Genomic DNA, 207,068 nt, shown 5'->3' on the forward strand with positions numbered 1-207,068 from the left:
GCCTGCTTGATCGAGTTGGTGGTGTCGAGGCCGGCATTGGCGAGCCCGATGATCTTCGCCTTCGAGCTCTGCGCCTGTAGCAGGAAGGACGAGAAGTCCGACGAGTTGAGCGGGACGCGGACCGAGCCGACCACCTTGCCGCCCTTCGAGGCGACGATGTCGCTGGTGTCTTTTTCCAGCGCGTAGCCGAAGGCGTAGTCGGCAGTCAGGAAGAACCAGGTGTCGCCGCCCGCTTCCGTCAGCGCGCCGCCGGTGCCGACCGCGAGCGCGCGGGTGTCGTAGGCCCAGTGGAAGCTGTAGGGCGTGCAGGCATCGCCTGAAATGCGCGAGGTCGCCGCGCCGACCACGATGTCGATCTTCTTCTTTTCCTTGGACAGCTCCTGCACCGCGAGCGCGACCGACGACGTGGTGAGCTCGGTGATCATGTCGACGTTCTCGACCTCGTACCAGCGCCGCGCGATCGCGGTCGCAAGGTCCGGCTTGTTCTGATGGTCGGCGGTGACGACCTCGATCTTCTGGCCGAGCACCTCGCCGCCGAAATCCTCGACCGCCATCCGCGCCGCCTCGAGCGAATACTTTCCGCCGTAGTCGGCGTAGACGCCCGACTGGTCGTTCAGGATACCGATCTTGACACCCTGGGCCATCGCCGGCGCCGCCAGCATCAGGCTGCATGCCGCAACCGCAGCCAAAAATCCCGACTTCATTGTTATGTTCTCCCAGCAGTCTCTCATCAGGAAAAATCGGCGCGACATTATTTTATAACCCCGCGCCTGCCCATCTCTTTCCGCTCAGCCGTTAGTATGGGCCGCGCAAAGCCGCTCCCCGTCATTCCCCGGTGCGCACTTGCGCACCTGAGGGCATCGCGAAGCGATGAGCCCGGAATCCATCTCACCGCCTGAACATGCGGCCCGATGGATTCCGGGCTCGCGCTGCGCGCGCCGCGGAATGACGGGTGGAGAGCGCGATGCTCACCCCGCCACAGTCGCCGCTGGCTCCTTCGGCTTGCCCTCGTTCTTTCCTTCCGCGAGGTTGCGCACCACCATGTAGAAGATCGGCGTGAAGACGAGGCCGAACAGGGTGACGCCGAGCATGCCGAAGAACACCGCGACGCCGACCGCCTGCCGCATCTCCGAGCCCGAGCCGGTCGACAGCACCAGCGGCAGCACGCCGAGGATGAAGGCGAACGACGTCATCAGGATCGGCCGCAGACGGAGCCGGCAGGCCTCGATGACCGCCTCCAGCCGTGGCCTGCCCTCGAGCTCGATATCGCGCGCGAACTCGACGATCAGGATCGCGTTCTTGGCGGCCAGGCCCACCAGCACCACGAAGCCGATCTGGGTCAGGATGTTGACGTCCTGGCCCATGATGCGCACGCCGATCGTCGCCGCGAACAGGCACATCGGCACGATCAGGATCACCGCGAACGGCAATGTCCAGCTGCCATATTGCGCGGCCAGCACCAGATAGACGAACAGCACACAGATCGGGAACACGTAGAGGCCGGCATTGGCGCCGTTGATCTGCTGGTAGGACAAATCGGTCCATTCGAACGAGAAGCCGCTCGGCAGGGTTTCGTCGGCGAGCTTCTTGATGGTGTTGAGCGCTGTCGTCGAGCTGACGCCCGGCGCCGGCTCACCCTGCAGTTCGGACGCCGAGTAGAGATTGTAGCGCGCGACGCGGTCGGGGCCCGAGATGTCCTTGAAGTCCACGACGCTGCCGAGCATCACCATGTCGCCGGCGGCGTTGCGGGTGCGCAGCCGCGAAAGATCGGTGGTCTCCTTGCGGAACGGCAGATCGGCCTGCGCCGTGACGTGGTAGGTGCGCCCGAACAGGTTGAAGTCGTTGACATAGGTCGAACCGAAATAGGTCTCGATCGTGTCGGTGATGTTGGCGATGGGAACGCCGAGCTTCTGCGCCTTGACGCGATCGATATCGACGAACAATTGCGGGGTGTTCGCAGAGTACGGCGAGAACACCGAGGTCAGGCTCGGCGACTTGCGCGCGGCCAACACCAGCTCGTCGGTCGCGGACGCCAGCAATTCGGGCCCGCGGCCCTGCCGGTCCTGGACGCGGATGGTGAAACCACCGCCGGTGCCGATACCGGGCACGGCCGGCGGCGGAATGACGATGATGAAGGCGCCCTGGATCACCGACAGGCGCTTGCGCAGGTCGGCCGTGATCGCGGTCGCCGTCAGCCCCTTCTTCAGGCGCGCCTCCGGCTCGTCGAACACCGGGAACAGCGCCGCGGCGTTACCCGCTTGCGTGCGCGTCGCGCCGGAGAAGCCGGCGAAGGCCGCGACGCGGACGATACCCGGCGTATCCAGCGCAATCCGCTCGATCTCGCGCACCACAGCCGTGGTCCGCGCCAGCGACGCCGCGCCCGGCAGCTGCGCCGAGATGATGACGTAGCCGCGGTCCTGCGCCGGAATGAAGCCCTGCGAGGTGGTCGCGAGCAGCCAGCCGGCGCTGCCGATCAAGACCAGGTAGATCGCGACCATCACCACCGTGTGCCGGATCACGAAGTCGGCGACCGCCGCATAGCCGTGAGCCAGCCGGTCGAACACGCGGTTGAACAGCGCGGTGAAGCTGTCCCAGCCGCGCGCGATGATGTTCCAGCGTGCCGGCGGGCGTTTCTCCTCGTGCGGGACCAGGATCTGCGAGGCCAGCGCCGGCGACAGCGTCAGCGAGCAGAAGCAGGAGATCGCGGTCGCGACCGCGATCGTCACGGCGAATTGCTGGAAGAACTGCCCGGAGATGCCGCCGAGGAAGGCGGTCGGCACGAACACCGCGCACAGCACCAACGCGATCGAGACCAGCGCGCCGCCGACCTCCTCCATGGTCTTGAGCGCCGCCTCGCGCCGGCTCATGCCGTGCTCGAGATGCCGTTCGACATTCTCGACCACCACGATGGCGTCGTCGACCACGATGCCGACCGCGAGAACCAGGCCGAACAGCGTCAGATTGTTGATCGAGAAGCCGAGCGCGGCCATCACCGCGAAGGTGCCGACCAGCGACACCGGGATCGCGATGATCGGGATGATCGCTGGCCGCCAGCCCTGCAGGAACACCAGCACCACGATGACGACGAGCGCCATCGCCTCGTAGATCGTCTTGATCAGCTCATGGACCGATTGGGCGATGAATTCGGTCGGGTTGTAGCCGATGTTGTAGTCGAGCCCTTTCGGGAAACCCGCCTTCATCCGCTCCATCGTGTCGGAGATGCTCTTGGCGGTCGCGAGCGCGTTCGATCCGGGCCGCTGCGTCACCAGCAGGGCGACGGCCGATTTGCGCAGCAGGAAGCTGTTGGTGGCGTAGGACAGCGCACCGAGCTCGACGCGCGCGACGTCGCGCAGACGCACGGTCCGGCCGTCGGAGCCGGCCTTCACCACGATGTCCTCGAACTGCCTGATGTCCTTGAGGCGGCCGGTGAAGACGAGGTTCGGCTGGAAGGCGCGATCGGCGATCGGCGGCTCGGCGATCTGGCCGCCCGCGATCTGCAGGTTCTGCGCCCGGATCGCCGCCAGCACCTCGGTCGAGGTCAGGCCGAGATTGGCGATCCGGTCGGGATCGAGCCACAGCCGCATCGAGTAATCGCGCGCGCCGAACATCTGGATGTCGCCGACGCCGTCGAGCCGCAGCAGCTGGTCGCGGACCTGCAGCAGTGCGTAGTTGGAGATGTAGAGCTGGTCGAACGTGTCGTCGGGCGACAGCATGAACACGACCATCAGGATGTCGGGCGAGTTCTTGCGGGTGACGACACCGTTGCGCTGCACCTCTTCGGGCAGCCGCGGTTGCGCGATCGCGACGCGGTTCTGCACCAGCACCTGGGCCTTGTCGAGGTCGGTGCCGAGCTTGAAGGTCGCAGTGATGGTGAGCTGGCCGTTCGAGGTCGCCTGGCTGTAGAGATACAGCATGTCCTCGACGCCGTTGATCTCCTGCTCGATCGGAGCGGCGACGGTGTCGGACACGGTCTGCGCCGAGGCGCCAGGATACTGCGTTGTGACGGTGACGGTCGGCGGCACCACTTGCGGATATTCCGAGACCGGCAGCGTCGGATAGGCGATCGCGCCGACGATCAGCAGCACGATCGACAGCACCATCGCGAGGATGGGCTGGTTGATGGAGAGCCTGCCGAGATTCATGGCTTCGCACCTGCCGCGGGCTTGGTGTCTGCTGCCGGGGCATTCGCACCTGCCGGAGCCTGGGCCATTTTCGGCGTCACCTTGGCGCCGACGCGGGCGCGTTGCAGCCCGTCGACGATCACATGGTCTTCCGGCTTGAGGCCCTCGCGGATCACACGCAGGCCCTCGTCCAGCGGCCCGAGCGTGACCGCTCGTGCTTCCACCGTGTTGTCGTCCTTGACCACGAACACGATCTTGCGCGACTGGTCGGTGGCGATGGCGGTATCCGGGATCAGCAGCGCCTCGTAGGGCGAGGAGCCGATCAGGCGGACGCGGCCGAACTGCCCGGGCAGGATCGAGAGGTCCTTGTTCGGAATCACCGCGCGGCTGCGCAGCGTTGCGGTGGAAACGTCGAGGCGGTTGTCGAGGAAGTCCATCTTGCCTTCATGCGAGGGTTTGGTCTCGCCGGTCAGCGTCACCTGCACCGGGTTGGCCGTGTCGCGCGAGCTCGGCCGCCGGCCTTCGAACCACAGCTTGCTGTTGCGCTGATAGGTGGCCTCGTCGACGTCGAAATAGATGTAGATTGGATCGAGCGACACGATCGAGGTCAGCAGCGTTGCACCGCTCTCGCTGCCCTGCACCAGATTGCCGGGGGTCACCAGATGCCGGCTGACGCGGCCGGCGATCGGCGCCAGCACATGGGTGAATTCGACGTTGAGCTGCGCGGCCTTCAGCGTGCCCTCGGCCTGCGTCTCGGCGGCGCGCGCCGCCTGCAACGCCTGGCGGCGCTGGTCGACAACCTGCTCCGAGACCGCGCTGGTCTGCACCAGATTGAGCCCGCGCTCGAGATCCCGCTTGGCAAGCTCCCCCTTGGCCCGCGCGTCGGCGAGCTGACCTTCGGCCTGCAGCACGACCGCCTCGAACGGTCGCGGATCGATGATGTAAAGCAGATCGCCGGCGTGGACGATCGCACCATCCTTGAACTCGACACTGTTGACGAAGCCGCCGACGCGGGCGCGGACCTGAACCTCCTCGATCGCCTCGAAGCGGCCGGTGAATTCGTCCCAATCAGTGACGGTGCGCTTGACCGGTTGCGCGACGGTCACGGGCGGCGCCGGCGGCGCGGCCTGCGATTGCGCGCTCTTGTCGCCGCAGCCGCCGAGCGTCAGCGCGGCCAATAGGCCGATCGGCGCGAGGCCGCGCCAGCACGCCCTGACGAATCCCTGGCGGCGAAGCGAATGGCGCTCGGCGCCGGTCACCGGAGCCGGACGCTCCGTTCTGTCAATCGAACTCAATTCGCTCTCCCCCAAAGACTACGAAGCACGCCGACCAAAGCAGGGCTACGAAAGTCGCAATTGAAATTGCGGTGATTCAACACGGATGCACCACCGCATGTCGCGGCAGCGGACGTCACAGATGTAGCCGGACCCCAGTCTGTTCAAGATGGCCGCCGGATCAAGCAAATAGTTTCGTAGTCTGAAAGCCTTACGACACGCTCGCGAAGCCGTGACGACGAAAAGGGGCAGTTTGGCTGGCCTATCGAAGGCGCACGATCACAGACAGATCGTCCCGAATCAATCACAACGCGAGCTTGCTTCACAGATTCGTCACATCGCACCCGAATCCAATTTTGGCACGGAAACCTGCAGCCCGCAGCCGGCAGGGCCAGCCAGGTTCCGGCACTCTACCTCCCGCTGCACAGCGGAAACGCCGTTAACGGCGCGGTTGTCATCCGGGCACACATTGACACCCGGAAGTATCGTCAATACGGTCATGGTTGCCAAAGCATGGATATTGTTGGCCGGCCGCATTTTTCTCGAACATTCATTGTGTTTTGTCGCGGCGCGAGTGTGTGAAAGCGACTACGTAAATGGCATGCGCATTCGACCCTGCTGATGCCGCGGCTGCGCGGAGATTGCGGCCTTCTCGAATTGCAGGCTGCTCGGCGCGATCGCCGGTCGCGGGCGATCAACTTCAACGTGTGAGCGGCTTCACACCTCATCGTCGCCAACAATCGTAAATATTGATCGGCTTCCACGCCGATCGCCGGAGTGCGCATGACGACCATACCTGCTTATACAATCGGTGGTTTAACGCGCCCCGAACTTCAGCTCGATTCGACCGGTCATATCGTCCTTGATGCGGCCGCCCAAGCATTCGCCGACACGTATGGTCTGCAATATCTCTACCTCGGCTGCCCGCCCGGCACGCTCTGGCCGCCGGTCACCGACTCGCTGTCGGCTCCGGTCGACGCCAATTCGGGAAATAACACGGTTATCGAGAGCGCCGTGGCCAACACACTCGTCAACATCACTGCGCTAGCCACCAGCACCAGCGGCAATGCCGTCACCTATTCGTTGACCGGCGACACCTCCAGCGGCGGGTTCAAGATCGATCCGAACACCGGCGTGGTGTCGGTCGCCGACCCCACCAAGATCAACTACGTGACCAGCCCCGGTCATGCTTACACCATCACCGTTCAGGCAAGCGACGGCATCGCGACGAGCTCGCAGAGTTTCGCTATCGCGGTCACCGATGTTGCGCCGTCCACACCCGTCGACAGCAATGCGGCCGCCAACAAGGTGGCGGAAGGCGCGACGGCCGGCACGCCTGTGGGCATCACCGCAACATCAACCGACATGAATGCCGTGACCTACAGCCTGACCGGCGACAGTTCGGGCGGGGGCTTCACGATCAATGCCACGACGGGAGTCATCACCGTCGCCGATCCCAGCAAGATCAACTACGCCACCGCGCCGGGTCACGCCTATACCGTCACGGCGACCGCGAGCGACGGCACGCTGAGCAGCTCGCAGACCTTTACCATCGATGTGACGCTGGGCGCGGCCACTCACTTTACCGTAAGCATTCCAGCTAACGGCGCAGCGGGGACGCCGGGCACGGTCACCGTCACCGCACTCGACGCCTTGAACCACGTCGTCACCAACTACACGGGCACGGTCCACTTCACGTCAACCGACGGCCACGCCGCGCTGCCGGCCGACGTGACCTTGACCAACGGCACTGGCAGCTTCAGCGAAACCCTCGACACCGCCGGCAGCCAGACCATCACAGCGACCGACACGGCCGACAGCGCCGTCAAGGGCACATCGAATCCCGAGATCGTGACACCGGGCGTCGCCACGCATTATTCGGTCAGTCTCCCCGCCAACGGCACGGCGGGGACTCCGGGCTCGGCCATCGTCACGGCGCTTGATGCCTTCAACAATGTCGCGACCAGCTATTCGGGGATCGTCCACTTCACGTCGAGCGACGGCAGCGCCGTACTGCCGGCCGACATGACGTTGACCAACGGCACCGGCAGCTTCAATGAGACATTCAAGACCGCCGGCAGCCAGACCATCACCGCGATCGACACGGTCAGCGCCATCAACGGCACGTCAAACACCGAGACAGTGGCGGGCGGCGCCGCCACGCATCTTGTGGTCAGCATTCCGGCGAGCGGCGCCGCGGGGACACCAGGTTCGGTCATCGTCACCGCGCTCGATGCCTTCGGCAACGTCGCTACCGGCTATTCGGGCACCGTGCACTTCACCTCGAGCGATGGCCACGCCGTGCTGCCCGCCGACGTGACGCTGACCAACGGCACCGGCAGCTTCAGCGAGACATTCGAGACGGTCGGCAGCCAGACCATCATCGCGACCGACACGGCCAGCCCCGGCATCACCGGCACCTCGAATACCGAGACCGTGACGGCTGGTCCCGTCACACACTTCTCGATCAGCATTCCGGGCAGCAGCTCTGCGGGAATCGCGGGTTCAGGCACCGTGACCGCGCTCGATGCCTTCGGCAACGTCGTCACCGGCTACACCGGAACCGTGCACTTCACGTCGACCGACAGCCATGCCGTGCTGCCGGCCAACATGACGTTGACCAACGGCACCGCCACGTTCAGCGAGACGCTCGACACCGCCGGAAGCCAGACCATCACCGCGACCGACACGGTGACGAGCACGATCACCGGCACCTCGAATGTCGAAACCGTGACGGCGGCCGCCATCACGCACTTTGCCGTCAGCATCCCGACCGGCGGCTCTGCGGGAACCGCAGGTTCAGGCACGGTGACGGCGCTCGATGCCTTCGGCAACGTCGTCACCGGCTACGCCGGAACCGTGCACTTCACGTCGACCGACAGCCATGCCGTGCTGCCGGCCAACATGACGTTGACCAACGGCACCGCCACGTTCAGCGAGACGCTCGACACCGCCGGAAGCCAGACCATCACCGCGACCGACACGGTCAGCGCCATCGCCGGCACGTCGAATGCCGAAAACGTCGCACCCGGCCCCGCCACGCATTTTGCCGTCAGCATCCCGGCCAACGGCGCGACGGGCGCGGCAGGTTCGGTCACCGTCACCGCACTCGATGCCTTCGGCAACGTTGCCACGGGCTACACGGGAGCCGTGCACTTCACATCGAGCGACGGCAGCGCGGTGCTGCCGGCGAACATGACGCTGACCAACGGCATCGGCACCTTCAGCGAGACATTCGAGACCACCGGAAACCAGACCATCACGGCGACCGACACGGTCAACACCGCCATCACCGGCACGTCAAACAGCGAAACCGTGACTGTTCCCGACCTGCCGCCCACCGCGACGGTGCCGGCGGATTCATCCGTTGGGACGGCATTTTCGCACACCAACCTCGCGATATCGGGGCTTTCGATCACCGATGTCAGCGCCACCGGCAATGATATCGCCACGATCAGTTCGAGCCATGGCGGGTTGACATTCGACACCGCGGGCCTCGCCAGCTTCACCAACAATGGCAGCCACACCGTCACGCTCACCGGCACGGTCGCACAGATCAACACCGCGCTGGCGACGCTGACCTACAACAGCGACGCCGGGTTCACCGGCTCGGATACGATCTCCCTGAACGTCGCCGACAACAACGGCAGCGCCGGCCCGCTCTCGTCAGGCCCGCAGAGCTTCCACATCGGCGTCGTCCCGCACGTGTTCTATATCGACAACTCGGCCAGCGCGAGCGCCAACCTCGGCACCCAGGCCAATCCGTACACCTCGATCGCCGCGTTCAACGCGGCGAATTCGGCCGGCGCAGGCGACTACGTCGTGCTCGAGCACGGCACCGGCAGCTACAGCGAGGCCAACGGCATCCACCTCGGCAACGGCGTCAACCTGATCGGCGGCAGCCATACCTTGCAGTTCACCAATCCGGTGACCAACCAGGTGGTCAACGCGAATGTCGGCTCCGGCACCGATCCGGTCATCACGGTGACCGGCGTGGCCAACGGCATCGACCTGCTCGGCACCTCGGGCCACACCATTACCGGCGTCAGCATCGATACGTCGGCATCGAGCGGCATCGGCATCAGCGACGACGGCAACAATGTCGGCACCGTCACGATGTCCGACATCGCGATCAAGACCGCGAGCGGCGCCGGCTTGAGCTTCACCCATGGCGGCACCATCACCGTCACCGGGTCAGCCAACACCATCACGTCCACGACCGGCACCGCGCTCGACGTCGAGAACACCAATATCGGCTCGGGCAACATCACCTTCCAGAGCATCTCGTCCACCGGCAGTTCCAATAACGCCGGCATCATCCTCAACAATACCGGATCCGCCGGCGGCCTTCATGTCACCGGCACGGGCACCGCTGGCAGTGGCGGCACGATCTCCAGCAAGACTGGCGCGGACATCGTTTCGGTCGATGCGAACACTCATGTCGTGACCGTGAGCGGTACCGGAGGTACGGGCATCTTCCTGCAAAATACCGTCGACACTCAGCTCAATCATGTACAGCTGAATGACTTCTCCAACTACGCCATCTTCGGTAACAACGTCACCGGCTTTCAGCTCGCCAACAGCACCATCAACGGGACCAACGGTAATAACGGCGGCACGACCGTCGGCTCGACCAGTGATCCGGAAGCCAGCGTTCAATTCTACAATCTTCACACCAACGCAGCCGACCCAACCGCCTCCATTACTAATTCGAGTATTAGCGGTGGCGCGGCAGGTAACGTCTGGGTTGCCAACACCAACGGCACGCTGAGCCGGCTGGTGATGACCGGCGATACAATCGGTTTCGACGCGCAGAACGCCGCTCAGAGCCATAATGTGAACATTCAGGCTTACAACAACGGCACCACCCTCAATTTCACGTTCGGCGGTGACGGAGTGGGACAGGGCAATACGATCACCGGTTCATATGGAACCCTGCTCGACACCGGTGCCGATGCCGGGACCTCGATGGATCTGGTTATTCGGCACGACCACTTTCAGAACGGCGAGACGCAGGTCACCGGCGGCGGCGGGATCAACATCCGCAGCGGCGGTAGTGGGGCCGCGGCGGCCGTCACATTCGACGTTTCCGACAATTCGATCAGCGCTGCCCAGGCAGCAGCGTTGTTCCTGGGTATGGATTCGTCCCAGAATGCGTCATCGGGAACCATCGCCGGCAACACCATTACGAACGTCGGAGACAATGGCGACGGAATCTTCGTGCGCGAGTCCAACTCGGGCACCCTGACGACACTGATCCAGAACAACACCATCACCGGAGCCAGCAACAGCGGCATCGCGCTGCAGAACAACTCCGGCAGCGCGACGCTGAACGCCACGCTCTACGGCAACTCGGTGTCGTCCCCGACCTCCGTCGGTCCGTTCGCGGCGCTCGATGTTGAGAACGGCGCGACGGCGACCGACACCAGCACGACGAATGTCGTCATCGGCACGGGTAGCGGCGGCACAGGCAGCAAGAATACGCTGAACCATAGCACGCTCTACGCCACCGACGTCGAGCTGAGCAACTTCGGTGCCAACACCCATCTGAATCTCTCGAAGAACGGCTCGACGTCGGGCACCCCTGCGGGCGTGATCACCGATGACAACACCAGCACCACGGGCGGTATCACCGTCGACACCACGGGCGGCAACGGCACGACGACGCTGGTCAGCACGCTGCCGACGCTGCCCGCTGTGGTCGCGCCGCTGCTTGCCGAAGCGGGCGGCGTTCAGGCATCGACCCCGAACACGGGAGAGATGCATCTGACGCAGGCCGAGCTCAACTCGGTGGTTTCGGCGGCGATCGCCGAATGGGCGAGTGCGGGCGCCAACGCGACGCAGCTCGCCCTCCTGCATGCCGCGACCTTCAGCATCGCCGATCTCGCCGGCCAGATCGTCGGTCAGGAAGGCGCCTTGCATATCACGATCGACACCGATGCCGCCGGCCACGGCTGGTTCATCGACCCGACCCCATCGGATAATTTCGAGTTCACCCATGCCGTCAACGCCGCCGGCACTGATCTCCTGACCGATCCGTCGACGGCCGCGGCAGGTCATCTCGATCTGCTGACCACCGTGGTTCACGAACTGGGCCACGTGCTCGGCCTTCCCGACTCGATTTCGCCATCAGATGCCAACAGCCTGATGTATATCGGCCTCGCCGACGGCGAGCGTCGGCTCCCCACAGCTGCCGATGTCGCCCAATCCAATGCGGCCCTACAAAAGGCCATGCCGACGCAAGGCACCGCAACCTCGGGTCAGCAGACGACCACTACGCAGACGACCAATACGTCGTCGGTCGACCTGCCCATCCGCCACAACTTCGACTTCTCGTCGTTCACGCAGACGCAGTCACAGACCAACACAAGCCATACGGACCTGACTGCGAACACCCAGACCTTGTCCGATCTGTTCAGCGGACAGTCCAGTGCCGCGACGCCATGGTGGGTCGGCCACGAGACGACCTACGCCGCCATGGGCGGCAACCCGACCGATCATCTCCAGACTCATCACGATCTGGTGGTTTGATCGAACATCGCGACAGCCTGAGCAACGCCTGCTGGAACGTTCCGGCAGGCGTTTCGATTCGGTCGGGCCGCATTTTGCGGCAATCGTCGTCGCGAAGCGCCACGTCATCGCAACGACATCCGCGCGTCATGCGTTCGAACAAAAAATCACAAAACTCGGACAATCGTTGAGGTTGCACTTGGTGCAAAACACGCTATCGTGCGCTCGTCGTTGCGCGACCGCATTTGCTTTGCATTTTCATTAATTGAGTTACTGACGAGACGGATCGTCTGACGGAGGATCGATGTCCCAACCGTTTCTCTCTGAGATCAGGATGATGTCGTTCAACTTCCCGCCGAAAGGCTGGGCTTTTTGCAATGGACAGCTGCTGCCGATCAATCAGAACCAGGCGCTATTCGCATTGCTCGGCACGATCTATGGCGGCAATGGCCAGACGACCTTCGCGCTGCCCAACCTGCAGGGAAAAGTGCCGCTGCATGCGGGCTCGGGCTTCACGATCGGGCAAACCGGCGGTGAAGCGTCTCACACGCTGTCGATCGCCGAGATGCCGCAGCATCCGCATGTTTTTCAGGGCACGACCAACGCCGCCGACAACGTCGCGGTCACCAACAATCTGATGGCGACGTCGGCCAATCTCTACACTGCTCCCGCCAATTTGACGACGCTGGTCCCGAGCACTGTCGGCAATGCCGGCGGCTCGCAGCCGCACGAGAACATGCAGCCCTATCTCACGCTGAGCTTCTGCATCGCATTGCAGGGCATCTTCCCCTCCCGGAACTGAAGGACGCGCGCCATGGGCCAGCCTTACGTTGGCGAGATCCGGATGTTCGCCGGCAATTTTGCGCCGGCCGGCTGGATGCTCTGCCAGGGACAGATCCTGCCGATCGACCAGTACAGCACCCTGTACAATCTGATCGGGACCACCTATGGCGGTGACGGCCAGCAGACATTCGCGCTGCCGAACTTGCAGGGTCGGCTGCCGCTGCACCAGACCAGCGGCTTCGTCATCGGGCAGACCGGGGGCTCCGAACAGGTGACACTGATCACCCAGCAACTGCCCATCCACAACCACCCGATGGCTGCGTCCCTGAACAATGCGACCGGCAACACGATGACCGGCAATGTCGTGGGCGCGGTGGGAGCGACCCAGATCTACCGCGAGGTCGCGGCCGCCTCGCCGATGGCGAGCCAGGCGTGCTCGTTGGTCGGCGGCAGCCAGCCGCACGACAACATGCAACCCTACCTCTGCTACAACTTCATCATTTCACTGTTCGGCGTTTACCCGAGCCAGAACTAGGACGGGACCATGTCTGATCAATTCCTGGCCGAGATCCGCATTTTTCCGTTCGACTTCGCGCCGTTGGGGTGGGCCGTCTGCAACGGCCAACTCATGCCGATCTCGCAGAACGCCGCACTTTTCTCCCTGCTCGGCACCTATTATGGCGGCGACGGCAAGAGCACCTTTGCGCTGCCAAACCTGCAAGGCAGCGCGCCGATGCAGCAGGGGCAGAGCTCCTCCGGCACCTTCTACGACATTGGCCAATCCGCCGGCACGACGACCGTGACTCTGCTGCAAAGCCAGATGCCCCAGCACAACCACGGGGTCCTGGGCAATATCAATCAGTCGGAGCTCGCCACGCCCAGTCCGGCACGATCCCTTGCACGCGCAAACCCGGGGCAAGCCTACACGGCGACGCTGACCAACGTTTCGCCGTTCTCGGCGACCAGTTCGATTCTGCCGAACGGCGGCAGCCAGCCCCACAACAACCTGATGCCCTATCTCACGTTGAATTTCTGCATCGCGTTGCAGGGCATCTTCCCGCCGCGCAGTTGAACCTGCCATGGCGGATGGTTTGAGCACCGATACGGCTGCCGCGGCGTTCGGATGGACGCGCGCCGCGGATGCCGGCCTGAGCTTCCGTCGTATCGCTGATGCCGATTTGCCCTTCCTGTCGCGGCTCTATGCTTCGACGCGCACCGATGAACTGGCGGTGACCCCGTGGAGCGCGGAGCAGAAGGCCGCTTTCCTGGCGATGCAGTTCCAGGCACAGCATGCGCATTACCAGCAGCACTATCCGACGGCCGACTGGCTGGTGACGATGCGTGGTGGAGAGGATATCGGCCGCCTCTATGTCGACCGCTGGCCGAGCGAGCATTGCGTCATCGATATCGCCTTCCTGCCCGAACATCGCGGATCCGGTCTCGGCGGCGCGCTGATGCGCGACCTGCTCGACGAGGCCGCCGGCGCAGGCAAGGCAATGTCAATCCATGTCGAGAAGTTCAATCCGGCGATGCGGCTCTACCGCCGGCTCGGATTCGTCACCGAGGAAGACAAGGGCGTCTACGACCTGATGCGCTGGCGCCGGACTGCAGCTTCCGGCCATCAGGTGAAGACCGCCTGATAGCCGTTGCCATCGCCGAGCGGGCCGATCGGAACCAGGAAGATCTCGATCACGCCGAGCGCCGGATGCCGCACCGGATAAATCGCCTGCGGCAACCACGCCCCCTTCGGCCCCGCAAACAACAGCGAGAATGCACCGCCCGGCCGACCGCTGTTGCCTGCGAACTCGACCTTGGCAAGTTTCAGCGTCACGGCGTGCTCCGCCGTCTGCATCTCGAACTCCGCGTCCTGATACGGCGTGAAGTCGTCACTATGCAGTTTCGCCAGATCGACGGTGGATGTCATGCGCACGTCCCTGTTGCTATCGAGGTGTAACACACGCGGCAATGTCGCCGTCAAGATTTCTGCCAGTCACCCACGGCCCGAACCGAAGCTTTCCGTCATTCCGGGGCTCCGGGGAATGACGGGTGGATGGAGCCGTGCCCCCTCCTGCCGCGCCGGCTTTCCCTGCGCCCTCTGCTCAAGCGGAGGGCAAGTAAACGCAAGACTCGGGTGCAGCGCGCCGCGAAACTGCGGATGCATGACTTACAAGCCGCGCAACGAACTCGCTAGCGCAGCGCGACCTGGGACCCATAACCACCGATGCCAATTGCTTAGCCAGCGCTGGGGCCACAGCTCACTTCAACGACACGACCCTGTGGTTATGGGTCCCTGCTTTCGCAGGGACGACAGCGGAATGGGCGGCGCGACCGTACCAAACCACCGGCAGGAGCCCTGATGACGGCCTCGATTTCCTCCGCTAACCTCCCCGCAAAGGGCCGCCGGCAAGGCGGGCCATCTTGAGGGAGGATAGCCGCGTGCATCGAGGCCGTGTCGTATTCGGTGCCATGGACGAGGTCGTGTTCGGGCGGCCCGCCCGTGAGGCTGTGGTCGAGCAACTGGACCGGCTGGGCGCCCAGCGCGCCTTCCTGATGGTGTCGGGTACGCTGAACCGCGAAACCGACGAGATCGAGAAAGTCCGCCAGGCGCTCGGCGCCCGCTGCGTCGGCACCTTCGACCAGATGCCGGCGCACACGCCGCGCGCCGCGGTCATCGCGGCGGCGCAACAGGCGCGCGATGCGAAGGCCGATCTGATCGTCACCATCGGCGGCGGTTCGATCACCGACGGCGCCAAGGCGGTGCAGCTCTGCCTCGCCAACAACGTCATGACATCCGACGGCATCGACACGATCCGCACCCGCGGCGGCGTCTCGCCCAAGATGAATCCTCCCACCGTGCGCCAGATCAGCGTGCCGACCACGATCGCCGGCGGCGAGTTCTCGTCGATCGCAGGCGTCACCAACGAGGCCAAGCGGCAGAAGGAGATGCTGCGCCACCCCCTGGTGATGCCGCGCGCCACCATCCTCGATCCGGACCTGTCGGTGCACACGCCGGACTGGCTGTTCCTGTCGACCGGCATCCGCGCGGTCGATCATTGCGTCGAGGGCATCTGCTCGCGCGAGGCGCATCCCTACGGCGATGCGCAGGCGCTGAAGGGGCTGGAGATGCTCGCGCAGGGCCTGCCGCGGGTGAAGGCCAACCCGAAGGACATCTCGGCGCGGATGGATTGCCAGATCGGCACCTGGCTCTCGACCGGCCCGCTCGCCTCCGGCGTACCGATGGGCGCGAGCCACGGCATCGGCTACGTGCTCGGCGCCGAGTTCGACGTGCCGCACGGCTACACGTCGTGCGTGATGCTGCCTGCGGTGATGCGCTGGAACAAGCGCGACAATGGCGACCGGCAGGCGCTGGTGGCAGCCGCGATGGGCCATCCGGGCGCGGACGCCGGCGACCTGCTCGACCGCTTCATCCGCGACCTCGGCATGCCGCGCAGCCTGGCGGAGGTCCGCGTTGGCCCTGAGCATTTCGACCGCATCGCGGCGGGTGCGATGCGCACGCCCTGGGTGCCGCGCAATCCGCGCAAGATCGACGGGCCATCCCAGGTCCGCGAGATTCTGGTGATGGCCGCTTAAAGCATGATCCGGAAAAGTGCGAAGCGGTCTTCCCTCGCGACAAACGCGAAGCGTTTGCGCGGAGATCATGCTCAAACGAGAAGCAAAGCAAAGACTGAGGGGAGATCTGACCTTCGATGTACACCGGCAAGCATGCTTACCTGCGCCCGCTGCAACCAGCCTTCATCATGGCCGGGACCGGCGAGATCGTCACCTATCGCGAGCTCGAGGCGCGCAACAACCGTCTCGCGCATCTGTTCCGCAACCGCGGCATGAAGCGGCTCGACCACTATTCGATCTTCATGGAGAACAACAACCGCTACCTCGAGGCCTGCGGCGCCGGTGAGCGTTCCGGCCTCTATTTCACCTGCGTCAATTCCTACCTCACGCCCAGTGAGCTCGCCTACATCCTGACCAACAGCCAGTCGCGGATCCTGATCACCTCCAAGCTGAAGCTCGACATCGCGCGCGAGGCGCTGAAGGAGTGCCCGCATGTCGAGCTCTGCATCGTGGTCGACGGCGACAGTGAAAGCGATCGCATCGTCGGGCTGCGCGAGGCCACCGCCGGCCTGCCGGCGACCCCGATCGCGAACGAATATGCGGGCACCGCGATGCTCTATTCGTCCGGCACGACCGGCCGGCCAAAGGGCATCGTGCGGCCGCTGCCCGAGCAGCCGCCGTCAGAAAACCTGCCGCTGTTCGATTTCCTGACCAAGCTCTGGCACTACCGCGAGGGCATGGTCTATCTGTCGCCGGCACCGCTCTATCACTCGGCGCCGCAGGCGGCGGTCAATCTCACCATCCGGATGGGCGGCACCGTCGTCATCATGGAGAGCTTCGATCCCGAACGCTATCTCCAGCTGGTCGAGAGATGGGGCATCACCCACAGCCAGCTGGTGCCGACGATGTTCTCGCGCCTGCTGAAGCTGCCCGAGGAGGTTCGCGCCCGCTACGATCTGTCGACGCTCGAGATCGCGATCCATGCCGCGGCGCCCTGCCCGGCGCTGGTCAAGGACGACATGATCAAATGGTGGGGCCCGATCATCCACGAATATTACGGCGCGACCGAAGGCCTCGGCTTCACCGCCTGCAATAGCGAGGAGTGGCTCGCGCATCGCGGCACCGTCGGCAAGGTACTGCTCGGCGACCTGCATATTCTCGACGAGAACATGCAGCCCTGCCCGAAGGGCACAGCGGGCACGGTGTGGTTCAAGACCGCGACGCCGTTCGAATATTTCAACGATCCGGCCAAGACCAGCGAGGCGCGCTCGGCAGACGGCAGCATGAGTACGGTCGGCGACGTCGGCTATGTCGACGACGACAACTTCCTCTATCTGACCGACCGCGCCACCTTCATGATCATCTCCGGCGGCGTAAACATCTACCCGCAGGAATGCGAGAACCTCTTGATCACCCACCCCAAGGTCGCCGACGCCGCGGTGTTCGGCGTGCCCAATGTCGATCTCGGCGAGGAAGTGAAAGCGGTGGTGCAGCCGGTCGACGGTATCGCGCCGGGGCCGGAGCTCGCCGAGGAGCTGATCGCCTTCTGCGCAAGTTCGCTGTCGCGCCAGAAGGTACCGCGCTCGGTGGATTTCGAGGCCGAGCTGCCGCGGCTGCCGACCGGAAAACTCTACAAGCGCCTGCTGCGCGATCGCTATTGGGGCAACAAGACCTCGCGGATCGTGTGAACAGGCGATGCGGCGAGCCGGGCAGTTGGAGTTGAGGACGCCGGACGGCGTAACTAAGTCGCCCGTCGTGCGGATTCCGCGCTATGCTGCGGGATCGCAAGCCAGCTTCGCCGGAGGCCGCCATGCCGTCGCCCAAGCCGCGCGAGCCGGAGCCGGTACCGGCCGGAAGGCTCGAATTCACTGCCGCCGAGATCGGTGCGCTCGCCCATCTCTATCGCGGCGAGGTCTACCGCAGCACGGTCTGGCGCACGCGCCTCGACAGCTCCACCAACTGGGCGGTGGTCACGACCGGGATCGCGCTGTCGGCGACCTACAGCAGCGCGGAGGCTTCGCCCCTTCCGATGGTGCTGGTCGGGTTGCTGGTCACGGTGTTCCTGCTGTTCGAGGCGCGACGCTATCGCTACTTCAACGTCTGGCGCGCCCGCGCCCGGTTGCTCGAAACCGATTTCTACGCGCCGATGATCCGCGGCGAAGGTCCCACGCCGAACGCGACCTGGACCGAGCTGCTCGCCAACGACTACCGGCACCCGCGCTATCACATCAGCCTTGCCCGGGCGATCGGCCGACGGCTGCGCCGGACCTATGGCTGGATCTTCGCGATCCAGGCCATCGCCTATTACGGCAAGCTGGCGATCCACCCGCTGCCGCTGACCACGCTGAGCGAGATCTGGGACCGCGCCGCGATCGGCCCGATTCCCGGGGCCATCGTGGTTCTAGCCGGCGTCGCCTTCCATTCCAGCTGGGCGCTGTTCGCCTTCGTCACGCATCGCATGGAGGTCGCAGACCGGCGTACGCGGCACAATCTGATCGCGATGGGGTGAGGCAGCACGAGCTGCGTTGCCGCTGGCCGGCTTTTCCCCTAACCTCTCCTCAACAAGAAAAGTCAGGGAGGATTTGCCGATGGAAGTGATCCCACTGCGTCCTGGATTCGGAGCCGAACTGCGCGGCGTCACGCTTTCGGATGTTGCCGCCAGCGATGCTGCCTATGCGGCGGTGCGCGCGGCGTTCGAGGAACACTCAGTGCTGGTGTTCCGCGGCCAGGAGGTCAGCGACGACGTCCAGCTCGCCTTCTCGCGCCGCTTCGGCCCGCCCGAGACGACCAAGGTCGGCTCGATGGGCACCGGCTCGCATTTCGTGATCCTCTCGACCTTCGGACCCGACGGCAAGGTGGTTCCGTCTGACCATCGGCAGCAGCTGCGCGCCAAGGCCAATCAGCTCTGGCACACCGACTCCTCCTTCAAGCGCGTGCCGGCGCTGACCTCGATCCTGTCCGCACGCATCATCCCCGAACATGGCGGCGAGACCGAGTTCGTCTCGATGCGGCTGGCCTTCGAGCGGCTCGACAAGGACGTGGCAAAGCGGCTGGAGAACTCCTTCGCCTGGCACTCCTACGCTCATTCGCGCAGCAAGGTGGCAACCGGGCTCGCGACATCGGAAGAAGTCGATGCACTGCCACCGGTATGCTGGCGCATGGTCTGGCGCAATCCGGTCAACGGCCGCGGCGCGCTCTATCTCGCCTCCCACGCCTATGGCGTCGAAGGCATGGATGCCGACGCCGGCAAGGCGCTCATCGAGCAATTGACCGAAGCCGCCACCACGCCCGGCGTCAGCTATCTGCATCAATGGAAGCAGGGTGACGTCGTGATGTGGGACAACCGCGCCACCATGCATCGCGGCCGTCCCTGGCCGGCGCATGAGGGCCGCCTGATGATCCGCACCACGATCTCGGCAACCGAGGCCGACGGTGTCGCGAACATGCAGCCGCCCTCAACGCAGGCGGCGGAGTGATTCTTTTTGTCGAAGCTCTCTCCCCGTCATCCCGAGAAGCCGCGAAGCGGCGCCTCGAAGGATGGACGGCCCCGGCCGCTGGCCGTGCATCCTTCGAGGCTCGCTGCGCGAGCGCCGCAGGATGACGGGAAGAATCTGGGATGCACAGATCATATCGGCGACAAACTGTCGCTGATCGCGAACCGCTTCGCGCCGCACGCATCGCCGCTAGCAATCGAATTCGAACGGAGATTCGTAGCTGCATAGCAAAACCGACTGAGTTCCCCGCAATCACAGCCATTATTCCCCGTCCGTGGAAATTTTAATGCACTCACGTCATCCGAATTGCCAATCCCCGCACGGCCCTCGCTGGTTGCCCGACAGCCTCACCGTGGTATCGTCGATGCCAATCGGCCATTGAGACCGAAATTCGTGGAGGGGACCATGCGGAGCGTGCAAGCGCTGGCCGTCGCGGTGTTGTCTGTGCTGACCATCGGCGACGTTTCACGCGCAGCCGAGCCGAAATCCGGCGGCATCTTCAGGATCTATCACCGCGATAGCCCCGGCAGCGCCTCGATCCATGAGGGCGCAACCTATTCGGTGAACATTCCGTTCATGCCGATCTTCAACAACCTCGTCATCTTCGACCAGCACATCGCCCAGAACAGCGCCAGCACGATCCGGCCCGAGCTTGCGGAAAGTTGGGCCTGGAGCGGCGACAACAAGACGCTGACCTTCAAGCTGCGCAAGGACGTGAAGTGGCACGACGGCAAGCCGTTCACCGCGGCCGACGTCAAATGCACCTTCGACATGCTGATGGGCAAGTCGCAGCAGAAGTTCCGCCAGAACCCGCGCAAGTCCTGGTACGACCAGGTCGACCAAGTCACGACCAACGGCGACTATGAGGCGTCGTTCAAGCTGAAGCGGCCGCAGCCGGCGCTGTTGTCGCTGCTCGCCTCGGGCTATTCGCCGGTCTATCCCTGCCACGTTTCGCCGGCGGAGATGCGCACCAAGCCTGTTGGTACCGGCCCCTTCAAGTTCGTCGAGTTCAAGGCCAACGAGTCGATCAAGCTGACCAAGAACCCGGATTACTTCAAGAAGGGCCTGCCCTATCTCGACGGCATCGAGTTCACCATCATCCCGAACCGCTCGACCGCGATCCTCGGCTTCGTCTCGGGCAAGTTCGACATGACGTTCCCGACCGAGGTCTCGATCCCGCTGTTGAAGGACGTCAAATCGCAGGACCCCAAGGCGGTCTGCGTGGTCGAGCCGAACAACGTCTCCACCAACATCATCATCAATTCGAGCGCACCGCCGTTCGACAATCTCGACATCCGCCGCGCGCTGGCGCTCGCGCTCGATCGCAAGGCGTTCATCCAGATCATGTTCGAGGGCCAGGGCGACATAGGCGGCACCATGGAGCCGGCCCCCGACGGCCTGTGGGCGATGCCAAAGGACATGCTGGAGCAGATTCCCGGCTACGGTCCCGACATCGAGAAGAACCGCGAGGAAGCCCGCAAGCTGATGCAGAAGGCGGGCTATGGCCCGGACAAGCATCTGCAGATCAAGGTGTCGACCCGCAACATCGCGGTCTACCGCGATCCCGCGATCATCCTGATCGACCAGATCAAGAGCATCTATATCGACGCCGAGCTCGACGTCGTCGACACCGCGCAATGGTTCCCGAAAATTGCGCGCAAGGACTACTCACTCGGCCTCAACCTCACCGGCAACGCTGTCGACGAGCCCGATCAGTCCTTCTACGAGAACTATGCCTGCGGCTCGGAGCGCAACTACACCAACTATTGCAACAAGGACATCGAGAAGTTGTTCGACCAGCAGTCCGAAGAGACCAATCTCGACAAGCGCAAGAAGCTGGTCTGGGAGATCGACAAGAAGCTGCAGGAAGACGTCGCGCGCCCGATCATCTTCCATGCCCGGACCGGCACCTGCTGGAAGCCTTACGTGAAGAATGTCACGATCATGTCCAACAGCTCCTATAACGGCTATCGCTACGAAGACGTCTGGCTGGACAAGTAGCGCAAAGCGTTTTCGAGCGAAGTCGATACCAGTTCGCGTCAAGAAAACGGGCCAAAAGAAGATTCGGGATCAGGGAGAGAGCCAGGGTGTTTGCCTATATCGTGCGGCGGCTGTTCCTGATGCTCGTGACCCTGTTCGGGATCTCGGTCATCATCTTCGTGCTGCTGCGCGTCGTTCCCGGCAACATCGTCGACATCCTGTTCGACGCCGCGGGCTTCGTCGATCCCGCCGACAAGGCCAATCTCGAGCGCGAGCTCGGCCTGAGCCAGCCTATCGTGATCCAGTACCTACACTGGATCGGCGGTCTGCTGCACGGCGACCTCGGCTATTCCTATGTCTCGGAGAAGCCGGCACTGGAGGAGATCCTGCCGCGGATTCCAATCACCGCGCGGCTCGCGGGGCTGGCGCTATTGTTCTCCGCCTCAATCGGGATTCCGCTCGGCGTCATCAGCGCGGTGCATCAGGGCTCGAAGCTCGACTATGCGCTGCGCGTCGTCAGCCTCAGCGGCCTCTCGCTGCCGTCATTCTGGCTCGGCCTCTTGATCCTCATGGCCTCGGTCTCGCTGTTCGGCACCATGCCGATCTTCAATCCGAACCCGAAGACCTGGCTCGAGGCGCTGACCATCTATGTGGTGCCGGCGATGGCGGTCGGCTTCCGCAGCGCGGCGCTGACCATGCGCATCACCCGCTCCTCGATGCTCGAGATCCTGCGCCAGGACTACATCCGCACCGCGCGCGCCAAGGGCGCTTCCGAAGCCTCCGTGAACTATCACCACGCGCTGAAGAACGCGGTGCTGCCGGTCATCACCGTGATCGGCATCGAGGCCGCCTTCCTGATCGGCGGGCTTATCGTCACCGAGACCGTGTTCAACATCCCCGGCATCGCCCGCTTCCTGGTCGAGGCGCTGCGCTGGCGCGACTACCCGATCGTGCAGAACCTCGTGATGTTCATCGCTGTCGTCGTCGTGGTCGTCAATTTCATTGTCGACATGCTCTATGCGGCGATCGACCCGCGCATCCGGTTTGGAGACTGACCTGATGGCGACCATCAACTTCGACAGCGAACTGCGCCGTGCCGGAGCCAACGCCACCGGCGGCTGGGGACGGCTGGCCTTTTTGGCACGGCGCCATGTGCTCGGCACCATCGGCCTGATCATCATGCTGCTGTTCGTGCTGACCGCGATCTTTGCCGATCTGATCAGCCGCTACGATCCACTTACCGTCGATTCCGCCCACCGGCTTGCCGCGCCCTCCATGCTGCACTGGTTCGGCACCGATTCCTTCGGCCGCGACGTCTGGAGCCGCATCGTCCATGGCGCGCGGATCTCGCTTGCGGTCGGCATCGGCTCCACGACCTTGGGCGCCACGCTCGGCGTGATCGTGGGTCTCACCTCCGGCTATCTCTCCGGCTCGGTCGACCTCGTGTTCCAGCGGGTGACCGACATCCTGCAATCGCTGCCGCTCCTTGTGCTCGCGCTGGTGATGACCGCGGCGCTCGGCCCGTCGCTGCCGAACGTGATCCTTGCGATCGCCATTCCCCTGATCCCGACCGTCGCCCGCGTGATCCGCGCCAACACCCTGGCGCTGCGCGAGCAACCGTTCGTCGAGGCCGCCAAATCGATCGGCATGAGCGAGATGCGCATCGCGCTGCGCCACGTGCTGCCGAACACCATCGCTCCGTTGATCGTGTTGGCTACCGCACAGCTCGGCTCGACCATCCTGACCGAGGCGTCGCTGTCATTCCTCGGCCTCGGTATTCCCGAGCCGTATCCGTCCTGGGGCCGCATGCTGTCGGAATCCGCTGCTGAATACGTCCGCACCGCGCCGTGGCTGGTGATCTTCCCCGGGATTGCGATCAGTCTCGCGGTGTTCGGCACCAATCTGTTCGGCGACGCGCTGCGCGACATCCTTGATCCGAGGCAGCGCGGCTGATGAGCGAGGCTACTCCGGCAGAGACGGTTCTCGACGTGAAGAACCTGCAGACGGTGTTCTTCACCAACTCCGGCCTGTTCCGCGCGGTCGACGACGTCTCGTTCTCGGTTCGCCGCGGCGAGACGCTGGCGATCGTCGGCGAATCCGGCTGCGGCAAGAGCGTCAGCGCGCTCTCGATCATGCGCCTGGTGCCCGATCCGCCCGGCCGCATCGTCGGCGGCTCGGTGACGCTCGAAGGCACCGACCTGCTGAAGCTCGACGATGCCGCAATGCGTGCCATCAGGGGCAACCGCATCTCCATGATCTTCCAGGAGCCGATGACCTCGCTCAATCCGGTGATGCGGATCGGCGACCAGATCACTGAGGCGGTGCGCCTGCATCGGAAGATGAGCAGCAAGGAGGCGTGGGCGCAGGCGGTCGACATGCTGCGGCTGGTGCGCATCCCTGAACCGGAGCGCCGCGCGCAGGAATATCCGCATCAGCTCTCCGGCGGCATGCGCCAGCGCGCCATGATCGCGATGGCGCTGGCCTGCCGGCCGGCGCTCCTGATCGCGGACGAGCCGACCACCGCGCTCGACGTCACCATCCAGGCGCAGATCCTCGCGCTGATCGTCGATTTGCAGCAGCGGCTCGGCACCGGGCTGATCCTGATCACCCATGACCTCGGCGTCGTCGCGCAGACCGCGCAGCGCGTGATCGTGATGTATGCCGGCAAGAAGGTCGAGGAGGCGACCGTCGAATCCCTATTCGAGAAGCCGCTGCATCCTTATACGTGCGGGCTGATGGCCTCGATGCCGGCGGTGATCGCGCTGGGCGCGAAGACCGATGCGCGGCTGACCGAAATTCCCGGCATGGTGCCGTCGCTGACCAATCTGCCGCCCGGCTGCGCCTTCGCGCCGCGCTGCAAGTTCGCGATCGACCGCTGCCTCAAGGAGTACCCGCCGCTCGATGAGGTCAAAAGCAATCACTGGGCGGCGTGCTGGCGCGCCGGCGAGATGGCGGAGGCGCCATGACCGAGCAACGCCCGCTCCTCGAGGTGACCGATCTCGTCAAGCACTACGCGGTGCGCGGCGGTGTGCTGCGCCGGCAGGTCGGCACCGTTCACGCGGTCGACGGCGTCAGCTTCGCGCTTGGTGCCGGCGAAACGCTCGGGCTGGTCGGCGAATCCGGCTGCGGCAAGTCGACGGTGGCGCGCACCGTGCTGCGGCTGGTCGAGCCGACCAGCGGCGCGATCAAGCTCGACGGCGAGGATATCGCGCCGCTCAGCAAGACCGCGCTGCGGCCTTACCGCCGCTCGATGCAGATCGTGTTCCAGGACCCGTTCGCCTCGCTCAACCCGCGCATGACGGCCGGCGATATCGTCGGCGAACCATTGAGCGTGCACGGCATCGCGACCGGCGCGAAGAAGCAGGAGCGCGTCGCGGAACTGTTCCAGCAGGTCGGGCTCCGGCCCGACCAGATGAAGAATTTTCCGCACCAGTTCTCCGGCGGCCAGCGCCAGCGCATCTGCATCGCGCGTGCGCTGTCGCTCGGGCCACGTCTGATCGTCTGCGACGAGCCGGTCTCCGCGCTCGACGTCTCGATCCAGGCGCAGGTGATCAACTTGTTGATCGACCTGCAACGCAAGCAGAACTTCTCCTACCTGTTCATCGCGCATGACCTCGCGGTCGTCGCCCATATCAGCCATCGCGTCGCCGTGATGTATCTCGGCCGCATCGTCGAGATCGCCGACAAGCACGAGCTGTTCGCCAATCCGCGCCATCCGTATACGCAGGCGCTGCTCGCATCCGTGCCGATCGCCGACCCCAAGGCCAGGCGAACCGCGCCACTGATCGACGGCGACGTGCCGAGCCCGATCAACCCGCCCTCGGGCTGTGCCTTCCACACCCGCTGCCGCTACGCGATGGATCGCTGCAAGACCGAACGCCCGGCGCTGCAAGCGGCCGGGCCGGCGCATCAGGTCGCCTGCTGGCTGAATGACGGCACAGGGCGTGCCGAATAACTCCACTGTCCTCCCTGCGAAAGCAGGGACCCATAACCACAACTGTTCGATGTGGAGCAACGCCGTGGCTCCAACGAACTCTCTCACCACATTCGGTGGTTATGGGTCTCGGGTCGCGCGGAGCCTGTCATCGGGCGGCGCTTCGCGCCGACTCGTTGGCTTGCCCGGGACGACACCTGTTACGCCGCCGCCTCGATCTCCACCACGATCTTCCCCGTCGTCACCTGCTCGCCCTCGGCGACGTCGATCGACGACACCGTGCCCGCGACGCCGGCGGTGTGGACATGCTCCATCTTCATCGCCTCCAGCGTCATCACCGGCTGGCCGGCCGCGACCTTGTCGCCGGCCTTCACCAGCACCGCGACGACCCGGCCGTTCATCGCGGCACGAACCTTGCCGTCGCCGCCGGCGGCGGTCGCGCTCTCCGGCGGGGCAAGGGTGAAATCGCGCGCCGACAGCGTGATGCCGCGATGCAGGATATGGAGGCGATCGCCATCGCGCAGGAGTTTGGCCTGCTCCATCACGCCATCATGATGGAAACGGATGCTGTCCTGACCTAGTTCATCGATCACGAAGCTGAAGCGATCGCCATTGCGGGTCGCGAGGTAGCTGCCGTCGCGCTCGCGGACAATCTCGATCTCCTGCACGCCGTGGCCGAGGTCGATCCGCAAGCCGAGCGGGAACGTCGCTGACAGCGACCGGCCGCGCTGCCATGGCGGCGCGTGCGGGTTGGTGACATAGAGCAGCAGCGCCGCGAGCGCGAGGTCGCTGCCGCGATCGGGCCGCGGCGCCAGCAGCGCATCGCGGTTGTTGCCGATGAAGGCCGTGGTCGCCTCGCCCTTGGCAAAGACCGGATGACGCAGGCAGTCGATCAGGAAACCCTGATTGGTGGTGACGCCGAAGGCCGTGACCTGCTCCAGCGCACAGATCATCTTGCCCCGCGCCTCGTCGCGGCTCGCGCCGTGGCTGATGACCTTGGCGATCATCGAATCATAGAACGGCGGAATCTCCGAACCGGACTGCAGTGCGTGCTCGACACGGATACCATCCGGCACCTGCCACCGCGCCATCGTGCCGGATTGCGGCATGAAGTCGTGCCCGGCATCCTCGGAGCACAGCCGGACCTCAATGGCATGACCGGAGAAGGTGATGTCCTCCTGCCTCAGACCGAGCGGTTCGCCCCGGGCGACACGAAGCTGCAACTCGACGAGATCGAGCCCGGTGATCGCCTCGGTGACGGGATGCTCGACCTGAAGCCGCGTGTTCATCTCCATGAAGTAGAAATTGCCGGCACGATCGAGCAGGAATTCCAGCGTGCCGGCACCCTCGTAGCCGATTGCCTTGACCGCTTGGACGGCGACCGCACCCATCCGCGCGCGCAGCTCCGGCGTCACCGCGGGTGACGGGGCCTCCTCGATCAGCTTCTGGTGCCGCCGCTGCACCGAGCAATCGCGCTCGCCAAGATGGACCGCGTTGCCATAGCGGTCGCCGAACACCTGGATCTCGATGTGGCGGGGATCGACGATCGCGCGCTCGAGGATGACGGTGGGATCGCCGAACGCGCCCAGCGCCTCCGACCGCGCGCTACGCAGCGCATCCGGAAATGCGCCGGCATCCGCGACCAGCCGCATGCCGCGGCCGCCGCCGCCGGCGACTGCCTTGATCATGACAGGGAAGCCGATTTTCTTCGCTTCGGCCAACATGACGGCATCGCTCTGATCGGCGCCCTGATAGCCGGGCACGCAGGGCACGCCGGCCTTCTGCATGATGTCCTTGGCGCCGGCCTTGTTGCCAATCGCAAGGATCGCCTCCGGCGACGGACCGATGAACACGAGCCCTGCATCGCGGCAGGCCTGCGCGAAATCCTCGTTCTCGGCGAGGAAGCCGTAGCCGGGATGCACCGCGCCGGCGCCACTCGCCTTGGCAGCGGCGATGATCGCGTCGATCTTCAGATAGGATTGCGCCGGCAGCGCCTCGCCGATCCGCACCGCCTGGTCGGCCTCGCGCACATGCAGCGCGTCGCGGTCGGCATCCGAATAGACCGCGACCACGCCATAGCCGAGCCGCCGCGCCGTGTGCATGATTCGCACCGCGATCTCGCCGCGGTTGGCGATCAGGATCTTGAAGAACGGTGTCCGCTTCACGATGGTACCGCTCATGGCCGTGCCACCGAGAACTGCATGCGCTGCGGGGTGCGTGCTTCCGCCTCGCGGCAGATCGCCAGCACCTCTGACAGCACCGTCCGCGTATCGCGCGGATCGATCACGCCGTCATCGAGCACCCGGGCGCTGGTCGAGAACACGTCCATCTGGCCATCGAACACACCGGTGATCTGCGCCTTCATCGCGTCGAGCTTCTCCTTCTCGATCGGCTTGCCGCGCCGCGCGGCGGCAGCTTCAGTGACGATCGCCATGGTCTCGGCGGCCTGCTCGCCGCCCATCACGGCGGTCTTGGCGTTCGGCCAGGAGAAGCAGAAGCGCGGATGGAAGCCGCGGCCGCACATGCCGTAATTACCTGCGCCGAACGAGGCGCCGCAATACAGCGTGATCTGCGGCACCGTCGCCGAGGTCACGGCCTGGATCATCTTGGAGCCATGCTTGATCATGCCGGCCTCTTCATAGGCGCGGCCCACCATGTAGCCGGTGGTGTTGTTCATGTAGAGGATAGGCGTGCGCGACTGACAGCAGGCCTGGATGAAATGCGTCGCCTTGTTGGCGCCGGGCACATCGAGCGGGCCATTATTGGTGATGATGCCGATCGCCTGCCCTTCGATGCGGGCATGGCCGCAGACCGTCGCCGGGCCGTAATTGGCACCGAACTCGGTGAAATCGGAGTCGTCGATGAAACGCGCGATCGCCTGCCGCATGTCGACCGGACGCTTGTGGTCCATCGGCATGATGCCGAGCAGCTCCTCGGCGTCATAGCGCGGCGGCTTGAACGAAGCGGATTCGGGCGTCGAACGATCCCGAGGACGGTCCCATGGCAGCTTGGCCATGATGTCGCGCGCGATGCGGAGTGCGTCGCGGTCATCCTCGGCGAGATAATCGCCAAGCCCGGAGATCTGCGTGTGCATCTCGGCGCCGCCGAGCTCCTCCTCGGTCGCGATCTCGCCGGTGGCGGCCTTGAGCAAAGGCGGCCCGGCGAGGAAGGCGCGGGTGCGGCCGCGCACCATCACGATGTAGTCGGAAAGGCCGGTCTGGTACGCGCCGCCCGCGGTCGACGAGCCGTGGGTGACGGTGACGACGGGAAGCCCCGCCGCCGACAGCCGCGCCAGATTGCGGAAGATGTTGCCGCCGCGGACGAAATCCTCGACCCGGTAGCGCAGCAGATTGGCGCCGGCGCTTTCGACGAGCTGCACATAGGGCAGCTTGTTCTCCAGCGCGAGCTCCTGCACCCGCAGCGTCTTGTCGAGACCGTAGGGTTGCAGCGCGCCGGCGTCGATGCCGGCATCATTGGCGCTGACCATGCAGCGGATGCCGGAGACGAAACCGATACCGGCGACCAGGCCGCCGCCCGGCACGCTCTTGTCCGGGTCCGGCACATCGAACATGTAGCCGGCGAGCGTCGACAGTTCGAGGAACGGCGAGCCGGGATCGAGCACCAGCGCGACGCGTTCGCGCGGCAGCAGTTGGCCGCGCTTGTGGAAGCGGTCCTTGGCCGCGGCCGATGCCGCGCGGGTGCGCTCCTCCAGCCCCCGCATCCGGGCGATCAGCGCCAGCATGCCGTCGCGATTGCCCTGGAATGCGGCGCTGCCGGTGGCGATGGTGTTCTCGATGATAGCCACTAGGCGCGCTCCACAAAATGCCCACTGTACTGCTGCCGCAGCTCGACCTTGCGCAGCTTGCCGGTCGCGGTCATCGGCATCTCCTCGAGGATACGCACCAGCTTCGGCACCTGGAAGCCGCCGAGATGCTTTCGGCAATGCGCCTCGATGTCGGCCTCGTCGGCCACCGCACCGGGCTTCAGCTTGACGAAGGCGGAGACCGCCTCGCCCCATTGCGGATGCGGCAGGCCGACCACGGCGGCATTCTGCACGGCGGGGTGCGCCAGCAACGTCTCCTCGATCTTGACGGAAGCGACGTTCTCGCCGCCCGACTTGATCATGTCCTTCTTGCGGTCGAGGAACAGCACCTCGCCATTGGCGTCGATCAGGGCGAGGTCGCCGGTATGGTGCCAGCCGAACTTGCGCGCCTCCTCGGTCGACTTGGTGTCCTTGTAATAGCCCATCATCACGTTGGGTCCGCGATGCACCAGCTCCCCGATCTCGCCGCGCGGCAACAGATTGCCGTTGTCGTCCATGATCGCGGTCTCGTTGACGATCAGCGACTCGCCCCAGTAGTTGCCGAAGCGCTCGAGCTGCACCTCCGGCCGCGACATCGTCGTCGCCGGGTACATTTCGGTCTGGCCGCTGGTCAGCACGAAGTTCGGACACATGTCCGCCATCGCGCGTTCGAGCAGCGGCTTGCCCATCGGCGCCATGGTGTAGATGCAGCAGCGCAGGCCGGACAGGTCATATTCGCGGCGGCGCGGATGATCGAGGATCGCCTGGTACATCAGCGACAGACCGACGAACACCGTGAGCTTGTCGCGGACGATCGCCTCCATGCACACCACCGGATCGAAGCCGCGCATCAGCGCCATGCGGCCGCCGACCGAGAGATAGCTCAGCAGCAGCACATGGCCGGCACAATGGAACAGCGGAAACTGGCCCGTGATCCCGTCATCACGCGAGAGCTGCATCTCGATGCAGTTGCTCATCACCGCCATCACCACGGCGAGATGGCAATGCATCGCGCCTTTCGGCCGCGACGTGGTACCCGATGTGTAGATGATCATTGCGAGATCGCGGTCGTTGATCTCGATGTCAGGCTCGATATCGGATTGCCCCTCCATCAGGCCGTTGAACTCCGGCAATCCGGTCTTGCCGGCATTGCCGGTCAGGTCGATCGCGATCATCTCCATCCCACGCGCTTCCAGTGCGGCGCGCCGGTCGGCCTGGGCATGGAGATTGTCGTCGATGATGGCGAAGCGCACCTCGGCATGGCCGAGGATGTAGTCCATGTCCGACGGCCCGAGCATGGTGTTGATCGGCACCCAGACCAGGCCGGCGCGGTGGATGCCGAACAGCGCTTTGACGAACTCGACGGAGTTGTTGCAGATGGTCGAGATCTTCTCGCCCGGCTTCAACCCGCGCTGCACCAGATGATTGGCGAAGCGATTGGCGTCGCGCTCGAGCTCGGTGAAGGTGACTTGCCTTCCGCCGTCGGTCAGCGCGACGCGATCCGGAAACCGCCGCGCGGCGCGCTTGAGGAGGTCGCCGATCGCGACCCGTCCGATGCGGCCCGGCCCGGCGACGCCGCCGGTTGCTGCGAGATTGTCCATGTGCTTCCTCCCGCCTCGTCATTGCGAGGAGCGAAGCGACGAAGCAATCCACTCTCTCTTCGAGTGGCAAGATGGATTGCTTCGCTTCGCTCGCAATGACGGCTGGTGCGGCCTAGTGCCTGACCCCGAAGATCTGTCGCGCTTCCGCGGGGCTCGCGATCTCGCGCCCCGCGCGCCGCGCGCAGGCGGCGAGCCCTTCGACGAGTTGCCCGTTCGACGTCACCTTGGCGCCATCGCCGAGATAGAATGTATCTTCCAGACCGCTGCGCAGATGGCCGCCGAGATCGGCGGCGCGCTGGTGCAGCGGCCAGATCTCGGCGCGGCCGATCGCAGTGACCTGCCAATGCGCATCCGGCGCCTTCAGCTTCAAGAGGATCGGCAACAGCTCCGGATCGGCCGGCATGCCCGAGGCGACGCCCATGACGAAATTGTATTCGAGCGGGCCGGAATACATGCCGGTCTGCCGGTACATGCCGACGCAGCGCACGATACCGACATCGAAGCACTCGAATTCTGGAATCGTACCGGCCACCTTCATCACATCGAGATAGTCCTGCACCTTCTCGACCGCGTTATCGAACATCATCGGCGGCCAGGCCCAGGTGTTGTCGGCCTTGACCTTCAGATAGTTGAGCGAGCCGGCGTTGCAGGCCGCGATTTCCGGCCTGGTCTCGCGCACACAGTCGAGCGCGCCCTGGTAGTTCGGACCCGAGGTGCCGGTGGTGTGGTTGATGATGACGCCGGGGCAGGCCTCGCGGATCGCCTGCTGGATCTCCTTGCTGACCGCGACCTCCCACGACGGCAGGTGGCCCTTGTTAGGCGCCTGCTGACGCAGATGGATGTGCATGATGCTGGCGCCGGCGTTGAACGCGGCCTTGGCCTCGCGCGCCATCTCTTCCGGCGTCACCGGAACATTGTGCTGCTTCGGGTCGGTAAGCACGCCGTTCAGCGCGCAGGTGATGACGGCCTTGTCGCTCATGGGTCTCTCGTCCGGGTTGCAGCGCACCTGCGCGGCTGATTTTGCCATGATGAGAAATTTGTCTGTGCGCCATCTTGCGTTGACTGGCTAAGTGGATGCGCTCACGACGGAATCCGCCGTCAGCCGGTTAACACAAGACGCGACACCCACGTGGCGCGTAGGCTCGCTGTAAGCAAAAGCGGCGCAATAAGCCGGCATCACGGGGAGAACGTCATGGTCTCGATCAACCGGCGCAGATGGCTCACCGGCGCGGCAGGCACGGGACTTGCCGCGATCGCGGGCCTCAGGCCTTCGCTGGCCGAAGACACACCCGGCGTCACCGCGACCGAGATCAGGATCGGCAGCACCACTTCGCTCAGCGGACCGGTGTCGGCGCTCGGCGTGCAGGCGCGCTGCCAGGAAGCTTATTTCAAGATGTTGAACGAGCAGGGCGGCATCGCCGGCCGGCAGATCAAATACATCTATTACGACGACGCGTTCAATCCGGCGAAGACGGTTGAGCAGGTGCGCCGCCTGATCGAGAGCGACAATGTCGCCTTCCTGTTCAACATGCTCGGCACCGCGCCGAACTCGTCGGTCGTCAAATACATCAACGCCGCCAAGGTGCCGCATCTGTTCCTGTCGGTGAACGGCGACAAATGGGGCGACTACAAGACCTATCCCTGGACCATGGGCTTCGCGCCGAGCGCCCGCACCGAGGCGCAGGTGTTCGTCAAATATGCGCTGAGCCAGAACAAGAATGCGAAGTTCGCGGTGCTCTACCAGAACGACGATCTCGGCAAGGATTTCGTCGCCGGCACCAAGGATGTCCTGGGCGAGCGGTTCGCGACTTCGGCGGTGGTGGCCTCGCACGAGGTCACCGATCCCACGATCGATTCCCAGATCGTTGCGCTGCGTGGCGCCAATCCGGACGTGCTGATCTCGGGCTCCACGGCGAAATTCTGCGCGCAGTCGATCCGCAAGATCTACGAGCTCGGCTGGAAGCCGATGCATTTCATCGCCAGCGGCGCGGCCTCGATCTCCTCGACCATTGCGCCTGTCGGCCTAGACAAGTCGCAGGGCACGATCTCGTCGGCCTATGTGAAGGACGTCGCCGATCCGGCCTGGGCCAACGACCCCGGCGTGAAGGATTTCCTCGCCTTCATGGCGAAGTACTTCCCCGACGGCAATCCGAAGGAGGGCTACAGTCTCTACGCCTACACGGTGGCGCAGGTGCTGAAGATCGTGCTCGAGCAGTGCAAGGGCAATTTCACCCGCGACAACATCATGGCGCAGGCCAACAACCTCAGGGATGTCGAGGTCCCGACGCTGTTGCCCGGCATCCGCGTCAACACCAGCCAGACCAATCACCACCCGCTGCAGCAGCTTCAGCTGCAACGGATCGAAGGGCCCGGCTGGCTGCGGTTCGGCGAGGTGATCCAGGGCGCGAATTTGTGATCAAGGCCGTCATGACGACCGAAACGAAGCGATCTATATCGCAACTGGTGAGCGATGTAGGTGAATCCTTTGACGAATCCCAGATCCTTGTTTCTCGGCATTGCGCTCGGCGCCTGCTTGATCGCGACGTCGGCTGCGGCGGCGGAGCAGATCTGGCTTTCGGGCGTCGACCCCGTGGTTCAGGCCGATCGCGGCGGCGTCGCCACGGCGAGCGACTTCATGGAACTGTTCCAGCAGAGCGCGCCGTGGCGACGCGCGGCTGCGGCGATCCAGGTCTTCAAGGTCTCCACCCAGTTCCTGCACCGATCGAGCAATGCGGACCTCGCCGCCGTGATCCAAGATCTTCGCCGTCGCCACATCGCACTCGCCATGGAGGCTGAGATTCTGGTCGCCACGACCCGGTGCGGAAACGGCATTCCCGGCTACACCACCACCGCGGTCATCAAGAAGGCGGCGGAGCGGGTCGCGGCCCAGGGAGGCGAGATCGCCTATGTCGCTTTCGACGAGCCCATGACTTGGGGACATTTCGCCCGCCGCGCGTGCCAGTACACGACTGAAGAAGTCGTCGACAACATCGCCCCGAGCGTCAAAGCGTTGAAGGCAGTGTTCCCGGCCGTTCGGTTCGGCGACATCGAGCCCGTGACAGACCAGACGTCCGGCCGCCTCAGCGAAATCCTGAAGTTCGCGGCGCTGTTCAAGGCGAAGACCGGCAAGCCTTTGACCTTCCTGCAGGCTGACCTGATCTGGCAAAACAACTGGCGGCCACAACTCACGGTCTGGAAGAGCCGACTGCACGCGGCAGGCCTTAGCTATGGCGTCGTGATCGACGGCGATCCGGGCGACCACAGCGACCTCGCCTGGACCGGTCATGCCGTTCAGCGATATCACGAGCTCGTCGCAGATCCGACGATTTCGCCCGACGCATTTATCATCCAGAGCTGGCAGGCTCGGCCAACCCACACGCTCCCCGAGGACAATCCAGGTACCCTGACCTCAGTGGTCGTCCAGACCGTGGTGCACTGACCGTGGCGTTGCTTGCCAGCTCTACTCACAGCGCCCGTTCGCCCACCGCCTGCCCGGTGCGGTAGATCGCAAGATCCCGCGAGCCGGAGAAGATCGCGCGCGGCTTCAAGCCATAGAAGCGGCGGATCGAGTGGCTGAAATGGGTCGAGTCGGGATAGCCGATATCCTGCGCGAGATGCGCGAGGTTGATGTCCTGGTTGGCGAAGTGCAGCAGATGCCGCGCGCGCTTCCAGGCGCGGAAGGAGCGGAACGAGATTCCGGTCTCCTCCTTGAACAGATGCAGGAAGCGTGACGGAGAAAGACCGGCCTCGGTGGCGCAGCCTGCCGCGGTCACCGGCTCGCCGGAGAACTGCCCGATGCGGCTGATCGCGCGCACCACCCGCGGATCGAGCACACGCTGCGGCAGCGCGTCGCCGAAGCACATGGTGTCGAACTCGGCATTCGCGATCGCATCGCGATGCTGCATCTCGGCAAGCGTCGCATAGGCGTTGCGAATCCGGTTCGCGAACAAATGAGAGTCGGGCCCTTGCAGGCGGCGGGCGACGGCTTCGAGCGTGCCGTCAGGCACGCTTTCCGGCTCGATCGCGACGCAGATCGCGGAGCGATATTCGCTGGTGATGGTGTGGCGCAGGTTCGGCATCGTCACGGCTAGCTCGCCGTGGGACTCGCGGCCCTCGCTGGTCGACAGATGCAAGCCGTCGCGGATCGCGACATAGACGTGGAATGCGCCGGGACAGCGCTCGCGCGGACGGCCGAGCAGCCCGGCATAGAACACCCGTTCCGGCGTGATCAGCATCCGGTGGCCGGACTGCTGGCCGGATTTTTGGCACTTCGCGTCCACGATCGCGTCCATGGCGGTTCCTCCTCGCGCGGCTCTTTGGGCCGCTGCGGCGGAGCTACCATAGCGCAAATTCGCAACCTGTCACCGACGCGAAATGTCGTCATTCCGGGACGCATCGAAGATGCGAGCCCCAATGAGCAGTTGCGCATTGTGGAATCTCGAGATTCCCCGATGCACAATTGTGCATCTGAGGCTCGATGCTAACGCATCGCCCCGGAATGACGGAGAAGTTACGGCCGCGCCCGCGGCACAACGTTCTGTTCCTGCCCGGCTTTTTGCTCCGACGCCACCGCGCGCTTGTAACCTTCGCGCTGCTGCAGCCGCGCCCAATAGGCCGCGACATTGGGCCCGAAATCCTTGGCGAGGCCGATATTGCTGGCGAGCCGGAGCGCATAACCGTTGGTGATGTCGGCGGCGGTGAAGCGTTCCGCGCAGAGGAATTCCGAGTTCGCGGCGGCGGCTTCCACCGCGCGCAGGCGGCCCAGGAACCATTTTGCATAATCGCCCGAGACCTGCGGGTTGCGACGCTCCTCCGGCTCGAGCTGGCTGTAGCGAAGCACCAGCGTCTGCGGAAAGGTCAGCGTCGCATCGGAAAAATACATCCAGTTCAGGAACGCGCCATAGGCGGGCTCGTCGGGGCCTACGATCAACGGCGTCGGGCCGTATTTGGTGCCGAGGTAGTGGCAGATGCCGGAGGATTCCGTCATCTTCGTCTCGCCGTCGACCATGAACGGAATGGTGCCGAGCGGGTTGATGCCGAGATATTCCTTGGCGAACACGCGCGGCGGGAACGGCAGCATCTTCAGCTCATAGGGCAGCCCAAGCTCCTCCAGCATCCACAGCGGGCGGAACGAGCGCGCGGCGTCGCAGTGATAGAGCGTGATCATCAGGCGTTTCCTTTTTGCTTCATGCCGGGCAGCGTGCCCATCATCTTGCACAATACCATCAACATCACCTCGTCGGCGCCGCCACCGATCGAGGTCAGGCGGCTGTCGCGATAGGCCCGGCTGACCGGCGTCTCGTTGGTAAAGCCCATCCCGCCCCAATATTGCAGGCAGGCGTCGGTCAGCTCGCGGCCGAGCCGGCCGGCCTTCAATTTCGCCATGGTCGCAAGCCGCGTCACGTCCTCGCCGGCGACCAGCGCCTCGCCGGCGCGATAGATCAGCGAGCGCAGCAGCTCGACCTCGGTCTGCATCTCCGCCAGCTTGAAGTGCACCACCTGGTTGTCGAGGATCGAGCCGCCGAACGCCTTGCGGCTCCGGGTGTAGTCGATGGTCTCGTTGATGATGAATTCATGCGCCTTCAGGCAGGCCGCCGCGCCCCACAGCCGCTCCTCCTGGAACTGGATCATCTGGTAGGTGAAGCCCTGCCCCTCCTCGCCGATCCGGTTGCGCTTCGGCACCCGGACGTTGTCGAAGAAGATCTGCGCCGTATCCGATGAGCGCATGCCGAGCTTGTCGAGCTTGCGCGCGACCTGCACGCCCTTGGTCTTCATCGGCACGCAGATCAGCGACTTGTTGCGATGGACCTGGCCGTCGCTGGTGTTGGCGAGCAGGCAGATCCAGTCGGCCTGCGTGCCGTTGGTGATCCACATCTTGCCGCCGTTGATGACGTAGTCGTCGCCGTCGGAGCGCGCGTTGGTCTTGATCGAGGCGACGTCGGAGCCGGCGCCGGGCTCGGAGACGCCGATGCAGGCAACCTGGTCGCCCGCAATCGCCGGTACCAGGAATTCGCGCCGCACCTCGTCGGAGCCGAACCGCGCCAGCGCCGGCGTTGCCATGTCAGTCTGCACCCCGATCGCCATCGGCACGCCGCCGCAGGTGATGGCCCCGAGTTCCTCGGCCATCATCAGCGCGTTGGAATAATCCAGCCCCTGACCGCCGAATTCGACCGGCTTGTTAAGGCCGAGGAAGCCGAGATTGCCGAGCTTCTTGAACAGCTCATGCGCCGGGAAGATATCGGCCTTCTCCCATTCGTCGACATGAGGATTGATCTCGGCCGCGATGAACTTTTGTAAAGCGCGGCGCGGTTCGTCGTGGTCGGCGGTGAAGAGCATGTTCTATTTATCCTTCGTCATTCCGGAGCGCGAGCCCGGAATCCATACGCATTATCGTGGTTACGGATTCCGGGCTCGCCGCTTCGCGTCGCCCTCAGGTGCGCAATTGCGCACCGGGGAATGACGGTTGAGGGTGAACGGCATCTCTAGAGTCCCATCTGCCTCGACGCGAGATCCTTCATGATCTCCTCGGTGCCGCCGCCGATCGCATTGACCTTGACCTCGCGGTAGATGCGCTCGACCTTGACGCCGCGCATGAAGCCGGCGCCGCCGAAAATCTGCACCGCCTCGGAGGCGCAATGCGCCATGGTCTGTGTAGCCTGGTTCTTCATCATGCAGATCTCGGCGACTGGGCTCTCGCCCTGGCCGAGCCGCCACGCCAGCATCTCCAGCATCGCCTGCGAGGCCGCGACCTTCTGCGCCATGTCGACGATCTTGTGTCTGATCACCTGGTGCTGGGCGATCGGCTTGCCGAACGTCTTGCGCTCCTTGGCATAGGCGACCGCCTCGTCGAGGCAGACGCGCGCATAGGCCGTGCAGCCCGCCGCCATGCCCATGCGCTCGCTGTTGAAGTTCTGCATGATGATCTTGAAGCCCTGCCCCTCCTCGCCGATCAAATTCTCGACCGGCACGCGGCATTCGTCGAAATGCAGGGTCGCGGTATCCGACGCCCACCAGCCCATCTTCTTCAGCTTGGTGCGGGAGAGACCTGGCGTATTGCCCTCGATCAAGAGCAGGCTGACGCCGCCCGGCCCCTCGCCGCCGGTGCGCACCGCGACCGTCAGATAGTCGGCGCGCATGCCCGAGGTGATGAAGGTCTTCTCGCCAGAGACGACGTAATGGTCGCCGTCGCGCCGCGCCTTGGTGCGCAAATTGGCGACATCGGAACCGCCGCTCGGCTCGGTGATCGCGAGCGCGGAGATCTTCTTGCCCGCAAGCACCTCCGGCAGCACCCGCGCCTTGACGTCCGGGCGCGCGGCGCGGGCGATCGGCGGCGAGCCGATGGTGTGGCTCATCAGGCTCGCGGAGACGCCGCCGGCGCCGGCGCGCGCCAGCTCCTGCGAGGCCACGATCTTCATGAACTGGTCGGCGGCGATCCCCCCATATTCTTCAGGGAAACCGAGGCCGAGCAGCCCGATGTCGGACGCCTTGGCATAGAGCGCGCGCGGAAACTCGCCCTCCTCGTCCCATTGATGGGCATAAGGCTCGATTTCCCTGGCCACAAAGCGTCGCATCACCTCGCGAAAGGCCTCATGCTCGCTGGTGTAGAACGGGTTTGCCATCCGCGTGCTCCGTTGATTCCCGCCTGCGACGATGTCCGGATTTTTCCCTGTTCACTTGCGTCGAGTGGCTGTCCGCCGGATCGGGTTTCCATCTAGCCTCCCGCCAGCCACTAAACGCAAGACAGTATCCCGATACGCCCCCTCCACTGCCAGTTCATGGCATCAATCGAGCCAGGAACAGGCGGCGCAAGACTGCCGTTCCAGAGGAGGGAAATTTGCCGGTTCGTTATTACGACTGGATCGCGCATCATCGCCGGCGCACGCCGGACAAGATGGCGCTTGTCGATCTCGCAAGCGGTCGCCGCTTTAGCTATGCGGAGCTCGACACCCGCGTGTCCCGGCTCGCCGGCTACCTGCGCGACGAGCTGAAGGTTGCCAGCGGCGACCGAGTCGCGGTGCTGGCGCTGAACACCACGGATACGCTGGAGGTGCAGTTCGCCTGCTTCCGGATCGGCGCGGTCTTCCTGCCGCTCAACACCCGCCTCACCGTCCCCGAGCTGCGCTATATCACCGGCGACGCTTCGCCCAAGGTGATGATTCATGACGACGACCTCGCCGACACGGCGCTTGCGGTCGCCAAGCTCTGCGATGTCGCATCGACTGTGCGGCTCGGGCCCGGCGGTGCCTACGAGGCCGGCATCGCGGCGGCCAAGCCGCTCGAACGGTTCGAGGAGGTCACGCTCGATGACATCTCCACCATCATGTACACCTCGGGCACCACGGGCCAGCCCAAGGGCGCGATCATCACGCATGGGATGACGTTCCGGAATTGCGTCAATCTCGGCGGCCCCGCCTATATCTCGCCGGCCTCCGTGCTGCTGACGGTGCTGCCGCTGTTCCACACCGGCGGGCTGAATTGCTACACCAACCCGGTGCTGCATGCCGGCGGCACCGTGCTGATCATGCGCGCGTTCGATCCCGGCGAGGCGCTGAAGCTGATCGGCGATCCCGCGCAAGGCATCAACGTGTTCTTCGGCGTACCCGCGATCTACCAGTTCATGGCGCAGCATCCGTCCTTTGCGGCGGCGGATTTCAGCCGCCTGATGATTGGCGGCGTTGGCGGTGCGCCGATGCCGGTGCCGCTGCTCAAGACCTGGGAGGCGCGCGGCGTGGCGCTGCAGCAGGGCTATGGCATGACCGAGACCTCGCCGGCGGTGATGGTGCTCGACCGCGAGGATGCCGCGCGCAAGGCCGGTTCGTCCGGCAAGCCGGTGCTGCACACCGAGGTCAGGATCGTGCGGCCCGACGGGAGCGAGGCCGCGGTCGGTGAGCTCGGCGAACTCTGGGTCAAGGGTCCGAACATCACGCCGGGCTACTGGAACCGGCCGGACGCCAACGCCTCCTCCTTCACCGACGGCTGGCTGCACACCGGCGACGCCACCCGGATCGACGAGGAGGGCTTCTATTATATCGTCGACCGCTGGAAGGACATGTACATCTCCGGTGGCGAGAACGTCTATCCGGCCGAGGTCGAGAGCGTGCTGCATCAATTGGCCGCCGTGGCCGAGGCCGCCGTCATCGGCATCCCGAACGAGCAATGGGGCGAGGTCGGGATGGCCGTGATCGCCGTGAAGCCGGGCCATTCGCTGACGCCGGCCGAGATCCACGCGCATTGCCAGGCGAATCTGGCGCGGTTCAAGTGCCCGCGCCTGATCGAATTCATCGATGCCCTGCCGCGAAATGCGACAGGCAAAATTCATAAGCCGACGCTCCGGCAGCAATTCAGCCAGCCGAAGCCAACCGATACTGCCGCATGATCCCGGGGACGCGCGTCGCGTCTCCCCGGCCGTGTCGAGAGAAGTGTTGCCCGCAACCGTCTGCCGGGACCGGCTGCGGGTTCGTTGCGTCAGTCCCCAACCAGAATAGCTCGAGGAAATTGCTTTTATGAAAACCACAAAACTGTCGCTGCTGGCCGCCGCCGCGGCGCTCTGCCTGCTTTCCACCCAGGCCGCCTTTGCACAAAAGAAGTATGACACCGGCGCCTCCGACACCGAGATCAAGATCGGCAATGTCGAGGCCTATAGCGGTCCCGCTTCCGCCTACGGCGTCATCGGCAAGACCGAAGAAGCCTATTTCAAGATGATCAACGATCAGGGCGGCATCAACGGCCGCAAGATCAACTGGATCTCCTACGACGACGGCTACTCGCCGCCGAAGACCGTCGAGCAGATCCGCAAGCTGATCGAGAGCGACGAGGTGTTCCTGGTGTTCAACGCGCTGGGCACGCCGACCCAGACCGCGGTGCAGAAGTATCACAACGCCAAGAAGGTGCCGCAGCTCTTCCTCGCCACCGGCGCCAGCAAGTGGAACGATCCGAAGGATTTCCCGTGGACCATGGGCTTCCAGCCGAGCTATCGCGTCGAGGCGCGGATCTTCGGCAAGTACATCCTCAAGGCTAAGCCGGATGCCAAGGTCGTGATCTTCTATGCCAATGACGATTTCGGCAAGGACTACCTGGTCGGCCTGAAAGAGGTGCTCGACAAATCGAGCGTCAAGATCGTCGCTGAGGAAAGCTACGAGACAACAGAGCCGTCGATCGATTCCCACATCGTCAAGCTGAAGGACACCGGCGCCGACGTGTTCGTCAACATCTCGACGCCGAAATTCGCCGCGCAGGCGATCAAGAAGATCGCCGAGCTCGGCTGGAAGCCGATGCACGTGATGACCGACGTCTCGATCTCGATCGGCGCCGTCATGAAGCCCGCCGGCCTCGAAGCATCCGAAGGCGTGCTGTCGGCCGGCTATCTGAAGGACGCGTCCGATCCGCAGTGGAAGAATGACGAGGGCATGAAGAAGTTCAAGGCCTTCGCCGAGAAGTACATGCCGGGCGCCAATTTGTCCGACGCCAACCTGGTCTATGGCTACGCCGCAGCGCAGACCATGGTGCAGGTGCTGAAGCAGGCCGGCGACAACCTGACGCGTGAGAACGTGATGAAGCAGGCCGCCAGCCTGAAGGACTTCACGCCCGACACGCTGATCCCCGGCATCCGGATCAACACCAGCGCGACCGACTTCGCGCCGGTCGAGCAGCTCAAGATGATGCAGTTCAAGAACGGACAGTGGGAGCTGTTCGGCGACATCATCAGCGCCGAGACCGGCGGCTAGTGCTACGCTGGGACGACCAAACATCAGCCATCGCGAAGCCGCCCATTCGGGCGGCTTCGTTGTTTTGCAGGTGTTCGCAAAAGCGAATTGACGTGAGGTCAAAGCAAGCTGGGTGGTGCGCGTCTCTATCACCGTCACCCTGAGGAGCGCGCCCTTGCGCGCGTCTCGAAGGGTCGACGGCCCGGATGGCGGCCGTGCATCCTTCGAGGCTCGCTCCGCTCGCACCTCCAGCGACAAAGGCGAAGCCTTTGCGCGGGGATGACGGGGCAAATTTTTGCCGACGCTATCCCGGCAAAAAGATCGCAAACGGCTCGTCGATCGTGCGACGCAGATGCTCGCGATAGAGGGCGTAGTTGGCATCGTCGGCCGACACCCGGCCGAGGCTCGGCTTCGGCACGTTCTTCACCGGCAGGAATGCGATCGGCGCGGCGACCGGCGTCAGCAGCGAGCCGCGGCCGGCGAGCAGCGTCGTGATGATGCCGTACATCTCGCCGGTGTTGCGCGGGCGCGAGACCGTGATCACGCGATGCTGGCCATGCCTGTTGGTCACGAGATAGACGAAGCCCGATTCATTGGGCACCGCCACCTCGCCATACTGGGTGTAATCGGCATCCTGGCGCTCGCCCTCGCGAAAGCCGAGCGCTGATGCCGCATCGTCCCAGGTGATCTCCGTCCGATAGGCATAGACCGCACCCTGCTCGCCGAACGACGGGCGCACCGTGATGTAAGTCCCCTCGATCCGCGCCACCGAGCGGCGCGAATAGGACCCGAGGCTGTCGGGTGCGATCCCGCCATTGGCAGGCGCGGCTACCGCGATCGCCTCCGGCACCTTGCGCAAGGACACGCCGAGCGCCTGCTCGAGCCGCACGGTGGTCGCCAGCGTGAACGGGCGGCGGCCGCCGAGCACCTTCTCCAGTGTCGACAGGCTGAGCTTGGCCTGCTCGGCCAGCGTCTGCCGCGAGATGCGGCGGCGCGCGATTTCCTCGCGGATGGTCTCCGCGACCTGCTGGCTCTGCTCGGCCGAAAGCTGCTTGTCAGGCGTCGGCATCCTGATTCCTGCCCAGTTCCCCTTGATTCCGTCCAGTCTAGCAGACCGGACAATCCATCACAAAACCGCACAAACCCGCCCCGACCGGCGGCGGGCCGCGCCGGGCGGCGGCCAATCATTGCCGATCATTCTGCTCGCGCCAAAACCGCCGTTCTCCATGATCGCGAGGCAGCGAAAGCCTCGCTCGGGAGTGACGAAAATGACGATTTACGATGCATGTGAGAGCAGCCCGCAGATCCGCCTGTCGCGCAGGATGCGCATTGTGCTGTTCTTCCTGGTGGAAGGTGTCGCCGCGCTGGCGATCGGCTTTGCGGCGCTGTTCGTGAGTTTTGATCCGGTGTGGTCGGCCGAGTTGCCGCAACAGGCGGTGCTGCGGCCATCAGATGCGCGGTCCGGCTCGCTGCTGTTCAAGACCGACGACGGCTATGCCGACGCAACCAGGCTCGGCATTGATGTCGATCTCACCGTGTCCGGTCCGACGGTCCGCGCCCGCGTCACGCAGATCTTCCGCAACCCGACCAAGGACTGGGTGGAAGCGACCTATGTCTATCCGCTGCCGGCCGGCGGTGCGGTCGACACGCTGAAGATGGTGGTCGGCGACCGCATCGTGGTCGGCGACATCAAGGAGCGGCAGCAGGCCCGCGCGATCTACGAGCAGGCCAAGCAGAACGGCCAGAAGGCCGCGCTCACCGAACAGGAGCGGCCGAACATCTTCACCAACTCGGTGGCCAATATCGGTCCCGGTGAAACCGTGCTGGTGCAGATCGAGTATCAGGAGCCGGTTCAGCAGAACGGCAACGAATTCTCGCTGCGGGTGCCGATGGTGGTCGGGCCGCGCTACAATCCGCGTCCGGTGGTGCAGAGTGTCGACCTCCGCGCCGATGGCAGCGGCTGGGGCGCCACCACGACCGATCCCGTTCCGGACCGCGATCGCATCACCTCCGAAGTGCTCGATCCTGCGACGAATGGCCCGGTCAATCCGACCAACATCACGGTGCGCCTCAACGCCGGCTTCGCGCTCGGCGACGTGAAGAGCCATTTCCACCAGGTCAGGATCGAGAGCCCCGACAGCACCACGCGCGTCGTCAAGCTCGCCGAAGGCCCGGTGCCGGCCGATCGCGATTTCGAGCTGACCTGGAAGCCGGCCGCCGAGAAGGCACCGTCCGTCGGGCTGTTCCGCGAGCGTGTCGGCAATTCCGACTATCTGCTGGCCTTCGTCACCCCGCCATCGGTCGAGCAGGCACAACAGAAGGCCCTGCCGCGCGAAGTGATCTTCGTGATCGACAATTCCGGCTCGATGGGCGGCACCTCGATCATCCAGGCCAAGGCGAGCCTCATCTATGCGCTCGGCCGCCTGCAACCAACCGATCGCTTCAACGTGATCCGCTTCGACGACACCATGGACACGCTGTTCCCGGCGCCGGTCGCCGCAACCAGCGACAATCTCCGGAACGCGACGTCGTTCGTCAGCGCATTGCAGGCGCGCGGCGGCACCGAGATGGTGCCGGCAATGCGCGCTGCTCTCTCTGACACCAACCATGACGACGCCGACCATGTCCGGCAGGTCGTGTTCCTGACCGACGGCGCCATCGGCAACGAGCAGCAATTGTTCGAGACCATCAACGCGCTGCGCGGCCGCTCACGGATCTTCATGGTCGGCATCGGCTCGGCACCGAACACCTATTTGATGACGCGCGCCGCCGAGCTCGGCCGCGGCACCTTCACCCATATCGGCTCGGTCGAGCAGGTCGACGAGCGCATGCGCGACCTGTTTGCCAAGCTGGAGAATCCCGCGGTGACCAACCTGTCCGCGAAATTCTCCGACGCCATCGCCGACCTGACACCGTCGGCGCTGCCCGACGTCTACCGCGACGAGCCGCTGGTGCTGGCCGCGAAGCTCGACAAGCTCGCCGGCTCGGTCGAGATCAAGGGCCGCATCGGTGATCGTCCGTGGAGCGTGACGCTGCCGCTTGCGAATGCCGCCGAAGGCAAGGGCCTGTCGAAACTGTGGGCGCGCCGCAAGATCGCGGATGCCGAGGTTGCGCGCACCACGCGGCAGGAGAGCCCGGAGGATGCCGACAAGACCATCCTTGCGCTGGCGCTGGAGCATCAGCTTGTGACGCGGCTGACCAGCCTCGTTGCGGTCGACAAGACGCCGAGCCGTCCCGAAGGCGAACCGCTCAAACTCTCTGAGCTGCCGCTCAACCTGCCCGCGGGCTGGGATTTCGCAAAGGTGTTCGGCGAGCGTCCGAGTCTGCCGGCCGTGCCGGGCGAGCGGCGCGCTGACGCAGGCGACGGCAAGGTGCAGCTCGCCGCGCTGAAGCGGTCACCGGTCGCGACGCAAGGTCCCGGCACGATCCAGCTGCCGAAGACTGCGACCGATGCCGAATTGAAGATGATCGCGGGTGTGATCCTGCTCACGGTCAGCCTTCTGCTTCTGGTGTTCAACCGGCGTCAGACGTCGTCCCACTGACGTCGGATGAAAGGAGGAGGTACCCCCGACCTCCTCTTTCAAGAGCGCGCGCGGCCTTCTCACCCGTCCCCCCGGGGGCCGCGCGCGCCACTTCTCTCAACCGTCATTGCGAGCGAAGCGAAGCAATCCATGTCACCACGCGGGGAAAGATGGATTGCTTCGTCGCTTCGCTCCTCGCAATGACAAGGATTGCTAAATATGCGCCGCCTGATCCCGCCGCTCGCCTTCGCCCTCATCGGCCTGATCTTGTTCGGCCAGGGCGCCTATATCCGCGCCAAGGCGCTGCTTGCGCAGGTGCTGCTGGAGCGCGCCTTCGCGCAGAGCATCACAACCGGACATCCCGTGAAGCCGTGGCGCTGGGCCGATACCTGGCCGGTCGCGCGGATCGAGGTGAAGCGCCTGCATGCTTCCGCGATCGTGCTGGCCGGCAGCAGCGGTCAGGCGCTGGCGTTCGGTCCCGGCCATGTCGAGCAGAGCGTCGATGCCGGCGAGCCGGGCACCGCGGTCTATTCCGCGCATCGCGACACCCATTTCCGGTTTCTGAAAGATGTCACGATCGGCGACGAGATCGACGTCACGAGAAGCGACGGCAGGATGTTTCGCTACCGGGCCGATCGCAGCGCGGTCGTCCGCTTCGATCAATCCGGCATCGATCCGCTCACCGACCGGTATGAACTGGTGCTGTCGACCTGCTGGCCGTTTGACGCGCTGACATCCGGCCCCGAGCGTTATCTGTTGCACGCGACCATGATCGACCCGGATTCGAGCCCGCTCGAATCGGGTTCCTGATCCGCATCGATTTTGCGCCTGCCGGGATATTGCAAGCGATGCCCTGACTTGCAGCAGCGTGAGTTGCTACCCCCTTCCATCGGCCATAAAAACAATGAAAAATCACGTTCTGCGGTGATCCGCCGTGGGCCAGAGGAAACAAGTAGAACAAGGATAAGGGCAGGCTCCATGGAAGCTTTCGCAGGCACCGCGTCACATTCGTCCCGCAAATGGGCACCGCCCGCTGACGCCAGCGACATCGTCAAGAGCATCCATGCGATGCTGCACCCGCGCAACATCGTGCTGGTCGGCGCCACCGACAAGCCCGGCAACTACGCCGAACGGATCTGGAACAACCTCATCAAATACCAATATGCCGGCGGCCTGTTTCCGATCAACGCCAAGCGCGAAACCATCTGGGGCGTCACCTGCTACAAGGATTTCGCCAGCCTTCCCGAAAAGCCGGACCATGTGCTGGTGCTGGTGCCGGCGCGATTCGCCGTGCAGGTGATCCGCGACGCGGCCGCCGCCGGCGCCCGCTCGGCAACCATCGTGACATCCGGTTTCAGCGAACTGCAGAATGAAGAGAGCCAGCGGCTCGCGGAGGAGCTGAAGCAGGCGATCAAGGAGACAGGACTTGCGGTCACCGGTCCAAATTGCCTCGGCAATCTCAGCGCCGGCGAGCATCTGTTCACCAATATCGACGACCGCATCGTCACCATGGAGCCCGGCGCGGTGGCGATCGCCGGCCAATCCGGCGCGATCGTGATGGCGATCCGCCAGGCGCTGGAGGATCGCGGCGTCGGTGTCGGCTACATGGTCACGACCGGCAATGAATCCGGGCTCGAGACCCCGGACCTGATGAGCTATTTCGCCGCCGATCCGAGCATCCGCGTCATCGTGGTCTATCTCGAAGGCGTCAGGAACACAAAAGTGTTCCGCGAAGCCTGCAAGGCTGCGCGCGCTGCGGGCAAGCCTGTGATCGCGCTCAAGCTCGGCGCCTCCGAAGGCGGCCGCGCCGCCGCGATGGCGCATACCGGCGCGCTCGCCGGTTCGATCGAGACATTCGATGCGATCTCGACCCGCGAAGGCGTGATCCGCGTGCGCGGGCTGGATGAATTGATCGAGACCACCGAGTGTTTCGTCCATGCCGATCCGCCGAAGGGCAACCGCCTCGCCGCGGTGTCGCTGTCGGGCGGCAAGCGCGGGCTGCTGATCGACGCGTTCTATTCCGCCGGCCTGAATTTCGCGCCGCTGAGCCCGAATGCATCGGAGCAATTGGCGAAGATGCTCGGCCCCGGCAGCATCGTCGGCAATCCGCTCGACGCCGGCTTCGCCGCGGTGGTCGACCCCTCCGTCTACATGAAGTCGATCAAGATCATGATCGACGATCCCGACACCGACATCGTCATCATCGATGCCGAGCTGCCGAAGGCGCCGCATGAGCTGCGCGAGCGCAATCTGAAGATCGTCAACGAGATGGCGGGCCAGGCCAACAAGCCGGTGATCTATATCAGCGCGATGTCGATCGGCTTCACCGAGTTCACCAAGGGACTGCGCAAGTCCCTGCCCGATATCGCAGTCATGCAGGGCCTCGACCGCGCGGTCGGCGCGATCAAGTCGCTGATCGAATATGCCGGCCTGCGCAAGGAAGTGCCCGACATCGTGTCGAGCTCGAAGGCGTCCGCACGCGCGGTGCTGGAGAAGACGCTGAAGGCCGCCAACGGCGCCGCCGCGCTCGACGAGGTCGCCTCGAAGCAGCTGCTCAAGGCCTACGGCATCCCGATCTCGAAGGAAGACGTCGCGCAGACCGCGGCGGAGGCGGTGAAGATCGCCAAGGCGATCGGCTTCCCGGTGGTCGCGAAAGTTGTCAGCCCCGATATCCTGCACAAGTCGGACATCGGCGGCGTGGTGCTGAACCTTGCCAACGCCGCCGAGGTGAAGAAGGCGTTCAACGACATCACCGCGCGGGTGAAGAAGCTGAAGGGCAAGCCGAAGCTCGAGGGCATCCTGATTGCGCAACAGGTCAAGGCCGACCTCGAGCTCGTGGTCGGCGCCTCGCTCGATGCAGAGATGGGCCCCGTGGTGCTGTTCGGCACCGGCGGCGTCGATATCGAGCTGATGAAGGACGTTGCCCTTGCTGGCGCGCCGCTCGATGCCACTGAAGCGAAAGAGCTGATCGCCAAGACCAAGGCCGGCGTCAAGCTGAAGGGCTATCGCGGCAAGCCCGCGCTGCACGAGGCATCGGCGGTGAAGGCGCTGGTCGGGCTCTCCAACCTGATGGCCGACGCCAACGGCCGCATCGCCTCGATCGACGTCAATCCGTTCCTGATCAACAGCAAGCTCGGCCTCGCCGTCGACGGCCTGATCGTGCTGAACAACGCCGCTGCGAACAAGGCAGCGGGACATTAGGTTCAATCGTCATGCGCGGGCTTGACCCGCGCATCCATCTTCAGCAGCAAGTCATTTCCAGATGGATTGCCGGGTCAAGCCCGGCAATGACAACCGTTGTCAAAAGCTCGCGCCCCACTGCAGCGCGGTCTGCATCACCCAGTCGCGATAGAGCGTGAGCGGCGTCACCCCGGTGATGCCGCCGCAGCCGGCGGTGCCGTTCGGGCCGGTGGACCAGCTCACGACGCCGACGATGACTGGCCCACCTTGCTTGTCCTCGAACACCGGTGCACCGGAATCGCCGGTGCAGGCGCCGAGCCCGTCGCGCACGCCCTGCCCGACCGGATCGACCAGACGGATCTGCAGCGTGCCGGGCTTGCCGCTCGCGATCAGGCCGGCGACGCGAATGCTGCCGCCGCTTTTGCCATCGCCGCGCACGGTGACACCGACGCCCGCGACGGTGAAGCGGCCGCCGACCTGGATCGGAATGTTGGGCATGCCCAGCACGGCCGGTGCCTTGCCTGCGGCTGGGACCGCAAGCTGCAGCAGCGCGACATCGGCGGTCGCCACATGATTGGTCATCGCCTGCATCCGAAAGCCGGGATGGATCGCAACCGTCTTGACGTCCTGCAGCTTCGGTTGCCGGTCCGGCCCATAGTCGACGATCTTGTAGTCGGCACCGGGCTGCACGCAATGCGCCGCGGTCAACACCACCTTCGGTGCGATCAGCGCACCGGTGCAGAAATTACCACGTGAGCCGACGATGGTGACGACGGCGCGCGCGACGCCATCGGTCGACGGCGCGCCACCGCCGACGATCGCGAAGGCCGGCGTTGCCACCAACAGGGTCAGAAAGGCTGTCGCTCGAATCAATCTCGTCATGGAACCCTGTCGATCTGCCTGAACCTAAGCACATGCGAGGCGCGGCATTGCGTCGCTCACGCCACATCTCCGAACACGCAATGTTGTACAGAGCATCCGCGCCCACACGCGTCAATTATCTAAATATCTAGCCGTCGATGACTACGGCGTTGAAGTCGCCTTCAGATTTCCTGCATCGCCATCGCGCGCACGCACCCCGTTATCGTCTTGTCGCGATATGCAACACATCAGATCGGGGGCTGCGCAATTCGCGACGATGCTCTAATGTGAACTGCATCTCTTGATCCGGCGCGCATCGACGCCGTAATTTTGATCTGACAACAATACAACCTCTGGCAGCGCGCCGCATACTTACCTTCATGACTTTCTGGATGCCGGTGCCGTCGACCTACTGACGGCTTTCCATCCGCCATTTCGTTGAGTTCGAGGATAATCATGAGGATCGCGGTCGTCACGCCGATCAGGCTGTTCAGCGAGGGGCTCACCTCGAGTTTCCAGAACCACGCCGAGTTTGCCGTCGAGGCGGCGGTCGCCGACCTTGCCGGCCTGCGCGCGACCCTCGAGACCAGCAGTGTGAGTGTCATTCTGATCGACGTCACGCAGGGCATAGATCTTGACGAGGTGCGCGTGATTGCGAGCGAGCATGCGGAGATCGCGCTGGTGGCGCTCGGCCTCAACGAGGACCGGCGCGACGTGGTCCGCTGCGGCCGGGCCGGGTTCAGCGGCTACATTTCCCGGAATGCCAGTTTCGACGAGCTGTGCCGTGCACTGTCGGACGTGGCATCGGGGCGGCTTGCCTGCAGCGCCGAGATTTCCGGCGGCTTGCTGCGCGCGCTGTTTTGCATGGAGCGTCAGACGGATACGATCGATGCGGACCAGGGCCTGACGCGCCGCGAAGGCGAGGTTCTCAAGCTCATCGGGCAAGGCATGTCGAACAAGGAGATCGCGCGCGATCTCAATCTCAGTCTTGCTACCGTCAAGCATCACGTCCATCACGTGCTGCAGAAGCTCGGCCTGCCGCGCCGGGCGCAGGCGATGCGGCGGGTCCGCGAAGCGCCGTGGATCGCATCATCTGCGCCGGCTCTCGATCGCCGCCACGAGCTCGACTGACACCAGCGATCTGAATTCCGCATTCGACGGACCGCAACGCGCGCACGCGTTGGTGCGCAGATCCGCGCGGCTTTGCACGCATGCGTGCGTACCACGCCGTGCGATCGATCCCGACTAAATCCTTTGATCGATCTTTCGAGGCGCAACATCGATCTCATGGATCGGTCGATCCGTATCATCGGCCCGATCCTTTCTGGTCCACCGTGGCGAATAGGCCTTTCGCAGCACACCTGCCACAACAGCACCAACGCAGCGACATGCCGCTCTTTTCGTTCGCTGCGCGGTCGCAGATTGCCATGGAAGACGGATCGGCTGCACGATTTCGCAGCAGACAGGCCAGGATCGATTTCATGAATCCAGTTGCCGACATCACTGGTCTGGCCGCCTTGTGGCAGAGAACGTCGGGTGGCGACCCCGCGGTGAAGATCGCGATCATCGACGGTCCCGTCGACCTCACCCATCCTTCGCTCAGGCAGGCGCGCGTCGCCATGGGCGGCGAGTTCGTCGCGCCGTCTTCATCGATGATCCAGTCCGAGCACGGCACCCATGTCACGAGCGTGCTGATGGGCACGCCCGACAGCCCGGTGTTTGGCGTCGCGCCGAACTGCAGCGCCACCGTGTTCTCGATCTATCGCGAGAATGCCGCCGGGCAGATCGAGCCATCCTCGCAAAGCACGTTGGCGCTCGCGATCAACCAGGCGCTGGCGGTCGGCGCCGACATCATCAACATCAGCAGCGGCCAGCAATCCGCGACCGGACAGGCCGAGCGCATTCTGCTCGACGCGGTGCGCGCCTGCGAACGCGCCGGCAAGCTGATCGTCGCGGCAGCCGGCAACGACGGCTGCCGCTGCGTCCAGGTGCCCGGCAGCCTCGCTTCGGTGCTTGCGGTCGGCGCGTGCGATCTGGCCGGCAATCCGCTGCCGTTCAGCAATTTCGGCGATGCCTATCTCGAGAACGGCATCCTCGCGCCGGGCGACAACATCGCCGGCGCCTCGCCGGTCCGCAATGTCAGCCTGCGTTCCGGAACGAGTTACGCGGCCCCGATCGTCACCGGCGTCGTCGCGCTGCTGCTCTCATGCCTGCGCCAGAACGGACGCAAGGCCAATCCGCAAGCCGTCCGTGCCGCGCTGCTCGAAAGCGCGGTGCCCTGCGTCAACGACGGCAGCGCCTCGCGCTGTCTCGCCGGACGGCTCGACATTCCCGCGGCTGTCGCCGCCCTGCTTGGCGAGCAGGCGGACGCCGTCATGCCGTCGGGTGCCACGGCCGCGCCTCCCCGCTTCTGGCGAGTGTTCGCGCGCCCTTTCGTCCAACCGTCATCCGCCGCTCAGCCAACTGCAACCAGAGAGGGTTCCATGGGAGATCTATCAGCAATGCCTGCACCATCGGCTCCACGCATCTTCGGGCCGGACGGCTCGGTCCTGCGAAGCAGCGCCGGGATCATGCCAAGCGAGGCGCAGCCCGCCGCGTCGGCGGCACCTGCGGCCATGGCCGTCGCTGTTGATCACGGTGTCGCCGCCGCACCGATCGCGGCACCCGCGCCCTATCCGTATCACGCCCCCCATGCGGGCGGCGACATGGTCTGGATGCCGGCACCGGCACCGCAGATGGTCATGCCGCCGATGATGATGCCGCAGATGGCGATGCCGACGGCCGGCATGGTGCCGCAAACCTGGCTGCAGCCGCAGCAGCTGCCCGCGCTGATGCCGAGCAATGCGCTTGCCGTCGCAACGCCCCAGGCGCTGCCGATGTACGAGGCGCCCGCGGTTCGAACCAGCGGCGAGAAGAGCTGCGGCTGTGGCGGCGGCATGCGTCCACGGGGCGCGACGGCCGAGTCCACCGGTCAGCTCGCCTTCCCGATCGGCCGGCTGTTCTACGATTTCGGCAAGGAAGCCCGCCTCGATTACTTCGTGCAGGCGATCGCCAACTGGCGCGACAGCCTGATCGGCCGCGGCGATCCAGCCTTCGGGCCCGAGCGCGACCACTCCGGCGATACCTCGGCGCCGTACAATCCGGCGATCATGGCGCGCTATCTGCTGAACCAGGCCGAAGGCGAGACCGCGACGCCGGCCGGCGCCGGCAACAACTTCCCGGACGCCGACGCCATCACCTGGACGATGACGATCGATTCGATTCCGATCTATGCGATCAAGCCGCTCGACGTATTCGGTCTCGGGTTCTTCGCCGCGCTGATCCTGGCGCTGTGGCATCAGGAGGTTTCGCACGACGATCCCGCGACGACCCGCACCGTGGTGACGGCGACGGCGGCCGCCGCCGACGCCGATGCGCGACCGACGACGCCTCCGGCATTCCCGCCGCGCGGCGGCGTCGCGCGGGTCTCGATGGCCGGCTGGGTCGACAGCACCAACACGACCAAGCTGCTCAACGGCACCGTCGTGCCGACGCTGGTGACCGATTGGCGCGGCTTCTACCAATGGGATCTGTTCACGCTGTTCGGGCCTCTCCCCTGGCCGGACGGCGCGGAAGGCTTCCTCGAGCGGATCTACAACGAGTTCCGCAATGTCGGTCTCTCCCCGCAGGACCGCGCGCTGAACTATTCCGCGATGAATGCCTACAACACGCGGAAGATCTTCATTGACGCCGCCAAGAAGGGCTTGCGGCTCGACACCGTCGAAGTCGACCAAAGCGTCATCTGCCGGCCGGACTCGGAATGTCACGACGTGACCTACCGCTTCTTCAACCCGACGCAGGTCCTGACCCAGGCGCGCGAAGTCTATCAGTACACGATCGACGTGAGCGACGTGGTGCCGGTGGCGGTCGGACCGCTGCGGCAGTGGCAGGTCTATTGACGCGATTGCTCCTCTGCGTCCGGAGGAGATCAGAACGTGGCGCGAATTAGCGTCACGTGGTCCAGGGGATCGACGCGATGAGCGATCCCCTGGGCGACGTCCAGCGACGGCTGCCCCGGTCGGTGCTCACCTCCTGGTGTTGCCGTCAATTCAAACCGAAAGAAGGAGCTGAACATGTACGCAAGGAACGACTTTGAGACCTTCGGCAGCGTGCGTAGCCCGATCCAGTGTGAGGGCATCGAGCGCGGTCCGAAGCGGATTGCTGAAGTGGCGACCAATGGGTCGGTCAACCCGCAGGACTGGGGCGATATCCTCGGCGGCATCGCGAAGGTGGCCCTGCCCGCCCTCGGCGGCGTACTCGGGATCTGATCGCCAAACGTGGGGCCCGACGCTGTCGGGCCCCACCCCACCCTCGAGGAGGCCGACATGATGCAGAAATCCACCGCCAGGAGTCCACAGCAACAGCAGCAGAACGGTCGCCGGATCGAGCCCTCCGGCAAGATCGTCGTGGGGTCCGTCGTGAGCCACGCCTCGCTGCTCGCCGCGATCAGCGATCGCAACCCAATCATCGCCAAACGCACGACATCCGACGAAGAGAAATCCTGAGATCGTCGTCATCACCGAACCTATGGAGCCGATGCCATGGCAAGACCGCCCCGCAAATCCGGATCCGACAGCACAGCTTCTCCGCCGTCGGCGGAAACACCATCCGCAGCATCAAGCATTGCCGACGCGCGGCGCCCGCTGGAGGCAGCTATTGTCGCCCGTCCGAAGATCGCCACCACGCCCGCCCCACCGACAACGTCGGCCTACATGGCGCCGCCGCAGGGCCCCGGTGCTCCGCAGCAGATGCGCCATGACGGCTCGCCGCGTTCGGAGGAGCGGCTCAACACCGCGATGAAGATCCTGCTCGATCCCACGGCCCGCGCGTTGCCAAGCAAGGTCTATTCCGGGCAGGCGCGAAACTGGACCCGCAGACCGTAACCAGGTCTACGCACTGAGCGGCGCTTCGATCTGCCACCCATGCAACGGTCCGCCCGATCCGGCGGCGCGGCCGTTGCCGCCCGCCGGAGAGAGACATGAACCAGAACGGCAATCCCCCTCGCATCAATCCGCGCCGCGCCGCCTGCACGTTTGTGGGCCTCGGGACACTCCTGTTTCTCGCGGCCGGCACCATGCGATGGGCCGGCGGCTGGACGTTTCTGCTCGAGATCACGATCGGCGGGCTGATCACCGAGGCATGGCTCGCGAGGCACGATCCGGGTCTGCTGGCTGAGCGGCGCACGTTACGCGGCCAGGTCGGGTGGGATCGCGTCATCACATCGATCATGCCGCTCTTGTGGCTGATATGGCTGCCGCTGATGGCGCTCGACGCAATCCGCTATCAGACATCGCTCGTCCCTTCCTGGCTGCAATGCGCCGGCGCGGTGCTGATCGTGGCGTCGTTCTACATCGTCTACCGGACTTACCGGGAGAACAGCTATGCCGCGCTCGTCGTCAAGATGCAGCGCGAGCGCGGCCATGCTGCGGTGACCACGGGGCCATACGCCTATGTGCGCCACCCGATCTATGCCAGCGGCCTGTTGACCTATATCGGCACCCCGCTGCTGCTCGGATCCTGGTATGGCCTTGCCATCGTGCCGGTGATGGCGGCGCTGCTCGGCCTGAGGTCCATGATGGAGGAGCGGATGCTCGCCGCCGAACTCGACGGCTATGCCGAATATCTCGGGCGCGTGCGTTACCGCCTGGTTCCGATGGTCTGGTGAGCCCGTTCCGTATGGCGGAGTTTGCCGCGAACTGGCGGCTTGCCTGATCGGCGGCAATTCCAATAAAGAAGGCTGAACGCGCGTTTCCCTGTCTTCGGCCAAAACGGCCGGACGACCCGAGGCGAAGCCGCCGCTTTGCAACGGGCAGGGTATTGATGATCGAGACTTTGAAGATCGAGGCGGTGATCTGGGATTTCGGCGGCGTCTTGACCACCTCGCCGTTCGAGGCGTTTGCGCGCTACGAGACCGAGCGCGGCCTGCCGATCGACATCATCCGCCGCACCAACGCCGCCAACCATCTCGAGAACGCCTGGGCCAAGTTCGAGCGCGCCGAGATCGGGATCGACGCGTTCGACGAATTGTTCGCCACGGAATCGAAGGCGCTCGGCGCCGAGGTGCGCGGCAAGGACGTGCTGCCGCTGCTCTCCGGCGACCTGCGCCCCGAAATGGTCGAGGCGCTGAAGCGCATCAAGGCGAAATTCAAGACCGGCTGCATCACCAACAATCTGCCGTCGAACGCAATCGGCAGCCACAGCGGACGCACGCTCTATGTCGCGGAAGTGATGGCGCTGTTCGACCATGTCATCGAGTCCGCGAAGATCGGACTGCGCAAGCCCGATCCGCGCATCTACCAGATGATGGTGGAGACGCTGCAGGTGAACCCGAACAACTGCGTCTATCTCGACGATCTCGGCGTCAACCTGAAGCCGGCGCGCGAGATGGGCATGACCACGATCAAGGTTGCGAACGCCGCGCAGGCGATCTCCGAGCTCGAAGCCGCGACCGGCCTCACGCTGAGGTGAAGCAGCCTCGCGGCATATTCACTCCGCATTCAGGCGGCAGTCTCTAATTCTCAACCTCCCCTTGGGTCACGGCGCGACCATGAAATCGCATCGTGATCCCATTCCTGGTCTGAGCATGACGTTCCGGAAAAGCCGACATCGCTTCTCCGGATCATGCCCGCGGAGGCACATCCCATGAAGCATCTCATCGTCGCCCTGGTCTCGGCTGGTTCGCTGCTGGTCTCGGTCGCAGCGTTCGCGCAATCAACCGCAGCCCCCGCACCGGCAGCGCCGGCGGCGGCTCCAGCGCAAGCGAGCACGTCGGCGGCAGTGCCCGTCCCCGGTGCCAAGCGCGCGGCCTGCCAGAGCGCGGCGAAGGCGCTGAAGGGTCAGGAGCGGCATGACCAGATGCAGCTCTGCATGGCGCAAGCGCATCTCGACTGCCTGAAGCAGGCGATCGACCAGAAGATCGTCGGCCCGCAGCGCAAGGATTTCGTGAAGAGCTGCGCGGGCTGACTTCGACCGACGCAACTCCAAGGTTGGGTGCTCGCCACGATCGAAGTCTGTAGCCCGGATGAAGCCAACGGGTCGCGCGAACGCGCGCCCGATGACAGGCTCCGCGAAATCCGGGACGGACTATCCGCGGAAAGACCTTCCCGGATTGCGCTTCGCTTCATCCGGGCTACGCTCCTTCCGTATTGCGCTCGGCGGAATACCCCGGAACCATGCGCTAAGCCCAGCCTTTACCCCATGCCTTTGCGGGCCAAACGAGCCTTGTGCTTTGCCCGCAACGGGAGCAGAACAGGTCCGAGTTCAAGGCAAATTCGGAGCTGATCCTCGTGGCTGACACCAGGCCCACCGCCTCGATCGAGGCCGTGGAAAGCGGCCTCGCCGCGCAAGGCTATATTGCGAGCCGGCAGATCGCGACGGCGGTTTATCTGTCGCAGCAGATCGAGAAGCCGATCCTGGTCGAAGGCCCTGCCGGCGTCGGCAAGACCGAGCTTGCGAAGGCGATCGCCGCCTGGCGCGGCTTGAAGATGATCCGCCTGCAGTGCTACGAGGGCCTCGACGAGGCCAAGGCGCTGTACGAGTGGAAATACGCCAAGCAGCTGCTCTACACCCAGATCCTGAAGGACAAGCTCGGCGAGGTGCTCGGCGGCGCGCAGTCGCTGGCCGCGGCGCTCGACCAGCTCCACACCTTCGGCGACGTGTTCTTCTCCAAGGAATTCGTCGAGCCGCGGCCGCTGTTGCAGGCGCTGGAGCAGCCGGCCGGCTGCGTGCTGCTGATCGACGAGATCGACAAGTCGGATGCCGAATTCGAATCGCTGCTGCTGGAAATCCTCTCGGACTTCCAGGTCACGATCCCCGAGCTCGGCACCGTCTCCGCGGTGGCGCCACCGACCGTGATCCTGACCTCGAACAGCGAACGCGATCTCGGCGATGCCTTGAAGCGGCGCTGCCTGCATCTGCATATCGGCTTTCCGGAGCAGAGGCTGGAAGAGCGCATCGTCGAGAGCCGGGTGCCGGGCATCTCGCAGACGCTGCGCAAGCAGATGGTCGGCTTCATCCACGAGATCCGCTCGCTGGACCTGAAGAAGCTGCCTTCGGTCAGCGAGGCGATCGATTGGGCGCGCGTGCTGGTGCTGCTACAAGCCGGCGAGCTAGACCACGAGATCGTCAAGGACACGCTCAACGTGCTCCTGAAATACGAGGCCGACATCGAGGCCGCGACGCCGCAGATATCGTCCTTCATCGCCAAGGCGTCGCGCCAAGGCGTGTTCAGCTAGATCAAGATGCGCGAGAACCTGCATCGCTTCTTTCGTGCGGCGCGGGGAGCCGGGGTCCGGGTCTCGCCTGCCGAAAGCATCGATGCGATGCGGGCGGTCGCCCAGGTCGGTTTTGCCGACCGCGACATCCTGCGCGACACGTTCCTGCTGACGCTTGCCAAGACGCAGGACGAGAAGCGCTCGCTCGGCGAATGCTTTGACCTGTTCTTCAGCCAGCCCGAGCCGCAGCAGGAAAGCGCCGAGCGGGACAAGACCGAGGACAACGGCGAATCCAGCGCCAACCCGTCGGCCGAAGAGCACGGCGATACGGCGGGCGGCGCTGCCAACGAGAATGTCGGGCCGCTGGCGCAGATGCTGCTGTCGCAGGATCGCGCCGCGATATCGACGGCGATCGCCAACGCTTCCGGCGCCGCCTCGCTGCCGGACATCCGCTACTTCACCCAGCGCGGCATCTTCCAGACCCGCATCCTCGATGCGATGGGCATCCAGCGCCTGCGCGACGACATCGACGAACAGACCACACGCAATCCGGCGCTCGCCGAGCGGCTGCAGGAGGCGCTCAACGGCCTGCGCGGCACGGTTCGCGACACGGTCTCCCAAGCCTTGCTGCTCTACGGCCGCGAAGAGACCGAAAACCTGCGCAACGAGATCCTGCGCAATGCGCCGCTGGCGCGGATCGAGCCGCGTCAGGTCGAGCAGATGCGCACGCTGATTCGCCAGATCGCGCGCCGGCTGCGCGAGCGCTATTCCAAACCGCGCAAGCGCCAGCGTCGCGGCCATCTCGACGTCCGCCGCACGCTGCGGCGAAACGCGGCCTGGGGCGGCGTGCCGTTCCTCACCGCGTGGAAACGCAAGCATCGCGACCGGCCGAAGATCATAGCGCTCTGCGACGTTTCGGGTTCGGTCGCCCGAGTCTCGGACTTCTTCCTGCTCCTGATCCACAGCCTGCACGAGGTGGTCGACGACGTCCGCTCGTTCGCCTTCTCGGGCCACCTGATCGAGGTCAGCGACATCCTGGAATCCAATTCGCCGGAAGAGGCGATGAAGGAGATCATGTCGAAGGTCGGCTTCGGCTCGTCCGACTACGGCAATTCCTTCTCCGATTTCGAGGACAATTGGATGAGCGCGATCACGCCGCAGACCACGGTGATCGTGCTCGGCGACGCCCGCAGCAACAATCTCGATCCGCGCGCCGACATCCTGCGCCGCATCGGCGAGCGCTCGAAGCGGCTGGTGTGGCTCAATCCCGAAGGCCGCATGGTCTGGGGTTTTGGCGATTCCGAGATGCCGCGCTACGCGACCTTCTGCACCGTGGTGCGCCAATGCGCGACCGCCCAGCAGCTCGAGCGCGCCGTCTCCGACATCGTGGCGACGTATCAGTAGGCCGAGCAGTCTGGACTGCTATATCGCAAGCGACTCGCTGTGGAGCAACCACCCGACTAACGCAACCAGCGTCAGCGCGATCGACGCGGAGACACTGACGAGCTTGATCGTCGTGATCGCCTTCAGGATCGAGACGGAACGCGCCGCCGCATGCGGATCGCCGTGCAGCAACAGCCAGGCCAGCAGGCAATCCTCGATCAGGTCGCTCAGCAGATACACCGCCGGCACGACCAGGCCGAGCCACGCTGCAGTCGGATGGATCTGGTTGAGCCAATATGATGACGCCGCGCCCATCGCGCCCGCCAGCGCCAGCATGACGATGAGATCGAGCGGGAACAGGATCGGGAAGACATACTTCATCCGCAGATCGGATTGCACCAGCTCGCCGAGTTGATCGCCGGTGTAGCTCAGCGTCTTCTCTGGAAAGCGAGTCCGGAATCTGCCCACGAAAACGCGATCGGAGTAGCCGCCGACCCACCAGAACAGTCCGAACGCACTCACCACCAATCCCGCGAGAATGACCGTCACGAGAGCTTGGTGGCTCATGCCGATCCATTCCTGTCCATGGTGTGGAAGCTACGGAAAGCAGTAGGCAAGATGATCGCGCGCACCGGCGAAATCCCTGAAGGGCAGAAATATCGACGCAATACCGCAATGACTGGCGGCGAGATTTCCACCTTTTCCAAAGTGTTGCAATTGAATTCTGCGGATCGCTGGTTGGAGCGCGCACGCGCGCCCGATGCCGGCCGCAGACTCCGGAACGACAATCGGCGTTCATGCCGCGTACACAGAATCGTCTTCAATTGAAGATTGAATCTTCCCCGTGTTCTGCCGTACATTGAGATCGCGAATTTTCACGGCGGCCGCGGGGCAACGGATGCCGAAGGATATTGTGATTTGTTGCGACGGCACCGGCAACGAGATCGGCGCCAATATTTCCAACGTGCTGAAGCTGTTTCGTGTCTCCGACAAGGACGACCGGCAGCGCATCTACTATCATCCGGGTCTCGGCACGATCGGCCTGCAGAACAGCTGGGGCCGCTTCAAGCAGGAGGTGCGCGGCCTTTTCGGGCTGGCCTTCGGCGCCGGTCTCGACGAGGACACGCTTGGCGCCTACCAGTTTTTGTGCCGGCTGTGGGAACCCGGCGACCGGGTCTGGATGTTCGGTTTCAGCCGCGGCGCCTATACTGTGCGCACGCTGGCGGCCTTCGTCCATGCGATGGGCCTGTTGCCGGTCGACCAGCTCGACCTCGCCAGCTACGCCTTCGGCACCTACAAGAAAGCCAGCTCCGATGCCCAGAAGTTCGACGGGACGTTTGACCCTGCCCCGTTGAAGGAAGTCTGGCACTTCAGCCAGATCGCCGGCGGGCGCAACATCGACATCGAGTTCGTCGGAGTCTGGGACACCGTCGCCTCGATCATCGTGCCGCGGCAGGACAACTTCCTGTTCGACATCCAGACGCTGCTGTTCACCCGCACCAACTCCAGCGTCAAACGCTTCCGCCAGGCGATCTCGATCGACGAACGCAGGCGCATGTTCCGCCTCAACCGCTGGATCGAGCCGCAGAAGTTCCGCTCCGATCCGTTCGATCCGGCAACGGAGGTGGACCAGGACATTCGCCAGGTCTGGTTCGCCGGCGTGCACTCCGACGTCGGCGGCGGCTATTCCGAGGACCAGAGCGGGCCGTCAAAATTTCCGCTGATCTGGATGCTCGAGCAGGCCAGGGCCGCCGGGCTGCACATGGATCCGGCACTGATCGATCATCTCGCCTGGGGGATGCCGCTGCCGCCGCACAAGTTCGACTACGTGCCGCCGAGCGCGACCGCGCCGCTGCACAATTCGCTCACCGCCGCCTGGGAAATCCTGGAATGGATTCCGAAGAGCGACAAATGGAAGGAATGGCCGGAGCGGAAGTCCTTCCTCGGCTTCTACCTGCCGCGCGGCGAGCCGCGGCCTATACCGGAAGGCGCGACCATCCATAGCTCGGTGGTTGAGCGCATGGACAAGGATCCGACCTACCGGCCGATCAACCTGCCGAAGACCTACAAGGTCGAGCCAATGACGCCGCCTCCGGCGCCACCGGCCTGACAGCGCGAGGGCTCCTTACTTCGACGCGTTTTCTTCACGCGAGCCGGCATCCACTTCGCTCGAAAGCGCCCGTCGATCGCAGCCTTGATCCGCTAGCGGCTGAATTCAGCCGATCGTACGGCGTGTGCGATGACAAGCAGCCATTGCCTGAATTGAGTTTATCGCAGGACGGTGTATTAACTCGTTTCGTTCCGGAATCGTTCGACCCGGGAACTCGAATCGCCCCGCGCAAGGGATCATGACCGCCCAGCCCGCCCTCGATCATGCATCCGCTTCGCCCCGCGACGCACGATCCGTGCTCAGTTCCGTATTCGGCCTGTCGGGCTTCCGCGGCGCGCAGGAGAAGATCGTCCGCCACGTCACCGATGGCGGCAATTGCCTGGTGCTGATGCCGACCGGCGGCGGCAAGTCGCTGTGCTACCAGCTGCCATCGCTGCTGCGCGACGGCTGCGGCATCGTGGTGTCGCCCTTGATCGCGCTGATGCGCGACCAGGTCGCGGGCCTCACCGAGGCCGGCGTCAACGCCACGGTCTTGAACTCGACGCTGTCCTATCAGGAAGCGTCCGAGGTCGAGCGGCGGCTGCTCGCCGGCGATCTCGATCTGCTCTATGTCGCGCCGGAACGACTGCTGACGCCGCGCTGTCTCAATCTGCTCGGCCAGGCGCAGATCGCGCTGTTTGCGATCGACGAGGCGCATTGCGTCTCGCAATGGGGCCATGACTTCCGTCCCGAATATATTGGCCTGTCCGCGCTCGCCGAGCGCTTCCCCAAAGTACCGCGCATCGCGCTGACGGCGACCGCGGACGCGCTGACGCGAAAGGAGATCGCCGAGCGGCTGTCACTCGCCGACGCGCCGGAGTTCGTCGCAAGCTTCGACCGCCCCAACATCCGCTACGAGATCGTCGACAAGCAGAACGCCACCACGCAGCTGAAGAACTTCATCAAGGAGCGGCATGCCGGCGACGCCGGCGTGGTCTATTGCCTGTCGCGCGCCAAGGTCGAGGACGTCGCGGCGTCGCTGAGCGAGGCCGGCATTCCCGCGCTGCCCTATCACGCCGGGCTCGACGCAAGCGTGCGTGCCCGGCATCAGGACCGCTTCCTCAATGAGGACGGCATCGTGATCGTCGCGACGATCGCGTTCGGCATGGGAATCGACAAGCCGGACGTGCGCTTCGTCGCGCATCTCGATTTGCCGAAGAGCATCGAGGCCTACTACCAGGAGACCGGTCGCGCCGGCCGTGACGGCAAGCCGTCGGCCGCGTGGATGGCTTACGGCCTCTCCGACATCGTGCAGCAGCGCCGCATGATCGACGAATCGACCGGCTCCGATGCCTTCAAGCGCGTCTCGATCGGCAAGCTCGACGCGCTGGTTGCGCTCGCCGAAACCGTGCATTGCCGGCGCCAGCGCCTGCTCGGCTATTTCGGCGAGACCCGCACCGACGAAAGCTGCGGCAATTGCGACAACTGCCTGACGCCGCCGCGTGTCCGCGACGGCAAGGTGCTCGCACAGAAGCTGTTGTCCTGCGTCTATCGCACCGGGCAGCGCTTTGGCGCCATGCACCTGATCGACGTGCTGGTCGGGCGACTGACCGAACGCGTCAAGCAGTTCAATCACGACCAATTGTCGGTGTTTGGCATCGGCCGCGAGCTCAATGAGAAGCAATGGCGTGCGGTGCTGCGCCAGCTGGTGGCGATGGGCCATCTGCGCGCCGACAGCGACGCCTTCGGCGCGCTGAAGCTGACCGACAGCGCCCGCGGCGTCTTGAAAGGCGAGACCGCGGTGATGCTGCGCGAGCAGCCGGAAGGTGCGCGCAACCGCGCGGTGCGCAGCAAGTCGCGCCGCGGCGAGCTCGCGCCCGCGGCCGACAGCCCCGGCGGGATCGCCAGCCCCGCGCTGCATGCGGCGCTGCGCGCGTGGCGTTCGGAGGTCGCGCGGCAGCGCGGTGTGCCGGCCTATGTGGTACTGCACGATTCGACTATCGACGGCATCGCCGCGATGCGTCCGGACACCCTGGACGAACTGCGCAACATCGCCGGGATCGGCGACAAGAAGCTCGAGCATTACGGCGACGAGCTGATCCGGATCGTGAAGTCCAACGACGGCTGAACTACGCGCCGAGCCTTAAACCAGTCCAAGCGTACTGCATTGACTGCGGTCACACGCTCCGCCGGGGCCGTGCAGGTCCACACAATCCCCGGCTGCATCGCCCAACCTGCCCCGGGTACCGCAGCCCTCGGCGCCGCGGCATAGGAGCCATACCCGGCGCGGCAACGCATGTGCTTGCGGGCCGCGCCGCCCTCGCCCTAATCTTTCGGTCGTCGCGTCCAACGAGGCGCGGCCAAGGCTTAACGACAAGACTTAACGACAAGATATAGGGAAGAGACGGGCCATGGCTCAGGAGAGCACCGCGCGCAAAGCTGCGCGCCCTGCCGAAAGTGGAACGTTCGACGCCGTGGTGATCGGCGCCGGGTTCGCCGGCATGTACATGCTGCATCGGCTGCGCGGGCTCGGCTTCACGGCACGGGTCTATGAGGCCGGCGGCGGCGTCGGCGGCACCTGGTACTGGAATCGGTATCCGGGCGCGCGCTGCGACGTCGAGAGCCTGCAATACTCCTTCTCGTTCTCCGAGGAACTCGATCAGGACTGGAGCTGGTCGGAGAAATATTCTCCGCAGCCCGAAATTCTCGCTTACGCCAACCACGTCGCCGACCGCTTCGACCTGCGCAGCCAGATCGTGTTCGACACCCGTGTCACCGCAGCGACCTTCGATGAGCAGGCAGGGAACTGGCTGATCGAAACCAACCGCGGCGATAAGGTCACCGCCAAGTTCTGCATCATGGCGGTCGGCTGCCTGTCGGCGCCGAACCGGCCCGCTTTCCCCGGCATGGCGGATTTCCGCGGGCCGATCTATCACACCGGCGAATGGCCGCATGAAGGAGTCGACTTCACCGGCCTGCGCGTCGGCGTCATCGGCACCGGATCGTCCGCGATCCAGTCGATCCCGATCATCGCGCAGCAGGCGTCCGAGCTCACCGTGTTCCAGCGCACCGCGACTTGGTCGGTCCCGGCATGGAACGAGCAGCTGTCGGCGGAATATCTGAAGGAAGCCAAGGCGCATTATCCGGAGCTGCGCGCGAAAGCCCGCGCACGCCCGACCGGCTTCTACTTTCAGTTCAACGCCCAGCCCGCATTGCAGGCAAGCGAGCACGAACGCGAGCGGCTCTATGAGGAAGCCTGGCAACGCGGCGGCCTGCCCTTCCTCGGCGCGTTCGGCGACCTCTTGTTCGAGAAGGCCGCCAACGACACCATCGCCGACTTCGCGCGCGAGAAGATCCGCGGCATCGTCAAGGATCCCGCCACTGCCGAGCTGCTGTGCCCTCGAAACGTGTTCGGCTGCAAGCGGCTCTGCGTCGACACCAACTACTTCGAGACCTACAACCTGCCGCATGTGAAGCTGGTCGACGTGTCGAAGACGCCGATCGAGGGCTTCACCACCGACGGCATCGTGGTCGACGACACCGAATACAAATTCGATGCGATCGTCTCGGCCACCGGCTTTGCCGCCATGACCGGCTCGTTCGACAAGATCGCGATCACCGGCCGCGGCGGCCAGACGCTCGCGGAAAAATGGCGGGCCGGTCCGCGCGCCTATCTCGGCCTCGCCTCGGAGGGATTTCCGAACCTGTTCATGATCACCGGGCCCGGCAGCCCGTCGGTGCTCGCGAGCATGATCCAGGCGATCGAGCAGCATGTCGACTGGCTGGCAGATTGCATCAGCCACATGCGCGACATCGGCGCCGGCACGATCGAAGCGGTCCGCGACGATGAGGACGCCTGGGTCGCCCATGTCAACGACGTCTCCACGGTATCGCTGCGCTCGACCTGCAGCTCCTGGTATGTCGGCGCCAACATCCCGGGCCGTCCCCGCGTGTTCATGCCCTATATTGGCGGCTTCCCGATCTATGTGCAGAAATGCAATGAGGTGATGAATTCGGGCTATGACGGCTTCGTGCTGCAGGGTGCGCCCAAAGGCAACGCGCCGCCGCAGGTCCGCTTCACCGAGCGCTGGCAAGTGCCGCTCGACATCGAGGTGATCTCGCCGGCCGCAGTCGCCGCCAGGCGCGTCCCCATGGTCTGAGCTCCGGCGGTATCCCGCACCGGCATTGCGCATGATAGTGTCGTGCCGGGTTCGCGTTTCGCATCGCGGGCCGCACGGGGGACGATGGCCGACACGGCATTGCAGGGATTGGTCGAGCGGATCGGCGCAGATCACGTCGTGCGCCGGCTTGGGATCGAGGCCGCGCACGAGAAGCAGCTGTTCGGCCAGGGCACACTGCTGTTCAATGTCGAGAACTGGAAGCTGGCGCCGTGGGTCGTCGAGACCGCGCTGAAGGTCGCCGGCCTCCATGGCCGCGCGCGCCGCAACGCCGACCGGGTCGAGGTGCGGCGCAATCTGGTGACGTCGACGCGCCTGCCGGCGGCCTTCGACGGCTTCACCATCCTTCATCTCAGCGACCTCCACGCCGACATCAGCCAGGGCGCGATGCGGCATCTGGCTGACATCGTGCGCTACATCGCCTGCGACATCTGCGTCCTGACCGGCGATTATCGCGGCAAGACCTTTGGCTCGTTCGAAACCAGCCTCGCGCTGATGAAGGATCTCTGCGCGCGGATCAAGCTGCCGCTCTACGGCATCCTCGGCAATCACGACAGCATCCGCATGACGCCGGCGCTGGAGGCGATGGGCATCAGGATGCTGTTCAACGAGCAGGAGCCAATCGCGCGCGATGGCGCGACGATCCATCTCGCCGGCATCGACGATGCGCATTTCTATCGCACCGACGACATTGCAAAGGCTGCCGCGGCGATCCCGCGCGATGCGTTCTCGATCCTGCTCGCGCATACGCCGGAATCCTATCGCGAGGCGGCAGCGGCCGGCTTCGACCTGATGCTGAGCGGCCATACCCATGGCGGCCAGCTTTGCCTGCCCGGCGGCATCGCGATCAAGCTGGAGGCGCGGCTGCCGCGCAGGATGGGCAGGGGCGCCTGGCGCTTCCAGACGCTTGCCGGCTACACATCAACCGGCGCCGGCACCAGCCTGGCGCCGGTGCGGCTCAACTGCCCGGCCGAGATCACGGTGCATACGCTGCGGCGGCTCGGCGGCTGAGCTCTGATACCCCTGCCGTACGTGGCAGGCGCAGGCGCGCATTGCCAAAATATCGAAAACAACCCCATGCAAAGTAGCCGGCGAGTTGCCCGGACCTTCGCAGGGAAAACTTGTGGCCGTTAGCCACATGCGATCGCGAATAGAACTGCCTTCATACAGGGGGGCAGAGGATACGAGCACGACCTTCCTTCTGGACAACTTGTTCGCGCCCCAGAATGCAATGCAAGGCGCTTGAATGGTTATGCACGGAAGATTCCATTAACCATAGCGCGCCCGGATTAGTCTGCTGTATCTGGCTTCGGCTTATCCCACGGCCAAAGCTGAGGTTTCTCGGGCTCGGACGCGGGCGCCGATACAGGAGGAGATGGAAGGTAACCAACTGCCGCGCACGGCTTCCCGGTCAGCCAATAACCATGCGGCCGGAGCCGCACGAACCGATCCTGCATGCGCCAGAGCATCGTACTGAACACCATCTCGGGGTCTTTCCCCTGGATTCTCATCCCATCCCGCGTGACCGCCTTGAATAGCTCTTCGCGAGTCATCGGGCGGCCGTTTTGAAGTAGAACCTTTTCCGCCTTATCCCCAACCATGTGGCGCGGTGGGTTGAGCAGCCGAAGGCGTGGCGCTGGTGAGGGAGTTTTCTGAAGTTCGAGCGGTAGCCCTGGGGGGTACGATTGGAACACTGCGTAGTCTGCGATAAATGCATTAACCCTCTCTAATTCCTTACGTTTTTCTTCGATCTGTGCTTGTAATTGATTGATGGTGGCCGCGATCTCGTCTCGCCGCTTCTCAGCGTTCTGTAGCGCGGTATCAGCCACGGATGTTCCTCCTGTGTTCTGATACAGATGGTATAACGCGCAGACGGAGCATTCAAGGGCGTTGTATGCGGGGCTGAATCGTGATTAGCTGTACGCAGTCGATTCCTACTCCGGAAACGACTACGGCCACCCGCTCGGGTGGCCGTGTGTGGCTCTGACACCAACCAGCGTAGCTAGACGCCGGGAGAAGATCGAGGAAGTCGTGTCGTTCTACCTGTGCTTCGGCAGAGAAATGGAGAGGGCTGCCACCCGTCTCCAGCCGAGGCTCGGAATATGCCCGACTACCGGGGGCGGAGAAATCCGCCCCTTTTTCTGTATGTAAGGTTTTCTCGGGTGAAAGTCAAACTGAAATTAGCGATTCCTGCTGCGAATCCAATGCCTTAGCCTCAGAGTCAAAACCTAATTGTTTACAATTAGTTAAGAATCACGCCGCGCTGCATTCCTAGCGATTTCCGCTCGCTGTTCTGGGGATACTTTTCAGCTGTGGCCTTGCCGCCCTTGGCCTCCGCGACAAGCTAGAGCGACGGCAGCCGGGTTCTTCTCCGACGTCTCGGCATTGCCGCGCCGGGCGGACGCTATTGCGGCTCCCGAACCGAAGACTGCGCCGGCGGATTTGGATCGCTGAACCAATAGCGGGATGCGAAGGCATGCACGCCGACGCCGATCAGGAAAATGCCGGCATAGAGCTCGATCTCGCTGTTCATCGCCAGCAGGCGAGCGCGCGCCGTATGACCATGGCTCTGGCAAGCCCAAAACCAATGTCCCACCGCGACGATGCCGACGCCGAGCGCGGCGATGGCTCGGCCGGCCACGTTCATCATCCTCACGCGAAGGTCTCCCGACTCGCCCGGCCTGAGCAGGATATCGGGAGAAGCTGACGCCGACCTGACGCAGGACGGACGGGACCTGTAGGGACCTGTAGCCCGGATGCAGCAAAGCGAAATCCGGGCTACGAAGCGCCGCCTGCCTCAGCCGTTCCTGAACGCGTAGGCGTAGCCGTTGAGCGCCGGCGCGCCGCCGAGATGGGCGTAGAGCACCTTCGATCCGGCCGGGAAGAAACCCTTCTGCACCAGATCGATCATGCCCTGCATCGACTTCCCCTCGTAGACGGGGTCGGTGATCATGCCTTCCAGCCGCGCGCTGAGGCGGATCGCCGCCTTGGTCTCTTCCGACGGAACGCCATAGGCGGGATAGGCGTAGTCCTCGATCAGCACGACATCATCCTCGACGATGTCGCGGCCGAGCTCGACCAGATTTGCAGTGTTCTGCGCGATCGACAGCACCTGCGCCTTGGTCTGCGCGGGCGTGAACGAACCGTCGATGCCGATCACGTTGCGCGCGCGCCCGTCGGCCGCGAAGCCGACCAGCATGCCGGCGTGGGTCGAGCCGGTCACCGTGCAGACGATGATGTAGTCGAACTTGACGCCGAGCTGGCGCTCCTGCGCGCGCACCTCTTCGGCAAAGCCGACATAGCCGAGCCCACCATATTTGTGCACGGAGGCGCCCGCGGGAATGGCGTAAGGCTTGCCGCCCGCCGCCTTCACCTCCTCGATCGCCTGCTCCCAGCTCTTGCGAATGCCGATGTCAAAACCTTCGTCGACCAGGCGCACATCCGCGCCCATCACCCGCGAGAGCAGGATGTTGCCGACGCGGTCGTAGACTGCGTCCTCATGCGGCACCCAGCTTTCCTGCACCAGCCGGCACTTCATGCCGATCTTGGCCGCGACCGCTGCAACCATGCGGGTGTGGTTGGACTGCACGCCGCCGATCGAGACCAGCGTGTCGGCGTTGGAGGCGATCGCGTCGGGGATGATGTATTCGAGCTTGCGCAACTTGTTGCCGCCGAAGGCGAGCCCGGAATTGCAATCCTCGCGCTTGGCATAGAGCTCGACCTTGCCGCCGAGATGCTTTGACAGCCGATCGAGCTTCTCGATGGCGGTCGGCCCGAATGTGAGCGGATAGCGCGCGAACTTCTCCAGCATACTGGCATCCTCTTTGGTGGTCTGGAACGGCGGCCAGAACTATCACTCCAGCTGCGAAAGGTGCTCTCTAAGTCAGGCTACCTGATCGTCGAAGATTGCTGAATTTGTGCCATATGATATGTTTTCTCTCACATTACTGGCTAGCAGTGAGAGATTCTTCCATGTCCGCCCGGCTCGACCGCATCGACCTCAAGATGTTGAGATTGCTGCAAAAGAACGGCCGGCTGAGCAACGCCGAGCTGGCCGATCAGGTCGGCGTCAGCCCTGCCACCTGCCATCGCCGGACCCAGGCGCTGTTCGACGAGGGCTTTCTCAGCGGCGTCCGGGCCATGGTGGCGCCGCGCAAGGTCGGCATGGGCACGCTGGTGATGGTCGGCGTCGTGCTCGACCGCTCGACGCCGGAGAGCTTTGCGAGCTTCGAGCAGGCGGTGGCGAAACTCAAATGCGTGCTCGACTGCCACCTCGTCGCCGGCGACTTCGATTACTTCCTCAAGATCCGCGCCGGCGACATGGAGGATTTCAACCGCATCCATGGCGACCAGCTGATCGCGCTGCCCGGCGTGCGGCAGACCCGCACCTTCTTCGTGATGAAGGAGGTGGTGGACAATGCGGCGCTGGAGTTCTGAGCTGCGGCCCCGCCCGGCAACCTATTTCGAAGCTTTGGCGATCTTGTGCGCGAGATGGCCGGTCTGATGATCGCGACGGAGTTGGCTCAGCGAGGTCTCGTTCAGCGCAGCCAGGACATCGCTCAGCTTCTCGGTTTCGGGATAACCCGCCGCGAAACCGGGCCCGTAAACCTTGCGCAAGGTGCGCAGCAGCGTATTTCCGTGCTTGCCGCTGATTTCGCCGTCCTTGTTGGGATGCCGGTGGTCGAGACCTGCCTTGCTCATGTTGCTCTCCCTTGTACCCCTGGCTGGCAGCATCTGCCTGCGGAGATCAAATGGCAATTGAGGCCGCAAACGGCCGGGAACCGTTCCAACGCCCTTACGCATCCTTCGTCGAGGGCGACTATTCGGTGGCTATTTGCGGCGTATTCGGTCAATGTGACTAACGTGCTCCTGCGGACTCTGGAGAGGCCTGGCGCGGCCTATCGAAGCAGCAAGTCGCGTCCGTACGGGAAGCCACAGCTCCATTGCGTCACAGCACAGTCCTGCGTGAGAGCACCCCCAACTGCAGAGGTGGACAGATGTCATATGCCTACAAGCTGAATGAAGACGTTCGCCACCGGGCCCAGGGGCCGCAAGGTCGAGCCGAGGCCGATGAGCCGGCGGTCTACACCATCGTGCAACGCATGCCGATTGAAGCAGACGGGCGGCTTCGATACCGGATCAGGAGCAAGGCGGGCAATATCGAGCGCGTGGTGACGGAAGAACAGCTGTCGTATTCGCAATAGGCAATGCGCCGCCGCCGAAAATCGGCGCAGGCCACCTGCCGCGGCGCGGCCGTTGTAGCTCCGGCGGGCTGTCCGAGAGGAGTAGTCCTTTCATTCGACTTGATGGGCCGCACAAATCGGCGCAGTCTCTCCCGGACTCCCCACAGGGCTGCAGGGTCACGCGCGCGGCTGCGCGGGTAGATTCATCCGGGGATGACAGTCATGAACGTCACGGCGATGAGACTGGCCATACCGTTGCTGGCACTTGCGGCCGGCGGCACAGCCGCGCTCGTCTTCGGCATTCACCAAACCCAGCAGATCCTGGGCACGAACACGCGCTTGATGGCAGCGGCGCCATCCGCGCCCGCGCAAGACCAGGACAAGACTGCGCTGGCAAAGGCGCAGACCGAGACCGCGGCGCTGTCCAACGCGTTGGTAGGACCGTCGCCAACACCGGACAGCAACGCGGTGCCGGAATTCGACGTTGTGAACATCGAGCCGACCGGCGCGACCGTTGTCGCGGGCCGAGCGCTCCCTGGCGCGACAGTGGAATTGCTGCGCAATGGCGAGGTGCACGATCGCGCCGTGGCGGACAAGTCCGGCCAGTTCGTGATGGTGCCGCGCCCGCTTCCGCCGGGAAACTACGACCTCACCCTGCGCATCACGCGTGACGGCAAGCCTGTAACCTCCAAGCAGAGCGTGGCAGTGGCGCTCGACGCTGCGGCCAGCGAGCGGCCAATGGTGGCGCTGATGGCGCCGGACAAGCCGATCCGCGTGCTGTCGCAACCCGCGGCCACGACGCCGGCGGCCGGGAAGGTGGCTGTCGAGGCCGTCCAGACCGAACCGGGCGGCAAACTCCATGTGAGTGCTCAGGCAACTCCCGGTGCGACCGTCAGGCTCTATCTCAACGACAGCTTGATCACATCCGCGACTGCCGACGCGGCGGGGCACCTCTCGGTCACGATCAACAAGGGCGTAACGACCGGCGATTATCGGATCCGGCTCGACGAGGTCGACCCCGGCTCCGGCAAGGTCCGCGCGCGTGCCGAGGTGCCGTTCGACGTTCCGGACACGACGACGACCGCATCGATCGCGGCGTCTGTGGCGTCGTCCGCCCGCACGGATGTAACCGCGCCGCAGCTCGCGGCGGCAACCACCGCCGCAGTGAGCTCACCTTCCACCGTGATCGTGCCGAAGATCACCACGACGACCGTCGCCCGCGGCGACAGCCTGTGGCGGATCAGCCAGCGCGCATTGGGCGCCGGGCAGCGCTACGCAGTGATCTATCGGGCCAACATGCGGCAGATCCGCAACCCCAATTTGATCTATCCCGGCCAGGTGTTCGTCCTGCCGACTCGTTGAGGCCGGCATTCTGCCAGCAGTGTGGCAGGTCTGGCGCGAGGGCGCGCGCCACACTAGATGTGCTGCCATGCAGCACCCCGCCCTTGAGGATTTCGTCGCCGGCCACCAGCGCCTGTTTGTCCTGACCGGGGCCGGCTGCAGCACCAATTCCGGCATTCCCGATTATCGCGACAGCGACGGCAACTGGAAGCGGACGCGGCCGGTGACGATCCAGGCATTCCTGGGCGAAGCGGCGACGCGGCAGCGCTACTGGGCGCGCAGCATGGTCGGCTGGCGGCGGTTCGGCCGCGCGACGCCGAATGGTGCGCATCGCGCACTGGCCAAGCTCGAACAACAAGGCCGCTGCGAGCTGCTCTTGACCCAGAATGTCGACCGCCTTCACCAGGCGGCAGGCAGCCAGCGCGTGATCGACCTGCACGGCCGGCTCGATGTCGTCCGTTGCCTCGGCTGCGGCGCGACGATGCCGCGCGAGCAGTTTCAGGGCGAGCTGGCGCGGCTGAATCCGGCCTGGCTCACGCTCGATGCCGTTGACGCGCCCGACGGCGATGCCGACCTCGAGCAGGATTTTTCGTCGTTCGTGGTGCCGGCCTGCGAGGCCTGCGGCGGCGTGCTGAAACCCGACGTGGTGTTCTTCGGCGAGAACGTGCCGCGCGATACCGTCGCGTCGGCGCAGGCGCATCTTGAGCAGGCCGACGCTCTTCTGATCGTCGGCTCCTCGCTGATGGTCTATTCCGGCTTTCGCTTCGTCCGCATGGCGGAGCATCGCGGTTTGCCGATCGCCGCCGTCAATCTGGGCCGCACCCGCGCTGACGATCTGCTCACGCTCAAGATCGAGGATAGTTGCGAGACCGCGCTGGCGTTTTTGTTGTAGCGCGCCGCTCTCTCCACGTCATTGCGAGCGAAGCGAAGCAATCCATCGTGCCGCACACGTTGAAGCATGGATTGCTTCGTCGCTGTCGCTCCTCGCAATGACGACGAGATAGATTATCCCGTCACGCGCGATGGCGCTGCGACTTGGCCATCGGCATGTTGGCGTTCCAGTGCGTCCAGCTGACGCTGGCGAGGCTGCCCCGGTCCGTTGCCAGCGGACGGCGGGTGCGGCGCTCGTACTCGGCGATGCAGCGGCCGGATTCGCCGATCTTGCGCTGCAATTCGTCGATCGTCATCTGAGTCGCGCGGCCGCAATTGGCCTTGCCGAGCTGATCGGCCTCGATCGCCTTCAACGCCGCACGCAGCTTCTTGAGCTGCGCGCGCTGCCAGGCGATGTGACTGTCGCTGTCTGCTGTCATGTGGCCGCCACCATCTTTGATCGTTGCACGCCGTTGGGAACCTCGATGTCGACTTCCAGCATCGAGACGAACTTGCCGCGATCCATCTTGACCACGACCTTGTCGGGGTCGACGTCGATATGCTTGGAGACCACGCCCAGGATTTCCGAGCGGAGCATCTCCAGAAGGTCCGGCGCGCCGGTCCGGCCGCGCTCATGCGACAGCAGGATCTGCAACCGCTCCCGCGCGACGGGCGCCGATGCAGAGCGGCCGCCGAACAGCCGCAATACGTTCATCATGCCGCCCTCCGTCGCAGCAGCCGGTCCATCAGCCCCTTGCGCTCGACCGGCACGGTCATCTCCACCGCCTCGCCCATCAGGCGCCGCACCGCGTCGGTATAGGCCCGCGCCGGCGCACTGTTCGCAGCGTTCAGCGTGACCGGGCAGCCGACATTGGATGCGCGCAGCACGTCCTGGCTCTCCGGGACGATGCCGAGCAGCGGTGTGGCAAGGATTTCCAGGATATCGTTGATCGACAGCATCTCGCCGCGCGCGGCGCGGCCGGCATCATAACGGGTGACCAAAAGATGCTTCTCGACCCGCTCGCCGCGCTCGGCGCGGGCGGTCTTGGAATCCAGCATGCCGATGATGCGGTCGGAATCGCGCACCGACGACACTTCCGGATTGGTGACGATGATGGCCTCGTCGGCATAGCGCATCGCGAGCGTCGCGCCGCGTTCGATGCCGGCCGGGCTGTCGCACAGGATCCAGTCGAACTTGGTCTTGAGGTCTGCGATCACGCGCTTGACGCCCTCTTCGGTCAGCGCGTCCTTGTCGCGGGTCTGCGACGCCGGCAGCAGCCAGAGATTTTCCATCCGCTTGTCGCGGATCAGGGCTTGCGGCAGCTTGGCGACACCCTGCACCACGTTAATCAGGTCGAACACGACCCGCCGTTCCGCGCCCATCACCAGATCGAGGTTGCGCAAGCCGACGTCGAAATCGATGACGACGACGTTCTGTCCCATTTGCGCGAGCGCCGCGCCAAGCGCGGCGGTTGAGGTCGTCTTGCCGACCCCGCCCTTCCCAGACGTCACGACCAATACCTTGGCCATTCTCTCTCTCCTTGTGGTCGATCAGTTCAAAGCTGTGATGCGCAGCATTTCGCCCTCGAGCCACGCCTGGGCGGGCCGGTTGCGCAAGCCGTCGTCGATTTCATCCGCGGTCTGGTAGTAGCCGTCGATGGCGAGCAGTTCGGCCTCGATCCTCTGGCAGAAGATCCGCGCCGCCGAATTGCCATTGATGCCGGCCATCGCGCGGCCGCGCAGCGTGCCGTAGACATGGATCGAGCCGCCTGCGACGATCTCGGCGCCGGAGCCGACCGAGCCGAGCACGGTGACATCGCCCTCGGCAAACACGATCGATTGGCCGGAACGCACCGGGCTCTCCAGCAGCAGCGACGGCAGCTTGGTCTTGTCCTTGTCCTTGCTTTTTTCCTGCGCCGGCGGCGTCTTCGGCTCGACATGGGTGATCGCGCAGGCGCGGCCGCCGGTCAGAAGCGGCGGCAGGTTGGCGCCGAGCTTCGATTCGTCGACACCCTCGATGCCGAGAATGCGGATGTTGCGTTCAGCGAGGCTGCCGACCAGATGCGCGATCGCGGCCTGGCTGAGGTCGACCGCCGAGAGGTCGAGCACCACAGGCTTGCCGGTGAAGAAGCCCGGCGACTTCCCCAGCGTCGCGTCGATCTCGGCGAGCCAGGACACCACAGGCACGACGGGCGAGAAAACGAACGCAACATAGGAACGGCCGCGCATGCGGACCTGCTGACGTGCCACCTGTTGAGTTGCGTCCATCGCCTCTGACTCGGTTGTCTTGTCGAATGGTTAACAATCGGACCGCATGGTTAACCAAAGGTTAACGGAAGGTGGTGTTTTCACGGATTTGCGAGGGCTGCTCCTCCGGCAAGCGTCGCTGGCTGCGACCTGTTGCCTGAACGCATGATTTGGCACCGGCGGCTCGAATCAACGCCGCGGCGATCGCTCGGCCTGCACCGACGCATCGAACACCGCGCGGCATGACGGGCTGAGCTGCTCGACCTGCGCGGCCATGCAATCCCTGATCCGGCCGCGATCCGGAATGTAGGCGCCGCACAGGCGGACCGCGTCACCCATGCAGGCCTGACGCTGCATGGATTCGTTCGGTCCGGACTGGGCCATGGCGGGCGCGATGGTTGCACCGAGAAGGACGAGGGCAAGACGAAGCTTCATGGATCACTCTCTCACTGGCAGGTTGAAATGTCGGTCGGGATCGGATGTCACGACAGCGGCTTGCGACGGCGGCAGGTGCAGAAGCGTTGCGACCGTCGTGTCGAGCAATTCGGTCCACGCGGTCGCGGGATCGATCTCGGGCGCGAACCGGCCGAGCAGCATCGGAAAGGACGGCGGCTGGTTGAGCGCGGCGTTGAGCAGCGCGAAGAACAGCGCCGGATGGCTGCTGCGGATGATGCCGGCCGCGATGCCGGCCTGAAACAGCTCGCGCGCGCTTTCATAGGCTGGACGCAGCAGCTTTTCTGTCACCAGCGTGGAGCGCTCGGGCGCCTCCGCGCCATGGCGCACCACGAAATTCCGCACCTGCGGATGCGCGGCGTAGAACGTGGCGACGCGAATGATGAGATCACGCAGGCGCTCGCCCAACGATCGATTCATGTCGACGGCGATCGCGTGCACCTCCGCCATCACGGGCATCGCAAGCGCGACGATGCGGTCGAGGCAGGCCTCCCACAGCGCGGCCTTGTTGCCGAAGTGGACGCGCACGAGGTTCGGCGCGACGCCCGCCGCCGCCGCGACGCTGCGCAGGTCGGCACCGTCGAAGCCTTGAGCCGCGAAGGCCTCGGTCGCCGCGATCAGCAGCGCCTGGCGGCCGTCGGGCATGTCCTTGCTGCGGCGTCCCTTGGGCCGGGAGGCCGGCAGCGCGGCGGCAGTCGTTGTTCCGATCATCGCTCACCAAATATGTTCAATCGAACATATAAATTGGCAAACCCACATTTCAAGCTCAGGGCGCGATCTAAAAGCGCATTAAATTCAGATAGATAGCTAAGGTGCCGCGAATGTGAGCGTGGCGGCCAACCGGCAAAGAAAAAGCCGGCGTCAATCGACGCCGGCTTCATGCCGTTGAGCGGATCCGAAAGGGGGCAGCTCAGCTCTTGACGTCAGCAGCCCAGGTCTTCTCGATCTGCTTCACGACGCTGTCGGGCATCGGGATGTAGTCGAGGTCCTCGGCGCTCTTGGCACCCTTGTCGAAGGCGAACTTGAAGAATTTGAGCGCTTCCTTCGAGGCCGCCTTGTCGGTCGCATCCTTGTGCAACAGGATGAACGTCGAAGCGACGATCGGCCAGGACTTGTCGCCCGGCTGGTCGGTCAGGATCAGGTAGTAGCCGGGCGCGTTGGTCCAGTCGGCGTTCGAGGCGGCAGCCTGGAATGCCTCGTTGGTCGGCTGAATGGTCTTGCCGGCCTTGTTGACCAGCGCGGTGTAGGTCAGCTTGTTCTGCTTGGCATAGGCATACTCGACATAGCCGATCGAGTTCTTGGCCTGCGCGATGTTGCCCGCGACGCCTTCGTTGCCCTTGGCGCCGACGCCGACCGGCCATTCGACCGCAGTGCCGGAACCGATCTTGCTCTTCCAGTCCGGGCTGACCTTGCTCAGATAGTCGGTGAAGTTGAAAGTCGTTCCCGAACCGTCGGCGCGATGCACCACCGAGATTGCTTCGGACGGCAGCTTGGCCTTCGGGTTGAGCTTCTTGATCGCGGCGTCATCCCACTTGGTGATCTTGCCGAGGTAAATGTTGGCAAGGGTCGGACCGTCGAGAACCAGATCGCCGGCCTTCACGCCGTCGAGGTTCACCACCGGAACGATCGCGCCCATGATCATCGGCCACTGCGCAAGACCGTCCTTCTGCAGCTGGTCGGACTTCAGCGGCGCGTCGGTAGCACCGAAGGTCACGGTGTTGGCTTCGATCTGCTTGATGCCCGCACCCGAACCGATCGACTGGTAATTCACGCCACTCCCTGAATCCTTCTTGTAGGCGTCGGCCCACTTGGAGAGGACAGGGAAGATAAATGTCGAACCGGCACCGGTGATGTCGGCTGCGAAGCTCGGCGTCGCCATAACCACCAGACTGGCGGCCACGATTGTCTTGACGAATTTCATGTTGATCTCCGTGGAAACGCGAGAGGTCTCGCGCGCTCGATGCGCTCGTAAGCAGCCGCAACGTTTTTTCGGAGGCCCATGACGATGGGATGACAATGGCCGCCAACCTTCGGCCTACGTCAAAAGTTCGAAACGGCAAGGGATACCGCCTGTCGCAGTTCCCTTGGGTTTCACGGAGCGTCGCGGTGAAAGTTATTCCGCCTTGATGTTGGCCGACTTGACGATCGGCCACCATTTCTCGACCTCGGCGGCCTGATGGTCGCGCAGCGCAGCGGGGGTCTGCTTGTCCGGTGACGGGATCTCCTGCCCGAGTTCCGCGAAGCGTTGCCGGACGACGGGCTCGGCGAGCGCCGATATCACCGCCTTCGACAGAACAGACACGATGTCGGCCGGCGTACCCTTCGGCGCCCAGATGCCGTGCCAGTACGCGATATAGAGGCCCGGCAATCCGGCTTCATCGACGGTTGGAATATCGGGAGCCGATGCGAGCCGCGATGATGCGGTCACCGCAAAAGCCTTCACGGTCCCGCTCTTCACCTGCGGCAGCGAGTTGGGGGCCTGATCGAACATGATGTCGATATGCCCGGCCATCAGATCGTTCAGCGCGGGACCGGCGCCGCGATACGGCACGAACGAGAAGTGGGTAGCCGTCAGCTGCTGGAAGAACACGCCCGCGACATGCGCGCCCGAACCCGGGCCAGCGGTGCCGGCGGTCGCCTTGTCGCCATTGGCCTTGAGCCAGACGGTCAGCTCCTTCAGATTCTTCGCCGGCAGATCGGGCCGGCCGATGATGAGCTGCGGTCCGCTCGCGATCAGTGCAATGGGCGCGAATTCGCGCACGTCATATTGCAGCTGATAGATCGCGCCATTGAGGCAATGCGTGCCCCAATGCCCGATCGTGATCGTGGTGCCGTCCGGCGCCGCGCGCGACGCGCGCAGGCCCGCGACCGTGCCGGAGGCGCCGGTGACATTCTCGATGATGACGGGATGGCCGAGCGTATTGCGCATGTATTCGGCGATGATCCTCGCCAGCACATCGGTCGGCCCGCCGGCGGCGAAGGGAACGATCATCGTGATGGGGCGCGCAAGCGTTTCCGCGCGCGCGCCGCGGGAAGCAAGCGGCAGCGTCGCCGCGCCGAGCGCGAGTTGCAGGAATGGCCGGCGAGACATGTTGGACATGCGCGTTCCCCCTCATGCTGTCATAGAGCCGGCAGCGTCGCGCGGTCCAGCGTCAGACGTCAGAGACGCGACGTCCGTGTTTGAACGGCAGGAGCTTGCCGTTGCGCGGTGTCGCTCGGCCAGCGCGCCGCCAAAATTGGGCAAATCCCGCGCCCCCTGGATGCAGCTCGTCCCGACCACGGTCATCGAACTCGCAAGAAAGCGTCATCCCACCGTCAATTGACCGCGACAAGTTGTCGCGGCCAGTGCAGGCGATTCCAGACACACCGAAAATACAGGGGCGAACTCATGAGTGGCTTTCGTGACTATTTCTTGTCAACCGCCGCGATCGCGGCGGCCATGCTGGCTTGCGGCGTCGCCGTCGCGCAAGCGGATGATGACAACGACCATTCGCAGCGACATGGCTACAAGCACGTCCTGCTGATCAGCGTCGACGGCATGCACGCCGTCGATTTGAAGCGCTGGGTCGAAAGCCGCCCCGGCGGCAACTTCGCCCAGCTCACCGGAAAGGGCGTCGTCTATCCGAACGCCTACACCACCGCGCCATCGGACAGCTATCCCGGCATGCTCGCGCAGGTCACGGGCGCCACGCCGAAGGGCGGCGGCCTGTTCTATGACGACAGCTATGATCGCACCGAATATCCGGCCAAGGCCTTCTACACCAGCCAGGGTCTTAACGACCCCGGTTGCGTGAGCCCGGCGGGAACCGAACTCACCAACTTCGAAGCGCTCGACAAGAGCTACAATTATTCCAGCGGGCTGGTCGCCGATTACACCGCCGGCGGCACGCTCGGCCAAGTCTACACGCAGCTCGATCCGGATCACATGCAGCGCAAGCTGGTGAACGGCCAGTGCGTGCCGGTCTATCCCCACGACTACGTGCGCACCAACACGATCTTCGAAGTCATCAAGGAAGCCGGAATGCGCACGGCCTGGTCCGACAAGCATCCAGCCTATGAGGATCTTGCGGGTCCGTCGGGCAAGGGCCTCGACGAGCTGTTCACGCCGGAAATCAATTCGCAGGACACCATCGACGCCGGCGCCCAGCCCGGCGACGACTACACCACGAGCTACACCGGTGTCCGCTCCTACGACTCGCTGAAAGTGAAGGCGGTGTTGAACTGGATCGACGGCTATGACGGCATGCGAGCCCAGCGTCAGCCGGTGCCCGCGATCTTCGGCATGAACTTCCAGGCAGTCAGCGTCGGCCAGAAGCTCGCCAAGGCCGGCCACGCGGATGCCGACAAATCCCTCGTCGGCGGCTATGCCGACGGCAAGGCGACGCCCGGCAACGCGCTCACGCTGCAATTCCAGTTCGTGGACGACGCGCTCGGCAAGTTCGTCAACGAGCTCAAGGCGCAAAACCTCTACGATTCGACGCTGATCATCGTCAGCGCCAAGCACGGCCAGTCGCCGATCGACGTCAAGGACCGCGTGGCGATCTCCGATGCGCTGTACAGCAAGGTGCCCGGTTTCGGCACCAACGGCTTCGAGATTTGCGATGACGAGGCGCTCGTCTGGTTGTCGCCGGAACTGCAGCAGGCGACCAATCCGGCGACCGGCCATCCCTATTACGCAGATGCCAAGGCCTACATTCTCGCCCACGCCGCCGATCTGCATATCCAGAAGCTGCTCGACCGCGACGAACTGACCAAGCTCTACGAGGATCCGTTCCACAACAGCCGGGTGCCGGACTTCATCGCCATCACCGATCATGGCGTCATCTGCACCGGCGGCAGCAAGCTCGCCGAGCATGGCGGCTTCTCCAACGACGATCGCAACGTCCTGCTGCTGCTCTCGTCGCCGCGCATCAAGCATGCGAGGGTCGTCGAGGAGACGGCTTACACCACCCAGATCGCGCCGACGATCCTTCATGCGCTCGACCTCAATCCGCACAGCCTCCAGGCGGTTCGTGACGAAGGTGTCGAGGCCCTGAAGCTGAAGTAAAGCGCAAAGGGAGCAACGCACCGAATGGCTTGCACCGGCACATCGTGACCGGGCGAGCCGAACGGTCTCGCCTGCATATCGGCGCCCCGGGCATGGGGCGCCGATGTCCTCGCGGCGCACCTCGGCAGGCGAACTTCTAGGCGGGAAAGCAGGCCGCGGCCGTCAGCGTGAACGGAGCCAGATTGAGGATCTGGGGAAACTGGAATTGATAGTTCGCGCTCACCTGGCTGCCGCACGCCGCGGCGCTGTAGGTGAACGTCGAGGACGGCAAGCTCAGTCCAAAAGCCTGCTGGGTAGCGTAGGTGGCGATCGCGCTCGGATTGCTGGTCGGGCAAAGCGCGGTATTGACGCTGGCGCATCGCGCCGTGATCGCCACTGCGTGTTGCATTCCGACCTGCGTCCACATCAGCAGCCCGAACTCGATGACGCCGAACAGGAACGCGAAGAAGAGCGGCGCGATCAGGCCGAACTCGAGCGCCGATGCCCCGCTCCGGTCGTGCCAGAATACGCGTTTCACTGCAGCCTCGCTGTCGACTGCGTGCTGATGACATAGCTGTTCGGAACGATCTGATAGTTGATGATGGTCGAATAGCTGCCTTGCGCGGAGACGATGGTGTACGTACCCGCCGTGCCGCCTCCAGGACAGGTTCCGCCGCAGGTCATGCTGCTGACGCCCGAGTTGGTCGCACACCCGCAAAACTTGATCGGAACAGGCGAGGCGTTGATCGCATTGGAATTCGTCGCGGCCGTCACGGCGGTCGAAATCGCATTGGCGTCGAACCCGTGCGCGATGGCATATTCGACGCCTGCTTGCGACGAGCCCTCCACCTGCATCTTGCGGTAGATCGCAAGGCCGATGTCGGTCACAGAAACCACCATCAGCGAAAGCAGCGGGACCAGGACGCCGAATTCGATCGCCGCGACACCGCGTGTGTCATTTCCGAATCTACGTCGGAAAAATATGCGACGCCGCTGAGAACGGCGCTCACCACCTGTCGTGTCCGTTTTCATCTCATCACTCCCGCTTACTCGACAAGCTGCGCTGTCGCCGTACCGATGGCATTGCCGCCCATCGCAGCGCAATTGACCTGGACATTGGAATTTCCGACGATCGAGACCGTGTCGGCGATGATTTGCGTACATGTCGTGCTCGTGCCGTTGCCGCCACTGAAGCTCAGCGCCCCTTTCGGCAGGTAGACCGCTCCCTGCAGATTTTGCGTACCGCCGCCCGTCAAGCTGAAGCTGGTGCCGACCGGCATCTTCCGGTCGCCATAGATCGCGATTCCAGCGGTCGTTCCGCTCGTCGGCGCCGTGAGGCTGACATTGGCGTTGCTTCCGATCGTCGCCGAGCCCCAGTTGCCGCTCGAGCCGGTAAACACCAGAGTGACGCCCGTTCCCGTGATCGTAGCGTTGCCGGCCACCGACAGGTTCGCGCCGTTGAAATAGTAAATCCCGGGATTGAATGTCAGCGTGGCACCCGCGGCCACCGAGATGTCACCGCAATAGCTGCCCGGACTGAGGGTCGTCGTCCCCTTCACGTTGAACTTGTTCGAGTAGTCGCACCATGTCGGCATCGTGGGCGTGACGTTGGCATAGGGATCGGCGATCGCCCTGATGCCGGTCCGAACACCATTGGTCGCCGTGATGCTGCTCGCGCCGGAAACCCCGCCGACGATCCCGACCATGGCCGCGGATATCGTGGCCGACCCGCTGACATTGAGTGCCGTGCTACCGTTGGAGTTGTCATAGAGGTTGCAATTGATCAGGTTGAGCTGGGTGCTGCCCTTCACCGTCACGGCAGGATTGGCGGTCGGGTCGAGCGCCAGCACGCAGCCCGTTCCGACATTGCCCAGTGCGACGGCACGGGCCGTGACCGGCACCGCTCCGGAGCCAAACAACGCCGACATTAGCCGCGCTTGCGGCTGGGTGATGATGACTTCGACCGCCTGGGAGCTGGAAGTGAAGCTTCCCGTGGAAGGCGGCTGGTTCACAGTGACGGTGACGTTGCCGATCCCGTTCGCGTAGCCATAGAACGTCGTAATGGCGTTGGCCTCGGTCGCGAAATTGGTACCGGCGGTGGCTGCACTGACAGCCGCCGAGTCGGCCGCACTCAGCATGTTCTTATGCTTGTAGAACCACCACGCGACCTCGGTACCGAGTCCTGCGGTTCCGACCAGGACTGGCATCAGCAAGGCGATGATAATTGCGTAGCTGCCGGACTGGTCGCGCGCAAAGCGCTTCAGAAGACCGTCCGGGCACGCTCGGCACTCATCCGGTGCCGACCTCATTTGCGAGGATATTCCAACTTCCGCCTTCCAAGTGATGAAGGCTGTCATGTTGTCCTCACGCCGCTTGTGGCAAGGTTCCCCGATTCCTACAGCGTGAAAATTTAATGTCAGTTCTGCGCGATCGACGAAAAACGGACATGGCTCTTAACACTCCTTTAGCCAATCCGGGCTTGCCGATTGAGCGTGCGGCGACGGCGGCGGCCTAAGCCACCATCGTCGTTGCCATGCAACACACTGTCATCGCCCGGCTCGACCGGGCGATCCAGTATCCCAGAGGCGCTTGTGCTTGAGCGGAGAGGCCGCGGGGTACTGGATCAGCCGCATTCGCGAAAGCGGGTGATGACAATCCTCTGTCGTGCCGCAGCAAGCGTCACCGGAAAAGACGGCTGCGTGCAGCTTCGACCCGCGTTCAGAAGCCGAACTTCGCCCGCAGCATGGGGCCAAGGAGATTCGAGTAATCGTCCGTCCAGAGTGCACTGGCCGGATCCGGCGACATGGCGGCCCAATGCCGGGCCGCCTCGCCGACATCGTCAGACGTGCGCGCAAGCATCACCACCCGGGACGCCGTCCTGAGCGTGGTCATCACGTCGCCGGCGGGATGCGCTTCCTTGAAGAGTGCGGTCAACCCCTGGGACTGCGCGACATTCGCCATGATCGGCGCGAGATCGAGATGCCGGTTGGAGATATGCACGAGGATGATCCCGTGCGGCGCCAGTTTCGACACATAGCCAGCGATCGCTTCACGCGTCAGCAGGTGGACCGGAATGCTGTCGGACGAGAAGGCGTCCAGGACGATCAGGTCGTAGCGATCGAGTGAAGCCTGCAGTGTGAGACGCGCATCGCCGAGCACGAGGCCGGCCTTCGGCGCGCAGCGCGACAGGAACGTGAAGAAGGTTGGATTGCTCGCGATCCGGATCACCTCGGGATCGATCTCGAAGAAGGTCCAGTTCTCTGCGCCGCGACGGAGGCAGGCGAGCGTGCCGGTGCCGAGACCGACGACCGCAACCCGTCCAAAGCCACTCTGGGCGCTGCGTGCCGCCGCAACCCCTTCGGCCAGCGGGCTGCCCGGATAGTAGTAGCTCTGAGGCTGAGGCGCTCCCTCGACCGGAGTACCGTCGTCGTTCCGCAACCGCTCTGCGCCATGCATCGTATTGCCGTGGAACAGCAGCCGCGCGCGGCCATCCGCGAGGTCGACCACGGTATGGACCCCGAAGAAGCTGCGTGCGGTCTCGATCGGGGCCATGCCGGGACGCCAGAACGTCGTCAGCATCAGGCCGGTGACCGCCAATCCGGCGAATGTCACCGGCCGCTGCCGCAGAAACAGCATGCAGGCTGTGAGCAGGATCAACAGGCCCTTGAACGGCAACTCGACGGAGGCCGGGAGCTGCAGCTGGGTCACGTACCAGACCATGGCAAGCGCGATCGCCACTGCCAGCCATGGCGACGCCTTGATCAGCGCCTGGCGCGCACCGCCCGCGAACATGCCGGGCAGCGCCAGCAATGCGAGCGCGATCAGGATCGGATACTCGTAGTTGCCGGAAAAAATCTGCGGCGCCAGCAGTCCCGCGAAGGCGCCGCCCAGCACTCCGCCGAACGAGGTGCACAGGAAGAACTCCGTCAGGCGTTGCGGGTGCGGACGCCGGGCATAGAGCTCGCCATGACAGAGCAGCGCCAACAGCGTGAACACGACGAGGTGGAGCACGATCGTCGTGAACCAGAACACCTTGGCGCCAACCAGACTGATCGCAAGGGGCGCCACGGCGAACGGAACCAGGCGCACCACGGTCGCGTGGCTGATCCACGGCCGATCGCGGAACACGACAACGAAGGTGAACAGATAGAGCGCCAGCGGAATGACCCAGAGAAAGGGCGCTGCCGCAACGTCGGTCGTCAGATACGCGGTCACCGCGATGACGAGCCCCGATGGAACGGCCGCAAGCGCGATCCACAGCAGCCTGTCGGCCACGCTGATGATCGATGTCTCCGGCGACGGTGTCACGCTCACGGTGCCATCGCCTCGTCCGAGCACGAAGGCAACCGCCGTGACGAGCAGCGCCAGGACCGCAAAGCCGACCGACCAGATACTCGCCTGCATATTCAGCGCCAGCAGTGGCTCGACAACGACAGGATAGGCAAACAGAGCCGCGAACGAGCCAAGATTCGACGCGGCATAGAGCACATAGGGATTGTCGGCATCACGATGGCCGCTTGCAGCGAACCAACTCTGCAGCAACGGGGCGCTGGCCGACAACGCGAAGAACGGCAGGCCGATTGACGCGGCGAACAGCCCGAACAGCCAGAGCGCGGTTCCATCTGCGGGTGGCGCACCCCAATTGGGCGCGATCGCGATCGGCAAGGTCATGGCCGTGACGGCGAGCAGGAGCAGGTGGACGAGCCCCGCGCGCTGCGGCCCGAACAACCGGCCGAGCAGATGTGCATAAGCATAGCCGGCGAGCAGGACGGCTTGGAAGAACACCATCGCCACCGACCAGACCGAAGGCGCGCCACCGAGCTTCGGCAGCACCATTTTTGCAAACATCGGCTGAATCAGGAACAGCAGCAGCGCGGATACGAACAGCGTCGCGACGCTGAGGACCGGCAGCAGGCGCGTATCATCGGCGGAACGCGATACCTCTGGAAGCGTGGAATCCGGCGCGTTCTCAAAAAGTGACATTCGTTGGCCCCTGCAATCTTTGCTTGCAAGGTAGTTAGCCACGCCTAAACAAGGGTTAATCGCAGTTCAGGGAGCGCGTATCGGCGGCGGAGAAAGGGCTCGGCAATCTCGTTGAAAGACAACGCAATTGTCGAGCTGCCGGGAACCCACCAACTGGGCCATTGCCGGAAATGCAGTTTTGCCTACCGGCAGGATCCTCTTGCCGATGGCCGTTCATTTCTTGTCCAGCGTCCCTTCAACGCCGGAGCCAAATCGCACCCAGTTCTGCCCGTCGAACTTCTGCAATTGCATTCGCTCGATCGGGTAGTGGTCGCTTGGCGACGTCGTCAACGCAATATCCGGAAGCAGCATGTCGAGGTGAGCTCCGTTCAGAGCCTCGGCCTGCCTCATGACGTTGGCGCGCGTCAGGTCATCCCCGCATTGCTTGAGCACGTCAACCAGGGCCTGCGCGGCGTTGTATCCATAGACCACGTAAGAGTTGTCTTGGTCCTCGCCCGGCATGTGTTTCGCCACGAAATCGGAGAATTTCTTCAAGCCGGGGTCATCCTTCCAGGCCGCATCCGCGGGGTCCTTGCTGTAACCTGCGGTGATGATGTCCCTGGCGTTCTCGAGGCCGGCAGGCTTCAGGACGGCGCTGATCGACTGCGAGTTTCCATGCAGGATCTGCACGGGCTTCCAGCCGATCTCTGCCGCCTTCTTGATGGCTTGGGCCGCGAATTTCGCGGAGCCGAAATTGACGAAGATGTTCGCGCCCGAGAATTTCAGCTTCACAAGCTCGGAATCGATCGTCGGCGCGCTTGTCTCGTAGGTGACCTCGGCGACGATGTTGCCGGCCGCTTCGCCCAAACCGTCTTTCAACCCCTTGATGTTGTCCCGTCCGAAGTCGTCATTGGACGACAGAACGGCAATCTTTCCGTCGGGATAGTTTTCGCGCAGGTATTTTCCGTAGATGCGCGTTTCGCTCTGGTAGCTCGGCTGGAAGCCCATCGACCAGGGATATGCCTTGTGATCACCGAAGACGGTTGCGCCGGCCGCGATAAACAGCTGCGGCACCTTCCTGGCGTTGACATATTTGATGACCGACATGGTGGTCGGCGTACCGAGCTGATTGAAGAGCAGCAGCACCTCGTCGCTCTCGATCAACTTGCGGGTCTGCTCCACGGTCTTCGGGGGACTATAGGCATCATCATAGGAGATGAACTCGATCTTGCGGCCGTTCACCCCGCCTTGATCGTTGATCATCTTGAAGTAGGCGGCTTCCGTTCTGGCGATGATGCCATTCGAGGAGAGCGGCCCGCTATAGGGAGCCGTGTTGCCGATCCTGATCGCTGTATCGGATGCGCCGGTATCGTAGCGCTTCTCCTCGTGAGCCGAACCTTGCGCCGCAACGGCCAGGCCGGAGAGGATCGTCAGCGCGACACCCAAACAAGCGGATCTCGCCTCGCGCGCGTGCCGTGGCATCTCTTTCCTCGCGATTTGATTTTCGATCGGCAAGCGGCCGGGCGCTACGCCGTCTTCAGGTCGAACTCGAAGCGGGTTCCCCACGTCGTCAGCTGATCGATCGTCCACACGCGAGGACGTTGGGGAAATGCCTCGTGCCACGGCCGCGGCTCGAAAATATTGAGTTCTGGAACGAGCACGTCCATGTCGGAGTAGAGCTCGATCAGAAAGCGACTGGGGTCGTAGTGGTAGGAAGCAAGGTTGTGGCCCGCGGTGTGCCGCGACGGGCCCCAGAGCATCGGATGTCCTGTCGTCGCCAGAAAATCCGCGGCATCGTGATGCGCGGCGCGGCTGCGCAGCTCAAAGGCGAGGTGATGAACGCGCGCCTCCGGTGCCGCGATGATATTGAGCACGTGATGATCGCGGTTGCAGGTCAGGAACGTGGCTATTCCCTCGAACCAATCGGTCGCATGAAACCCGATCGCCGAACAGAATTTGATGAGCTTGTCGGCCTCCGGCGCCATCAGGGCGACATGTCCGAGGCGCGTCGGGACGACGCCCGAGGTGCGGAAGCCGGGGCCGGGCATGGCCATCTCCGGCACGAGGTGGAGCATGTGCCCAGCAACGACGACCTCCACCAACTCCGGAACGCCCGGCCGCGCGTCGCTCTTCCTTTCCGCAGATAGTCCGAGATCGCGCAGTGAGCGGATCGTCTCGTCGACCGCCTCTTGGCCGATCCTCAGGCCAAGCGCAGTGAGGCGTTTATCGGACGCCGGCTTGATCGTGATGTTGTGGTGATCGACACCGAGGCTGAAATAGGTACGGCCGTCGGAGCCGCGCTCGGTCACAGTTGCGCCGATCACTTGATCATAATAGGCGAGCTCCTGTTCTGCGGCATGCGTATCGAGATCGACATAGGCGATTTGAAAAGCGCAGGTCATATTTTTTCCTCCAGCGTCGTCGCGACGGCTTCTGCGTCGTAGCCATAAAGTCTGTTCATTGCCTCAGGGCTGCCGCGCACGCCTCGCGTGGCGAGGACGAGATCCCTCTCGACCTGCTGCGGTCCATCCGGCATATGGAAGCTCACGGAATTGGCGCGAGATCTTTCCTGCACCTCGGTTGCACGCGGCTTGCGCAACGTGACGTAAGCCCGGAACGCAGACGGAATGTCGAAGGCGGTGTGTTTCAGGCAGGCCGCCAGTGCCGCGCCGTCCTCGATGGCCTGTGCGGCACCTTGTGCCATGAACGGCAGCATGGGATGACACGCGTCCCCGAGGAGCGCGACACGCCCTCGCGTCCATTCCGGGAATGGATTGCGATCGAACAGCGCCCACTTGAACGTCTCATCGACCGCGTTGAGAATTGTCGCAATCTGCGGGTGCCACCCTTCATAGATCTTGACGGCATCGGAGATCGAACCGCGGTCGGACCACTGCTCCCGCGTCCAGGTCGCCGCTTCGCTCACCGCGACAAAATTCAGGAAGCGACCAGCGGCGACGAAGTAGTGGACGAAATGTCCGCCCGGCCCCACCCAGTTCGTGACGTCAAGCGGCAGGCCGAGATGCGCGACGCGTTCCACAGGCGCGAGCCCGCGGTACGCGATCTGCCCCGAGAACCTCGGCTTCTCCTCGCCGAACAGACACTCGCGAACCCTGGAGTGGATGCCGTCGGCCCCGATCAGGAGATCGCCGCGCGCGGACGTGCCATCCTCAAAATGCGCGGTCACGCCGCTGTCGTCTTGGTCGACATTGATCAGACGCCGTCCGAGCTTGATTTCCTTGGGACCGAACGCGTCCGCCAGAACGGCGATGAGGTCCGCCCGGTGGAAATGGTAGTAGGGCGAACCGTAACGGTGCTCGAGGGCATCGCCCAATTCCTCGCGCCCCAGGACCCGGCCTTCCTGCCAGCGACGAAATACCACCGCGGCAGGGCGAACGGCTGCGCGCGCCATGGCGTCGCCAAGCCCGTAGCGGCGAAGCAACCGGGAGGCGTTGGGGCTGATCTGGATGCCGGCGCCGACCTCGCGTTGCGCCATCGTCTGCTCGAACAGGGAAACGTCGAGACCAGCGCGGCGCAGCGCAATGGCAGCGGCCGTGCCCCCGATGCCGGCGCCGATCACGAGGGCATGCAGCGGCCGCTTCACCGCTCGCCTCCCCAACCGAGAGTCGTCGCGAGGATCGCGTCTGCATTGGGTGCCTTGCCGCCCGTTCCGCGCCACGCGATGTGATGGTCGGGGCGCACGAGCAGCATGTCGCGACCATAGACACCCTTCAGATCGGGCTCGTCGAGTTGCAGGATCGACAGCGGAATCCGCCGTCGCGCCGCAGCGTCGACGAAGGGCGACAGGTCGGCGCCGCGGAAATCGATCAGCGTGAAATACTGACCCAGCCGATCGTAGAGCGCCGTCCCGTCCTTCAGGAACGTGCTGGGCAGGCGGGCACCGGGCGTGGTCGTCGGCTTGTAGACGACCGGATCGAACGGAAATGCAGTGGTCGCGCCATCGGCGACGATCGGCGATCCCTCGTAGACAAAGCCATGCTCGATCCCGAAACATTCGTTCTCTGCGTTGCCGAGCCTGGCAAGCTCCGCGCCGACTTCGGCGCGACGCACCGGATTTTCGCTGTTGTCGCCTTCGAGCAGGTTTCCGTAGGCTTCGGCAATCTGCATTCGCACTTGCATGTGGCGGCCGGACGCGTCGCGATTTCGTGCGGCCACGGGGCGCCGCTCGACTTCGTATGAAGCGAGCAGGCCGGGCCCGCCGAAGCCTTGCAGCGTCGCAGCCAGTTTCCAGCCGAGGTCGATGGCGTCGCCGACCCCGGAGTTCATCCCGTAGCCGCCGGTCGGGATGAACTGATGCGCGGAGTCGCCTGCGAGAAGGACCCGTCCCTTGCCATAGGATTCGGCGACCACGAGATGAGGTGTCCAGGCGTTCGCGACCAGAATCTCGAACGCAAACGGCCGGCCGGCATAGGCCTCGACCAGCGCGCGTGGATCGAGCTTGGTCGAGTCCTGGCCGGGAAGCACGGGAACATGCACCGTCCAGATATCATCATCGTTCTGGGCAATCATGGTTCCGAGCGGCGATTGGTAGTGCCAGGCGACACCCCAGCGCTGCAACAGGTCGCGCTCCGTCGATCGAAAGTGGATCATGTAGAGCTCGCCGACGCGCGACTGCCCCTCCAGCCCGATCCCCAATCCCGCGCGAACGCGGCTGGAGCCGCCGTCGCAACCGATGAGATACTGACAGCTGACCTGCTCTTGCGCGCCACTCCCCTGCTCCCGCAATGTCGCAACGACGCCATCGTCCTTCGCTTCAAAGCTTTCAAAGGCGACGCCGAACCGCACCTCGACTTCCGGACGGGCGTCGATGGCCTTCTTCAGAACAGGTTCGATCTCGACCTGCGAAACGCGCATCGGCGGTTCGAGCGGCTGGGTGCCGTCGTTCCTGGTTCGGCTGTGCTTTCGAAACGCGCTCGGGCTCATGTAGCGGAAGCGATACAGCTCATATCCAGCAAGACTCGTGATCCAGGAGACGTCGAAGGGATGATCTTCCGCTACCGCGACCTTTCGCAACGCGTCCGACAGGCCGAACCGGCGGAACAGCTCCATGCTGCGGCTATTGGTGATGTCCATCTTCGGATGACGGGTCGTCGTCGCATTCCGCTCGACCAGCATGGAGCGAATGCCGAAATGGGCCAACACATTCGCAAGCGTCATCCCGACGGGACCGCCACCTGCAATCAAAACCGGAACCGATTTCATTCTTTCCTCCCATAAGGACCGGCGGCGGATTATTTTGTGTTGCCGCTTCCGCACCACGCCAGATCAAGATCTGGCCTGATCGACTCCCTCAAGTCCGGGCACTGTGCGTATCGACCTCGGCCAAGCTTTCATCCTCCTGGCGATCGATACGACGTCCGTTCGCGGCCGCGCGCAGCGACGCCGGCGAAGGTCAGGCAGCTGCGCGTACCGCATCATCGCCCTCTTGCACGATCGGATTGCGGAGGATCCCCAATCCCTCGATCTCGATCTCGCACACGTCGCCGGGCTTCATGTAGAGAGGCGGCTTGCGGGCTGCGCCAACGCCGGACGGCGTGCCGGTCACGATCAGATCTCCCGGATACAACGTTATACCCTCGCTGATCAGCGCGACCAACGTTGCGACATCGAAGATGAGATGGGAGGTCGACGTCTTCTGCATCACCGTGCCGTTCAACCGCGTCTCGAGCGTCAGGCCACCGGCACCGGGCGGAAGTTCGTCGGCCGTCACGAGCGCGGGTCCGAACGCACCAGTCCCGTCGAAGTTCTTGCCCATGGTCCATTGCGGCGTCCGGAACTGATAATCCCGGATCGTGCCGTCATTGAAGATCGAATAGCCGGCGACATGATCGAGCGCCGCAGACTGAGGGATATGGCGACCGCCCCGCCCGATGACTGCGACAAGCTCGCCCTCATAGTCGAGCGCTGCCGAGACCTTCGGCCGCACGATCGGCGCACCGTGCCCAATGAGGCTCGACGAGAACCGGCCGAACAGCGTGGGGTAGTCAGGTTGCTGGATGCTGCTTTCGGCGGTGTGGTCCGCGTAGTTCAATCCAACACAGATGATCTTGCCGGGTGAGGACAGCGGAGGAAGGAAAGTCACGGCTTCCGGATCGAGCGGCTCGCCCGTGAGGAGAGCCGCCGCGAGATCCTTCAGTCCGTCATGCCCGCTAGCGACGGCGCGCTCGAGCCGGCCATGCGCTGCGCCGTCATCAAGTCCCCGATATCGACCGGCCGGATCGGCCACGGCGAGGCCACGCCTCGCGTTTCTTTCGTAAGCGATGAACCGCATGGGGTGTTTCCTCCGTGTTCGTCTCCTCTAGCACATAAAATGCACTTTGCAAATAAAAATGCATTATCTTTAAAGCGTGCATATTTTGAATGACTCGGATCGTCCCTTTTGTTATGGCTAAGCCCATGGAATCACCGACGAGTCTGACCCACGGGGCCTATGCGAAGCTTCGCTCGCAATTGCTGGCATGCCGCTTCGCGCCCGGAGAAAAGCTGAAGATCGACGATCTGTGCCGCCGCTTCGAGGTCGGCTCGAGCGCCGTGCGCGAGGCACTGTCGCGCCTCGCATCAGAGGGTTTTGTGGTCAGCGAACCGCAACGAGGTTTCCGTGTGGCGCCGTTGTCCGTCGACGCCCTCAGCGACCTCACAAACGTTCGATGCAGCATCGAGGCGCTGTGCCTTCGGGGTGCCATCGAGAAAGGCGGGATCGAGTGGCAGTCACAGGTGGTCGCCGCGCTGCATCGCCTGTCGCACACGCCGGTATGGGCAGATAAGGCCGCGCGACGCTACAGCGAAGAATATTCGCGGGCTCACGAGATTTTTCATGAAGCGCTCGCGTCGGGCTGCGGCAGCCCCTGGCTGCTTCATTTGCGCGCGACGCTTTACAATCACTCCGAACGCTACCGCGCGTTTTCCGGTCCTTTGTCCAAGGTGGACAGAGACCTGGACAGGGAACATCGGGAGATTGCGGAAGCCACTTTGGCGCGGGACAGCGAGCGCGCCGTCACGCTGATGAACCAGCACCTGCAAATGACCACGAAGGTCATCCTCGATTCCGTATTGGTCGGTAGCGAGCCGGCTCCGCGATCTGTAAACGCGAAATCAGGCGAGGCTCACCTGCCTGAAAGCCAGCCGCGCAAACGCGGCGCGCCCGTCTGACGCGACGTCGACGGTGGACGCATGCATGCTCTGACAAAATCCTCCGCCGCCGACCATGGCAGCGACAAGTCGATCTAGGAGTTCTGTGGAGGAGACAGTGTCAGTCAATCCCTATTGAAAGATAAGGCATAATAGAGCCTTTTGCACCGAAACCCACCAACTGAGCCGCTGCCGAAAGCTCGTGTTCGGCGTCCAGTCTCTACATGAAATCCATAACGGCTCGCGCAGGTATCTGGCCTCAGTGCTGATCGCCGTCATCGCGCTTCACTCCGGACGGCCGCTGCCCAATAGCCCCGGATCCCATCCTGCCGTGGTCGCGCCGGCGCGGTAGGTGGACTCAAGGAAGGTCAGCAGGTCGCGTTCGGGCTCGCCGGACTGGCGCAGGTCATCATAGTCGAGCAGGAACTCGCCCATGCCGGTGTCCCAGCGAGCGGCGGCCGGACCGACCTCGGCGTTCTCGATGCCTTTCGGTTGCGGGTACGTGAAGGAGTAGAACGCCGGCCTTGGATAGGATGCATCGCCCGACCACCATCCCATCTCGATCAACTCCGCATTCATCGCGTTACGCCGAATGAAGCCGATATCTTGCGCGGGTGCGACGGGCTTGCCGTTGTAGAACACCACGCGAATATCCAGCGTCCCCCACATCAGGCCGATGGGTTGCGTCTTGCCCGTGAACCGGCCCTGAAAGACCTGGAGGACGCGTTGCGTGCCGAGGAGGATGCGCCACCACGCATTGACCAGGTCGCGATCGTACGGGCGCTGTTCCTTGTCCTCGTTGAACGGGATCGGACCGGACACTTCCTGCGGCAGGAAGGTGATCGAAGCGTCAATGCCGGCGTGACGAAGCTGATCGAGCAGAGCATCCACGAGCGCGGCAACGGATGTCGGCCGCAGCGGCAATTGTCCGGATGCGCCCGAACTCGTGAGCCACTGCAGCTCGTGCGAGATGAAGTCCGCGCGGACCTCGTAAACACCGTCGGCATAACGGATCGGGCCGGTGGTCAGCCCGCGCGCGCTGAGCCACAATGGCACCTCGGCCCATTGCGCCTGAAACGGTTCGGCGAGCTTCAGCTTGCCGACCGCCTGCAACGCCATGTGCAGAAGATATCGCGTGGGCGCGAAGGCCGGGCTGGAAAGCGCCGGCCAGAAATCGGAAGTGCGGCTGCCAGCAGTCATGGCGTGTCCTCACACACGGCACCTGGACGGCCTGGCAGCTGGCTCGATTCAACGAACCTTCGCTGCCATGTAGCCTGCTCCAATGCGCCGCTTCCAGTTAGCGGTTCGCATCAAGGTTATCGCTTATGACCTTGTCGATTACCCCTTCATTATGCTGGATGAACTCGTCCCGCGACATCCCGGAGGCCTGCCACAGGGCCTGAAGGCCAGCGTCCCTGTGAAGCCATTCGTTTCGGGTCTGATGGTCGATCTTATGCCGCCGCGCGTCCTGTGATCCGTGGGAGGCTTTGTCATGATCCTTGGACATTGAGGTTCCTCCTATGTCGCTATCAATGACATTCAACGTCGCGCTCAACTGGATTGTTCGAACCAACAGGAGTTCCGATCCGCCGGAGCGTCGAAAGTCCTGATGGCAAAGAATGCGCCAACTTGAGCACCGAAACAATGTCAATGGCTTGGCAGCGTAGCGCCTCGCGACGACAGACGTTTTGTCCGCGCCGTCGAGGACAGGCTGTCCATCGGCGATGCATGCACGCGCTCGGCATCTCTGCCGCAGAGGGACTTTTCCCGAGCCTAGTCGGCCTCGTCGAGAGGCGGCCGGGGCGCCTGAAAGCCGTGCGCGTCCGCGAACCGAAGCGCCTCGACAATCATCGTCTTCATGGCCTCGGGTCCGTCATCGTGTGTGATCTCATACTCCAGGAGGAACGAGGCAAACGCATCTTCATCGATCTTTTCGAGCGCGTCAGCGAGTTCATTCATCGTCATAGAGCACCTCCCGGACTGCGACCTCACCTTGATATGCTAGTTCAGCGTATGCTCCCGGCAACGACAATCCGAAGACAAACGCATCGCGTTTCTACCGCGGTGCGCCCCAATAGGCCCGCAGCGGCAGGATCGCTTCGAAGTTTGCCGAGCCCTAACGGACCGGCCTATCGCGCATCGCGAACCCAACGCCCGATGCTTCCGTTGTCGCGACCCCGCGCCGACGTGCTTGCATAAATGGCCGCGCAATTGAATATTCGTTGCGCTGTTTGCAATGATCAGGGCCATGCCGATGAACGCCAAGCTGGAGCCGCGCCGACTGCACTATTTCATGGAGGTGCTCAATAGCGGCTCCGTGCGCGGCGCCGCCGGCGCGCTCGGCATGGATGCCTCGGCGGTCAGCCGTGCACTCGGCCTGCTCGAGAGGGAGTATGGCGCGCGCCTGCTCGAACGGCGAGGCCGCGGCGTTGCGCCGACCGACGCCGGCCAACTGCTGGCCGCCTACCTGCACCGCCAGCAAGGCGAACGACAGGCGCTGCTCGCTCAGATGGACAGCATCCGCAAGGTCGAGTCGGGTCATATCGATCTCGTGACGGGCGAAGGTTATGTCGACTGGCTGGCCAAGAGCAGCCTGTGCCGCTTCATGCAAACCCACCCAAAGATCACGATCAGCCTCGACATCGGGAGCACCGACGAGATCGTGCAGCAAGTCGTGGGAGAACGCGCGCATATCGGTGTCCTGTTCAATCCGCCTCGCGACGATCGACTGCGCTCGCATCATTCGCAGCCGCATCCGATCAAGGCCGTGGTGCCACGCGGGCATCCGCTGACCCAGCTCGGTCGGCCGCTCAAGCTCGCCGACCTCGCACCCTACCCGGGAGCCGCAATGCATCCGAACTACGGCCTGCGCCAGCATGTCCAGGCCGCTGAAATCAGCGAGGGCGTCCGCCTCGATTTCGCGTTTACGACCGCCTCGTTCGATGCGCTCGCCCATTTCGTGACCGCCGGACTTGGCTATGCGCTGGCATCGCGCCTTGCGATGACGGAGGCCGACGCCGCCAAGGTGGTGGCGCTGCCGATGAAGAACGCGCTGCTGCATCGTGGCCGCACCCACGTGGTCTCGCGTCAGGGACGTACGTTGCCGCCCGCCGCGATGCAGCTGCTGCGGATGATGGTCGGCGAGATGCGATCACCGGGAAGCAGTGTGCGGTAGACTGAGGCAGGCCGCGCCTTTTGCGACCTCAATCGCGACGCGTCGTTGCCGGAAACCAGATCGCGACCTGCGGAGGCGGTCGAAACGGCTTCCAGCTGCCCGTCGGCTGGGCGAGGCGATCGGCAATCACCCACAGCGCCGGCGCGTGAAAGCCAAGCCCAATGTGCGTCGTGTTCACTTCGACGTTTTCGCGCTCCCCACCCTCCTGCTCCAGGCAGGCGCGCCACGCCACCACGCCATCGGTGCGGGTATAGATCGATGTTGTCGGCACGGGAATCGGTTGCGCGAGGCGACTGATCCGCTCGGTGGTCGGCGGCTCGTATTTCTGGCCGGTCAGAAGCCGCCAGATCGCGCGGACGTTGCTCGCACCCGGAGCCGCAAACGGACTGCCTAGCGTGATGACCATCCGCACCGCCGTGGGGATCTGCCGCGCAACCTCGCGCGCGATGATGCCGCCGCGGCTCCAGCCGACCAGACTGACCTTTGAGCCGCCCTGCTTTTCGAGTTCGATGACCCGAGCCGCCACGGCGGAGAGGTCAGCGTCCGGCGCGCGCACATTGCGGCCGCGGCCCCAGCCATGAACCTGATAACCGAGGAATTCGAGGAATGAGCGTATCGCCAATGTCGACCGGTCGTCGGCGCCCAGCCCGGGCAGAACCATGACCGGATGCCGCTGCCCGCGCGGCGCAGTCGCCAGAAGCGGCGCCGCCACGGCAAGAAGCGCCGGGATGTCAAGAAAGCCGCGCCCCTCCCCGGCAAGCAGCGCGAGCGAGGGTGGTTCGACGGTCTGCTCGTCACGTCCCATGAGTAACGTCCCTTGTTGATGGTCAAGAGTAGCCCCGCAACTGTGCAGCGCCCGGCGAGCACGAGACGTCAATTCGGCGGCGCAGTCTTTCCGAACACCCCGCCGATGGCCCGCAACAGCCAACTCGGCTGATACTTGATCCATTGGACCGCCAGCTCGTTGGCAACCCCTGCGACATGCACCGGCTTTCCCGCCATGCAGGCGCGATAGCCCTCCTGTGCGACGGTCTTCGCATCCATGATCATCATGCTCGGCAAGTTGCCGAGATTGGTGCCATGGACCATTCCGGTGTCCGTCACGCCGGGACACAACGTCGTCAGCGTGATCCTGCTGCCGCTCAATTCCTGGGACAACGCCTCGCCGAAAGACAGCACATAGGCCTTTGACGCGGCATAGACTGCAAGATTTGGCACCGGCATGAACGCCGCGACTGACGCAACGTTCAGGATCCGTCCACTGTTGCGCTCGAGCATCGGCGCGAGGAAGAGACGAGTCAATGCCGTCATGGCGACGACATTGACCTGCAGCAGCCGCAACTGGTCATCGAGGCCGATCGCGCTGACGCGTCCTTCGAGCAAGAGCCCGGCATTGTTCACCAGCAAATCGACTCGCACGCCGGCGTCCTTCAGCGAATCGTACACCGCCTGCGGCGCCGACGGCTCGCTCAGATCGGCGGCAACGATGGTCACCTTGGTGCCGTGATCGGCCTTGAGCTCGCGGGCGAGCTCCTGCAGCTTGTCGCGACTGCGCGCCAGCAGCACGAGGCTGAAGCGATTGGCCGCGAGCACGCGCGCGAGCTCGAGCCCAATGCCGCCCGATGCGCCGGTCACCAGCGCGCATTGACCTTCATTTCCGCTCACCGACATGAGGCGCCTCCCTTCGCTGCCAGAACGGTTCTGCGCAATCCACGAACGGCGCGCGCAACAAGCCGCCGCCGCGCCAGACGACGTTCGTCGCGCCGCGCCAGCTCGGCGGGCGTGCCGGCGCAGTTCCGGTCGGCAGCATATGTGCGGGAGAACCGTTCGATCGCCCGCAGCAACGCCTGGGCCTGCTCGAATTGATCGGCCGTTTCCTTCACCTCGCCGAGCGACTTGCGCAACGGCTCGAGCACCTCGATCCGGTCAACATAGCTCGACAGCCAGGCTTGCGGATCGCGATTTTGCAACGCCGGCATCACGTCACCGAACGATCTTGGCCGATCGCCATGACGACGTCGAAGGCGACGCGCTCGACCGGCTGCAGTCCGTCGACGGTTCTGAGGATGTTCCGCGATCGATAATAGTCGACCAGCGGCGCGGTCTGCTCGTTGTAGGCGTCGATACGCAGCTTGAGCGTTTCGTGATTGTCGTCGGCGCGCACCGCGCCGCCCTGCTCTCGCGCTTCACGGGCCCTCGCCTCGATCCGGTCCAGCAACACCGTCTCGTCGGCCTTCAGCTCGACGACGTGGTCGATCGCAAGACCCTCGGTATCGAGCAGATCGTCGAATCTGATCGCCTGTGCCATCGTCCGCGGGAAGCCGTCGAGCACAAAGCCACGCTGGGCATCCGCTTGCGAGATACGTTCGATCACCGCGGCGATCACGAGCTGATCGGGAACGAGGCCGCCGTTCACCATGATATCCTTGACCTTCCGTCCGATGCAGGTGCCCGCGTCGACCGCAGCACGCAGCATGTCGCCTGTCGAAAGGTGCGGTATGTCGTACTCCTCGACCAGGCGCCTCGCCTGCGTTCCCTTGCCCGCACCAGGCGGCCCCAGCAGAACGATCCTCATCGCATGTGTCCCGATATTCGCTTGATCACCGGCAGCTTTCCGACGGAGCGTCGAGCAACCCGGCTCCGTGCGAGCCGGACCGCTCGAATTGTCGTCACGCCATCGCCAGGCGCGCACTGGGGGCAGGCCGCATCGACAGCAGCAACAGCAATCCCGACAACACGTAGAGCGCCATCACGAAGTACATGCTGTAGATGTTGTCGCCGGTGCTTCGCACGATCAACCCGTTGATCGATGGGCTGATCGCCGGGCCGAGGTTGCCGAGACTGCTGATCAGCGCAAGCCCTCCGGCGGCGGCGCCGGTGGACAGATATTCGCTGGTCAGCGCGAAGAACAGCGGCGTCGCCGACGCAATTCCGATCACTGCAAAGGACAACGCGAGGATTGATCCGACGAGGTTGCCCTGCAGCATCGTGGTGATGAACAGGCCGAAAGCGGCGATCGCGACGCAGGCGGCATAGTGCCAGCGGCGCTCGTGCCACTTGTCGGAGTGACGGCCGATCAGGATCATGCCAATGACGCCGGCGGCGTTCGGAATCGCGGCATAAACGCCGACAAGGAACAGATCCTTGACACCCCAACTTTGGATCAGGGTCGGCATCCAGAACACCATTGTGTAGGTCGCGCCGAGCAGGAGCAGATAGACGAACGACAACACATAGACCTTGGGGTCCTTCAGCATCTGTCCGAACGTTCCCGACGGCTCGCTCTCGACGTCTTTCTCATCGTGCCGGAAGGCGTCTTCGAGCAAGGCTTTCTCGTCCTTCGAGAGCCACGCGGCCCGCTCGGGCTTGTCCTCGAGCAAGGCGTAAACCAGGATGCCAAGAATCAACGCCGGCAGGCCCTGGACAAGGAACAGCCACTGCCAGCCATGAAGGCCGCCGGCACCGTCGAGATACTTCAGGATCGAGCCGCACAGCGGGCCGGCGATCACGGATACGATCGTTGTCGCCGACATGAAGGTCGCGATCACCTGCCCGCGCCGCACCGACGGATACCAATAGGTGAAGTACAGGATCACGCCGGGAAAGAAGCCGGCCTCGAACACACCGAGCATGAACCTGACGATATAGAACTGGAACGGCGTCGACACGAACATCATGGCGGCTGCGGCGAGCCCCCATAGCACCATGATGCGCAGCAGGGTCTTGCGCGCGCCGATCCGCTCCAGGAGCAGGTTGCTCGGCACCTCGAACAGAAAATATCCGACGAAGAAGATGCCTGCGCCGAGACCGTAGACCGCGTCGTCGAACGGTAGCGTCTGCTTCATCTGCAGCTGCGCATAGCCGATATTGATGCGATCGAGATAGGCGATCATATAGGCGATCAGCAGAAGCGGAATCAGGCGCCAATCGATCTTCGAGAACAGGGATTTGTGCGCCGGACTTTCCAGTACCGACAGCGATCCCTTTGCGGCGGGTGGGTGCATCCTGGTTTCCTCCGAATGTTCTTTTGATACCGACGCCGTGCGAGAGACCGCGGTGGCGTTCCCAGCTCCGGCGATGTGACGCGTTGAAGGCCCGGGCGCCTAGCTGGCCCGGCTCGCCTTGTCGTTTGCGGCAGCCGGCGGCACTTCGTCTGGCTGGATGAGCGTCACCGACGCCGCGGCCGCCGATGCCGCCTTCGATTGAGCCGCAGCTTGCGTCGTCAGCTCGACGATCTCGGCCTCGACCGGAGGCAGGGCTTCGATCGCGCGCAAGGCCGCCCGGAGGTGCTCGATCATCTCGTAGGACTCGTCCTGCGTGAGCACACGCCGGCACGCGGTCAGGCCGAACTCGAGCAGGCCCGCATAGCTGTGCACCGTGATGTTCAGCGCGCTGCCGTGATACGGGATCGAGACCGGGAAATAATGCACCATCCGTGCGCCGGCCATGTAGAGATTCTGCCCCGGTCCCGGCACATTGGAGATCAGTACGTTGCCGGCTGCCGGCATGCGGCTGGCGAGGTTGGAGCGGCCAAGCAGTGAGGCGAGCCCGGTCATCAGCCACGGCGAACCTGTGATCGGCACATCGACACCGAGCACCGGCTTGAGTTCGCGCACGACCGCCTTGGCCGCCTCGGATGACGCGTGGATCGCCTTGAAGCGGGTTGGCAGGTCATCGATGTCGGTCGCCAGGTCGACGCGTACCGCCGAGACCTGGTTGTTCATCGCCTTGTCGCCTTCGGCGCGCAGGCTAACCGGTACCATCGCGATCAGGGCTTCCTTGGGCAGCAGACCGCGCTCGGCGAGGAAGCGTTGCAGCGCGATGCTGCACATCGCCATGACAATGGTGTTGACGGTACCACCGACACGTTTGCCCAGGACCTTGATGTCGGCGAGCGGCAACGACATCGTGCTGTAGGAGCGCTGATTGGTGATGGAGTCGTTGAACACCGTCTTCGGGGCCAACCCGAGGCTGAGCGAGCGCTCCCCCTTCTGCGACCGTTGGCTGGCCATCACGGTTGCAGCCGTGCCGAGCGCCTTGGCCGCTGTCGGCAGGAGTTCCGCGAGCTTGCGATATTGCTGGGCCGCGTTGTTGGCTGCCGCCTGCAATAGCTCGGTCACGCCGAGCTGGTATTGCGCGGCGGCGCGCTTGCGCCGTGGCGGCGGCACCTCGCGCATCTTGGGCGAGACATCATAGAGTACCTTGGCGAGTTCGACACCGGCCTTGCCGTCGACGCCGCTGTGATGCGCCTTGGTGTAGAACGCGACCTGGCCGTTCTCGAGGCCATCGATGACATACATCTCCCACAGCGGACGGCTGCGGTCGAGCAGCGAGGCGTGCAATCGCGCGACGAGTTGCTCGAGCTGTGCCATGGTGCCTGGCCGCCGCAAGGTGACGGTCCGCACGTGGTAGTCGAGCTCGATATCATCGTCCTCGATCCAGACCGGCTCCGCGAGCTGGAACGGCATCTGCGCCAGTTTGCGGTTCAGCAATGCCGAGAGATGGAGACGCTTGCCGAGCATCTCCTTGACATCCTCGTAGTAGTCGCCCTGATAACCCTCGGGGAGATCGAAGATCATCAGGCTGCCGACATGCATCGGCGTTTCCGGCGTTTCGAGATGCAGGAACGATGCATCCATGCTGCTGAGTTGATCCATTCTTCCCTCCCATGACATTGTGACGGCGATTGCCGTCTTGATGACCGTACGCCGATATCTCGCGCGTCACGGTCATTGCATTACGGCCGGGCTGACAGCTCTGCGCCGCTGCCGATCCGGTTCACGCAGGCGATCTCAGGCCTGCGCCCGGGCCGCGCGTTCCTCCTCGTCGTACAGCTCCTTCTTCGAAAGCTTGCCGACCGCGGTCTTCGGCAGTTCGGCGCGGATTTCGAGCGCCTGCACCATCTCGTGCTTGCCGAGCTTGTCCTTCAGGAACGCCTGCAGCTCTTCGAGCTTGAACGGCTTGGCATCCGCCTTCAGCTTGATGAAGGCCTTCGGCGACTGGCCGCGATACTCGTCGCGGATGCCGATCACGGCGACCTCCTCGACCGCCGGATATTTGTAGATCGCCTCTTCGAGGACGCGCGGATACACGTTGTAACCGCTGCACAGCAGCATGTCCTTGGTGCGGTCCACGATGAAGATGAAGCCATCCTCATCCATGTAGCCGACGTCGCCCGTGCGCAGGTAGCCGTCCGCGGTTGTCACCTCGGCAGTGGCGTCCGGCTTGTTCCAGTAGCCCTTCATCACGTTCGGGCCCTTGATGCAGATCTCTCCGCGCTCGCCGAGCGGAACATATCCGCTGCTGTCGTCGACGTTGAGGAACTTGATGACGATGCCGGGCATCGGCATGCCGCAGGAGCCGGCCTTGCGCATGGCGCCATGCTGCGCCGGCGTGTAGGTGCCGCTCGGCGAGGTCTCGGTCATGCCCCAGCCTTCGCTCAGATTGCAGCCTGTGATCGAGGCGAATTGTTGCGCCACCTCGAGCGGCAACGGCGCGCCGCCTGATCCGCAATATTTCAGCGCGCGCAGGCTGTGCTTTGGCGTCTCCGGATGGTTGATAAGCGCGGTGAACATGGTCGGCACCCCGCAGAAGACGCTAACCGACTTCGCCGAGATTTCCTCGAGCGCGGCTTTCGGATCGAACCGGACGTGTTGGATGATCTCCGCGCCCATCAGGACGCCGAACAGCACGTTCACGGAAAGCGCGTAGATGTGGAACGGTGGCAAGACAGCGAGGAAGCGCTCCTGCCCATCGACCAGCACCGGCGGCGAGCCGGCCGTCGTCGCCCGGTACTGCTGGCACGCGCTGGTCAGATTGGCGTGGGTGAGCATCGCCCCCTTCGGCAGCCCTGTCGTCCCGCCGGTGTATTGCAGCACGGCGATGGTCTCGCGCGGATTGTCGATCGGATAGGCCTGGTAGGCACCATCATTGTGGGTCAGCTGGCCGAAGCTGATGTGGTGATCATCCCAGGCGACTTCGCTCAGCTGCTTGGCCGCCTTCATCTCGTTGACGACGGTGTCGGGGTCGGCCGTGATCTCGCCAAGCGAACCGACCACCAGCTTCTTCAACCTTGTCTTGCCCAGCATCGCCGCCATCTGCGGATAGAGCGAAACCATGTCGAGCGTGATCAGGATATCGGTCTTGCTGTCCTCGATCTTGTGTTCGAGCACCTTGGCGGCGTCCAGCGGCGAGTAATTGACCGCCGTGCCGCCTGCCTTGAGGATGCCGAAAAACGAGATGATGTAGTGCGGCGTGTTGGGCAGATAGAGGCCGACATGAACGCCCGGCTTCACGCCGAGGAGCTGCAGGCCCTTGGCCACGCGATCGGTGAGCCGCCCGAGCTCGGCATAGGTGATCCGCTTGCCCATGAAATCGATCGCGGGACGATCCGGCCATTTGGCAACGGCATCGCCCAATATCTTCTGCACGGGTCCGGCAGCGATCTCGATGTCCCAGCGCACCCCGTCGGGATAGGATCGGATCCAGGGCATGTCGTTCATGAGATCTCTCCCTTCTATGGTCTCTCGGATCAGATGGCGGTCACGCCGCCGTCGACCGCGATGGTCTGGCCGGTGATGAATGCGCAGGCATCGGAGGCGAGCAGCGCGGCGACACCCTTGAGATCTTCGGGGCCGCCCTCGCGATTCATCGGCGCCATATGCGCGGTTGCGCTCTGGTCTAGCTGCGCGGTCATCTTGGTCGGGAAATAGCCCGGCGCGATCGCGTTGACGTTGATGCCGAGCGGCGCCCATTCATTGGCGAGCGTGCGGGTCAGGTTGACGACCGCGCCCTTGCTCGTGTTGTAGGCCAGCGTCGGCGTGCCTTCCGGATAGCAGCCGGTAAGGCCCTGGATCGACGCGATGTTGATCACCTTGCCGCTCCGCCGCGGCACCATGCAGCGGCGGCCGACCTCCTGGGTGGCGATGAAGATCGCAGTTACATTCAGGTTGATCACCTTGTTCCAGCCGTCGAGCGTATGCTCGATCGTGGCGGCACCCCAGGAAGTACCGGCATTGTTGACGAGGATGTCGACCGGGCCCAGCGCGGCCACGACCTGCTCGATCATCGGCGCGATTGTCTCCAGCCTGCCCATGTCGCAAACCACCGGAAGCGCCTCGATGCCAAGCCCTTTGAGGTGAGCAGCCGCGACATCAAGCTCATCCCGCTTGCGCGCGGTGATCGCGACCTTGGCGCCGAGTTCGCCCAGCACCTCGGCGATCTGAAGACCGAGACCTCGCGATCCGCCCGTGACGAGCGCGACGCGACCTGTCAAGTCCTGCAACTTGGCCAGACTCATGGCTTTCCCCCGATTGTTGGCGCCTCACACGCGCAGCACTACTTCGGCTGCAACAGCTTCTGAAGGTTCGTAAGGTTCTCCTGCATGCGCTCCTGCATGACCTTCCAGGCGTTGTTGCGCGCCTGCGCCTCCAGCTGCGACAGCTCGCGGAAATCCGCGACCGCCTTCTCCACCTGCTGCCTGGCGGTCTCCGTCTGCTTCGTCATGGCTTCACCGCTCGCGAAGCCCTTCATCGCCGCCTGCCACTGCGCGAGCGTCTCCTGCAGGATCTCGTTGCGACGGCTGACCAGCGCCTGGATGCCTTCGTAGGCCTGCCGGTTCGCCTCCACCAAGGCTTCCATGTCCTTGCGCTGCCACTCGACCAACGCGGCGACATCGAACCCGGGCAGCGCGAACTTCTCGGCCATTTTCTTCAGATCCCCGAGCCACGGCATCGCGCCCGTGCCACCTGCGTCGGATTGCCTGTCATCGGTTCCCATCGACGTCCTCCCTCTGGTGCTTGGCTTGCGGCAGCGAAATGCCGACCCGTGGACTGCGCGTCAGGCCGCCGGCCAGCGCGGCCGAAACAGGGTGAGGCTGTCATCGGCTCGATCCGGATCGGGGTACACCATGCCGCGGAGACCGCTGCGGTCGAACGGCGACCATTCATTCTCCCCCAGCGCGAGGCGGTCCGCGATGGCGTACAGCACGGCCGGATTGTGTCCGAGCCCGCAATGACTGCCTTCGACTTCGATGTTCTGTGTCCGCTCAGCATGCTGCTCGCGGCAACCCCACCACGAGACGATGCCGTCGGTGCGTGAGTAGATCGCCGTGCTCGGGACCGGCGGCGGCAACTTCATCATGTCCCTGTCGGGCCAGTCGTCGACCTGGCGCTCGCTCAGAATCTCGTAGAGACGCCAGGCATTGCTTGCCTTCGGCTCGTTGGCGAACGGGCTGCCGAGCGTGATCACCTGGCGGACCAGATCCGGTGCGCGCCGTGCGATCTCGCGCGCAAAGACGCCGCCAAGGCTCCAGCCGATCAAGCTGACCTTGCGATTGTATCGCTCGGCGAGCTCGGCCAGCCTTGCGTCCATGGCAGCCTCGACGCCGGGACGCGGTCCGCGATTGGGTCCAAGCTTCCAGCCATGGACCGCGTAGCCCTGCGCCTTCAGGTAGGCGCGCAGCGGTCGGGTCGAGATATCGCTGGCGGAGAGCCCCGGCAAGACGAGGACCGGATGTCCGTCGCCGCGCGGCGCGCGGCGAAGCAGCGGGTAGCTTGCGAAAAACGCCTGCAGCTCCCAGATCCCGCGCACTTCGAGCGCGAGCAGCAATTGCGACGGCGGCGCAGAGCGGTCGACGACCGTATTCATGTCAGAATGTCCCCTCCCGGATCACGCAGCGCGTCCCGCACGATCCGACATTTTATGATTACTGCCTTGCTCCGCGAACGGCTCCATGCGGACCCGATCGCGCAACCGCGTATTTTCTTGGTCTCAAAACGCTATCGAGCGCGTCGGACCCGTAAAAGGTGCAATTGGCCCGCTTGACCGGTTAGTTTGGGACATCCGCCAATGAATCTTGCGCGCCTGCTGCGATGCTTGATGCTCGGCCATCGCGGAAGTCCGAAGGGCTCTTACCGGTCCAGCGGGCAAAAGCGTGGCGGAAGTTCGCCGCGTCGCTGTAGTCAAGCCGCGCTGCGATCTCGTCATTGGTCATTTGCGTGTAGCGCAGATAACCGACCGCGAGCTGCATGCGGACCTCGGAGACGATCTGCCGATAGGTTTTCCGCTGCAGTTGCAGCCTGCGGCGGAACGTCCGCGGATGAATCATGAGCTCCGCCGCCATTGCCTCGATACTGGGGAAGCGGCCGGGATGCTCGACGAGCCGTCGCCGGATGTCAGCGGCGAGGCCGTCGTCCCGCGCGACATGATCGAAAAGCTGATCATAGATTCGGCCTGCCATCGCCCTGGTCATCTCGTTGGGGCAAACCGCCGGATGGTCGATCCAGACCGCGTCGAATTCCAGCGCGTTCTTGCACTGGCCGAACTCGACTGGACACTGGAAGATGTGATCGTATGTCCCAGCATACGGAGGCGGTGCATAGGCGGCGCTCAGCTTCGAGAACCGGAACGAGCTGCCATAGACGTCACGGCTCAGCGTCTGATAGGTCGCAAAGGCGAACTCGAGCGCGAACCGATAGACGTCATCGGCCGGATCGCGCGAGAGCAAGGGCTCGAGCAGGCAGCTCACAGTATTGCCCTTGCGGGTGAAGTCGATGTCGGCGACCGCTCCAAGGATGCGACCGTATTTGGCCGCGAAGTCGATGACTTCGGGTCGAGTCGGGCTGCTCAGCATGGCATAGCCATACATGCCGTAAGCCATGACATGCATTCGTTCTCCGGCGCGAAACGCGATCGCCGGATCCCGCGACAACCGCATCGCATTGCGAAAGACCGTCTCGACCTGCCGATAGGAGACGCGTACCGATGGATCTCTCAGATCGGCACTCGTCAAATTGGCCCCGCCGAGCGCGCGCGACGCGGAGATGCCGTCCTCGGCCAGGACGTCCACGACCGCAGCGATCCGTTGCGGCGAATAGCGACGCTGCAAGAGATTTGGTGACGGGTGATACACGAGCTTCCTCGTCCGCCTTCCACGCCTGTTTCCGGTCCCGCAATCCGGGAGGCTAGTAAGCCGGACCAGCCAGCGGAAGGTTCGATTGATCGCGTTTGGAGGTGAGTTCCGGACAAGACCGGCCAAAAGAAAGACCGCCGAGGGAGGCGGTCCAGGTTGGGAGAACGCGATCGCGAGCGCAACGACGGCGCCGAGCTTACGCGCGCTTCGGCCGCACAAAAGGTTCGATTGAACCAGTTTGCCGGTGAACTACGGACAGGGCCGGCGAAGCCGCCCCCTAGGCTGTCGCGGGGTCTAAAGACCCTCGTCGCCCCGGAATTCAGATGGATTCCTGCCGGTCCAGCGCGAAAAGGCGTGGCGGAAGTTGGCCGCGTCGCTGTAGCCGAGGCGGCTCGCGATCTCCTCATTGGTCATGCGCGTCTTGCGCAGATACTCGATCGCGAGCCGCATGCGCACCTCTGCGAGCAGGCCGCGATATGAAGTTCCCTCCGCCTCGAGCCTGCGCCGCAGTGCGCGGGGATAGATGTCGAGCTGCTCGGCGATCGCCTCGATACTTGGATAGCTGCCCGGCTGCTCGATCAGTATCCGACGGATATCGGCGGCAACGCCGCCGGCGCGGTTCACCTCGCCGAGGATCTCCTCGCACATCTCCCGCGCCATGGCGTGGGTACGCGGATTTGCCAGCGCCCGCGGGCCGTCATTGCGTACGTATTCGTATCCGCAATGATGTTGATTGAACAGGACCGGGCATCCAAAAAGACCGCGATACGCCGCGGTGGACGGCGGCGGTGCATAGTCGAGCAGCACGCGCGAGAACCCGAAGCCCTGACCGGAGCGGTCGCGAATGGTCGTCAGATGCGCGGCCAGTGCGAACTCCACCGCGAAGCGATGCACACTCTCGGTCGGATTCGGCCAGTGCATGGGCTGGAACGTCGCCACCACCGTCTCGCCATCATAAGAGAGGCCGAAATCGCAGAACGGACCCACCACGCGGATATATCGCGCAGCGAAGTCGCGGGCCTCGGCGTGCGTTGCGCTGCTCAGCAGCGCGTATCCGTACATGCCATAGGCGGTAACATGCATTCGCGCTCCGGAGCGCAGCGCGATGGCGGCGTCCCTTGCCAGCCGCAGCGCATTGCGGATCACCGTGTCGAGCTGCCGATAGGATATTCGCGTCGTATGGGACTCGAGCTGGCCGATCACAAGCCCGGTGCCGTCGAGAACCTCAGATGGATCAATACCCTGCTCGCGAAGCTCGGCCGCGATGGCCGCGATCGAATGCGGCGGGAATATTCGCTGCGCGAAGCTGGGTTGCATTCGGCTCGGCGATTGGCTTGCGTGCGAGTCTTGCCTAGTCATTCCGATCGCATGTCCCTCGCATTCCGCGCGTTCCTGCTCCACGATTGATTTACCGCTCCAAACGTAAGCCCGATCACGTACGCGACGCAATGATCGGGTGCCCGCGCGCTGCACGCGCCGCACTCCGCGTCCGGAAGTCACCCGGTCGGCGGTCCAATCGCACCTTTCTCCGCCTCGCGGGATCGCTAGGCTCGCGATGCCTTGCTCGACAACCGGCACGCAGCCGGAGGGCCGCACGGACCACGGCAAGCGCTATCAAGGGAGGAGCGGATGCGACGGGAGGACATTCTCAAGCAGCTGACGACGCCAATCGGCTCCCCGGCATTTCCCCGCGGACCGTTTCGCTTCAACAACCGCGAATACCTCAACATCCTGTATCGCACCGACATCGAGGCATTGCGCGCCGTCGTTCCCGAGCCGCTGGAGATCGACGATCCGCTGGTCCGCTGGGAAATCATGCGGATGCCCGACACCTCTGGTCTCGGCGACTACACCGAATGCGGCCAGGCCGTCCAGGTGCGCTTTGGCGACGAAAAGGGTGAGTACCTTCACGCGATGTACCTCGATAGCCTGCCGGCGCTGGCGTCCGGCCGCGAAATCAGCGGCTATCCCAAGGTGATCGGCAAGCCGAAGCTCTACATCGATTCCGATACACTGGTCGGCACAATGGATTACGGCAGCCTGCGCGTGGCCACCGCGACGATGGGTTACAAGCACCGCGCGTTGGATCTCGAAAAAGCAAAGGCCGAGATCTGCGTACCGACCTTCATGCTGAAGATCCTGTGGACCTATGACAGTCCGAAGCCGGCGGGCGAGCCGCGCATCTGCGAGCTGCTGCGCTCCGAGATCACCGACATCACCGTCAAGGGCGCCTGGACCGGCCCGGCCCGGCTGGAGCTGTTCGCCCACGCATTGGCCCCGATGGCCGATTTTCCGGTGCGCGAGATCGTCGCGTGCAGCCACATCATGACCGACTTGACGCTGTCCCGCGCCAAGCGTTGCCACAACTATCTCGATCAGCCGCGGTAAGCGTACACGTCGGAGAAAGCCATGCCATCATCCGCAGATCGCGCCGCGGCGCTCAACCGCTATCGTAATGTGTGCGTCATAGGGGCCGGCGTCATCGGCTCCTCCTGGGCGGCGCTGTTTCTCGCGCACGGACTCAATGTCGTGATCAACGATCCGCAGCCCGACATCGAGGCCACGACCAAGGACGCCCTGATCAAGATCGCGCCGACATTGCTGAAGCTCGGCCTGCCGCATGAGGGGTTGGAGCGCAACCTGCGCTTCGAGCCGGATCTCGCGCGCGCCGTCGCCGGCGCCGACCTCGTGCAGGAGAACGGCCCGGAGAAACCCGAATGGAAACAGCAGCTCTGGGCGCGGATCGAGGCAGCGGTGCCGAGGCATGCGTTGCTGTTGTCCTCGAGCTCGGCACGGCCGGCCACCGAGCAGGCGCGGGAGATGAAGGATGCAAGCCGGCTGCTCGTTGGCCATCCCTTCAACCCGCCGCACTTGATCCCGCTCGTCGAGGTCGTTCCCGGCGAACACACCGATCTGCAGGCGACCGCCGACGCCGTGGCGTTCTACGAGGCGCTCGGCAAGGTGCCGCGCGTGCTCAAAAAGGAAATTCAGGGCTTTGTCGCCAACCGGCTCCAGCGCGCGATCATGCGCGAGGCTTGCTATCTCGTGCAGGAAGGCGTTGTCACGGTCGACGAGTTGGACGACATCGTCACCAGCTCGATCGGGTTGCGCTGGGCCGTGAACGGGCCGTTCAGCTCGTTCCACATGGGCGGTGGACCGAAGGGGCTCGAATCGTTCTTCCAGCACCTCGGCAAGAACATGGCCGCGTCGTTCAAGATGATTCCGCAGGTCGATCTCGACGAGGCGCTACAGCGCAGGATCATCGACCAGGCCGCGGTATCTTTCGGCAGGACACCGATCCCGCGGATGGAGCGTGAACGCGACGACACGCAGGTGGCGCTGTTGCACGTGCTGGCGGCACGCGACGGCAGGGATCGCACATAGTCGGCTCGGCCTTAGGGCTGCGCGCGCTCGCAGACACAGGCGGTCGCTCTTCTTTCGGAATCCAGACGAGCCTGGGGTGATCCTCGGGCATCAAGCGGAGACGGACTCACATGAGCATCTTCGAAGGTTTGAAGGTCATCGACTGCGGCAGCTTCATCGCCGCGCCAACCGCCGCGACACTGTTGGGAGACTTCGGCGCCGACGTGATCAAGATCGAACCGCCCGGCGCCGGCGACGCGTTCCGTCAGGTGCCGAAACTTCCGGGCATGCCGAGATCCGACCACCCCTATGGCTGGTTGCTCGATAACCGCAACAAGCGCGGCCTTGCGCTCGATCTATCGAAGCCTGAGGGCCAGGCGGTTCTGCATCGCCTGGCCTCCACCGCCGATGTATTCATCACCAATTATCCGCTCGCCGTCCGCAGGAAACTCGCGATCAGCTACGAGCGGCTTGCCGCAGCGAATGATCGGCTGATCTACGCATCCTTCACCGGCTATGGCGAGACCGGCGACGAGGCAGGAAAGCCGGGCTTCGATGTCACTGCCTACTGGGCTCGTTCAGGCCTGATGGACATGGTGCGGAGCGACGCCAGCACGCCGCCGGCGCGGGCGCTCGCCGGCATGGGCGATCACCCGTCGGGCGTTTCGTTGTTCGCGGCCGTTGCGGTGGCGCTGTATCAGCGCGAGCGCACCGGCCGCGGCACCCAGGTCGGCTCCTCGCTGCTCGCCAACGGCGTCTGGTCGAACGGTATCATGGCGCAGGCGGCGCTGTGCGGGGCGACGTTCACGCCGCGGCCGCCGCGCGAGAATTTGTTCAATGCGCTCGGCTGCTATTACCGCTGCCGCGACGGCCGCTGGCTGCTGCTCGCGATCGTCAACGAACAGCGGGACTTTCCGACCGTAGCGAAATGCCTCGGCCTCGACGACCTGCTCACCGAGCCGCGCTTTGCCAAGCAGGCCGATCGTTTCGCCCGTTCCGCGGAACTGATCGCTCTGTTCGACGCGGCGTTCGCGACACGGGACCGGGACGAATGGCGGGCCCGCCTCGATGAAGCAGGAATCGTCTTCGAATGCGTTGCCGAGATGGGCGACCTGTGCACCGACCGGCAAATGCTGTCGGCCGGCGTGCTGGTGCCGTTCGAGAACGACGAGATGCTGACCATCGACAGCCCATTCTTTGTCGACGGTGCAACCAAGGTAAAGCCGCGCAAGGCGCCCGCGGTCGGCGAGCACAGCACGCAGATCTTGCGCGAGGCCGGCTACGATGACGCGGCCATCACCGGGATGCGCGAAAGCAAGATCCTGGCATGATGCCCTGACCACGAGGCGACGCCTGCCGCCTTCATCGTGCGCATGAGAAAAGGCCGCGCCCTCGGGTGAGGAGCGCGGCCAGTCTCGAGGCGCCCGAACCGGGGGGCACCACAGCGGCGATGCGGCGCAGCTGGGGTTCGGAGGACGCCCCCGAGCAGAAACGATCAGCGCCCGACGCGTCCCCTACTCCTTGATCAGCCATCGCGCTTACTGTCGAAGGTCAATCTATGCGTGGAGTTCGACCACGAGGAGGTTCGACGAGGCCGGTTCGGAGGTGACTTATGGACAGCGCGCGGTGACGAGCGGCCAAACGCGGCGCGTCATGCCCGCACGGCCTTCACATCGGCGAAGAGACCCGGAAATCGGATGGGCTCTTGCCGGTCCAGCGGATGAAGGCATGCCGGAAGTTGGCGGCGTCGCTATAGCCCAGCCGGTTTGCGATCTCCTCGTTGGTCATCGCGGTCTTGCGCAGATATTCGATCGCAAGCCGCGTCCGCACCTCGGCGAGCAGCTCACGATACGATGTATCTTCCGCTTCGAGCCTCCGCCGCAGCGCGCGAGGATGCATCGAAAGCCTCTCGGCGATCGCCTCGATGTTCGGATACCTGCCGGGCTGCTCGATCAGCACCCGCCTGACATCGGCAGCGATCCCGCCCGCATGATTGACCTCGGACAACACCTGCTCGCACATCTCGCGCGCCATTCCGTGGGTGCGAGAATCCGCCAACGCCACCGGCCCGTCGGCCTGCGACAGCTGGTACCTGTACTCGTTGCCGCGCTGGCGAAACAAGACCGGACAGTCAAAGATCACCTGGTAGGCGCGGGCATGCGCCGGTTCGCCATAGGCGAGGGAAATCTGCGAGAAGCGGAATGACTCGCCCGCCAGGTCCTTCATCGTTGTCAAATGCGACGAAAGGGCGAACTCGGCCGCGAAGCGATGCACGTCCTGCGTCGGATTCGGCCAATGCAACGGCTCGAACGCACAGACGACCGCCGCGCCGTCATACGAGTATTTCGCATCGCACAGCGGGCCAACGACCCGAAGGTATCGATTGGCGAAGGCGCGCGCATCGTCATAGGTCGCGCTGCTCAGCAACGCATATCCGTACATTCCGTGCGCCGTCACCCGCATGCGCTGTCCGGCACGGAGTGCAACGGTCGGCTCGTTGGACAGCCGCAATGCATTGCGAACCACGATGTCGATCTGCCGGTACGAGATGCGCGTCGTGTGCGCTTCGAGCTGATCCTCGGTCAAGCCGGTGCCCGCCAGCGCTACGGACGATCGAACCTGTTGCCTGCCGAGCTCGGCAATGATGGCAGCAATCAACTGCGCCGAATACACATGCTGGTCGAAATCCGGCGGCAATTGGCATTCCGGCACGGCGTCTCGCAGGCGCCTTCCAGCGCTCATGGTCGTCCTCCTCCCTAGGCCTGGAGTCTTGCTCAAATCGAAATCATTCGCAATGCTGGCGGCAGCCAGCCGGCTTCCCCTATCCCCAGCCTCGGGCAGCGCACGCTCGGGTCGTATCCAAGGATGCCGAATTGGGTCGCGAGGTGTTTCGTCGATGCCGCCGTGTTTCCGGTCAGCATTCCACAACGTTCACCGCGAGCCCGCCCAGCGACGTCTCCTTGTATTTGGACTTCATGTCTTCGCCGGTCTGCAGCATCGTCTTGATGACGGCATCAAGCGAGACATAGTGCTTGCCGTCGCCACGCAGCGCCATGCGAGCGGCGTTGATGGCCTTGACCGCCCCCATCGCATTGCGCTCGATGCAAGGGATCTGCACCAGGCCACCGACCGGGTCGCAAGTGAGACCGAGATTGTGCTCCATCCCGATCTCCGCGGCGTTCTCGACCTGGGCCGGCGCACCGCCGAGCACGGCCGTCAGGCCGCCTGCGGCCATCGAGCAAGCGACGCCGACCTCGCCCTGACAGCCAACTTCCGCGCCGGAGATCGAGGCATTCGCCTTGTAGAGCATGCCGATCGCAGCCGCGGTGAGCAGGAAGGTAACGACGCCGTCATCGGTCGCGCCCGGACAGAACTTGACGTAGTAATGCAGTACCGCCGGGATCACGCCGGCGGCGCCGTTGGTCGGCGCGGTCACGATCCGCCCGCGCGCTGCATTCTCCTCGTTCACCGCCATCGCAAAGGCATTGACCCAATCCATCGCCGCCAGCGGATCGACACTCTCGGTGTCGCTGTTGCGGGCCGACAGTTCGCGATAGAGAGCCGGCGCGCGACGGCGAATGTTCAGCGGCCCAGGCAGCGGTTCAGCCGCGCCCGCATTGTCGATCCCGAAGCCGCGGTCGACACATTGCTTCATCGTCTCCCAGATCTTCAGGAGACCGGCACGGACGTCAGCGTCGGTGCGATGCACGCACTCGTTGGCCAGCACCATGTCGGCGATCGAGCGCCCGCTCGACTGCGCACGCGCGACCAGTTCGGCGCCGGTGCCGAAAGGATACGGCCAAGCCGGAAGCTCGCCGCCTGCGGCGCCAGCCACGTCGCCCAAGCCACGCTCGATCACGAACCCGCCACCGATCGAGAAGTAATAGCGTTCCGCCAGCAGACTGCCGTCGGCCGCGAACGCCAGGAGGCGGATTCCGTTAGGATGTTCCGGCAATGCGCTGTCGGGCTTGAACACGATATCGCGCCCGCGCCGGAACGGGACCGGGTGAACATTGAGCAGCCGCAATTCGCCGGAGCGCCGGATGTCCGCAAGCTGCGGCGCCACCTGGGCCGGATCGATGGTATCGGGCTTTTCGCCGAGCAGGCCGAGGATCACGCCGAGATCGGTCGCATGCCCGCGCCCGGTCGCGCCCAGCGAGCCATAGAGGTCGGCGCGGACCTGCACGGTCTTCGAAAGAAGACCATCGCGCTCGAGCGCGCGGACGAATTGTCCGGCCGCGCGCATTGGCCCCACCGTATGCGAACTCGAGGGGCCGATACCGATCTTGAATATGTCGAAGACCGAAAGCATCAGGCAGCAGGCAGTTGTTGCTTCACCAGCTCGACCCAATACGCGGCGCCGAGCGGCAGGATGGCGTCATTGAAATCGTAGTATGGATTGTGCAGCGGCGGATCATTGGCGGTCTCGCCCGCGCCGATGCAGATGTAAGCGCCCGGACGCTCTTGCAGCATGAAGGCGAAATCCTCCGATCCCATCGCCGGCTTGATGTCGGTTTGCACCTGTTCGACGCCGACGAGGTTTGCGGCTGCCGACGCGGCGGCATCGGTTTCCGCGGGCGTGTTGATCACCCCCGGATATCCCCGCACGTAGCTCAGATCGACTTTTGCGCCATGGGTTTGCGCCACGCCGGCACAGACCTGCTTCATGGCGGCCTCGACCTGATTCTGTATCTCGGCGTCCAGCGTTCTCACCGTGCCGCGCAATGTGACGGTTTCGGGCACCACGTTCCAGGTGTCGCCGCCATGGATCTGGGTAACGCTCACGACGGCGGCGTCCATTGCGCCGATGCGGCGGCTCACGATGCCTTGCAGTGCGGAGACGAGGTCGGCTGACACCAGGATCGGGTCGATGCCCTTTTCCGGCGTCGCGGCATGGCAACCGCTTCCGGTCACCACGATCTCGAAAGTATCGAGAAAGGCCGTCGCAATGCCGGTCCGGATCGCGAATTTTCCGCGCGGGATATTCGGAATGTTGTGCATCCCGTAGACCGCGTCGGCCGGAAACATCTTGAACAAGCCCTCCTCGACCATCTTCTTGCCGCCGCCTTCGTTCTCCTCGGCAGGCTGGAAAACGAAATGGACGGTGCCGCGGAACGGCCGGTGACGGGCGAGCTGCACGGCAGCTCCAAGCAGCATTGTGGTGTGGCCATCGTGGCCGCAGCCGTGCATCTTGCCGGCGCGGGTTGACTTGTGGGCGCGGTCCCCCAGTTCCTGGAGATCAAGCGCGTCCATGTCGGCGCGCAGCGCGATCGTCGGGCCCTCGCCGTTCGTCAGCGTTCCGACCACGCCGGTTCCGCCGAGGCCGCGATGGACCGGGATCTGCATCTCCATCAGCGCATCGGCCACGAGCTGGGCCGTGCGGTGCTCCTGGAACGCGGTTTCCGGGTTGGCATGGATGTCATGACGCCAATCCAGCATCCGGGCACAGATATCGTCGGCGATTCCAAACTTCTTTGACATGCGTTGGTCCACCTGTTCGTTGGTTAGCGATGGAAGAATTCGGCGATCAATGTCGCACCGAGGAACGTGCCCGCGGCGGCCGTCAGCGAGACCACCACGATACGCCAGCTCAGCTTCCTGAAGATCGGAAGATCCTTGGCGACCGAGAAGCCGGCGAGCGTCAACACGGGGGTCGTGAAAGCCAGGAAGTTCAGCTTGTCGACCGAGCCGATCATCGCGTTGGAGAACGGCAGCAGGCCGGGAATACCGAGCACGGTGGTGACCACGACCAGGATCAGGATGTGCGGCACCTTCGACAGCAGACGGGCGAGGACGTCGACCAGCAGCACGACCGCGAGCACGACCAGGAGACCTGCCCCCGACTCCAGCAGCGGAACCTTGTAGGTGAGCGAATTGCCGATCAGGACGCCGCCCGCGACGGTGATCCAGGCGAGCAGCGAGTCAAAGAAGCCGAAGGTACCGTGCTTCGTCTCGCCGGCGCTGGCGATCGAGGGCCCGAGGTTTCCCGACGCGAAGTTCGAGAACCGGCCGAGCACGGGCTCCAGCCTGTCATACAGCCAGGAACACACCGGCAGCGAGAAGAACAGGGCGAAATAGAAGCCGAGGACGGCGGTCATCAGGTTCGCCGCCGAGGCGATCGCAATCAGCTCCTTCGCCATCTCGGGCGGATTGTGGCCGTTGATGGTGCCGATCGCGGCCGCCATCATGCTGCCCGAGCCGACGCCCGCGCCCATCGCGAGCGACCGCGGATCGAAAATGTGCAGGCTGGCGACGAAGCCGGCCAACAGCGCGATGAACAGTGCGCCGAGCACGGTGCCGGTGATGTACTCGGCCAGCACGCCGCGCCCTTCGGCGGAGTTCATGCCGTATTTCTCGCCGATGATCACCATGTTGCCTTCACGGCCGATCGAGAAGGTCGCGCCGACCGCTTCGCGCTTGACGCCGAGCAGGAGCGCAATCGGCAGGCCGAGGACGAGCGTGCCGAAGGTGTGCCCGAGCTCCTGGAAGATCAACGCCCAGCCGGCCTTCTGCACCTCCGGCAGCGCGCCGCCGACCGTGAAAGCCATCTTGATCACGAAGAGCAGCAGGCCTGCGGTGAGCAGTTGTCCCGCATAGGTCTGCAGGCAGGGCCCGATCCGCGCGGCGGCAGGCAGATAACGTGCTGAGAGGCCCCATGCGGCCGCGATCAGCAGCGCCCACACCATCGGTTGAAGCAGCACCTTGCCCGGCCCGATCTGGAACTGGACGATCCCGATCGTCTCGGCGACGGCAACGATGATCAGAACGGCAACGAACAGCGTGAGCTTGCCGGTGCTTGCGGGATTGACCGCCTGGGCGGCCAGGTCTGCGGAAGGCGAAGAAGTCGACGTCATGATGCTGGACACCTCCAGAAAATGATTGCGAGGCAATGCGGTGAACGGTGAACCAACTTGCCCGCGCAGCATCGGGGAGAAAGCATCTTGCATCAATGATCGTGTCGTCCAGTTTTTGTTGCATTTTTTGCAACACTGGCAAGACGAAAATCCGGCTCGAAAGCCGGCATGACCGCGACCGTTACCATCATCGATGCGAACGGTGCGAGGACGGCGAAGCCGTTCCTCGGCTAGCCCCCGTGCTAGTCGATCGCTCCGGACGAGCCGCCTGGTTCGAGCTTCTGCACATCCGCCACGTTGACGCCAAGCACGACGATGTCGTGCGTTTTGCCCTGAAGGTCTTTCACTTGGTCGCGCAACAGAGCTTCGGCGCGGAAGCCTAATGCTTCGAAAATCGCGATCGCGCGGGTCTGGTCGGACGTCATCTGCACGGTCAGGCGTTCCAGGCCCATCGACAGTGCGAGGTCAAACGCCTCATTGGAAAGAGCCCGTCCGATGCCGGTGCCGCGCACATGCGAGGAGATCACGGTCCTGATCTCGCCGACATGGGCCGACCACGACATGGGATCCCGCACGATCGTGCCGCACCCCACGACGATGTCGTCCTTGACCACCAGCAGGCTGACGATCGAGCCGCGCTCGATCTCCTTGATCCATGCCGAGAGCACCTTCGGCTCGCGGATATTCCGCGGCAGGAACAGCATGTCGTGCACGGCAAGCGCGTTGGCAAACTTCAGGACGGCGGCCTCGTCGGCAGGCCCCATCAACCGAAACTCGACGCCCCCGCTCTCGAAGTTGACGCGACGCGGATAGGATCGCATCTTGGTATTCCTCATGCAGATCGCTCACTCAATCCGAAATCCAGACTTCGCCGCGACCACCTTGCGGGGATCGCAGCGCTTTTTCGGCCTGTCCTGCACGCAGGAGCCAGATCAGGCAAGCCGAGTGTAGCAATGTCCTAATATAACTCTTGAAACGGCCCGTTTGCACCTTTCCGTCTCGATATGAGCACATAAGCCTGGCGACAATGACCATGAGCGCTCCCAACGACAACCTCGAACGACCGCTCCATGAAATGCTGCGGAGGCATGCCCGTGAGCGGCCGGAGAAACCGGCCTGCATCTGGTATGGCCGCGCCATCACGTTCCTCGAGCTCGACCGTGCGAGTGATGCATTCGCGGCGCGCCTGCAACAGCTCGGCGTCGCCAAAGGCGAGCCGGTCGCACTGTTCATGAACAATTGTCCGCAATACCTGATGGCGCAATTCGGCATCCAGAAGATCGGCGCCATTGCCTCGCCCTGCGGGGCGCTGAACAAGGAGCACGAGCTCGCCTACCAGCTCGACGATCTCGGCGCGCGCGTGATCGTCGCGGCCGAACCGCTATTGCCGATCGTAGGTCAGGTCCGCGACAAGACGAAGCTCGAGCATGTCTTCGTGGTCCGCTACCCCGACCTGCTGCCCGAGCGGCCACCGATCGGCGTTCCGGACGAACTGCTCGCATCCGGCTCCGAGCCGGACGGTACGGCCGGCGAAATTGAGGACTTTCTCTCCGTCGCTGCAAGCGGCGCGTCGCCCCGCGATGTCGCGATCGACATGAACGATACCGCGCTGATGATCTACACGTCAGGCAGCACGGGCCGGCCCAAAGGGGCGATGCTGTCCTATCGCAACGTCATCTTCAAGACGGCCGCGACCGTGAACTGCAACGGGATCGGCACCGATGACGTCCTGCTCTCGATCGCGCCGCTTTATCATATCGCCGGCATGGTGATGGGCGTGAATGCACCGGTCTACGCCGGCGCGACGTCCGTGCTGCTGTACCGGTTCGATCCGCTCGTGACGGCACAGGTGATCGACCGCTATCAGGTAAGCTGGTGGTACAGCGTGGCGCCGATGAACGTCGCGATCACGCAGCTCCCGAACATTTCCGACTTCGCGCTGAGGAGCCTCCGCGTCAATCCCGTGACCAGTTTCGGCATCGACTGGACCGAAGCGCTTGCCAGACAATGGCAAGCCGTCGCACCGAACTGCGAGAGCTTCGAGGCGGCGTACGGGCTGACCGAGACCCACACGGTGGACACCTTCATGCCGCGCACTTCAGTTCGCTGGGGCACCCATGGCAGACCGGTGCCCGGCAACGAGATCCGGATCGTCGATCCCGACTCCGGCGCAGACAAGCCAGCCGGCGTCCCGGGCGAAATCGTGATCCGCGGCCCGGGCGTATTCAAAGGCTACCGCAATCGTCCCGACGCGACCGCGGAGGCGCTGCGCAATGGCTGGCTGCACACCGGCGACATGGGCCGCCTCGATGCCGACGGCTATCTGACCTTCATGGGTCGCTTCAAGGAGATGATCAAGGTCTCCGGCTACAGCGTCTTCCCGGAAGAGGTCGAATCGATTCTGAACAAGCACCCCGACGTGGCGGCGTCAGCCGTGATCGGCGTGCCCGACGCAACGAAGGGCGAGGTGGTCAAGGCCTTCATCGTCCTGACCCCGCGTGCCGAACTGGACACCGCCCAGCTCGTGGCGTGGGCGCGCCAGAACATGGCGCCTTACAAGGTGCCGCGCGATGTCAGCTTCGTTACCGAGTTGCCGCGCTCACCGGCCGGCAAGCTGTTGCGGCGGTTGCTGAAGGACTGACGCTGCAGCGAACTTGCCCCGACCGGCCGACGGCGCCAGCCAAAAATCCCGATCGGCCATGTCCCAAAATCACTCCCGATTTGGTCCGACAGCACCTTTTCGGGAATCGATGTCCATGTTGGACATGTCGTTTTGGATCCTCGGCGATTCATCGATAAAGAGCAAATTGCAGCCTGCGACATGTTCAGTCACGACCACGAATGCTCGGGCATCAAGTACCAGCGATGCATGAAACGGATGATCGAAGCGCTCAGAGAAGAACTGACGCTGCAAGGCATCATCGGTCAGGGGACCACCACGGATCTGCGGGTAGACATCGTCAGCCTGGCCGAAACCGCACTCATGGCGTGCGATTTCGATAAGGTCGCGGACTGATGCGGCCACTTGAGCAGAATCAAGACCTTCGTTCGCGAATGAACAAGCTGGCCGCCAGCTACGGCCGGAAAATGGGGTTTCGCCTACCGTCAAAAGTCTGCCGCGTCCGCAATGGAGAGGCTTCGCGCTATCCCCTATCCCTCTCCCAGGGCAGTTGCGGAACGAAGAACTTCAGGAGGTAGTCGATGAAAAAACGCACTTTGGGAGCCACATGATGTGTTGCCGGATAAACCGCCGCGATCGTATATGGCGCCTGGACAGCGTTTGGGAGAACCGGAATTAATCTGCCCTGCCGCAGAGCTCCTGCCGCCAGAAACTCTGGAAGCGATGCGATCCCCAAGCCAGCAATCGCCATATCCCTAATCGCGTCGCCATTATTTGCGACAATGCGGGACCGTATTGACAACGAGATCGCCCGCCGCCCCTTGCCTTCCCTTTCGAAGCGCCAGAATCGATTAGCGTGGACATAGGCGTAGTCAATACACGTATGTTCTGCCAGTTCGGCGACGCTCTTCGGAAGACCGTACTGTTCCGCATAGTTTGGACTACAACACATAACTCGCGCGCACTCACCAAGCCTACGCGCTTTTAAGCTTGAATCCCGCAGATCCCCTATTCGGATGCCAAGATCGTACCCTCCACGGACGAGATCGACGTGACGGTCCTCGTAATCGATCGCGAGTTCGAGGTCTGGGTGGCGCCGCGCAAACTCGGCAATCACCGGTCCAAGATACATTATCCCGAACGACATTGGCGTTGTGACGCGCAACTGTCCGCGCAAAGAACTCCCGAGGCGCCCTGACAAGCTCTCTGCCGTCTCGCTGATCTCATGTAAGAGAGGGACCATCCTTTCGTAGAATGCCCCACCGCTATCCGTAGGTCGCAGCTGACGCGTCGAACGCTGAAACAACTCCACACCCAGGGCGTCCTCCAAGTCGCTGATGCGCTTACTGATCACCGACTTCGACAGGTTCATGCGATCGGCCGCGGCGGTAATGCCGCCCGCTTCCATCACACGCACAAACGTTACGATGTCATCGAAGCGCCACTTCATTGTTCGATCGTAACGAACATTATCAGCGTTGTGAAGCAACGTGCTTCGCGCCAATGCTGAGGGGATGCTGTAGGGTCTCCTTCAAATCATGCCTCCATTCATATGGAGGCCCTCCCACTCCAGTAAGGTACTAAACTCTGCTTCGAGCAGGGTCGAGCCGGAGACTTTTCCGCGCCTCCTTCGCCTGCTCCATCCGATCCTTGGAAGCCGCTCAAGCGAAAGATCGTTCGCAACCTTCACGACATTAGCGCAGCGAACGACTGACCAAGGAAATGGCCACAGATCGCGCGCAGCCCCGCTCCTGCCGGGCAGTGGAGCACGTTGCTCCCGTCAGGACGAGGGTCCCAATCGACACCAGGCTCACCTCAAACCCCGAATGTTCACGAGTGGTCTTCTATCCGCATACAACCGTTCGACCAACCAGAACACGAAGTTCGTGAATTAGAGCTTTAGTCCGATTCTGAAACGATACTTAGTACTAATCAGTACGGTATGGCGCTGACAAGATATGGCGTGCCGTGTCCAACATCACTTCTCAAGGAATCGGATATGACCAGCGAAATTGTCCGCGATCCTCTAAAGGATCACCTTCTTACGCCGCAGAATTCCGCATTCATCATCATCGACTATCAGCCGATCCAGGTCAGTTCGATCCGCTCGATGGATCAAAAGGAGCTTGTGTTCAATATCGTGCATACGGCCAAGGCCGCAATCAATTACAACCTTCCCATCGTTCATTCGACAGTGAATGTGGCGACCGGCAGAAACAAGCCACCGATCCAGCCGATCATGGACGTGCTGGCGGCGTATCCCACCTACGACCGCACATCAATCAACAGTTGGGAAGATGTCGAGTTCAAAAAGGCCGTCGTGGCGACGGGTCGCAAGAAACTCGTCATGACCGCGCTTTGGACGGAGGCATGCCTCGCATTCCCGGCGCTTGATGCTCTCGATGAGGGCTATGAAGTCTATGTTGTCGTCGACGCTGTCGGAGGCACCTCTGTCGCGGCTCACGAAGCGGCGCTTCGACGCGTAGAGCAGGCTGGCGCCAAGCTGATCAGCAAAACGCAGCTCTACTGCGAACTTCAGCGTGACTGGGTACGCGAGAAAACTGTCCCCGGCTTCATGGACGTTTTCCAGAATTGGGACGGCTCGAATCCCGAAATGGATTTCAAGGGCTAGAGATTCTGTAGGAATGGCCAACGTGGGCGCTGAAGCCGAGCGTAACGCGCGGATGATGATGGCTGTTATCCGCTCTGAGGCGAGACGAACCAGCGACGGCGCGATCTGAACGAAGGCCGTGGACGAGCCTTCGCATGCAGAGAGGAGGGTAATCGGACGCAAGTGCTCTGATGCTGCGGAGGCCAAGGCAGGTCGATGCGGTCGGATCCCACGACTACAAAATAGTGGCGATTAAAATCAAAACTGGGGGAAATGAAATGATGATGCATCACCTGCTGCACCTCTCTCTCCTTTCAACCAATTCGTGTCAGGCTTTGGTCCGATCGCGGGCATTCCTGATACCCGTGATGGCAAGCCTGATGGCGCTATGCGTCAGCCCTGATCCGGCGCTCTCGGCGCAGCCGACCACGCAGGGTCCAACCCAAGCGGAATTGGATCGCGCGGATACCGACTCCGTCAACTGGCTCACTGACAACAAAGGCTATATGGGAACTCGCTTTTCGACGTTGTCGGAAATCAATCCGCGCAATATTCGCAACCTCAGGGAGGTCTGCTCCTTTGACATCGGAGAAACGGGCTCGTTTCAGAACGGGCCGATCGTCTACGACGGCTTGTTGTACACGACGACCGGTCTGACCACGGTCGCCATCGACGCCGCGACGTGCGCAAGGAAATGGGAGTATCACTACAAGGCCAGCCATGTGCTCGTGTCGAACAGCAAGGGGCCGGCGATCGCCGGCGGCCGCGTCATTCGCGGTACGCCCGATGGCCATCTGATCGCGCTGGATGCAAAGACAGGCGCATTGCTGTGGGATCAGCAGATCATGGATCCGGTGAACGGCGAATACGCAACGGCTGCGCCGCTCGTCTGGAACGATATCGTTTTCATGGGCAAGGCCGGCGCAGACCGTGGTATCCGCGGCGAGATGATGGCGTTCGGTGCTGACGACGGCCACAAGATGTGGAGCTTTCACGTCATCCCCTCGGCGGGCGAGAAGGGATCGGAGACGTGGAAGAATCCGCCAAGCATCGAGCATGGCGGCGGTTCGCTCTGGACGACATTTGCGCTCGATTCAGCCGCCGGCCTGCTGTTGCTGCCGGTAGGTAATCCAGGGCCGGACTTCGACAATGATTCCCGACCCGGCACCAACCTTTTCACGAATTCTCTGGTCGCGCTCGATGCCCGGTCCGGAGAGCTGAAATGGTGGCATCAATTGCTCGCGCCTGACGATCGGGATTGGGATACGGCCGTCACCGCCGCCATTGACGCGGCCGACGGCAGCAAGCTGGCGATGGCCGCGGGCAAGGACGGCGTGGTTCACATCGTTGACCGGATCACGGGCGAGCTGAAAGCGGGCGCGCCGCTAGTCACACGCTATCAGAACACGACGGGCCCAGTGCCCACTGGAAGCGGCATACGTCTGTGTCCGATCGCTGCCGTGCAATGGAACGGACCGGCCTACAGCCCTGAAACCAAGTTGATGTACATGAACGGGATCGACTGGTGCGCGCAGGCGATCAAGGGACCGACGCCGGTCGCAAAGCCGGGTCAGGAATATCTGGGCTGGGCGAACTATTACGGAACACGCGATCCCGTCGATGAGGCGTTCGGGCTGGTCAATGCAATCGATCCAACGACAGGGAATGTCGTTTGGCGCGCCAAGACGAAATCAATTCCACTTGGCGGCGTCGTCGTCACGGCCAGTGGCCTCGTTATTACCGGCACGATCGCTGGCGAGGTGCTCGTACTCGACGCGAAGACCGGCGCGGAAATGCACAAAACCGAGGTGAAAGGAGGAATCGGCGGCGGGGTCGTCACCTACCAAGCTGGTGGCAGGCAGCTCATCGCCGTCGCGGCCGGGGACAACAACTTCACCTACGGCACGAAGGGTAAGAACACGATCGTTGTCCTGGGAGTACCGAAATAGCCTGAAAATTGATCGCCGCAATGTCTCCATCCCCGTAGGGAGTTGATGAAAATGGGGCAGATGATTTTCGCCTGCAGCCGCCGTGTTAGTCTCTCCTGCACTCAAGCGGCGAGCCAGCGCTCGCCACGGTCCTTTAGCGTGCACGAGACGCAGGTAACGACCAAGACCTGTCGTTATGCGATCGCTCTGTTCCTGGTCGCAGCGACGGCGGGAGTGGCGCCATCGGCATTCGGACAGCAGATGCCGGCACCGACATCCAGCCAGGCCCAGATCACACAAACATGGCCGGCTCCCGCTCACATTTTCGGAGACTGGGGAGGTCTACGCACCAAGCTCGAGGATCTCGGCGTTACCTATTCCCTGACCTATACGTCGGAGAGCGTCTACAATGCGGTAGGCGGCTTGAGGCCCGGCGCCGACTATGCCCAGCAGATCGGATTCACGGCGAACGTCGACTGGGAGAAAGTCGCGGGCGTTCCGGGCCTCGTCACCCACACGTATCTGATCAACCGCGCCGGTCGCAACGCGAGCGCCGATTATGTCGGCGACACCGTGCTCCAAGCCCAGGAAATCTTCGGCGCAGGGTTTGGTGTCGGCGCCAAGCTGGTTTGGTTCTACGGCGAAGAGAAGCTCTTCGACAACCGCGTCAACATCGCTTTCGGTCGCTTTGCGCCCGGCACGGATTACAACGCGTCGCCCTTCTATTGCACTTTCATGACGCTGACCATTTGCGGCCACAATCGCGGCTTGACGGCCAATCAGGGCTTCGAAGACTGGCCGATGAACGTGTGGGGCGCCCGGGTCCGCGTGCGCCCCACGGAAGATACCTACGTGATGGTCGGAGCCTTCCAGTCGCAGCCGTTTCCGACTACCGCTGAACCCTTCACCCAGGGCGGCCATAGTGGCTGGGACTGGACCTTGGAAGGCACTACCGGTGCCAGCTTTCCGGTCGAAGTCGCCTATGAGCCGATCATTGGCAGGGACAAGATGCCTGGACACTACAAGCTCGGCTTCAACTGGGATACCTCCACCTATCCGGACAACTTCTTCGATGTGAATGGGCGGCCGCTTGCATTGACGGGTCTCCCAGGCTTTCCGCACCGAGGTCGCGCCCAGTTCTGGGCAGCCGCGGATCAGATGATCTTCAGGAATGGCCCGAACCCGAATGACGGGCTTATTCTGCTTGCCACCTTCGCGCATAACGAGTCCGACACGACATTGTTCAACAATTTTGCCTGGGCCGGCGTCATCGATCGCGGCTTTTGGCCTGCGCGTCCGAGCGATCAAATCGCGTTCGGCTTCTCCTACTACGACGTCAGCAAGAAGCTAACGGACACCCAGCGCATTCAGGCGATGCTCGCCTCGCCGCTCGCCGGTGGAGCCCTGGGCGTGCAGCAATACGCCATGGTGTTGGAGGCCAACTACGGGATATCTCCCATACCCGGCCTTCTCATCCAGCCCGAGCTTGAATATTTCATCCGTCCCGGTGGCACGAATGCCGTTCGCAATGCTTTCCTGGTGGGGCTCAAGATCGCAGCGGACTTTTGATCGCCGGCGTGGCCGCGCCACGCGTAGCCCGAAGGGCGAAGTGTGGCGGAGAGAGTGTCAGAATACGGATATATCACCCTCGGCTGCACACGTTCGTCGATGTTCAAGAAACACCCGCACCATAGGCGCTAGCTGTGCGCCAGACACCACGCGCGTCCATGCCAATTCGCGTGCAGCCCGTTCGAAAATATGGGCCGGAGTATGGACAAAAACGTTCGACGGAAAATTGAGTTCGCTTACCCGTGAAAAGACTGAACCTGAAATTTCCGTGTGTGCAACTATAAGTTTTCAAATACGTTTTCTTCTCGCTTTGAGAGAGGCGCTTCAAGGCGTTTTCCGGTTCGGGGACCAAGACATCTGCCCGCATCTCGAACTGTCCAGCCAAGTGCCGGTTGCTGGCATGCCGGTTTCCTGTTGTTTTGGACTCACTTATTGATTGGGGAAGATACCTGTCCGGAACCGGGGATACACCATATGAGGACGCGAAGGGAGATTGCGGACTGGCTGGCTGCAATCGCTCGCGCCGAGTTCGAGCGGCAGCGCGGGCAAGTCGCTGAACTTTCGCCGGAAGCCCAGACAGGACTCCTCGTGGAAGCTTGCCGGGTGATCGACCTCCATCACGTCATTCATCTCATGTCGAACAAGCCCGAATTGGGCCTATCGCATTTCGATTTCGCGGTAATGTTGCGAGGATGGAACCCCCTTGCTTCATTGCTTCTGCCGTGCATCGGGAAGATGCACGGCGTTCCACTCAGTGAGAGCACCGCGGATTCCAGGGAAAGAGTCCTCGGCATTCTGATGAATCTAGGAAGAGCCTCGCTTCTGAGAGAGAGCGCGGAAATGCTTCGCCACGGCATGGCAGAGTGTACCGCTGATGTCAGCACGATAACATTTCGCATGAGCGAACGTTGTTCCATGGATCACTTTTTGGATCGGATCGAAGCCGACAAGCTAAGAAACCTTGAAGATGCCATGCCGGGAGAGAACGTATTCAAGGAAACGGTTCGAAAAACGAGTGTTGAAAACCTCGACGAGCGAATTCGCGAGCTAGTGTATCCGTGGCGTCCCAACAACAACGTGACAATGACAGGCTACGACGCTGCGCCCGATATCGATTTGCACTTCTTCGCACTGGTCGCGAAAAATGCACGCGACTGGATTGATGAAGCCGGCATCCACGATGACACAGTTCTGGGCAATATCACCGGTAAAGACCTTCGCGCCGTCGTCTTCCTGGTGATGAGTTTTCATCTTAAGCATATCCACTTTGTGGATGTCGCGAAAAGCGCGTTTCCCGAAATCAACTATGCAATGAGCCTCACGATCTGGAAGCCCCGGGAAGAATTGATCCGGTCGGTCGTAGCTGTAACTGGGATGGAAGAGACCACAGCGGCGGCTGCGATCGACATGGCCACGATTCAATCGGGACAGGAATCTTACTTCGAGCAGGAAGTGACTCCCATGCTTCCAATGCTGATCAAGATATCTGAAAACTATCTCTTGGCCCCCGTCAGCAGCATTTTCCGTAACCCTTTCCTCGGGATCAGAATGATCCACGAAAAATTCGACAAGAGAGCCACGGACAATTTGCGAAAGCATCGCGAAGACTGGATGATCTCGGAGCTCTACAATTTGTTTCTCGGCCTGCGGTACCTGCAGATGGAAGGTCCGACCCGGCTCCGATATGGCAGGAAGACAGTAACCGATATCGATGCTGCTGTATTCGATACGCTGACGGGGGAGTTGGCACTGTTCCAGCTGAAATGGCAGGACTTCAGCTCGAACGATGTTGCTAAACAGCGCAGCCGGGCCAGAAACTTCGTCGAGAAGGTCGACGCTTGGGCGAAGGGAGTGCAAGACTGGATCGCGGCGTCCGGCGCCACCAGCCTGCTGGCAACGCTTCGCTTACGACCGGCAAAGGCGATGTCGCAAGTGCGTCTCTTCGCGATTGGACGTTCGGCAGCGCGCTTCCAGAGCTACGGCTTTGAGCCGCAGGAAAAGGCCGTGGCTTCGGCGACGTGGCGTCAGTTCGTGCGGCTGCGCTACCAGATTGGCCCTGCGGACAACGTATTGCGCGACCTTCACGACGCTATTCGGAAGGAAAGCACGGTTCCGCTGGAGTTGAAGCCCCTCCGGCAAGAATTCGTGTTCAAGGAGCACACCATCGTGTTCGAAAACCTGTTCAACGAATACGATGATGAAGGCGACGCTGCTTCAAGGAACCTTGGCTGGCAGCATGGTTGAAGATATGAGAAGGAGATCAGCCGCAGTTCGAGAGAGCCCATAATTCGCCTGGATCGTATTTGTCCGGGGGCGAGGCAGGTGCATTGCGCCGTTCCACTACCTCATCCCAACGTATAACTTTCCTCAAGCAGTTCGGACATGAACCCGCTCTGGCGTGAAACCGGCGTTCCTACGACAACGGCTCGGTCCAACCCGTGATTAATAGTCTCGCACGATGTTTCCGGGAGGAGGGTGCAAGCGTGGCATGCCGCGAGATTGGCTTGCTTGGAGCCTTGGCCGCCCAAGTGTTCGGAGCATATCGGGTCCGCTGAACACCACGATGCGCGGCTCAGCGCACGTTGCATGGTCGGACCAAATAGTTCAGGGCGCCCCAACCTAACCAATCCACCCAACGTACCTTCAGAGTCCCCGGCGGCAGTATAGATGAGAAAGCCTGCCATTGGCGCGCTTGGGTCGGAAGACACGTAAAGGCGCTCGCGCAGCGCAGCAGTGCTGTATCCGCAGTCAAAAATGAGCTGGTTGATAAGAATGTGGGCCAGGCTATGGACAAGCAAATACCGGGAAGCCCAATCTCGATTGGCTGCTTCCAAAGGCGGGAGAGTCTGAGGAATACCGCCCAAGCGTGCAATAAAGCCATCATCCAGCCGACCTCTCAGCCACACAGCATTTTCTAACTGCCATTTCTCTATCCGCGCTTCGTTTAGCTCGACATACAGACCTTCTCCAAACACCACGGCAGCCGGAAGCCAACGTTCCTGTGCTTGAACTGGAGGTGATCGAAAGAGCTGAAGCATCGCGGAGTTTGGCATATTCTCAAGGGGTGCGTTGCTTTGCTTCAAGCGGTCGAAGCCAAAGAAGGCGCGCGTCTCTCGCAAGCGCTCCACAAGGTTCACCCTCCCGATCCATGGGGCGAGCTCTACTGGCACCTTAGCCATTCTGACTCGTAAATCGGGTACAAGATCGGGATCGTCCAATTCATTCCTTATGACATTGAATTCGGACCTGCGGAACTGAAGCAATTCCGACTCAGCAGCAGTTGGCACCGCCGCACCCGAAGGAATCGTCGCTGATTGGGGAGAAAACAAACTCGCCAAGGCAGCCTTTACCTGGCCAAGCTCACTCGATAGCCCGCAAATACGCGACAACTCCGATTGAATGTATGCTGCCGCCGACTCTTCGCCGGATATATTCCATATTGTTCGAGCTACACCGAGGGATCCCTCTACAGACCGTGTGATTTCGTTTCGCATTCTTGTGATCGAATCATCCTCAACTTGGAGATCAGGCAGCGCGATCGCCGAAATAGTTCGAGGAAAATAGATGTTGGTTTGATTGATAAGGGCTCCAACCAACGGCTCATTGCAGTTCGCCATGTTAGCGCCCTCCCCCAACCACGGCCGATCGCCTGGACAGCGGATGCCTGCTTTCTGAAAGGCACTTTGCTCCCCGTTTTCAACATCAGGCATAACCGTCGTTCCGGAGAGATTGCGGCCTCGTCTGCCTGTAGATTTATCGGGACATGACTGGCAGGCAATGTGGATACTGCTCAATTCAGAACCACCGCGATCAGTCAAAACTAGCTGGTCGTCACTGCTGCACTGACAACCGATCCACTCCTTCCAAGGAAATTCGCAGAGATGGCCCGCCGTGCAAACCGAGATGAAGCGGACTGGCTGCCAGCGACCGCCCCCCGGAGGTCTATCCACCCTCGTCGTTTGCAAGTTAAATCGCCTCATCTGGCCGGTCCGAGTGTGCCGATACCACCTCGGAAAACGCTGGGCGGGGACATTGAGAAGGGCGTTAGGCGGTGCCGTGTCGCCTTTACGCACAATTCGAAAATCCGGTGGCAAGCAAAATCGATCGACGCCCAACAACGCTGAAAGCCGTGGCTCGAAACGCTCAAATTCGATCCGATCCGAGCAAGGGATCATTTTTCCCTCGGTCTGATCCCACCGCTTGAACCAATGATCGAGACCCGCAACAACCTGTGGTACGCCGTCGCGATCCGTATAGATGCTGCCGGGGCCGAAGGGGGCAATCAATTGACCAATACGGACCTGCTTGTTTCCCATTTTGTGGCCCCAGAAGTTGCAACTAAGGTTGTTGAATTCGTTTCAGAACGATGGCTCGATGGTCAGGGTGCGGTATCGTAGCCCTGAGTAATGGTAAGCTCGGCGCTGCGCTCTACTTGTCGCATGCTGCTGGGAACAACCACGCCTCGTCTTTCCTGTTGTTTAGTGGCGAACTGCCCGGGCCACAGCATGAGATATTCCCCATCCACACGCTGAGGAAACTTCTCCCATTCCTGCGGATTTAACCCCCATTTGGATATCAATTCGTCGCGCACTCGCTTCAAGCTGGCAAGCGATTGGACCTGATCCTCAGGCGGCTGAATGATCAGACAACGATCACAGAGCAATTGATAAGCCGACTCCACCGCCGTGGCATATGCCTGATAATTGAAAACGGGAGCTGAACTCTGCTGTCGAGCCCACGCAAGCAATACCCCCGAAAGGCCGCGCTGGATCGCCGACGTCGCAAATGGAGTAGTTGTATTCGGCTCAACACGCTCATATAGCCTGCGATGATAGCTATGGAATTGCTCATAGTGAGACCGATCGCGACTCTTCGAAGGGTTGTAGATCATGAGGACAAGCCCTGCTCGATCCCACCAGCGGCGACCCACCCGCCCTGTCACCTGAATGTACGAGGCAGTGCTCTTTGGCTGACCCACCACCCCCATCAACGAAAGGCGATCAATATCCACCCCGACTTCGATGATATTTGACGCCAAGCACGCATCCAGATTGCCTCGAACCGAGCTCTCATCGTACTGCGTCGACAGTCGATCCATCATGCTTACAATCTCAGCCTGAGACAACCGACTGGTCAGTTCCTCAATAATCTTCAATTGACGCCTGTCATCCTGCGCAAAGCCCTCCCGATTGAAAATAAATTTGAGTCTGGAGCGAATGTCCGAGTCAAATAGAGTTCTCGCACCGCCCAGCTCGCGAATGCTGTTGTAGAAGGCGAGTAAAGTCCACCATGCGTCACGACGACTTGGGGTGAACGACCACGGACGAAAAAGAGCGGATGAAAATGTACGAACCTGTGTGGTCAGGACCGAACCGTAGTCATTGGCATGAATACCCAGATAGAGGCGCCCAGAACGCAGATTGCCCTTATCGTCACGGGCGTATTTGCCAAAGAAGGAATCGCCCATCGAGAGGCCGGGCGTCGGGAATAGGTGCGTCTCTGTTCGCGCGTAGAGTGCCCTGACTTGGTCGGCAGCTCCGCGTATCGTGGCAGTAGAAGCAATAACCTTAGGTTTGACGGTGACGCCGTTCAGCTCCGCGGAGCACAATTTTTCGATGACGCCTTCGTAAAGTGCGTACATCGTCCCGAGCGGTCCGGATATCAGATGAAGTTCGTCCTGGATAATAAGCCCTGGTGGCATCGATACCCGGCGGGACTTGGAGTCGACGATACGACTGCCAAACAGAGCGCTCGCTTCAGGTCGATAAGCTATGATTGCAAGTTTATCAGCTGTTGAAATTATGATTGAAGGCGGGTTCAGATAGATTCGCTCGTCAATCACATCGACCGGAAGCCAAGTGTCCGGATTCTCCTGCCCGAATTCGCACTTGCCGTCAGAACACAACAGGAGTGGCTCGTTGAGCCGTTCCTGAATTCCACAAGTCCGCACTGCTGCCCATTGGGAATCTGTAAGCGCACGCGGCTTGCTCCCATTATAGCGGCCAATTTCAGCGCGACACCACGGGCATTCGGTCAGAACCAGCGGATTTCCTTCGGTGTCTCCGTTGCGGAACTTGCGTAGGGCTATCTTCGCATCTCTGACCTTGTTTGGGGATCCATCTGATCCGATCCAAAGCCCCAGCGAAAAGCGGTGTCCCGGGATATTTCCGTCGAGATGCTTAGAAGGATTTCGTCGCAAATACTCCATCGAGCATATGAGGCTAGCGGCTCGTTGGAACTGCTGGGTGGTAAGCATTCGGAGCGTATAGCGCATGAGAACATTGGTACCGTCACGCCGTGGTCCAGTGTCGCCTTCCATCAGCAATCGTTCGTGGAACATGTAGAAAGCCATTACGCCGAGATATGCCTCGGTCTTGCCTCCACCAGTTGGGAACCATATGAGATCAACGATATTGCGATCTGAAGATTGACCATCCCGCACGCCGTGCAAGGACATCAAAAGAAAGGCTATTTGAAACGCTCGCCAAGAACCTACCCGGTCTGGGTTCTCGAGATTTCCTTCGTAGATTTCGGATGGTGATTGATACCCACCGGACGGCACAACCCGACGATTCGCCGCATCCCAAGTCAATGGTCGACGATTTACCTGCTTTGTTCCGATCTGCTGCAGGAGCATCGCAAGATTGGCAAGCCGAAAGGCCCGTCGAACACGAGCATCGCTGCGAAGCAGCGTTACGCCATCGGTGATCCGCTTCAGGCACCGGTCGCAGGCATCTAGGTGACGGGCCGCGACAGCCGCAAAGGTACCATCAAGACCCGTTGCTTCTTGGCGTTTTCTTTTTATCCAATCACCATATCCCAAAATAATCTTATCGACCGATTGCCATCCTTCGCCAGTGCCGTCCTCTGTCAGATTTGCTAGCGATCGCATTGAAAGCTTTACGGGCTCGCCATCAACCTCGATATCTGGCGTCATGCTCGGAAGCTCAACGGAGGGCATCACGTCAGCAAAAATTGTCTTTGGGGTGGTCCCAAGGTCAGACTCCCATCCTGCGGCACATCCGTGCCCGATGGCCCAAGTAGCTGATTCACGATAAAGCAAGGCCAGCGATTGCTCTTCTGTATCCAGCTTGGAGAACGGGCGTTCGCTTTCCGGGTACCGGACCAACTCACCGTCCAGAATTTCGACATCAAAATGAGTTTGGTAGAGAATCTGCTCGCGGGGCTCTCGAGTGCCGTCAACGATGGTGGAGTTTCGCAGCACAACTGTGAGCAAAAAATAATCGGCTTCACCACGAAGACGGCGCGGGAAGATTTCAATCCGGAGCGATATTGGCGATCCGGACGGCATCGTCAGGTCTCTCCGCACAACGCTTCCGGAGAGAAGGTCCGCACGGTCGATCAAAACCTCGCAGTCAGGAAGAACTGCCGGTAGTCTTCTCCAGATCGGAGCCTCTCTCGTACCACCGTCGCCATCCGTTGTCCGATGCGTGCATAGCTCATATCGCCCATTCAACGATATCGCCGGGGCCCCCACGAATTGCCAGGAGAACTTTCGCTTCAACGGCAGGCGCACTGCAACTTGGCCCTGCGAACCCAAACGCGCACAAAAAGATAACCCTAGTGACGATGGGTGACGAGCATCCGGGCTGGTGACCTCAAAATCGTCCTGTGGTCCGACGCCTCCGTCCACACTCTCGCCTTCCGATTCTTCCACTTCGTCATCTTCATCTGCACCGGCCGCGTCCTGAGCGGTCTCTTCCTTGGCGTCTGCTTCCGCGCCGATCGTATCACCTGACTGCAACGCGGCTTCGTCTGGGGCATCAGGCACGACCCCTGCTGGGTGGAGAAGACCTGCACCGTATTTTCGGTGGGGTGTTTCTCGTTGAAAATATAGAACCTCTTCCAGACTTGAGTCCGCCGCTGGACGCCAAGCCATGGGGCCTGAACGTCGCTGGTCGGGATCAACGAAGTCTCGGCCGACGAACGCGATGACGGCAGGATCCTTGAGCGATTGACCGGGGCCCACAACCTCCCCTCTAAGCCAAGCGATTAGTTCGGATCGTTCGCTCATCTGGTTATACCCCCGATATCCAGCTCAGAAGAATTGCCTTGGACTGGTTGTTGCACAATACGCGAACGCTTTCGGTAGCCCTCGTCATGCCTGTGTAGAAAAGGCTTCGTTCGAAGGCATGATCGGCCAAGTCAACGTCTGTCAGAATTACAATTTTGTTTTCCATTCCCTTGAATGCGTGGACACTTGCATACCTAGTGGCGCCTGCTCCATGCCGCATGGGCCTCAAAATGAACTCTTCGCTGCTGATCCGCGCAGCTGCGCTCTGACTGTCGGCTCGAAAGGAAAGTATTGTTATCTCTGAGGGTTTGTAGCCATTCGCGGTGAATTCGCGTAGAAGGCGCACAATTTCTTCTGACTGCTCGGCTTCGCTTCCGTAAAAGCGCACATCGTAGTTGGCGATACTGCTGCCTGACCTCATGTAATCCGAGTACACTTGGGTACCGAGCCCGGCCAACTTTACTGCGGTCTCACCGACGATCCGATAGTTGCGGCAGTTCTCCGCCAACTTCCATCTCACGGGATTGGCCGCAATTTCCAAATTGGCGAGGGACTTGCGTAATGGCTCGCGATCCGTGAGCACTTGGTTTTCAAAATCTCCGAAAAGTGCGAAAGCCCCTTTGGCTACGCCTCCTACTAGAAAGCGTGCAAGACAGTCCCACAACCTGGGTCGCGCCAACAAATCTTGTGCTTCGTCGAGGACCAAATAGTCAAATCGGGCCTCAGCCGAGAAATCAGGGTCCGTTAGCCGCGCTTCCAGCAGGTCTGGCAATTCATGTTCCCAAAAATGCTGAGTAGGAGAAGCTGGAATTGGTACCTCACTCATTTCGGCCATCACTTGGATGGCGCGACCTACTATCAGGTTCGGAGGGGCCGTACCCGCCGTTCCGATTTTCTCTCTCATCCAATTACCGATCAATTGATTGAAGCAAAGCAACGCGACCCTTTTTCCCTTCTCGGCCGTGCGTTGAGCAATTTCCATCGCTATCAGCGTTTTTCCCGTTCCCGCGCCGCCCGAAATGATCGTGCGCTCGTTCAATTCCACCAGTTGGAGTACCGGTTTCTGCTGCGCTCTCAGCAATTGTTCTAGGTCGTGCTGCCTTCGGTTTATCTCCTCGCGAGCGCCTGGCCGAAATTTTTGAACTGGCACGCAGCACTTTATTATCGCCTCGATTTGGTCCGCTGAAAGTCCACGAGAAAGTGGCTTCAGATCCACATCAGCTTCAATACTCTTGGCAATCCTCGCCCTAAGGTCCACCTCTAATGCCTTGGCATCGCCAAATCTTCGAAACGCCCTCGCATCCATCAACTCCCACGGTGCAACAGAAATATTCGGCAAGAGAGCGAAGGAGGAGCGAGGGAAAACGCAGCATTGGACGATTGGCAAACTTGCGAACTGAGGCGCCAGAGTCTTCAAACGTCGGTGAAACGTCCCGCGCGCATCAGCAACTTGCTTGAAGGGCGAACGTTCAATTGTAGGCGGAGACCACTTTTCTCCATCGAACGAGATGTTCTCATGAGATTTGACCTCCACACACATCGCTCCCAAGTCGGGAACTATGATCACAAAATCTATCTCGGTTCGGCGCCGGCGATTCCAAGGTGCCAAATCAAGGGAATGCAAGACAACCCACTCAGATGAGCAGGCGTTCAACATATTGAAGACATCACGTTCGCCAGGCGGCGTTCGTTCATCCATAAATGACGGGATCATTCGCGCCATTGGTCAGCCATTCTCAAATCTTGAACAAGCTTCAGCTTGGCTTCAGGCACTCTGAATCCCTTTTCTATACCAAAGACCCGCAGGAAAACGAAATCACCGCGCACACCAAACGACGCTGGAATATTGACCCGAAAGCCCGTCGTCGCCGGCAGTTTGCTCCGAATGTCGGGTAGTAACTTGAGCAGTATGCCAGACAACTCCTCGTCAAGAATCTCCCTCTCCAAGAACCCGGTCTGGATAGCTTCGCCGCGTGAGCGACGAATCTCTTCCCACGCAAGCTGCCAAAGAGGAAGAATCGTACCATTTGAGGCCGTCACGGTTTCACTACCAAGGCCAAGCACTTCAAGCAGAAGCTTGAAGTGCTTCTTCTCCAGTGGAGCGTGGATCACGGTGGATGGAGATCTAGACCAATGATGAACCAATGTCCGCAATGACACTAACTCTATTCCCGATTCCTTTAGACGCCGAATCAGGTCGAACATTCCGCTCTCGATCTCGCGTCGCAGATGCGATTTCCATAAGCTGCTGTAACGACCGCCTGCATGAAGACCGCCGAAGCTAACGTCCGAGATTGATGGCTTGATCAGGAACATGCCCTCAGTAAGCGTGAGTCCTGGGATACGGTTCCCTATAGCCTGATGCGCACCAGAATCTGGATCAAAGCTCAACACTGGAGCGTAGGGTGGATAGAAGATTGCATGGTCCTCATCGATCTGTACAAGTGTTGCTGCGCGAGCCTCGCCCCCTTGGACGATCTGCTTGAAAAGCTCCAGTTCGTCGGGAATACCGCCACGATCTGCGCCCGGATCTTCACCGTAGTATGTTGTCCGACTTGCCCAATTGAACTTGCTTCCGGTGACAGCCCCATCTGCCAATCGATGATCTGAATTCCGACCTGCAAGGACTGGATCATAGCCGAAATCTGGCTCGTCCTTGCTTCCCCACCACACCACTTGTTCAAGTCGAGCATATCGCGGTGCGTTTATCAGCGCGTCTGGCGCCGAGCCCCAGCCGAAGGCACGCAAAGGCCCTACTTTTATTAAAGCATCGAACGGACTCAGTTCGCGATAGCCACGGACTGAGTTGACAAAAACATCGTCCGGCAAGCGGTTGGTGCTTCTGTCGTCGAAGAGTGACTTGAAATGTTGCCGGGCACGAACATGACAATAGATTCTGAAATCAGCACCCGTTGCACGAAGGGATTGAATTATCTCAACCACCTTGGCCCGAACAGGATTGCCCGTCGAGGCAAGTGCCTCCATTGCTCGAAATGCGTCTTCATAGAGCGCACTGACGTCTGCCCCCCATCTTTTTCGTACCGCTTCGCGCTGCCCTATGAGATCCGACATCGCTTCTACCGTCGTTTCGTCGAACTTTACTGGCACAGTAAGCCATTCCGAAAGTATGGTTCTCAACCCATCTGATATGTCGAGGCCTTGCTGATCACCTGATTCCCGAAGAGCGACAATTATCTGTCTCAAATTTCGGCGAAGGATTCCGAAATACGGCGACGCAACTTCGTGTCGCTCGATGCTTTGAGTTTTCGATCTGTCGAGAAAATCAAAGAGTTCCGATACTGTGACTACCATCATCGGCTCCCTTTCTTTAGCTGCAAGAGGCGGATGCCCGCAGGAACGCCCAGTCGCCCCCTATTGACTTCAGGATCTTCGACGAACCATTGGCGCAAGCCGACGAGGCGATTGCCCACTGTCTCGGATCGTTCTCTGTCTACACTTCGGTTGATTACGCCAATAACATCGGACCGCTGAAATTGCGGAAGGTCGATGACCTTGAGGAAGGATGCATCGCCGTCGGCCACGACCAATGCGGTTTCGGGTCCCGGACGATCAATCTCCTCAGTTCTGGAGTTGAAAAAATTGACGCGGGACACTCGATTCGAGCTTGACCACCCATGCACAGCCAAAAGCTCAGGCAAACCGTATTCCAATCCCTCACACTTGAATCGGATCGACGCGCAAGCTGCATGAGTTGCGGATTTGCCCGTGGCGCGTCCTGCAAAGCACAGGCCCGAAAATGATTCTCTGACGTTTTGAGAAACAATCTGCGCGCCTTCAATTATTTGTTCATAGGCAGAAGCGGGCAAGGCGCCCTCGCCATTGATCAGTTTGGGCAGTGGATCTCCATCGATCCGCAGGTTCACCGCAGACTTTGGAGTAAATTGCCAAGTGCCGCCGTCGTGGCGCGTGACAATTCCCAAGGCACCAGAATCCTTTATCGCGGTGATTTGAAACGGCCCTTTGCGCTGGCTGTGACGCAGCAAGCCGCTTGCCTCTGCCACGTAACCACAGCGCTTCAATTCAGGACGGCAGCGGACATCGCAGATTGCACACGCTCTCAGATATTGGCTCGCGTACTGCAATAGTGCGTGATAGTGGCCCGTTAGGTTGGTCGCTTCAGTTCGACCCAGATCTCTGACAAGCGCACCTAGGACTATCAATCCGGCTGCAGGGGAATCACACGGCATCGAAACAACAGCAATTCTCCGCTGGTTCGACTCTTGGTCGCGCCACCCGTAGCCAAATCTAACGAGAAACTCGACCCACTTGGGTGCTGGTCGCCATTCTCCTTGAAATTCAGAAAAAAGTGCTTTCAACCGGCCCCCCGGCATTGAACTACTGGATTGGTCTCCCACACAAGCAGCCGACCCTGAAGCGAACTGGCTAGACCGGCCCCCTAGACCAGTGCACATTAGCTCAGTTGCAACCCATGGTGCAAAATCTTTGATCTAACTTGCTTTTCTTAGCTTTTCGCGATTTGTGGAGGATTGCGCGCTTGTCAGAAGACCGAGCAACGCCCCGGCAATCTTCCGCGCAAGGAACGGCGGAACAGCGTTACCCACCTGCACGTATTGCTCTGTTCGATTTCCCTTGAAAAGGTAGTTGTCTGGAAAGGTCTGGAGCCGAGCGGCCTCCCTGACGGTCAGGCTTCTGCACTGGATCGGATCAGGATGAATGAAATAGTGGCCGTCCTTGGAAATGTGGCTCGTGATCGTTGTAGACGGCCGCCTCCAAAGCTGGACTCGGAACCGATCCGCGAATTTCCCTGTCTCCCAGTTACGATGGTCGGGCGCCAACTCACGCGGGAAGTCCTTCGCCTTTGGAGATACGCCCGCAACTCTTCCGTACAGTGACGCAAAAAAATAGCGTCCGAGATCAGCGAGCATGTGACCACGTGTTTCGTTGTTCGGAAAGCACTTCAGTTTGGCATCGACAAGCCAGCGTTTGAGATCGGCAGGGCATCGGGCCCCGACTCCCGAATAGTTACCTCCGGAACGTCGCTTGATCCTACCCGTCTTCGCAAGGGCACTCGCAATATGTCCAGCGCGCTTCCGGAAGGCCTCGTTTTCCCTTGCAGCAAGGCCGGTTGGCATCTTGGCCACCTGACGCATTATCTGAGAGGACTTCGCCTTCCAAAGGTCCTCGTCGTCCTCCCCTGAGCTCAATCCGCTTCGAAGCCTCGGCATGCCCTTCAGGACGTCCTGTACGGTGACTGCGCGATCTGATTTCGGGATCAGTGCGGCATCTACCAGCCCATCGAGATTCCGAGCGATATCGGCGCGTACGCCCACAATGATCACGCGGTGACGCGATTGGGGCACGCCATGGTCCTCGGCCTTCACGACGAAATCGTAGGCCGGGGGATGCCCTGCCCCACTGGAGAATACCGGTCCGAAACGCGGCGTGAGCGGGATGAGTTTGTATGAACCACCGCCCACACGGCCCAAATCATCGAGCACCTGATCGAATACACGCTCTCCGTTTACAGACGACGAGAGGAGCCCCTTGACATTCTCCATGACAAACGCCGCCGGCATCAGCTGTTGAAGTATGCGGATGTATTCCCTGTACAGGAAGTGGCGATGGTCCCTGCTCGCCTCGTAACCTTCTGTACCCCGGTTTCTCGCCCTGCCGACGAGGGAATATGCCTGACAAGGCGGACCTCCGATCAGGATAACGTTGCGCCCAAACCTGTTGCTGATCTGCCTGAGACGAATGTCAATCTCGGCGATGCCCTTGGGCGAGCCCAGTTCGAGCTTCACCGTTTCAAGGCAGGCGCACTTCCACTCTGCCGGATAAGCAGACATCCAGTCCGGCTCTGGAATCTCGCCATTAAGGAAGCGGTAATAGTCGGGCGGCGGACGGCCATCGAATTGACGCACGAAGCTTCGCAGCCGAAGGGTCTCGAAGGCGGAATCCTCCTTTTCAACCGAAAGCACGACCCGAAAGGGACGCACGCCATCCTTACGGACGCTGGAAAAACCTTCGGCAAGCCCGCCTGGGCCCGCGAAGAGGTCAACGATGGCAAATTCGGTTTGCATTCACCCCTTCTCAAATGAGCATCTCAAACCATAATCAACCAAAGCGAAGGCCGACGCCAGGAAAAGTTGATGGTAGATGTTGTCGATAGGATAACGCGCTCGAGGATGATGGCTGGCATCCGAGGCAAGAACACAAAGCCCGAACTGGTGCTGCGGCATGCCCTGCATCGACTCGGTCTGCGATACAGGCTACATGTGTCGACCCTTCCTGGCCGCCCCGATATCGTCATGCCAAAGTATCGCGCGATCGTCCAGGTGCAGGGGTGCTTTTGGCACCGGCATGAGGGCTGTTCATTTGCCACGATTCCGGCCTCGAACATCAAGTTCTGGGACTCCAAGTTCGCGGAGACCATAAGACGCGATCACCGCAATCTTGAAGCCCTGCGTCGGCTCGGCTGGCGAGTAGCCGTAGTCTGGGAATGCGCGATCAACAAGGAGGGCGGAGATGCGGTTGCCACAAGGGTAGCAATGTGGCTGTCGTCCAAGCGCGCCACTGCCGAAATCCCGGCTTGGCGGACTGCCACTGCGGTCAGGACAAGATCCTAAGACTACCGAACCGGCCTTCGATCCCGAGGTATTTTGCCATTGTCCAGCCCGAGCACGAAGGTAATCCCGTCAGCGTCTTGTTCGGCGAGCCTCGATTGTTCCGATATCCCCCGCCGCTATCACCCGCGACTTCGAGTTTAATCCGAACGTTTACGGCGACTGAGCTCGTCCCGGCCCGTCGTGGGAAGACGACTCAAGAAGTCGCCCGTAACAGCATCGCATACGAGTTCTCAGTTTCATCCTAGGGAGCACCTCCGAGATTCGAACATCTAGATCTCCGTGCCACTGCTGCCGGCGCATGCAGACCTACGGGTCAACAAAAGCCCTCCGCCCCACTCGCGGCCATGAACTGAACTCTCCTCACCACCGCCGGCGCTCTCCTACGACCGCCGAAACATCTCCGCCCGTCGACTGAACCCCTCTCTCTATATGGGCTCGGACACGGCGCGGAAATCTCGGAATGGCTCGCATAAGGGTGCTAACTGCACTCAAGATCAGACAGAATCTCAAGCCGGGGATGTACGCCGACGGGCTCGGGCTCTACCTGAAGGTCCGCGCCGGCAATTCCAAGAGCTGGATTTTCCGGTATCGCACCGGCGGCAAGCTGCGGGACATGGGCCTTGGCCCGTTTCATACCGTGTCGCTTGCCGAAGCGCGGGAGAAGGCGGAGGCCTGCCGGGCCATGCGCCTCAAGGGCCTCGATCCGTTGAACGAGCGCCATAAAGAGCAGCAAGCCAGGACAGCCGAAGCGGCCGAGGCCATCACCTTCGAGAAATGTGCCGAGGCGTATATCACCGCCCACAAGGCCGGCTGGAAGAATGGCAAGCACGCCGACCAGTGGACAACTACACTCCAGACCTATGTCTATCCCATCTTCAAAGACACGCCGGTTGCCGCGATCGACGACGCGTTGGTCCTGAAAGTCTTGCAGCCGATCTGGGAGGAAAAGACCGAGACGGCATCCCGTATCCGAGGCCGGATCGAGCGCATTCTCGACTTGGCTCGCGTCATGAAATACCGCACGGGCGACAACCCGGCCCGGTGGCGGGGTCATCTCGACCATCTTCTGCCCAAGCGCTCGCGGGTGGCGACCGTCAACCATCATGCCGCCCTGCCGATCGACGAGACGCCCGGCTTCATCCAGACTCTCCAGCGGGAAGAAACCGTCGTCGCCCGTGCGCTGGAATTTTGCATTCTCAACGCGACCCGCACCAATGAGACGATGGGTATGCGCTGGAGCGAGTATGACGAGAAGGCTCGGCTCTGGACCGCGCCAGGCGCGCGCATGAAGGCGGGCCGCGATCACCGCATCCCGCTCGCCCCACGATCGCTGTCCATTCTCGCCGAGATGCAGGACATCCGCAGCGGCGACTTCGTCTTTCCTGGAGGTGTGCAGGAACGGCCACTCAGCTCCATGGCATTCCTGATGTTACTGCGGCGGCTGGGGCGCAACGACATCACCGCCCATGGTTTCCGCTCGACCTTCCGCGACTGGGCGGCGGAGCGCACCGACTTCCCGAACGAGGTCGTCGAGATGGCACTCGCCCACACGATCAGCAACAAGGTCGAAGCCGCCTACCGGCGGGGCGATCTGTTCGACAAGCGCCGGCAGCTTGCAGAAGCATGGGCCGCGTTCTGCGCTGGCACTGCCCCATCCAAGCCCTGATCGTTTTCCGCTGGGAAACGCTCGCCCTTCCGCGCTTCAAGGCAGTGCGCAGCCATCCGCTCCCGTCCGCATCGAATCCATATCCACCCGGAAGTCGAGAACTTCCGGATCAATATGGAGAGATAGATGTCTCAACAACTCGAAAAGCCCCGAGGCGCGATGTCGGTCAACGACTTCGCCATCTGGGCCGGCATCGGACGCACCACCGCATGGAAGGAAATCCGCGAGGGCCATCTTCGCGCGGTCAAGGTCAGCGCCCGCACCATCATCCGCTTCGCCGACGCCGAGAACTGGCTGGCCTCCCGGCCCCAGCTTTTCGTGCCGAACGCGCAGCCATCCCTCAACGCCAAATAGGGATAGCCATCATGGCAACCGCACCCAATAGCTACGGTTCGAACCGCAACGCACCCAGGAGCAAGACTCTGTTCTATCCGGATGACTCTCCGGAAGTTTGCCTGCTCATCATGAAACTGATCGAGGACAAATACTACGTCACGCGCGCGTCGAAACACCAGATCAAACACGGCAAGGTGAACTACTATCCCTCCTCCGGCGTCATCACGATCGACGGCGAGGGCCGGCATCCCGAGAAAGGCCCCCAGGCCCTTCTTGCATTGCTGGAACAGCGTTACCCAAAGCGTCGTGGCAAAGTCGGCGATCCACAAGCGAACCCTGTGGAGCCTACCTCTCCACCCTCAGCACCGATTTTCAAGATCGACCTCGACGATTTGGACATACCAGACGACTACGACCCCGTTCCCTCGGATCGCTGGGATGATGAGCCGTAATGACCTTTCTGATCACGCGCGTTGCTGGGGCCATGGCGGTGCGATGAGATTGCAGATGCCTTGACACAGGTTTATGTAAACGTCAGCCCTCCCCGCCTCCCAAAGAACCCACCTTACATTGCCCCGCCGCTTTCCGGCTGAGGGCTGTGAACAGGTCGAATGTTTTGAGGTCACCCGGCAGCGGGTGACCTCTTCTTTTCCCGCGCCGGTCGTTGGCCTCGGCCGGCATCTTGGTTCTGATCGATCGTGTCGATTTGGGGGGCCGGGGAAGCCGGATTTTGCCTTCATCCTCCGAACATGCGCGAGTCACCGACCCACCCCCTCATTTCTTCCTAAATTCAATCACTTGCAAAATACGATTTCCAACAACACCGCCATCCCCTTCCAAGTTCAGTGTCGCCAACTTGGAAGGGGACGTTTGCCGATGCCCGCGCCTAGATCGTGACGCGGTCGAATATGGCCTTCATTTCCGCCTGCCTCGCCGCTTCGCGAGCCTCCTCCCGGATCTCTGCCACGCATTCCCGGAAATCATCCAGCTCGGACCCGTCGTAGAGATTAGCCCAATCTCCTCTGTCGAACTTCGACACGAACTCCACGCGGCGCTGTATCGCCGGGCCGATGTTCTCCGAATAGCCAGCGAGCTTCGTGCAGGTGACCGGCGGCGTCTCCATAAACGGATGCGTCATCCCGAAGATCTCACGGGCCGGACGCAATCCGTAACCATCCGGGGTGCGCTCCATATGATCGGGATGCAGGCTCTTTGTAATGTAGCGAAACCATTCCCACTGCCGCTCAACCGCAAAGCTCTCGCGCATGCCTTCATAAGGCTTGAACTGCTTCAGCTTCGCGCTGGCCGGCGAGAAGAACACGGCCCGCTCGTCGACTTGGCGCTGGCCGGCGAGACGCCCCAGGCAATCCCGGCTCCAGTCCGCGAACGCTTGCGCCCGGCATACCGGCAGGCACATCAATTCGTGCGTGTGAAAGCCTTTCTCCCGCGCATTCTCATGCACATACACGAACAGGTGCAGCGCACTTGTCCCTGACGACCGGCGCGAAACCCGACGCCGTTCAACGCCGTCGCCAATCCCGACATCGAGCCACTTCGCCGCTTCATGATTGTAGCGACTCAGCAACTCCGCAGCCCAGGCGTGGTTCATGACGCCGAGCAACCGCCAGCAAATGGTCAGGTGCGCGTTCATGATGACACCGTACTGCCACATCGCGTAGGCCACCGCCGCATACAGGCGCGGCACCTCCACCGTCAGCGCGGATGCCTTCTGCCGGGATGGATGAAACGGATTGTTCTTCCGGAACGCCGCCTCCTTCTTGCTGAGATATTTTCTGAGATCGGCGGGGGATAGAAGCTTCATCTTCTCCTGTTCGTGAAAGAAGCGAGCGAGAGTCTGATCGAAGTTGTCCTTCGGCACGGAGAGCTTGGTCATTGTTTAATTCCAGGTGGGGTGATTGGAGACGCAAAGAAGCCCACCGCGCTGAACGCGATGGGCCTTGAACGGGGTGGCCTTTTCAGAGCAGCGGCGGCACGCGCGGAAAGACGAACGTCGGCTTGCGGCGCTTCGGCCGCTTCATGCCGGCGAAGATCGAGACCTCGCGGACGGCGGACTTGCCGGCCCGGGTGAGGTAGTCGGCCAGCGTTTCGTCGCCGAAATTGCGGCCCTCCCCGGCGCCGGCCGGATCGAGCGGCTTTTCAGTCAACTCTTTGTTTTCATTTTGATTATTGCGATTCGACATGGTGTCGGCTCCATAGTTTCGGGCCGATCCACGGAATGTGTCTCGCACCCCCAGTATATAGGGCCGAGATTTATGCACTTAGCGCATACCTTACCTGCGCGGTCTTCATGCCTACGCCCGCCGGACACCGCCCCGTGCGCCCGAAGAGCGCCGATCACGCCGTCAACATCGCTCCCCCATCGCTGAATCTTCCGCACTTCACCAACGCGGACATTCAGATGCCCAACGACTCGACCACGCCTTTTCCCGCCGATCACCCCCCTTCATCCGTTCCGACCTTCAAGCAGCTTTCCCGGACGCCGCTCGTTCCCGAAGCCGTGCTGAAGCGTCACGGGGCATATTGCGCTATCGACACGCGCTTCCGAGCCGCCGCGCGGGTCCTGCAATGCATCTGGCTCAAAGCCCAGGGCATCGCGACCGCCGCATCCGACGATCACAGCGCGGCCGGCGCACATTCGTCCTTCGGCTCGACCCTGAGCGCCGATGCCGCCAACGCCGGCAAGAACTTCCTCCATCCCGACATTCATCGTCTCGCGCTTCAGGAATGGCTGTTGTGCGAAGACGACGCCGCGATCGACGAGGAGCGGCTGTTCGGGAACGCGCTGTCCTCGATGCCGCTGGTCTTCAATCTGTTTGGGCTGCTTGCGCTCGACCACGAACTTGCCACCGCCGTCTTCCGTCGCCTGCTTCCCAACTTCGTTCACAGCGTCGAGCGGATCATCTTCGAGCATTCACCCGGCCGCCGCGAGGACCGCTTCCTTGCAGACCGCACCGCTTTCGATCTCGCTGTCCGCGTCATCACGCCGGATGGCGAACAGGCCACCGTGTTCATCGAGACGAAATACTCCGAGAGCATGGAAGGTCCGGCCGCCCGGATCCGCGACCGCTACAATGAGGCATCGAAGCAGGTTCGCCTCTATCGGGACGCCGACAGTGCATCGTTGCGATCGACCGCGCTCGAACAGCTTTGGCGCGAACACATGCTGGCGCAGCTCGCGGTCGATAACGGTGTCACGCCGCGCGCCATCTTCATGGCCCTCGGCCCACGCCTCAACCGCCGTGTCCAAGCCGCCTTCCGTCTCTACGAAGCCGAATTGATCAATGCCGATCAACGTGAACCTGATCGAGTCGCATTTGCGCCGTTGACACTGGAGACCGTGATCGACGCAATCGCGGCAGCGGGAGCCTTGGACCCGGCTGAGGCGCTCTGGCGGCGCTATTGCGATTTCGATCAGGTCTATCGTCTGTCGATGGAGGTGCTTGCTGGCGGCGAGAATTGTTCATCGGCCTCGCAGCCAAGCGTCACAAGCCGTCGCGCGCTGCCTCCGGCACGTCGCTCGCTCCCGCCATCCGGCCGACGATGCACCAACCAGGTGCCCACCAGAGCGAAACGGACCTCGGGCACGGCCAAACAAGCGGTAGCGTGATGACCAGCACAGAACTCATCACCGTCGAAGATCGCGTTCGACTATTCGCCAACGCCCTGGCCGACGAGCGCGATCATTTCCCGGTCCTCAAGCTCTTTACACCCGATGCCGGCGCAACGTGGCTGATTTCCGAAGTCGATCCCGACGACCCGGACCGATTGTTCGGCTTATGCGACCTTGCTCTGGGCTATCCAGAACTCGGATATGTCAGCCTCCTGGAAATCGTGGAGGTCAGAGGTCGGCTCGGCCTTCCCGTCGAGCGAGACATCCACTTCGTCGCAGACAAGCCACTCTCGGCCTATGCGGACGAGGCGCGGGTCAAAGGGCGGATCATCACCTAGTCCGGCCCTTCAAAGGACTTTCGTGCGAATCTTCCCAGAGCAGCGACGAGGGGTACCGGCACGTGAGGGACAATTCGGAAGCGTAACGTAGCCTGATGACTCGCAAGGTGCGAAAGTCCAAGAGCCCCCACCGGGGGCTCTTTTTCGTTCCTACTGCTCGGGCAGCCGCGCCACACAACGAGATCTTTCGGAAACCGAACCCTTGTCTCAGCTCTGAGCCCAACAGCCGACGCCAGGTCAAGGATCGGGGTTGTCACGTACGGGCCAAAGGCGGAAGTGCATCGCTGCACTCAAGATGAACTAACTCGCGCCGCCGGATCTAGGAAGACCGCGAGTTGAGCCGTTATCCGAAATTGCGCGGCCGCAGTAACGGGTCTGAACTAGAACTGCGTACATTGTCGGACGCGAGACGTCGTCGGCGCTGGTCCCCGCGAGATTGCCACCAGCTTTAAGTTCCGATTGTGCGTAGGCTCTCAATCTGCTGTATAACGCACATGGCTGCGACTCAAACTCGTGAAGCTATTCTGTCGACTTATTTTGGATCGATGGCAGCTTCCATCTGGAAGCTGCTGCCATCGATTGATGCCGAAACGAGCGCGCAGAATTACACGTTCATGGACATGGACGTGTTCAATGCATTGATTCATCAGAATCCGGAGCGTGCGCAAGCGATCTACTGGCGAGAAATGACGTTACGGATTCATCTCGCCTGCTGCGCGTCTCTATTGCGACACGCCGACTGGCTGAACACCCTACTTCTTGCGGTCAAAGAGGACAATCTTTTCGGGGCTCTTGCCGCCTGCCGGGGCTTCCTGGAATCTGCGGCTGACACGTTCTATTCGCTCGGCACGGTGCCCAAGACGCTTGCGCCGAATTTGGCGCTCATCCGGGCGCGAATCAGAGAAAAGCCGACCGCTACGATCTTTCTTTCAAAGGAGCTGGAGGACGCGCTGATCCATTTCTCGCATGGCCGCAAACTGCAACGGAGCGAAGCCGCCGAACCGATGCATGCCGCAAAGCAGATGCGCGAATATCTGGAGAGTTTGAAGCGGGGAGGCGTTTCTCAGGTCCACGATTATTACAGCCAGCTCTGTTCAATTACCCACCCCTCCGCCGAGACTGTCATGATCTGGTTCGAGGGCGAGAAAGAAGGCGATCAAGTCGTCTGGCGGCGTACGAACATTACGCACCGGGACAGGATTGACCGGTTTCTCCTCGGTTGGAAGGAGACCAACGAGCTCGTGGTTGCCGCTGCTTTTGTGCCGGCATTGATGAGTCTGCGCATGCTCCACAAGCTTGATTTCCTTCCCAAGATTTCCAGCCTCAAGTCGTTTCCTTTGGAAAAGATGCCGGCGTGGAAGGAGTTCGAGCGTCATCTTAGACGGTAGTAGATTCCGACCTCCCTGGGCTTCAGCTGGCACGAGGTCGCCCAAGGGTCGATCGCGTTGACTGACCTCTTGCAAAGAATGTCCGATGTGCTCCTTACAGTAGACCTGCCGTGATGCGGCTAGCGTTTGCTAAGTTTCCGTACGACTTCGGCTGGATCGAAACCAATAATTCGGCCAAGCTCAATTAACTCGACAACGTCGATGCGACGCTGACCGGATTCCATGTGTGTCACCCAGGATTGGTACACTCCGAGCTTTTCGGCGAGATCGACCTGACGCAGACCGGCACCCTTCCTGAGCTCGACCAGCATGGCCGCGAGCTTCTTTTGAAGTGGTGAGGTGACCGTTTTGGGCATCCAGCCTCCCGGAGGGGGCTAGAGACATAAAACGACTTTCCAGATACCGAAAAAATAGGTATTTGTGCTCACGCCGGTGAGAGATGGCCGCAATTTGCGGAAGCGACAGCTGAATCCTTCCCGGCTTCAAACTTTCCGGCGGGGAAAATGATGAATAAGCTTACGAGTGAATGGTGGCCTTTTGGCCTGCTGGTCGGAGGCGCCGTCCTCCTTTGGGTCATGGGGTATAGCTGGAGCGATACAGGCGCGATCGCGTTCATGGCTCTCCTTGTTACTGGAGCCGGAGGCTACATCGTCGCGATTGAGCGGCAGAGGCACAAGTGACGATCCAATGAGCCACCTCGCGCAATCGAAAGCGACCGAAATGACCAATGCTATTGACCCGCCTGTACAGCAGGCTCGCCAAGCTAACGACCAAGGCTACGCTTTCGCCGTTTACACCCTTTATACGATTGGCTTCTTAACGGTCATCACCGCTGTGATCGGCCTGATCATTGCTTATGTGAAGGCGCCCACAGCCGGCGGCATCTGGCAGAGCCATTTCCAGTTCCAGATCCGCACGTTCTGGATCGGATTGCTGTATTTCATTGCCGGCTTTGCGCTGCTCTATTTCGTCATCGGCGCCTTCGTCATCTTGTGGTGGACAATCTGGACACTCGTTCGCATCATCAAGGGCGCGATCTTGCTGCACGATCAGCGCCCGATTCCTCAGCCAGCCTCATGGCTATTCGGCTAGCGACGAGACAGCGTTCGTGCATTGACAAGGGACGGCATCATTCACTCCGATCGTTTGAATATGCCAAGCTGGACCATTGCTGCCTTCACCCATCGCGGTCGGATGCGCCCGAACAACGAGGACGCTATCGCGATCGACAACCATGTCCTCACCGGTGACATGGACGCACCGATAGTCATGGCGTCACCGAACGATTGCTGCCTCCTGATGATCGCGGACGGCATGGGTGGCCACGCGCACGGCGCGATGGCCAGCCGGGCGGTTCTCGATTATCTGGTTGCTGCTGTCGGTCGGCTTTCAAATCCTGGCGGCTGCGCCGAAGCGATCGAGGAAGCCAATCAACATCTCTATGATCTCATGCAGGAGCGCGAAGAAGCGCTCGGCATGGGCTCGACGCTCGTCGGAGCCGTTCTGACGGCCGGTCAGCTACTCGCGTTCAACGTTGGCGACAGCCGCTGCTACCTGTTCAGCGCTGGCCAATTGGTGCAGCTCAGCCACGATGATCTGCCCGAACGCGAGGACGGCCACTTCGGTCCCCGCCGGTCCCATGCCCTCACTCAGGCTCTGGGCGGCTCTTCATTTCCTATCGCGGTCGAACCTCACACCTCCATCGACGCGCCGCTTGCACCCGGCGAGACCCTACTTCTTTGCAGCGACGGCCTCACCGACATGGTCAGCGGCCAAGCCATCAGCGACACGGTGCGAATAGCCAAGGACCCGTTGCAAGCCGCGAAGAAGCTCGCCGCCAAGGCTTTTAGCGCCGGAGCACGCGACAACATCTCCTTGCTGGTTGCACGCTGTCGGGCCTGATTTGCAACGAAAGGAATGTGGATGAGGTTGGGACATTTCTTAAAGGGTTGCAGCCTTGCGGTCGTCTGCACGGCGATCAACTGCCCAAGCAGCCCAGCAGCAGAAATGAAGACCTTCGACTGCTCAGGTGAACTCTGGAACATTTCGATCGATTCAGCCGGCCCTACATGGCTCGAAATAGGGCATGGGGTTCATCAGTGCTCGATCAGGAATGCGTCGAGCGAGAACGCAAAGCGGATTCTGTCTATCTGCAATTTGAATGCTGTCTGCTCGATCAAAGTCGAGGTAGATGCTCAGCGCCTTCGGAAGTCGGCAGCAGAGGGCGAGTGTGATGACGTGTGCATTTTTGAAGACGACAAAATCGTCTGGGTAAAGAAGGGGAGGGCAGAGAAATGAAGCGCACTATCATCAGCGCGCTCGTCGCGATTTCCGCCAATTCAGCACAGGCAAACACCTACAACTATGTTTGCAAGGACCAGGGAAAGTCTTTTCCGCTGAAGGTCGACGACGCACAAAACACGCTGGAATGGAAAGGGACCACCTACAAAATTAAGGAAAACGAAGATTGCGCCAAATTTGGTTGGCGCGCTGAAAAGGACGGTGCTTCTTTTGATTTCTGTACGGCCACGAAAGGTTACGCCGGCATTGAACAGAATGGCATTGAAATTCCGTGCGACTTGAAGCGGCGATAAGAGTTCAGCCAGCCCAATGACCTATGGCCTCGGGTCCGCATGCACATCGGGACCGGTACGTGCAGAAGGGGAACCGGAGGTCGACGCCAAGAATGGTTTGGTGGAATCCTATTGTCGTCCGCACGTGCACCGCCAACCGCAATGGATTGAGAGCAGGACCAGAAAGCCCCTTTACCGTCCGATCCAAAGTATGGGCCGGGATATGGGCCACAGAACGGCCGGTTTCTGGAAGCGCTTAAAAATAAGGACTTTTCGGCCTGTATGGCGGAGAGAGTGGGACTCTCACCCAGCGTCACCGGCCAATCAAAAAACTCGGTAAAACAAGCGCTTTCCGCGATGCTCGGCGGATGTTGTGTCCACCTGCGTGTACCACCTTTTGGCCTTCCGAGAAAGCAAGGATTCGATAATTCGGAGGCGCTGGACGTTTAGGTAGCACCACCCCTCCTGAGAAGCCCTGTGCCGGACCTCGGCCAAGGCCGCTATCCATGGCGAATGGGTCGCCCGCATCACCGAAATAAAGCGGCCTCTCCTTCACCATTTGCGACCTCCCAGCACCCGTCCCCTCGGCTTGGGCAATTGAGCCTTCATCTGAGCCCGCTCGGCACAGAGTCCATCAATCTTGCCGAGCATCCGTTGCAACAACTCTTCCGCGGACCGGGTTGGGATGCCGGCTCTCTGGAGCTGGAGGATTTCCTTGCGCTGGCGGCCGACCTGCACGCGCATGCGCTCGATCTCCGAACGGAGAAATTCGAGTGTGGGCATGGTTTCGCTTCTGGAATGACGGTAAGTCGCCATAAGAACGAAACATGAATCTTGAGTCAAGATCCTATCTTCGGGATTTGACGGCCAACATCTCGATCCAGGTTTCCCAACGCTGTGAGCGGAGCGTTGGCAGGTTAAAGGAATTCGGGAAATTCCGCCGACGCATCGCGCTAAGACCACGCCTTATTAACGCCGTCGACGATCACCGAACTCAGCGCCCGCGCGAGGCGATCCGTGACCCACTCGCTTTGGTGCAGCCTGGTGTCATCTCCCGGATCGACCATCCGGTCGAACGACACTTGCTCCACTTCATGCAACCCCTTCATGAACGCGAAGCGGCGGAACACATTGACGCCTTCGACACCTACCGCGAGTTCGCTGATTGCTTCGACCATCTTGATCGCCTTGTCCTTCTTGGCAGACGTCAGGACGGCCGGCAGATATTGGAGGTCCATCAAGATCACGTCGGCCCGCGTTTCGTCGCGGAGCTTGATAAGCCCGTCGCGGATGGCCGTTACGGTCTCAGCGAACGACGGTGGTGGAGGCTTCAGGTCCGGGCTTTGCCAGACTGCATTCGTTCCAACTTGCCATATCACGAGATCGGGCTTCTCGGCGATGACATCGGTATCGAAGCGCTCGAGCTCAATCGGAGCTTCCTGACCGCCAATTCCCTGGTTAACCATGGTGATCTTGGCGTTCGGATATGGGATCTGAAGAAGCACCGGGAGCCGATCCGGGTAGGGCTTTATGCTGCCTTCGCCCGCCGTCGTCGATGAGCCGATCGCAACGATCTTGGGCTTTCCTCTCACGAGGCTATTCGCAAAGTTGGGGAGGCCGCACTCAAAGGGGATCGGCCCGACCGGGATGGTCAGTGAGGGATCGCTGTCCACGGGGCACCTGCGGGTTTCAGCCAGGATAACATGAGGTCGAAGGAGAATAGCGCGCCAGTACGATATCGCCTAGCGCTACAAGCGCGAGGGATCACCCTTCGGGCACGCCAGCCAACCGCATGCCCTCATAGACCCGCTCCCTCGCAGCGAGGTAAACGGGGTTGTCACTCTGTGCGCCGTCGCGGAAGCGACGGATTGTAAAGCTTGGAACGATCGTGAGACCCGCCCTTGCGGCAGCACGCGCGTCATCCAGCGAGCCGCGCAGGGCCAGTGCAGCGGCAAGCGAGAAGTGAACAAACGGCTGGTTTCGGCTGATCTCGATGCTTCGATTGAACCACCCGAGCGCCTCTTCATCGTTGTTGAGTGCCAATTTGGCAAGGCCTGCCAACAGGCACCAGCGATGGGCGAAGATATCACGTGGGGAAAGACGGAGTGCTTCGCTTATATGCCCTTCCGTCTCTCCACTGAGGCCCAAGAGATGCTTGGCGAGGCCGATTTGCGCGTGAGCTTCAGCCATATTTCGATCGAGCGCCAACGCTCTCTCGCACTCCGCGATGCCTTGGGCAGCGCGCTTCGTTGCGGCTAGTACGGCGCCCAAGACCATATGAGCGAAGCCGTGGTTCGGTGCCCTGTACAGCGCATCCATTAGGGTCGCTTCTGCCCTCGCGAGAAGCGCAACCCGATGTTCATTCATCCAATTGGCGCCCATTATCGCATCTACGATGGCCGTGCCGACCATCGCTTCGACGTTCTTGGGATCAATGATCAACGCACGCTCGAAGTTGTTGCGTGCCGGCACCAGATACTGGTCTAGCCACCCCATGTTCAGCAGAGCTCTGCCTTGAAAATACAGTTCCATCGAACTTGGATGTAGAGATCGTTCCGACCGCCGCGCCTCCTCCGCAGTGAGCCGAGCCTGCAGTTGATTTGCGAGCCTCGATACAATCTCATCCTGCATATCGAAGAGAGCGACGACCGGCTTGTCAAACCGGTCCGCCCAAAGGTGTGTGCCGGTTCTTGCGTCCACAAGCTGCACATTCACACGGACCCGATCGTTGCTACGCTGCACCGATCCTTCGAGCACGTAATTGACGTTCAACTCGCGACCGATCTGTTTGAGATCGATTGCCTTGCCTTTGAAGGTAAATGCGGTATGGCGCCCAATGACAAACGAGCCACTTATGCTGGATAGGTCGGTGGTAAGATTCTCGGTTACACCGTCGACAAAATAGTCTTGCGCCGGATCGCCACCAAGATTGTCGAAAGGCAACACAACGATGGAGAGGTGTGGAGATGTACGCGCGTCCAATTTCGTGCGCCATGCGTGGGTAACCGGGTCATCTTTCTTCGGAAGAACAGCATAGACGCGCACCGGACGTGGGATATTTTTGAGATCTTGCTCTCCTAGATCGACAAAGTATGCGCTAACTTTGCCGTGCACCTGCTCGTAGGCCGAAAGAGAGATGCAGGTGAGGCCCGGTTCGGCGATGCCCTCGAGCCGCGCCGCAATGTTCACGCTATCCCCAAAGATGTCATTGGGTTCGACGATTACGTCACCCACGTTGATCCCAATACGGAAAGCAATGCGCCTATCCTCGGCATCGCCAATGGTGAGCTCGTTGGTTCGGGCCTGGAGTTGAAGCGCAGATCGAACGGCTTCGACCGCGCTCGGAAATTCTGCCAAGAATCCGTCGCCAGTATTCTTGACGATGCGGCCGCCGTGATCGGCAATCGCAGGGGCGACAGCATCCGCGAGCAACACACTTAGCCTGGTGTGCGTAGTCTCTTCATCGTCGTGCATGAGCCGCGAGTAACCGGCCACATCAGCGGCCATTATGGCTGCTAACCTTCGCGAATGACCTGATCGCCCATGCGCCATGACCACTCCAGACTGAGCCGAGTGTAGAATGAGCTAGGCGAAAGCGCTAGCCGCAAGCGGCTCGCTCGCCATCTGGCGCCAACCTTCATAATATATGATGCATCATATGGACGATCAGAGCGGTTCCGCTGAGCGTGCCGAATATGGCCCGGTCAGGATTCGTTCGCCGCTTCCCCACGCGAAGTTCGCAAGTAGCGAAGGCCCTCGCGCGTAACGTTCGCCGGCTTCGCAAAGACCGAGGCTGGACCCAAGACGAGCTCGCCGCCAAGCTCGAGATTGAGCAAACCGCGATCAGCTTGATCGAAAATCATCGGGCGAATCCCACACTGGAAACGCTGGAAGCAATTGCGAACTGCCTGGGCGTGAAATTTGCTGACCTGTTCGATTCCCGCCACACGAGGTCGTGACGCATCCTCGGACACACGCTGCTAGAGATCAAATGAATTCCAGCGACCGCTGCGTGTCCCTACCCCGCTGACCACTTCAGACCACACTAGGGCACACGAATTCCCTTGGACACCATGCCTTCGAATACGAATTGAATTCCCGCGGATTCAAATGCGTCGCGCATCTTGGTCAAGCTTTTCGGATAAGGTACCGACAGCTCCAACTCGTATCGCGCAATGGACTTTTGTGAGACCCCCGATCGCTCTGAGAGTTCATGTTGGGTCCAATTAAGCCATGATCGCGCAGCGCGGACTTGGGCAGGAGAAAGATGGGCTATGCGCTCCATAACGTCTCTTGGCCACACAAATGGTGTCGTCGACAGGCAGATCCAGACTGCCTTGTCTGGAGGACAACACTTACATAGTCAAAGCTTACAATCGAATCCTTGAAAAGAATACTGACACTGGCACCCGTTCCAAACTTCATCCAAAAGACCGAGTCCTTCGAACTTTAGCCGAGCGCTTCATCGTCGAGGAGCGTCGCAAGCTCGTGCCGGCAATGGCGAGCGGCCAAGAACGACCGACACAATAAGCCGCAGGCTACGCCAGGTTTGCTGATGGCGCTTTTCGTCGAGCAGACCATCGGCTCTTCGGCTATTGGATTACGGTGTGGGCTCGCGAGCGAGCTGACGTAATTCCGAACTGACTTGCTCCGGTCGGCCAGTCCCGACGGGCCGGGCAGTGAGCCCGGGTCGCCAGCGCTGGCCGAGCCGTGGCACCGCAATGCCGCTGGCGCGGCCTCCGGGATCCGGAGGCATGTCCGGTTTGCCCGTAAGTCCTCAAGTCTAGCATCTTTGGCCACCTAATCGACTAGCCGCGGTGCCTTCAAAGGCCGGCTAAGGACGGGTGTCCGAGCGCTTCGCGGCCATGTCCGACGCCGAACTTGGTCGAGGCGCTTTTAGTTTTCTGTTAACCACCACTTGATCTGGAGGATGGCGACTTATTCTAAACCAAAACTTGCTGTGTTATATTGCCGGCTCTGACTTGCTAGGCAGAAGCCTGACGGCTTTCCGGGCGCCGCGAAGAGGGGCGCTCCCAGTTCGGCAAGCGACTCTTGAAGGAGATCGCTTCCCAGCGCGAGGAAGCGGAACACCGCCACTGCCGCCAAATCGGCGAGGCATCTTGGCTGGTTCGTCCAGCACATCTAATCGTCTGAAATTCTGAAGCCACGCTGACTGCAAGCATGCTTGTGTCTGTCGTGCCTGAGGACATCCGAGCCAGCTCTCCAGTCATCTCCCGCCCTGTGAAGACGCCGCCTATGTGACGGTCGGTTCGCTGTCGGCACATATAATATGATTTATCACATCATGGAGTTCACTCCGATGCAGTGTATAGGTCATGCGCTAAGCACCTCTACACGCGGATCCCGGCGGCAGCATTCGTGCAGTGCGCGGCCGGCTCACGCGCCAGCCCACCCGCGAAACTCGGGGGAGGCGCGCATCGAATTTCCGCATCCACTGAGCTGGTGGCGGGTGCGGCCTGTTCACTCGTTCAGAAATGTGGATGTACTGATCGCGCGACAGTTTCTTCGCAAGGTCGCGATCGCCGGCGAGCCGTTTTGGTACCTGGGCGCAGCCGGCAACGCCGCAGTCGCCATGCGCGTAGCCGTACGCATTCAAAGCCAACAGAAACCGAACCTAGTTACACTCGACGTGGCGATGACCGCCGTCTTGTGTATCGCGCTCGCGGGTCACGAACCCGCGGCCGTCCTTCTAGCGTCTGCGCTCAAACGACGTTCCGATATCGAGCCTCATTGCGTAGCGCTTTCGGACGGATGGTTAGCTTCACACAGCCGGATGCAATTCCTGAGTTCGGCTTGAGCGGCATCGCGAACGAGCCGGCACTCGCGTGCGGGCGATCCGCGGCCCGTCCACCACCGCTAGAGCACGCACGCCGCCATTGTCAGAGCCGTTATCCGCTCAGATGAGGGATATTCTCCATGTACTCGACGATAGCAACATGCCTCACCCCGCCATGTCCTAAGTCCCACCCCAAGAAGCTTTGGCGCTTTCGGACCGCCACCGAATTCTCTCAAGCCGACGTGTCTGCAGTTCGTTTCGGACTGCAACATACCTCCTTGAAAGATGAACGCTGGGCTTTCGCACGCGAAGGCCACCCCGCGGACGCAATTTCCATGATGATCGGAGAGTGGCCTGTCGGGCGTATTTCGCACCGCGTTGATGCCATCATGACAGCGATCGTGCTCGCTGCGCTGATGGGCAGCGCTGCCTCGACACTCGTCGCGTATCACACGATCGCGCAACTTGCCTTTCGGCGACCCAGACTTCGCGAGATCGCCGCTTCATGGCTGGTTGTCGTAGAAGAACAGGAGAGACGAAGATTCTGGCATCCGACCGCGTCGGATGCCATCCCACGTTCGAGCGACGACGTCCGCTCACCTTTTCCCGGGCGGAGCTATGCTTGATGAAATACCGCAAGTACATGTCGAGCGACGCGTGGCGCTTCAACCAAGCCCGACTGCGCGAATTCGAGGCGGCACGGTTCCAATGCCGGCTGTGCCCTAACACCCGAGATCAGGGCTACGCTCTGGAAGCCCATCACAGGACCTACAAGCGCCTCGGACGCGAACTCGATGGTGATCTCACGGCGCTCTGCCGGGAATGTCACCAGGGCGTGACATCGATGCTGCGCGCACGTCGCTACGCGTCATCGGCGCCACCTACATCTTCCGACTGCACACCAGCAATCGCCGATCCGCCTCCCCTGTTTGACCCGTTCGCAATCGGAGCAAAGAAGTGAGCATAGAACGCATCGCTCTCAGGCTCGTTGGTGTCGGACCGATGTTGATGCACTCGTCCCGGCTCGCGGATCCGCTTGATCCAACGACCAAGGCTATCGCTTCGATCACTTCAAAGAGCAAGAAGACGGAAGCTGACCACGCGCGTATTGCTGAGTTAGAGTGGCACGGGGGGCTCTGGCTGAGCGAAGGTCGGCCTTGCCTTCCACCCCACTGCATAAATGCGGTCCTGGTGGACGGCGCGCGACAGCGCAAGAAAACCGAAATGGCAAGAGCGGCATTTGTCGCAGATGGGCCGTCGATCATCGAATACGACGGTCCCAAGACGATTCCCCAACTCTGGGCGGACGAACGCTTCCGCCATCGTGAGATGGTCCGGGTGCGGGATTCACTCTTGGCACGAACCCGTCCATGCTTTCCCCAATGGGGCGCGCGGATCACAGCCACCTTTCTCACATCGATGATCAACCGCGGCGAGATCGTCGAGTTTTTCAAGCTCGCGGGGCCTTATGGCCTCGGTGATCACCGTCCCCAGTTCGGGCGCTTCCTCGTTGAGGATCTCGGACCGGAATAACGCAACACGGCGTGGCGTGGCGGGGCGTGGCCCGGCTACGCATGGCATGGCCCGGCAAGGACCCCTTTCGAAAGTAACGAGCTTCGCGAGCGGTACGCGCGCTTGGTGGTGCCGCGTCGCGAGCTCATGCGCAACGGAGTGTTCGGCATGACTCCAAAGCCCCGGCCCCCTTCAAATGGCGCCGACAAGGAAGATTGGCCCGCGGTTCTGTCTTACTGGCGCACGATTGCCGCTGAAGCATTCGACGACGGACGTCGCGCCCAAGTCGCCGAATGCATCAGCCGGATCTCCTCCACGTCCCCGGAGTGGCAAGCCGCGATCAACGGCGACGCGGCCGTCGCAGCGGGATTAGTCCTACGCCTGGAGCCGCCCCCGCGCATATCCGGCGGGGTGGACCTGGTGATGACCATCTTGCTGAACACCGCCTTCGGAGACGCCGGCGCCGCTCTCGTCCTGGCGCATGGCCTCCGAAAAATGCCTCTCGACCCCCGACTGCGCGCGAGGCTGGCTACCTCGTGGCTGGTCCACAATGTGTGGCTCAAGCATCGCAACCGCCGCAGCGGCGCTTCGAACCGAGGCGACCAATGACAAGAATTCAGGTCATGTCCGACCTTCATGTGGATTTTCCGGGAGCTCGCGACTTTCCACAGCGCGCCGCAGGTGCCGAACTCGTGCTCATTGCTGGAGACACGTGCGAAGGCCTGGTTCGCGCAATCGAACGGACGCGGATTGCTTATCCGGATGTTGAGATTGTAGCCGTCGCGGGGAACCACGAGTTCTACGGCCACGCGTTCGGGGAAGAACTCAACGCTGGCCGCGAACGCGCGCGCCAACTCGGCGTGCATCTTCTCGAAAACGAGACCGTCAGATTCGGTCGTCTGCGGATCATCGGCGCCACCTTGTGGACGGACTACGCACTGCTCGCCGAATCGCTGCGCGGGGCCGCCATGCGGGACGCCTACGACACCATGCGTGACCACAAGCGAATAAAGTGGTCCCGTCGACCGTGGCGGAGATTTCGCCCCCAGGAAGCGCGACTGTTGCACTTGCAATCGCGAACCTACATCGAAGCCGAACTCTCCAACGTGTTTGACGGTACAACTATCGTATTGACACACATGGCTCCCACGATCGAAGCGATCGAGCCGCTTTTCCGCGACAGCACAATCTCAGCTGCATACGCTTCGAACCTGTTGGCCGTGATCGATCGACACCAGCCGCATTTCTGGATATCCGGCCATACGCACTACAGTATGGATCTACGTCGCGGTCGTACACGGCTGATATCGAATCCATGCGGATACGCCAACGAGAACCGGCTGTTCGACCCCCTGATGACGATCGAAGTCGGCCCCTGATCGAAGAACGACCGTAGGTCAGCCAAAGCTGCGTTTGACATATCGAGCGCCGATCGATCCATCCCATTCGACGCGAGCAAACAGCATGAGCCGCAAGATTACCGGTCCGAGCAAACGGAGCGCATCGAAAACCGTCGTCGTTGGGGCGGCATCGCCGCAGCAACCGCGAAGGCCCCCTCCGGAATCGGTCGCGGGGATGGGTCCGCTCGAGCTGGCGGCGTACAAGGTCGATTGGCGCGCCTCTTGGCGCTACCGCCGACACGCTGCTGAGGTGAGTGCCGCGCGCGACCACACGCTGCGCGTCAAGCAGCTGGAGATCGAAGCGCTGGTCGCGACCGACAGGGCCAGGCGCGCCGCGTGTCCGAAGGCCGAACGTCGAGCCGCCATCGCGCGCCTACGGCAGATAGGGAAGGCGATCGAGCAAAGTCAGGGAGCCGATCGACCTCGTTCCTTTCCGCCTACCGGTCCGGTCATCCCGGCAACGGTTTCCGCCCGCCTCCTGTTTGCGCGGCTGTTCGACTCACGGCCCAATTTGTGGGAGGCGATCCGATCAGCCGCGCCGGTTGTGATCATCGAGATTTCTGACCCCGAGTTTTACAATCCGGTAGTCTCAGCCTGGCAAGCCATTCTCTTTGCCGACCCCCGTCGTGTATTGAGGGTAGGTCACGATTCCATCGGTAAGCGCGCCGACTGCGACGCCGTGTGTATTGCGGTCGGAGAGCCACCGATTGCGAGGCACCGAGGCACCAACGAGACGGAGGCGCTTGCCGCTCTCTCGCTTGCGCTTCCGATGATCGCAATTTCGCCGGCCCCGGAGACTCACCTTCCTTCGGCCGTGCTAAGGGCAGCGCAGGAACGCTTGACGTTGCCGCGACTGGATCCAACGGCTGTCGCACGTGCCATTCGTATTGTGACTGGAAAGCGCTGCCGTGACCTTCTCGATGAAGCCACCGTCGCACGCGTCACGCCGAGCGACCTGATCATTGCCATCCGTTTTGACCGTACGCCCGCGGAATGCATGGCCGAGCTTCGTCGGCTTGCTGGCGACGAGGCCGCACGCAAGGGTGGGCGCGACATCTCGTTGGACGAACTTTACGGTATGGACGAAGCGGTCGCGTGGGCTCGCTCGACGATCTGCGATCTCGAAGCGTGGCGCCGCGGTGAAATTGCCTGGTCCGCTTTGGACAGCGGCGCCTGTCTGGTCGGCCCGCCAGGAACTGGAAAAACGTTGCTTGCACAGTGCTTTTCGCGGGCGGCCGGGCTTCCCATGATCGCTTGTTCGCTGGCCCAGTGGCAAAGCACAGACGAGGGGCACCTGGGACACTTGTTGAGAGCAATGAGAAGAGACTTCGACAGCGCTCGCAGTCGTACACCCTGTGTCATGTTCATCGACGAAATCGACTCTTTCGCCGATCGCAGCAAGGTTCGCCACAGTCATGCAGACTACGTCGTAGAGGTTGTAAATGGCTTTATCGCTCAACTTGACGGCGTGGCCGACCGCGAAGGGCTGATCTTCCTCGCCGCTTCGAACGACGTCAGCCGGTGCGACCCCGCCATTCTCCGCTCCGGCAGGCTCAATCGCATCATCCGTATTGGCCTTCCGAACGTCGAACAACTCGAACGCATGTTTCGCGTCAGACTCGGACAACAGCTCGGCGGCGAAGATCTCAGCGAGATCTGCCTGCTCGCTCTGGGATCGACAGGCGCTGACGTGGAGAGGATCACGAAGGACGCAGCCCGGTTCGCGCGTCATCAGAACAGGCAGATGCAGCTTGGCGATCTGCGCAGGGCACTCGTGGACGTCGAAGAGCGCGCTCCCCGCGAAGTTGCCCGCGCTGCCGGTCACGAGGCCGGACACATCCTGATGGAGATTTTGCTGTTCGGCGAACCGGAAAACCTGCACGCCAACGTCGCCACCTCGGACGGACGGGGCGGAGCGACGATGAGGACCAAGACGCCTCCGTTCGCTGGTACGTACGCGGATTACCATCACCGATTGCAGATCCTCCTCGCGGGTCGCACCGCCGAGGAAATGCTATTCGGCGACGCGTCGCACGGCGCGGGCGGACGACGCGGATCCGACTTGCAGCAGGCAACGGCGTTCGCCGCCGCGATGGTGGCCTCGCTGGGACTTGCCGGCCCGAGGCACCTTCTCTTCCTGGCGCCGGCCGAGGACACCGACGAACTGCTCGCCTATGCAGACGTGCGCGCGACGGCGCACTCCGAACTGGAGAAGGCGGCGCAGGCTTGCCGCGCGACATTGATGATGCACAACGCCGCTCTCGGCGAGATCTCAGCGAGCTTGTTGCTGACAGGACGGATCGATGGTGTGACCGCGGCCGCAATCATCGACGCCCATCGCGAAGCGATGGGAGCGTAAACGATGAAGAATGGGCGAACGAAATTCGCCGGGTCGCCGCCTGCCGATGAGGACCGGCGCACATGGCAATCTTGGCGGCTGCGTTGGCGTACTACTGGGGCCTCGCCGGACGATCTGCAAAAGCGCATGGGGGCAGAGAAGTGAGCCGAACGAAAGGCTCATCATCGGACACCGTGCCGAAATGCCCGCGCGTTGGCGCGCGGCCGAACCCCGAGGACTGGGGGATGGACGAGTTGCTGACGCTGCCGGAGGCTGCGGAACTTTGTTGGCCCGAAGGCCCATTGACCGTCACAAGCCTCAGGACGGCGGTACGTCACCGCCAACTCGCGGTCGCCGTGGTTGCTGGCAAATTTCTGACCACGAGACGACAACTCGCGAAAATGGCCTCCTGTCAAATCCTTGGAGCGGCCGAAACGCCTGAGATTGCTGCGAAAAATGGGCGCCTCCTCTCGACTGGTGAGGCCCGGACGCTTCTCGATTCAGAGCTGGAAAGGCTGCGCCCTCCCCGTAATCCACATCCCCGGTAGCCCAGCTCACATTGCTCAGGAGCCCGATCAATGAGATTGGACACGAGCAAGTTACGGTCACTCAGCAAGAGAAAGGAACCAACAGATGAAGATCCGTCCCGTTCGCGCAGCACGAGAACTCCGTGGTAGCGAGAATCCGCTGCTTGATTTCGCCTCGGCACTCAATCGGGGTACTGGCGATGGTGCCAGTGCATTCGATGGGCGTCTCGAATTGCGCGCGCCTCGTCGCTCGCAAAAGAGTCGGCGCCGCAAAAAGCTCGGCATCTACTACGTCGTGAGCCGCGAGGGTGCGGTGAGCACCGGCATCCGTGAGAATGAGCCCGACCGCGCGCAAAGGTATCTCGATGGCTACCGGGCACGTAGGCTGAATGAGACGCTCGGCCGCGTCCTGCCCGGCTCGCTCACGTTCGCCACGGTCATCGCGGACCACGTCGACAACGTGCGCCGGTCTGCAAAGACGCCAGGTCAGCGCCGGCGCGCGGCAGCCGTCGAATACCAGTCAGTGGTGCTGAACCGGTTCTTCGGAACCAAGACCCTTTCCGAATACCGGATGCAGATGTCGATCGACTTCAAGAATCAGTACATCGACGAACGCAATGCCTTCTACGATGCCAATCCCGATCGCCACCGAAAGGATCCCGAAAGCACGGCCACGCAGCTGTTGCGGCTGCTGAGGTACGCCATCCGTTCATATCCCGAACGTCACGGCTACTTCTGGGTATTGAACATTCACGTTCCAAAACCGGGCCCGAAAAAGCCGGCGCGCTGGCTGCGTCGGCAGGAGGTCGCTCGTCTCCTGCTCGCGTGCATGGGTTACAGGTGGGACCACGAACGCGGCGACTGGATGACGAAAGAGGTCATTCGCGCCGACGGCACCACCACCATAACCCGCAAGGTCGCGCCCGAGAATCGAATTATGGGCGAGTACCTCTCGCGCGTAATTCGCTTCATAACCAAAACAGGGACCAGGCACGATGTAATGCTCTCGATGGCATGGGGCAGCCGTATGAGATTGGCCTGCATCGTTGCAAACGCCGACGGAAGCGGCTGGATCCACCGCCGCGGACTCGCCGAGATTGACACCACGAAGGCCAGGCCATCGACCGAGATCGTTGACGACTTGAAGTGCCTCATCCGCGCCTGGGGCCGCCAGGATGGTTACATCCTGCCCGACGGCACCATTAGCAAGCAGCCCAAGCATAAGTATCTGATCCGTCCCCCGGGCGGTGGCAACTACAAAACCTACCTGAACGTTCAGTTCCGCAAGCTCTGCAACAACGCAGGTCTCTCTCGCGACGTCACCATCCATTCGCTGAAGCACACCGCTGTAAGCTGGGCCTATCAGCGCGGCGTTTCATTGGCAGCAGCGGAGCAAATGCTTGGCACCTCGGCTGAAACGCTCCTGGCTCATTACGTGCACTGGGGTCACGACAGCCGTATAAGCGCGAAGGACGAGTTCAACAACTACGCCTCGCGCCGGAAGCTGCGCGCCATTCATCACCATGACCCCGAGCCTGATGACCGCGTCCGGCCTTATGACCGTCCCTTCAAGGGTCGGACGCGGCGTAGGTAGCTTGGGCGCTCGCCACCATTAAAAGCGTCGCTTCATCCGGCTCTTGCCGGACGCGGCGACGCTTTTCGTCCGCTGCCTGCGCTTTCGCGCCCCCGCATCGCCTGAGAGCCCAATCCTTGTTTTCAAAACACGAGAGCCTTCCATTGTCTTCGCTGGCCGGAATTATCGCACCACATTTTGTTCGAACTGGTGTCCTCACACGAGAAGACCTGCTCGATCTCTTTGATCCCGCCATTTGGCGTAACCACTGCGCCACGGACGTCACCCCGCTCCGCGGACCCGCGCTCTGCGCTATGATCGCGTGCTGTGGAGCTTCGATGGCAGAGATCACCCGTATCAAATGCTCCCATTGGCTGAACGATCATAGAGACCAGGTCGAACTGAGTGGCGGTCACCACCGCGCCTCGCGCACGTCCCCTGTCATGGCGATCGCCAAGGTCGTCATCGATCGTTACCACAAGGCAGCGAAACGCCAGGCTGGCGTCGACCACCTGTTCGTTAGCCGAAACGGCCGCCCGATCGACGTCAATGGGATACTCCAACAGCTCAACTGGTTAGCGAGAAGTGGCGGCCTTCCCTGCAAAAGCCTCGGAATGGCGCTCCAACACGCATTCGAAGGTTGGGCCAAGGCCGGTGGCGAAGCTATGGAGCGCGCTCTTACCGGTTGCCTGCAGAGGTCTTGGATGGAGCCAGTCCCGCCGCTCGAGTTGCTTGATAAGCAGAGCTTTCTCGCGGAGGCTCATCCTTTAGGAAGGTTCGACCGTGAGATGCTCAAGTGGGTTGGCCCCGCGGCGCGTCTGCATCCTGATCCGCACTTTCCACGTCTGTCACGTGAGGCGAGGAGAGACCTCGAGCCCGCCTTGAATATCCCTGGGTCTTCGTATCCGCTCGAACTGCGAGAGGCGGTGAACTCGGCATTATCGTTAGGAAAACACCCCAACGATATTGCCACACATTACGGCATCAGCACCAAATACGTTCTTGACCTGCGCGACGGAAACGCTTCGCAGGCGTCTACCCTTCTCACTTTGCGGACAGTTTCGGTTCAGAAAATTCTTGCCGCCCGCCTGCGCGCGGCTCCGGGCTCGAAAGCAAGTGATTTGCAGGCTTGGATGCATGACGAGCACGGCGTTGCGTTGACCCGCGCGTCAATCAGCAAGTTTGCAAAGAAGAGAAACATCGATCTGCCGCCAACGCCCCGAGGCCGCCATCTGCGAAGATACGAACCCCTGCTCCGGGAAGAGTTAACCCGAAATCCAGATCAAGATACCCTTGCGCTCGCTACATGGCTTCGCCGCGAGCACGGCATCGTGGCCCGCGACTCCGCGATTTACCAGTTTCTGCGCAAGCGTGGCGTGCTTGGGCCGCGACAGCATTTACTCGTTGGACATGAAGAGGCGCTCGGAGAATTATTCAACCTTCGGCCTACGATTACCTACAAGGAAATCGTGGCATGGCTGCGTGTGGAGCGCGGTGTGTACGCCACCACCGAGGAGCTGATGAGGGCGATGAAGAAGGCGGGCATTCGCAGGCCGTCGTACCGACCTCGCCCACGCCGGAAGAAAAGACAAGCCCGACTCAGACCATCGGCGATCGCTCTTGTGCCGTTGCAGCGAGCTCAAGCAAGTTGATCCGCGCACCGCAAATAATGAATGAACGCATATGGGGCCACAAACCGACCACACGGCGACCCGCTTGACCTTGATCGGCTTCCCGTGCGCGGCGAACATTGCAGCCCTTAGCAAACCTTGGCCACGGGCTATGCCGGTCATCAGGATACGTCTTACGGCGCCTCGCAATAGTATGCGTTAGCTGCTTCGCGCCGCCTTCCGCGAGCCTTCATGGTGATGTCGAAGGGATGAAGGCGTGTATCGAGCGCGAACGCTTCTGAAGGTGCTGCTGGTACGCGTCTTTCGCCCTGGTCGGGCCGAAGATCAGATTCCAGCTGTGATTGGACAAAATACTTGGGGTCACGGCGAATTGGTGCTTGGCCAAGAGCGCATCTCCGAACGCCTGCTGGCCCGCGCCTGGGATTCCGGGCCGCAGCCAATTGGCGTTCGGAACGTCGACAGGGCGAACGATGTGAACGTCGGACACGTCGGCGATATGAAGCGCGGTGAGAACGTGCGCCATGGTGTCGAGCGCTTTGAAGGCCTTGTGAACCGCGACTTCGAGGATCGCGGTCGCTGGATCAAGAGCGCAATACACGACGCGAGCGCCTTTGCTGTTACACCTGGAATGCGCCTTTGCCACTGTTCCAGGTCGACGCAAAGCGCGCTTGGTCGAGGCGCCAAGCGATGAGCTTGCCGCCACCCAATGGCTCTACAGGAGGCGTCATGCATAGACGCCGTATGCGAGGCGTGTGAGGTATTGTTCAACCAGTTCAATGCCCGCCGGCGTGGCAAGAAGGTCGATCGGACGGCGCTGGTCGAAACCGATGGCCGGACGTTCGAGCCACTGCTCTGCCTCTTCCTGCGAGCCGAACACGTCCGTGGCCTTGGCCAGGATTTCGGCAAACTTCCAGGTCCGCCCACTTTGCTCCTGGCTGAGCGGCTTTTCCGGAGCATCCTTGCGTCGTTGAAAGGTGCGGAGGCTCATTCCGAAGGCTTTTTCTAGCGAGTCCGTTTGAATGAAGAGGAGGTGACTGACGAAGTGGGTCAGCGCGGAGCCAGGCAGGCCGTCCAGCAGTAGGTCGTGGGCGTCGAGGGTGCTTGTGATGCGGCGGGACAGGATCCGCGGCCCGCCGAGCAAATCGGCCACTTTCTGGAGATCATTGCTTGGCCCCTTTGGGGCCAGTTTCTCAGCAGTCATAGGTCGCCTCGCGATGAGTGTCGTATTATAAGCGTAATTTGTCGCAATCAATCAAGCGTACACTGGTCCGCGGGACCGACCACGGCGGACTGACCGGCCAGGCCATCACCGATCGGTTGCGCGTTGCCGACCGCGTCTCCGCCGCCCTCATCAAGTACAGGCACCTCAGATCGATCACCGTGGTCAACCCTATCAATCGGTGCCCGACCGTGGTGGTGCCTCTCCGGGAAGTCGAACGGTTCGAACGGGAGTTCGTGTCGCTGTTCGCCCTCGCCAAGCTGCGGGGGCGACATTTCATGGCGGTCAAGAAGGAGCTTCAGCACGCCGGCGTGAAGCCGGTGTTCAATCCGAGAAAGATCGGGGCGACGTTCTATCGGAGGGCGGGGGTCCTGAGAGCCGAATGCCTTAATGGGGATTAACCGCGGAACGCCTGGCGGTTAAAATGATCTCCAAGGCCCAAAAATCGGACTATATTGTAGGGTGTGAACAAGGACTGTCCGATGCATACGATCGAAATCAGCGACGATATCTACGAGAAGGCGAAGCGAACGGCCGCCCTCGATAGCATCGACGTGAAAACTCTCATCGAAGGTCTTGTCCGTCGTCACGCCGAGTATATCGAACTGTTCCAGGACGCGTCCCCCGATATGCCGCGCTTCAGCCTCGAGCACTACGAAATGGACCGTGTTCCTGGCGAGTCCGAGGAGGACTACCAGGAGCGTCTCAGGATGTTCACCACCCTATGACGGCTCCATTCGAGCCCGGAGATTTCGTCTGGACAAATTTTCCCTTCGAGGCTGATCCGAACCACCCGGGACCGGGTCGGCATGCCGCGCTCATCATGGCGACCTTTGGCACGCGGGAAGTTGCTCAAATCTCTGCCACGCCCGCTCCCAAGCGCGGCATTGTAGTCGCCGTTTATACCTCTTCGCAGGTTGGAAAATTTGGGACAAATCCGCCCATCGGCGTGATTCCGGTGCCTGTCGATCGGGCTCTGAAGAGCGGCAATCGCACCGCCTTCTTCATCGACGTGCGAAAGCGCGCGTTCATGCCACTCTCGACGGATTATTTCCCGGAGTTGGACAGGCCCGGCTTCGGAATTGTTGGTCGAGCGGACAAGGGCTTGTTCGCCGAAGCGCGCCGGCAATTCATCCTGGTGAATGAGCGGCACAAAGAGATGATCGTGAACCTCGGTCCTTATAGGCCATAGTCGTTAGACGGTTCAACTGCCACTTCGAACCGAGCTTTCGGACATGCCTTTGGGTCCAGAGGGCTCGCTACGGAGCAACCTGCGAATGGCTTCCGCCGATATTGTACGAGTATTCCTTGCAGCGTTGGGTCTGGCGATGGGGGCATGTGAGGCTTCAGCAGAATTCCTGCCGGGTACACCTTGCCCCGAAGGATTTACCTGCTTTTCTGCCGAACCACGCGACGGCGTGTGCCAGCACCCTGACGTGATCCTCGACAAGGAGATGAAGGTCACTCGCGTCGACGGCGATCAGTTCTCGCCAGAACGCGAACGCGCTTGCATCGCGCAAACGGTGGGATCAGTCGTTCGAAGCGACACCGGTCTTCATCTGAAGCTCGACAACGCCAAATCCAGATCCTTCAAGGACAAGGCTGACTGCGAACGAAGCCCGGACACCTGCGAACGCTTCTCGCTTTACGACTACTTCCCGAAAGGCAGGTTGTTCCTGGTTCACGATCAGGGTTATGAGAGCGACGCGTGGTTCATGGTCAGCCAGCGGGATGGCCGCAAGCAAAGGATTGTCGCGCCCCCGGGCTATTCGCCCCAAAAACGATGGTTGGCTTCGGTCTATGCGACTGAAGGACCTGATGATGCCAACAATGGCTTCGACATCCTGCCGGCGGACATGAACACGAATGAACCTGCCATCCATTACAGACCCACCGACTACGAACTTTGGGAATTTGTCCGCTGGGATGGAGAAGATCGTCTCTTGCTGAACGTGACGGTTCACGAAAATGGCAGTTCGGCGCTCGTCACTCGCCCCGCCGAAGCGAGTTTGATGAAGGGAAAATGGGTCCTCAATAAATCGTCGCCACGTTAATCCGGTTCGGCTTCAACGGCGGGATCTGCCGACAAGATGAGGGACGCACTTTACCCCCGCGAGAACTGTTCGGCTGTTGACGCGCCCTGACGTGCGTGTCCGATTTGAACGGCTTATACTAAGTGTAGGGGACCTGCTTTGCCCGTTGCCGCAGCCGGTCACGTTCTCGCAAAACGACTACCGTCTTGATCTCCGTAGCGAGAGCCTTGGCCGCATCAATCGCGGACGCGAAAGTGCGTGTCAGCTTCGACGCGATCGAGCAAGAACTGAGTGGCCCGGCTCCCGAAGACTCCACGCTCGCGGACAGTCAGCGCTCCGTGATTTAACAACACGCGGCCAGAGAGTGCTCGTCGAATTTGCCCTCGCCCTCGTAGCCCGTTAGTGGCATCGCGCCCGATACAAGCCGTTGCAATAACGATGAAATTTCCTTTTGTGACAGTTTTGTGACAGTCGAGATCTTGGTAGCCGAATGGCGTCGACACGAAGCCCGCTGGCATCGACACGAAGCCGAATGAGGCCGAATTAGACCCCTTTGGATCGGATTAGACGGAGGGAAAATCCAGCAAAATCAATGGTTTCGAACCTCGCGGAGTATCTAGCGAATACACGCGAGGTTAGGAAAAACAATGACTTATGAGCTATTTGGTGTGCATTTGGCGGGAGATCATTCGTGATCAAACCGCATCAAACGAATCCGCTTTTCGGCAACGACAGGGCCCTTGATCGGCTCACCGAGGGTCTCCGATCTGGTAATGGTCGCGGCAGGAGAAAGCGGCGAATGAGTCGAGCCTATCTCGGCGACCCATCGAAGGCAAACCGGCTGCATGCGGCTCGGAAAAAAGCTGGTTTCAAGTCCGGCCGCGCGGCCGCGCTCCACTTCGGATGGTCGGTTGCCACTTATCGCGCCCATGAGACAGCGACGCGTTATCTCCACGACGAGACGGCCAAGATCTATGCGTCTGCGTTCATGGTTAACACCGAATGGCTCCTCCGTGGGTTGGGCGCTGGCCCGGCCGTAGATCCAGTCCGCGCCACCCAATTCAAGAACAAGATCGAGCGCAAGGCCGAACTGGCAAAGAGCGATCCAGCTGCGTCGTCCGGCCGGCGGCTTCGGCTTGCGCGACGCCTGGCTGGCTTCCGCTCAACGACTGCCGCAGCCGCGACGACCGGGTTGATGCGCACCACCCTCAGTGCGCACGAGACCGGCCAAAACTCCCTCTCCGAAAAAATGGCGCTGCTGTACGCCGAGGCCTTCCGCGTCAGTGCGGATTGGTTAACAACAGGGAAACTACCTTCTGGCTACCCGTGGGATATCGAGCAGCAATTGCCGTCGATCATCGAGACATATGGCGAATTGGATAAAGACGCCATGGAGGCTCTAAGTCACCTTTTGCCCGCGACCAGCCTGCCGCCTGAAGAGGTTCGCAAGGTCAGCCCCCCGGTTCGGCCGAAAGCCGAAAAGGACATCAAGACGGATATGGTCCCTGAGATATCCGCCCGGCATCTATTCCGGGGCCTGGTATCCGGAGACTTGGCTGATGTGCCCCACGAGCACATGTGGTCGTTTCCGCATCGGTATGTGACGGAAGTCCTCGGTGGAAATCTGCCGACGACCGTAATTGTGGCGCTTGGGTCGCGAGTGAAAGAACTTCACCGCGGCGATCGCATCATTGTCGATATGTCTGCCCGAGTAGCCGTGGCAGGGGGAACTTTCGTTTTGGTCAATCAGCACGGAAACTTCGATCTGATCGAACCCAAAGAGGGCGAGGGTCTTGTTTCAGTCCCCCCGCAATCGGGGTGGAGGATCTTCGGAAAGAGGATCGGACGAGTCACGACGGGATGATGGGAGCGGGCGCAAGAAGTGGCGGTTCACAAAAGCTTTGGCGGCAACCGGCTCTTGGGTTAGGAGCCGCTCATTCGCGGCCCGCGCCAACGATCCCATCGGATTTGCCTGCCGGCACCCTCGATCTGCCCCGGCGGCTGGGTCTCTAATGCAGGAGATCGGCCAAGCGCGGCGATCGGGTCGTCGTCGATTCGTCTTATACTAACCTCGTGCGGCTCTGCTCGCTTTGCGCTGGAACGGATGAGGTTGCGATCCATCGTGGGGAGCCCTTGATTTGGAGTGCCATTGCTCATCGCATGACCGAAGTCGGTGATCCAGTCGCAAGGACTCGCCCACAGTGCGCTTTTCATTCTCCTGGCGCGATCCTCCTCGAGGAGCTCCCAAAAGGCTAGGACTCCCCCAAGCCCGCGAAGACCAGAAGCATCCCCTCGTCAAGCACGTCTAGACCTGGCGGCGGTGCGAAAGTATGCGATCGAATTTGCCCTCGCCCTCGTAGCCCGTTAGTGGCATCGCGCCCGATACAAGCCGTTGCAATAACGATGAAATTTCCTTTTGTGACAGTTTTGTGACAGTCGAGATCTTGGTAGCCGAATGGCGTCGACACGAAGCCCGCTGGCATCGACACGAAGCCGAATGAGGCCGAATTAGACCCCTTTGGATCGGATTAGACGGAGGGAAAATCCAGCAAAATCAATGGTTTCGAACCTCGCGGAGTATCTAGCGAATACACGCGAGGTTAGGAAAAACAATGACTTATGAGCTATTTGGTGTGCATTTGGCGGGAGATCATTCGTGATCAAACCGCATCAAACGAATCCGCTTTTCGGCAACGACAGGGCCCTTGATCGGCTCACCGAGGGTCTCCGATCTGGTAATGGTCGCGGCAGGAGAAAGCGGCGAATGAGTCGAGCCTATCTCGGCGACCCATCGAAGGCAAACCGGCTGCATGCGGCTCGGAAAAAAGCTGGTTTCAAGTCCGGCCGCGCGGCCGCGCTCCACTTCGGATGGTCGGTTGCCACTTATCGCGCCCATGAGACAGCGACGCGTTATCTCCACGACGAGACGGCCAAGATCTATGCGTCTGCGTTCATGGTTAACACCGAATGGCTCCTCCGTGGGTTGGGCGCTGGCCCGGCCGTAGATCCAGTCCGCGCCACCCAATTCAAGAACAAGATCGAGCGCAAGGCCGAACTGGCAAAGAGCGATCCAGCTGCGTCGTCCGGCCGGCGGCTTCGGCTTGCGCGACGCCTGGCTGGCTTCCGCTCAACGACTGCCGCAGCCGCGACGACCGGGTTGATGCGCACCACCCTCAGTGCGCACGAGACCGGCCAAAACTCCCTCTCCGAAAAAATGGCGCTGCTGTACGCCGAGGCCTTCCGCGTCAGTGCGGATTGGTTAACAACAGGGAAACTACCTTCTGGCTACCCGTGGGATATCGAGCAGCAATTGCCGTCGATCATCGAGACATATGGCGAATTGGATAAAGACGCCATGGAGGCTCTAAGTCACCTTTTGCCCGCGACCAGCCTGCCGCCTGAAGAGGTTCGCAAGGTCAGCCCCCCGGTTCGGCCGAAAGCCGAAAAGGACATCAAGACGGATATGGTCCCTGAGATATCCGCCCGGCATCTATTCCGGGGCCTGGTATCCGGAGACTTGGCTGATGTGCCCCACGAGCACATGTGGTCGTTTCCGCATCGGTATGTGACGGAAGTCCTCGGTGGAAATCTGCCGACGACCGTAATTGTGGCGCTTGGGTCGCGAGTGAAAGAACTTCACCGCGGCGATCGCATCATTGTCGATATGTCTGCCCGAGTAGCCGTGGCAGGGGGAACTTTCGTTTTGGTCAATCAGCACGGAAACTTCGATCTGATCGAACCCAAAGAGGGCGAGGGTCTTGTTTCAGTCCCCCCGCAATCGGGGTGGAGGATCTTCGGAAAGAGGATCGGACGAGTCACGACGGGATGATGGGAGCGGGCGCAAGAAGTGGCGGTTCACAAAAGCTTTGGCGGCAACCGGCTCTTGGGTTAGGAGCCGCTCATTCGCGGCCCGCGCCAACGATCCCATCGGATTTGCCTGCCGGCACCCTCGATCTGCCCCGGCGGCTGGGTCTCTAATGCAGGAGATCGGCCAAGCGCGGCGATCGGGTCGTCGTCGATTCGTCTTATACTAACCTCGTGCGGCTCTGCTCGCTTTGCGCTGGAACGGATGAGGTTGCGATCCATCGTGGGGAGCCCTTGATTTGGAGTGCCATTGCTCATCGCATGACCGAAGTCGGTGATCCAGTCGCAAGGACTCGCCCACAGTGCGCTTTTCATTCTCCTGGCGCGATCCTCCTCGAGGAGCTCCCAAAAGGCTAGGACTCCCCCAAGCCCGCGAAGACCAGAAGCATCCCCTCGTCAAGCACGTCTAGACCTGGCGGCGGTGCGAAAGTATGCGATCGCGCCCGCGGCCCACTCGAACGCCACGCCAACCTGCCAAGCAGGTTCACTTCGAGGATAAATAGCATCTAGCGCTGAGCTCAAGATCTTGCCTTTCGCTTGGATCGATACCCCTTCAAGTAAGCCGCGTCCGTTCAGCCCTTCGCACTGGTTGTAGAGCGCGACAAGAACGTGCGCGACTTTGGAGAGGCCACTGCATCGGGAAGCTAACTCGACTTAGCTTCCCGATGAGTCGGTTTTCCCCGCAGTTCCTCGACCATCTCTCGCTCAGTTGTTGACCCTTGCTGGCACAACTGCGCCAATGCCGGCGGATGGTTCGGACGTTGTGCTTCCGCACCGATGAGCACTGCTAGATTGGGAGAGTGAGTGATGTTGACCGAGAATCTGACGCCAGCAAATATCCAAGATTTTCTCAAACGATTGTTGGCTGCGATTGAGCTCGATCAGGTGAACGTCGACGCTCTGCCGTCAGAGAGCTTCTCGATTGACTACGACGAAAGCATGTGGCGCACGTTGCGGCAGGATCATTGCGCCTATATCGAGAAATTGCTCTCTACCGCCGATGCGATTCCGCCGGTCGTGCTCAAGCAGTTGACCGAAATTGCGACGGCTTATGAGCCCGCACATGTCGGAAGCATTTTGCAAGGTCTGTTCGCCGAGGTGGTCAGCGGCAGCTGCGCGGAAGACGTTGGAACGACGACGGCGTTCTTTAGCGCGCTGATCAAGGAGATGAGCGGACAGCGCGAAGGCGCCCCTCGCCAGAGAAGCGCTCAAGCGTCGATTTTACAGTGGCTATCCCCTACCGATCCTCTGCGGATTGCTCTAGATCCTGAAGTTCAATCTGAGCAGTCACAGGTCCGGCCGCTGGACATCGCACGTCTTCGCAGAGCCTAGGGCGGTTATCAGGTGCGGCTCTAGACCGCCGGATCTCTTAAGCTTCGCGTTCGAGCAGCGGCGACCCGCCCTCCCCTCTTACTGTAGGCGTCGTACTACCCGAAGAGTCGCCGGTTAAATAGTTACGACCCGCCGCAGGCATTTCTATGAAGGTCCCGGCCATGGGACGGCGCGTTCACCTGGCAGGACAATGGATGCTGGCCGACGCGCTATGTCGCGCGATGCGGGACGTTCGCGAGTTTTTCGCGGAGCAAACAGAGGCTGGCCTTCGAAGGTCGCCAGGATCAGGACAGTGACGCTTTCACGCGTTCCGGCGTCATGGGCAGCTCGCGCAATCGCCGGCCGGTCGCATGGGCAAACGCATTGGCGAGGGCAGCCGACGTTGGCGGCAGCGAGCCTTCGCCCGCTCCGAGCGACGGATCGCTCCGCTGCATCAGAACGATGTCGATACTGGGAACCTCGGGGAATGTGAGGACGGAATAGCCCGACCAGTCCCTGCTCGTGATCTGGCGTCGGTCGAAAGCGACCTGCTCCTTCAGCGCGAGACTGACTGCCTGCACGATCCCGCCTTCGAGCTGATTCTTCGCGCCGTCAGGATTGACGACGAGACCGAGATCGGCCGCGATCACTACGCGAGGGACCTTGATGACGCCAGTCTTGCGGTCGACGTCGACGTCGACGGCCACGGCCGCATACATCCCGATGCTCTTGTAGCGGCAGAACGCCAGGCCGCGGCCGCGCTGGCCATCGCCTTCCTTTCCTGGAGTCCAGCCCGCCCTGTCGGCAGCGGCCTGCAGCACGGCTTTCGCGCGGGGATCCCTGAGATGCGCGAGGCGGAATGCGAGGGAATCGCTGCCGGCCGCCTGCGCGAGCTCATCCATGAAGGACTCGATGGCAAAAATGTTGCCGTGCGATCCGAGCGTCCGGAACGAGCCGTTGCGCACGGGCGTATCGAGCAGCAGATGATACCGGATTTCCTTGCGCGGCAGCTCATAGGAAGGCACCGCATTGCGGTCTCCGTCGCCGAACGGCTGAGGGATATGCGGCGCCGGAGATTTGACGAAGGGCGTTTTCAAATCCCAGGCGGCGAGCAGATTGACGCCGCCGGCCTGCCCCGGCCGCATCGCGTGGCTGTTGCTCCAGACGTCGTAGGACCAGTCGACGATCCTGCCGTCGGATCCGAGCGCCGCCTCGACCTTCATCGCCATTGCCGGACCAAACGGCGCCCACGCGAACTCGTCGTCCCGCATCCATTGCAGCTTGACCGGCACGCCCGGAACGGCACGCGCGACGAGCACTGCGTCGAGTGCAACGTCATCGGCGCCGTTGTGCCCGTAGCATCCGGCGCCAGACATATGAACGACGTCGACCTCGCCGGTCTGCAGGCTCAACACTTTGGCCAGGTCGCCCCTCAGCGGAAACGCGCCCTGGGTGTGCGACCACACCGTCATATGTCCATCCTTCAACCACGCGACTGCGCAGGACGGGCCGATCGCGGCATGCGAGAGATAGGCGCGGGAGTATTCCGCACTGAGCCGTCTGGCTTCGCCCGGCGCCGGCTCCGACTGACCGGCGGTGCCCACAACGATGGTTTCCGCGCGCAGCTTCTTAAGCTCGGGGCGCAAACTCGCCATGTCGGGAAGCTCGACTGCGTCGTCGCTCCAACGCGCGCTTGCGGCCAGTGCGTCGCGGGCGGCAATCGCCTGCTCCTCACGTCCGGCCGCAACAGCGAGGAAATTGCCGTCGCTGACGACCGCGACCACCCCGGGACGCGCGCGCACGGCCGCCTCGTCAAATGCGACAAGCTTTGCGCCATAGCGTGGCGGACGAACCACTCGCGCAAAGACCATGCCGGGAAGCCGGATATCCTGGACATACGACGGCGCTCCCGTCAGCTTGCCGGGCAGATCGATCCGGTGGACCGACTTGCCGACGATGGCGTAGTCGCCCGGCTTTTTTGGTGCTGTGGCGAGTGCGATATCTCCCTTCAGCAGACCGGCCCCCTCGTTCGCGAGCTCCCAGAAGCTTGCGCGCCGGCCATCGGCCGCCACGATCGTGCCGTTCCTGACTTGCAATTGCTCGGTAGGAACGCCAAACCGACGCGCCGCCGCAGCGAGCAAACGGCCGCGCACCTCGGCACCGGCCGCACGAACGGCGCCGCCGCCCTGCTCGACCGACTGGCTGCCGAACGTGTATTGCTCATCCGGTCCTCGCGACGTGTCGGCGGAAACCATGCGGATCTTGTCGAAGCCGACGTCGAGCTCTTCCGCAGCGATCTGCGCCAGCGCAGTCAAAATCCCTTGCCCGAGCTCGGCCTTGCCGGTGAAGACCGTCACCGTCTCATCCGCCTCCAGGCGGATCCAGCCTTCCAGCTTACGATTGTTGCGCAGGCTGAACGGCACGTTTCCAGGCGCCTGGCCGAATGCCGAAAGGGACGGCAGTGCGAACGTCGCGAGCACCACGCCGAGCGACCGCGTCAACTGCCTGCGGGACGGCCTCAAAGCACTCATCGCACCGGCTCCATGGCTGCCCGGCGCACGGCGCTGACGATCCGGTTGTGGCTACCGCAGCGGCAAAGCTGGTCGGCGAGCGCGCCCCGGATTTCTTCGTCGCTGGGCTTTGAATTGCGATCGAGCAGAGTCTTGGCCGCCATGATCATGCCGTTCGAACAATAGCCGCATTGGGCGGCCTGCTCGTCGATGAAAGCCTTCTGCAGAGGATGCGGCCTTTGCAGCGTACCCAATCCCTCCAGCGTGATGATGGGGTCATTTCCGACATCTCTCAGTGCGATCGAGCAGGTACGTGTCAGCTTGCCGCCGACCGATGCGGCGCAGGCACCGCATTGTCCGAGACCGCAGCCGAACTTCGGACCATTCAATCCGAGATCGTTCCGCAGCACGTAGAGCAGCGGCGTCTCGGGTGCCGCGGTCACCTCATGGGATTCGCCGTTGACCGTGATCCAGTATGACATCATCCACCCAACGCAATGCGCGGGCCGGACTCACGATTCAAGCGGAGTTCGGCCAGTGTGATAGGCACTTATGATGGCGCGAGTGCCAGAGTCGTGGACAAAATCAGCATCCCCGGGCCGGCATGGAAGCAGCTCAGTGAGCTGCCGCCGCGCTTCCGACGGCTGCGCCCTTGGACAGGCGGTTGTCGAGGCTGAACGCACCCGCACCGAACGCTGCGATCTGAAGCAGGCCACCCGCCATCATCACGTTCTTGAGGAAGTGGATCATCTGGTTCTGGTCGGCGAAGTTGTTGTGGAACGAGACGCCGGCGGCAACACAGAACACGGCCAGCGCAAGCGCGACATAACGGACCTGGTAGCCAGCGATCAGCAGCAGCCCGCCGCCGAGTTCGAGCGCGACTGCGACGATGTAGGCGATCGGCGGCACGGGCAGGCCAGCCGCGGCAATCATGGAAGTGGTTGGCCCAAACGCGGCGAGCTTGCCGAGGCCACTCATTGCGAAGGGCAGACCGATCAGCACGCGGCCGATCACAGGAAGGTAGCGGTTCATGGTAGGATTCCTTTGCTGGTGGATATTCAGGCGGCGTCGACGAGGATGAATTCCGCGTCCTTGACCGCCGTGATGGTGAGTTCGGGTTCGTCGATGGCGGCGATACGGTCGCCGACCGCAACCCGTTGCCCGTTGACGAGGATCTCGCCCTGGGCGGGAGCGAGATAAGTGTGCCGGAAGCCCGCCGGCGTCGTGTGGGTGAGCGTGGTCCTGGCTAGCGGCGTGGCACCAAGGACCCGCGCGTCGGCCCGGATCATCAGAGTCTCCGGCGCCTTCGGATCACCACTCGCCAGCTCGATGAGACGACCGGCGCGATCTGCTTTCGGAAATTTGCGGGTATCCCAACGCGGCGAGCCGCCGCGCTGGCGCGGACGCAGCCAGATCTGGAACAGCCTGAGCGGATCGTCGTCGCGGTTGTGCTCGGAATGGCTGATGCCCGTTCCGGCGCTCATGACCCGAACATCGCCGGCCACGGTGCGACCGACATTGCCCACGCTGTCATCGTGCGTAACGGCACCCTGCCGGACGTAAGTCACGATCTCCATGTCAGCATGGGAGTGGCGGCCGAAGCCGGTGCCGGGCGCGATCTCGTCGTCATTCCAGACTACCAGCGCGCCAAGCGCAGCATTGGCAGGATTGCCGTCGGCCGAGACCACGAAATGGTGACGCGCCTCCAGCCAGCCGCGATCGCCGTGATCGAGCGTCTCCCTGGATCGAAGCTGCAACACGATCATTCCTCGATATCGGACGCGGTGTGCGTCCGTTTCGGGAAAAGTTATGTGGCTGAACCGGCCACTTGATTAGTCAGCAGATTCTGGACACGTCGTTCTATCTGGTGAACGACCGCCGGCGCGCGGCCTTCGAATAGCAGTTTCGCCGCAACGGACGACGCGTGATGTTCTACCGAGATAGGCGAACTGCGCCAGCGGCGCGCACAAGACGATGGTGACCCTTGGTCATTGCACACTATCTGCCGCCGAAGGGGCGCGATCTGCGACTGGACCTGTTCCGTGGCATCGCCAACTGGGCAATCTTCCTGGATCATGTTCCGAACAACCTGCTGAACCTCATCACGGACCGAAACTTCGGCTTCAGCGACGCAGCCGGCCTGTTCATCTTCATATTCCGAGATTCATAGACGGCTGGCCAAGCCGAACAGGCTCGGCGTCCTATCCCGATCGGATGCGACGGATTCGCTCGGCGAAGCGCGCAAGATCCCGATGCAGGTACTATGCATCAACCTTCGATCCGTTGAAGAACAGAACGAATTTCGCGACATCCCCGTCGAGGACCCGAATGCCCATTGGCTAGGCAATATCGCGTTGACCACGCCCGGGCGGACCAGAATGTCTCCTTCCGCGGAATAGCCGAAACGGTACGGCACCCATCATCTCGCCCGTCTTCCGTGTGACCTATGTCGCACCTAACCGATCGAAAGCAAGGTTCGCCATTCTGCTTGTAGTTGCGGATCAGGTCCCTTGGATCGCAAGAATCTTCCTTGCTTCGTCGGGCGTCGCGGGCTGCCGGCCGTTACGCGAAGCGACTTCTCCAGCGATCTCTACAAGCTCAGCGTTGCTGGCCGCAAGACGGCCCTTGTGAACTCTGATGTTGTCTTCCAGTCCGGTGCGCACCGCGTGCGCGCCGCGAGCGAGGGCCCACCGCATAACTTCTGTCTGATGTCGCCCGATCCCTGCAGCCGCCCAAGTTGCCTTTGGAAGAAGTCGCTGCGTCTCTCTCAGCATGATGTCGAGTACGTGTTCATCCGCAGGCAAGGCATTTTTGATGCCCATAACGAATTGAACGTGGACGTCCTCGTCCACGATTCCCTTGGCTACCAAATCGCGCGCGCCATGGATGTGCGAGAGATCGAATATCTCGATTTCCGGGCGAATCTGGAATTCCCGCATCTTCACTGCGAGATCCAAAACCAGTGAGGTGTCGTTCTCGTAGATCGAGGTTGGGAAATTGACGGATCCCGTCGATAACGAAGCCATATCTGGCTTGAGATGTAGTGACGAGCCGCGAGCCGAGGGATCGCGACCGCGTCCGCCTGTCGAGAATTGCACGATCATTCCCGGACAATGCTTCTTGACGCCCTCCTGGACGATCGCGAACCGATGGGGATCGGATGACGAACTCTCATCATCGTTTCTTACGTGAATGTGGACTAGGCTCGCTCCAACCTCATATGCCTCATGAGCCGACTCGATTTGCTCCGACGGCAGAATCGGAACCGCTGGATTGTCCTTTTTTCGAGGAAGGGATCCGGTTATCGCAACGGCTACAACGATGGGATCCATTGAATCTTCCTCATACGGATCGAGATTTTCGAAACTCGACGAAGTTGAAAGCATCGCAACAATTCGGCCGAACTGAGCTCACGATCAGCTACCACCGGATGAGTATGTTGGCTGACGCAAGAGAGTGCACCGTCGCGGCTTCGCTCGACCTGATGTCGCACTTGACCACGAACCTCAGCGAGGACGGTTCGATAGTGCATCTGCGGCCACCTTTTCCGCATCGTGCTCAAACACCCACTTTCTCTGTGCCGCCCACTCACGCAAGCGAGCAGCCATTTCCGCAGGGGTATCGTGCTCGGAGCGGTAGAGTTGGCCAGCAGCGCGTGCAAGCGCCTGCACTTTGCTGGTACGTTCGCGCCTGATCACCTCATACAGGTCCAGCCTGTCCGCGACATCTTTGGCGGTGCACCCCTCCAAAAGAACGGCAAGGGTAAAGCCGTCTTCGATCGACTGTCCGGCACCTTGGCCGACATGAGGGACCATCGGATGAGCCGCGTCGCCCATAAGCGTGATGCGATCAGTCGACCAGTAAGGCAGCGGAGCGCGATCGTAGATGCCCCAACGAAAGGTCTCATCAAGCGAATTGATGGTGTCCTGGACGGGCCGATCCCAGCCGGCATATTCGGCCGCCAATGCCTTCAGGTCGCCCGGCGCCGACCACGATTCCTCCGAATCCGTGTCGGTGGGCACGAACGCAACCATGTTGATCAATCGTCCTTGAGCCACTGGATAAAGGAGGAAGCTCCGGCCGGATCCCAACCAAAAGTGGGTCCCCTTAAGATCGGGCGCCCATGGAAGTCGCTCGGCGGGGATCAATCCTCTATACGCCATGATCCTTTCGCTCGTCGGACGGCTCTGCAGGCCAATCTCGCGTTGGACAACGGAACGAATTCCGTCGGCGCCGATCACGACGTCGGCTTCCGCGGCGACTCCATTGGCAAAGGAAAGGCGGACCCGATCGTCTTCCTCCTTGAGCTGGACGCACCGATGACCGAGAGCGACGGTCCCTTTTGGCAGCGCATCAAAAAGCAGATTTAGTAAGTCGGCGCGATGGACGTTGTACCCCAGATCGCCTTCTGCGAGCGCGGGCGTCGCGGACCCGTCGCGAACGGTAATCAAATCCCCCTGCGAGGTGCGCAACACGGCAGCGCTGATCGGTGAGCCGATCTTCTGCAGCTGCTCCTCGAAGCCAACACGTTTCAGCAACCGAGCCGCGTTCGGGTGGACTGATACCCCGGCTCCAATCTCTCTCAGGACCTCAGCTTGTTCGAAGACCCTTACCTCGAGGCCGCGCGCCCGAAGCGCAAGCGCGGCCGTGAGGCCCCCAATGCCGCCGCCAACTATTGCGATGCGAAGCGAGCCAGGCATGTCTCTAAACCTTTGCTGTTAAACCGCATTCACGGACCCGGCGAGCGAGGGCGGTCATAGTCGGTTCGGAATGGGTCACAGCTCTTCTATTGCCGCCGAAGGGTCAGGACGCAATTCGACTTTGAGAAAGCCGCATTCGCAGGACACGAAGCGGCAACTGAGCCACTACTTGCTGCCGAGATCGGTTTACGCGACAGCAGGAACGCCGTCTTGGCAAGACCGGACGCGTCGCGAAAAGCATACCCTTCGGTGTTTGGCTCCCTTTCGCAGTTTGCGAAGATATGAGCGTGACAGACGACTGGACCGCCGATCTTGGTTATTCGTATAGCTGCAAAAATCATTAGAAGCCGGCGAGCGCTCCGCCTGAGCATGAACTTCCGCGAGGGAGGGAGACATGGCTATGACCCGTTTGCGGACGAACGCACGTCTGCGCGACCAGCATGGTGTCGCTTGGCAACCGCGACCTTCCCTTTTTACTGATCCGCTTTGGGATCGGCGAAATTGCTCTATCGGGCCAATCAGAGCCTCTAGGCAGCTACGATCTGGCGATCCTTCTTCGGGAGAGGTTTCGAGACGCGCGCGATACATCCGCATGACTATCGGGACGACTTGGGTTTCCTCGTCGCGGGCGGCTCTCCAGAAATTGAGAGGACGACATGACTAATCGTACACTCGACGGCAAGGTAGCCCTCGTGACCGGCGCTGCCGGCGAAATCGGAACTGCAACCATCCAACTCCTGGCTGAACGCGGTGCGCGCATCGTCGCAGTCGACCGCGATTCGGAGGGCCTCGCTCGCGCTTTCGGGAAGTTGCCCGCTTCAGCAGAGGCACTTTCCATTGTCGCGGACGTCAGCCACGAACAGGATGTCGCTTCTTACGTGACGCGGGCACGCGACGCCATGGGCGGCGTCCATATCTTCTTTAACAATGCCGGCATCGTAGGAGATATCAAGCCGATCCCGGACTATCCGGTCGAAACGCTTCGCCGGGTGCTCGATATCAATGTCGTTGGCGTCTTCCTCGGGCTCAAATACGTCCTACCGGTCATGCGCAGTCAGGGTGTCGGCAGCATCGTCAACACCGCCTCGGTAGCAGGCCTGATGGGTGGTCCCCATTTCGCCGCCTACAGCGCAAGCAAGCACGCTGTCATCGGCTTGACAAAGAGCGCTGCACTCGAATGCGCGGGCAGCCAAGTTCGCGTGAACTGCGTTTGCCCTGGCCTGATCGACAGCCGCATGCTGTCCACCATCGTCAACGGGATGCCCGTGGAGAAAGCGCTCGAGCGCATTCCAGCGCGGCGTCTCGGCCTCGCGACTGATGTTGCTGCCGTGGTCGCGTTTCTCGCCTCAGACGACGCGCGCTATGTCACCGGCGCATCTTATCCCGTCGATGGCGGGCGAACCGCGGGCTGATCCGGCGTGTCCATAAATCCCATCCATCGTGTGATGCGTTCAGCTGACCAACCTCGGGCACATTGCGGCTTCGGGTGGGACGTTCGATGACCCGAACCCCGAGCTGCTCTTCGGGGAGCGCGACGCGACGGGTGACCGCGGGACTTGGGAATACCTAGCTGCCGCGCGCCGCCGAGAAGCTCGTTGTCCGACAACGACAGCAAGGAAAGAGCGGGTCTTTCAGACCTCTCATGGTTGCGCTCGCTTGGGGTCGTGTGGCGCTCTTGAAGAGGAAGCGACCGCCAGCCGGGAAGCCTTAGTTTGCAACGATCCGCCGTTCATGCGCAGTAAACGAGAAAAAGTGCGTCTTGATCTCCTGAAACTCCTCCATCGCTCGCGCGCCGCGCATGCGACCTGTGCCGCTGTTCTTGAAGCCGCCCTCCTCGACTGTATTGGACAGAATTCCCCACCCATTCGTCCACACCGTGCCCGCTTTCAGTCTCCGCACTACGCGGGCCGCGCGGTCGATGTCCTTGGTGAAGACCGCCGCCGCCAACCCATAAGTAGTCGCGTTGGCACGCGCAATGGCTTCCGCCTCACCCTCGAAGGTCTCAAAGCTCAGCACCGGTCCGAATATCTCCTCCTGGATGAGCGGCACGTCGAGCCGTTCGGTTTCCAGCATCGCGGGCCGATAGAAGGCGCCCTTGGCCAGTGCGGCGTCCGCGGGCCGACCGCCGCGCACCAGGACTTTAGCGTACTTCGCTGCCGCTTCGACAATACCGTCAATACGATCCACGCTAACGTTGTCGATCAGCGGTCCCATTTCGCTGGCTTCCTGATCGGCCGGGCCGACGATCAAGTTGCCCAGTAGCTCCGAGAGCCGCGCCCGGTAGGTTTCCGCCACGCTCCGTTGCACCAGAACGCGCGACCCGGTCATGCAGAACTGACCGTTGAACTGTGTGAGAGCCCGGACGACTAGGGGTGCGACCGTATCGATATCCGCGTCGCCAAACACGATCAGCGGGGTCTTCCCGCCCAACTCGAGCGAAGTCCGCTTGAGCGTCTCGGCGGCCTTTGCGCCAATGATACGGCCGACCTTTGTGCTTCCCGTGTAGTTGATCACATCGACATCGTTGGAAGCGATCAGCAGGGGAGCCCCTTCGTTACCGGTTTCCGTGAATATGTTTACGACGCCCTTTGGCAGTGACTTGGTGGCGGCAATTGCCTCGGCGAGGATCGCATTAGTCAGCCCCGTTTGACCGGGCATCTTGACCGACACGGTACAACCCGCCGCGAGAGCAGGAGCGAGGGCTCGGACAAGGAGCGCGATCGGCGCGTTCCACGGCACGATGATGCCCGCAACACCAATTGGCTCACGCCACGTGGTTGCGAGGAGGCCCGGTGCCAGCTCCGCTGTAGAGCCCGTCTGCGAAAGAGCTGCGCCCGCATTGTATCGAAGGGTGAGCGGTGCCCCTGAAGCTTCCCGGCGCGCCTGCGTAATGACTTTACCCATTTCGCGCGCCAATGTGGTAGCGAGGCGATCGACACGCTCTTCAATCCGGTGAGCAAGTTCGAAGAGCGAAGCCGCTCGCGCGCTGCGATCAGAAACCCAGGTCTCGGTGTCAAATGCACGACGTGCGGCCGCGATCGCGGCACGCGCTTCCGCTGCGCCTGCGTCAGAAAAATAGCCAATAACTTCGCCATTTGACGGATTGACCGATGAGCTCACGCGCGTAGAGGCAACCCACTCGCCGTCAATCCAGTGGCCAGGATTTTCGGTTGCATTGTGACTATCGTGCACGATGGAGCTCCTTCCTCGGACAACGCAGGCAAAGTAGAATGCGTCGATCGGGCGACTAGTCATAGATTTTCGAACAGCCTGTTCCTACAAGGTGAACAATACACGGCTGATCTGATGGCATTCGTCATAGCGTTTCTTGCCGGCGCTCGATCCTGAGTAGAACGGACTCTGATGTTCCTGAAGATCTCTTGCGTTCGCTCGACGATGCTGTCGAGCTCCCAAAGGTGCATCATCATGAGATACACGACGAAGGTGCGCTGCCCCACCTGCGGCAGGATGTTGCAGCGGCTGATGTATTACTAGAAGTCCGGATCCTTCGCGGCCGACGCCAGAGTCCTCCTTCTGCGGGCGGAGGCGCGCTGGGGCGGTCACGGGGGCCCGTAAACCGTGCCGAAACGTCGAGCAGATACGGGAAGCTACGAAACTATGGAAAGGCCTGGTCTTGGCCGGCCCATGGACGGCTCCACGCATCCGGCCAGCAGGCACACACCAGGTCCATCAAAGTCTTTACGTTGCGGTGGCTATAGTCGGACGGTTGAAACGCTCGTCGAGACTGACCGCTCCTGCACCGAAAGCGACGATCTGAAGCAAGCCACCAGCCATCATGACGTTTTTTAGGAAGTGGATCATCTGGTTCTGGTCTGCGAAATTGGCGTGGAACGACAGCGCAGTTGCGATGGAGAACACGGCCAGCGCTGCCGCAACGATGCGGGTCTGATAACCAGCGATCAGCAGGAGCCCGCCGCCGAGTTCGACGGCGACCGCCACGATGTAGGCGAGTGGTGGAACGGGCAGCCCGACCGCGCCAATCATCGCGGTCGTCGGCCCGTAAGCGGCGAGCTTACCGAAGCCGCTCATCGCGAATGGCAAGCCTATAAGTACGCGGCCGATCAGGGGAAGGTAACGATTCATGTGTCTGCTCCTTGCGACAAGACTTCAGGCGGCATCGACGAGAATGAATTCAGCATTCTCCACCGCCGTGATGGTGAGTTCAGGTTCATCGATGGCGGCGATGCCGTCGCCGACTGCGACCCGCTGCCCATTGACGAGGATCACGCCTTGGGCGGGGGCGAGATAGGTGTTCCGCAAGCCCACCGCTGGGGTGTGAGTAACAGTGCTTCTGGCAAGCAGCGTAGCGGCAAGAATTCGCGCGTCTGCGCGGATCAAGAGCGTCTCGTTGCTCTGAGGATCGCCGCTTGCCAACTCGACGAGACGACCGGCGCGATCTGTCTTCGGAAATTTGCGAGTGTCCCAACGCGGCTTCCCACCGCGCTCGCGCGGAAGTAGCCAGATTTGGAAGAGCTTAAGTGGGTCTTCATCGCGGTTGTGTTCGGAATGCCTGATGCCCGTCCCGGCGCTCATCACCTGAACATCGCCAGCGACGGTCCGGCCAACATTGCCAGCGCTGTCTTCATGCGTGACGGCTCCCTCGCGTACGTATGTTAGGATCTCCATGTCCTCATGGGAGTGCAGGCCAAAGCCTGTGCCTGGCGCGATCTCGTCGTCGTTCCAAACGACAAGAGAACCCAAAGGACGATTCGCTGGATTGCCTCCAGGCGAAACGATGAAGTGATGACGCGCCTTGAGCCACCCGTGGTCGCCGTGATCCAGTGTCTCTTTTGAGCGTAGCTGTAACATGACTGTTCCTCAGCTTCGGACCCGATCGGTCCGCGTTTCTGGAATAGTTATGCGGCCGGGCCGGCCATATGATTAGTCAGCAGATTGGAGACACTCCGTTCTAGCTGGTGAACGCTCGTGGTTACGCCCTGCCCGTCCGTCGACAATTTTAGAACCGCTGCCGCAGATGCAGCAACGTGATCGGTACTTGTTGTTTGGGTGCACTTAATTCGCCGCGGAACGGGGGGAACTAGAGCCATGAGTTCAACTGACGCGTCCAGCTCGCGGACAGGTTTCTGCTCTACGTGGCGCTTGACTGCATTTCTCGCAGCGCGGTCATCACGATCCGCCGGTCGGTACCCGCAATGACGATCCTCGCATTCATGGCGTCGATCAGCTCCCGCTCTTCATGATTCATCGATCCGGAGAACATCGTCCAGACGATCTCAATGCCGCCCTTTCTTGCCTTCGCACTTATCTGTCTGCAGGCGTCGAGAACGACCTCATGTTTGGTTTGACCCGGCAAACCCAACGCATGTGCGAGGTCGAAAGGACCAAGCATGATTGCATCAATCCCGGGCACTTCTACGATCGCGTCAACCGCCTGAAGCGCCTCTGGCGTTTCCAACAGAAGCCAAACCGACGTCTCATTGTTACTCGCTATAGAGAAATCTGCCCAATCTCGAACCTGATGCCAGGTAGCCCGCGTGCCCGGACACGCACCGCGCGATCCGCCATTGGAGTTCCAAGCATACTTTGCTGCCGAGACAGCAGACTGGGCTTCAGCCGCGCTCTTCACGTTTGGAACGATCACCCCCATCGCTCCAGCGTCCAACACACGCATTATCGAGCTTGGCGTGTGATCAGGAACACGCACCAACGGTGTGATACCCGATGCCTCCGCCGCTCTGATCAAGTCGATCGCTGAATCAAAGCCAAACGATCCGTGCTCAAGATCAAGATACACAAAATCGAAATCCGCGGCGGCCGCCATTTCGACCATATCAGCGGAGTTGGTCTGAACACCGATTCCCAAGGCTACCTTACCCTCGGCGATCGCATGCTTTACTGCGTTCCGACGTTGACGTGCCTTTCCATAGGTCATATGCGACGCCTCATAGTCGGTTCGGGATGTATCGCAGCCCTGCTATCCCTGTTGCAAAACTGAGACGCAAACTTTGAGAAAGCTGTCTTCGCGCAGAACGAAGCCATAAACTGGATGCTCGGTTAACTATCGAGGTCGGTTCACATGACAGCAGCAAGTCCACCTATGATGCTGAATCGTGGCGCTAGAACATTCCGTTAATTGTACCACCGTCGATGACCAAGTTCTGGCCAACAATGGAATTTGCGAAATCGCTGCAGAGCAGAGCACAAAATGCTCCGAAATCGTCTGGATCTGCCAACCGTTTCGTCGGCGTACCAAAGAATTCAATGAGCCGCTTCTCCTCGAAAGCGTAGGTGCTCCCATTTCGTTCGGCTCGATCGGACAACATCTTCTCTAGACCAGGTGTCGCATGAAGCCCGGGAAGAAGATTGTTCAGTATGACGTTATCTTTTGCAAACCGCTTTGACAGTGCCACAGTATAATTCACGAGAGCCGATCTCGTCGGTCCGGATAGCAGCCTCAGCTCGGTCGGGTGTTTAGCGGCACCTGTCGCTATATTGACGATACGACCCCACTTCCTCTCGGCCATACCGTCGATCGCGGCCTTCATCAGTTCGATTGGTCCAACTAACGTCGTCGCCACCGACCCGTACCAATCCTCCTCGCTAATTTCGTGGAAATCCTCCACAGCTCTCGGCGGAGAGCACGTAATGACCAGAATATCTGGATGAGGGCACGCCTCCAGAAGAGCTTGTCGTCCCTCGCGCGTTCCATGATCGGCAACGATGGGGGTGACTGAAACCCTCGTTTCTCGCTCGATCGTATCGGCAGCATTGCGAAGACGGTCTTCTCCGCGAGCTGAGATGAAGAGATGGACGCCCTCTCGTGCCAGCGCCATTGCGCTGCTGTATCCAAGGCCAGCGCTGGCTCCCGCAATGATGGCTCGGCGATTCCGAATGCGAAGATCCATCAAATCCTCCAGCGTGATAGGCTTGCGACCACCAATCCTATTTAGCAAATGGCTTGAGGGGGAGTTCCATACAGGAGAACGGAGTGTTGCCCAGAGAGGAACGTACCTTGATGTTTCGAAATAGCGACCACATCCCCATCCTTCTCTCATCAATAGAGGAGAGATTCGCATGTCGCGCAAACTGGAAGGAAAGGTTGCAGTCGTAACAGGGGCTACAACGGGTATTGGTCTGGCCATAGCCGCACGCTTCGCCGCGGAAGGTGCACAAACTGTTCTCACCGGCCGCCGGCAGGCTGAGCTGGACAAAGCCAGGAATGCCGTAGGTCCCAATACACTGGCGGTACGGGCCGACTCGGCGAACCTGGCCGATTTGGACCAGCTCTATAGCGAAGTGAAGAGCCGATATGGCCGCATTGATGTGTTGGTAGCCAATGCGGGAGGCGGCTCCATGCTGCCTTTGGGATCCATCACTGAGGAACAGTACGACGATACGTTCAACCGCAACGTAAAGGGCGTGCTATTCACGGTCCAGAAGGCCCTGCCGCTTCTCGCAGACGGCGCTTCGGTCATCCTCACGGCGTCAAATGTCAGCATAAAGGGAACGCCGGCCTTCAGCGTCTATTCGGCATCAAAAGCCGCGGTCCGCAACTTCGCGCGCAGTTGGACGCTCGACCTCAAGCCACGCGGAATCCGGGTAAACGCCATCAGCCCCGGCCCCATAAAAACACCGGGCTTAGTCGAATTGGCCGGGCCGGATTCGGTTAAGAGGCAAAGCATGCTCGACTATATGGCAACAACCGTGCCTCTCGGTCGAGTCGGCGACCCTGACGAGGTTGCAAAGGCTGCCCTGTTTCTGGCATCGGACGATTCCAGCTACATCGCAGGAATTGAGCTCTTCGTCGATGGCGGACAAGCCCAAATCTGAGTTCTGCACGCGAACCGCACATCAATACCACCATTTCGAAACCCCAAATAGGAGATCGTTCGTGATCGACGTCTATGCTTTTGCTACCCCGAACAGCCTCAAAATTCCGATCGCACTGGAGGAACTGGAGCTTCCTTATCGTCTAATTCCAGTAAATCTCCGGAACGGTGAGCATAAGTCGGTTGATTTCATCGCTATGAACGCCAACGCAAAGATCCCTGTTGTCGTGGACCGCACCGTCCCGGAAGCGGCCCCCGTCACAATCAGTGAATCTGGAGCGATCCTCCTTTATCTCGCCGAAAAAGCCGGACGCCTCCTACCGACCACTCTCCAGCTGCGTGCACGCGTTATTGAAGAGCTCTTCTTTCACGCTGCGGGACTCGCACCCGCGTTTACGAGTAGCTTTTTTCAGCAGATCGCAAAGTCTCCGAACGCCGAAGCGGTGGCGCGCGCTCAAGCTGAAGCGGAACGTACCCTAAGGGTATTCGACACCAGGCTGGGTGGATCCAAGTATGTGGCAGGTGAAGACTTCACCATAGCGGATATCGCGCACTATGGCTGGATCTGGCGACACGAGGCGGCCGGAGTCGGTCTTGGCGGCACTCCCAATGTGAAGCGTTGGTTCGACGCCGTGTCCGGCCGCGACGCGGTGAAGCGAGCAATTGCCCGCACCGTTGCGCTTGCTTCATAAGCGAGCCTGTAGACGCATTGGCCTCGCGGCGTTTCGGAACCTACCCGAAACGCCGCTCGGGCACGCGTCTGATTCGGAACGTATTGAAGCAGCCTGCAGAACGGGGCGCCCCATGGCGTGTGCCGTTGCCTATGCCAGGCGATCGCGCGTTTCTAGCCTGAATCGAAGAGCAAACCCTCGGCGCGCTCCTGATCGAAGATTTCTTGCTTATCTTCCGCCGCCAATATTGCTAGCACTTCCGCTTCCAGAGCGAGTCGCTGCGCGATGTGAGGAGCCTGTGGGGGCGCCACAGCCTCCTCTTGAATTGATGCCTTCATGCGTATCCGCCGCTCCAATCGGACAGCATCCTGCGATCCGCCGCTCTCAGGCTAAGCCGCTCGTCACCTCCAAGCCATTAGCAGCTCGCGGGCGCCCGTTCGCGTCGCGCGAAGGGCCGCAACGCGGTTCGCGCAAGCGCGTGCAGCACCGCTATGTCCTGAGAGAGCCCGTCCTTCGCGAACGAACTGGATCGTATAGCCCGACAAAATCTGCTGAAGGAACCCGGCTTCTCGGCCGCAAACTCTTTTCGCAATCTGCGAAGATTGCACCGCGAGAGACGACTGGATCGTTGATCGGGTCAATCCGTATTGCTTCAAGTCAGGAGAAGCAGTTGGGCGCTCAGTCCAGCTGCGAACGTAACGGGTCGAGAGGTCATGACACTGATGTTACGCCCAGAAAGATCGTTCGGATGAACCGCATCATCGCTTAGCGGTCAGGAAACCCTCGTCGGATTTGTTGGCACGATGCTTGAATACTTCATTGTCTACGATGGCGCTCTGCCAAAGACACTTAACGGAGGACTGGAATGGAACGCATGATCTGGTTGATGCCGTGGGTGATGACTGAGATTTGGTTGTCAACCTTTGAGGCGCTCATGCCACAACGCTTCCCTACGAAAGAAGAACGCGACGGAATGGAGCCAGATGCTGGATAACTCGTGCCGCCTGCACGCGCAGGGCGTCAACGCAACTCGGATCCAGAAACGATGCATTTCAATCGTTGTTGCTTCGCAGTGTCGTAAAGGACTGCATTAAGGCAACGAAATTCAAGGAGCCTTCAGATGACCGACCAAGCCAGTAAAAAGAGCGTCCCACCTTCCGCAGGCGTAGATGTGGATGGCATCGCGACGCTGCTTAACCGCAATCTTCCGGAAGTTTTCGGTGAAGGCGATCCCGCGCGCCGAAAGGCCGCAATCGAGGAGCTATACACCAACGATTGTGTGCTCTATGTCCCTCCCGGGATATTCGTCGGCCACGATGCATTAGATAAGTTTGCAGGCGATCTCCGGGCGACACATCCCCACTACGTATATACGCCTCGTGGCGCGACCCAGGTTCTGCATAATTCGGCGCGCTTAGCGTGGGGCTCGGGACCAAAAGGCGAAAGGCCCCTTTATACCGGTGTAGATTTTATCATTGCACGGGACGGTAAAATCGCGGCTCTTTACGTCTACCTTGACTCTCCCCCCGCTTAAATTCGCTACTTGCGAATAACGAGCATCTGCCCTGTCCCAAGGGCGGGTCACCCGAGCTTCGACCTCGTCCTGATAGCGGGAACGGAGCTCCGTGAGCCCCGTCTCACCGGACGGTGGACCGGGGCCGGGTCAGTTCGTCCGCGAGAGTTCTGCTCTCCCGGACCTTCTGATATCAGCCTCTCTCTTGACCTTCTCCATCAGGGTGCGAAGGGGGATAGGACCCGGCTCGAGAATGGTCGCAGCCGCGTTCGTGGTGTCCACGGGCGCGATGGCAGAGCTGTCGGCGTCAGCAAGGAATTTATCGAGCATGGCTTGGATCGACCCCTTGGCCTCCTCGGGGCCAGTGTCACGCATGTCGTTGTGTTGGAAGTTGGTGTTCACAACAATGATGCCCGCCTTCTCACACTCGTCCTCATCAGGCACCACGCCGGGATCGGGTTTAAAGTGCGGGTCATGTGAGCGGAACGACAGAATCTTGAACCTGCCGTCGGTGACAAACGGCACGCGCAGATTATCCAGCGTCACGACGTTCTTGATCTCGTCGGGATACTGCTTGGCAAAGTACATCGCGATGTCGCCACCATTCGAATGGCCGACCATCGTTAGCTTGCTGTAGTCGGCACTAGGCTTGATCTCCTTCATCTGTTCGATAGCGAACTTGATGTTAGTGATCGCACGCTGATATTGAGGCAGACGGCCGACGTAGAGCTCGCCGACTTTGGTCACCATCGGTCCGTCCGAGGGAATGTCGTTCTGAATGCTGATCGCCAAGTAGCCGCGAGCAGCGAACACGTTCGCGAGGAACGAATACTCGGTAAACCTGACGGTATTACCGTGATTGAGGATTGCGACAGGCAGCTTGAGCATGCCGGCGTCGGCTTGCATCTCTTTGTCACGACGCACCGCGAAATCGACCGCGACTGGGCGCTTGCCGCGCGTCGAATCATTGAACACGATGCTCTCGTGACGGATCGCCCACTTGTCCGCGGTGAAAACCGCCGCCGCGGCCACCACAGAGAGCGAAAGCAGAACGATGATTCCACGTCTCACGGAGCCCTCTGGGAAACTGATCGCCTCATGGCGATCCTAGCTAGCGTTCTTCGAAAACACGATTGTGCTGCTGGCTGCGAACATACCTCCCACTCCATGAGCGACAGAGATATTGACGTCGGGGACCTGAGCCGCGGCGATGCCGCGCACCTGTCTGACCGACTCCTGTAAGGCGTACATGCCGTACATACCAGAGTGCATGTAGCTTAGCCCGCCGCCATTGGTGTTCATCGGCAGTTTACCGCCGGGAGCGGTATTGCGCTCACGAATGAATGCGGCGGCCTCCCCTGGTTTACAGAAGCCCAGATCTTCCAGGCCGTAGAGCGGCAGATGGGCAAAGGCGTCGTAAATCATCAGGTGATTGACATCGGCGTGTGTGATGCCGGCAGACTTGAACGCTTCGCGACCGGAAACTCTGAATGCGCGCGAGGTAGTGAAATCCTCCATCTGGCTCACCATCGGAGTTTCGACACTCTCGCCCGTACCGACGATATATACTGGCCGACTGAAGTCCTTGGCACGGTCTGCCGATGTGACGATCAATGCTCCGCCACCATCGGTGACGAGGCAGCACATCAGCAGTCGGAACGGGTAGGAAATCATTCGTGAGTTCATCACGTCATCAACCGAGATCGGATTCTTGAAGGTAGCACGCGGATTTTTCGCAGCCCATTCGCGCTGCACTACCGCTACTTCCGCAAGCGCGTCCTCACCCAATCCATGCTTTTTCAGATATCTCAACACGGGAACCGTGAACATCGTCGCCGGGCCCGTAGTACCGTAGGGCGTTTCGAATTGTTGGAGCAGGCTACCGCGGATCGGAACAGGAAATCCTGCTGCCGCGATGCCGGACCGTCCGCTTTCACCATGGGTGATCAGTACAGTGCGACACAAGCCGGCCTCGATGGCTGCCGTCGCGTGCCGAACATGCATGAGAAATGAGCAACCGCCGACGCCAGTCGCATCGATCCAGGTCGGCGTGATGCCCAGATAGTGCGCGAGCGATTCTGGTGTTTCGCCCGCTGTAGCGATCCCATCAATGTCCGAAACAGTCAGTCCGGCATCGCGAATTGCGTTGAGCGCCGCATCAGCGTGCAGCTGGACTTGAGACATAGGTATCACGCCGAGCTGCGTCGTCTCAGCTGCGCCGACGACGGCTGCCTTGGATCGCTTCATGTCATACTCCCAGAGGCTTAAAGAGAGGAAGAGTGATTTCCTCATTCTGCTTGGCAAAAGCGACCTCGAGCGGCATGTCGAGGGAGAGAGCTTCCGGCGTCTGAGCGCAATCGACTATATTTGTCATCATCCTGGGGCCCTCCTTGAGCTCTACTACGGCAATCGCGTAAGGAGCTTCGAACCCGGGGATCGGTCGATGCGAAATAACATAGCTGTAGAGCGACGCGCGGCCGCTAGCGACGAACGTCTCGATTTCTGCGCTGGAACACTTGGGGCAGAAAGGACGCGGCGGGAAGTAGGCATGGGCACAATGGGTACACCGTTGGAGCCGCAGTTCGCCATGTCTGGTGCCTTCCCAGAAGTGGGCGGTCTCGGGTGTTGGGACCGGCAGAGGTCTCGTCTGATCTTTCATTTGAGTGCTTGCTCCTTGGGAAGGTTCGGGGATCAATCGAGCTTGTCGAGTTTCCCGTCAGCCACCAACTCTTTCAGCGCAACTTTCCGGATCTTCCCGCTGGGAGTAAGTGGAAACGCCGCAGCTCGGAAGTATCTTGCTGGAATTTTATATTTTGCGATCCGGCTGGCGCAGTGATCGCCAAGTTCGGCGGCAGTAACTTTCCCACCGCGAACCGCTGCAGCAACTATTTCTCCGAAGTGATCATCCTTGATTCCGAAGACAGCGACCTCAGATACTGCGGGATGCGAAAGGAGAATTCGTTCGACTTCTGCGGGATAGATATTTTCGCCACCGCGAATGATCATGTCCTTGAGACGTCCGCCGGAGAGCACCAGCTTTCCATCCTTCCGGATCTGGCCTAGGTCGCCTGTCTTTAGCCAACCATCAGCATCAATTGTCTTTCGCGTCTCGCCTTCGTTCGCGAAGTAGCAACGCATAATTGAAGGACTTTTGATCTGTACTTCGCCGATCGCGTCGTGGCTTAGAATCGCGCCACTCTCTGCATCGACAATCCGAACGCTATATTCTGGTAAGGGTCGACCGGCCGTCTCGAAGCGATCCGGATCGTCGGGTTCTGGACAGAAGGCGAGACCGGTCGATTCAGTCAGGCCGTACGCTTGGACCAGCCCGGGGATAGGGAACTCAACGGCGCAGCGTCGCAGCAGTTCGGGTTCGACGTCAGCCCCTCCACAAGTACCGACGCGGAGCGACGATAAGTCAAAATCACTTCTCCGAGGGTGCTCGAGCATCATCCGCAGTGAGGTAGGAACTGCGATATGGACCGTCGCTCGATAACGCTCAATAATATTGAACATCTCGACCGCGTCGAACGCTTCTAGCCCAAGGAATGTTGCGCCGACGGCGAGACAGCCCGGGATCGCGACACAGAAGGATGCAGAATGAAACATCGGAACGATGGAGGTAATCCGATCGTCAGATCCGATCTTTAGCCTGGAGAAAACGGCGCGCCCGTCAGCCATAACGCCCTCGTGCGTGAGCATCGCGCCTTTGGGAAAGCCGGTAGTACCCGAAGTGTAGATGATTGCCGCATCATCTTTGCCGTGGATGGGCGAAAGGGACGTATGCGACGTAGCCCCCTCTGCAATGAGGTCTTCGATGCTGAGACACCCATCGGCCCGTCCACCAATTACTATCTTGCGACGAAGGTACTTGCTCTGCTCTGCAGCCTCTCGAACTAAGTCGAGATACTTGTTCGTCCTAAAGGCCGGGGTGAAAAATACGGCGCGAGCCTCGGAATGTCCCAAAGCGTAGGCGAGGTCATCGACCTTGTAGTAGGTGTTCAACGGCACCAAGACCATTCCAGCTTTGGCAACAGCCAGCTGAACGATCGGCCAGTGAATCGAATTCTGAGCTAGTATCGCGATGTTCTCGCCTGGCGAGAAGCCGAGATCCAGAAGGGCTTTGGCCAAGGATGTAGACTTGTTGTTCCAATCCCCGAAAGACAGCGCGCCTTCGGGAAAGATGAACGCCTCCTTTTCCGGGCTGTGCGCGGCGGCGGCCGCCAAAGCGGTAACCGGGTTATCGAACGCAATTTTCTCTGCGCGCTGAATCATTGTGCTTCGCCGGCTTGGTTGGAGTCGTTCGCGTATCCACTTGCGCCCGCCGAAGGCGGGTCGCTCCTGGATCGATTTGGCTGCTCATCTCGGCGCCGGGCGCTGCTTGCGCCGGAAGCCGGGACTCTTCGTCTAGGCTGCGGCAGCCATGAGTAGAGCCTGATCGTACGTGAGCACCGTTTCGTCTTTTTGATTCTTGACGGTGATGGTCATCGAGACCACGCCACGATCATTCTTTTTTTCGCTCTTCCGGACGTCGGTGATCGCGACACTAGTCAAGACCGTATCGCCGAACCTCACCGGGTTGGAGAAACGAACCTTTTCCAGACCAAGAAAGCCGATCGTCGTTCCTTCAAACAAGCCCGTACCATTGATCTGACCCGAGGTGATCGCGAGGGTCAGAAGTCCATGCGCGATACGCGTACCAAACTGGCTCTTCTTGGCGTGCAGTTCGTTGAGATGGACAGGGTTGAAATCGCCCGACAGCCCCGCGAATAGGCTGACATCCCCGCTCTCGACCGTCCGACCAACGGTTTCGATGATTTCGCCGACTTTGAATTCATTCCAATAGCGCGCGTTCCGACCTTTTTGCATTTCCCGCTCCTTGTGCTGCTCGCCCCACAATCCGGACTTCGCAAGACGCCAATCCAGCGCCGCTCTGGGGTCGAAATGCAAAATAGGCCAGCTTCGCTCGAATGTCAATAGACCTATTTGTTAGTTCGATTGGTCTATTTGTTGAGGCTCTAAACCTTTGAGGATGACCTCAATTATTGAGTCCCCGTGCGAGATGAGAAACTCCTTACGCGTAATGTCGACGTTGTAGATCTCATCAATCAAAACACTCAGACTGGAAGTCATCGCACAAACCGACACGATAATTTTCGTTACGTCCGCAGTCGGCAACGGACGGATCATCCCGGCCTCGATTGCCTCGTCGATTGCCTGATCAAAGAACCGATAACCGGCGACCATGTACCGACGGGCGAGCCATCGCAGCCGCGCACTGCGCGCCGTACCTTCGTGCATCAAAATTCGATTGAGATTTGGATCGACCGCATTCGCAGCGAAGAATCTGCGAATTATGACTTTCAGACGTGAAAGCGGATCAAGATCTCGCAGATCGGCATCGGCTATCGGGAAGGCAAGCCCCCGCTCGTACATGAGGCGCTCGATGACCGCTCTCCATATCCGAGACTTTTTGCCGAAGTGATAATGAACCATCGATTGCGTGAGGCCGGCCGCAGCCGCAATTTGCCCCGTCGACACAGGCTCATACCCATACGCCGAAAAGAGATCAATCGCAGCGGCGAGCAGCTTCTCGCGGGGCTCTTGAGCTTCCGTCTTGCCGCGCATGGGCCCGCGAGCAGGCGTCGTCATCAGCACGCTCCTTCACTCCGAATTGAGCTCGTCGGACGGACCCGGCGATGACTTATCGCATTAGGGCGCGCAAAAACCAATAGACCTATTGAGAATAACGATTGATCTATTTGTCAAGTTGGACTATGTGTGCGAGCACGACCTGAGGAGCTCTGCAATGAACAAGCCATTTAGTTCGCCAAGTGGGCCGTCGTCCGGACCCCTCCGCGGTGTCAAGATCGTGGAGTTCGCTGGCATGGGGCCAGGGCCCTTCGCGGCGATGCTCCTTGCGGACATGGGCGCTGACATCATACGGATCGAGCGGCCCGACGCTCCTGACGAGTTGATTAGCCCGATCGCCGATCGGGGAAGGCGTCGCGTACGCGCGGACCTAAAAAATCCGGATCACCTTCGGCGAATATTCTCTTTGCTTGAAGAGGCGGACGCACTCATTGAGGGCTATCGGCCAGGCGTCATGGAGCGAGCGGGCCTTGGCCCGGACGAGGTACTGCGCCGAAATCCCAGCCTCGTCTACGGAAGAATCACCGGCTGGGGTCAAACTGGGCCGCTCGCAAAAGTCGCCGGACACGACATCAACTACATCGCTATCACTGGTGCATTGTCGGCGATCGGCCCCAAGGCCCAACCCATGCCACCACTAAACCTTGTGGGGGATTTCGGCGGAGGCGCTCTCTATCTTGCCATGGGCATTCTGGCCGCGCTCATCGATGCGCGCGTGAGCGGGAAGGGTCAAGTAGTCGACAGCGCCATGTGCGACGGGGCCGTCTCCCTGATGACCGCAATTTACGAGAAGACTTCGTTGGGAGAATGGACTGACGCTCGCGAAGCAAACATCTTTGACGGTGGAGCTCCCTTCTATCGCACATTCGAATGCGCCGATGGCGGCTACGTCTCGATTGGTGCACTTGAACCAAAATTCTACGGGCTTCTTTGCGAATCGATCGGTATTACCGAGCAGCTATCTGAGGACGAGCGCGACGATCCCAAGAACTGGCCAAAATTGCACGCGCAACTGGCTGCAGTCTTCAAGCAAAAGACGCGCGACGAGTGGACACAACAGTTAGAGGGCACGGACGCGTGCTTCGCACCGGTCCTTTCGCTGTCCGAAGCTCCCTTCCACCCTCATCTGAAAGCCAGGCAGTCGTTCCTGACGCGAAACGGCGTCATGCAGCCAGCTCCCGCTCCCCGCTTCTCGCGGAGCGTCTCCTCGGTACGCGAGGTAGATCAAGTACCCGTTCCGATCTCATCTCTGGTAACGGACGCCTCGCTGTGATCAGACTCCCGTCTTGCGATACCATCAGCGACCTCTATGTGCGCTCTTGTCAGACGAAGGGGCAAGAGATCATCTTCGCCGATGATGACGGAAACACCATCTCGGGCGACCGCGCTCTGGATTTGTCGCTACGCTTTGCGGGAGCATTGGACTCACTCGGCACCCAACCTGGTGACGTCGTAGCTTTTCTCTGTCTAGGATCCGCGACCCACGCCGTGGCCTGGTTCGGCACAGTGGTGGGCGGACGAGTCGCTTGCAACCTCCACATTCGAGGAGAGACCGTCGAACGTATCGCAGAAGCACTCGACTGGATTGGCGCAAAGGTGCTTGTGCACGATCCTGACCTTACGTCGATCGCTACAGACGCAATAGCGGCTACCGGACGATCAATTGAGCGCGTGACGCTGTCCGACGGCTTTCCGGACACCAACAGCTTCTATCCCCTCATTTCGCAGCACCAAGCTATCGACTATGCGACCAACCGGCCGGATCCGGATGTGCTCGCTGCCATCGCACTTTCTTCGGGTAGCACGGGAAAGCCCAAAGGGGTCATGCATAGTCAACGCTCCCTCCTGGAGTCGAGCAAGGCCGGACAAAACGTCCTCGAATGTGTCAGTCCGAACGATTGCCTGCTCGTGGTGATGAACCCATCGTTCGTCGCTTGGCAGTTGTTCGTCCTGGCTGGATTGGGCGGAAAGGCAAAGACCGTCCTTCTGAGGCGTTTCGACGCCGAAACAGTCCTGCATCTGATTGAAAAAGAGCTTGTCACAGTCTTGCCGCTGATACCCACAATGTGGCGGATGCTTATGGACGCGTCGCCAGAGGATTACGACTTGACCAGCCTGCGTCTCGCCTCGGTTGGGGGCGAGTCCCCTTCTGCGGCTCTGGTCGAGCGGTTGAGATCGGTCATTTGCGACCGCATCGTTGGGACGTATATGGCTGGTGAATCGGGTACAGCCTCTACGGTCGTCGTCAGGACCGAGGACCTTATCGTCCACAATAAAGCTGGCTCGACTGGTCTCCCGACACTCGGTGCCGACATCAAGGTGATCGATCCGGACGGCGATCTTGATGACGAGCTTGCAGTCGGAGAAACCGGAGAAATCGCTGTATCCAGTCCGTCAGTCGCGATGGGATATTGGCGCGAGCCGGAGTTAACCGCGAAGAAATTCGTAAAAGGGTGGTGGCGAAGCGGAGATCTCGGTCACATCGACACCGATGGTTATCTGTGGGTCGATGGTCGCGTTGACAACGTCATTAATACAGGCGGGATCAAGGTACACGCAGAAGAAGTCGAAGCAGCGCTCGGTTGTCACCCCCAGGTTCAGCATTGCGCCGTCGTTGGACGCGCTGACAGCAAATATGGGCAAAGAATCGAAGCCTTCATCATCGCGAGCGAACCGATACCTACGGCCGAAACACTGGATCGATTTCTCAGAGAAGATCAAAAGCTGAGCGGTCATAAAGTCCCAAAGACCTTTAATTTCGTTTCCGAACTGCCGATCGGATCGACCGGCAAAGTGAACCGACGCGCGCTGCGGTAAGCAACTTCCAGGATCGGACAATTACTGCAAGTCGTTTGCAACCTTACGGCTTACGTCGAGGAGGCTCGAGATGAACTATACGAGTTCGCAGATTGTAACTGAAGCACGAGGCTATATGTCGGGCTTCGGCAACAGCTTTGAGACCGAAGCGCTACCCGGGACGATACCCGTCGGTCGAAACTCCCCTCAACGCTGTGCTTATGGCCTTTATGCCGAACAGCTTTCCGGCTCTCCATTCACCGCGCCACGCGGAACTAACGAGCGGTCTTGGCTCTATCGCATTCGTCCGTCGGTGAGACACTCTGGGCGCTTTACGAAGGTCGATGCAGGGCTCTGGCGAACTGCACCTTGCCACGAGCACGATGCGCCCATAGCTCAGTTGCGCTGGGATCCCACACCAATACCGCCAGATGCAGTGACGTTCCTTCAGGGGGTCAACACGATGACCACCGCTGGCGACGTTCATACCCAAAACGGCATGGCTGCGCACGTCTATCTCATAACGAGATCGATGGTCGATCAGCACTTTTACAATGCCGATGGCGAGATGCTGTTTGTGCTACAGCAAGGCGATTTGCGGTTTGTCACCGAGTTCGGCCGCATTGACGCCCGACCAGGCGAGATTGTTGTAATTCCACGGGGCGTAAAGTTCCGGATCGAAATTTCTTCAGGCCCAGCGCGCGGCTACTTGTGCGAAAATTACGGGGGCGCCTTCACGCTTCCCGAACGCGGCCCCATCGGCGCGAACTGCCTGGCGAATTCGCGCGACTTCCTTACTCCAGTCGCGGCGTACGAGGACAAAGAAACTCCGACCGAGTTGTTCGTGAAATGGGGCGGATCGCTCTACAGGACGGAGTTGTCTCACTCTCCGATCGACGTGGTTGGCTGGCACGGCAATTATGCGCCGTACAAGTATGACCTGCGGACCTTTTCTCCGGTCGGCGCGATCTCCTTCGATCATCCCGATCCATCAATCTTTACCGTTCTCACATCACCATCTGAGACAGCGGGCACCGCGAACATCGACTTCGTCATCTTCCCTGAGCGTTGGATGGTGGCGGACAACACCTTCCGTCCGCCATGGTATCATATGAACATCATGTCGGAGTTCATGGGGCTGGTATACGGCACCTATGATGCGAAGCCGCAAGGGTTTGCACCTGGAGGCGTGAGTTTGCACAACTGCATGCTGCCGCATGGCCCGGACAACCAGGCTTTTGAACACGCCAGCCAGGGCGAGTTGAAGCCAGTCAAGTTGACCGGCACCTTGGCTTTCATGTTTGAGACGCGTTATGCGCAACATGTCACAAAGCACGCTGCAAGCCTGAACACATTGCAGAGAGACTACGCGGACTGCTGGAATGGGCTTGAAAGGCGTTTCGACCCCTCTCGACCTTAGCGCAGCACGATGCCTCAAGATCTGGAAGCCAAGCTATACGGCTACTACCGCTCAACGGCGGCTTATCGTGTTCGGATCGCGCTCGGCCTGAAGGGCTTGAACGTCATTCATGAGTATATTCATCTACGCAATGGACAACAGACCTCCGCGGATTACCTGGCGATCAACCCAGCGGGTCTTGTACCGTACTGGATCGACGCTGAACTGAATCTTGCTCAGTCGATCGCCATCATCGAGTATCTTGAAGAGACTTATCCTGATCCGCCGCTTCTGCCGAAAGATCCGGCTTCTCGCGCCGTCGTTCGCGAAGTTGCTCTGGCCGTCTGCTGCGACATTCATCCAATTGGCAACTTGCGGGTCTTAAAGCGGCTGGAAGGCCTAGGCGTCGGGGAAGCCGATCGCGCGAATTGGTCCCGACACTGGATTGATGCCGGCTTCGCCGCGATCGAGGAGAGATTGGCCAGCCAGCTTGGGCCGTTTGCGTTTGGTGAGAAACCATCTTTGGCTGACATCTGCATTGTGCCGCAAGTGTTCAATGCCAGACGGTTCGGCGTCGATCTAACTCCGTATCCTCGGATACGGGAGATCGATGCTGTCGCGTCAACCCACGAGGCCTTTGCGGTGGCGTCGCCTGCTCGCCAGCCGGATTCCGAATAACTTCCTTGCTCGACTGGAAAGATAATGCACCCAAACGATCCTAGACTGCGTTCCTTCGTCGAAGTTGGCTCATCGTCGCACTTCCCGATCCAGAACCTGCCATACGGCGTCTTCTCGACGCCGGCGACGCCGGCACGACGGATTGGCGTGGCTATCGGTGACTTTGTTCTCGATCTCTCTGTTCTAGAGCAAGAGCGACTGCTTCATCCGGCGCCCTCACCCTCCATCTTTTCGCAAACCACGATCAATGATTTCATGTCTCTCGGACCTCATACTTGGTCCGAGGTCCGAATGAGAATTAGCGAGCTACTTCGTCATGACTGCGGGGAGCTGCGTGATAATGAGAAACTGAGAGCTCGAGCTCTCCTGCCGCGCGACAGCGTTACCCTGCATTTGCCGTTAGAAGTGAAGGGCTTTACGGACTTCTATTCTTCAAAGGAACATGCGACCAATGTTGGCACCATGTTCCGAGACAAGGACAATCCGTTGCTCCCGAATTGGCTGCATATTCCGATCGGCTATAATGGGCGCGCATCGACTGTTGTGGTCAGCGGAACACCGATTCGCCGGCCACTAGGCCAAATCAAGCCTCCGACATCACATGATCCTGTGTTTGGCCCTTGTCGTCGAATGGACTTTGAACTCGAGATGGGCGTTGTAGTAGGCCAACCGTCGACGATGGGCGAAATGCTTTCTGAAGTCGAGGCAGATGCCCTGATCTTTGGGTTCACCCTCCTGAATGATTGGAGCGCGCGAGACATCCAGCAATGGGAGTACGTGCCGCTCGGCCCTTTTCAAGCGAAGGCCTTCGCCACTTCGATCAGCCCCTGGATCGTCACGCGGGAGGCATTGGAGCCGTTCCGGGTCCAGGGACCCGCTCAGGATCCGACTCCCCTCCCCTACCTGCGGCAGCGCGGCCTAAACAATTACGATATCAACCTCGATGTCGCACTACGATCTGCTGAAATGCGTACAGCGGAACGCATCAGCCGCACCAATTTCAAGTACATGTACTGGTCGTCGATCCAACAACTCGTTCACCATGCTTCGTCAGGCTGTTCTCTTAGTGTCGGCGACTTAATGGGGTCGGGCACAATTAGCGGTCCTGAAAAGCACCAACGCGGTAGTCTGCTGGAATTGAGCTGGGGAGGTGCTGAACCGCTCGAACTTGGATCGGTGCCTCGCACCTTCCTTGAGGACGGCGACTCCGTGACCATCACTGGCTATTGTCAAGGGGATGGATACCGTGTCGGCTTTGGGGAGGTTGAAGGGACAATAACCCGGGCGTTGGGTGATTCGACGTCGCTCGCGGGCGGTCAGTGATCTTGAGCGTATGCAGTCATATTCCCGCGCCGCAGACCAAGTGCGTATGTAGAGAGGTCCGCCGAATTCTGAGTTGGGCCACAAGCTTACAGCGGTTTATCGAGGCGAACCTAGATGGCCCCCGAGTTGGACCAGATTTCGCATGCCACGAGCTTGGCGAATCGCGAGCAAAGCTTTACGGGCTTCCTTTGGCATCCTCATACGAGCCTGATCCTATCCTTTAGCTTGCGATTGATGAGCATCTCTGCGCGACGCCTTGCTAACTCAGGCAAGCGAGTTCGCACCTTAGTCCGGATCGATTGGCCGTCTAATCGAATGACGATCCAGAATTGATCGTCGAAGCGGCGGGTCACGCTGAACGTAACGCCTCTGTGGGTGTAAATGTTGGGCATGTTCACGATCTAGCGATCGGCGCGCGCCAGCTACACCGAAGCGAAGTCATCAGCCTCGTCGCCAGACAATCTCCAAGGGCTCGCGAAAGGCAAATCGATTCAAATGCTCTGCCACGACATTCTCCAGACTGGCTGCGGTCTCTTCGTCTGGGACCGTAAGCTCGATGGCCAAGATATTATCTTTGGAGGTGATGACACATTGTCCGGCCGGAAATGGAATGTCAGCCCGTGACTCATCCCAAGTCAGATCCGGAAACTTGTGGCGCCAATGCTTTGCCAGTTGAACCAGATACTGTCCGGCGTACGCGGTTTCAATCTTAGCGGTGCTGATCAACCTCTCCTCCATCGCTGACTGTGCAAGGGTGCCTCGACGGCCTCTCTCCCGAGATGAGCGGGACAGTCGCCTGGCGGTGGGCTGCCCCTCATGCTCAGTTCAGATCGGGCCAACCAGCTTTCCGCCGAACGAATGATCATAAGGACAGCGTCCCGAATTTCCGCCAGTCGCGCTTAAAACGAACCCCCAGTTGCCAAACCGTTTCGGCTACATGTGCGTTGGTGTCGCTGTAGCCCAGACGGCAGCTATGGAATAGGTGGACGCCGGGACGCTTGCGGGATCGCCAGGTTGTAACCAGCCGCCGCCGTACGCAAGCTGCAGCAGCCTATAAAGAGCGCGACGCCTTTCGGCATCGCGCTCTTCGAAGATGCGATCAAGATCGGCTCTCATCGACCGAATTGGGACGAGCCATCCGCTCTCGATCCAAAATTAACGCGCCGACTGACGCGCGGCAACTTCGGTGACGTGACGCCCCTGGAAGCGAGCGAGGTCGAGTTCATTCGCACTCGGCTTGCGCGATCCGTCGGGTCCCGCAATGGTGGTCGCACCGTAAGGGCTCCCACCTGTGATCTCGTCCAACCGCATTAGGCCTTGGGCGGAATAGGGAAGACCGACGACTATCATGCCATGGTGCAAGAGCACAGGCAGCGTCGAAAGAATGGTCGACTCTTGCCCGCCGTGCTGCGTGGCTGTCGACGTAAATACCGACGCGACCTTGCCGACCAATTTTCCTCCAAACCAGAGGCTTCCCGTCTGATCGAGGAAGTTTTTCATCTGCGCCGCCATATTTCCAAATCTTGTCGGTGTACCGATGATAATCGCATCATAGTCGACGAGTTCGTCCGGTGTGGCGATAGGTGCGGCCTGATCGAGTTTGAAATAGCTTGCTTTCGCAACATCCTCGGGCACCAGTTCGGGTACGCGCTTCACGGTCGCCGTGGCGCCTGCCTCCCGAGCACCGCTCGCGACCGCGTTGGCCATCTCTTCGATATGCCCGTACGAAGAATAGTAGAGCACCAGAACTTTCGTCATTTCTCGGATCCCCTTTTTGCGGTCACCGGACCGCGGCCGACGTTGTCACAGACCCAACACGGCGCCGGATACCCGAGCCGCGCCACACGCGCGAAGGGTATACGCGCTCAAGTCAGTGCACACGGTCCAATGATGCGATCTCTGTGTTGCTCAAAGCGGAACGCTTGAAATTGAGGGCACCACCACGTGCGAAATACGCACGATGGCAACCTGCCTATTGACCACCAGCGCTCGCGAAAACTTCCGAAATCCAGTCGACGAACACGCGTAGCTTCGCACTTAAGTGCCGATTTGGGGGGTATAGGATGTGCATCGGATGCGGAGGCCGCCTCCAATCGTCGAGCACCGAAACGAGCGAGCCATCGTTGAGGTATCGTTGCGCCATAAATCTGAAGGTTTGCCCGATCCCAAGGCCCTCGAGTAGGCAGGTCATGTGCGCCGTACTTTCGTTCACGGCAATCGCCGACGACGCAATTACTTCGATCGCTTCGTCGCGGCGTCGAAAATGCAGCGGAAAAGGCCTTCCGCTCAGCGACGACGTGTAACTGACTACAGAGTACGTCGTCTCAAGGTCACGTGGATGCGCCGGCGATCCAAAGCCTTCAACAAACGACCGGCTTGCGCATGTAACGTACTCAAACTGGCACAATCGCTTTGCTATCAATGATGAATCGGCTAGCGCCCCGCCTCTTATCGCACAATCCACACCCTCATCGACTAAGTCCACAGGTCGGTCATTAACGCCGAGATGAAGAACGATGTCGGGATATTTGGGACGAAACTCTCGCAGGGCGGGAATGAGGATCAAATTCGCGAGCGACGATCCGATTTCAACTCGCAGAATGCCTTTCGGTCGCGCGCGCGTTTGCGATGCTGCGGCGTCCATTTCCTCGAGCTCCGCAAGGAGGCGTACGGCGCGCTCGTAATATGCGGCTCCTTCCGGAGTGACTGAAACAGAGCGCGTGGTCCGCTGCACCAACCTGACGCCAAGATGATTCTCGAGATCCTGGATCAGCTTGCTAACCGTCGATCGCGGCAGGTTCAATTGGTTCGCCGCCCGACCAAAGGCACCGCTCTCGGAAATCCGCAGAAAGGCCCTCAAAGCAAGGACGTGGTCCATATCTATTATCCATATATATGGATAATGTTGCCACAAACTCGATCTTTATGCAACAGAATGACCGATTAGGTTCTCGGAGGAAACTCTTGGAGCCAAAAAATGAGCGATTCAGATATCGATACAATTCTGTCCCGCCGCGGGGCCCTTCTCGGCGCGGCCGCGATTGCTGCAGGCAGCATGGCAGCCGTTTCATCAAGCAACGCACTCGCAACTCCCGCACCGCCGTCGCTGCCGCCAGCGACGTCTGAAGTCTCGCCATTCATTGCCCGAATTCCCCAAGTCCAACTTGACGACCTAAAGCGTCGTCTTGCAGCAACCCGCTGGCCCGACCGCGAACAAGTTTCCGATTGGTCCCAAGGCGTTCCTCTCGAGCGTTTGCGTTCGCTTGTGACGTACTGGGAGAAGCAGTACGACTGGCGGAGAGGCGAGCGGCAGTTGAACAGTTTCCCTCAATTCCGGACCAACATCGACGGGCTCGGCATCCACTTCCTTCATGTGAGGTCAAAGCACGAAAACGCGCTTCCGATTATTCTCACCCACGGTTGGCCCGGATCGATCTTCGAGTTTCTTAAGGTAATCGGACCGCTAACGAATCCGACCGCCTACGGCGGCAAGGCGGAAGATGCCTTCCATGTTGTAATACCTTCGTTGCCTGGCTTCGGCTTCTCCGACAAACCGATCGAGAAGGGTTGGAATCTTCCGCGTATCGCGCGGGCTTGGGCTACTTTGATGAAGCGCCTCGGATATGATCGATGGGTCGCCCAAGGTGGAGACTGGGGCGCTGGCGTAACAACCTGGTTGGCGCAACAGCGGGCGGTTGGGCTTGCCGCCGTGCACCTCAACCTTCCGATCATGTTTCCGCCACCCGTCGAGGGGACGCCGAATTCCGAAGAAAAGGAGTCGATCGCGCAACTCATCGCTTTCGATAAGACCCTGTCCGGCTACGCCAAGATCCAAGCAACCAGGCCGCAGACGCTCGGCTACGCGCTGACCGATTCTCCGGTCGGGCAAGCCGCTTGGATTTATGAAAAGTTCGGGGACTGGACCGACAGCAAGCACGATCCAGAAAGCGTTCTGACGCGTGAAGAAATGCTGAACAACATCAGTCTATACTGGTTGACATCGACCGCGACCTCCTCCGCGCGGCTCTACTCCGAAAGCTTCTACACGGACTTTTCAACTCAGAAGCTGGACTTGCCGGTGGCCGTTAGCGTCTTCCCCGGAGAACTGTACCGGCCGCTAAAACCCTGGGCCGAGCGGATCTATCCTCAACTCTATTATTGGAATGAAGTTTCCAAGGGAGGGCATTTCGCGGCATTCGAACAACCTGGAATCTTTGTCGCCGAACTGCGTCAAGCGTTCCACAAATTACGCTGATTATCGCCGCAAAGCGATCTTCCAATAGAGACTGGGTCATGTACGCTTAGTTCCGCGGTCAGCATCGCTCCAATCAAAGTGCATTGCGCATACGGCAGGAGGTCGCACTTGCGTCCTCCTGCTTCATTCGCCGGACTGCTGCAACAACGACCGCATCCTATTGCAGCCTCGCTAGTCCGGCTTCGATTTCGTTGAGATCATTGTCTAGAAGACGCACCAAGCTGCTCGTGTCGAACCATTGACTACTGCTAGCCAGAAGCCTTCCGCGAATTGTTTGCCAATGCTCGCGAAGTCCTTGAATCGCCTCGCGATCGTTCAGACCGACATATGCTTCAACGATAAGTTTCAAGGATTCCGACATCGCTAATTCTCACTACTTGGTATTGACCCGATAGATTCCTAACTAGAACGCCCAGTCAGAAACACGCCCTACATCGCCTTGACGATGTTCTCGGTGACCTTCTTGGCGTCGCCGAGCAGC

General features: G+C 61.6%; 183 protein-coding genes and 2 pseudogenes. 91 read left to right on the top strand and 94 right to left on the bottom strand.

Annotated elements, in window-relative coordinates; genetic code table 11:
* From Q0030_RS23235 to Q0030_RS23245, 3 genes are all read right to left on the bottom strand, one after another.
* Positions 1-704: ABC transporter substrate-binding protein (locus Q0030_RS23235; RefSeq protein ID WP_298372050.1), on the bottom strand; the 704-nt coding region annotated here is incomplete at its 3' end.
* Positions 705-968: 264 nt separating this feature from the next.
* Entirely contained in the window at positions 969-4,142 is a 3,174-nt protein-coding gene (locus tag Q0030_RS23240; RefSeq protein ID WP_298372052.1) for a multidrug efflux RND transporter permease subunit, read from the bottom strand.
* Positions 4,139-5,308, bottom strand: coding sequence for an efflux RND transporter periplasmic adaptor subunit (locus tag Q0030_RS23245; RefSeq protein WP_298372451.1), 1,170 nt, complete (start codon positions 5,306-5,308; stop codon positions 4,139-4,141). The genes Q0030_RS23240 and Q0030_RS23245 overlap by 4 nt, the downstream gene beginning before the upstream one ends.
* 870 nt (positions 5,309-6,178) lie before the next feature.
* On the opposite strand from Q0030_RS23245, the gene Q0030_RS23250 reads away from it, so the two are divergent.
* From Q0030_RS23250 to Q0030_RS23270, 5 genes are all read left to right on the top strand, one after another.
* Positions 6,179-11,926: a hypothetical protein gene (locus Q0030_RS23250; RefSeq protein WP_298372054.1), complete on the top strand. Its 5,748-nt coding sequence runs from the start codon at positions 6,179-6,181 to the stop codon at positions 11,924-11,926.
* A 283-nt stretch (positions 11,927-12,209) separates the two neighbouring features.
* Positions 12,210-12,707, top strand: coding sequence for a tail fiber protein (locus Q0030_RS23255; protein WP_298372056.1), 498 nt, complete (start codon positions 12,210-12,212; stop codon positions 12,705-12,707).
* 12 nt (positions 12,708-12,719) lie between these two features.
* A complete protein-coding gene (locus tag Q0030_RS23260; protein WP_298372058.1) occupies positions 12,720-13,223 on the top strand; it encodes a tail fiber protein in 504 nt (167 codons plus the stop codon).
* Positions 13,224-13,232: 9 nt separating this feature from the next.
* The gene (locus Q0030_RS23265; protein WP_298372060.1) at positions 13,233-13,760 is read left to right on the top strand and encodes a tail fiber protein; all 528 of its coding nucleotides are present in this window, start codon (positions 13,233-13,235) and stop codon (positions 13,758-13,760) included.
* 7 nt (positions 13,761-13,767) lie between these two features.
* On the top strand, positions 13,768-14,328 hold the full coding sequence (locus Q0030_RS23270; RefSeq protein ID WP_298372062.1) for a GNAT family N-acetyltransferase: 561 nt from the start codon (positions 13,768-13,770) through the stop codon (positions 14,326-14,328).
* Here Q0030_RS23270 and Q0030_RS23275 read toward each other — a convergent pair.
* Entirely contained in the window at positions 14,310-14,612 is a 303-nt protein-coding gene (locus Q0030_RS23275) for a hypothetical protein (RefSeq protein WP_298372064.1), read from the bottom strand. The genes Q0030_RS23270 and Q0030_RS23275 overlap by 19 nt on opposite strands.
* Positions 14,613-15,124: 512 nt before the next feature.
* On the opposite strand from Q0030_RS23275, the gene Q0030_RS23280 reads away from it, so the two are divergent.
* From Q0030_RS23280 to Q0030_RS23320, 9 genes are all read left to right on the top strand, one after another.
* The gene (locus tag Q0030_RS23280; protein WP_298372066.1) at positions 15,125-16,279 is read left to right on the top strand and encodes an iron-containing alcohol dehydrogenase; all 1,155 of its coding nucleotides are present in this window, start codon (positions 15,125-15,127) and stop codon (positions 16,277-16,279) included.
* A 116-nt stretch (positions 16,280-16,395) separates the two neighbouring features.
* The gene (locus Q0030_RS23285; protein WP_298372068.1) at positions 16,396-17,946 is read left to right on the top strand and encodes an AMP-binding protein; all 1,551 of its coding nucleotides are present in this window, start codon (positions 16,396-16,398) and stop codon (positions 17,944-17,946) included.
* A 122-nt stretch (positions 17,947-18,068) separates the two neighbouring features.
* Entirely contained in the window at positions 18,069-18,767 is a 699-nt protein-coding gene (locus tag Q0030_RS23290) for a DUF2270 domain-containing protein (protein ID WP_298372070.1), read from the top strand.
* 79 nt (positions 18,768-18,846) lie between these two features.
* Complete coding sequence (locus Q0030_RS23295; RefSeq protein WP_298372072.1) at positions 18,847-19,734, top strand: TauD/TfdA family dioxygenase; 888 nt, start codon at positions 18,847-18,849, stop codon at positions 19,732-19,734.
* Positions 19,735-20,157: 423 nt separating this feature from the next.
* On the top strand, positions 20,158-21,753 hold the full coding sequence (locus tag Q0030_RS23300; protein WP_298372074.1) for an ABC transporter substrate-binding protein: 1,596 nt from the start codon (positions 20,158-20,160) through the stop codon (positions 21,751-21,753).
* An 86-nt stretch (positions 21,754-21,839) separates the two neighbouring features.
* A complete protein-coding gene (locus Q0030_RS23305; RefSeq protein ID WP_298372076.1) occupies positions 21,840-22,787 on the top strand; it encodes an ABC transporter permease in 948 nt (315 codons plus the stop codon).
* A 4-nt stretch (positions 22,788-22,791) separates the two neighbouring features.
* Positions 22,792-23,685, top strand: a complete 894-nt coding sequence (locus tag Q0030_RS23310) for an ABC transporter permease (protein WP_298372078.1) — start codon at positions 22,792-22,794, stop codon at positions 23,683-23,685.
* Positions 23,685-24,698, top strand: coding sequence for an ABC transporter ATP-binding protein (locus Q0030_RS23315; RefSeq protein ID WP_298372080.1), 1,014 nt, complete (start codon positions 23,685-23,687; stop codon positions 24,696-24,698). Before Q0030_RS23310 ends, Q0030_RS23315 begins: the two co-directional genes overlap by 1 nt.
* Entirely contained in the window at positions 24,695-25,687 is a 993-nt protein-coding gene (locus Q0030_RS23320) for a dipeptide ABC transporter ATP-binding protein (RefSeq protein WP_298372082.1), read from the top strand. Before Q0030_RS23315 ends, Q0030_RS23320 begins: the two co-directional genes overlap by 4 nt.
* Positions 25,688-25,866: 179 nt before the next feature.
* Here the strand turns inward: Q0030_RS23320 and Q0030_RS23325 are convergent, their stop codons facing one another.
* The 4 genes from Q0030_RS23325 to Q0030_RS23340 form a co-directional block, all read right to left on the bottom strand.
* Complete coding sequence (locus tag Q0030_RS23325) at positions 25,867-27,846, bottom strand: acetyl-CoA carboxylase biotin carboxylase subunit (protein ID WP_298372084.1); 1,980 nt, start codon at positions 27,844-27,846, stop codon at positions 25,867-25,869.
* Entirely contained in the window at positions 27,843-29,471 is a 1,629-nt protein-coding gene (locus tag Q0030_RS23330; protein ID WP_298372086.1) for a carboxyl transferase domain-containing protein, read from the bottom strand. Before Q0030_RS23330 ends, Q0030_RS23325 begins: the two co-directional genes overlap by 4 nt.
* A complete protein-coding gene (locus Q0030_RS23335; protein ID WP_298372088.1) occupies positions 29,471-31,069 on the bottom strand; it encodes an AMP-binding protein in 1,599 nt (532 codons plus the stop codon). The genes Q0030_RS23330 and Q0030_RS23335 overlap by 1 nt, the downstream gene beginning before the upstream one ends.
* A gap of 112 nt (positions 31,070-31,181) precedes the next feature.
* On the bottom strand, positions 31,182-32,048 hold the full coding sequence (locus Q0030_RS23340) for a 3-keto-5-aminohexanoate cleavage protein (protein ID WP_298372090.1): 867 nt from the start codon (positions 32,046-32,048) through the stop codon (positions 31,182-31,184).
* Between the two features lie 213 nt (positions 32,049-32,261).
* Between Q0030_RS23340 and Q0030_RS23345 the strand changes: the two genes are divergently transcribed.
* Together Q0030_RS23345 and Q0030_RS23350 are read left to right on the top strand one after the other, a co-directional pair.
* Positions 32,262-33,485 carry an ABC transporter substrate-binding protein gene (locus Q0030_RS23345; protein ID WP_298372092.1) on the top strand — a complete coding sequence of 408 codons (1,224 nt, stop codon included), beginning with the start codon at positions 32,262-32,264 and terminating at the stop codon, positions 33,483-33,485.
* Positions 33,486-33,602: 117 nt separating this feature from the next.
* Entirely contained in the window at positions 33,603-34,508 is a 906-nt protein-coding gene (locus Q0030_RS23350) for a hypothetical protein (RefSeq protein WP_298372094.1), read from the top strand.
* Between the two features lie 25 nt (positions 34,509-34,533).
* On the opposite strand, the gene Q0030_RS23355 is transcribed toward Q0030_RS23350, so the two are convergent.
* From Q0030_RS23355 to Q0030_RS23370, 4 genes are all read right to left on the bottom strand, one after another.
* Positions 34,534-35,361 (bottom strand): helix-turn-helix domain-containing protein, encoded by an 828-nt coding sequence (locus Q0030_RS23355; protein WP_298372095.1) that lies wholly within the window; start codon positions 35,359-35,361, stop codon positions 34,534-34,536.
* Between the two features lie 218 nt (positions 35,362-35,579).
* Positions 35,580-36,236, bottom strand: coding sequence for a glutathione S-transferase family protein (locus tag Q0030_RS23360; RefSeq protein WP_298372096.1), 657 nt, complete (start codon positions 36,234-36,236; stop codon positions 35,580-35,582).
* A complete protein-coding gene (locus Q0030_RS23365; protein ID WP_298372097.1) occupies positions 36,236-37,405 on the bottom strand; it encodes an acyl-CoA dehydrogenase family protein in 1,170 nt (389 codons plus the stop codon). The genes Q0030_RS23360 and Q0030_RS23365 overlap by 1 nt, the downstream gene beginning before the upstream one ends.
* Positions 37,406-37,551: 146 nt before the next feature.
* Complete coding sequence (locus tag Q0030_RS23370) at positions 37,552-38,688, bottom strand: acyl-CoA dehydrogenase family protein (protein WP_298372099.1); 1,137 nt, start codon at positions 38,686-38,688, stop codon at positions 37,552-37,554.
* 215 nt (positions 38,689-38,903) lie between these two features.
* On the opposite strand from Q0030_RS23370, the gene Q0030_RS23375 reads away from it, so the two are divergent.
* Both Q0030_RS23375 and Q0030_RS23380 read left to right on the top strand, forming a co-directional pair.
* Positions 38,904-40,445: a long-chain fatty acid--CoA ligase gene (locus Q0030_RS23375; RefSeq protein WP_298372102.1), complete on the top strand. Its 1,542-nt coding sequence runs from the start codon at positions 38,904-38,906 to the stop codon at positions 40,443-40,445.
* Positions 40,446-40,572: 127 nt separating this feature from the next.
* Positions 40,573-41,793: an ABC transporter substrate-binding protein gene (locus Q0030_RS23380; protein WP_298372105.1), complete on the top strand. Its 1,221-nt coding sequence runs from the start codon at positions 40,573-40,575 to the stop codon at positions 41,791-41,793.
* 283 nt (positions 41,794-42,076) lie between these two features.
* On the opposite strand, the gene Q0030_RS23385 is transcribed toward Q0030_RS23380, so the two are convergent.
* On the bottom strand, positions 42,077-42,841 hold the full coding sequence (locus Q0030_RS23385; RefSeq protein ID WP_298372108.1) for a helix-turn-helix transcriptional regulator: 765 nt from the start codon (positions 42,839-42,841) through the stop codon (positions 42,077-42,079).
* Between the two features lie 199 nt (positions 42,842-43,040).
* Between Q0030_RS23385 and Q0030_RS23390 the strand changes: the two genes are divergently transcribed.
* The 3 genes from Q0030_RS23390 to Q0030_RS23400 all read left to right on the top strand — a co-directional run bounded on the left by Q0030_RS23390 (position 43,041) and on the right by Q0030_RS23400 (position 48,494).
* Entirely contained in the window at positions 43,041-45,314 is a 2,274-nt protein-coding gene (locus Q0030_RS23390; RefSeq protein WP_298372111.1) for a marine proteobacterial sortase target protein, read from the top strand.
* A gap of 198 nt (positions 45,315-45,512) precedes the next feature.
* Positions 45,513-46,103, top strand: coding sequence for a class GN sortase (locus Q0030_RS23395; RefSeq protein ID WP_298372113.1), 591 nt, complete (start codon positions 45,513-45,515; stop codon positions 46,101-46,103).
* Between the two features lie 168 nt (positions 46,104-46,271).
* On the top strand, positions 46,272-48,494 hold the full coding sequence (locus Q0030_RS23400) for an acetate--CoA ligase family protein (protein ID WP_298372115.1): 2,223 nt from the start codon (positions 46,272-46,274) through the stop codon (positions 48,492-48,494).
* A gap of 99 nt (positions 48,495-48,593) precedes the next feature.
* Here the strand turns inward: Q0030_RS23400 and Q0030_RS23405 are convergent, their stop codons facing one another.
* The gene (locus Q0030_RS23405) at positions 48,594-49,355 is read right to left on the bottom strand and encodes a trypsin-like serine protease (RefSeq protein WP_298372116.1); all 762 of its coding nucleotides are present in this window, start codon (positions 49,353-49,355) and stop codon (positions 48,594-48,596) included.
* A gap of 435 nt (positions 49,356-49,790) precedes the next feature.
* Here Q0030_RS23405 and Q0030_RS23410 point away from each other — a divergent pair, with 435 nt between their 5' ends.
* The 10 genes from Q0030_RS23410 (at position 49,791) to Q0030_RS23455 (ending at position 58,990) form a co-directional block, all read left to right on the top strand.
* Positions 49,791-50,465: a response regulator transcription factor gene (locus tag Q0030_RS23410; protein WP_298372118.1), complete on the top strand. Its 675-nt coding sequence runs from the start codon at positions 49,791-49,793 to the stop codon at positions 50,463-50,465.
* A 350-nt stretch (positions 50,466-50,815) separates the two neighbouring features.
* The gene (locus Q0030_RS23415; RefSeq protein WP_298372120.1) at positions 50,816-53,272 is read left to right on the top strand and encodes a S8 family serine peptidase; all 2,457 of its coding nucleotides are present in this window, start codon (positions 50,816-50,818) and stop codon (positions 53,270-53,272) included.
* Positions 53,273-53,446: 174 nt separating this feature from the next.
* Positions 53,447-53,641 carry a hypothetical protein gene (locus tag Q0030_RS23420; RefSeq protein ID WP_050401861.1) on the top strand — a complete coding sequence of 65 codons (195 nt, stop codon included), beginning with the start codon at positions 53,447-53,449 and terminating at the stop codon, positions 53,639-53,641.
* Between the two features lie 57 nt (positions 53,642-53,698).
* Positions 53,699-53,878 (top strand): hypothetical protein, encoded by a 180-nt coding sequence (locus tag Q0030_RS23425; protein WP_298372124.1) that lies wholly within the window; start codon positions 53,699-53,701, stop codon positions 53,876-53,878.
* A 36-nt stretch (positions 53,879-53,914) separates the two neighbouring features.
* Positions 53,915-54,256 (top strand): hypothetical protein, encoded by a 342-nt coding sequence (locus Q0030_RS23430; RefSeq protein WP_298372125.1) that lies wholly within the window; start codon positions 53,915-53,917, stop codon positions 54,254-54,256.
* 95 nt (positions 54,257-54,351) lie between these two features.
* A complete protein-coding gene (locus tag Q0030_RS23435) occupies positions 54,352-55,038 on the top strand; it encodes an isoprenylcysteine carboxylmethyltransferase family protein (RefSeq protein WP_298372127.1) in 687 nt (228 codons plus the stop codon).
* A gap of 167 nt (positions 55,039-55,205) precedes the next feature.
* Entirely contained in the window at positions 55,206-55,841 is a 636-nt protein-coding gene (locus Q0030_RS23440; protein ID WP_298372453.1) for an HAD-IA family hydrolase, read from the top strand.
* Positions 55,842-56,015: 174 nt separating this feature from the next.
* Complete coding sequence (locus Q0030_RS23445) at positions 56,016-56,336, top strand: hypothetical protein (protein ID WP_298372129.1); 321 nt, start codon at positions 56,016-56,018, stop codon at positions 56,334-56,336.
* Between the two features lie 323 nt (positions 56,337-56,659).
* Positions 56,660-57,607 (top strand): MoxR family ATPase, encoded by a 948-nt coding sequence (locus Q0030_RS23450; protein ID WP_298372130.1) that lies wholly within the window; start codon positions 56,660-56,662, stop codon positions 57,605-57,607.
* Positions 57,608-57,613: 6 nt separating this feature from the next.
* Complete coding sequence (locus tag Q0030_RS23455; protein ID WP_298372131.1) at positions 57,614-58,990, top strand: VWA domain-containing protein; 1,377 nt, start codon at positions 57,614-57,616, stop codon at positions 58,988-58,990.
* Positions 58,991-59,008: 18 nt separating this feature from the next.
* Here the strand turns inward: Q0030_RS23455 and Q0030_RS23460 are convergent, their stop codons facing one another.
* A complete protein-coding gene (locus Q0030_RS23460; protein WP_298372132.1) occupies positions 59,009-59,536 on the bottom strand; it encodes a hypothetical protein in 528 nt (175 codons plus the stop codon).
* On the opposite strand from Q0030_RS23460, the gene Q0030_RS23465 reads away from it, so the two are divergent.
* The 5 genes from Q0030_RS23465 to Q0030_RS23485 all read left to right on the top strand — a co-directional run bounded on the left by Q0030_RS23465 (position 59,528) and on the right by Q0030_RS23485 (position 66,247).
* Complete coding sequence (locus Q0030_RS23465; protein ID WP_298372133.1) at positions 59,528-59,797, top strand: hypothetical protein; 270 nt, start codon at positions 59,528-59,530, stop codon at positions 59,795-59,797. The genes Q0030_RS23460 and Q0030_RS23465 overlap by 9 nt on opposite strands.
* Before the next feature lie 70 nt (positions 59,798-59,867).
* Entirely contained in the window at positions 59,868-61,079 is a 1,212-nt protein-coding gene (locus Q0030_RS23470; RefSeq protein ID WP_298372135.1) for a DUF2235 domain-containing protein, read from the top strand.
* Positions 61,080-61,317: 238 nt separating this feature from the next.
* Positions 61,318-63,186, top strand: a complete 1,869-nt coding sequence (gene recQ, locus Q0030_RS23475; protein WP_298372137.1) for a DNA helicase RecQ — start codon at positions 61,318-61,320, stop codon at positions 63,184-63,186.
* A gap of 283 nt (positions 63,187-63,469) precedes the next feature.
* A complete protein-coding gene (locus tag Q0030_RS23480; RefSeq protein ID WP_298372138.1) occupies positions 63,470-65,218 on the top strand; it encodes an NAD(P)/FAD-dependent oxidoreductase in 1,749 nt (582 codons plus the stop codon).
* 84 nt (positions 65,219-65,302) lie between these two features.
* Positions 65,303-66,247, top strand: a complete 945-nt coding sequence (locus Q0030_RS23485; RefSeq protein ID WP_298372140.1) for a metallophosphoesterase — start codon at positions 65,303-65,305, stop codon at positions 66,245-66,247.
* Between the two features lie 278 nt (positions 66,248-66,525).
* Here Q0030_RS23485 and Q0030_RS23490 read toward each other — a convergent pair whose 3' ends face one another.
* The 3 genes from Q0030_RS23490 to Q0030_RS23500 all read right to left on the bottom strand — a co-directional run bounded on the left by Q0030_RS23490 (position 66,526) and on the right by Q0030_RS23500 (position 69,047).
* The gene (locus tag Q0030_RS23490) at positions 66,526-67,065 is read right to left on the bottom strand and encodes a hypothetical protein (protein ID WP_298372143.1); all 540 of its coding nucleotides are present in this window, start codon (positions 67,063-67,065) and stop codon (positions 66,526-66,528) included.
* A 575-nt stretch (positions 67,066-67,640) separates the two neighbouring features.
* Positions 67,641-67,886: a hypothetical protein gene (locus Q0030_RS23495; RefSeq protein ID WP_298372455.1), complete on the bottom strand. Its 246-nt coding sequence runs from the start codon at positions 67,884-67,886 to the stop codon at positions 67,641-67,643.
* A gap of 147 nt (positions 67,887-68,033) precedes the next feature.
* Positions 68,034-69,047, bottom strand: a complete 1,014-nt coding sequence (locus Q0030_RS23500) for a 1-aminocyclopropane-1-carboxylate deaminase (RefSeq protein WP_298372145.1) — start codon at positions 69,045-69,047, stop codon at positions 68,034-68,036.
* Between the two features lie 161 nt (positions 69,048-69,208).
* Between Q0030_RS23500 and Q0030_RS23505 the strand changes: the two genes are divergently transcribed.
* The gene (locus Q0030_RS23505; protein WP_223974605.1) at positions 69,209-69,673 is read left to right on the top strand and encodes an Lrp/AsnC family transcriptional regulator; all 465 of its coding nucleotides are present in this window, start codon (positions 69,209-69,211) and stop codon (positions 69,671-69,673) included.
* Positions 69,674-69,694: 21 nt separating this feature from the next.
* Here Q0030_RS23505 and Q0030_RS23510 read toward each other — a convergent pair whose 3' ends face one another.
* A complete protein-coding gene (locus Q0030_RS23510) occupies positions 69,695-69,937 on the bottom strand; it encodes a hypothetical protein (RefSeq protein ID WP_176534192.1) in 243 nt (80 codons plus the stop codon).
* A 296-nt stretch (positions 69,938-70,233) separates the two neighbouring features.
* On the opposite strand from Q0030_RS23510, the gene Q0030_RS23515 reads away from it, so the two are divergent.
* From Q0030_RS23515 to Q0030_RS23525, 3 genes are all read left to right on the top strand, one after another.
* A complete protein-coding gene (locus Q0030_RS23515; RefSeq protein WP_097676551.1) occupies positions 70,234-70,440 on the top strand; it encodes a hypothetical protein in 207 nt (68 codons plus the stop codon).
* 201 nt (positions 70,441-70,641) lie between these two features.
* Positions 70,642-71,781 carry a LysM peptidoglycan-binding domain-containing protein gene (locus Q0030_RS23520; protein ID WP_298372151.1) on the top strand — a complete coding sequence of 380 codons (1,140 nt, stop codon included), beginning with the start codon at positions 70,642-70,644 and terminating at the stop codon, positions 71,779-71,781.
* Positions 71,782-71,800: 19 nt separating this feature from the next.
* The gene (locus tag Q0030_RS23525; protein WP_298372154.1) at positions 71,801-72,652 is read left to right on the top strand and encodes an NAD-dependent protein deacetylase; all 852 of its coding nucleotides are present in this window, start codon (positions 71,801-71,803) and stop codon (positions 72,650-72,652) included.
* Between the two features lie 121 nt (positions 72,653-72,773).
* Here the strand turns inward: Q0030_RS23525 and Q0030_RS23530 are convergent, their stop codons facing one another.
* The 8 genes from Q0030_RS23530 to Q0030_RS23565 form a co-directional block, all read right to left on the bottom strand.
* Positions 72,774-73,070 carry a hypothetical protein gene (locus Q0030_RS23530; RefSeq protein ID WP_298372157.1) on the bottom strand — a complete coding sequence of 99 codons (297 nt, stop codon included), beginning with the start codon at positions 73,068-73,070 and terminating at the stop codon, positions 72,774-72,776.
* Positions 73,067-73,345 (bottom strand): cell division topological specificity factor MinE, encoded by a 279-nt coding sequence (minE, locus tag Q0030_RS23535; protein WP_298372456.1) that lies wholly within the window; start codon positions 73,343-73,345, stop codon positions 73,067-73,069. Before minE ends, Q0030_RS23530 begins: the two co-directional genes overlap by 4 nt.
* Positions 73,345-74,160 carry a septum site-determining protein MinD gene (gene minD / locus Q0030_RS23540; RefSeq protein WP_298372160.1) on the bottom strand — a complete coding sequence of 272 codons (816 nt, stop codon included), beginning with the start codon at positions 74,158-74,160 and terminating at the stop codon, positions 73,345-73,347. The genes minE and minD overlap by 1 nt, the downstream gene beginning before the upstream one ends.
* Before the next feature lie 21 nt (positions 74,161-74,181).
* Positions 74,182-74,898: a septum site-determining protein MinC gene (gene minC / locus Q0030_RS23545; protein ID WP_298372163.1), complete on the bottom strand. Its 717-nt coding sequence runs from the start codon at positions 74,896-74,898 to the stop codon at positions 74,182-74,184.
* 168 nt (positions 74,899-75,066) lie between these two features.
* Positions 75,067-75,312 (bottom strand): hypothetical protein, encoded by a 246-nt coding sequence (locus Q0030_RS23550; RefSeq protein ID WP_298372166.1) that lies wholly within the window; start codon positions 75,310-75,312, stop codon positions 75,067-75,069.
* Between the two features lie 3 nt (positions 75,313-75,315).
* Positions 75,316-76,041: a TetR/AcrR family transcriptional regulator gene (locus Q0030_RS23555; protein ID WP_298372168.1), complete on the bottom strand. Its 726-nt coding sequence runs from the start codon at positions 76,039-76,041 to the stop codon at positions 75,316-75,318.
* A gap of 199 nt (positions 76,042-76,240) precedes the next feature.
* Positions 76,241-77,251: a phosphate ABC transporter substrate-binding protein PstS gene (gene pstS / locus Q0030_RS23560; RefSeq protein WP_298372170.1), complete on the bottom strand. Its 1,011-nt coding sequence runs from the start codon at positions 77,249-77,251 to the stop codon at positions 76,241-76,243.
* A gap of 192 nt (positions 77,252-77,443) precedes the next feature.
* Positions 77,444-78,421, bottom strand: coding sequence for a tripartite tricarboxylate transporter substrate-binding protein (locus tag Q0030_RS23565; protein ID WP_298372458.1), 978 nt, complete (start codon positions 78,419-78,421; stop codon positions 77,444-77,446).
* Between the two features lie 297 nt (positions 78,422-78,718).
* Here Q0030_RS23565 and Q0030_RS23570 point away from each other — a divergent pair, with 297 nt between their 5' ends.
* Positions 78,719-80,377 carry an alkaline phosphatase family protein gene (locus Q0030_RS23570; protein ID WP_298372172.1) on the top strand — a complete coding sequence of 553 codons (1,659 nt, stop codon included), beginning with the start codon at positions 78,719-78,721 and terminating at the stop codon, positions 80,375-80,377.
* Positions 80,378-80,513: 136 nt separating this feature from the next.
* Here Q0030_RS23570 and Q0030_RS23575 read toward each other — a convergent pair whose 3' ends face one another.
* The 9 genes from Q0030_RS23575 to Q0030_RS23615 all read right to left on the bottom strand — a co-directional run bounded on the left by Q0030_RS23575 (position 80,514) and on the right by Q0030_RS23615 (position 91,610).
* Positions 80,514-80,894, bottom strand: a complete 381-nt coding sequence (locus Q0030_RS23575) for a TadE/TadG family type IV pilus assembly protein (protein ID WP_298372175.1) — start codon at positions 80,892-80,894, stop codon at positions 80,514-80,516.
* Entirely contained in the window at positions 80,891-81,340 is a 450-nt protein-coding gene (locus Q0030_RS23580; RefSeq protein WP_298372460.1) for a TadE/TadG family type IV pilus assembly protein, read from the bottom strand. The genes Q0030_RS23575 and Q0030_RS23580 overlap by 4 nt, the downstream gene beginning before the upstream one ends.
* 62 nt (positions 81,341-81,402) lie before the next feature.
* Positions 81,403-82,665: a pilus assembly protein TadG-related protein gene (locus Q0030_RS23585; protein ID WP_298372178.1), complete on the bottom strand. Its 1,263-nt coding sequence runs from the start codon at positions 82,663-82,665 to the stop codon at positions 81,403-81,405.
* Between the two features lie 409 nt (positions 82,666-83,074).
* On the bottom strand, positions 83,075-85,339 hold the full coding sequence (locus Q0030_RS23590; protein WP_298372181.1) for a fused MFS/spermidine synthase: 2,265 nt from the start codon (positions 85,337-85,339) through the stop codon (positions 83,075-83,077).
* Between the two features lie 213 nt (positions 85,340-85,552).
* On the bottom strand, positions 85,553-86,800 hold the full coding sequence (locus Q0030_RS23595) for an ABC transporter substrate-binding protein (RefSeq protein ID WP_298372184.1): 1,248 nt from the start codon (positions 86,798-86,800) through the stop codon (positions 85,553-85,555).
* 44 nt (positions 86,801-86,844) lie between these two features.
* Positions 86,845-87,627, bottom strand: a complete 783-nt coding sequence (locus tag Q0030_RS23600) for a VOC family protein (protein WP_298372187.1) — start codon at positions 87,625-87,627, stop codon at positions 86,845-86,847.
* Between the two features lie 89 nt (positions 87,628-87,716).
* Complete coding sequence (locus Q0030_RS23605) at positions 87,717-88,922, bottom strand: FAD-dependent monooxygenase (RefSeq protein WP_298372190.1); 1,206 nt, start codon at positions 88,920-88,922, stop codon at positions 87,717-87,719.
* Positions 88,919-90,541: an FAD-dependent monooxygenase gene (locus Q0030_RS23610; RefSeq protein WP_298372193.1), complete on the bottom strand. Its 1,623-nt coding sequence runs from the start codon at positions 90,539-90,541 to the stop codon at positions 88,919-88,921. Before Q0030_RS23610 ends, Q0030_RS23605 begins: the two co-directional genes overlap by 4 nt.
* 190 nt (positions 90,542-90,731) lie before the next feature.
* Complete coding sequence (locus tag Q0030_RS23615) at positions 90,732-91,610, bottom strand: fumarylacetoacetate hydrolase family protein (protein ID WP_298372197.1); 879 nt, start codon at positions 91,608-91,610, stop codon at positions 90,732-90,734.
* Between the two features lie 125 nt (positions 91,611-91,735).
* On the opposite strand from Q0030_RS23615, the gene Q0030_RS23620 reads away from it, so the two are divergent.
* A complete protein-coding gene (locus Q0030_RS23620; RefSeq protein ID WP_298372200.1) occupies positions 91,736-92,488 on the top strand; it encodes an FCD domain-containing protein in 753 nt (250 codons plus the stop codon).
* Between the two features lie 264 nt (positions 92,489-92,752).
* Here Q0030_RS23620 and Q0030_RS23625 read toward each other — a convergent pair whose 3' ends face one another.
* From Q0030_RS23625 to Q0030_RS23635, 3 genes are all read right to left on the bottom strand, one after another.
* Complete coding sequence (locus Q0030_RS23625) at positions 92,753-93,667, bottom strand: DUF5996 family protein (protein ID WP_298372203.1); 915 nt, start codon at positions 93,665-93,667, stop codon at positions 92,753-92,755.
* A 97-nt stretch (positions 93,668-93,764) separates the two neighbouring features.
* Positions 93,765-93,974 carry a hypothetical protein gene (locus Q0030_RS23630; RefSeq protein ID WP_212316660.1) on the bottom strand — a complete coding sequence of 70 codons (210 nt, stop codon included), beginning with the start codon at positions 93,972-93,974 and terminating at the stop codon, positions 93,765-93,767.
* Positions 93,975-94,240: 266 nt separating this feature from the next.
* Positions 94,241-94,432 (bottom strand): hypothetical protein, encoded by a 192-nt coding sequence (locus Q0030_RS23635; RefSeq protein WP_212316658.1) that lies wholly within the window; start codon positions 94,430-94,432, stop codon positions 94,241-94,243.
* 283 nt (positions 94,433-94,715) lie between these two features.
* Here Q0030_RS23635 and Q0030_RS23640 point away from each other — a divergent pair, with 283 nt between their 5' ends.
* Positions 94,716-95,642, top strand: coding sequence for a LysR family transcriptional regulator (locus Q0030_RS23640; protein ID WP_298372211.1), 927 nt, complete (start codon positions 94,716-94,718; stop codon positions 95,640-95,642).
* A 28-nt stretch (positions 95,643-95,670) separates the two neighbouring features.
* On the opposite strand, the gene Q0030_RS23645 is transcribed toward Q0030_RS23640, so the two are convergent.
* From Q0030_RS23645 to Q0030_RS23700, 12 genes are all read right to left on the bottom strand, one after another.
* Positions 95,671-96,447 carry an alpha/beta fold hydrolase gene (locus Q0030_RS23645; RefSeq protein WP_298372213.1) on the bottom strand — a complete coding sequence of 259 codons (777 nt, stop codon included), beginning with the start codon at positions 96,445-96,447 and terminating at the stop codon, positions 95,671-95,673.
* 68 nt (positions 96,448-96,515) lie between these two features.
* Complete coding sequence (locus Q0030_RS23650; RefSeq protein WP_298372216.1) at positions 96,516-97,313, bottom strand: SDR family oxidoreductase; 798 nt, start codon at positions 97,311-97,313, stop codon at positions 96,516-96,518.
* Positions 97,304-97,621 carry a hypothetical protein gene (locus Q0030_RS23655; protein ID WP_298372218.1) on the bottom strand — a complete coding sequence of 106 codons (318 nt, stop codon included), beginning with the start codon at positions 97,619-97,621 and terminating at the stop codon, positions 97,304-97,306. The genes Q0030_RS23650 and Q0030_RS23655 overlap by 10 nt, the downstream gene beginning before the upstream one ends.
* On the bottom strand, positions 97,621-98,217 hold the full coding sequence (locus Q0030_RS23660) for an adenylate kinase (RefSeq protein ID WP_298372220.1): 597 nt from the start codon (positions 98,215-98,217) through the stop codon (positions 97,621-97,623). The genes Q0030_RS23655 and Q0030_RS23660 overlap by 1 nt, the downstream gene beginning before the upstream one ends.
* A 94-nt stretch (positions 98,218-98,311) precedes the next feature.
* Complete coding sequence (locus Q0030_RS23665) at positions 98,312-99,646, bottom strand: MFS transporter (RefSeq protein ID WP_298372222.1); 1,335 nt, start codon at positions 99,644-99,646, stop codon at positions 98,312-98,314.
* 99 nt (positions 99,647-99,745) lie between these two features.
* A complete protein-coding gene (locus Q0030_RS23670) occupies positions 99,746-101,299 on the bottom strand; it encodes a wax ester/triacylglycerol synthase family O-acyltransferase (protein WP_298372224.1) in 1,554 nt (517 codons plus the stop codon).
* 135 nt (positions 101,300-101,434) lie between these two features.
* Positions 101,435-103,144, bottom strand: coding sequence for a long-chain fatty acid--CoA ligase (locus Q0030_RS23675; RefSeq protein ID WP_298372227.1), 1,710 nt, complete (start codon positions 103,142-103,144; stop codon positions 101,435-101,437).
* A 29-nt stretch (positions 103,145-103,173) separates the two neighbouring features.
* Positions 103,174-103,941, bottom strand: coding sequence for an SDR family oxidoreductase (locus Q0030_RS23680; RefSeq protein ID WP_298372230.1), 768 nt, complete (start codon positions 103,939-103,941; stop codon positions 103,174-103,176).
* Positions 103,942-103,979: 38 nt separating this feature from the next.
* Complete coding sequence (locus tag Q0030_RS23685) at positions 103,980-104,420, bottom strand: phasin family protein (protein WP_298372232.1); 441 nt, start codon at positions 104,418-104,420, stop codon at positions 103,980-103,982.
* A 60-nt stretch (positions 104,421-104,480) separates the two neighbouring features.
* Positions 104,481-105,290, bottom strand: coding sequence for an alpha/beta fold hydrolase (locus Q0030_RS23690; protein WP_298372234.1), 810 nt, complete (start codon positions 105,288-105,290; stop codon positions 104,481-104,483).
* A 181-nt stretch (positions 105,291-105,471) separates the two neighbouring features.
* The gene (locus Q0030_RS23695; RefSeq protein ID WP_298372236.1) at positions 105,472-106,554 is read right to left on the bottom strand and encodes an AraC family transcriptional regulator; all 1,083 of its coding nucleotides are present in this window, start codon (positions 106,552-106,554) and stop codon (positions 105,472-105,474) included.
* 294 nt (positions 106,555-106,848) lie between these two features.
* The gene (locus tag Q0030_RS23700; RefSeq protein WP_298372239.1) at positions 106,849-107,871 is read right to left on the bottom strand and encodes an AraC family transcriptional regulator; all 1,023 of its coding nucleotides are present in this window, start codon (positions 107,869-107,871) and stop codon (positions 106,849-106,851) included.
* A 312-nt stretch (positions 107,872-108,183) separates the two neighbouring features.
* Here Q0030_RS23700 and Q0030_RS23705 point away from each other — a divergent pair, with 312 nt between their 5' ends.
* From Q0030_RS23705 to Q0030_RS23715, 3 genes are all read left to right on the top strand, one after another.
* Positions 108,184-108,942: an acetoacetate decarboxylase gene (locus Q0030_RS23705; RefSeq protein WP_298372240.1), complete on the top strand. Its 759-nt coding sequence runs from the start codon at positions 108,184-108,186 to the stop codon at positions 108,940-108,942.
* Positions 108,943-108,963: 21 nt separating this feature from the next.
* Positions 108,964-109,938: a 3-hydroxyacyl-CoA dehydrogenase NAD-binding domain-containing protein gene (locus tag Q0030_RS23710; protein ID WP_298372242.1), complete on the top strand. Its 975-nt coding sequence runs from the start codon at positions 108,964-108,966 to the stop codon at positions 109,936-109,938.
* Positions 109,939-110,048: 110 nt separating this feature from the next.
* Positions 110,049-111,248 carry a CoA transferase gene (locus tag Q0030_RS23715; RefSeq protein ID WP_298372245.1) on the top strand — a complete coding sequence of 400 codons (1,200 nt, stop codon included), beginning with the start codon at positions 110,049-110,051 and terminating at the stop codon, positions 111,246-111,248.
* Positions 111,249-111,585: 337 nt separating this feature from the next.
* Here the strand turns inward: Q0030_RS23715 and Q0030_RS23720 are convergent, their stop codons facing one another.
* The 5 genes from Q0030_RS23720 to Q0030_RS23740 form a co-directional block, all read right to left on the bottom strand.
* Positions 111,586-112,659 carry an AraC family transcriptional regulator gene (locus tag Q0030_RS23720; protein WP_298372248.1) on the bottom strand — a complete coding sequence of 358 codons (1,074 nt, stop codon included), beginning with the start codon at positions 112,657-112,659 and terminating at the stop codon, positions 111,586-111,588.
* A 172-nt stretch (positions 112,660-112,831) separates the two neighbouring features.
* On the bottom strand, positions 112,832-114,232 hold the full coding sequence (locus tag Q0030_RS23725) for an L-serine ammonia-lyase (RefSeq protein ID WP_298372463.1): 1,401 nt from the start codon (positions 114,230-114,232) through the stop codon (positions 112,832-112,834).
* Complete coding sequence (locus Q0030_RS23730; RefSeq protein ID WP_298372251.1) at positions 114,229-115,398, bottom strand: M20 aminoacylase family protein; 1,170 nt, start codon at positions 115,396-115,398, stop codon at positions 114,229-114,231. The genes Q0030_RS23725 and Q0030_RS23730 overlap by 4 nt, the downstream gene beginning before the upstream one ends.
* Before the next feature lie 23 nt (positions 115,399-115,421).
* Complete coding sequence (locus Q0030_RS23735) at positions 115,422-116,771, bottom strand: DUF3100 domain-containing protein (protein WP_298372254.1); 1,350 nt, start codon at positions 116,769-116,771, stop codon at positions 115,422-115,424.
* Between the two features lie 242 nt (positions 116,772-117,013).
* Entirely contained in the window at positions 117,014-117,607 is a 594-nt protein-coding gene (locus Q0030_RS23740; RefSeq protein ID WP_298372256.1) for a GNAT family N-acetyltransferase, read from the bottom strand.
* 197 nt (positions 117,608-117,804) lie between these two features.
* Here Q0030_RS23740 and Q0030_RS23745 point away from each other — a divergent pair, with 197 nt between their 5' ends.
* Positions 117,805-119,412 (top strand): AMP-binding protein, encoded by a 1,608-nt coding sequence (locus tag Q0030_RS23745; RefSeq protein WP_298372259.1) that lies wholly within the window; start codon positions 117,805-117,807, stop codon positions 119,410-119,412.
* A 228-nt stretch (positions 119,413-119,640) separates the two neighbouring features.
* Positions 119,641-119,787 carry a hypothetical protein gene (locus Q0030_RS23750; RefSeq protein ID WP_298372262.1) on the top strand — a complete coding sequence of 49 codons (147 nt, stop codon included), beginning with the start codon at positions 119,641-119,643 and terminating at the stop codon, positions 119,785-119,787.
* Positions 119,788-119,914: 127 nt separating this feature from the next.
* Here Q0030_RS23750 and Q0030_RS23755 read toward each other — a convergent pair whose 3' ends face one another.
* Entirely contained in the window at positions 119,915-120,841 is a 927-nt protein-coding gene (locus Q0030_RS23755; protein WP_298372265.1) for a LysR family transcriptional regulator, read from the bottom strand.
* 549 nt (positions 120,842-121,390) lie between these two features.
* On the opposite strand from Q0030_RS23755, the gene Q0030_RS23760 reads away from it, so the two are divergent.
* The 4 genes from Q0030_RS23760 (at position 121,391) to Q0030_RS23775 (ending at position 127,743) form a co-directional block, all read left to right on the top strand.
* Positions 121,391-122,023: a hydrolase gene (locus Q0030_RS23760; RefSeq protein ID WP_298372268.1), complete on the top strand. Its 633-nt coding sequence runs from the start codon at positions 121,391-121,393 to the stop codon at positions 122,021-122,023.
* A gap of 170 nt (positions 122,024-122,193) precedes the next feature.
* Entirely contained in the window at positions 122,194-123,951 is a 1,758-nt protein-coding gene (locus Q0030_RS23765; protein WP_298372271.1) for a PQQ-binding-like beta-propeller repeat protein, read from the top strand.
* A gap of 51 nt (positions 123,952-124,002) precedes the next feature.
* Positions 124,003-125,499: a carbohydrate porin gene (locus Q0030_RS23770; RefSeq protein WP_298372273.1), complete on the top strand. Its 1,497-nt coding sequence runs from the start codon at positions 124,003-124,005 to the stop codon at positions 125,497-125,499.
* Between the two features lie 474 nt (positions 125,500-125,973).
* Positions 125,974-127,743, top strand: a complete 1,770-nt coding sequence (locus Q0030_RS23775; protein ID WP_298372275.1) for a hypothetical protein — start codon at positions 125,974-125,976, stop codon at positions 127,741-127,743.
* A gap of 101 nt (positions 127,744-127,844) precedes the next feature.
* Here the strand turns inward: Q0030_RS23775 and Q0030_RS23780 are convergent, their stop codons facing one another.
* From Q0030_RS23780 to dcm, 6 genes are all read right to left on the bottom strand, one after another.
* Positions 127,845-129,815, bottom strand: a complete 1,971-nt coding sequence (locus tag Q0030_RS23780; RefSeq protein ID WP_298372276.1) for a DUF1998 domain-containing protein — start codon at positions 129,813-129,815, stop codon at positions 127,845-127,847.
* 62 nt (positions 129,816-129,877) lie between these two features.
* Positions 129,878-133,534, bottom strand: a complete 3,657-nt coding sequence (locus tag Q0030_RS23785) for a helicase-related protein (RefSeq protein ID WP_298372278.1) — start codon at positions 133,532-133,534, stop codon at positions 129,878-129,880.
* Between the two features lie 4 nt (positions 133,535-133,538).
* Positions 133,539-135,257 carry an NERD domain-containing protein gene (locus Q0030_RS23790; protein WP_298372281.1) on the bottom strand — a complete coding sequence of 573 codons (1,719 nt, stop codon included), beginning with the start codon at positions 135,255-135,257 and terminating at the stop codon, positions 133,539-133,541.
* Complete coding sequence (locus tag Q0030_RS23795; protein ID WP_298372284.1) at positions 135,245-136,846, bottom strand: hypothetical protein; 1,602 nt, start codon at positions 136,844-136,846, stop codon at positions 135,245-135,247. Before Q0030_RS23795 ends, Q0030_RS23790 begins: the two co-directional genes overlap by 13 nt.
* Positions 136,846-137,556 (bottom strand): hypothetical protein, encoded by a 711-nt coding sequence (locus Q0030_RS23800; RefSeq protein WP_298372286.1) that lies wholly within the window; start codon positions 137,554-137,556, stop codon positions 136,846-136,848. The genes Q0030_RS23795 and Q0030_RS23800 overlap by 1 nt, the downstream gene beginning before the upstream one ends.
* Before the next feature lie 447 nt (positions 137,557-138,003).
* Complete coding sequence (dcm, locus tag Q0030_RS23805; RefSeq protein ID WP_298372288.1) at positions 138,004-139,596, bottom strand: DNA (cytosine-5-)-methyltransferase; 1,593 nt, start codon at positions 139,594-139,596, stop codon at positions 138,004-138,006.
* A gap of 69 nt (positions 139,597-139,665) precedes the next feature.
* Here dcm and vsr point away from each other — a divergent pair, with 69 nt between their 5' ends.
* The 4 genes from vsr to Q0030_RS23825 all read left to right on the top strand — a co-directional run bounded on the left by vsr (position 139,666) and on the right by Q0030_RS23825 (position 142,596).
* Positions 139,666-140,142, top strand: a complete 477-nt coding sequence (vsr, locus tag Q0030_RS23810) for a DNA mismatch endonuclease Vsr (RefSeq protein ID WP_298372290.1) — start codon at positions 139,666-139,668, stop codon at positions 140,140-140,142.
* Positions 140,143-140,602: 460 nt separating this feature from the next.
* Complete coding sequence (locus tag Q0030_RS23815; RefSeq protein ID WP_298372293.1) at positions 140,603-141,808, top strand: integrase arm-type DNA-binding domain-containing protein; 1,206 nt, start codon at positions 140,603-140,605, stop codon at positions 141,806-141,808.
* 159 nt (positions 141,809-141,967) lie between these two features.
* On the top strand, positions 141,968-142,162 hold the full coding sequence (locus tag Q0030_RS23820; RefSeq protein ID WP_298372296.1) for a helix-turn-helix domain-containing protein: 195 nt from the start codon (positions 141,968-141,970) through the stop codon (positions 142,160-142,162).
* Between the two features lie 11 nt (positions 142,163-142,173).
* A complete protein-coding gene (locus tag Q0030_RS23825; protein ID WP_298372299.1) occupies positions 142,174-142,596 on the top strand; it encodes a hypothetical protein in 423 nt (140 codons plus the stop codon).
* Between the two features lie 434 nt (positions 142,597-143,030).
* On the opposite strand, the gene Q0030_RS23830 is transcribed toward Q0030_RS23825, so the two are convergent.
* A complete protein-coding gene (locus Q0030_RS23830) occupies positions 143,031-144,038 on the bottom strand; it encodes a hypothetical protein (RefSeq protein WP_298372302.1) in 1,008 nt (335 codons plus the stop codon).
* Positions 144,039-144,120: 82 nt separating this feature from the next.
* Positions 144,121-144,309: a hypothetical protein gene (locus tag Q0030_RS23835; protein ID WP_298372305.1), complete on the bottom strand. Its 189-nt coding sequence runs from the start codon at positions 144,307-144,309 to the stop codon at positions 144,121-144,123.
* A gap of 254 nt (positions 144,310-144,563) precedes the next feature.
* Between Q0030_RS23835 and Q0030_RS23840 the strand changes: the two genes are divergently transcribed.
* The 3 genes from Q0030_RS23840 (at position 144,564) to Q0030_RS23850 (ending at position 147,501) form a co-directional block, all read left to right on the top strand.
* The gene (locus Q0030_RS23840) at positions 144,564-145,772 is read left to right on the top strand and encodes a hypothetical protein (protein ID WP_298372308.1); all 1,209 of its coding nucleotides are present in this window, start codon (positions 144,564-144,566) and stop codon (positions 145,770-145,772) included.
* Complete coding sequence (locus Q0030_RS23845) at positions 145,772-146,113, top strand: DUF2958 domain-containing protein (protein ID WP_298372311.1); 342 nt, start codon at positions 145,772-145,774, stop codon at positions 146,111-146,113. Before Q0030_RS23840 ends, Q0030_RS23845 begins: the two co-directional genes overlap by 1 nt.
* A gap of 494 nt (positions 146,114-146,607) precedes the next feature.
* Positions 146,608-147,501: a hypothetical protein gene (locus Q0030_RS23850; protein ID WP_298372312.1), complete on the top strand. Its 894-nt coding sequence runs from the start codon at positions 146,608-146,610 to the stop codon at positions 147,499-147,501.
* 119 nt (positions 147,502-147,620) lie between these two features.
* Here the strand turns inward: Q0030_RS23850 and Q0030_RS23855 are convergent, their stop codons facing one another.
* Positions 147,621-147,857, bottom strand: coding sequence for a helix-turn-helix transcriptional regulator (locus Q0030_RS23855; RefSeq protein WP_298372314.1), 237 nt, complete (start codon positions 147,855-147,857; stop codon positions 147,621-147,623).
* A gap of 331 nt (positions 147,858-148,188) precedes the next feature.
* Here Q0030_RS23855 and Q0030_RS23860 point away from each other — a divergent pair, with 331 nt between their 5' ends.
* From Q0030_RS23860 to Q0030_RS23875, 4 genes are read left to right on the top strand one after another with little or no spacing between them, the layout of a single operon-like run.
* A complete protein-coding gene (locus tag Q0030_RS23860; protein ID WP_298372316.1) occupies positions 148,189-148,593 on the top strand; it encodes a hypothetical protein in 405 nt (134 codons plus the stop codon).
* Positions 148,594-148,653: 60 nt separating this feature from the next.
* A complete protein-coding gene (locus Q0030_RS23865; protein WP_298372319.1) occupies positions 148,654-149,403 on the top strand; it encodes a protein phosphatase 2C domain-containing protein in 750 nt (249 codons plus the stop codon).
* A 21-nt stretch (positions 149,404-149,424) separates the two neighbouring features.
* Positions 149,425-149,799 (top strand): hypothetical protein, encoded by a 375-nt coding sequence (locus Q0030_RS23870; RefSeq protein ID WP_298372321.1) that lies wholly within the window; start codon positions 149,425-149,427, stop codon positions 149,797-149,799.
* On the top strand, positions 149,796-150,095 hold the full coding sequence (locus tag Q0030_RS23875; protein WP_298372323.1) for a hypothetical protein: 300 nt from the start codon (positions 149,796-149,798) through the stop codon (positions 150,093-150,095). Before Q0030_RS23870 ends, Q0030_RS23875 begins: the two co-directional genes overlap by 4 nt.
* Before the next feature lie 531 nt (positions 150,096-150,626).
* Here the strand turns inward: Q0030_RS23875 and Q0030_RS23880 are convergent.
* The 3 genes from Q0030_RS23880 to Q0030_RS23890 all read right to left on the bottom strand — a co-directional run bounded on the left by Q0030_RS23880 (position 150,627) and on the right by Q0030_RS23890 (position 153,581).
* Complete coding sequence (locus Q0030_RS23880; RefSeq protein WP_298372326.1) at positions 150,627-150,857, bottom strand: hypothetical protein; 231 nt, start codon at positions 150,855-150,857, stop codon at positions 150,627-150,629.
* A gap of 170 nt (positions 150,858-151,027) precedes the next feature.
* A complete protein-coding gene (locus Q0030_RS23885) occupies positions 151,028-151,747 on the bottom strand; it encodes a GDSL-type esterase/lipase family protein (RefSeq protein ID WP_298372328.1) in 720 nt (239 codons plus the stop codon).
* Between the two features lie 91 nt (positions 151,748-151,838).
* The gene (locus Q0030_RS23890) at positions 151,839-153,581 is read right to left on the bottom strand and encodes an adenylate/guanylate cyclase domain-containing protein (protein WP_298372331.1); all 1,743 of its coding nucleotides are present in this window, start codon (positions 153,579-153,581) and stop codon (positions 151,839-151,841) included.
* 188 nt (positions 153,582-153,769) lie between these two features.
* Here Q0030_RS23890 and Q0030_RS23895 point away from each other — a divergent pair, with 188 nt between their 5' ends.
* Positions 153,770-154,033 carry a helix-turn-helix transcriptional regulator gene (locus Q0030_RS23895; protein ID WP_298372334.1) on the top strand — a complete coding sequence of 88 codons (264 nt, stop codon included), beginning with the start codon at positions 153,770-153,772 and terminating at the stop codon, positions 154,031-154,033.
* A gap of 86 nt (positions 154,034-154,119) precedes the next feature.
* Here the strand turns inward: Q0030_RS23895 and Q0030_RS23900 are convergent, their stop codons facing one another.
* Positions 154,120-154,359 carry a helix-turn-helix transcriptional regulator gene (locus tag Q0030_RS23900; RefSeq protein ID WP_298372335.1) on the bottom strand — a complete coding sequence of 80 codons (240 nt, stop codon included), beginning with the start codon at positions 154,357-154,359 and terminating at the stop codon, positions 154,120-154,122.
* 1,652 nt (positions 154,360-156,011) lie between these two features.
* On the opposite strand from Q0030_RS23900, the gene Q0030_RS23905 reads away from it, so the two are divergent.
* The 8 genes from Q0030_RS23905 to Q0030_RS23940 all read left to right on the top strand — a co-directional run bounded on the left by Q0030_RS23905 (position 156,012) and on the right by Q0030_RS23940 (position 164,873).
* A complete protein-coding gene (locus tag Q0030_RS23905; RefSeq protein ID WP_298372337.1) occupies positions 156,012-156,497 on the top strand; it encodes a hypothetical protein in 486 nt (161 codons plus the stop codon).
* Positions 156,497-156,832 carry a hypothetical protein gene (locus tag Q0030_RS23910; protein WP_298372340.1) on the top strand — a complete coding sequence of 112 codons (336 nt, stop codon included), beginning with the start codon at positions 156,497-156,499 and terminating at the stop codon, positions 156,830-156,832. Before Q0030_RS23905 ends, Q0030_RS23910 begins: the two co-directional genes overlap by 1 nt.
* A complete protein-coding gene (locus tag Q0030_RS23915) occupies positions 156,829-157,404 on the top strand; it encodes a hypothetical protein (RefSeq protein WP_298372342.1) in 576 nt (191 codons plus the stop codon). The genes Q0030_RS23910 and Q0030_RS23915 overlap by 4 nt, the downstream gene beginning before the upstream one ends.
* Before the next feature lie 147 nt (positions 157,405-157,551).
* The gene (locus Q0030_RS23920; RefSeq protein ID WP_298372344.1) at positions 157,552-157,992 is read left to right on the top strand and encodes a hypothetical protein; all 441 of its coding nucleotides are present in this window, start codon (positions 157,552-157,554) and stop codon (positions 157,990-157,992) included.
* Between the two features lie 14 nt (positions 157,993-158,006).
* Complete coding sequence (locus tag Q0030_RS23925; RefSeq protein ID WP_298372345.1) at positions 158,007-158,762, top strand: metallophosphoesterase; 756 nt, start codon at positions 158,007-158,009, stop codon at positions 158,760-158,762.
* Between the two features lie 85 nt (positions 158,763-158,847).
* On the top strand, positions 158,848-161,142 hold the full coding sequence (locus Q0030_RS23930; protein WP_298372346.1) for an AAA family ATPase: 2,295 nt from the start codon (positions 158,848-158,850) through the stop codon (positions 161,140-161,142).
* Between the two features lie 612 nt (positions 161,143-161,754).
* Complete coding sequence (locus Q0030_RS23935; protein WP_298372349.1) at positions 161,755-163,242, top strand: hypothetical protein; 1,488 nt, start codon at positions 161,755-161,757, stop codon at positions 163,240-163,242.
* A gap of 317 nt (positions 163,243-163,559) precedes the next feature.
* Positions 163,560-164,873: a hypothetical protein gene (locus Q0030_RS23940; protein ID WP_298372351.1), complete on the top strand. Its 1,314-nt coding sequence runs from the start codon at positions 163,560-163,562 to the stop codon at positions 164,871-164,873.
* 152 nt (positions 164,874-165,025) lie between these two features.
* Here the strand turns inward: Q0030_RS23940 and Q0030_RS23945 are convergent.
* Positions 165,026-165,580: pseudogene (locus Q0030_RS23945) on the bottom strand (RES domain-containing protein).
* Positions 165,577-166,053 carry an antitoxin Xre/MbcA/ParS toxin-binding domain-containing protein gene (locus Q0030_RS23950; protein WP_298372354.1) on the bottom strand — a complete coding sequence of 159 codons (477 nt, stop codon included), beginning with the start codon at positions 166,051-166,053 and terminating at the stop codon, positions 165,577-165,579. The pseudogene Q0030_RS23945 and the gene Q0030_RS23950 overlap by 4 nt, the downstream one beginning before the upstream one ends.
* Before the next feature lie 38 nt (positions 166,054-166,091).
* Between Q0030_RS23950 and Q0030_RS23955 the strand changes: the two genes are divergently transcribed.
* From Q0030_RS23955 to Q0030_RS23985, 7 genes are all read left to right on the top strand, one after another.
* The gene (locus Q0030_RS23955) at positions 166,092-166,472 is read left to right on the top strand and encodes a hypothetical protein (protein ID WP_298372357.1); all 381 of its coding nucleotides are present in this window, start codon (positions 166,092-166,094) and stop codon (positions 166,470-166,472) included.
* 81 nt (positions 166,473-166,553) lie between these two features.
* Entirely contained in the window at positions 166,554-166,799 is a 246-nt protein-coding gene (locus Q0030_RS23960) for a hypothetical protein (RefSeq protein WP_298372360.1), read from the top strand.
* Positions 166,796-167,263 carry a hypothetical protein gene (locus Q0030_RS23965; RefSeq protein WP_298372362.1) on the top strand — a complete coding sequence of 156 codons (468 nt, stop codon included), beginning with the start codon at positions 166,796-166,798 and terminating at the stop codon, positions 167,261-167,263. The genes Q0030_RS23960 and Q0030_RS23965 overlap by 4 nt, the downstream gene beginning before the upstream one ends.
* Before the next feature lie 85 nt (positions 167,264-167,348).
* Positions 167,349-168,125, top strand: a complete 777-nt coding sequence (locus Q0030_RS23970; RefSeq protein WP_298372364.1) for a hypothetical protein — start codon at positions 167,349-167,351, stop codon at positions 168,123-168,125.
* A gap of 670 nt (positions 168,126-168,795) precedes the next feature.
* Entirely contained in the window at positions 168,796-169,968 is a 1,173-nt protein-coding gene (locus Q0030_RS23975; protein WP_298372367.1) for a helix-turn-helix transcriptional regulator, read from the top strand.
* Between the two features lie 792 nt (positions 169,969-170,760).
* Positions 170,761-171,933 (top strand): helix-turn-helix transcriptional regulator, encoded by a 1,173-nt coding sequence (locus Q0030_RS23980; protein ID WP_298372367.1) that lies wholly within the window; start codon positions 170,761-170,763, stop codon positions 171,931-171,933.
* Between the two features lie 842 nt (positions 171,934-172,775).
* On the top strand, positions 172,776-173,300 hold the full coding sequence (locus tag Q0030_RS23985) for a hypothetical protein (RefSeq protein ID WP_298372370.1): 525 nt from the start codon (positions 172,776-172,778) through the stop codon (positions 173,298-173,300).
* Between the two features lie 284 nt (positions 173,301-173,584).
* Here the strand turns inward: Q0030_RS23985 and Q0030_RS23990 are convergent, their stop codons facing one another.
* From Q0030_RS23990 to Q0030_RS24005, 4 genes are all read right to left on the bottom strand, one after another.
* Positions 173,585-175,810, bottom strand: a complete 2,226-nt coding sequence (locus tag Q0030_RS23990; RefSeq protein WP_298372372.1) for a molybdopterin cofactor-binding domain-containing protein — start codon at positions 175,808-175,810, stop codon at positions 173,585-173,587.
* The gene (locus Q0030_RS23995; RefSeq protein WP_298372375.1) at positions 175,807-176,271 is read right to left on the bottom strand and encodes a (2Fe-2S)-binding protein; all 465 of its coding nucleotides are present in this window, start codon (positions 176,269-176,271) and stop codon (positions 175,807-175,809) included. The genes Q0030_RS23990 and Q0030_RS23995 overlap by 4 nt, the downstream gene beginning before the upstream one ends.
* A gap of 133 nt (positions 176,272-176,404) precedes the next feature.
* Positions 176,405-176,821: a DoxX family protein gene (locus Q0030_RS24000; RefSeq protein ID WP_298372378.1), complete on the bottom strand. Its 417-nt coding sequence runs from the start codon at positions 176,819-176,821 to the stop codon at positions 176,405-176,407.
* A gap of 26 nt (positions 176,822-176,847) precedes the next feature.
* A complete protein-coding gene (locus Q0030_RS24005) occupies positions 176,848-177,555 on the bottom strand; it encodes a pirin-like bicupin family protein (protein WP_298372379.1) in 708 nt (235 codons plus the stop codon).
* A gap of 218 nt (positions 177,556-177,773) precedes the next feature.
* Between Q0030_RS24005 and opgC the strand changes: the two are divergent.
* A pseudogene (gene opgC, locus Q0030_RS24010) lies at positions 177,774-177,944 on the top strand (OpgC domain-containing protein); the annotation flags it as partial.
* A gap of 346 nt (positions 177,945-178,290) precedes the next feature.
* Here opgC and Q0030_RS24015 read toward each other — a convergent pair.
* The gene (locus Q0030_RS24015; RefSeq protein WP_298372382.1) at positions 178,291-179,121 is read right to left on the bottom strand and encodes a 3-keto-5-aminohexanoate cleavage protein; all 831 of its coding nucleotides are present in this window, start codon (positions 179,119-179,121) and stop codon (positions 178,291-178,293) included.
* Positions 179,122-179,295: 174 nt separating this feature from the next.
* The gene (locus tag Q0030_RS24020; protein WP_298372385.1) at positions 179,296-180,489 is read right to left on the bottom strand and encodes an FAD-dependent monooxygenase; all 1,194 of its coding nucleotides are present in this window, start codon (positions 180,487-180,489) and stop codon (positions 179,296-179,298) included.
* Between the two features lie 656 nt (positions 180,490-181,145).
* Between Q0030_RS24020 and Q0030_RS24025 the strand changes: the two genes are divergently transcribed.
* On the top strand, positions 181,146-181,901 hold the full coding sequence (locus Q0030_RS24025) for an SDR family NAD(P)-dependent oxidoreductase (RefSeq protein ID WP_298372388.1): 756 nt from the start codon (positions 181,146-181,148) through the stop codon (positions 181,899-181,901).
* 295 nt (positions 181,902-182,196) lie between these two features.
* Here the strand turns inward: Q0030_RS24025 and Q0030_RS24030 are convergent, their stop codons facing one another.
* The 5 genes from Q0030_RS24030 to Q0030_RS24050 form a co-directional block, all read right to left on the bottom strand.
* Positions 182,197-183,681: an aldehyde dehydrogenase family protein gene (locus Q0030_RS24030; protein WP_298372391.1), complete on the bottom strand. Its 1,485-nt coding sequence runs from the start codon at positions 183,679-183,681 to the stop codon at positions 182,197-182,199.
* Between the two features lie 507 nt (positions 183,682-184,188).
* Positions 184,189-184,593 carry a DoxX family protein gene (locus Q0030_RS24035; protein WP_298372394.1) on the bottom strand — a complete coding sequence of 135 codons (405 nt, stop codon included), beginning with the start codon at positions 184,591-184,593 and terminating at the stop codon, positions 184,189-184,191.
* Between the two features lie 24 nt (positions 184,594-184,617).
* Positions 184,618-185,319, bottom strand: coding sequence for a pirin-like bicupin family protein (locus tag Q0030_RS24040; protein WP_298372396.1), 702 nt, complete (start codon positions 185,317-185,319; stop codon positions 184,618-184,620).
* 280 nt (positions 185,320-185,599) lie between these two features.
* A complete protein-coding gene (locus tag Q0030_RS24045) occupies positions 185,600-186,403 on the bottom strand; it encodes an aldolase/citrate lyase family protein (protein ID WP_298372401.1) in 804 nt (267 codons plus the stop codon).
* A gap of 184 nt (positions 186,404-186,587) precedes the next feature.
* The gene (locus tag Q0030_RS24050) at positions 186,588-187,376 is read right to left on the bottom strand and encodes an SDR family NAD(P)-dependent oxidoreductase (protein ID WP_298372405.1); all 789 of its coding nucleotides are present in this window, start codon (positions 187,374-187,376) and stop codon (positions 186,588-186,590) included.
* A gap of 169 nt (positions 187,377-187,545) precedes the next feature.
* Between Q0030_RS24050 and Q0030_RS24055 the strand changes: the two genes are divergently transcribed.
* Positions 187,546-188,301 carry an SDR family oxidoreductase gene (locus Q0030_RS24055; RefSeq protein ID WP_298372407.1) on the top strand — a complete coding sequence of 252 codons (756 nt, stop codon included), beginning with the start codon at positions 187,546-187,548 and terminating at the stop codon, positions 188,299-188,301.
* 61 nt (positions 188,302-188,362) lie between these two features.
* On the top strand, positions 188,363-188,992 hold the full coding sequence (locus Q0030_RS24060; RefSeq protein ID WP_298372409.1) for a glutathione binding-like protein: 630 nt from the start codon (positions 188,363-188,365) through the stop codon (positions 188,990-188,992).
* A 152-nt stretch (positions 188,993-189,144) separates the two neighbouring features.
* On the opposite strand, the gene Q0030_RS24065 is transcribed toward Q0030_RS24060, so the two are convergent.
* Positions 189,145-189,309, bottom strand: a complete 165-nt coding sequence (locus Q0030_RS24065) for a hypothetical protein (protein ID WP_298372411.1) — start codon at positions 189,307-189,309, stop codon at positions 189,145-189,147.
* Between the two features lie 527 nt (positions 189,310-189,836).
* Here Q0030_RS24065 and Q0030_RS24070 point away from each other — a divergent pair.
* Both Q0030_RS24070 and Q0030_RS24075 read left to right on the top strand, forming a co-directional pair.
* Positions 189,837-189,965 (top strand): hypothetical protein, encoded by a 129-nt coding sequence (locus tag Q0030_RS24070; protein ID WP_298372413.1) that lies wholly within the window; start codon positions 189,837-189,839, stop codon positions 189,963-189,965.
* 126 nt (positions 189,966-190,091) lie between these two features.
* The gene (locus Q0030_RS24075) at positions 190,092-190,505 is read left to right on the top strand and encodes a nuclear transport factor 2 family protein (RefSeq protein ID WP_298372415.1); all 414 of its coding nucleotides are present in this window, start codon (positions 190,092-190,094) and stop codon (positions 190,503-190,505) included.
* A gap of 129 nt (positions 190,506-190,634) precedes the next feature.
* Here the strand turns inward: Q0030_RS24075 and Q0030_RS24080 are convergent, their stop codons facing one another.
* The 6 genes from Q0030_RS24080 to Q0030_RS24105 all read right to left on the bottom strand — a co-directional run bounded on the left by Q0030_RS24080 (position 190,635) and on the right by Q0030_RS24105 (position 196,136).
* Positions 190,635-191,555 (bottom strand): alpha/beta fold hydrolase, encoded by a 921-nt coding sequence (locus Q0030_RS24080; RefSeq protein ID WP_298372417.1) that lies wholly within the window; start codon positions 191,553-191,555, stop codon positions 190,635-190,637.
* 36 nt (positions 191,556-191,591) lie between these two features.
* A complete protein-coding gene (locus Q0030_RS24085) occupies positions 191,592-192,731 on the bottom strand; it encodes a thiolase (protein WP_298372420.1) in 1,140 nt (379 codons plus the stop codon).
* Between the two features lies 1 nt (position 192,732).
* Complete coding sequence (locus tag Q0030_RS24090) at positions 192,733-193,143, bottom strand: Zn-ribbon domain-containing OB-fold protein (RefSeq protein WP_298372421.1); 411 nt, start codon at positions 193,141-193,143, stop codon at positions 192,733-192,735.
* Positions 193,144-193,175: 32 nt separating this feature from the next.
* On the bottom strand, positions 193,176-194,759 hold the full coding sequence (locus Q0030_RS24095; protein WP_298372422.1) for a class I adenylate-forming enzyme family protein: 1,584 nt from the start codon (positions 194,757-194,759) through the stop codon (positions 193,176-193,178).
* Positions 194,760-194,891: 132 nt separating this feature from the next.
* The gene (locus Q0030_RS24100; RefSeq protein WP_298372424.1) at positions 194,892-195,461 is read right to left on the bottom strand and encodes a MaoC/PaaZ C-terminal domain-containing protein; all 570 of its coding nucleotides are present in this window, start codon (positions 195,459-195,461) and stop codon (positions 194,892-194,894) included.
* Between the two features lie 12 nt (positions 195,462-195,473).
* Entirely contained in the window at positions 195,474-196,136 is a 663-nt protein-coding gene (locus Q0030_RS24105) for a TetR family transcriptional regulator (protein WP_298372426.1), read from the bottom strand.
* Between the two features lie 157 nt (positions 196,137-196,293).
* On the opposite strand from Q0030_RS24105, the gene Q0030_RS24110 reads away from it, so the two are divergent.
* The 5 genes from Q0030_RS24110 (at position 196,294) to fahA (ending at position 202,332) form a co-directional block, all read left to right on the top strand.
* Positions 196,294-197,409 (top strand): CaiB/BaiF CoA-transferase family protein, encoded by a 1,116-nt coding sequence (locus Q0030_RS24110; RefSeq protein WP_298372428.1) that lies wholly within the window; start codon positions 196,294-196,296, stop codon positions 197,407-197,409.
* Positions 197,406-198,953, top strand: coding sequence for a class I adenylate-forming enzyme family protein (locus Q0030_RS24115; RefSeq protein WP_298372430.1), 1,548 nt, complete (start codon positions 197,406-197,408; stop codon positions 198,951-198,953). Before Q0030_RS24110 ends, Q0030_RS24115 begins: the two co-directional genes overlap by 4 nt.
* A gap of 70 nt (positions 198,954-199,023) precedes the next feature.
* Positions 199,024-200,352, top strand: a complete 1,329-nt coding sequence (hmgA, locus tag Q0030_RS24120) for a homogentisate 1,2-dioxygenase (protein WP_298372432.1) — start codon at positions 199,024-199,026, stop codon at positions 200,350-200,352.
* 9 nt (positions 200,353-200,361) lie between these two features.
* Positions 200,362-201,009, top strand: a complete 648-nt coding sequence (maiA, locus tag Q0030_RS24125) for a maleylacetoacetate isomerase (RefSeq protein ID WP_298372435.1) — start codon at positions 200,362-200,364, stop codon at positions 201,007-201,009.
* A 24-nt stretch (positions 201,010-201,033) separates the two neighbouring features.
* Positions 201,034-202,332, top strand: coding sequence for a fumarylacetoacetase (fahA, locus tag Q0030_RS24130; protein ID WP_298372438.1), 1,299 nt, complete (start codon positions 201,034-201,036; stop codon positions 202,330-202,332).
* Positions 202,333-202,773: 441 nt separating this feature from the next.
* Here fahA and Q0030_RS24135 read toward each other — a convergent pair whose 3' ends face one another.
* From Q0030_RS24135 to Q0030_RS24145, 3 genes are all read right to left on the bottom strand, one after another.
* Positions 202,774-203,058 carry a DUF2218 domain-containing protein gene (locus Q0030_RS24135; RefSeq protein WP_298372440.1) on the bottom strand — a complete coding sequence of 95 codons (285 nt, stop codon included), beginning with the start codon at positions 203,056-203,058 and terminating at the stop codon, positions 202,774-202,776.
* 429 nt (positions 203,059-203,487) lie between these two features.
* Positions 203,488-204,090, bottom strand: coding sequence for an NAD(P)H:quinone oxidoreductase (gene wrbA, locus Q0030_RS24140; RefSeq protein ID WP_298372443.1), 603 nt, complete (start codon positions 204,088-204,090; stop codon positions 203,488-203,490).
* A gap of 214 nt (positions 204,091-204,304) precedes the next feature.
* On the bottom strand, positions 204,305-205,210 hold the full coding sequence (locus Q0030_RS24145; protein ID WP_298372446.1) for a LysR family transcriptional regulator: 906 nt from the start codon (positions 205,208-205,210) through the stop codon (positions 204,305-204,307).
* 99 nt (positions 205,211-205,309) lie between these two features.
* Here Q0030_RS24145 and Q0030_RS24150 point away from each other — a divergent pair, with 99 nt between their 5' ends.
* Complete coding sequence (locus Q0030_RS24150) at positions 205,310-206,587, top strand: epoxide hydrolase family protein (RefSeq protein WP_298372448.1); 1,278 nt, start codon at positions 205,310-205,312, stop codon at positions 206,585-206,587.
* Positions 206,588-206,744: 157 nt separating this feature from the next.
* Here Q0030_RS24150 and Q0030_RS24155 read toward each other — a convergent pair whose 3' ends face one another.
* Positions 206,745-206,948 (bottom strand): hypothetical protein, encoded by a 204-nt coding sequence (locus Q0030_RS24155; protein WP_298372449.1) that lies wholly within the window; start codon positions 206,946-206,948, stop codon positions 206,745-206,747.
* Between the last annotated feature and the right edge of the window lie 120 nt (positions 206,949-207,068).

Source organism: uncultured Bradyrhizobium sp. (assembly GCF_947648125.1).
GTDB lineage: Bacteria > Pseudomonadota > Alphaproteobacteria > Rhizobiales > Xanthobacteraceae > Bradyrhizobium.

Excerpts from the sequence above, each read along its gene's own strand:
- Q0030_RS23240 (WP_298372052.1), bottom strand. The coding sequence starts at position 4,142 with ATGAATCTCGGCAGGCTCTCCATCAACCAGCCCATCCTCGCGATGGTG.
- Q0030_RS23250 (WP_298372054.1), top strand. The coding sequence starts at position 6,179 with ATGACGACCATACCTGCTTATACAATCGGTGGTTTAACGCGCCCCGAA.
- Q0030_RS23255 (WP_298372056.1), top strand. The coding sequence starts at position 12,210 with ATGTCCCAACCGTTTCTCTCTGAGATCAGGATGATGTCGTTCAACTTC.
- Q0030_RS23260 (WP_298372058.1), top strand. The coding sequence starts at position 12,720 with ATGGGCCAGCCTTACGTTGGCGAGATCCGGATGTTCGCCGGCAATTTT.
- Q0030_RS23265 (WP_298372060.1), top strand. The coding sequence starts at position 13,233 with ATGTCTGATCAATTCCTGGCCGAGATCCGCATTTTTCCGTTCGACTTC.
- Q0030_RS23270 (WP_298372062.1), top strand. The coding sequence starts at position 13,768 with ATGGCGGATGGTTTGAGCACCGATACGGCTGCCGCGGCGTTCGGATGG.
- Q0030_RS23275 (WP_298372064.1), bottom strand. The coding sequence starts at position 14,612 with ATGACATCCACCGTCGATCTGGCGAAACTGCATAGTGACGACTTCACG.
- Q0030_RS23285 (WP_298372068.1), top strand. The coding sequence starts at position 16,396 with ATGTACACCGGCAAGCATGCTTACCTGCGCCCGCTGCAACCAGCCTTC.
- Q0030_RS23290 (WP_298372070.1), top strand. The coding sequence starts at position 18,069 with ATGCCGTCGCCCAAGCCGCGCGAGCCGGAGCCGGTACCGGCCGGAAGG.
- Q0030_RS23295 (WP_298372072.1), top strand. The coding sequence starts at position 18,847 with ATGGAAGTGATCCCACTGCGTCCTGGATTCGGAGCCGAACTGCGCGGC.
- Q0030_RS23300 (WP_298372074.1), top strand. The coding sequence starts at position 20,158 with ATGCGGAGCGTGCAAGCGCTGGCCGTCGCGGTGTTGTCTGTGCTGACC.
- Q0030_RS23310 (WP_298372078.1), top strand. The coding sequence starts at position 22,792 with ATGGCGACCATCAACTTCGACAGCGAACTGCGCCGTGCCGGAGCCAAC.
- Q0030_RS23315 (WP_298372080.1), top strand. The coding sequence starts at position 23,685 with ATGAGCGAGGCTACTCCGGCAGAGACGGTTCTCGACGTGAAGAACCTG.
- Q0030_RS23320 (WP_298372082.1), top strand. The coding sequence starts at position 24,695 with ATGACCGAGCAACGCCCGCTCCTCGAGGTGACCGATCTCGTCAAGCAC.
- Q0030_RS23325 (WP_298372084.1), bottom strand. The coding sequence starts at position 27,846 with ATGAGCGGTACCATCGTGAAGCGGACACCGTTCTTCAAGATCCTGATC.
- Q0030_RS23335 (WP_298372088.1), bottom strand. The coding sequence starts at position 31,069 with ATGGACAATCTCGCAGCAACCGGCGGCGTCGCCGGGCCGGGCCGCATC.
- Q0030_RS23340 (WP_298372090.1), bottom strand. The coding sequence starts at position 32,048 with ATGAGCGACAAGGCCGTCATCACCTGCGCGCTGAACGGCGTGCTTACC.
- Q0030_RS23345 (WP_298372092.1), top strand. The coding sequence starts at position 32,262 with ATGGTCTCGATCAACCGGCGCAGATGGCTCACCGGCGCGGCAGGCACG.
- Q0030_RS23355 (WP_298372095.1), bottom strand. The coding sequence starts at position 35,361 with ATGGACGCGATCGTGGACGCGAAGTGCCAAAAATCCGGCCAGCAGTCC.
- Q0030_RS23360 (WP_298372096.1), bottom strand. The coding sequence starts at position 36,236 with ATGATCACGCTCTATCACTGCGACGCCGCGCGCTCGTTCCGCCCGCTG.
- Q0030_RS23365 (WP_298372097.1), bottom strand. The coding sequence starts at position 37,405 with ATGCTCTTCACCGCCGACCACGACGAACCGCGCCGCGCTTTACAAAAG.
- Q0030_RS23370 (WP_298372099.1), bottom strand. The coding sequence starts at position 38,688 with ATGGCAAACCCGTTCTACACCAGCGAGCATGAGGCCTTTCGCGAGGTG.
- Q0030_RS23380 (WP_298372105.1), top strand. The coding sequence starts at position 40,573 with ATGAAAACCACAAAACTGTCGCTGCTGGCCGCCGCCGCGGCGCTCTGC.
- Q0030_RS23385 (WP_298372108.1), bottom strand. The coding sequence starts at position 42,841 with ATGCCGACGCCTGACAAGCAGCTTTCGGCCGAGCAGAGCCAGCAGGTC.
- Q0030_RS23390 (WP_298372111.1), top strand. The coding sequence starts at position 43,041 with ATGACGATTTACGATGCATGTGAGAGCAGCCCGCAGATCCGCCTGTCG.
- Q0030_RS23395 (WP_298372113.1), top strand. The coding sequence starts at position 45,513 with ATGCGCCGCCTGATCCCGCCGCTCGCCTTCGCCCTCATCGGCCTGATC.
- Q0030_RS23400 (WP_298372115.1), top strand. The coding sequence starts at position 46,272 with ATGGAAGCTTTCGCAGGCACCGCGTCACATTCGTCCCGCAAATGGGCA.
- Q0030_RS23405 (WP_298372116.1), bottom strand. The coding sequence starts at position 49,355 with ATGACGAGATTGATTCGAGCGACAGCCTTTCTGACCCTGTTGGTGGCA.
- Q0030_RS23410 (WP_298372118.1), top strand. The coding sequence starts at position 49,791 with ATGAGGATCGCGGTCGTCACGCCGATCAGGCTGTTCAGCGAGGGGCTC.
- Q0030_RS23415 (WP_298372120.1), top strand. The coding sequence starts at position 50,816 with ATGAATCCAGTTGCCGACATCACTGGTCTGGCCGCCTTGTGGCAGAGA.
- Q0030_RS23420 (WP_050401861.1), top strand. The coding sequence starts at position 53,447 with ATGTACGCAAGGAACGACTTTGAGACCTTCGGCAGCGTGCGTAGCCCG.
- Q0030_RS23425 (WP_298372124.1), top strand. The coding sequence starts at position 53,699 with ATGATGCAGAAATCCACCGCCAGGAGTCCACAGCAACAGCAGCAGAAC.
- Q0030_RS23430 (WP_298372125.1), top strand. The coding sequence starts at position 53,915 with ATGGCAAGACCGCCCCGCAAATCCGGATCCGACAGCACAGCTTCTCCG.
- Q0030_RS23435 (WP_298372127.1), top strand. The coding sequence starts at position 54,352 with ATGAACCAGAACGGCAATCCCCCTCGCATCAATCCGCGCCGCGCCGCC.
- Q0030_RS23445 (WP_298372129.1), top strand. The coding sequence starts at position 56,016 with ATGAAGCATCTCATCGTCGCCCTGGTCTCGGCTGGTTCGCTGCTGGTC.
- Q0030_RS23455 (WP_298372131.1), top strand. The coding sequence starts at position 57,614 with ATGCGCGAGAACCTGCATCGCTTCTTTCGTGCGGCGCGGGGAGCCGGG.
- Q0030_RS23460 (WP_298372132.1), bottom strand. The coding sequence starts at position 59,536 with ATGAGCCACCAAGCTCTCGTGACGGTCATTCTCGCGGGATTGGTGGTG.
- Q0030_RS23470 (WP_298372135.1), top strand. The coding sequence starts at position 59,868 with ATGCCGAAGGATATTGTGATTTGTTGCGACGGCACCGGCAACGAGATC.
- recQ (WP_298372137.1), top strand. The coding sequence starts at position 61,318 with ATGACCGCCCAGCCCGCCCTCGATCATGCATCCGCTTCGCCCCGCGAC.
- Q0030_RS23480 (WP_298372138.1), top strand. The coding sequence starts at position 63,470 with ATGGCTCAGGAGAGCACCGCGCGCAAAGCTGCGCGCCCTGCCGAAAGT.
- Q0030_RS23485 (WP_298372140.1), top strand. The coding sequence starts at position 65,303 with ATGGCCGACACGGCATTGCAGGGATTGGTCGAGCGGATCGGCGCAGAT.
- Q0030_RS23495 (WP_298372455.1), bottom strand. The coding sequence starts at position 67,886 with ATGATGAACGTGGCCGGCCGAGCCATCGCCGCGCTCGGCGTCGGCATC.
- Q0030_RS23500 (WP_298372145.1), bottom strand. The coding sequence starts at position 69,047 with ATGCTGGAGAAGTTCGCGCGCTATCCGCTCACATTCGGGCCGACCGCC.
- Q0030_RS23505 (WP_223974605.1), top strand. The coding sequence starts at position 69,209 with ATGTCCGCCCGGCTCGACCGCATCGACCTCAAGATGTTGAGATTGCTG.
- Q0030_RS23510 (WP_176534192.1), bottom strand. The coding sequence starts at position 69,937 with ATGAGCAAGGCAGGTCTCGACCACCGGCATCCCAACAAGGACGGCGAA.
- Q0030_RS23515 (WP_097676551.1), top strand. The coding sequence starts at position 70,234 with ATGTCATATGCCTACAAGCTGAATGAAGACGTTCGCCACCGGGCCCAG.
- Q0030_RS23520 (WP_298372151.1), top strand. The coding sequence starts at position 70,642 with ATGAACGTCACGGCGATGAGACTGGCCATACCGTTGCTGGCACTTGCG.
- Q0030_RS23530 (WP_298372157.1), bottom strand. The coding sequence starts at position 73,070 with ATGACAGCAGACAGCGACAGTCACATCGCCTGGCAGCGCGCGCAGCTC.
- minE (WP_298372456.1), bottom strand. The coding sequence starts at position 73,345 with ATGAACGTATTGCGGCTGTTCGGCGGCCGCTCTGCATCGGCGCCCGTC.
- minD (WP_298372160.1), bottom strand. The coding sequence starts at position 74,160 with ATGGCCAAGGTATTGGTCGTGACGTCTGGGAAGGGCGGGGTCGGCAAG.
- minC (WP_298372163.1), bottom strand. The coding sequence starts at position 74,898 with ATGGACGCAACTCAACAGGTGGCACGTCAGCAGGTCCGCATGCGCGGC.
- Q0030_RS23550 (WP_298372166.1), bottom strand. The coding sequence starts at position 75,312 with ATGAAGCTTCGTCTTGCCCTCGTCCTTCTCGGTGCAACCATCGCGCCC.
- Q0030_RS23555 (WP_298372168.1), bottom strand. The coding sequence starts at position 76,041 with ATGATCGGAACAACGACTGCCGCCGCGCTGCCGGCCTCCCGGCCCAAG.
- pstS (WP_298372170.1), bottom strand. The coding sequence starts at position 77,251 with ATGAAATTCGTCAAGACAATCGTGGCCGCCAGTCTGGTGGTTATGGCG.
- Q0030_RS23565 (WP_298372458.1), bottom strand. The coding sequence starts at position 78,421 with ATGTCTCGCCGGCCATTCCTGCAACTCGCGCTCGGCGCGGCGACGCTG.
- Q0030_RS23570 (WP_298372172.1), top strand. The coding sequence starts at position 78,719 with ATGAGTGGCTTTCGTGACTATTTCTTGTCAACCGCCGCGATCGCGGCG.
- Q0030_RS23585 (WP_298372178.1), bottom strand. The coding sequence starts at position 82,665 with ATGAGGTCGGCACCGGATGAGTGCCGAGCGTGCCCGGACGGTCTTCTG.
- Q0030_RS23590 (WP_298372181.1), bottom strand. The coding sequence starts at position 85,339 with ATGTCACTTTTTGAGAACGCGCCGGATTCCACGCTTCCAGAGGTATCG.
- Q0030_RS23595 (WP_298372184.1), bottom strand. The coding sequence starts at position 86,800 with ATGCCACGGCACGCGCGCGAGGCGAGATCCGCTTGTTTGGGTGTCGCG.
- Q0030_RS23610 (WP_298372193.1), bottom strand. The coding sequence starts at position 90,541 with ATGAAATCGGTTCCGGTTTTGATTGCAGGTGGCGGTCCCGTCGGGATG.
- Q0030_RS23615 (WP_298372197.1), bottom strand. The coding sequence starts at position 91,610 with ATGCGGTTCATCGCTTACGAAAGAAACGCGAGGCGTGGCCTCGCCGTG.
- Q0030_RS23620 (WP_298372200.1), top strand. The coding sequence starts at position 91,736 with ATGGAATCACCGACGAGTCTGACCCACGGGGCCTATGCGAAGCTTCGC.
- Q0030_RS23625 (WP_298372203.1), bottom strand. The coding sequence starts at position 93,667 with ATGACTGCTGGCAGCCGCACTTCCGATTTCTGGCCGGCGCTTTCCAGC.
- Q0030_RS23630 (WP_212316660.1), bottom strand. The coding sequence starts at position 93,974 with ATGTCCAAGGATCATGACAAAGCCTCCCACGGATCACAGGACGCGCGG.
- Q0030_RS23635 (WP_212316658.1), bottom strand. The coding sequence starts at position 94,432 with ATGACGATGAATGAACTCGCTGACGCGCTCGAAAAGATCGATGAAGAT.
- Q0030_RS23640 (WP_298372211.1), top strand. The coding sequence starts at position 94,716 with ATGCCGATGAACGCCAAGCTGGAGCCGCGCCGACTGCACTATTTCATG.
- Q0030_RS23645 (WP_298372213.1), bottom strand. The coding sequence starts at position 96,447 with ATGGGACGTGACGAGCAGACCGTCGAACCACCCTCGCTCGCGCTGCTT.
- Q0030_RS23650 (WP_298372216.1), bottom strand. The coding sequence starts at position 97,313 with ATGTCGGTGAGCGGAAATGAAGGTCAATGCGCGCTGGTGACCGGCGCA.
- Q0030_RS23655 (WP_298372218.1), bottom strand. The coding sequence starts at position 97,621 with ATGCCGGCGTTGCAAAATCGCGATCCGCAAGCCTGGCTGTCGAGCTAT.
- Q0030_RS23660 (WP_298372220.1), bottom strand. The coding sequence starts at position 98,217 with ATGAGGATCGTTCTGCTGGGGCCGCCTGGTGCGGGCAAGGGAACGCAG.
- Q0030_RS23665 (WP_298372222.1), bottom strand. The coding sequence starts at position 99,646 with ATGCACCCACCCGCCGCAAAGGGATCGCTGTCGGTACTGGAAAGTCCG.
- Q0030_RS23670 (WP_298372224.1), bottom strand. The coding sequence starts at position 101,299 with ATGGATCAACTCAGCAGCATGGATGCATCGTTCCTGCATCTCGAAACG.
- Q0030_RS23675 (WP_298372227.1), bottom strand. The coding sequence starts at position 103,144 with ATGAACGACATGCCCTGGATCCGATCCTATCCCGACGGGGTGCGCTGG.
- Q0030_RS23680 (WP_298372230.1), bottom strand. The coding sequence starts at position 103,941 with ATGAGTCTGGCCAAGTTGCAGGACTTGACAGGTCGCGTCGCGCTCGTC.
- Q0030_RS23685 (WP_298372232.1), bottom strand. The coding sequence starts at position 104,420 with ATGGGAACCGATGACAGGCAATCCGACGCAGGTGGCACGGGCGCGATG.
- Q0030_RS23690 (WP_298372234.1), bottom strand. The coding sequence starts at position 105,290 with ATGAATACGGTCGTCGACCGCTCTGCGCCGCCGTCGCAATTGCTGCTC.
- Q0030_RS23700 (WP_298372239.1), bottom strand. The coding sequence starts at position 107,871 with ATGCAACCCAGCTTCGCGCAGCGAATATTCCCGCCGCATTCGATCGCG.
- Q0030_RS23705 (WP_298372240.1), top strand. The coding sequence starts at position 108,184 with ATGCGACGGGAGGACATTCTCAAGCAGCTGACGACGCCAATCGGCTCC.
- Q0030_RS23710 (WP_298372242.1), top strand. The coding sequence starts at position 108,964 with ATGCCATCATCCGCAGATCGCGCCGCGGCGCTCAACCGCTATCGTAAT.
- Q0030_RS23715 (WP_298372245.1), top strand. The coding sequence starts at position 110,049 with ATGAGCATCTTCGAAGGTTTGAAGGTCATCGACTGCGGCAGCTTCATC.
- Q0030_RS23720 (WP_298372248.1), bottom strand. The coding sequence starts at position 112,659 with ATGAGCGCTGGAAGGCGCCTGCGAGACGCCGTGCCGGAATGCCAATTG.
- Q0030_RS23730 (WP_298372251.1), bottom strand. The coding sequence starts at position 115,398 with ATGTCAAAGAAGTTTGGAATCGCCGACGATATCTGTGCCCGGATGCTG.
- Q0030_RS23735 (WP_298372254.1), bottom strand. The coding sequence starts at position 116,771 with ATGACGTCGACTTCTTCGCCTTCCGCAGACCTGGCCGCCCAGGCGGTC.
- Q0030_RS23740 (WP_298372256.1), bottom strand. The coding sequence starts at position 117,607 with ATGAGGAATACCAAGATGCGATCCTATCCGCGTCGCGTCAACTTCGAG.
- Q0030_RS23745 (WP_298372259.1), top strand. The coding sequence starts at position 117,805 with ATGAGCGCTCCCAACGACAACCTCGAACGACCGCTCCATGAAATGCTG.
- Q0030_RS23750 (WP_298372262.1), top strand. The coding sequence starts at position 119,641 with ATGAAACGGATGATCGAAGCGCTCAGAGAAGAACTGACGCTGCAAGGC.
- Q0030_RS23755 (WP_298372265.1), bottom strand. The coding sequence starts at position 120,841 with ATGAAGTGGCGCTTCGATGACATCGTAACGTTTGTGCGTGTGATGGAA.
- Q0030_RS23760 (WP_298372268.1), top strand. The coding sequence starts at position 121,391 with ATGACCAGCGAAATTGTCCGCGATCCTCTAAAGGATCACCTTCTTACG.
- Q0030_RS23765 (WP_298372271.1), top strand. The coding sequence starts at position 122,194 with ATGCTGCGGAGGCCAAGGCAGGTCGATGCGGTCGGATCCCACGACTAC.
- Q0030_RS23770 (WP_298372273.1), top strand. The coding sequence starts at position 124,003 with ATGGGGCAGATGATTTTCGCCTGCAGCCGCCGTGTTAGTCTCTCCTGC.
- Q0030_RS23775 (WP_298372275.1), top strand. The coding sequence starts at position 125,974 with ATGAGGACGCGAAGGGAGATTGCGGACTGGCTGGCTGCAATCGCTCGC.
- Q0030_RS23780 (WP_298372276.1), bottom strand. The coding sequence starts at position 129,815 with ATGGGAAACAAGCAGGTCCGTATTGGTCAATTGATTGCCCCCTTCGGC.
- Q0030_RS23785 (WP_298372278.1), bottom strand. The coding sequence starts at position 133,534 with ATGAGCGAACGATCCGAACTAATCGCTTGGCTTAGAGGGGAGGTTGTG.
- Q0030_RS23790 (WP_298372281.1), bottom strand. The coding sequence starts at position 135,257 with ATGGCGCGAATGATCCCGTCATTTATGGATGAACGAACGCCGCCTGGC.
- Q0030_RS23795 (WP_298372284.1), bottom strand. The coding sequence starts at position 136,846 with ATGGTAGTCACAGTATCGGAACTCTTTGATTTTCTCGACAGATCGAAA.
- dcm (WP_298372288.1), bottom strand. The coding sequence starts at position 139,596 with ATGCAAACCGAATTTGCCATCGTTGACCTCTTCGCGGGCCCAGGCGGG.
- vsr (WP_298372290.1), top strand. The coding sequence starts at position 139,666 with ATGGTAGATGTTGTCGATAGGATAACGCGCTCGAGGATGATGGCTGGC.
- Q0030_RS23815 (WP_298372293.1), top strand. The coding sequence starts at position 140,603 with ATGGCTCGCATAAGGGTGCTAACTGCACTCAAGATCAGACAGAATCTC.
- Q0030_RS23820 (WP_298372296.1), top strand. The coding sequence starts at position 141,968 with ATGTCGGTCAACGACTTCGCCATCTGGGCCGGCATCGGACGCACCACC.
- Q0030_RS23825 (WP_298372299.1), top strand. The coding sequence starts at position 142,174 with ATGGCAACCGCACCCAATAGCTACGGTTCGAACCGCAACGCACCCAGG.
- Q0030_RS23830 (WP_298372302.1), bottom strand. The coding sequence starts at position 144,038 with ATGACCAAGCTCTCCGTGCCGAAGGACAACTTCGATCAGACTCTCGCT.
- Q0030_RS23840 (WP_298372308.1), top strand. The coding sequence starts at position 144,564 with ATGCCCAACGACTCGACCACGCCTTTTCCCGCCGATCACCCCCCTTCA.
- Q0030_RS23845 (WP_298372311.1), top strand. The coding sequence starts at position 145,772 with ATGACCAGCACAGAACTCATCACCGTCGAAGATCGCGTTCGACTATTC.
- Q0030_RS23850 (WP_298372312.1), top strand. The coding sequence starts at position 146,608 with ATGGCTGCGACTCAAACTCGTGAAGCTATTCTGTCGACTTATTTTGGA.
- Q0030_RS23855 (WP_298372314.1), bottom strand. The coding sequence starts at position 147,857 with ATGCCCAAAACGGTCACCTCACCACTTCAAAAGAAGCTCGCGGCCATG.
- Q0030_RS23860 (WP_298372316.1), top strand. The coding sequence starts at position 148,189 with ATGAGCCACCTCGCGCAATCGAAAGCGACCGAAATGACCAATGCTATT.
- Q0030_RS23865 (WP_298372319.1), top strand. The coding sequence starts at position 148,654 with ATGCCAAGCTGGACCATTGCTGCCTTCACCCATCGCGGTCGGATGCGC.
- Q0030_RS23870 (WP_298372321.1), top strand. The coding sequence starts at position 149,425 with ATGAGGTTGGGACATTTCTTAAAGGGTTGCAGCCTTGCGGTCGTCTGC.
- Q0030_RS23875 (WP_298372323.1), top strand. The coding sequence starts at position 149,796 with ATGAAGCGCACTATCATCAGCGCGCTCGTCGCGATTTCCGCCAATTCA.
- Q0030_RS23880 (WP_298372326.1), bottom strand. The coding sequence starts at position 150,857 with ATGCCCACACTCGAATTTCTCCGTTCGGAGATCGAGCGCATGCGCGTG.
- Q0030_RS23890 (WP_298372331.1), bottom strand. The coding sequence starts at position 153,581 with ATGGCCGCTGATGTGGCCGGTTACTCGCGGCTCATGCACGACGATGAA.
- Q0030_RS23895 (WP_298372334.1), top strand. The coding sequence starts at position 153,770 with ATGGCCCGGTCAGGATTCGTTCGCCGCTTCCCCACGCGAAGTTCGCAA.
- Q0030_RS23900 (WP_298372335.1), bottom strand. The coding sequence starts at position 154,359 with ATGGAGCGCATAGCCCATCTTTCTCCTGCCCAAGTCCGCGCTGCGCGA.
- Q0030_RS23905 (WP_298372337.1), top strand. The coding sequence starts at position 156,012 with ATGTACTCGACGATAGCAACATGCCTCACCCCGCCATGTCCTAAGTCC.
- Q0030_RS23910 (WP_298372340.1), top strand. The coding sequence starts at position 156,497 with ATGAAATACCGCAAGTACATGTCGAGCGACGCGTGGCGCTTCAACCAA.
- Q0030_RS23920 (WP_298372344.1), top strand. The coding sequence starts at position 157,552 with ATGACTCCAAAGCCCCGGCCCCCTTCAAATGGCGCCGACAAGGAAGAT.
- Q0030_RS23925 (WP_298372345.1), top strand. The coding sequence starts at position 158,007 with ATGTCCGACCTTCATGTGGATTTTCCGGGAGCTCGCGACTTTCCACAG.
- Q0030_RS23930 (WP_298372346.1), top strand. The coding sequence starts at position 158,848 with ATGAGCCGCAAGATTACCGGTCCGAGCAAACGGAGCGCATCGAAAACC.
- Q0030_RS23935 (WP_298372349.1), top strand. The coding sequence starts at position 161,755 with ATGAAGATCCGTCCCGTTCGCGCAGCACGAGAACTCCGTGGTAGCGAG.
- Q0030_RS23940 (WP_298372351.1), top strand. The coding sequence starts at position 163,560 with ATGGCAGAGATCACCCGTATCAAATGCTCCCATTGGCTGAACGATCAT.
- Q0030_RS23950 (WP_298372354.1), bottom strand. The coding sequence starts at position 166,053 with ATGACTGCTGAGAAACTGGCCCCAAAGGGGCCAAGCAATGATCTCCAG.
- Q0030_RS23960 (WP_298372360.1), top strand. The coding sequence starts at position 166,554 with ATGCATACGATCGAAATCAGCGACGATATCTACGAGAAGGCGAAGCGA.
- Q0030_RS23965 (WP_298372362.1), top strand. The coding sequence starts at position 166,796 with ATGACGGCTCCATTCGAGCCCGGAGATTTCGTCTGGACAAATTTTCCC.
- Q0030_RS23970 (WP_298372364.1), top strand. The coding sequence starts at position 167,349 with ATGGCTTCCGCCGATATTGTACGAGTATTCCTTGCAGCGTTGGGTCTG.
- Q0030_RS23985 (WP_298372370.1), top strand. The coding sequence starts at position 172,776 with ATGTTGACCGAGAATCTGACGCCAGCAAATATCCAAGATTTTCTCAAA.
- Q0030_RS23990 (WP_298372372.1), bottom strand. The coding sequence starts at position 175,810 with ATGAGTGCTTTGAGGCCGTCCCGCAGGCAGTTGACGCGGTCGCTCGGC.
- Q0030_RS23995 (WP_298372375.1), bottom strand. The coding sequence starts at position 176,271 with ATGTCATACTGGATCACGGTCAACGGCGAATCCCATGAGGTGACCGCG.
- Q0030_RS24000 (WP_298372378.1), bottom strand. The coding sequence starts at position 176,821 with ATGAACCGCTACCTTCCTGTGATCGGCCGCGTGCTGATCGGTCTGCCC.
- Q0030_RS24005 (WP_298372379.1), bottom strand. The coding sequence starts at position 177,555 with ATGATCGTGTTGCAGCTTCGATCCAGGGAGACGCTCGATCACGGCGAT.
- Q0030_RS24015 (WP_298372382.1), bottom strand. The coding sequence starts at position 179,121 with ATGGATCCCATCGTTGTAGCCGTTGCGATAACCGGATCCCTTCCTCGA.
- Q0030_RS24020 (WP_298372385.1), bottom strand. The coding sequence starts at position 180,489 with ATGCCTGGCTCGCTTCGCATCGCAATAGTTGGCGGCGGCATTGGGGGC.
- Q0030_RS24025 (WP_298372388.1), top strand. The coding sequence starts at position 181,146 with ATGACTAATCGTACACTCGACGGCAAGGTAGCCCTCGTGACCGGCGCT.
- Q0030_RS24035 (WP_298372394.1), bottom strand. The coding sequence starts at position 184,593 with ATGAATCGTTACCTTCCCCTGATCGGCCGCGTACTTATAGGCTTGCCA.
- Q0030_RS24040 (WP_298372396.1), bottom strand. The coding sequence starts at position 185,319 with ATGTTACAGCTACGCTCAAAAGAGACACTGGATCACGGCGACCACGGG.
- Q0030_RS24045 (WP_298372401.1), bottom strand. The coding sequence starts at position 186,403 with ATGACCTATGGAAAGGCACGTCAACGTCGGAACGCAGTAAAGCATGCG.
- Q0030_RS24050 (WP_298372405.1), bottom strand. The coding sequence starts at position 187,376 with ATGGATCTTCGCATTCGGAATCGCCGAGCCATCATTGCGGGAGCCAGC.
- Q0030_RS24055 (WP_298372407.1), top strand. The coding sequence starts at position 187,546 with ATGTCGCGCAAACTGGAAGGAAAGGTTGCAGTCGTAACAGGGGCTACA.
- Q0030_RS24065 (WP_298372411.1), bottom strand. The coding sequence starts at position 189,309 with ATGAAGGCATCAATTCAAGAGGAGGCTGTGGCGCCCCCACAGGCTCCT.
- Q0030_RS24070 (WP_298372413.1), top strand. The coding sequence starts at position 189,837 with ATGGAACGCATGATCTGGTTGATGCCGTGGGTGATGACTGAGATTTGG.
- Q0030_RS24075 (WP_298372415.1), top strand. The coding sequence starts at position 190,092 with ATGACCGACCAAGCCAGTAAAAAGAGCGTCCCACCTTCCGCAGGCGTA.
- Q0030_RS24085 (WP_298372420.1), bottom strand. The coding sequence starts at position 192,731 with ATGAAGCGATCCAAGGCAGCCGTCGTCGGCGCAGCTGAGACGACGCAG.
- Q0030_RS24090 (WP_298372421.1), bottom strand. The coding sequence starts at position 193,143 with ATGAAAGATCAGACGAGACCTCTGCCGGTCCCAACACCCGAGACCGCC.
- Q0030_RS24095 (WP_298372422.1), bottom strand. The coding sequence starts at position 194,759 with ATGATTCAGCGCGCAGAGAAAATTGCGTTCGATAACCCGGTTACCGCT.
- Q0030_RS24105 (WP_298372426.1), bottom strand. The coding sequence starts at position 196,136 with ATGACGACGCCTGCTCGCGGGCCCATGCGCGGCAAGACGGAAGCTCAA.
- Q0030_RS24110 (WP_298372428.1), top strand. The coding sequence starts at position 196,294 with ATGAACAAGCCATTTAGTTCGCCAAGTGGGCCGTCGTCCGGACCCCTC.
- hmgA (WP_298372432.1), top strand. The coding sequence starts at position 199,024 with ATGAACTATACGAGTTCGCAGATTGTAACTGAAGCACGAGGCTATATG.
- maiA (WP_298372435.1), top strand. The coding sequence starts at position 200,362 with ATGCCTCAAGATCTGGAAGCCAAGCTATACGGCTACTACCGCTCAACG.
- fahA (WP_298372438.1), top strand. The coding sequence starts at position 201,034 with ATGCACCCAAACGATCCTAGACTGCGTTCCTTCGTCGAAGTTGGCTCA.
- wrbA (WP_298372443.1), bottom strand. The coding sequence starts at position 204,090 with ATGACGAAAGTTCTGGTGCTCTACTATTCTTCGTACGGGCATATCGAA.
- Q0030_RS24145 (WP_298372446.1), bottom strand. The coding sequence starts at position 205,210 with ATGGACCACGTCCTTGCTTTGAGGGCCTTTCTGCGGATTTCCGAGAGC.
- Q0030_RS24150 (WP_298372448.1), top strand. The coding sequence starts at position 205,310 with ATGAGCGATTCAGATATCGATACAATTCTGTCCCGCCGCGGGGCCCTT.
- Q0030_RS24155 (WP_298372449.1), bottom strand. The coding sequence starts at position 206,948 with ATGTCGGAATCCTTGAAACTTATCGTTGAAGCATATGTCGGTCTGAAC.